Source organism: Leptolyngbya sp. FACHB-261 (assembly GCF_014696065.1).
GTDB lineage: Bacteria > Cyanobacteriota > Cyanobacteriia > FACHB-261 > FACHB-261 > FACHB-261.
The window spans coordinates 228,743-459,428 of sequence record NZ_JACJPL010000001.1; the positions used below are offsets into that span (position 1 = coordinate 228,743).

The window sequence follows — 230,686 nt, forward strand, 5'->3', positions numbered from 1 at the left end:
TTGAAAGAGGCGAGAAACAGTAGGCAAAACAGTAAGTTGGGTAGAGCTTCTTCTTGTATTCTTCGCCAAGACTAGATTAATGAACGAGCTACTAGCCAGCAGTAGAAGGAAACTCAACTCATGCAAGAGATCGAATTGCTAGAGGCAGAAATTACAGCTCTGTGGCAGAGATTAGAGGAACTTTGCTTGGAGCAACAGCAACTTTTTCAAGAAGCTGAATTGCCGTTGGGCCATGCACAAAATGGAACCATGACCTGGCAGGAGCGTGCTGTGCATGTCTTCACCCGATTGCCTCAGTTTGTGGCTCTTCGAGAGGTATTAGAGTCCTGCTTGCAACAAAAGCTAGTAGATCTGGCTCATGCTCAAATCAGGCAAAGGCACAATTCTGGAAGCTAGCAATCAACTCATCTGGGGCAGACTGGTTGGGCAGAAAATTTCTTGCTCAGAAATTTCTATATAACTTCCGAGCACTCTCAATTTGTGTCTCTATCTCTAGCCAGCAGGATAACCAGGCTGAACCACAGAGGCTCAATCAGAGCACTAAATGCATTTTTTGATGCAACTGCTTGAGCTGCTGAAATTTCTCGGCAGTGCCTGAATTGAGTTGGGGCGTGTGGATGACAAATCTCAAGTCTGGAGTTCCCTCCACCAGAAAAGTGGTGTACTCGAACATCAGCCGTCCCACAATTGGATGCTCATACTCTTTCAGTCCTTCACATCTACCTTTAATATCGTGACGAGGCCACCACTGCTGAAACTCTGGGCTGGTCTTTTGCAAGTCTTCAATGAGTTCTACGAACGCTTCATCGCCAATGTAGCGACTACAGGCGCAGCGAAATTTTGCCAACATGAACTGTGCATGTTCCTCCCAGTTCACTAGGCTACGACGCAGCTCCAAATTGGTGAAGAAGAGCCAAATGATATTGCGCTCCCGCACAGGCATGGCATCGAGGTTGCCCAACAGAATCGGCGCAGCCGCGTTCCAGGCCAAAACATCCCACCTGCGCCCAGTAATGTAAGCAGGACCCGTATCAAAACTAGCCAACAAACGCTGAAGGGCCGGACTAACAATTTCTGGCTGTTGCGTTAAATGAGGTGGGGATTGCTGGAGCGCCAGGAGAAACAAATGAGCTCTTTCAGCGGGCGTTAGTTGCAGTGCGCGAACCAGGCTTTCCAAAACTTGAGCAGACACCCGAATATCGCGGCCCTGCTCTAGAAATGTGTACCAGGTTGTACTGACATTGGCAAGTTGGGCCACCTCTTCTCGCCGTAGGCCAGGTGTACGGCGACGGTTGCCGTTGGGTAGCCCCATAGCTTCAGGCGAAAGGCGAGCCCGGCGCGTTCGCAAAAAGTCAGTTAACTCCCGACGTCGCTGCCCATCATCCATCTAAATCTATCCAGAGCTTTTAGAGCCGCAAGCTAGCAGAATTTATACCAGCATAAACGCTCTCTGGTACCGGCATGAACAGGCCGCTAATTTGAAAAGACAAGCCGCCGCTCTGTTCGGATCTTCTAGGAGAACGAGAAATGAAAGTGTTTCTGACCGGAGCCACAGGTTACGTTGGCACAGTCGTTGCTGAAAAATTGCGGGCAGCAGGGCACAGGGTTGTTGGACTTGCTAGAAACGATGCGGCAGAAGCTGTTCTACGCGAGCGCAATATTGAACCCTACCGGGGAGATTTGCAGGAGCCAGAAGGTCTTATATCTGCCGCAAAAGCAGCTGATGGGGTCATCCATACTGCCTTCATTCATGACTTTAACAACTTCGACAGTGCTGTTGACATTGAGCGTAAAGTCATTGCCGCTTTTGTTCAGGCATTAGTTAACTCTGACAAGCCACTGATTGCTACTTCTGGTACGGGGCTTTTAGGAGATACAGGTAGTGAACTAGTTGATGAGACTGCTGCCATCGATCCAACTTTCGTTCTAGCAGCACGAGCCCAAGCGGAACAAGATATTCTACGCGCAGCAGAACAGGGCATTCGCAGCCTCGTTATCCGCCTGCCACTTTTTGTTTACGGACGAGGTGGCAGTGTTTTCATTCCCATGCAAATGCAGGCAGGCAAGCAAACTGGGGTAGTTCACTATATCGAAACTGGGACGAATCAAGCGTCTGCCGTACATGTGGACGATGCCGCACAGCTTTATGTTTTGGCACTTGAGGCTTTAGCACTCCAAAAAGTGGCTGCTGGTTCAATCTTTCATGCGACGACCCGGTCTGGGATTACCGCCAAAGCTATGGCCGAAGCGATCAGTCGGGCAGTGGGTTGCCGAACTGAAAGCCTTGCCCTAGAAGACGCACAAGTGACTTTAGGACCAGTCGTAACCGCATTTATGTCGATGAACAATCAAGTTTCCGCAACCAAAGCGATGACGGAGTTGGCTTGGCAACCTGGCGGCTACCCTGACCTACTCGATGATATTGAACACGGTTCCTATCGTCAAATGCTCAACTCAACTCTTTAATTCAAGGATTCAAGTCAAGGAGTTGATAAAGAATTGCAAGAAATTGATGATGAATTTTTCTAAGCCATTCAAGCAGGTGATCGTGCTGATCCTAGTTGCCTGTGCTGTTATTGCTTCTAGTATTGGGGTCACGCTTAGCAGTACCGAAGCCCAAACCTCAGGACTTAGTACGACCAATAGTACGCCTCATAGCGCAACCAATAGTGCAATCAACAGCACAAACAATAGTGCAACTGGCAGCACAACTAACGCAGCAGTTTACCGCTTCAAGGTAGGGGCAATCGATGCCTTAGTCGTGAGTGACGGCAGCTTAACCACACCACCGCTACCCAATTACGCGCCAACCGCTGAGCCAGCCGAGGTCGAGCAAGCTCTGCGTGAGCGCTTTCTGCCAGCCGACCAACTCACGCTGTACTTCAACGCGCTCTACCTTGACACTGGCCGCAACAAAATTCTGATCGATACTGGCTCGGGCCGGGAACTGGGCCCCACACTCGGACGGCTAGCCGCTAACTTGCGAGCGGCGGGTGTGCCACCGGAGACGATTGATACAGTGATCCTGACCCACGCTCATCCCGACCACATTGGCGGGATTCTGACCGCATACGGCAGGCTGGCTTACCCGAACGCTCGATACTACATCTCCAAGGCTGAGTGGGCTTTTTGGACTGCGGCCAATGTCAGTCTGGCAAGTCTCAAAATTAGTGAGGGCTTCAAGCAGGCAATGGTTGCTGCTGCCCACCGGCACCTGAGCGCCATTCGTGAGCGGGTAACGCTGTTCCAACCGGGCCAGGAGATTGTTCCAGGCATCCAGGCGGTTGACGCTGCCGGTCACACTCCAGGGCAAACGGCGCTGCTGATCAGCTCAGGCCAGTCCCGGCTCATTCATGCTGCCGATGTTTTCTTCAACGAAGCCTTCGACCTGGAACATCCCGATTGGCAAACAGGATTTGATTTAGACCCGGCGCAGGCCGCAGCCACACGCCGTCAACTGCTTAACCAAGTCGCCCTGAACCCCATGTTGGTGCTTGCCTACCACATGCCTTTCCCAGCTTTAGGCCACATTCGTGCCCGGGGCGAGCGCTACGAATGGGAGCCAACCTTGTGGCAGTTTGAGGTTGCAGACTGATTTAGGGGTAGGGGTGGTCTCTCGTCGCCCTTACCTCGTCACTTACCTCTGACCAGTCGCGCTGGATAAAGCTCAAGTAGAACTCAAGCGTTCGACATTGGATGTTCGTGCAGCCAATTTTCCAAGTCTGCTGAGTTAGAAAAGTCAAGCAGAGCTTCTGCCAAATCTTCCAACTGAGCCACGGACAATTGCTGAATGCTCTGCTGCTGCTCTGAACTAATTGAGCCTAGACGACGGTTGAGTAAACGCAGAATCAGAGCCACCCCTTCTTCTTGCTTACCTTGCTGTACGCCCTGCTGTAGCCCCTGCTGTACGCCCTGCTGCAAGCCCTGTTGCAGGATGTCCTGGTAGATTACAGACTCTCGCATAGTGTCCTCACGGAATACAACACGGATTAGGTCTTTATCAAAACGCAAGACTGCCAAAACCTGCACCGCAGCAGAAACGCTCTGTCGCTGGCTGGTTGGCTTCATCTCTATAAGTTCTATCAGGCCCTCTACAAAAAGCACTCGGCAGAAGAAACTGATAGGTACTACTAGGCACAGCTATTCACCATAGGCTTTACCTGATACCTTGCCCCGGAAAACTACGTACTGATAAAGGTTGTAGAACAGCATCACGGGGATGAGAAAGCCAATAAAGATAATCATGATCACCAGCGAGCTCGGATCTGCTGCCGCTTCGTAGATGGTGATTCGAGTTGGAATAATGTAGGGAAACACCACTAGCGCCAGTCCAAGAAACGTGAGCACGAAAATTAGAATTGTCCAGATAAAAGGGGCACGTTCTTCTCTCCGCTCAAGACTGGACAGTAGCCGCGAAACCAGTAAAATTCCCAACACCGGAATGGCGGCAAAGACAAAAACTAGCGGCGGCTCAAAGAGTTTTGATCTCGCACTTTCATAAAAGATTGGGGTTGTAATCGTGATAAAAATTGCACCTAACATGGTTGTCCAGGCCGCAATTTTGGCGGTTTTGTAATGGGTTTCCTGTAATTCTCCCTCCGTCTTCCAAACTAGGTAGGCTGAGCCAATCAAAACGTAGCCCTGAATCAGGGTCAACGCCACCAGGACTGACTGCCAAGTTAACCAATCCCAGGTGCCGCCAATAAAGTGGCCCGACGAATCGACGTTAATGCCCTTCAGCACTGCACCTAGCGCAAAGCCTTGGCCCAGAGCCGCCGTAAAACTGCCCGCTCCGAAGGCGAAATTCCAGAAGAACTTACGGTTTGCCTGTTCTCGAAACTCGAAGGCTACGGCTCGAAAAATCAAGCCAAACACCATCACCAGAATTGGGATGTAGAGGGCTGTCAAAATCGTGCCGTAGGCAAGCGGAAAGGCACCAAACAAACCACCGCCCATGAGCACCAGCCAGGTTTCGTTGGCATCCCAAATGTTACTCAGGCTAGTCATCAGCAGGCCGCGACGCTCTTCATCATCAGAGGTCAGCGACAAAATGCCGACCCCCAAGTCAAAGCCATCTAGCATGACGTAGAGAAAGAGAAAAAGACCTAGAATGCCAAACCAAACCTGCGGTAGGAAATACTCTAGAGTTTCCATGCGGTCTCCTACTGTTGGGCTCCTGATATTGGGCTTCTACTGCTGGGCTTCTACTGTTGAGCTTCTACGGGACGCTCATCTGGCACAAATTCTCCAGGAGCCGTATCGACCGCAGGCCGGTCGATTTCAATACCGGGCACGGGCAGATCAAAGTCCGGACCCCGGCGTACAATCCGGCTACCAAAATACAAACTGGCAACTAGCAACAGAGGGTAAACAAGGGCAAAGCCGGTGAGTGAGGTAAGCACATTGCTAGCCGGAATATGTGAGGCGGAATCTACCGTGCGAATTTGGTTATAAAGCGTCCAAGGCTGTCGGCCCACACAACGCACAATCCAACCCGTATCAATGGCAATAAAACCCAGGGGAGCTGCGAACATCCAAGCTCGCATCAGCCAACGTTGCTCACTGATCTTCTCAGCGGAAAATTTGCCGAGCAACCAGCAGAGAATACTGAAGCCCATCACGGCGGCTAGGAAAAAGCCAATCCCAACCATTATGCGGAAACAGTAATAAATGAGCCCCACTAAATGCGGTCGGTCTTCTGGTTGCCATTCTTTCAAGCCACGCACAGGAGCAGACAGATCTTTCTTAAATTCCAGGATGTAGCCCAAAGCGTTGGGGATAGAGATCTCCCAATCATTTTTTTGGGTCTTTTCGTTAGGCAGGGACACTAGGCTCCAGTTGGCAGGCTGGCCCGCTGGCAGCGTCTCCCACTGGGCTTCCATGGCAGCCAGTTTGGCAGGCTGGTAGAGATAAACTTGTTCTGCGCTCAGGTGTCCCATGTAGAGCTGCAAAGGCGCAACCACAATCGCGGCAGCCAGGGCAATCTTAAATGACTTAGCAAAGAAGTTGGCATGGCGCTGGTTAAGGATGTACCAGGCACTGATGCCGCCCACAACAAATAACGAAGTCTCCAAAGTAGCGAAAAACATGTGGAGAACGCTGGTCGCGGCGAATGGATTGAGAATGGCTTGAAAGTAATCGTGGACGATAAATTTACCATTGACCATCTCACCGCCAGTTGGCGTTTGCATCCAGGAACTGGCCGTTAAAATCCAAACCGTAGATAAATTCGCGCCGACTGCAACCAGGATCGTTGAGAGGTAATGAATCGCAGGATTAACGCGTTCCCAACCGAACAACATAATGCCTAGAAAGGCAGCTTCTAGCATGAAGGCCCAAGAGGCTTCGAAGCCAATCACGCTGCCAAAGAAATTGCCCACCGCCTCAGAGAAAGGAGCCCAATTGGTACCAAATTGAAATTCCATGGGGATGCCGGTTGCCACGCCGATCCCAAAGTTGAGGGCATACAGTTTTGACCAGAACCGAGCGTGATGATAATAGTCAGGGTTACGAGTTTTAAGCCATATCCCTTCGACCATGACCAGATAAATTCCCACGCCAGTGGTCAGAGTAGGCCAGAGCATGTGAATGATTGCTGTCAAGGCGAACTGCATGCGCGACAGCACCACGGTATCGGATAAAAATTCCATAAATAATTGGTCTCTCCGGCTGATTAAGGGCTGATTGAAGAGCTGGGCTGTTCTGAAAACTTGCCCTCTAAACTATTCAGGAGCAGTTCTTTACCGTCAATTCTCCCTAAAAGTTTTAATGTTTCGCCCGAAGTGTTTTGGCTGAGATTTTAAACTCAATCATAAGTTGACCTCATGATTGTATTAACTATCACAATCCAAGCCCTTTCACTCGGTGAATAGGTGAGCTAAGTTATCTCTTTAATTTGTGCTTCTAATTGTGCTCCTAAAAACAAGTTCATCAAAAGTCAGTTTGGTGGAGTCAGGCTAGATTGGAATTTCTCAAATTCAGGCAGCGTTGTAGCTTTTAAAACGCAATCTTTTTACACACACACACACACACTCTCTCTCTCTAGACGTTTTTTACCGTGCCTATCGGACTAAGCTTATTCTGGTTGTAGGCTTGCTTGATAGTAGGGTGGCAGTCGTGGAACGGGACGAGGATCGGCACATAGACGACCTGCTGGCAAGGCAGGCGGAAACTCTAAAGCAAATTAGAGGACTGCTTGAGCAGATTCGCCGATTGTTAGCGCCCATCTCAGAATTGGCGCACCAAGAGGTTGAGCAACAGGAACTTGAGCCACCGCCAGCTGAACCCGAGCAGGCGATGTGCCGTTGCTGCGGTCCCAAAAAGCTGTGGTCGGAATTAGAGGATCGCGAACCCTGAGATTCTGTTGCTGGCTGCTTGCTACTAAGTGAGCTGAAACCTCAGGCTCAAGGCAACCGCTGCTGAGCACCTGAGGCTCAAGGCAATCGCTGACGGTATCAGATTCTGAAACGCACTCGGGGCAGAGCGGGCGGCCAGGTTAGCCTCGTCTCACAAAACACTTCTTGCCCCAACAGGTTTTCGTAAGGTCTATGCTAATTCGCGGTCTCGGTTTCGCAGTCGGCTTCTTCTCGTTGGTTGCCAGTGCCTCAGCTCAGGTTCTAACCCTGCCTGCACAAACAAGTGGCCTAACCCCAATCCAGGGAAGGATTACCAATGTCACCCAGAGTCGCGTCCCTGTCAGTGATACAGCGACAGGCTCTGCAACGCGGGTCACGCTTGAGTTCCAATTACAAGGTTGCCTCGACTCTTTGCTACCAGTCATTTCGCATCCTGAAATACAGGGTTCTCGCGTGACCTTCTATGTCACTGCCCTCAATGCTCACAACGAACAATCTATTGCTGCCACCTGTATGGTGGGCACGCCTAAGGCGACAGCCCAAGTGAGCGTACCTGGCATATTTCAACGCAATCAGGTTCGAGTTGTGTTTATGGGCCAACAGCCTCAGCAGGCTAGATAGAACCCAAGAGGCTATCGTGGGATTCAGTTCTAAGCTGCTGCAACAGGCCAGTAGCCTTTTCAATCAGGCCATTGAATCAGGGCCAGCCAATTAGCCCGGCCAATTAGCCCAGCCAATCAAGCTGACATCAACTGCTGAAGGCGTTGGGGTTCTTCGCCGAGCCAGTCTGGATTCTGAGCCGTGCTATCGAAGATGGATGAGGTTTTGAAGGGCTCAAATTCACCGCGTGATCCTGCTTCTACCGTTTTGGCTAACAGCGCTTGCACTTGCTCTTCTGTCATCGGTTGGAAGGTACGCACGGCTTCGAATGCTTGATCGAGAATCTCCAGACTATCTATTCCTGTAATCACAACAGATGTGGGCAGATTCAGAGCATAGTGAAGACACTCAATCGGTGTCACCGTATTTGACTGCAACAGAATGCCGTTGGCCATGCTTTTCATTCCCAGAACGCCAATATTTCGTTTGACCAGTTCTGGTAAAACCAGCTTCGCGAAGCTTCGGTAATGGGCATCCATCACATTCAGGGGCAGTTGAGCCGTGGCAAATTGAAACCCGTAATTGTCTGCAACTTCCAGCATGTGCAGATGAATAGCAGGATCTTTATGCCCAGTGAAGCCAATATAACGAAGCTTGCCCGCTTGCTGTGCCTCTATTAAGGCGGCATGGGATCCTTCTGGATCGAAGATGCGATGGGGGTCCTCAAACCGTAGGATCTCGTGATATTGCACCAGATCAATATGATCCACTTGCAGGCGTTGCAGGGCTTCATCTAGCTGTTTGGTGGCTTCCTGGTTAGAGCGACCGTCAATCTTCGTCATCAGGAATACTTTGTCCCGGTAGCCATCACGCAGCGCTTTTCCCATACGAGTCTCGCTGACTCCACCGTTGTAATCCCAAGAGTTATCCATGAAGGTGATGCCACGATCGATGGCACTGTGCACAATTCGGAGCGCCAGTTGTTCATCAACGTGCTTCAAACCGAGGTGCCAGCCGCCCAGCCCAATTGCTGAAACTCTCTCGCCAGTATTGCCAAGAGTTCGATATTGCATTTCTGTTGATGAACTTTCTGACATTGGTTCTCCTTAAGTGGGTCAGTAATAGGTCAGCGGGGCATATCCTGCTCTTGGCATTGACATTAATAATTTTCTTGCTGTACAGCTGGCCCCATACATTTTAAAACTTGGCTAGTTAAAACCTGGCAAGAAAACATCCTGAATAAACGCAATTAGAGAAAACCATGACTTTGGCAGTCATGGCTATTTCTTCTCAACAAAGTGCCTCAGCTAAACTTCAAAGCGTTGATTTCAGGCAGTTTGACCAGGCCTGAGCACGATCTTGATGCAGTTATCTTTCTTGTGCTTGAAGATTTCGTAACCTTGGGGGGCTTGCTCTATCGGTAGCTGGTGAGTAATCACAAACGATGGATCGATATCACCGTTTTGAACGTGATCGAGTAACGTCTGCAAATAGCGGTGCACATGGGTTTGTCCTGTTTTCATGGTCAAACCTTTATTCATGAAAGCACCCATCGGGATCTTATCGACAAAGCCCGTATAAACGCCGGGAACCGATACCGTGCCGCCCTTGCGACAAGCCACAATTGCCTGACGCAACACATTCGGTCGATCGGTTTCTAAACGCACCGCCTGCTTGGCTTTGTCATAGAAACCTTCCAAGCCCAGCCCGTGAGCTTCCATGCCCACTGCATCCATTACGGAGTCAGGACCGATCCCGCCAGTCATTTCTTTGAGAGCTTCACCCACCTCGATTTCTTCATAGTTCAGGACTTCTGCTCCACCGTCTTTCGCCATCTGGAGACGTTCAGGAACGCGGTCGATTGCAATTACGCGTCCAGCGCCCAACATGAAAGCACTTCTAATTGCAAACTGCCCAACCGGACCACAACCCCAAATCGCAACCGTGTCTCCGGGTTTGATATCACAGTTTTCTGCCGCCATGTAGCCAGTTGGGAAAATGTCGGTGAAAAACAGAACTTGTTCGTCTGCTAGCCCATTAGGAATTTTGAACAAGCCAACATCAGCAAAGGGAACACGGGCATATTCTGCTTGGCCCCCTGCATACCCTCCAGTCAAATGAGAGTAGCCAAATAGACCCGATGGCGAATAACCCATCATTTGCTCCGCCATCCAAGCATTGGGATTGGAGTTATCGCACAGTGACCATAAATCGCGATTGCAGAAGAAGCAGCTCCCGCAGGAAATCGTGAAGGGGACAACCACACGATCGCCCACTTTCAAATGCTTATTCTGAATCCCACTACCCAATTCGACAATTTCGCCCATAAATTCATGACCCAGGATGTCGCCCGGTTTCATGGTGGGGTTGTAGCCGTCATAGAGGTGCAAATCAGAGCCGCAGATCGCAGTTGAGGTAATTTTGACGATCGCGTCACGCGGATTGATAATTTTAGGATCGGGTACGGTTTCAACCTGTACCTTATTAGTCCCTTGCCAGCAAACTGCTTTCATGATTTCTCCTATTTGAATAAGTTCTAATGGCTGATTTGTAATTAGCCGTGGTAATTAGTCATGCCCTTTCGGTTGACCTTCAGTTGTGGCGATCTCACCGGTTTCCATCAGCATCTTGAATCGACGTAAATCATCGCCAAGCTGCTGCTTTGGTGATTCTCCAAAAAGTTTGGCAATGGCATCGCCAATGGCGCCACCTGGTGGGTTGTATTCTGTGACCACTTTGACTTCAGTCCCACGGTCATTTGAGGTGGGTTGGAAGCGGATAAAACCAGAGTTAGCGATCTCTGCGTTTTCCACCGATTTCCAAGCGATTAGTTGGTTTTCTTGGTCTTCGGTGATCTCTGCATCCCACTCGACCGTTTGATCTAAAGGTCCACTCGTTACCCAGTGAGACCGTTTAGCATCGTAGACTTTTACGCTTTTGAGATGCTTCATAAAGTGAGGCAAGTTCTCAAAGTTATGCCAAAAGCGATAAAGATCGGCTGCGGGTTTATTAATCGTCAGGGTTTTTTCAACTTTGATTGGTTGGCTCATCTTCATTACCTCTTAGTCTTGCGGGTTGATGCTGTTCGGATCCACCGCTCAAATTCACCGCAGCAGAACGGGTTCAGCGTCAATGCGAACGCGGAAAAGCGTGTAGGGCTTTTGGCGCAGATCTTTGCCGTTTTGGTATTTCGCCTGACGGTGCAATTGATTGGCAGTGACGTAAAGGTAGCCATCTGTCGCGACTGACATCGTGTCGGGCCACAGGAGGTGAGGGTCATGTACGACCGTCTCCCACTCTCCATCAGGGTTGCGCCTCAGGATGGCATTGTGTTCGTAGCTTGTAGCGTAGATGCAGCCTGCTGCGTCTGATTCGAGTCCATCTGCACCGCCGCCTCTGTCCCCTTCATCAACCACGGTTGCGGCAACGGCAGGTTCATCAAGTGAGCGATCGCAAAGCGCATCAATTGCAACGCTGTAGAGCTTGCGGCTGGCCAGTGGGCAGTAGTATAGGCGTGCCCCATCCGCACTGATCGCAATCCCGTCTGCTCCCATTTTGAGCGACTTGGTTTTTCCGTCCGGGTGACGCTCCATAAACGGACGACCCTCAACGATCGGCAGAAAGCTCGACGGTTCCTCAGCCTTAGTTGAGGGATGCTCATGCAGCCTGCGCCAGCTTTCGCCCGAGGCCAGGTCCACCACAATAATGCCGTTCGGCCCCTGGTCAGAGGAATCCGTGATGAACGCTATTCCCTCAGCCCCGCGCCTGAGATCGAAGCGGACATCGTTGAGGTAAGTAGTCGCTAAGGCGACAGTTTGCGGAAAGAGAATCGTCTTGATGACTTGGTTGCTTGTTAGATCCACACAGACCAGCTTGGGTCCGCCGTACTGGGTCGACTTAAACATCGGACTGCCAGTGTCGAGAATCCATAGGCGATCGCTTGGATCCACCACAACACTCTGCACAGACACCAGCGTCGCGGCGAGGTCATCAGGATTGGTTTGGTTGATCGCCTCATTAGGGTAAGCGATAGGACGGCCTTCCCGGATCTCTGCCACTGTGAACGTGACCTCATCACCCCACTTCGGGAAATTGACGAAGATGCGCCCTTGATGGGACACAGTCACGCCTGTCAGCATGGCGCCATCGAAGTGGGCAACTGGCTCTAGGGTGCCTAATGACTCATCCGTGGGCAATTTCTGCAACTGACTGACCATGAGCAACATCTCCTAAAGCAGGCCTAAAGAAAGCAGGTAAGCAGCAAGGGTTTTCTAGTAGGCGGAGTTTTGAAAGTTTTTGCAGAGTTTTTTAGGTTTTCTTTAGAGGTCAGGCTGCTCTTGGCTTGAGGACGATTTCAGTTCAGTCATCTTCGTGGGCATCTTCATGGGCATCAAATTGCTGCTAGATGTCTGGCGCATCGTGGAGCGACAGTCGGTGCGAGATCAGGTTTAGGCCAGATCTTTTCAAAGGTCCAATGCCTTGAATAACGCCTTGAATACAGTTACCCGCATTCACAGAAAAGATGCACACCCCTTGGTTGAGGGTTGGGCGATTAATACTTCCAAGTTCCAGCAACCCTTGGAAATTCTAGAGATGCGGAATCACCCTTGCATCTACCTCATGGAGTAGGTGATAGGCTACCTAAAACCATCTATTTCTACTTGTAGAAAGCAGAAAAGTTAGTAAGCTGAATCAGAAGAGTTTGGAACCTTTGACAAGGCTGTTGAGCAATTACGAGCGCTAGAAGCAGCAAAAGAATCAATCCAAAACCTAACATTTTTTACAGCAAATCAGTAAAGGGGAACAACGATTTAGCCATAACACCTCTGGTCTTTTGGACTAAAGGCACGACAACTAAATTGTTATTCCCCGAAGGAAACAATCTGATTTGGGAGTTAGCTTAACTGGCACTAGAAACTACTTTAGCTTCACCGATTCGCCTGCCTGGATGAGCAGTTGTCCGAGTTGTTGTAATTTAGAAGCAACATCGGCAGGGGCATCGGTAGCAGCAACCGAAGTGTCTTCACCCAGGTCAATCAGAATCTTAGAGATTTCGGACTTATTGCCGCTTCTTAGAGCTGCCTTGAGTTCACCCAGGTCTTCACCAATATCTTGACCTTGAAGCTCTTGCTGCCAGCTGTCGATGAGCGCAATTGCATCATTGACAGAGACAGAAGCCAGCCCTTGTTGCAGAGCAGTAATGGTGAAGTTGAGGTCAGCAGATTGACTTACATCAGCCATGACAAATTTCCTTTTATTACTAGGAATAGTTACTCAGACGGTGAGACTAAAACTTCTCTACACCCATCTTTATTGTTCTTAACAATCTCTCTCAGGGCTTCACCCCCAAGAAATACACCTTAAGGCATAGAATTTGACCCGCTTTCGGTCAAATCCTGGTCGAAAGCAGGGTTAAGGCAGCCGCTTTCTGAGAAGTCTTAACTTGTCTTAAGAAGTTGCCCTAATCTAAAAGCGGCAACGGACGTAGTCTTGGAGCGTCGCTGATGTCTGGTTGCCAGTAAACAAGCAAGAAAACTAGGCAAGTAACTCTTCAGTTCAGACTGAAGGGCAGCTTGTCAGGTTCTACAAAACTTACTGCATCAAGCCACAATTCTTTTTTACTTCGTACTGAACGCTGCAGTGTGCGGTACGGAAATCGACTGCCGCCAGTACGATAGCCGATAGGAGCACGGCAGTTCCAAACAGAAAAAACACCAAGGCTCCTGTTGCTAGCTGGGCTGAGCCTGTTGCAGCAGCAGAGGCAATGAAGAACATACTTACAATAAAGATAATAATGGCGTAGTAGATTGCTTGCAGAGTATCGTGAACCCGTTTGTGATGGGCTAGCAGCTCAGGCAGTTGAAAATTTATCTGCAACAAACGCTCGCTTGTAAACTCAGGAGACTTATTGCCGCCGTGCAGCAATTCTAAATGCTCACGAGTCATTGCTCGCAAACGGTTACTGATAGAAGAATAGCGCGCGTGCAGTCCGCCCAAGAGAATGGCGCAGGCAGTCACCATCACAACTGGGGCAATAATGATTTGAATGATCTCTGCAATTGATTTGGCACTCATACAACTCCTGAGCCGCGTACACTTGAGCCCTCTAGCAGAGTAGCGTCTCAATGCAGCAACTGTAGTGGCCAAGGAACTTTTTGAGCGCTCCCCATTCGACGCCTCCCAACCTCCCCCTAGCAAGGGAAGCTGCCGTAGGCAATGGGGTCTTGTTTGTAGCTCTCATTGACTCACCTGCTTAGCCCTTTGCTTTGGCCGGTATTGAAATGGTGAGGTTGAACTAGGGATGTTGGGCGAAATAGACAGATAGGCAAATAAGGGCAAACAAGCTTGTAAGGTGCGTCTGCCTTCAAGATTGCAGCGGCTTTCGGTTAAGAGCAGAGGGCAAGTCCCTAAACAACGAAAGCCACTACAGGATTATGGGATGCAATTAGGCTCTACTGAGCGCTGGCGGCGCTGGCAGGGCGAAGCGGAGCATAGCCGAAGGTGGCGTTAGCCATGCGGCACCAGACAACTACAGACTTGAAGTTTGCCAGGTTGACACTATCGGGGATGGGGTAGCGCTGAGCCCCGTTGGAGCTATGCAATTTGCCGAGGTTCACAAAGCTGCCCTGGGTTTGATAAGACTGCGGTGGTCGGTTAGCAGACTCTAGAAGAACGTGCAAATCGGGCCCCATATTACTGGTGCTGAAAGCCCGGTCAACTTCTAGATATCGATGGCCGCCCTGTCTTACAATCCGAGCGGTGCCAGTCGTAGGAGCCTCTCCAGCAACAAAGGTGCCAGTCATGAGGGCAACTGTCTGGGTTTGGGGCTGGGTTTGGGGCTGGGTTTGGGTTTGCGCAACTGTCGCATCAGACTGAGTCAGGAGCGCAGAAGGACTAGCCACCCGAGCGGAAGTTTCCTGCACGCTTGCTGCATAACTTGACACCGAAAAAACTGAGGTTGAAATAGCAGCAACACCGAGCAGGATCAAGTGGTTTAACTTCATTAACTTCGACTCCTTAGCAGAATTTGCTGGTGGAGCTTGGACTCGGTTGTCCTTGTCGGCTCCTAGCTATAGCAAACAACCTGAAAATGAGGGCTTCCTTAGAACCGCGTTAAAGATGCAAGCGTCTTAAGCCCTGCAACCTGAGAAGCAAATTGAGCAGTAATCTGAGAAGCAACTTGAAGAGCAACCGGACTTTGCATCTGAATTAGCTTCAAACTTAATAAACAGCCAAATGGCTGCAAATAGCTGAAATGATCAAAGGCACGGCAGCAAATAACTGGCTAGTCAGCAAGCCATGTGTTAGCTTGCCTAAAAATCGCGTGTTCTGGATTGGTGCAGGATGGCCGGCTGGAAGTTCCCATTTTTCAACTTTGCTGGGAGAAAAGCGCAGAACAGCCCTGGCAGTAATACTCCTCCCCAGAGCCCACCACCAGCCACACCACCCCAAGCAGCGCCATTGTCACCGCCCGTTATGTCGGTGACTGCTCTGCAAAGAAAGATGGAGGAGGAAGAGAGGCAGCTTTATAGCTATCCCCTCAACCGGAGTGCCAAGCCTCCAGGCATACGCAAAGCCTTCAACAAAGTTGTCTGGATCGCGGTCCTGCTCGGTATTCCGGTTGGGCTAGTGTGGCTGGCAAACTTGCCTTACCCAATGGTTCGTCGCCCCGTGGCTGCAAGCGCTCCGATCCTGCTGCTGCCTAGCTACATGAGCATGGAAGACAACTACAAGCAGGCAATTGCCTCAGTTGAGCAGGCAGACCAACTGATTAGCAACGCAACCAGTCCAGCCGACCTAGATTTAGGACAACAAAAAGTTGAGCAGGCGCAAGAACATCTGGATGCGCTTCCCCTTGATTTTTTAAATGCTTGGCCTGAATACAGCTACTGGTGGTATGGTTGGCGGTTTAGCAACAGTCGGTTTAATTGGACTCGGGCCAGGGTTGCTCAACTCAAAGCTCAGGTCTTTCAAGAGAAGAATGCTCAGAATTTGCTCCTGACAAGCGACCAAGCCGTTAAGTCGGCCAAGCAACAGTATGAGCAAGCAGCAACCCCTACAGACAAGCGTTTGGCTGTTGGGGCTTGGCGTTCAGCGCTTGAGCAGTTAGAGGAAGTTCCCGGCCAAACTCTGGCTGGAAAAACTGCACAACAAAAACTCGACGCCTACCAGCGCGACTTTCAAGAGGTGGTCGGTCTGGCAGCAGGCAGTGAGCGCGTTGGCACTTTGATCTCAGCAGCACAGGAGTTTTCCTGGCAAGCGGCGAAAGCCGGTCAGAATCCACCGCATACTGTCGCTGAGTGGGAACAGGTTAGAGGTTTGTGGCAGCAAGCTATCGAGTCTCTGGACCAGATCTCTTCAGATGATTTGGCAGGCTACGCAGAAGCGCAGAGATTAATCGCACGGTACAAAACTGACTTAGGGCAAGTGGAAGTCCGGCTTCAGGAAGAACAAGAGTCAGTACAAGCTCTGGACCGAGCGAACGACCGAATTGAGCAATTACTAGCCAAGACTCCGACAGATCCTAATTCTGTGGATAGCAATCTTGTTATCAGCCAGTTGCAGGGGATTATCAACGACCTGGATAAAGTATCGAGCGGTACGACCTCCTATCTAAAGGCGCAGGAGCTTTTGCTATCGGCCAAGAATAAGCTGAAGCAATTGCAATCTCAGTAATGAGCAGAGAGCTTCATTACTCTGAGGACAAGCTTTTGCATTGCAACCAGATCTTGCGTCCAAATTAGCTTCAGGCTTACCAATGGCTGGAGTTGAAGAGGTGCGATTGGTGCTCTGAACTGTGACATCGGTGTTCTGAACTCCAGCATCGGTGCTCTGAACTGCGACATCAGTGCTCTGAACTCCGGCATCAGTGCTCTGAACTGCGACATCAGTGCTCTGAACTGCGACATCGGTGCTTCGAACTCCGGCATCAGTGCTCTGAACTCCGGCATCGATGCTTTGAACTCCGGCATCGGTGCTCTGAACTGCGGCATCGGTGCTTTGGGCTCCGACGTCGGTGCCCTATACCTCCGGCATAGATGTTCTGAATTGCGGCATAGATGTTTTGAACTGCGACATCACTGCTTAACTATCTAACTCTTCGGTATTAAGAGGCAACACTCCTAGAATTTGCGGAGAAATTGCTAGTGGTATAAGCAAAGTTCGGTAAAAGTACAGGTTAGCTCAGCCAGCTTGGGGGGCATACAAGATCTGACGGAGCAAGTTAATCCCGTCAAGCTCTCTTAATTAATTCAGGGACTGTGAGTTATGGCAATTGGGCCAATTGATAGCACCCTTTCAGCTGAAGAACTGAAAGCAGTAATGACAGGTTTGGAGCTTGTAGAACAGAATCTCTCGTGCCTAATCGGACTAACGCCTGCTGAGCGACAAAAGCTGACTAAGATGGGACGTAAGTCGCAGACCTTTGTAGGGCAGGCGTTGGCAATGGCAGCTAACTATCCAAAACTTATGCCGGGTTGTCTGGATGTGGAAGCAGCGCAGCGAGACCTGGCTCTGTTTGAGGCGCTCACACCAATCTTGCAAAGGCTTACTCAACTACAGGAGCTGGTTGGAGATACACAGATGCTGGCTGGCAGCGAGGCATATGCCTCAGCGAGACTGGCCTACCGCTCGGCCCAGTCCACAGCCAAAAGTATGGGCATGGATGGGGTGGTCAGTGAGCTATCCCTGCAATACCGCAAGGCAACCCGTAAGAGCTCGACCGAGGACAAGACTGAGAAATAGACCTCAAGCTGCACTTGTAGGCAAGAGTGGGCAAAGCAATGGATTTTGGAGTCTGCAAAGCAGTTCCACGATCCGTTGCTTTTTTATTGATTGCACAGTACAGAGCTAACTTAGGGCAGGTGGAAGTTCGTCTTCAAGCTGAACAGGACTCGGTACAAGCTCTGGATCAGGCGAAGGATCAAGTCGAGCAATTAGTGGCAAATACTCAAGCAGATCTGAATTCTGCAAATCGCAAGCTTGTTATTGGCCAATTGCAGGGAATCATCAATAGACTGGAGAAAGTATCGAGCGATGCGACCTCATATCTGGAGGCACAACAGCTTTTGCCATCAGTCAAGAATAAACTGAATCAATTTCAGCCTCAGCAATGAGCAAAGATCTTCATTACTACGAAGACAAGTTTTCTCGCTTGAATGTGAATCGCCATCGCAAGCGGGGAGTAGCTCCATACAAACCGGCTCTACTCTTGGCGGTCATCGAGTTGATCGAACAGGGATTGCTCACTCAAAATCGAGTCTTTATCTCTGCTGATTTAATCGCAACCTTCATCAAATACCGAGATCTGTTAGGACCAGAGTCTTATCAAGCAGATCTGGCCCAACCGTTCTTTTACATGAGGAGCGATGGTTTTTGGCATCTCAAAGCGCAACCTGGTTTGGAAGCAGTTGTCTCTAAAGGTGTGCTGACAACGCTCAAAAAGTTGCGAGACACAGTTCAATATGCCTATTTTGATGATGAACTTTTTAGCTTACTGAATGATTCAACGTCCAGGCATCGATTGATTCGAATTCTGGTCGTGACCTGGTTTCCTGATAGGAATCAGGAGATTGCACAACTTCTAAAAATCAACTCGTTTCAAGATTTTCAAGACCGTCTACGCGAGAAAGGTGGGGCAGTTTACGCAGTAGAAGAATTGAAGGATGAGAATAAAACCTTCGTAAGGGATGCAGCATTCCGCAAAATAGTACTACGAGCATATCAATACCAGTGTGCATTTTGCGGGTTGAAAGTAGATACCTCCCTCAACCAGAACATTGTAGACGGAGCACACATCAAGCCTTTCTCAGAATTCCGAGATGACCGAATCAATAATGGTTTATCTCTTTGCAAAAACCATCACTGGGCTTTTGATCGCGGTTGGTTCAGCATAGAGGATGACTACACGATCCTGGTTTCTAATGACTTGAGAGAAGAGTCACCCCACGCAAAGCCCATGCAAGAATTTCAGGGCGAACGAATTCTCTTACCTAACCAGGAAAACTACTTCCCCAGATCTGAAGCACTGCGTTGGCATCGAGAGAATAGATTTAATCGTGGTGAGCAGTTGTTAACGTACTAAGCAAGAGCGCCCTCAGGCTTCAACCTGAGGCTACACAAATAAAACCTGCCTATGCACAGGTAACCAGACTCTTCCTAGTCTGCGAAGGCAGACTTCGCCTGTGTAGCCGCGAATTTATTCGCCAGGTCTCTATCGGTTTCTATTCGCCAGGGTCTTCTTCGCCCTGAAGTGAGCCACCGAGATAGAGCTTAATAAACTCCTCAGCCGCCTCTGCATTAATTTTGCGCAGCGCTTCCACAATTTCTACGACATTCTCAGCAGAGGGATCTCGGTCTTCATGAACCCAGCGACCAATGTTCGAGCGGGGAAGGTTCATTGCAACTGCTAACTTGTTCTGGCTGATGCCATGCGCCTCCAGCACCTGCTTGAGGGACCTGCCTGCTTTTCCCATGCCCCTGATCGTGTCAGAGGATCATGATCGAGTAAATGTCACCGTGTCTGATGACGTTAGTGTAGAATCCTTCATGTCACCAGATGCGGTGACATCACTTCTAATAGGATAAGGCTCGATCCAGATGCATAAAAGCTTCCTGCCGGGTGCGATTGCCGCACCCCAAGTTCCCGCGTGCTCAAATAGCCCCGCCGATCCAACCCCCAGTCGAGAACCCTTAAGAATTCTGCTCATCGGTTCTCGTCAAGGCATCAAACAGACCATTCAACGGCTGCATCTTCTGCGTTTTACTGAAATTGGAGCCTGGAGCCCCGCATTACCCACCGCCATCCCAGGCGAATTAATTAGTATCTTGGTCCGTCATGTTCTCGGCGAGTGCCAAACCAGCGCTAGCAGAACCCCCTGGGTCCCCTCCTTCCTGGACATGGCCCCAACCTCAACTTCAACCGGCGAAACCATCAAGCTTTTTCTAATTGGCTCACCCAAAGCCGTCATCGAAACCATCGCCCGACTGCACCACCTAAACTTTGCTGATGCCGAAACTTGGAGCCCGCTATCTGCAACCGGCAATCCAGGCGAAGTAATGACCGTTTTAACTCGCTTATTGCAAGCCTGAGAACTTCAAAGTAACGGCACTAATCTTCAGCCAAAAGTGGATTTGACTCCAGCCAAGTCACCAAATCCTCAGCAGTTGAAAAGTCCAACAAAGCCTCAGCCAAATCCTCTAACTGGTCGAAAGACAACTGGCAAATTCGAGCTTGCAACTCATGAGATAGCGACCCCAGGAGACGAGGGAGGAGGCGCAAGATAATGTACGATGCGCCTTCCCGCTTGCCCTGTTCGAAGGCTTCCTGAAAAGCCTCCTGAAAGCTTTCCTGAAATGCCTCTTGAAAACCTTCCTGAAAGGCCTTCTGTAAGATGTCCTGGAAAATCACCGACTCTTGCAGCATTCCTTTCTGAGCCAGAAAAAAACTAGGATTGCGCTCTCAGCCAGGAACTCAAATCCTCCAACGTAGAGAAATCTAGTAGCGCCTCACCCAGAGCTTCTAACCGAGCTAGAGAGAGCTGCTGAATTTGCGCTTGTAGATCAGGGGGAAGTGAGCCCAATTGGCGAGCAAGGAGGGACAGGATAATCTTCAACTCACCTTTCTGCATACCCTGCTGCAAGCCCTTTTGCAGGATGTCCTGGTAAATCACTGACTCTTGCATAAGCTCCTCTCGAAAAACAGTACGAATCAGCTCTTTCTCAAAGCGAAGTCCCGCCAAAACCTGCGTGCAAGTCGAGATACTCTTGCGCTCAGCCGGTGCCTCGATCATAGCCACCTGAGCTGCCACTTGCTCCAGCAGAGCTTCTGGTGAATTAGTTTGCGCCAGCACAGCAAAAGGAAGCAGAGCCGGATCAGCCAGCAAAGGAGCCGGGTCTTGTTCCCACAGACGAATGACTCGATAGCCATGCCAGGTCTGCTCAACTCGGAACTCCTCCACAAAAACCAGCTCAGAGGTTGTGGGTTTGAGGAAAATCACGACCTGCTCGATTGAGCAACGATACTGGCGATACAACCTCACCCAGTAATCCAGCATGCGCAAAGGCATGTCGGCGTCAGGGCGAGTTTGGAATTCCAAATGCAGAAGTTGATTGCTAGTTTGCAGAAAGGTGAGCGCATCAGCTCGGATCGGCTCGTTGCCCAATTCAGTTTTGAGCACCCGAATGTCAGCCGCTTCAGTGGTTAGAAGCCAGCGGATAAACTGGGCAGGATACTGCTCAGCCAGATACTTACAAAGATTGTCGTAGTACAAAGGCGGCGACAGAAAACAGTTTGAGGCAACAGTATCCTCAGGCGGTGGGCAAGCTGTCCATCCCAGCAGTTGGGTATCCGCAAACAAAAACACCAGATTGCTCATAACGGTTCATAACAGGGATTGCAGTTGAAGTTCTGCTGTTAGCGCTGTACTGGAATTTCTAGAGCTAGGTGCGTAAGCTCAGGGTACGCCCCCCAGCCTGCCCCTTCCCATGCCGAATCGCCTCGCCCAATCCCCTAGCCTTTACCTGCGCAAACACGCCTTCAACCCCATCGACTGGTGGCCCTGGAGTCCTGAAGCTCTAGCTAAAGCGCAAGCTGAAGACCTGCCTATTTTCCTATCGATTGGCTACTCCAGTTGTCACTGGTGCACAGTCATGGAAGGCGAGGCCTTCTCAGACCGCGAGATCGCCACTTACATGAACAGCTATTTTCTGCCGATTAAGGTAGACCGCGAGGAGCGCCCCGACCTCGACAGCATTTATATGCAAGCCCTGCAACTAATGGTGGGGCAGGGCGGCTGGCCGTTGAATATCTTCCTGACCCCCGGTGATTTGGTGCCCTTCTACGGCGGCACTTACTTTCCAGTTGAAGCCCGTTACGGCAGGCCCGGTTTCCTCAAGGTGCTTCAGGCCCTACGCGACTACTACGACCACAAAAAAGACGAGATCCAAGAACACAAAGACCAAATTCTCTACTATCTGCACAGCGCCGCTAACCTGCCAGCCGCCCAAAGCCTGAGCGATGATCTACTGCTCGACGGACTAGCAGCCAGCGCCAAAAGCATAACCCGGTCTGGCCCCGGCCCCAACTTTCCGATGATTCCCCATGCAGCCCTGGTGCTTCAGGGTAGCCGCCTGCGACCAGCCGCCGATGACCAGCAACGCGCCATTGACCGAGGTCTGGATTTAGCTTTGGGCGGCATTTATGACCACGTGGGTGGCGGCTTCCATCGCTACACCGTAGACAACACCTGGACCGTGCCGCATTTCGAGAAAATGCTCTACGACAACGGCCAGATTGTGGAATATCTAGCGAATTTGTGGGCGTTGGGGGTCGAAGAATTAGCGTTTAAGACGGCAATCGAGGGCACTGCCCGTTGGCTGCGGCGAGAAATGACCGCGCCGGAAGGTTACTTTTACGCTGCTCAAGATGCCGATAGTTTCCAATCGCCCCAGGCAGCGGAGCCGGAAGAGGGAGACTTTTATGTCTGGAGCTACGGTGAGTTGGCAGAGTTACTGACGCACGAAGAGCTAAGCGCGCTCCAGGAAGCATTCACGGTGACGCCTAATGGCAACTTCGAGGGCAAAACTGTCCTCCAGCGCCAAACCTCTAATCCTTTATCTGAGCCAACCGATGCAGCGCTAAGCAAGCTATTCCAGAGGCGTTATGGCGAGCATGCAAACCCGGAAAGCCCATTTCCACCGGCTCGCAATAATGACGAAGCCAAGGGCAAACCCTGGCCAGGGCGAATCCCACCGGTGACCGACACCAAGATGATCGTGGCCTGGAATAGCCTGATGATTTCAGGGTTGGCCCGTGCCTATCAAGTCTTGGCAGAGCCAGTTTATTGGCAAATGGCTAGCCGCGCCGCTGATTTCATTCTCGACAAGCAATGGCTAGCAGGCCGTTTTTATCGCGTGAATTACGAAGGCACAGCGGCGGTCCCGGCTCAGTCAGAAGATTATGCACTGTTCATCAAAGCCCTACTGGATTTGCACCAAGCGGCCATTTTGCAGGACAAAGCACAGTCGAAAGGCCAAACCGATTGGTTAGACCAGGCAATTCGGGTGCAGAAAGAGTTTGATGACTTCCTCTGGGATGCAGCGGGTGGTGGCTACTTCAACACATCGGCCAATGCCAGCAGTGATTTGCTGATTCGGGAGCGATCCTATACAGACAACGCCACGCCGTCAGCCAATGGTATTGCCGTCAACAACTTGGTGCGTTTGGCACTGGTGAGCGAAGACTTGAACTATTTGGAGCGGGCAGAACAAACCCTCAAAGCCTTTGGGGAAGTGATGGCCAAAAGCCCATTGGCCTGTCCGGTTCTGTTCATGGGCTTGGATGCGTTGCACAACCACACCCTCGTACGCACCAGTACCGCTCAGCTTCCGCCGCTGCTCAGCAAGTTTTATCCCGTAACGGTATACAAAGCAGAGTCTATGCCCAGTCCAGAGGTTGTCGGTTTAGTTTGTCAGGGCTTAGCCTGTCGAGAACCCGCCCGGTCCCCAGAGCAATTAGTCCAGCAGATTAGCGACAGTCAGGTGCGCCAGAGTTAAGCTGTCATCGGGTTCATCGAACCATGAAACCATGAACAGAGCTTCTCAAACCCCTAATATTCAAGCTCTGGTTACCCGCAGCTTAGGTTTAGCGTTGAGCCTGACGATAGTTGGCATTACCCTGCTTTCCATTCTCAGCAGCAGGGGCTGGAGCCGGGTCCTTGAATTGGCCTCAAGTTTCAAGCTGCAATATCTGTTGATCAGTCTCATTCTGACGGGTTTAATCGCATTCACTCGGCAAAAGAGACTTCTATTGCTGGCTTGCCTCTGTCTTGGCATCAATGCAATGGAAATTTTGCCCTGGTATCTCCCTTCTCGGGTGGAGGCCAGAGGCGCTAGCGAATTGCGAATTTTGCTCGCCAATGTCAATACCCAAAACAAGAGCTACGACCAGGTTCTCTCATGGGTCCGGAGAGAACAGCCAGATGTTGCCGTTTTCATAGAGACCAGTGTGGCCTGGGTAAAACAGCTGAACGGGCTGACGGATCTGCTGCCCTACTCATTCAGCCGGTTCAAAGAGCGCAACTTGGGCATCGCTATCTTCAGTAAGGTTCCGCTTGAGAGGCCGTCGATCAATTGGTTTGAGGCTGAGAAAAATCCTGGTCCCAGTGTCGTTGCTAATCTGAGGCTCCAGGAGCAGACGCTGGCCTTAATTGCGACCCATCCCCTGCCACCGATCAGTCCCGATTTCTTTCAAGACCGGAACCGTCAGTTGCAGGCGATTGCCCAATACGTTCGGCAACTCAAAACCCCTGTCCTCCTTCTTGGGGATTTGAATCTAACCATGTGGTCGCCCTACTACAGAAAATTTATAGGTGAAACTGGCTTGCGCAACGCCCGTCAAGGCTTTGGTGTGCTGCCTTCTTGGCCGAGCGTGACCACCTATCCACAGGTCCCCGCTTTACTCAGCTCGTTGCTCCGGATTCCTATTGATCACTGTCTACTAAGTCCCAATCTTGGCGTAAAAACACTGCGTATTGGTCCAGAAGTAGGCTCGGATCACCTGCCCCTGTTGATCAATCTGCTGATTCCACAAGCCCCGCCAAAGCAGTCAGATACAGGGGCACTAAACGTTATTCTCTAAACGTCTTTCTAATAAGGATTAAGTACAGAACAAAAGCCCCCTGAGCAGATGGGGGCTAAGGTATCAAGGTTGTAAATATGCATTCTCCCTTATTGTTATCCAGTTGAACCGCTATATACCAGCGTATTAGATACCTGCTTTAGCAAAGAACAGTACTGATGATCAGGTGAGCCATTGGGCCAAGTCATTAGGATCTGTGTCAGGCGGAAAAATGAATAGCTCATTGCCTAGCTTCTTAACTGCATCACAGAGTTCAAGGCCCTGAATCAGGGAGCAATTCATAACTGGATTCCACCTGCCATTGAAGAAATAAACAACAATCCGGTTCAGCTTGTGCGTCTCACTAGGCAATGGACAAACCCAAGCTGCTGCATGCAGTCCTCTCAATACATCTCTAGATACATCTGTTTTACAGGCGTGTCGATGACGAAACACGACACTACACGACATTGGGATAAGGAACAACTCCGAACTGGCCGACCAATGCTAGAGGCTTAGCTCAATCTTTTTGCGCTCAATCTTTTTGCGCTCAATCTTTTTGCACTGCAAGTACTTTCGTCGTTGTCGGCTTTGATGCGCCTGAAGCGTTGACCCCATCAGGCGCAAAAATCAATTCAGCCGCTGCTTGAACCCCGATATTATGTTCAGCTGCCAGCGCTTTGCAGGTGGCATAAAACTGAGCGAACTCCTGCATGGTTTCTTCAGGGGTCTGATTCATGCGAGCTGCATAAGCCAACATCCAGGTCATGTTTTTACGAAAAACCCAGAGCTTATAAGCGTCAGAAGCATTGTCATTAGAAGAGTTATGAGTCATAGTCCAAAGCGCCATACTGTAGTGAGGGAAGTCTAAAGCTCTGGACTAGCCCTATTAAGATGGCTTTAACCAACAAAAAGCTATCCCGAGCAAGCCAGAGCTTTCATCTGTGTTGTAACTCTAGTCGTGAGGTATAGCAAGACTCTGGTACAGTAGGCAACATTTTTTAACCTGAAACAAATTTTCTAGTTTTATTAGAGTTATTAGAAACTTGCATATTTGAAATACAGAGGATAAAAGGTATAGAGTCCAACAGTCAGGTTGCTAGAGTAAGGGCATGCCTAGCTCCCGGACCTACCACGATCCACTACACGGAGCCATTACCCTCCACGGCAGTGACCCCGTCGAGGCGCTACTCATCGAGTTAATCGATACGCCTGCCTTTCAACGACTGCGGCGCATCCGGCAGCTTGATGTTGCCAGTTTTACCTTTCATGGCGCTGAGGGGTCTCGTTTCACCCACTCGTTGGGGGCAATGGCGGTGACGCGGCGGGCTTTCGATCGCTTAGCCAAGGTCTATCCAGAATTGCTGCCCCACCGCATGGTCGTTCTATGCGGCGGCTTACTGCATGACATCGGCCACAGTCCTTTCAGCCATGCCGGAGAGGAGTTTTTCGATAGTCACCACGAGTTGTGGACCTGTCGTATCGTGCAGGAGTCAGCCCCTGTACGGCAGGCCCTTGACCAGGCTCAGCCCGGACTAGCCGACCAGTTGGTGCAGCTTTACCACAAAACTTATACGCCCGCGCTCGCCTGGCAATTGGTCTCGAGCCAGCTCGATTGTGACCGTTTGGACTATCTGCTGCGCGACAGCTACTTCACCGGAGCCCAATATGGACGGCTGGATCTCGACCGCATTCTGATGGCGTTGGGTTATGACCCAGAGACGCAACGCCTGGTGGTCAGAGCCCGCAAAGGGCTTTCGGCGATTGAGCATTACCTGGTCGTGCGCTACTTCATGTACACCCAGGTCTATAACCATCCCAAAAACTTGACAGCTCGCTTTGTTTTGGGAGGCGCCTTTCGGCGCGCTCAGGTCCTATTGCAACAAAGTGAACAGGGCACGCTAGAGGCTGACTCAAACATGCGAGCCTGGCTGCAAAGCCATCCTGACCAGTTGCCCCTAGAACAATATCTGAATGCTGACGACGTGGTATTTGGCTATCACATCCATCGCTGGCAGCACCACCCAGATCCGATCCTGGCTGATCTTTGTCGTCGCTACCAGGACCGCGACTTGCTAAAGGCTTGGGATCTCAGCGACCTCAGCAACATTCAACAGCACCAGGTTCTAGAGCAAGTGCAGCGTCAATTGAGCCAGCAGGGCTTTGACCCTCACTACTACAGCAGTATCCGCACCGCCCTAACCCAAGGCTATACGCTGTACCGGCAGGGCATTGAGCTACGTACCGAGCAAGGAACGCTACGTGAAATTAGCGAACTATCCCCTTTAGTCAAAACCCTCATTCAGCCGCAACAAAGGGCTTGGCTCCTCTACCCCCGCGAGGCGAAGTTAAATCTAGAAGAGCTAGTAGGGTCTTAAGGCCTTCCTCAATTTTCTAGCCAAAAATTTTACAATTTAGCCCAGCCCAACCCAGCTCAAGCTCCAAAACCTAACCCCCAACGCCTACACCCATAAGGAGAGGAGCTGGGGGCCAGGTTCTGAGGTAATCCTGAGGGAGAGGCTATTCGTCCTCAGCAAAGATGTAGCGGTGCAGTTCACTCGGATCCGGTTCAGGACTTGCGAGGGCGAATTCTACCGCGTCCTCAATGTGGGCCTGAATTTTCTTGTCAATCGCTTTGAGCTCTTCGCCATTGGCTAACCCATGCTCGGTCAAGCGGGCTGCCAGAATTTTGATCGGGTCGCGGGCTAACCAAGCTTCCTTCTCTTCAGCAGGCCGCAGCTCATCTGGATCCGCCAAGGAATGGCCCCGGAAGCGGTAGGTGTGACACTCTAGCAGCGTCGGTCCCTCACCAGCACGGGCGCGGTCAATGGCTTCAAGCGCACGTTCGCGCACAGCCAGCACGTCCTGCCCATCCACCTCGTAGCCGGGCATGCCGAAGGCTGCGGCCTTCTTATAGATAGCCACGTCCGAAGTAGCCCGGCCGTGGGACATGCCAATCGCCCAGAGGTTGTTTTCGACCACAAAGATGATCGGCAGCTTCCAGAGCTGAGCCATGTTTAGGGTTTCAAAGAACTGCCCGTTATTAGCAGCACCATCGCCAAAGAAACAGGCTGTGACCTGATCGGCACTCGTATCACCCAGCGCCTCACGCCGATATTTGGCTGAAAAGGCTGCCCCTGCGGCTACCGGAATGCCCTCAGCAACGAAGGCATAGCCACCCAAGAAATTATGTTCCGATGAGAATATGTGCATAGAGCCACCCCGGCCCTTGCTGCAACCAGTTGCCTTACCAAACAGCTCCGCCATCACAGCTCGAGCTGGGACACCCTTACTGACCGCGTGAACGTGGTCCCGATAGGTACTAGCAACATAATCGTCAGGGCGCATGGCTTGGATGACGCCAGTCGCTACTGCTTCCTGACCGTTATAGAGATGCACGAAGCCGAACATTTTGCCTCGGTAGTACATCTCAGCGCACTTGTCTTCGAACAGACGGCCCAGAACCATGTCTTCGTAGAGACGTAGACCTTGCTCGCGGTTAATGGACAGAGCTGAGGGGGGGGACGCGATACGATCCTGGACCATAACTTGCAATCTTCTCCCGACTCACTGACAGTCTGGTTAATCTTATTTAATCAGCTAACCCAATGTACCCCAGATCCTGAAGTCTCCCGGTGCTTAGCTGTCCTGGTACTTAGCTGTCCAGATGCTCAGCAGTTGAGGCTGACTAGCTAGGCCTGGGGGTTCACCCGTACGTTTTTGCAAATCTAGAGTAGAGAAACGCCAGATTTAGGTACACTCCACGCTTAAAATATCCAGGGGTGTCTTTACTCAGACTGACTCATGGCCCGAAATGCCGGGTGTATGATGAGTGCAATTTCCCTGCTCACTTGTTGCTGCTGAGGACGTGGACCTGTGCGCATCCCGCTTGATTATTACAGAATTCTAGGATTGCCAGCTCAAGCCACGCCCGAGCAATTGCAGCAGGCTCACCGCGACCGCTCGGCTCAACTGCCCCGGCGCGAATATTCAGACTCGGCCATCTCAGCGCGTCGCCAATTGCTCGACCAGGCTTATGGCGTTCTTTTCGATCCAGAGCAGCGACGGGGCTACGATGCGGAGATCGGAGCTGGGGGGCGAGAGCCAATCATCGGCGAGGCTAGCCTGGGGACCCCTACTCCTGGTGTGCCTAGCCTGGAGATTCGCGATGATTTGATGCCGGGCGCACTCCTGCTACTGCTGGAGTTGGGCGAATACGAGTTAGTTCTGCGTCTGGGTCAGGCTTGTCTGGTACCCGGCTCTGATTTTGCAGCCCCCACTCAGGGCAGCGGTAAACGGAACGACCCGGATGTCGTTTTGACCTTGGCTCTGGCTTCCTTGGAATTGGGCCGTGAGCACTGGCAACAGGGCAAGTACGAAGCCGCCGCCGCTGCTCTCCAGCAAGGGCAGGATTTGCTGCTGCGGGAGGGACTCTTTGCTAGCGTTCGCGGCGAGATCCAAGCCGAGCTCTACAAGCTGCGTCCTTACCGCATTCTGGAGCTTCTAGCCCTAGCGCCCGAACAAAATCCCCGCGAGCGCCAACGTGGGTTGCTGCTGTTGCAGGAGATGTTGGAGGAGCGAGGCGGCATCGACGGCACGGGCAATGACCGCTCTGGCCTCGGCATTGATGATTTTCTGCGCTTCATCCAGCAGTTGCGCAGCTACCTCAGCGCTGCCGAGCAACAGGCTTTATTTGAAGACGAAGCACGTCGGCCTTCGGCAGTCGCGACCTATCTGGCAGTCTATGCCTTACTAGCTCGGGGCTTTGCCCAGCGGCAACCGGCTTTGATTCGCCGGGCACGGGGCATGCTAGTGCGCCTGGGACAACGCCAAGATGTGCATTTGGAACAGGCCGTTTGTGCTTTGTTGCTGGGGCAAACCGAAGAAGCCAGCCGCAGCCTGGAACTCAGTCGTGAATACAAGCCCCTGGCCTTTATCCGGCAGCATTCACAGGGCTCACCCGACCTGTTGCCCGGCCTGTGTCTCTATGCAGAGCGTTGGCTTCAGGATGAGGTCTTTCCACATTTCCGCGATCTCTCCCAGCAACGGGCTGCGCTGAAGGATTACTTTGCAGATGACCAGGTGCAGAGCTACTTAGAGGCGTTACCCCTCTCTTCGGACAGCGACCCCGACTGGGCAGTCTTGCACAACAGTACGCGTCCAGAATTTACTCGTCCAATAGAAAATCTGGCAGCCGGAGCCGTTACGGCTAATCGGCTCAGCAATATTAGTACGGCAACCCTCAGTCCCCCGCCCCGCAGTATTGATGCTCCCCGGGAAAATGGCAGCAGGGAAAACAGCAGCAACCGGGCTAACCCGACCAAAGAACCCTTGGCCGTCCGCGAGCGCGGCAATAATAGCTATGAATTGCCCAGTGCGACCGATCTGCCGCCACGACGACCCAGAGGCGGGGCAGCACTGGCAGAGCGTCCGCTAGGTGACCGGACTGGTAGCCCCTCTGCTGGGCGTCGTTCCGGCGGTGGACGGCGTCTGCAACCGCTGCGGGTTCTGATCTTGGTGACGGGGGCGTTGCTGTTGTTAGGGGGTGGGGCTTGGGCTCTGCAAGCTGCGTACCGCGCTGTGTTCAAGCCTGGGCAGACGACCGGCGGTGATGAACCGAGCGTTTATCTAGAGCGCCCGGTCCTGCCGATTGCAGCAGCAGACGGCACAGCTCCAGCAGGCGTAGCAGTCAATGCAGACCGGTTCGACGCAACAGTAGCTGAGCAGCTGATTCAGAACTGGCAGGCATCCAAGGCCAGGGCAATGGGGCCAGAGCATGAGATTCCGGCGCTAGACGCGATCCTGGTTGATCCCAGCCTGTCTGACTGGCGAGGCAAGGCAACCACACTTAAGGATGACAACGCCTACTGGCAGTACGAGCTGAAGCGGATCGACATCGAGCAAATCGAAGTGAACGACCAACCGGTGCCGCTAGATGGCAGTGCCGCCAGTCCTACACCTGGTGGGCTAGAAGCGACCGAAGCGGCTGACCCAGCCAGCCCCACACCTGATGCAGGACTCGCTTCACCTGGGCTTGATGCGCCTGAGACAGCTCAAACGCCCACCATTGAACTCACGCCCCCTGCTGTTGAACCAGCGCCCACCGCAACAGCAGCAATAGACGGCGACACGGCTCGGGTCATTGCATTAGTGGGCGAGTCCCGTCGCTATTTTGCCAACGGCACCGAGGATGAAAGTCTGGCAGCAGACAGCGAATACCGCGTCGAGTATGAGTTTGTGCGGCAGGGTGGCAAGTGGCTGATCCGTACAGCCCAGGCGCTGGAGTAGGAATGGCCTATGAAGCTGTCTGAATTAGCGGCTCACCTGGATTGTCCTTTTACCGGTGAGCCGGACCGCGAGATTATAGGTGTCGCTGCTTTAGACCAGGCGGGTCCTGACCAACTCAGTTTTGTCGAAGATATCCGCCGCTTGAGCCAGGTGAAGCAGACCCAAGCTGGGGCTCTGTTAGTCCCTGACAACGCGCAAGTCTTAGCTCTAGTTGAAGAACGCTCGATCCCTTGTTTGCGCACGCGCACGCCACGACTTCTGTTTGCGCAAGCTCTCAACCTGTTCTACAAACCTTTTCAACCCACTGCAGTCATTCATCCCACCGCTGTCATTGATAGCAGCGTGAGCTTGGGGCGAGATGTGGCGATTGGGGCTAATGTCGTGATTCAGCCTGGCGTGGTTGTGGGCGATCAGGTCTGTATTCATCCCAACGTCACGATCTATCCTGACGTCAGGATTGGCGACCGCACCCTGCTTCACGCCAACTGTGTAATCCATGAGCGCACCCAGATCGGGGCTGACTGTGTGATTCACAGTGGGGCAGTACTGGGAGCAGAGGGTTTTGGTTTTGTGCCAACGCCACAGGGCACTTGGTTTAAGATGCCGCAATCTGGCTCGGTGGTTGTAGAAGACGAAGTCGAGATCGGCTGCAACAGCAACGTTGATCGCCCAGCAGTTGGCGAAACTCGCATTGGTCGGGGCTGCAAGCTCGACAATTTGGTGCAAGTGGGTCATGGTTGCAAAATCGGCGCCCACTGTGTGATTGCCGCTCAGACTGGCCTAGCTGGTGCTAGTGAGTTAGGGGACCATGTCGTCCTCGCGGCGCAAAGTGGCGTTGCGAACCAAGCCAAAGTGGGCAGTCGAGTTACGGCGGGTGCTCGGGCTGGCATCATGAGCGATGTTGATCCCGGCGCTATTGTTGCCGGCTATCCAGCGATTCCAAATACGGTTTGGCTGAGAGCGGTGGCAGTCTATCGACGACTACCGGAGATTTATCAGACGCTGCGGCAGCTACAGCGCCAGATCGATAGCCGTCAATAGCACCCCTCTAAGGCAGCCGTTAAGTCAGGCTCGCACCCTGGGTATCTAGGGCTAGTACCTTGGCTTGCGCCTTGACGCCTGCGCTTTGCCAGGCAGCTTGCATGACCTGGGCAACCGCCTCAGCCTGGTTAGCAGGGGCTAAAGCCAGAAGCGTCGGGCCAGCACCACTAATCACTAAGCCATAGGCCGCTGTCTTCAAGAGTTCTGTCTGCACCGCTGTTACGCCTGTAATTAGAGGCCAACGATAAGGCTGATGCAAGCGGTCCATTAGGGCAGCTCTCAGCCAATCCGAATTGCCTGTCTCCAGCGCTCGCAGGAGTAATCCTAGGTGAGCAGTATTGAAGATGGCATCAGCGCGACTCACAGTTCCAGGTAAGACGGCACGGGCTTCCCGGGTTGAGAGTTCAAAGTCTGGAATGGCAACAACTGGCACAATCGAGGCATGCCAGGGCACAGAGCAAATTTGCCATTGTTCATTGGCATCAGTGGCCGAGAGACAGCAGCCCCCCAGGAGAGCAGGAGCAACATTATCTGGGTGCCCCTCGATCTCAATCGCCAAATTCAATAGCTCCGACTGGTTTAAGGGCGAACCGAGCAGGGCATTAGCACCCAGCAAACCGCCAATAATGGCAGTTGCAGAACTGCCTAAGCCTCGCGCCAAGGGCACACCTAAGTCGATGTACAAGCGCAAGTCTGGCAATGAGCGGCCCAGTTTGGTGGCAAGCTGAGACATAACCTGGCAGGCCAAGTTTTGACGCGGATCGCGGTTCACCCGTTCTGCCTCCAAACCTGAAACTGCCACTTCAAAGCCTGTTCCTGCTTCGCCCAGTTCAAAGGTGAAGCGATTGTAGAGTTGCAAGGCAGCACCCAGACAATCAAATCCTGGTCCCAAGTTTGCGGTTGTCGCAGGGACGCTGACACAAATACGACGAGCTTCGACCATGAGCAGTTCACGCTTCTCCAGTGAGTCTTGAGCAACCACACACCCAAAACCGTTTTCTACCTCAGGATTCGCCTAAGCTAGAATGAGCGAATGACCTGATCCGGCTGTTCCATCTACAAGGCCGTAGATTGAAATGGGTGCCGGTTTAAGTTTTGCACTTGATGGAAACAGCGAGTTGCGGCTGCAGAAGTTGTGATCCCGGCGTCTGGGTCGCCTAGGTTTTCTGTTTCCCAAACGCTCCCCCAAATGCCAGTTCTGGACGCGTGCTTGCGACTCCCTATCAGAATCCTCATGAAACGGTACGATAGTCACGACAGTTCCAATGTTCTAGAAGCTGCCCATTTGCTATCTGTCTCCACCGCAGCCTTCCCTGCTGAAGTTTCCAAGCTCGATAATGGCCTGACGCTGATTTATCAGGCGATCCCCACAACTCCAGTTGCAACTGTTGATGTCTGGGTTCGAGCGGGAGCCAGGGTTGAGCCGGTCGGTTGGTCGGGCATGGCTCACTTTCTAGAGCACATGATCTTTAAGGGCACTGAACGCCTGCAACCCGGTGAGTTTGACCGGGTGATTGAGGAGCAGGGCGGTATTACCAACGCCGCCACCAGTCACGATTACGCTCACTATTACATCACCACTGCTGCCTGTTACCTGCCGGAAACCCTGCCCTATTTGGCAGAGCTACTACTGCATGCAGCGGTTCCGGATGCAGAATTTGACCGGGAGCGGCTGGTGGTCTTGGAAGAAATCCGCCGCGCCAATGATAGCCCTGACTGGTGGGCTTATCAAAAACTGGTCAGCAACCTCTACGAATACCATCCCTACGGGCGCCCAGTCTTGGGGACTGAGGAGAGCCTGGGGAACCTGACGCCTGAGCATATGCGGGCCTTCCATCGCCGCTACTACCGGCCCGAGAATATGACGGTGGTCGTGGTGGGTGGTATCGACCGTGAGGTGGCTCTAGAACTGGTCAACCGCTCTTTTGGCAATTTTCCCAGTGCTTTGCCCGGTCAGGCTTGCCCTGATCCAGAGGCTCTTGCCTTAGGCACGCCCTTCGCAACTCAACGCACTTGCGAGACGCTGCCCCATCTAGAACAAGCTCGGTTGCTGCTGGCTTGGCAGGGACCTGATATCGAACAGGCGGTCGACAGCTATGGCTTAGATCTCATTTCCGTAATTCTGGCCGAGGGGCGCTCTTCGCGCCTGGTTGCTGAGCTGCGCGAAGATCACTCGCTCGTGCAAGGCATCAGCGCCAGTTTCTCGCTTTCTCAAGAGTCGGGGCTGTTCATGATCAGCGCCTGGTTGGAGGCCGAGCATTTAGAAGAAGCTGAACAGCGAGTTCGAAAACAGCTCGATACTCTAATCCAGGAACCCGTCTCTTTAGAGGAATTACGCCGAGCGCAACGGCTTCTGTGCAGTGACTATGCGTTTGCAACTGAGGCCCCTGGCCAAATTGCTAGCCTATATGGCTTCTACGGCACCCTCAGCCGACCAGAACTCTCTGTCCTTTACCCAGAGTTGATCCGCTGCTTTGAACCAGAAGATCTGCAAGGCTTAGCTCAACGCTACCTTTCGCCTGAGCGAGTGGTCACGACCATTGTTCAACCTGAATTTAGCCAGCCATAAGGGGACTTGCACCACCGTGAACGAGCGTACAGTCCATCGTACCGTCCTAAATAATGGCATCGTGGTGCTGGTGGTCGAAAACCCAACGGCGGACATTGTCGCTGCCCGCATTTTTAATCGAGCCGGGCAGTGGGTGGAACCCTGGGCAAAGGCCGGTCTAACCCATCTGGCCTCAGCTGTCTTGACCAAAGGAACCGCTCAGCGTTCTTCCCGCGAAATTGCTGAAGCCGTGGAGTCCGTGGGTGCAGCCCTCAGCGCCGAAGCTAACCCAGACTATTTCTTGTTGAGCTTAAAAACGGTCAGTAGTGATTTTGCTGCCATTTTTAGCTTGGCAGCTGAGCTACTGCGCTATCCAGCCTTTCCTGTTGAAGAAGTAGAACTAGAGCGCAAGCTCACGCTGCAGGCAATTCGCTCTCAGCGAGAGCAGCCATTTGCAGTGGCCTTCGATCAACTGCGTCAGGCTTTGTATGCCAAGCATCCCTATGCGCTCTCAGGTTTAGGCAACACCGAGGGTGTTCAAGCCCTCACACATGAGGATTTGAAGCAGTATCACGCTACTTGGTTTCGCCCTGACCAGACCGTTATCAGCATTGTTGGCCGCATTACGCCTGAGGTTGCACTGGCACAAGTCGAGGCTGTGTTTGGCGATTGGCAAGTGCCTGCCGAGCCTGTCCCTACTCTGCAACTCAGCCAGCCCAAGCCGCAGAACCGTTGGCAAGTCACGCCCCAGGATACGCAACAGTCCATCGTCATGCTGGGCTATCTGGCCCCACCCGTACGATCGCCCGATTTTTGTGCGTTTAAGTTGGCCAGCACCTATTTAGGCAATGGCTTGTCCAGCCGCCTATTTGTGGAGCTGCGTGAGAAGCGAGGCCTAGCCTATGAGGTTTCAGCATTCTATCCAACCCGGTTAGAGCCTTCTCAGTTTGGTACCTATATGGGTACTGCGCCGAGCAACACAGAAATAGCCCTGGATGGGCTACGCAGTGAGGTTGAGCGGCTGGCCGAACAGCCCCTGAGCCCAGAAGAACTGCAAGCGGCTCGCAGCAAATTGTTGGGGCAATATGCGTTGGGCAAGCAAACCAATGCTCAGATTGCGCAAGTGCTGGGCTGGTATGAGGTACTGGGACTGGGTCTCAGCTACGATGAGCTGTTTCCGCAGATGATCGAAGCGGTAACCGCAGCGGACATTCAGGCAGCTGTGCAGCGCTATTGCCAGTCTCCCGTCGTTTCGTTAGTCGGTCCCGCCGCCGCAGTTGAATTCAATCAGGCCACAGCCTGAAGGCAGCATGGCACAAGCAGGCAGAATCCCAGAACTGCTGGCTCCCGCTGGCGGTTATCCTCAGTTGCGCGCCGCTGTAGCAGCAGGCGCAGATGCGGTTTACTTTGGCTTGAGTGAGTTCAATGCCCGGGCTCGGGCCGTGAATTTTGCGCCTGAAGAACTGCTAGAGGTGATGGCCGAGTTGCATCGAGCGGCGATGCAAGGCTTTGTCACTCTGAATACGCTAATCTTTGATCGAGAATTGCCTCGGATGGCCCCTCTGATCGCCAGGATCGCTGAGGCTGGCGTTGATGCTGTGATTGTGCAAGATCTGGGCGTAGTCCAGCTGATCCGTGAGATCGCGCCTGACCTGCCGATTCATGCCTCGACACAAATGACGATCACCTCAGCTGAATCTGCCCTATTCGCTCAAGATCTGGGCGTCTCACGGGTGGTGCTAGCACGCGAGCTGTCTCTCAAAGAGATTGAGCAGATTGCACAAGTTCTGCAAGCGCGGGGCGGCCCAGAGCTAGAAGTATTCGTGCATGGGGCCCTGTGTGTATCCTATTCTGGCCAGTGTTTCTCTTCGGAGGGCTGGGGTGGGCGTTCGGCTAATCGGGGCGAGTGCGCTCAAGCCTGCCGCTTACCCTATGAACTCTTGTGCGATGGCGAAGTCCGGGAACTTGGCCCCTCGCAATACTTGCTCAGCCCTCAGGACTTGATGGCTCTGCTGCACATTCCAGAGCTTGTGCGCTCGGGCGTCAACTGCTTCAAGATCGAGGGCCGCCTGAAAGGGCCAGAGTACGTCGCCCTCACTGCACAGGCTTACCGCAAAGCAATCGACCAAGCTTGGGCTGGTTTACCGGTCGAGCTATCTGTCGAGGCAGAGCGGGATATCAACCAGGTGTTTTCGCGCGGCCTAACCCCTGGCTTTCTAGAAGGTGCCCGCCACCAGCGGCTGGTGCAGGGGCGAGCGCCCCGGCATCGGGGTGTCAAAGTAGGCGAGGTGATTAAAACCACGGAGCGCGGTGTTGTCGTGCAGCTGTCAATCCCGGTGAAACCTGGTGATGGCCTGGTTTTTGACCAAGCTCAACCTCAGGACCGAGAAGAAGGTGGGCGAGTCTATGCCTGCTACGAACTTAACCGGGACTTGGTCGAGCTACGTTTCGGCAAGGGTGAGGTCAATCTGCGGCGGGTTCAGCCGGGCGATTGGGTATGGCGCACTGATGACCCACAGCTACAAAAACGCCTACGGCAGCTAGCCGAGTCAGAACAAACGGCTCAGCGCATTCCATTGACCGTGAAAGTCCAGGGTCAAGAAGGCGAACCATTACAGCTCCACGTCCAGGAACCAAACCGGCCGACTGTGAGTGTGGTCGGGCGTGTGCCGTTGCAAGCAGCACGGCAGCATGGCTTAGCATCAGAACGCCTCATGCTTGAGCTAGGCAAATTAGGCGGAACCCCTTACTGGCTACAAGCGGTAGAGGTCGAGCTAGTTGGGGAGTTGTTTTATCCCTTGAGCGAATTGGCCTATCTGCGGCGAGAGGCAATTGCCAAACTGCTGGACCACCATCAGGTCCAGGGTTACGCCCTTTCGCCTAGGGAAGCTCTTAACCGTTTACGACAGGTCGTACTTACTACACCTGTTATCGAGCCTGTTTTGCCTGAGCCAACGGCACCTGAGCCGATAGTGCCAGAGCTAAAGGGGCCTGAGCTAACGGTGCTTTGCCGGACACCGCAACAAGTTGAGGCTGCCATTGAGCTAGGTGTACCAACCATCTACATTGACTATTTAGACTTCTATGGGCTTAAGCCCTCAGTGCAAGCTGTTCAAGCAGCCGGACTCAAAGCCGTTATTGCGGCGCCACGCATTCTTAAACCCAATGAAGAGCGGCTCTGGCGATTTCTATTAGGCTTGGAGCCAGAGGGTCTACTGGTCCGTAGCCTGGGGCTTTTGCAAACCTTGACAGAGCCGAGCTTTGCCCTGTCAGACCAAGTTGCCCACATGGCCTTAATCGGGGATTTCTCCTTGAATGCGGTCAACGGTATCACCGCCAAAACGCTGCTCGCCAAAGGCTTGCAAGCTCTAACCGTGAGTCACGACCTCAGCGCCAAGCAAATCCTGGATTTAGCTCGCTATGCTCCAGCCCAGCAGCTAGAGGTGATCGTGCATCATCATCTGCCGGTGTTTCATACCGAGCATTGTGTGTTTGCGCGTTTCCTCTCGACTGGCGATGACTTCACTACCTGTGGGCGTCCCTGTGAGCGGCACCAAGTCGAGTTGCGAGACCGCACAGGCTTAGCTCATCCTGTGGTTGCCGATATGGGCTGTCGCAATACAGTCTTTCATGCACAAGCCCAATCAGGGGCAGAACATCTAGCTGCCTTTCAGCACGCCGGCATCCGTCGCTTCCGGATTGAGTTAGTTCATGAGACACCTGAGCAGCTATGCAACCTGTACCCACGTTACCGTGAGGCTCTAGAAGGTCAAGTCTCTGGACGCGAACTCTGGCAGTCCCTACGTCAATCTGTCCCTCAGGGGATTACGCGTGGTTCTCTCGCCTGAAAACTTTTTTGAAATCTACGCACAGCCCAGGCTTGCCTAAAAAAGACGCTGCTATAGTGAGGGCTATTGGCAACCAGTCCCTAAACTCCGGCAATCGGAGGCTCCCTTGCAGCTCCCTTATTTTCCAGAGTGTAGTCACGATCTCATCCGCCCTCTGTTTCGCTATAGCGATCAGGACTTAGTGACGCTATGCCAGCGACATCCTGAAGCAGGGCGTTATTTTGCTGCGCTCTTCTGCCGCTATGGTCAGGTGGTTTACACCTTGATTAGCAGTGCTGTACGTTCGCCTGTTCAGGCAGATTATCTTTTTGCCAAAACCTGGCGGCATATCCAGAGCGAGCTCATGGGCCTAGACCTGCGGGCGATGAAGGGTTTGACGTTGCAAAGCTGGTTGATTAACCTGACAGCAGTGATGATCAACCGGGTGGAGTTACCGCCAGTTGAAGCCATTCACTATTCACTCACTGACGCCTCGCCACCTTTATGGTGTTACCTGCAGCAGGCGATGGACCAACTGCCGGGTGATCTGCGCCTGATCTTGCTGTTAGCGGAAACGTTTCGCTGGAGCGAGGCTCGGATTACTGCTTACCTGCAAGCAGAAGGGGAAGCAGTTTCACCCACTGAGGTGCGTCAGCGCCTGAGCCTGGCCCACGAGCAATTGATGGTGGCACTACCCGAAGATATCCAGACCCTCTATTTGGCCCGACGGCAGACTGCTGTAGAGCCAGTAGTGGAAATGGCCCATCCTGGACTGGAATAGGCTGAGCTTGATTGGTTAAAGTAATCGCTTTCGGTTGTTATCTCAGTAATTGGTTGTAATGGTGCGTAGAGGAGTACCCCACATGAGCTCCGTAAACTCGGCGTCAACACTCGATAATGGCGGCTTAGAGCAGAGTGAGGCAGCAAGTGAAGCATTTCCCCTGCGCCCTGTTCTGGCCAGCTTAGATGTGGAACTGGAGAGTGAGTTAGACCGCTATCGCCAGTGGCGGGAGGGTCAGCCTGGCTCCATCGCGCCAGTCGCCCAGGGCTTAACCCAGCCCGCGCCGCTCGCCGAGTCACCAGTCCATCGCCAGCCTCCCATCCCGCCGCTCCCTGCGGGTATTACTGCGGTACCAGCATTGTCAGCACACGAGCCTGAGTTGCAAGGGGCACTGCCCGACTCGGGTGCGCTCTCAAGTTCACTAGGAGCGTCTCAAGCATTTTCAGGGCTAGAAGGGGCCACAGCCATCCCAGCTCTAGACGCCCACGAGTCGATGGCTTATCCAGCCGGTGAATTGACTGAGACGGCTGAGGATCTGCGCTCCTCCGATGAACTACTGCGCAGCCTGACTGAAGAAGAAACCGAAGAGCAGGACTCTTTCGCGCCTGTAGCAACACCAGGTTTCTTTCGGGGCTTGCTGACTCCAGTTGGCGTCGCCTCTCTACTATTGCTGATGTGCTCCAGTGCGGTCATTGGTTTTCTGCTAGTCGATCGCGGCAATTTGAGCCGTCTGGGCTGGCAGCAGTCGACCAATGCAATGCCCGAGACAAGTTCCAGTCCACTGGCCTCTGAGCCAGCTCCCAATGCCCAAAGTTCGCCCAGAGTTGATGTAGATACGCTCAATCAGCTACGGACCAGCACCCCAGCAGCACCCAATCCTTCAGTAGGCGCTCTGACACCGATGCCATCCGCACCTATCCCTGGTGCTCCTGGTACAGCCTCTCAACCGGTTTGGGGTTCAACTCCCTTGGCCACTGCGAACAGCGCAGGCTCGATCGGTGCTACAACTTCTTTGCCTAATCAGGCCCCACCTAATCAGGCTGTTGCTATTCCCCGTCAACCAGGCCCCTCCGGTGCACCAGCACCGCGTCCCTTGAGTAGTAACCTGACTCAACGGCGTCCCCCTGTCCAAGCTCTCAGCGCACCTTCGCGTCCTGCTCCCCTCATTTCGGCTGCTAGCACGCCGCAGCGGCCACCGATTTTGCAAGCTAGCCCCACACCTATTCAGGCTCCAGCATCGCGCCCACAGTTGCCTAGTCCTGTTGCTCCAGTTGCATCGGCAGCCGTTTTGCCTCCAGTCAATCCTTTTGAGGAGCCCAATCCTGGTAGAGTTGCGCCCCCCGCCCCCAAGTTGGATACTGCTACGGCTAGCTCAGCTCTAGCACCCACAGCCAGTTCAACCACCAGTTCAACAGCCAGTGCCGCTGCTCGTCGCCCGACTGCCAGTGCTAGTGCCAGTGGGGGCTCGGGGATTCACTATGTAGTGATGAACCTCAGCAGCGAGCGCTCGCTGAACCAGGCGCGACGGGTTGTAGGCGATGCTTACGTACGCCAGCTCAACGGCCAGTCGTATATTCAGCTTGGTGCCTTCTCAGACCCAGAGAATGCGCGCAAGCGGGCCAACGCCCTGCAATCTGCTGGTTTACCGGCAGCCATCGTAGAGCCTTAGAAGTTAGGCCTTAACTGAGCCGATTGCCGACTGATTTGCCATGATCACTGTGACTCACCCTTGCTAAGGTCAAAGCGCTGTGCAGCCAATCTACTGGATTAGCAGTAGCCTCCTCTCGGCGCTGACGTTGGGTGGGATGTCCTGGATCCTGCCAGGAATCCGGATTAGTCGGGGCATGGATCTGCTGCTCGCGATGGTGGTAGCTGGAATCGCCAATGGTTTGGCTAGTGTGCTCCTAAGTGCGATGGAGCCGCGTCCATCACTGTGGCTTTGTGCAGCACTCTGGCTATTAGGCAATACCTTGCTGTGCTGGTTAACCTTCGGCTGGCTAAAAGGCTTATCAGCTTCGAGGGTTGGTTCCGCATTGCTCAACCCTTTAGCCTTAACGGGCATGAACGTTTTGCTAGGGGGTGCCCTAGGGCTCTACTAGGAATACTTACTAGGGGGTACTTGCTGCCGGGCTACTTGCTGAAACAGGTGCCACCCCTGAAGTCTGGGATAACATAAAGCAAGGCAGAGCCAGTTGCGCAACTCAAGGGCCAGCAAACGGAGAAGCTTAAGCTATGGGACTGTTTGACCGCATTAGCCGCGTGGTCCGCTCGAATTTGAATTCGCTAGTCAGCGCGGCGGAGGATCCTGAGAAAATCCTAGAGCAGACCATTACGGACATGCAGGAGGACCTGATTCAGCTGCGTCAAGCGGTGGCACAGGCAATCGCATCTCAAAAGCGGCTGGAGCGGCAACAAAATCAGGCACAAGTTAGTGCTGAAGAATGGCAGCGCCGCGCCCAGTTGGCTCTGACCAAGGGAGACGAAAACCTGGCCCGCGAAGCTCTGAGCCGTCGCAAGCCCTATGTTGAGACCGCAAGTAGTCTCAAGGTGCAGCTGGATAGCCAGAGTCAAATGGTTGCCAAGCTCAAGCAAAACATGCAGGCGCTAGAGAGCAAACTGTCTGAGGCTAAGTCCAAAAAAGACATGTATATCGCTCGTGCCCGTTCTGCCCAAGCCTCTCAGCAAATCAATGAGATTCTAGGTCGAGTTAATACCAGCAACTCTTTAACCGCCTTTGAGCGGATGGAAGAGAAAGTGCTTCAGATGGAAGCTCAGTCTGATGCAGTTGCCGAGATCTCAGGTGATTCATTAGATAAGCAGTTTGCCGCCTTAGAAGCAGGTGGCGATGTTGATTTGGAGTTGGCAGCAATGAAAGCTCAGCTTGCAGGATCCAATGCAAACCCGGGAGCCCTACCAGAAGCTCGGGCTGCAGAACCCCGGGTTTCTGGCGGCGTGGACGCTGAGCTAGAGCAGCTTCGCGCTCAGCTTGATAAGTCTTAAGCCGCTAACCCTAGCTAACTCCCCTAGATCAGGGCTAGCTAACAATTTAGACCCCACTTTGACTGCCGTTTAGAGACCAAAGGAACAAATTGCTATGGGACTGTTTGATCGAGTCAGCCGTGTCGTCCGCTCCAACCTCGGAGCCATGGTCAGTGCTGCAGAGGACCCGGAGAAGATCCTTGAGCAGTCAGTGACTGACATGCAAGAAGACCTGATCCAGATGCGGCAGGCAGTTGCTCAAGCGATGGCTTCTCAGAAGCGCCTCCAACAGAAATATAACCAGGCTCAAACCGAGGCTAACGAGTGGCAGCGACGGGCTCAACTGGCTCTCACCAAGGGGGATGAGAACTTAGCCCGTGAAGCTCTAACTCGGAAGAAGACGAATGCTGAAGTTGCAGCGGGTTTGAAAAGTCAGGTCGACGGGCAAACGGCTCAACTGGATACCCTGAAACGCAATCTTGTCGCCTTAGAGAGCAAAATTTCGGAAGCCAAGACCAAGAAGGACATGCTCTCCGCGCGGGCTAGAGCCGCCAAGGCGACCGAGCAGATTAACCAGGTCATGGGCAACATGAACACAGGGTCTTCGATGGCCGCTTTTGAGCGCATGGAAGACAAGGTGTTACAGATGGAAGCTCGCTCAGAAGCTGTTGCTGAACTTGCAGGCGACAATCTCGAGAAGCAGTTTGCCATGCTGGAGTCTGGGAGTGACGTCGATGCGGACCTCCTAGCGCTTAAAGAGCAGATGGCGCTCTCTGCCGGTGGCACCCCCAAGGGAGCTTTACCCCAAGCGGCTCCTCAAGATACATCTAAGAATAGTGTTGTAGATGCGGAACTAGAGCAGTTGCGAGCCGAGCTTGAGAAAGGCTAGCCATTCGGGTGCTCTCTCTTAGCACCTTAAGAGAGAGCACCCGTGACCCGCACCCATCTACTCAGACCGTTGCTGCCGGTCGCGGATCCGAGCTAGCGCTGGTTCTAGCTGTTCAGGTGGCAAGCCCAGTTCCTCCAGCACATCTCTTGCCTCTGCGAGAGTCAGGCTGGAGTTTTGTTCTAAGTGCAACCGATTGACTTCTATAATCACCGCTTGCAGTTCCGCAGGCGATAGAGCTTGCTCGTGGCTAAAACAGTTTGAGCTCAAGGTTGGACTGAACAGAGACTGGCGCTCTAAACGATCTTGGGGAGCTAGGGACTGTTGTAGGCGACGGCTAGTCGCTAAAGCTGCCATCAAACCACCTACCCCTGCGCCCAACCACATACCCTGCGTGCCTCCCTGCCACCAAGCTCCCGGGGTTACCCAGACCTGGCAAAGGTCAACCAACCAATCAGGTTTAGCGGTGCATTCACGCGTCCGAGCCGCTACCATCACCTGGCCGCCAATGTAGAAGCCGATTAGCCCACTGCACAGGCCAACTGACAGTCCCACGCGTATCCGATGGCTCCAGCGCATAGCCCTTCATACCAGACTGCAGCTCTATTCTAAATTTGCTTTCAATGAAGAACCAACCAGTGAGACTTCGGGGCTACTGCTGGGTTCAAGCTGAAAGGCGCACAAGCTAGTCAGGGAATTGAACGTGTAGCAAGCAACTTGTGTAAACTACCTGAGGCATGCGATATGGAAACCCCTGCATAGAGATCTGGAGGCAGAGTTGACGCCCGCGAGAACGATTTGTCTGGGCTTCTTAGCATTGATTGCAGTGGGGACGTTGCTGCTCATGCTGCCGTTATCAACCAGTGACGGAACCTGGAGCAATCCAATTACAGCTCTGTTTACATCAACCTCAGCCGTGTGCGTTACCGGGTTGTCTGTGGTTGATATCGGTAGGTTCTATTCGTACTGGGGTCAAGCATTCCTGGTGTTGCTAGTGCAGATAGGAGGGTTAGGCTACATGACTGCTACCACCTTCCTACTACTCTTAGTCGGGCGTAGGTTTAGCCTCCGCGACAAGATTGCATTACAGCAGTCGCTGGACACACCCGGCATGCGTGGCGGGCTGCAATTGGTGCAGTCCATCATTGCAACGACTCTATTGTTTGAGTTGACTGGTGTGTTCGCACTGATCCCAGTCTTTGCTCAACGTTTTAGTTTAGGGGAGAGTATTTGGCAGGCTATTTTTCATAGTGTCAACGCCTTTAACAATGCTGGTTTTAGCCTTTTTTCCGACAATCTGATTGGCTATGTCCGTTCACCAGCAGTTAACCTGATTGTTTCTATGCTGATTATCTTTGGTGGTCTTGGTTATCAGGTCATCCTAGAAGGCTATTTGTGGTTACGGAGCAAGTTGAGACGAAGCCCAGAGCGCACCGTTTTTAGTCTCAATTTTAAGGTTGGGATTAGCACAACTCTGTTTCTTCTGATAGTCGGAACCCTGGCGCTACTGCTGACAGAGTTTAACAATCCGGGCACCTTTGGCCCCTTACCAATCGCGGATAAGGTGATGGCAGCTTGGTTTCAGGCCGTTGTGCCTCGGACTGCCGGGTTCAATACAGTTGATTATGGCAAAATGACGGCAACCAGTCTGTTTATTACGATTGGCTTGATGTTTATTGGCACCAATCCTGGTGGTACCGGCGGAGGCATCAAAACGACAACCTTTAGGTTGCTATTAAGTTGTACTCAATCTTCATTACAGGGTGAAGAAGAAGTGGATCTTTATGACCGGCAGGTGCCTAACACCCTGATCCTCAAGGCAGTGGGAGTCACAGTAGGCTCACTTGCTACGGTGATTGGGTCAACAGCCTTACTCTCGCTTACAGATCCCGGCATTGAATTTATTAGCCTTCTGCTTGAAGCAACTTCCGCCTTTGCAACGGTGGGGCTTTCAACAGGGATTACAGCTGGCTTGTCCGCTTCAGGGAAACTGGTTCTGATTACGACCATGTACATCGGGCGAGTTGGCATCTTACTTCTGATGGCAGCCTTACTGGGAGAGCCCAAGCGAAGCGCCATCAGATATCCTGAGGAAACTCTGTTGGTCGGCTAGACCAAACTATTGTTCAGTATCTTTACTATTTTGAACCTAAGGAACGACAGGTGAATCTTACATCTCTCAGTTTTTTTAGAAATCTGCGTCCTGACAACAAGCAATTTGCAGTCGTTGGTTTGGGCCGTTTTGGGCGTGCTGTCTCATCAACTCTGCATAGTTTAGGCTACGAAGTGTTGGGGGTGGATGTAGATGAGAAGCGGGTTGCTCAGGTTGCGACTGAGCAACAAGCAGCTCATTGCTTACAGCTAGACTCTACTGATCCCTTAGCTCTTAAGGAATCTGGAATTTTTGAGTTTGACACGGTGATTGTGGCGATTGGCAATTACTTACAAGAAAGCATTATCACTACTCTGCACATCAAAGAGGCTGGGGTTAACCATGTCGTCGCTAAAGCTTCTTCTGACGTTCACGGTACATTGCTGAAAAAAGTGGGAGCCGATCTGGTGGTATATCCAGAATCGGAAATGGGTTGTACTCTGGCTCGCTCGCTCACTCAAACAGGCATTCTAGATCGCTTCGAATTGGACCCTGACAACAGTATCGTTGAGGTCATGGTGCCCGATGAATTCGATGGCAAAACGATTCTAGAATTGAAGCTGCGCAGCCAGTACGGCGTCAGTATTTTAGCAGTTAGCCACAATGACAAGTTTGAAATCAACCCAAACCCGAACCAGCGATTACAGCGAGGCTCGGCCATTGTTGTCATTGGCAGCAATAAAGACATCAGCCGCCTGCCGATTGCCTGCAAGCTAGCAAAATAAATCTAGCCAATACTGCTGCTGACGACCTTGGGTGCGGTCGTTAGCGACCAAACCAGGTTGCCACCTTCTGCCCTACTCGGTTAGCACGCTGGTAGATAGGGGTTGGCAACCAGGGGATTGGAGAAGGCTGATAGCGGTTTTTGCGCCTTAGGGCAGTGTAGTAAACTGGCGTCTCGTCAGCTGGAAACTGGGGGGCTTTCTCAGGCTCCCTCAAGAAGCGGTAGTGTAGATAGACATCCCGGTAGGGAAAGTAGATATTTTCCCCTTGAGCTACTCGCGTCAGAATTTTGGACGTAACACAAATAAAGTGTACATAGGTTAGGCGGATACCCCGATCGAACAGCACACCATCAACATTTTCAAAATGAGGCGATGTGACGCAGTTACCAGCTCTTTGCTCTGCTGGTAAAATTTGCGCCAGATTACAAATTGAGCGGCCCGGACGAATGGCCATGTAATTTGTAATGGTTTGGTCAGGGATTCGGGGCACTAAGGCGGTAATTTCACCACTGCCTAGCTGTTTGAGCAAGCCCTGCATTTCGGCTTCATCAAAGAAACCTTTATGGGAGGCAAAGAAGCCCGCACAAAACACCTTACTGAGTTGCTCTTCTGTGAATAGGTTCAGCTTACGAACGACTTTTAGATCGAAGGCCTGATTGGGTTGGCGGAACATAAAGTCATAGACAACCCAATCATGGTCATCTAACCGTTCAAAAACAACATCAAGAGAGTCAAAAACCAGCGTATCGGCATCAAGAAAGACAAATTTGTCGAAGGGACCATCAAACGCGCAAAATTTACGACGCATGGTGATGCGCCAATAGTCGTTGGGGTCAGAAATTAAGTGATCGCGATACCAATACTGCTTGGCAGTCGGGTGCAGATCCCAGATCTTACGCGTGAACTCATCCCAGCGGTTGATCGAGCTTTGATCGTCAAATAGAGTGACATTTGGTCGGTTGGCAATCTCAGCTTTGACCTGGTCCAGTTGATCGTCGAAGGGAATGATGCAGACTGGAAAGTCAGGACCGACGTTAGCTTCGATACTGTTTAGAAACGCGACCAGTTGGTCATAAACTTTATCATTGGCTAAAGTATAAATTCCATTCATGATCGGTTAGCTGTTCCATTAAGATAGGATGATGGATAGTTGATGCTCAACTGATGCTACTTGGCTTTAGTGCTAGCAGCGTTTTCGAGGGTCTCTAAAGTTTCCAGTAGATGGTTTGTAGAGTAGTAGGCCTCGTTAACTAGCTCATTACGCTCCTCAGAGTTATCTACTAGGCCATCTACTAAGAGCTTGAGAGGGCCAATCATGGAGTTGAGATGGGTGCGAATTTCGTAGGAGGCCTTAGTCAAAGTTTGATATTGTTCAGGATTAATGCAATCTTGTGGACCATCTGAGAATTGCATTGAGTAGAGCCTCATGTAGTACCCCCCCTTCTGCAATAGCTCTTCATGAGTACCGATTTCCACCACTCGGCCTCTTTCCATCACTGCAATCTGATGAGCTTTCTGGACAGTGGAAAGGCGGTGGGCAATCACAAGCATGGTGCGATTTTGGCTAAGGTTATCAATAGCAGCTTGCACCAAGCGCTCTGATACAGTATCCAGGGCACTAGTCGCCTCATCCAGAATTAGAATCTCCGGATTCTGTAAGAGGGCACGAGCAATTGCAATGCGCTGGCGTTGACCACCTGAGAGTAATACCCCTCGGTCTCCGATTGGAGTATCAAAGCCCTGTGGCAGTTGCATAATAAAATCGTAGGCATTAGCGCGCTTAGCCGCTTCAAAAACCTCTGTATCAGTAGAGTTTTCCCAACCATAGGCAATGTTGTTGCGGACCGAATCGTTAAACAGGAACGTGTCTTGATTAACGATACCAATGGCTCGGCGTACCGACCTTACTTCGTAATCTCGCAAGTCAATACCATCTATGGTAATCTCACCACTAGTCGGGTCATAGAAGCGTGGTAACAGATCGGCCAGCGTTGATTTGCCCGCTCCGGAGGCTCCTACTAGCGCCAGGGTCGTCCCCCGTGGTAACCACAAGTCAACATCTTCTAAGACCGGCTTCTCTTGACCGGGATATCCAAACGAAACTTGCTTAAAGGCAATCCCTTTTTCTAATCGAGTGTAGGGGATGGAGCCGTTGGCCATAAACGGCTTATTATCCCGTTGCATAAAGTCGTTGACAATCTCAACGCTGGCAGAAGTATTCGCAAATGCACTACGGGCATTATTAAGCTGTCCGACAATTGGCAGCAAGCGGAAGAGAATAAACAAGTAAGTTAGCAGAACCGCCGAGAGCGACTCAATTTGCCCCGAGAAAAGCCTGCCACCCAAGGCAACAATAGCCAACAGAGCAATTATGCCCGCGACTTCATTGACTGGAGGAATTGCTGAGGAGTTTGCCTGGGACTGAAACTCAGCTTTCTCCCGGGCTCGGATCAGAGCTCTAATGCGTTCGTACTCTCTTTCCTCGTTACCTCTAGATTTAACGAGCCGGATACCACTGATGACATCGAGTACGCTGACTGAGTACTCACGAGATACCACTGATAGGTCTTTACCAAACTGCTTAGAGCGGTTTATAGAATACTGGTTGACCAACCCTACTAGTAGAAGAAACCCTGTTGCAGCAAGCGTCAACTGCCAGGAGATCGTAACCAGCAAACCCGTAAAAACCAGGATTGTAATAATGTTTGTTCCGATCTGGATTGCCGTTCGGATAGCACTAGCCGTTCGACCTGTTTCTCTATCGAGCCGGTTAATAATGTCGCCAACTCTGGACTTTGAATAAAAATCTTGGTCTACCTCCAAGAGCAGGCGCAAACCCTCCTGTCGCATACTGGAAGCTAGTGCTCGCGCTAGGGAAGCAGCCGTCAAGCCATTGGCATAAGTAGCTACATTTTTAAGTACAATCGCCAATAGAATTGCTCCAGCCATCACCAGACTCCGGTAATTTTCATCAATCCCTGAGAAGGAACTGGTGATGGCTTGAATGATGGGAGGCGCGCCCTCAAAACTGACTTCCTGCCCCAAAAAGTTCAGAAGAACGGGCACGATTAGTGTAGTGCTGACCCCATTAAACAGCGCTCCAGAAAAGCCCAGAACAACGGTCAGTACTATCCAAGCAGGATACTTTTTGGCAAATCTCAGGAGTAGCTTGTTAGGAGACACACAGAAGTCCTCGTATGAGTTACCCGGTCGATCAAAGCTATTCAGCCATCTGGGCAGTTCATCTGAATAGTTTAAGTGAGTTAGCGACCACTTGCTGAGTCCACGGCTACTTCGGAATTGGCAGCATTAGCTTGCGATTTCACCGATTGTACTCGATGGGTTGTCAGGTAGCCAGCTAAACTACCGAAGTTGCGAGCTAGTGTAACCACCCCGTAGTTCATAGCTGTACTCAGTAGCTTTTGCTGAAAATTCAGCTGAATACCCATGTCGCTGAGCCGCTGAAAATTGAGCCGTTTGAGTTGGTAGGCTTCCCAGGATAGGTAGTTGACTACCTTCTCCTGGTTTTGAGCACTGAGTTGGCCATTACCATACCCAATTCGCCAAGATTTACGAAACAAAGCCTTGAGATTTTTCCGAGTTGGGTGAGAAATTAGCGCTTTCTCTGCATAAGTAATCTGAAAGCCATGAGCATGAGCTCGACGGCAAAATTCTGAGTCCCCACTAGAAATGAGCGTCTCTGAAAAAGGGCCAATCTGCTCAAAGACTCGCCGGTGAACAAACAAGTTTGCAGTGACTGCAAACCTTCCCCAATTCACATACTCAGCTTGGTTTAGAAATTGACAACTATCTAACCATTCCGCCAATCTAGGCTGCTCGCTAAATCGAAACTGAATCGCCCCCCCGGCTAACTGAAACTCATCACTACTTAAACTCTGAACGCCTTCAAATACCCAGTTCGGCTCAGGCACACAATCATCATCAGTGAAAGCTAGAACTTCTCCCTGGGCTACTTGCAGAGCAGCATTCCGAGCAGCATATGATCCTGGACGTTCCTCTCGCAGGTAACGCACAGATGCCTGAGCCTGAAGTAGGGCAGCAGTTCCATCTGTGGAGTTGTTATCAACAATCAGAATCTCTAAGTTGGGGTATGTCTGGGCCTGCAAAGCAGCTAGTAAAGTTGGCAAGCTATACTCACCGTTGTAAACAGGCACAATCACTGAAACGAGCGGTAAGCTGTCCATTCTTGCTACCCTCAGCCCCCCTTCTGTTGCCATTGTTCGTAGGCTCGTTTCACCAGCTCGCCAGAAGCCAGCGCCGACTCGCGTTCCTGGGCAACTCCAGCGAATAATGCTTGTCGTGACTCAGGTAATGCATTCAGCACTTTATCTGTCAGTTGAATCAACGATTCAGTACAAACATCCTCAATGTCTTGAACCCAGTGCCCGTGACCTAGCCGTTCAAACAGTTCTTGGGTTTTGAATTCGTAGGCAATTGGTAAAACTGGAACACCCGAGCCCAAGGACAAAATTGCCATGTGCATTCGGGTCGAGATGACCAAATCGAAGCCCTTGAGAATGTCAATGAGATCTTTGGGAGAGTGGAACTCTGTGTTGACAGTCACGGAGCTTGCAACTGATTCCGGCAGCATTTTGAAGATTTCTAGACCCACCTTCGAATCATCAGTCCAGTAGCGAGGAACTCCCTGACAAGTTGAGAGATAGGTAATCTCGGCTCCGTACTTCTCCACCAGATGGATGCTGAGGTCCCGAAACGCCTGTAGATATCTCTGCATGCCCAGGGTTGAGTCTATCTTTTTGAAGTATTGCCATTCCCTCACCGATATTGCAACTTTTAAGCGAGCAGAGGAAGAGGCATTAGCGGCGGCCGCAGCTTCCAAAGCTGCAGAATCAGCTAGCGCAAAAACTGCATCTGCGTTGACGTGTAGGTTAGGATTCTGCACGCCTAGCTCAAGTAAATTATTTTTGGATTTCTGATCGCGCAGCAGAACTAGAGCGGCTTGCTCGAAGATTGGCTTCAGAGCCTCCCGATTGAATTGATCGGCAAATGGTCCTAGGGACTGCGTGAAGAAAATCAGCGGTTTTCCCAAGCGCAAGGCAATCTGGTAATCAAAGATTCTGGGCCTCAAACCGTAATTCTCGACCAAATAGGTCCCGCCCGTACTAACGACCAAATCTGCCGACTGATACTCAGTAAAGGCTTGGAACTCAGCCTCAGTGAGTACTTGCTTGGCTAGAGATGTCAAATTGCGGCCTAAACACCAAGCCCCAAAATTCAACCGTGACCAATTGGCAAACTGAGAGATGCGCCGAGTAAATTTCACCTCTGGATAATGCTGAATTTGAAAATAAAGAAGCTTTCGAAAAACAAAATCTGGGTAATACTGGCTTGCAACTTCAGGCTGACTATCAGCAATTACAAATTGTGTGTCATGACCGAAAGACGCTCGCAAAAGCTGAATAATAGAGAGTAGGATTGCTGCGTCTCCACCGTTAAGCGCCACAGTATTGTTAACGATAATCTTCATCGCTTTATCATTTCCACATAGGGCTAACGCATCAATCCTGTACTGACTATAAGGTCTCCTCAGCCTGAGCTGCTAGTTGCTAGACTTTGCATTAAGCTGATTGAGCCGGCGCCCAACCTTACTGGGTATAGCACTAATCAACTGGCTGAAATGCTTCAAGCTGGGCTGCCAATTGGCACGTACTAGTTTTTGAGGGCGCTCCTCCGGTGACTTCAAGTATCGATAATGTAGGAATAAATCACGGTAGGGAATTTTCACATCCTGACCTGCGCACAGCTGATTGAAGTCAGAAGTCGGGATGCTCATGTAGTGTATGTATGTGACGCGACGCCCCTTGTCGTGGAGCACTTGGTCTATGACATCAAACTTGGAAGACCAATGGCTACCAGTAGCTGCTTGAGGATTGTTGTAAGCAAAGTTGTAGTAGGAGATCGCGCTACGCAGGACCATGTAGTTAAGCAACGACTGATCAGGTCCTCGCAGGGCCATTACTTCAGCCTCACCCGCGTTCAAGCTCTCTAGCAAACTAGAAAGCTGCTCAGAGCTGAAAACTTTTCTCTTCGAGGCAAACCAGCCTGCACAGAATAGTTGCGACTCTAGCTGCTCAGCACTAAAAACTTTCAGTAGTTGCTCTTCTGGTGCATCGAAAATGTACTTTCGATCCGATTTATATTGAAAATCATTCGTCACCCAATCGTATTGATCCAATTTCTGATAAACACTGTCCAGAGGCCCCATCAGTAGGGTATCTGCATCGAAGTAGATGAACCTTTCAAAGGGACCGTCCAAGCAACAGAGCTTGCGGTGCATGGCAAGCCGGTAGACTACTGGCTCCGCTTCGGCTTGCCATGCCTTTTGGGCTCTCTTGTGCGCCCGCCATGCTTGAGCTGAGAAGTTTTCCCAATAGGCAATTGAATCTTGGTCTTCAAAAAGGCTCACCTGTGGCCTCTGGCGTAGTTCAGCTCGAACTTTATCCAGTCGGTTGTCATAGGGAACGATACAGATGGGTATCTCTTTACCCGCGTTAGCTTCTATGCTGTTGAGAAGCGCAATCAGCTGGTCGTGGACGACGTCGTTGGCGAGAATGTAGATACCATCTGTCATGAGCAACTCCTTAGCTGGAAGCACGCGCCGTCATAAACGGAAAAAGGCGATTGACTAATTGCTGTAAGGATGAAGGTTTGGTGGGCGTGGGAGGCTTGGGCTCTCTGAGATAGCGGTAGTGTTCCCACAACTCTCGATAAGGTCCTCCAGGACGCATGGGTGAGCCTGCCCAGTGCAGATACTGTAGACGTTTACCCCGGTCATAAAGGATGTGATCTTTCTCCTCGAAATGCTTGGAGCCTGCCCAATTGCCCGGTCCTCCACCCGGAATTCTGACTAAGTTGAAGCGTTTCTCAATCAGCTTGAGGACCATGTAGTTCATAACCGGCTGGTCCGTAGTGCCGTGGGAGAAGTCGAAGTATTCACGATGTTGAGCACATTCACGCAGAACTTCGTACATCTGCTGCTCTGTAATCGTTCCTTTCTTAGATGCCCAAAAACCACTATTAAAAACATCCTGGAGTTGAGCGTCAGTGAAAATGCCCTGCTCTTTGACCAAAGGCGCGAAAACATCCTTTAGCTTCTCGCCTGAGTGATGAAAATCACAGCAGAGAAAGCCATACTCTGAAAGGTGATTGAGATTGTCAGCAATCTTCTCGAAAACAATGATATCGGTGTCAATGTAGAGAAATTCGTCCAGGGGTCCGAACCAGGCGACTAGCTTGCGCATTTTATTGGGCAGAGCTAGGAAATCCCGATCAAACGTCTCAGCCACCACCTGAGTAAACCGATCTAAAAACTCCAAATCCGGATAAACCTGAACCCCGTGCTGCTCTGCTAACGTTTCTGCAATCAGCTGATAGTCGTCATTAAAAGGAATTAGAATGACCGGAATTTCAGGGTCATAGAGGCGAATGCTGTTGAGCAGCGCAATGGCGTTGTCGAGTACCCGGTTGTTGGCGGTAATGTATATGCCTCTAGACATAAAAGTTTCCTTGGTAGCTTAGGGCAAGTGTAGGGGCTCAGGCTGTTTCTGGGTCATGACCGCTTCGTAGCGCTGCCCCATCTGATCCCAGGTGTAGTGGGCTTCCACAAATCTTCGACCCTGGTAGGACAACGAGGCTCTTAACGATGGCTCTTCAAACAGTCGGCAGATGGCACTCAGGTACTCTTCAACCGTATTGGCCCTCAAAGCTCTTTGAGGGGAATCAACCTCCAATCCCTCTAATCCTCGGTCACTGCTGACGACCGGAACCCCTGCCGCCATTGCCTCCAATGTTTTGTTCTTGATACCGAAACCAGTGCGCATAGAGACGACACAAACAGTTGCTTGGTGCAAATATTCCGCCATTGAGGGCACACGGCCAGTAACAGTGATGCCTGGGCGCTCAGCAAGCTCCAAGACTTCAGGAGCCGGTTTAGAACCCACAATGCTGAAAGTAGCATCTGGGTAACGGGTTTGCAGTTCTGGCAGAACCTTGAGGCCAAAGAAGCGAACGGCATCAATATTCTGTAGATTGTCCATTGCTCCCACAAAGATTAGGCTGTGGCCACCTGGGTCAGCGATCCGATAGGGGAATTCCACCAGATCGACACCATTTGGAATTACGGCAATAGAGCTCCGGGGGTTGAAGGCCCGTAACTGTCGCTCATCGTCCTGTGTAGTCACAACAATCGAGGAGAACTTAGAGCAATAGCGTTGCTCATAGCGACGCAAGAGGTTGAGATTAAGCCGATCCCGCACTGGATGCTCTGATATCCCAGTTTCTAATTGGTTGTGGCAAGACCCGTAAACTGAGCTGTGAACGTTCACAACCGTATGTAGGTGCTGCTGAAATTCTGGACGGACATAAATCTCATTGACGCTGTGCTCACAGGTAATCGCCTCATACTTACCCGTGCGAACCTGCGCATCTAGCCATTGCTGCAAATCATGCGAGTAAGAATGCAAGACACTAGGGGGTGTCCCTTGAGCTAGGAAGGAGCCAAAGCGCTTCACTTTGCCTAGAACTCCCTTCTGGGAATTAGCACCTTGAGGACGAGGGAAGACCATTAGCTGATCCACCCACTGTCGCAGCCCTTCAACTTCCGATTCTGTCACCTCATCGCCATACTGAGTAACTAGAGTTACAGAGTGGTACTGACTCAAATGCTTCAGTAAATTAAACGTCCTGACCTGAGTTCCACCGCGGCTGGGCGGGTAGGGAAAGGTTGCCGAGAGCATTAAAATCTTCATATGACCCACGGGCTTGAACAAAGTGCAGGACAGGGGTAGATCACGCCATTGCTCGGTGCAGGTTCCTAAATCATCAAGTCATTCGACGAGCAATTGTAGTTCACCAATCTGCAAGTTAGCTCGATTCAAACTAAAAGCTTTACTCAAACCATACTCAGGCTATCTTTCGCTTTATACAAACTTAACAAGGACACAGAGATACCCATGTAAAGCTAGAGTGAATCTGATGTTAAATCCAATATTAAACTAGAAATGAGCTTATGACTAAACGATTGAGATTTTTAGAAATTGTTGGAATTGAGGCACTCATCGTTTGCTAACAGCCTACATGTAATGGTTTGAATGATGCCTTCAAGAAATGCACGTAAAGAAGTGACATGTCAAAGATGACAGCCGGGACTGCACCTTCAACTACTACAGAGCGAAACTAACTTGAATTTTTCCAGCCGCACAACTCATTATAATAACGAGTAAAAATAGCAACGGACAGCAGTAATCACAAACACTGGAGGTATGCATGAACGTTCTTCTGATGGGATACTACGGCTACAAAAATGTAGGTGATGATCTGTTCGTCAAACAGTTGACTCAATACTTCTCCAAACAGGAAAGTGTTAAAAAAATATCTGTACTCTGCAACGAAGATTACTACGAAAAAGCTAGCGACAAAGTTTCTTTCTTCGCGTCCAATAACATTTCTAAGTTTAAGAGACTTGTTTTGCTTTTAGACAGCCAATGTATTGCTTGGGGAGGAGGAACGCTTTCATTAAAGGGGGAGCCCAAAAACTTATCGCTTATGCAACAGCTATCCAAATTATTGGGTAAGCGCTTTTGCTTTCTTGGCGTTGGCTTGGAGATCGTTGGCAAAGGCAGTGAGGGAACAACCAAAATCTTTAAAAACGCCGATCTTCTCTACGTCAGAGACCAGTATTCCTATCAGTTAGCGTTGGAAACGCTGCAAGCCCAAAAGACCTGTTGCCTGGGAGGTGACCTAGCCTTTCTAGATCTGAGTGTTTACGAAGCCTTTTTGCATCAGACCAAGCCTACAGCTTCGCTCAATAATATTTCCTTCTCAGGAAAATTTTGGTGGGGAGAGGGGCGAGCTGAGTTTTATGCACAGCAATTACTGCCACTGATTGAGAAATTTAACTCAGTCATTCACCTATTACCAGCTCATCTCGGCGATGAAAGGAACGACAACCGCTTCCACGCTCTTCTTCAAAAATATCTCCCTCAAGAAAACTGTCAGCTGCATGACTGGAAGCGGCCAGAAGACTTCATGGCAACTTTAAGCCAGATGGACCTCCACTTGGGTACCCGCCTGCATTCGCTAATTTTGGCCGACATTTTAGGAGTACCTAATATTGGTATTGGTGGGCCGTCGTCAAAAATCCAGCACTACATCGATAAAACTCAGATGTTAACTCCCGAAAGAATTCGAGCTTTTATGGAGCCGATTTCTGTTGAGCAAATCAGCAAAGTGGTTGAGCATTACCAAAGACCAGAGGCTTTTATCCTGGATGAATCTAAAAGGTGCAACGAGTGTATCGGTAGAATCTTCCAGAAAGCCTGAACTGGAAAAGATCTACAGAAAGCCATACGCCAATGAGTCATACACCATGAGCGGCTAGACGATGACAATTGCCTTGGAAGCAAGTTAAGCTTTTGGGGTTGAAGCTAGTTCAGTTATGCCCAAGGTTAGCGTTTGCATCCCTACTTTCAATCGGGTGAAGCTGTTGCCGGTTGCCATTAACAGTGTGCTTCAGCAAACCTGGACAGACTTTGAATTGATCGTTTGCGATGATGGTTCCAGTGATGGCACGCCTGAGTTCATGGCGACCTTAACCGATCCCCGGATTCGCTACATTCGCCATCCTCAGAATGTTGGCAAAAGCAACAACATGATCTCCGGTTTTGAAGCAGCGACCGGGGACTATTTCATCAAGTTCGATGATGATGACCGACTCACACCCGAATTTCTCTCTAGCACCTGCCAGATTTTAGACAGTGATTTCAGCGTTGATTTTGTCAGTACAGATCATTGGATTATTGACATCAACAACACCCGCGATGAGCAGGCAACTCGGCTAAATTCGCAGAAATGGGGAAGAGCTGACCTACCTGCTGGTGTCATCAATAATCTTTTAGAAGCTGCTTTTGTCAAGCAGTGTATGCAGATTGGGGCAACTCTGTTTCGCCGCCAAACTCTCTGCGAAGTAGGGTATATGCTGCCTAACATGCAGAACTGCGAGGATAATGATTTGTTTGTCCGTCTAGCCTTGGCAGGCAAGAAAGGTTATTACCTGCCCCAGTTGCTGATGGAGTATCGAGTGCATGCAGAACAACAGGGCATTAACCGGGCAATTCCCTATCTAACGGATAAGCTGCATTACTTGGAGAGCTACCAGTTTGAATCGCCCTCGTTAGAAGCGGTGCGCAGAGCTCGCCTGCTTGAATCCCAATTACTGCTGGGACTACGCCTGATTGAGAAGGGTGAAACCGATAAAGGGCGCAAACTAGTTCAAGCTGCGGCTTCAGCATCCCCTGCAAAAGCTCGGATGGGCTTAACTCTTTCGCTGCTACCAACAGGGTTGCGCAGCCCGGCCTTTGGTTTGCTACGACGACTGCGGTCTTAGGCAGTGCTCCAGTTTAGGAAAGTGCTGCTAAGACTTAGGGCTTAGCAGCCTTCCTTAAGCGCAGCGAGTCGTAAACCTGCATCACCTGCCGTGCAATGGATGCCCAAGTGTAATGCTCCTGGGCATACTGCTTGCCTTGAGCACCCCGCAGTTGGCGCTGTTGCGGGTCTCTGATCGCCTCCTGCAAAGCCTCCCGTAGTGCATTGACCTCGCAGGGCACAACCCAACCGGCTCCGGCTTCAGCAATATTCCGGGCAATGTGGACTTGATCCGAAATGACTACTGGCAACCCGGCGGCCATGCCCTCTGCTACCGCGATGCCAAAGTTTTCGTAATACGAGGGCAAAACAAATAAATCCACATCCTGTAGCAGCGCCGCTTTGAGAGATCCCTGGATAAACCCCGTAAATGTTGTATGGGTTGCTAGGGGGGAAGCAGCAATCCGGGCTCGAATACTCGCTTCGTAAGCAGGATCCTGCGGATTGGCGCCAGCCAGAACAAAGTGAAACTGTTCGCCAGCCTGCAGTAGTGCCTCCAGTGCCGGAAGCAGCAAGTCCAGCCCTTTCTTGGGTTCAATGCGCGACAGAAACAGCACTAAGGGCACGGCCTCGGGCAGGTTAAGCTGGCTGCGGGCATAACCAGGCTCGGGAAGAGGCTCAGGTAGGCTAACCCCCAAGGGCAAAACCACGTCACGAGTGATAGCACCAAAGCGATCAGAAACCTTGGCTTCCTGATCGCTGGTGAAATGAATAGCAGCAGCTCCAGCCAGATTTGCTCGCTCCCAAAGGGCAGCGTAGACCTGTTTCAACAGCTTTTTCTTGCGCAGATCGGCGGGATCCAAAGTGCCCAGTGGGCGCAGAATGTAGGGCAGACCCACTTGGCGTGCGACCCTAGCTGCTGCGGTACTTACCGGCGAAAATAGGGCATGAATGTGGGCAACATCATACTCGTGGGCATGGACCTTGAGCCATTGCAACAGTTCTAGCGAGAACTTATAGCGCCGGAAGGGGCTACAGCGAAAATAAATGACTTCATAGCCGTTCTGAGCAACTGGTACTGCCAGAGGGACATCCAGAGGGGTAGTACCTGCAAAGTCACCGTTACTATCGGTCGTCAGAACCGTGACCGTCACGCCAGCCTGCGCCAGAGCCGCAGACAAGCCCAAAACCATCTGGCTGGGCCCCCCATAGACCAGGGAGAGAGATGGCACGATTTGCAGAACCCGCAGCGGCTGACTCATGTTGCTAACAGTTCCTCATAGAAACTGAGCAAACGCTTTGCCAAAGCCCGGTTTGTGTAGTGAGTGAGCGCTCGACGTAGCCCCTGGTCAGCGAGTTCTTGTCTCGTCGGAGGTTGATCAATCAACGCGAGCAAGCACTGGCGCAACTCTGCTGCTTGCCCTTCCGGAAAGACTAAGCCTGCATCAGCAATGACGCGAGGGATTTCACCCGAATCAGAGCCAATCACGGGCACACGACAGGCCATGGCCTCAATCAGGACGTGGCCAAACTGTTCCTTCCAGCCTTTCGAAGTCAGGGTTTCGAACTCGTAAGTCGTCTCTGAGGGCAGGATCAGCGTGTCCATCGCATTGATGTAATCAGCGACCTCTGCATGCGGCACGCTTTCTACTAAAACGAGCCGATCCCGTACACCAGCCGCCTCAGCTCGGGCCAGTAGTTCCTCTCGGAGAGGACCTCGCCCTAGGAGCAGCCAACGCCAGGGGCGATCTAAACCTTGGAGCGCTTCGAGCAGGGTTAGCAACCCCTTCTCCGGCACAAACCGTCCCACAAAGCCAACGACGAATTCATGCTCAGCAATGCCAAGGGAAGCTCGTAGTTTCGGTTGTGGCTGAGGTTTGAATAGTTGTTCATCGACCCCTAGCTGAGGCATGACAGCAACAGGGCCACCATAGCCCCGTTCCTTCAGAATATCGGCTCCGTCTTGATTACCAACTACTAAGCCAGAAGTGTGGGTGAGATTGTAGGCTTCGATAGCGGAGACCGGAAACTTCAAGGTGTAAGGGAGATTCCACCAGGTGAAGAATAATAGCTTGGCCTGCAGCCCCAAAAGGTAATTGAGGGTGATCAATTGGCTATAGGCCAGGGCTTTTGAACCTTGCTCGACCTGGATAAAATCAGGTTTGAATTCCTGAAGCAGGCGAACCAAGTCAAGCCCGAAGCAGAGGAGCCCCTGGTTGTTTTGGCTGAAGTTAGAGACTGGTACCACCTGCAACCGGCCTAACTGCCAAGCCCGCGACTCAACAATCTTCGTTTGGTTGACACCCCCTGGCTTCCAACGGCGCGGCACCACAATCGTGACTTCAATGTCTTCCCGCAGATCGGCAAGCGCCTGCAATTTTTGGCAATTGAGGTCGATGATGTAAGTATGGCTGACAACCAAAACCCTCATGCCTGAACTCCTTGCTCCCCCAGAGCGGATGTAGCAGCGACAGGCAACGAGCCAGAGGGCAACTGATCATGCTCAGTGTAAGTTTGCCCCCCTTCGTGTCCGGTGCGCAGAAGGGTTCCCAAGGCGTTTACTAGTCCGAGCAGATAAAATCCGCCCCGCACCACAATCTTGTCCAGAGAGCCGCTCTTGTAGCAGGGAGGATGGCCCAGAACGTGGCAGTCAAATAGCTTGACACTCAGGGCAAGCAATTGAGACGGAGACAAGTTCTTGAGCGCCATCAAGAAGTGATTGTGGTAGAAGGTGACTTGGTACTTTACCGAGCGGAAGCCGATATCGTGACAGCCACCGGTTTCTTCTCCCAGGTGAACCAGCACAGCTTCTGGGTCATACCAAATCTTGAAGCCGGTCTTGCGGATGTTAAGACAGAAGTCTGACTCCTCACGCACTGCACTGCCTCGGAAGCGCTCATCAAAATGCAGCCCATGTTCGGTAAACAGAACCTTACGGAACGACATGTTGCAGCCCCGTGCTGTTAATACCTGCTGAGGTTGGCGAGTTCGGTATAGGTCAATGTAGTACCAACCAATACCAGGATCCATTGCCTCAGGGGGCATTAAGTCCGGCCCCTGTTCCGTTGCCTCAACTGGGTCGTCTGCCAGTTTCATCCGGTCAAGTACCCGACCTGCGACAGCTCCAACGTCAGGATTGGCAAAGTTACGAGCATGGGCCTGCAGATAACCGTCGGGCAACTGCACATCATCATCAATAAACAGGACGATCTCGCCTTTGGCGCGGCGCACCGCATAGTTGCGTGCACCTGGCAAGCTAGCCCAGTCCACTTGAAATAACTGAATCTTGCCAGCTTGGGCCAACTCGTCAAGATAAACGCGAGTCTCAGGCTGATGAACAGGCGTTTGGTCCACCACCAGAACTTCGAAATTCGGATAGTCCTGGCGCAGCACGTCAGCCAGAGTTGCCCGCAAAGGCTCCTCGCGGCAGTAAGTCGGCACAATCACGGAAACGGAGGGCCAGTTCATATCATTCAAGTGGCAGGAGGAACTGTTCTAGGTAGACTTCAGGTGAGCAGAGCGCGAGCGCAAGCGATTCGATCGGCCCTTGGGCAGTATTCCTGCTTCGGCAGCTAAGCGCTCTTCTTCTAACCGCGCTTCGCGGTCAATTTCAGGCAGTTTCAGCAAAACTCCGGCAAAGAACCAGTAGTAGACAGCAATGGGATCGACATCAAGCGGATAGTAGTAGGTGTTGTAGCTAATGAACAGGATAAACACCCACATACACAGGCCAAAGGTGCGCAGACGTGGGTCACGAACCGAGCGCCAAGACTTAAAGGTGACAAACACCAGCACCGTGACCAGCGCCAGGAAGGCCAGCAACCCCAACAGACCCACTTCGTAGAGCACCTTGGGCCAGTAGGTTTCTAGAAATTCTGTCCATCCCAAAGAATTTGCTGAGTTGGTTGCTCGCCCCAGACCGCCCTTACCAATCAAGATGTTGCTGCCATTGAGGGCAGTCAGAAACTGTGAGGTAATGAACGTAGTCGGTGGTGACGAATTCCAGCGGCCTATGACGTTGTTGAGCCGGTCCATTACCAGTTGGGGGTACATGAACCATAAGAACATTGCTCCAACCCCGATGCCGCCAGCCACCCGCAACACGCGCCGTAGATCAGCCGCACCCGTTGCCAGGGTCAGGGCGAGTAGGGTAATCGGCACAATAATTAGGGCGACCCGCTGGCCTGAGAAGAGACAGGCAGCCACAGTACTGCCCATCGCGCTGAGGTGAATTATCTGCCAGAAAGGATTGTTCTCTGAGGCGTAGGCCGCAAAGGTAAAGAATCCGCTAAAGATCAAAAACCAGCCCCACTGCCAGGGCGCCACAAAGGTGCCCGGCAAACGGACTCCACCGTATTCGGGACTGTATAACAAGGAGCCGCCAACAAAACAGCGGGCTGACAGGCTGGCCCGGAACAGGTCTGATCCTGTCGCAACCGTGCCTTTACAAACTCCCCTAAGTAGCAAAACGTACTGGATCAGGCACAGGACACAACAGAGAATGATGACAACACTCTGGCCCCGCAGCAGCAGGAAAAAGTCATTTTTATCGCGCAACAGGTAGTAAGTGGCCGGTATCAGTGGGATGTAACCCATTAGAACCTTGAACCCCAGCAGGCCTACCATCATCGGGTTATCTTTGCCCTCAACCAGTCGTCCATTGAACAGATAGGAGGTGGCACTCACCGGGACTGTACTGGCTGCTTGAGAGCCGTTGACCACTGCAAGATGAAATAGACAGATCAGTAATAGAGCCAGAACAGGCACGGTCATCTGACGCGGGATAAGCATGCTCTGCCCTTTCTGACGACACATTAGGGCGACACCAATGAGAGCAGGGATGTAAAAGACCAGGTCTTTAGCAACCTGCAGCAGGGCATTTGCACCGAGCGAGTAGGTGACCGTTCCCCCCAGAGGCACATAGAGCAAAAACAGCCACAGACCCAGCCGCCAGTTCCAGAAGGACAACAGAGGCATAGGCACCGCGAAGAGCAATAGCCCCAGAACCGGATTGACCTGGCTGAGCATGAACGCCAGAATTGCGCAGACCGCCACTAGCAAGCCGATATTGCGAACTTTTTCGCGGGCCTGTCGTTCGGCTTCCCGCTGGCGCACAAGTTCGCGTTGACGCTGACGCCGTTCTTGGGGAGTCAGATTTTTAAGACCAGGTGCGTTGCTCATCAATCGCTCGTTAGTGCAGTAATTGGGAAGAGTGAGGGCAGCGTTACGCGTCCTATGCAAAGTATTGCAGGCATGAGGGCTACTCAGTGTAGCTGGTAGCCGATGCAACACTAGGATGCGGAGATGGCCTGGGGCTAGATACCTGTAGCAAGTCAGCGACACGCCGCTGATGAGCTTCTAGGCCAAAGGTTTGGAGAATTTGCTCCCGTAGAAAAGCGCCATTACAGCGACGATCTTCACCCCGTAACATCTCGATACAAGCTGTAGCGACAGCTGCCGCATCGCGGTGGGGAACTCGCCAGCCTAACCGCCCATCTTGAAGAGGATCGGCAGAGCCATCAGCATCACCGGATAGAACTGGCAAGCCGCAGGCTAGCGCTTCCAGATAGACGATACCGAAACCTTCTTGTGAGGGCATAACGTAGGCGTCAGCGACTCGATAGTGTTCCGGCAGATCCTCAGTGGGCACAAAGCCTGCGAACACTACTTGGTCAGCGACCCCCAAATCTCGTGCCAGTTGAGCGAGACGAGGCTGATCATCTCCTCGCCCAATCACGAGATATTTAATATCTGGGAACGCCTGGGCAATCGTTGGCAGTGCCCGAATTGTGACGTCTACGCCCTTGTAAATGTCGCCAGACCATAAGCGTGCGACGGTCATCAATACTTTGGCCCCGCTTAGGCCATAGCGCTCCACCAGAGCCGAGGACTTTGGCCCAGGAGTAAAGCGGTGGGTATCAACCACACACGGCAGTAGTTGCACTCGGTCCAGTGCGAGATTGTTGGCTGAGCAGAGCTGATCTCGGCTGTAACGGCTAATCGTCCAAACGGCTGCTGCTCGTTGAAGGGCTTGTTGCTCACGGGGCGATAGGGGTGACCAGACCTCTTTGCCATAGGTCAGCACGGTGTAGGGAATTCCCAGTGGTTGGCAGAAGGATTGAACCAGAGTTGCCAGCTTGATATGCCCACAAAACACCTGCCTAGGCCGTTGTCGGATCAGCTGGGTAAGCAAGGCAGCCGTAAACCGCGCTCGCCCAGCGGCTTCGGATTGGGATTTGAAATAGTGAAACTTGAAGCGACTATTCTCGAAGGGGTTGGGACAGCCAGGCCCATCCCGTAGCAGCATTACATCGGCGCGAGGTTGAGCGTTTAGAGCTAGATAGGCTGACAGGATATCCTTGACATAAGACTGAATTCCCCCTTCGCGCTCAAAGATTTGCAAAAAAGTAAATAGATCGTGGCCTCTGGCTTTCCCCTTGAGGCTAGGACTTAGAGTTGCTGGTTCGCTAAGCAAGTGAGTTTTACTCATGACTAGTTTACGGACAGCGGCGAGCTTGCGGTTCCAGATTTAAGACGGTCCATATCCCTCTGGACCATCTTTGCAAGCAGAGCCTCAAAACTAATTTGAGGTTGCCAATCGAGGTTTTGCTTAGCTTTGCTTGGGTTTGCTACCAGGTGAAAGTGCTCATCCGAACGCAGCAATCCAGGCTCCACAACTACGTAGCGGCTCCAATCTAAGTCCACGCAGGCAAAAGCTGTTGCGATCAGCTCCCGCACGCTATGCAACTGACCTGTGCCAATCACATAATCCTCAGGCTCATCCGCCTGAAGCATTCGCCACATAGCCTCAACATGGTCGCCAGCGTAGCCCCAATCCCGCTTGGCATCCAGGTTACCCATCTCCAATTGGTCGCTCAGACCCAATTTGATCGACGCGACGCCTAGAGAAACTTTGCGAGTGACAAAGTTGGGTGGACGCAAGGGCGATTCGTGGTTGTACAGAATGCCACTGCAAGCAAACAGACCGTAGCGCTGGCGGTGATGCACCATGGTCCAATGGGCATGTACTTTTGCTGCCGCATACGGATTCATAGGACGGAAGGGCGTGTTTTCATCCTGGGGAGACTGATCGACCTGACCAAACATTTCTGAGCTACTGGCTTGATAGAAGCGAGTTGCCAGACCTGCCTGCCGCACGGCATCCAACAGTCGAGTAGCAGTCCCAGTGACCAGGTCTAGGGTTGCCAAGGGATCTTTCCAGGAATCCGGCACAAAGCTGGGAGCAGTAAGGTTGTAAATCTCTTGAGGCTGGAGCTGCTCTACTGCCTCTGCGAGCGCAACCGGATCGGTTAGGGCAACTGAGTAAATTTCAACTTGGTCGGCGAGAGCACCGAGTTTGGCAACACTACTCTGCCGGTTAGGTGGAACTAGTCCGACTACCCGGTAATGCTTCTCCAGAAGCAGACGGCTAAGGTAGTAGCCATCCTGGCCAGTGATGCCCGTGATCAGCGCTGTTTTGACCATGCACACTCAACGTCGGTAACGATTGCCTAGACAAACATGCTGATCTCAAGCAGGGGGTCGTCCTAGTCCCCTGCTCAGTCTGATGCAGAAGGCTCTGCTAAAAACAGCTCGACGACAATTTGGAGAGACTCGAATACGATGCTAGACATCCGTTAGATCCCAGTCAACGCAGAGCTTCTAATCTTTACTAGAGCTTCATCCCAGTATTAATACAGAGAAACTACGGTGCAAAGTCCAGTCTTTGCCAGCATCCGCTGACCTCAATTGTTCAGCTTCCCAGAGGCCAACCGGAATTAGCCTCTCTCGGCTTGCAACCCAATTTCCGCAAAATCAGCGATGGGCAAAGCTGACAGAGATCACAAGCATTTGAGACAGTTTGTGGGCTGAGCTTATCAAAACAAAAAGCGCTAACTATCAAGCTTGCCAAGCGAAGTAGAACTTCCGGGTAGCAAACCCAACTGAAGCAGATTCAAGCAGCAGTTAGAACCTGGTCTCTTTGCTTGATTCCTGCTCAGAAGCTTGAGCGCCAAACCCTAAATCGCACCCTTAAGATCACATCATCTTGGCCTATGGGTTTGACCCAGATTTAGCCGTTCAGCTCAGAGGAATGAGAATTGGCGGTAGGAGAGGCATATTTGACAATTTCTAGGCAGTTGCGTTCCCGATCAGTCCGGATGTAATGCAAATCATCAGCCAAACGCCGCAGCAGGTACCAACCATAGCCACCCTCCTGCAACGTGCCAGGCGACGGTTCTTTTAAAGTACTAGGATCGAAAGGCTTGCCATAATCCCAAATGCGAATTGCCAGTCGTTTCTCATCTAACTGGATCTGCAAAACAACCGGTGTGCTCAGGGGCAAGTTGTGATGAGCGTGGCGTACAGCATTGGTGAACCCCTCTGCCAAGGCTAAGCTCAGCGGGTAAACCTGCGTGCCCAGCCATTGCCGTAGCTCTCCACAGTCTTCGCAGGCAATCTGCTCCGCACAGAACGCCTCAAACCACTCTTGCACCTGCGTTAGAGCGTGCAAGTCGCTGTTTACTTCGAGATCAGCTTGGGCAAACATATGGGTCTGTTAGCCAACTCGGTCCCGAAGATCCACTTTTCAACACAAGACGTAAGATTCTCAGTCAAGACGAGTATAGTCCTAGTCTCTGCTGCTCGGCAGGAATTACACTCCCCAAGGAGTATGAGGTGTGCAAAGGTATTAAAGAGTTTGCCAAAGCCCAGTGAAACAACAGCTGAGTATAAGCGGAGTGTATCAAGGTTCATGCTGGCTTACATCCTATCGATCCTGACTGGGCTAGGAAGTCTGGCGGTTTACCTGGCTGCTTTTTTCTTTCCAGCCATTCATCGCCAAAGCGACTTTATCTGGAGTGGCGTGGGACTTTTCTACGCCTTGGCCCTGTGGGTCTATGCGGCTCAGGAAACGGGGGGGCTCCTCCTCAGTCAGATCGCTGCAGTTGCACTCTTGGGTTGGTTCGGCTGGCAAACTCTTTCATTGCGCTTGCAAGTTGACAGCCAAGAGACAGTCCGGCAAACGCTTCGCCTGCAAGAACTGGATCGTCAGGCTACCCAAAAAGATGCCCAACCGCTTCAAACCAGTCAGGCTGCAACCGAACCTGGCCAGGTAAAACTGGTCGGCGACGATCGCACCACCGCAGCTTTTGAGCTGCCTGAATCCCCAGATCTATTGGATTGCGAGTTCGATTCGGAGGCTCAAGCCGCAGATCCTTGGGATGCGGAACCGGTCCAACCCCAACCCTCGGTGCCGCCGCCAGAGGCTTAGCGCTTAAGACAATAACCTTAGGCGATAATAAGAAAAGTTGAAGTTTTAAGTCGGTAGAACTCCCCGTGCAGGATTACAAAGACTCTGTCAATCTGCCCCAAACCGAGTTCTCTATGCGTGCCAATGCACGTGAACGAGAACCACAATTGCAGCAATTTTGGGCAGACCAGAGAATTTACGAGACGTTGGCTCAGAACAATCCCGGCGCCCCCTTCGTGCTTCACGATGGTCCGCCCTACGCCAATGGCGATTTGCACATGGGCCATGCCTTGAACAAGATTCTCAAGGACATTGTCAACCGCTATCAACTGCTACAGGGGCGAAAGGTCCGCTATGTGCCGGGCTGGGATTGCCATGGGCTGCCAATTGAACTCAAGGTGCTGCAAACCTTGAGCGCTGAACAGCGCAAGGAACTGACTCCTATAAGCCTGCGCCACAAAGCACGCGATTTTGCGCTGGAAACGGTGAGACGCCAGAGCCAAAGCTTTCAGCGCTATGGGGTTTGGGGCGATTGGGATCATCCCTACCTAACTCTAAAACCCGAGTACGAAGCGGCTCAGATCAGTGTCTTTGGTCAGATGTTCCTCAAGGGCTACATCTACCGGGGTCTTAAACCAGTCCACTGGAGCCCTAGTTCGCAAACAGCCTTAGCCGAGGCAGAACTTGAGTATCCGGAAGGCCATACCTCTCGTAGCATCTATGTCGCTTTTCCAGTGGTCCGCTTGGCAGAGGGGGCACAGATGCTCTCAGAGTACCTGCCCAAGCTCAAGGCAGTCATCTGGACTACAACACCCTGGACCATTCCAGCCAACCTGGCAATCGCAATCAGCCCCAAGGTAACCTACGCCGTCGTCCAAGCGGGTGAAGACTACCTGATCGTGGCGAGCGAGCTGGTGGAACGGCTGGCGCAGACCTTGGGGCAATCTCTTGAGGTCCTCACTACCCTACCCGGCAAGGCGCTGGAGTACACCGTTGCCCACCATCCGCTCTTCGATCGAGAAAGCCCGATTTTGCTGGGAGACTATGTCACCACGGAATCTGGCACAGGTCTGGTCCACACCGCTCCCGGCCATGGCCAGGACGACTTTATTTTGGGCCAAGCTCACGGTTTACCCGTGCTTGCTCCTGTAGATGATCGGGGAGATTTCACTGCTGAAGCGGGTCCCTTCGTTGGGTTAAATGTGCTGGGCGAGGGCAACAAGGCGGTGATCACAGCTCTTAGTGAAGCAGGAGCTCTGCTCAAAGAGGAGCCTTACGTTCACAAGTACCCCTACGACTGGCGGACCAAGAAACCCACGATCTTCCGAGCTACGGAACAATGGTTTGCCTCGGTAGAAGGCTTCCGCGAAGCCGCCATGCAAGCCATTCGCTCGGTGCAGTGGATCCCAGCTCAAGGCGAAAACCGTATCTCCTCAATGGTGCAGGAGCGCTCCGACTGGTGCATCTCGCGACAGCGCAGTTGGGGGGTGCCCATCCCAGTTTTCTATGACGAAGCCACCAACGAGCCTCTACTCACGACTGAGATGGTTGATCACGTTCAAGCACTGATCCACGAACGCGGATCAGATGCCTGGTGGGAACTGCCGGTCGAAGATTTGCTGTGCGAACCCTATCGCAGCCAGCACCTTTCGGGTGAGCGCAGCTTCCGCCGTGGTACTGACACGATGGATGTTTGGTTTGACTCTGGCTCATCTTGGGCAGCAGTAGCCGAGCAACGCAGCGAGCTGACTTACCCAGTAGACCTGTACTTGGAAGGCTCTGACCAACACCGGGGCTGGTTCCAGTCCAGCCTACTGACCAGCGTGGCAGTAAATAATGAGGCTCCCTACAAAACCGTTCTCACCCATGGCTTTGCGCTAGATGAGCAGGGGCGCAAAATGAGCAAGTCCCTAGGCAACGTGGTCGATCCCTTCCTAGTGATCAACGGCGGCAAAGACCAGAAAAAAGAGCCCCCCTACGGCGCTGATGTGTTGCGGCTCTGGGTCTCTTCAGTGGACTACTCCAGCGACGTGCCCATAGGCAAGACCATCTTGAATCAGATGGCTGATGTCTATCGCAAGATCCGCAATACAGCCCGCTTTCTATTGGGCAACCTGCATGACTTCGACCCAGCTAAAGACGCAGTTCCCTACGATCAACTGCCGGAGTTTGACCGTTATCTGCTCCATCGCACCCGCGAGGTAACGCTAGAAGTCACTGATGCTATGGAGAGCTTTCAGTTCTTCCGCTTCTTCCAGACGGTGCAGAACTACTGTGTTGTTGACCTGTCCAATTTCTATCTGGACATTGCCAAAGACCGGCTCTACATCAGTGCAGCAAACAGTCTCCGGCGTCGTAGTTGTCAGACGGTCCTGGCAGTCGCCTTAGAAAACCTGGCGACGATGATCTCGCCGGTCCTGTGCCACATGGCTGAAGACATCTGGCAGGCTATTCCCTACTCTATGCCTCAGCAGTCGGTGTTCCAGGCAGGATGGGTGAAGGTCGAGGAGGGTTGGCAGCAACCTGCATTGGCTGAACGTTGGGAGCGCTTGCGGGATCTGCGCGGTGAAGTCAACCGGGTGCTAGAGGCAGCGCGGGTATCTAAGCTGATTGGGGCCTCCCAGGAAGCGAAGGTACTGTTGTGGGTTGCCGACCCGGCTCTGCACTCAGACCTAGAAGCAGTAGGGGCTGACTTGCGCTATCTGTTTCTAACCTCCCAAGCGGAACTTCTAGACTCGCCCTCGGCATTAGAAGGACTGGAGCACGCCTTGAAGACGGAGGCCTTAGGCATAGGGGTGGTGAACGCGGAGGGTACTAAGTGCGTCCGTTGCTGGAACTACTCGACCCTGGTTGGGCACTTTGCTGAGCATCCCAGCCTGTGTGAGCGCTGTGTGGGTGCCTTGGCAGGCAAGTTCTAGATTGGTTCTAATCAGCTCAGCCTTAACCTTGGTTAGGGGGTTTGCTGATCCAGTTCCGATAAAGCGCTCGGACGTTGTGTAGCAGGTTCTCGTAGAGGTGATCTAGGGGACCTGCATCAGCAGTTTGCTGAATGGAGCAGAGCAGGCGGGCCTCTTCAGCTGCAATTTCGCCATCACTGTAAATCAAAGCACTCACGGCTTCTAGAAGCGTTTCGCAGTCTGTGGCACCAGGATGGTCGCCCAGATACACCCGCACCCACTCATAGCACTGACGCTTGGTCACTGCCTTCAATTCATAGAGCAGGGGCTTGATCTCCGGATCTTCGGCTAAGCCCTGTTGATGAGCGAGGTGATAGAGATACTGTCGCTCCTCGGGCTGAATGCGTCCGTCTAACCAAGCAGCCCCAATCAAAATCTTCAGCAATTCCCGCTCAGCAGAGGTGGCAGTCATGGCAGCAGATTGAAGGCGTACAGGTTTAGCTTAGCCCTTTGAGTCAAATCTCTTCTGGCTCTAAACTGCCTGGATTGCCTCAAATCTTCTAGAGATTTTTGACGGGATTCTTTAAGGTAATGGCCAAGATTGACCATCAGGCGAGTGTTGCTTTGCAAACTGAGCAGCGCGCGCTTCTTCTGAGCGATCACCTCCAGGAAAACGGCTGAGCAAAGTGTCTAAATAGTGAGCTTCGCCAGTCATCTCGTAGAGGGCTAGTAAGGCATCATCGCCATAACGACTGTTTGGAAATTGGGTGATTAACTGTTTAGTTATGTGAGCTGCCTGACGGACATACCAAGCATCTCGCCCCTGCTCTGCCTGGTAGGTTGGGAAATAGGGATCATTGGGTTTGGGCGCATAAGGCTGAGTTGGAGGCATGTAGAGACTGGTGTCCGCACCGACCTCTGCCGAGAAATGCGGCAAGGGGTGCATGGTCTCGGTTTCAGGCGGCGGATAGCTCACAAACTGTCGGTAAAGCAGCATGACCTGAAGGTAGCGGCTCTTTTCAACCAAGTCAGCAGGCACATTCTGCCCTTTCAACAATGGCCATAGCAGGTCTAGCGCAACAGCATTATGATTGGCACTGCGATAGCCCTCAGCAATAATTTGGCTATCGCGCTTGTCGTTGGAATAAATGCCAAAAGCCAACTCTCCGGTTCGCCCTCCGTTATAGAAAACTAAATAGCCATTTTTCCAACCCTCAGCATTAGCCCAGGCAGAAGCCAGAGCATAACGCTTTTGTAGTTGAGATAAGTCCGCCAACTTGTTCAGCGTTTGCCAGCGTTGGCGCTGCTCTTCAAAGTCAAACTGGACTTGAGCGGGATCTTCCGAGCTCCAATCGAATAGTTTGTTGTTGAGATAATTGCGGCTGACTTCTGTAAGAGAAAGATTCTGGCTGAGTTTGAGGGCATCAGAGTAGTGATGCTCACGGGCTGAATGCAGGGCTAGTGCATATTGAATAGCCGCAGCTAGAGGATGGTTTGCATTACTTTTCAGGAACTGCTCTAGGTCTGAGTTGGTACTGCCAACATCCAGCATCATTAGAAAGCGGCTGCGAATGGCGTATTGCATATCGCCATCACCAGTGGGCTGCACTAGCAGATCAGCAAATTGCTTGAGGGCTTCCGTGCGTCGGCCCTGCCACTCTAGAGTGCGTCCTAGCCAGTAACCAGCGTCATCGGCTCCAGGGTGATCAGGATAGGTTTTGAGCCAATCGCGCCAGCGGACTTCTTCTTCAGCAGCGGGTAACTGCCGGTGCACCTCTCTAGCCTCATAGCTGTAGGGTCGGTAGTCGCCAAAGTAGGTGCCGCCCCGAATTGCTGCATAGTCCCGGCAACCTTGTGCAAAGCGAGAATCGGGAAAGGTCTGGGCAACTTGCAGAAGCAGGTAATAGTTCTGGATCGAGTTGAGGGTTTTGAGATCGCCATTGGCGGCAGCTTCCACAACGTCGCGGCCCTGAGGGTCTTTCTGGCTAAGCAAGACGGCTGCTGCTAGCAGGCGATTGGGATTGCGCTGATCTTGAACGAGTTGGGTTAGCAGCAGGCGCAGACTTTCTGGCAAACCGGGGGGCAAGTTGGCAGCATCGTTGAGCAAGGCTTGTTGCTCGGAGGCAGATAGCTTTTGGTAAAGGGCGATCACGCTCTGCCCGCTGAGATTCTCGATGTTTTGAAACTTTTGCAGGACATCCCAAGAGCCGCTCTGATCCGCAGGCGTGGGTAGGCTGGCTTTGAGACGCTTTACCTGCTCGGCCAGATCATTGGGAACACCCTGGAGTTCGTAGGGAAACACGTCCAGAAGCACCTGTGCCTGCTCCGGTTTCGCCGATTGGGCCGCTGTTAGCACCTGCGGCCAGACTTGCGCACTTAAGCCCTGCTCAGCTAGAGTGCGCAAAAAATCGGTATTGAACTGTTGCCACGGATTCTGATCTCTGAGATGCGCAATGGCAAGCTGAATTAAGCGCTGCTGAGTTTCGGGTCGGTCGAGGCCGAATGCCTGCTGCCAGCCTTCGACCGGTTGGCTGGTTACCAAATCAGTGATTAAAGAGGAGAAAGTCAGGTCTTCTGGGTTGCGTTTGAGTTGTGAGTTCAACCACCAAGTTGTGTAAGGCTGACCGTGACGCAGTAGGGCCGCTAAAGCATAGCCTCGTTGAACCGGATTCTCCGACTGGCTCCACCGAGCCAGAACGGGATAAGTGAGCGGGAACCAGCGGTCGCTGCGTTGATAAAGACTTTCTGGCGCACCATATCGATACCACACGAGATCTCGTCCAAGCGCATCACGAACTTGATGTTGTACCTGGAACCCAATTCCCAATGTCCCCACTACAGCAGTGAGGAGCGTGAGCTTGGCAAGGGTTCCCCAAGAGCGCTTGGGAGACTGAGGCGAGGGCAGATCGATAGGTGCTGTCATAAGCCAGAAGCTCGGAGAGGGCGAGAGGATGAAGCGGCTCTCCCACAATTCTCACCCTGACGCTCTCAAGACCCGCAAAGTTGCAGCTTTTCTTTGCTTTGAAGCATTAGTTTAGGAGTAACTAGCGACGTGCAGAAAATACAGGGAAAAAACTAGGATGCAACACAATCAGAAAAGCCGATCTTTATGGCCAGGCTAAAAGTTTCAATTGCAAGTTTTTGGGGTGAGACCTGAAAGTCAAATAAGCTTTAAGACCCCTGTTATTAGGGTTGCCAATCTGAAATCTATTTAATAAGAAGCAAAGCTCTCACACCATCACGGCTGATTGGGATAGAAGTTCCATTCACCGAGGTTGCGTCGGTGAACCAAAACCTAGTTATCAAAACAGAGCGCATGACAAAAGAAACGATAACACTTAAATTCGTTTTCACCATTTAGCCTATTTTTCAACCAAACTTGCCAACCATTCTTCTGTCATTCTTGGAGATCCTAAATGTACAACTTTGAGGTGCGCATATTCAGGCTTACTGAGCAAGACTGGGTATTCGTGCCGTCCTTTGCGATAGGTACCCAGCGCCCATAGAAAAATAGAATCTCGACTAAAAAACTGTACTTGCCAACGCTCTCGATTACCATTCCAAAGTTCTTTTTGCAGCAGCACTCGTTGCAAGGTTCGTTGAGTTAACCGGCGCAGAATTACAGGTAAAGAATAGTCCAGCCATACCAAGGTATCAGCTCGGCTCCAGACCAGATCGCGGACGGTACTGTAGTTACCATCCACTACCCAGCTATCGCCTGAGAGCGCTTGAGTTGCCCGTTGGCGAAACTGGTCAATGGGAGCCGGAGTCCAGTTGGGATCCCAGTGCAAAGCATCCAGTTCTACATGGGGCAAGCCAAGCGTTTGGGAGAGCTGACGAGCCAGGGTTGTCTTGCCAGAACCCGTCGTGCCGACGATTGAAATACGGTGATGGGCTTCAAGCCAATGGTCACTCATAGAATTTGCAGCAGGGTATTTGCAGCGGGGTTTGCATCAAGAGCCTAATCAAACTGTTCTTCCTCATCAAGGCCATAAGACCTACGCAAAACTGGCAACAGAATCGGCAGGGCTGACAGGCACAATGAGAAAGCGTCTTCTCTATTACCCCTTGTCAGCAATGAGCAGCACCTTCGGTCATCTGTTTCGCATCACCACCTACGGCGAGTCCCACGGAGGCGGTGTGGGCGTGGTTATCGATGGCTGTCCGCCGCAATTAGAACTCTCCGTCGAGGAGATTCAAACCGAGCTTGACCGCCGCCGCCCTGGACAAAGCCGCATCACTACACCTCGGCAAGAAGAAGACCGCTGTGAGATTTTGTCCGGCCTCTTTCAGGGCTTAACCACAGGCACGCCAATCTCACTCCTGGTCCGCAACAAAGATGCCCGCTCTCAGGATTACGAGGAGATGGCGCAGAAATATCGCCCCTCCCATGCTGACGCTACCTACGACGCCAAATACGGCATTCGCAACTGGCAAGGCGGCGGTCGCTCCTCTGCTCGTGAAACCATTGGTCGGGTGGCAGCCGGAGCCATTGCCCAAAAGATTTTGAAACAGGTTGCTGGGGTTGAGATTGTCGCCTATGTCAAACGCATCCAAGAGCTAGAAGCAAGCGTTGACCCCGACTCCATCAACCGAGAGCAGGTGGATGCCAACATCGTGCGCTGCCCTGATGCCGTCATGGCCGAGCAGATGATCGGGCGGATTGATGAGATCCGACGCCAGGGCGACTCAGTGGGAGGCGTCGTAGAATGCGTGGCTCGCCAAGTGCCATCAGGCTGGGGCGAACCCGTCTTCGACAAATTAGAAGCTGACCTTGCCAAAGCCATGATGTCTCTGCCTGCCAGCAAGGGCTTTGAGCTTGGCTCCGGCTTTGCTGGTACCTTGCTCACCGGCAAGGCTCACAACGACGAGTTCTACCTGGACGAAACAGGCCGCGTCCGCACCCGCACCAACCGTTCCGGGGGTATTCAGGGTGGCATCTCTAACGGCGAGAACATCGTCTTGCGTGTCGCCTTCAAACCTACTGCCACCATCGCCAAAGAACAGGCTACAGTCACTCGCACTGGAGAGGAAACCACCTTAGCCGCCAAAGGCCGTCACGATCCTTGCGTCCTTCCTCGCGCCGTGCCAATGGTGGAAGCAATGGTTGCTCTGGTCCTCTGCGATCACCTGCTACGCCAGCAAGCCCAGTGCCGTACTCTACCCCTCAAAGCACTTAGCCCAGAAGCGCAGGAGGCCACTGCCTATCTCGGCTAAGCTCATCTAGCCTTGGAGCCCATAACAAAGATTGAGCCGTTCAGGCTCAACAGTCAGTTAACCAGCAGTCAGTTAAATCAACGCTATGTACAGACTGTTACTTCATGGCAGACAGCGAGATGTTAGCGTCTGTCAAAATTCGTTGCGCAATTTCCAAGCCGAAGCCAAGCTGAAACGGTGAAACAGAAAGGTCAGCAGCAGGATATTGACCTCCAGCTGTGCGTCGCGGCTCCACATCTGTTTACGCTGCGTGAGGCTGGCAGATGAGAGCGGCAAGCCAACCCAAGAAGGCTGTAGCCATGACCACAAGTTGGGAAAAACGGGTTATGGGCACGGTAGGTGTGTTACTTTACTTAAAATCCTTCATACAAGTACACATAGCTTGTCCTTCGGACACTGTCTAGCCAGCTCGCAAGCTCCTCTCCCCCTCGCAAACACTATGCAAACCACACTTGAGAGCCGATCCAACTCCAACTGGCAAAAGGGTTTGGTCTTTGCACCATTCTTTTTGTGGGGGACGGCGATGGTGGTTATGAAAGGCGTCATGCCGCAGACGCAGCCCCTATTTGTGGGAGGCATGCGCCTATTACCCGCAGGACTGATTCTGTTATTAGTTGCCGCTTTGACCGGTAGAGAGCCCTTGCGGGGATGGCGAGCTTGGGGTTGGGTCGCGCTATTCGGTTTAGTGGATGGCACGCTGTTCCAGGGTTTTCTGGTCGAAGGGCTTGCTCGTACAGGCGCAGGCTTAGGCTCAGTGCTAATTGACTCGCAGCCCCTAGCTGTAGCACTCATGGCCTTTTGGCTCTATGGAGAACGGATTGGTCGCTGGGGCTGGCTCGGCTTGGCCTTGGGCGTTTTCGGTATCAGCTTGATTGGCTTACCTGATAGTTTCTTACGCACCCTGCTCTCTGGTCAGTGGACGCTTGAGACCTTACCGGAAACGTTGCAGTTCACAGGCGGTGAGTGGCTGATGCTGATGGCCGCTCTGTCGATGGCGGTCGGCACAATTTTGATTCGGCCAGTTTGTCGTTACGTCGACCCTGTGGTCGCTACCGGCTGGCATATGGTGTTGGGGTCAGTACCCTTGTTCGGGCTGTCTACAGGCTTAGAAACAGAGGTTTGGCAACACCTAAATTGGCACGGTTGGCTAGGCATAACTTACATGGCCCTGCTCGGCAGCGCTGCTGCTTACGGCTTGTTCTTCTACTACGCCGCTCAGGGCAATCTAACAACCCTAAGTTCTCTCACTTTTTTAACTCCGGTATTCGCCCTTCTATTCGGCAAAGTCTTTCTGGCAGAAGCCCTGACGAATTTGCAGTGGGGAGGCGTTGGCCTAACGTTAATTAGTATTTATTTGGTTAATCAGCGCGAGATTCTGGCCGAGCGGAGCAACGAGGGCCCCAGCCAAACCCTTGCTAGTGAACACGCTAGTGAACCAGTAATGCGGCCTCAACTAGCGGAGGCTAGCTCAGAGAACTTGCTCCCCCTGGAACCTTTAGCTGAGCGACGTCCTTTAGAATCAGCGCTCTCAACTTCCTCAGAGCAGGATTGAGAATTCGCAGATCGAGTTTATTCAGATTTGGGCATTAGTGCCGACAAGCCCAGATGCTGTGGCTGATGCATCAGGTGTGGGCTATGCTATCTACTGATGATGCCGTTTCCCGGCCTCATGTTTGTTCAACGATTTAGGAATCAGGGTCTGCGCGTACATAGCCATTGCCTTTAGCCGACCGGAGTGTTGTTCCCCTCAAGATGAAAGCAAGTCCTCTTTCCGGAGGAACGCCGAGGCTTCTGGTATTAGAGACATTTAGGTCATATGGATTATCGCCCCTCACTGGTTGCCTCTCTTAGCCTTGCTGTTTGGGCTGGACTGGCTATGTCTATCAGCTCGACAAGTGCGAGTTCTGTGTCGAAGCTGCTATTGACCAGTCCAGTTTTGGCGCAAAGTTCTACTCCGTCCACCAGCGGAGCATCTAAGCCAACAACTCCCCGCATTCACGTTGTTGTTGCTGGCGATACGGTCGAGGCAATTGCAGTTCAGTATGGCGTTCCTCAGGAGACGATTCGTCGCCTGAATCCAGGGATTAATCCAAATCGCATGAGCATTGGTCAGCAGATCAAGCTCCCTCCCCTCGATGCGGCAGCGGCAGCGGCAGCGGCACTACCGCCTCAAAGTACAACTATTCCTGCAGAGCGTTCTGTTTCTACCCCCGCTTCTACGTTAGGGAATAGTCCAGCTGCTAACACTCCAGCTGTTGATGCTCCTGTCGAGCCTACCGAGGCAACTCGGCCTAGACCTGTGGTAGCTGAGCCTGCGGCGACTGCACCTACATACCCCTCGCCTTGGCTCTTAGGCGGTGGCGTTTTACTCGCTTTTCTAGCAGGAACGGCCTTCTCCTCGTTGTTAGGTCGTCGCCGTGAGGAGACACCTCTGCCTCAGCGGACTGCTGTTAATAGCCTCTCTAGTCCTTCGGTTGCCTCCAGTACCCACAAGACGGATGGCAGCTGGGTTTCGACAACACCACCTGGCACTGTTGCTGAAGAATACACGGAGAACCCTGACGGCGGCAGCTTGGTCCAGAGTGGTAACTCGGTCAAGATGCAGCGACTAGACGTGGTGGAGGAGTTGATCGGCGACCTCCAGAGTAGTGATCGCCAGCAGCGTCAACGGGCCATTTGGGATCTGGGACAAAAGGGGGACTCACGGGCCGTCAAGCCGCTGGTGCATTTGCTGATGGATTCTGACTCCAAGCACCGCAGCTTAATCCTGGCAACCCTAACCGAGATTGGCAGTAGTACGGTCACACCCCTGCATCGGGCCTTGCTAGTGTCTCTGCAAGACGAAAACCCTGAGGTCCGTATGAATGCAATTCGCGACCTCACGCGAGTATTTGATCTGTCTCAGCGCGCCGCCCACATCCTCAACCATGTAATTGACGACCCTGACCCAGAAGTGCAAGAGACCGCACGTTGGGCAGCCAGTCGCCTGGGCGTTACGCAGCTGATGTCTCTTAATAGCGGCGGCACGACCAATCCAGCAGCTCTCAGCGGCTCAGCTGAACCACCCCGCTCTGAGAACGGAACTACTCACCGTCGTGAGGATACACATGCTGATGGAGAACCCGTAGATCGTCGATGAATTCCCTGACAGCGGTAGTGGGGGCAGAGTCCATCTCGGCTGAGGTTGCCCGCATTCAGGCCCTCAAACACCCAACTTCACCTGCCTGGCTAGAGCTGGTACTGGCCCATCCTAATACCTTGCTGCTCGACCACTCTCACTGCGAGCGTAAAGCAGCTGGGGTGGCACTGAACCTGATGTTTCGCTATCCCTCTTGCACAGAGCTTGTGTATGCTCTGACTCAGATTGCTCGCGAAGAACTGGAGCATTTCGAGCAGGTGAACCGGCTGTTAGCAGAGCGAGGCATTCCTTTAGGACCACTCTCTGCACCACCCTACGGGGCTAAGCTCAGTGGCCAAACACGCCGACAAGAGCCTGACCGCTTGCTGGACTCCCTGCTAGTAGCAGGTTTGATTGAGGCACGTAGCCACGAGCGCTTAGGATTGCTGGCCCAGTATTGCCCAGACCCGGTTCTAAGCGACTTTTACAGCAGTCTTATGGCTTCAGAAGCACGGCACTACGGTACCTACTGGGTACTTGCAGATACTTATTTTGAGCGGGAGGCGGTCAAAGCGAGACTTGAGGAACTGAGCGAGGTGGAAAGCCAACTTCTCACGACCCTCCACCCCGAACCTCGAATTCACAGTTAGGACCGGTCTATACGGGCCTACTGACTCTAGAACTCGTCGTCGTAGCCACCGCCACCGCCGCCACTGGAAACTGCTGCGCCTTCGTTGTCGCGCTTGGAGCCCAGCAATTCTAGCCGGTCCACCCGAATCACAGGCTTGGAACGGTCAGCGCCAGTGGCTTTGTCCTTCCAATAATCGAACTTAAGCGAGCCACTTACGCCGATCAAGCTGCCCTTGCGTACATAGTTGGCAGCGGTCTCAGCGGTCTTGCCCCAAATTTCTAGATCAAACCAGTCGGGCTGGTCATCGCGGCTGGTGCGTCGATTGACGGCTAGCGTGAAGTTGCAGACAACACTTCCAGACTCGAAGTAGCGGACCTCTGGATCCCGACCAGCTCGGCCCACCAGGTTCACGGTGTTCAGGCTCATAGAACAAATTTACTACTGCTGACTGTCCCTATACCTTAGCTGAAGCCTGAGAGCTGCGCTAGAGATTCTGCCGCCTCACTTCGCTTAACTAATTCTGCTGCCCCTTACTCTTAACGTAATGTCCCTTCCGACTCCCTTCAGGATCAAAAGTCCGGCAAGCTCTACTGTTTTTGATACGGTTCCCCTCACTGTTTAATCTTGGCTACGTTCCTACAGTAGAGACGTGAGCAACGAAGCCAAGGCAACTGCTTCTAGCTCACCTGCAAAGCTTCTAATGAGCAACGTAAGTAGGAGAGTTACTATGGCCCTTGTTCGTTGGGAACCATTCCGCGAAATTGACACGCTGCGCCGTCAGATGGATCGCCTGTTTGATGATGTCACCAGCCTGACTGGCACCGAGCGCTCCGAGCGTTCTACCTGGGCTCCTGCAGTTGAGCTTAGAGAGACTGAAGATGCGGTTGTGCTGCGCGCCGAAGTGCCTGGTGTAGAAGCCAAGAACCTTGATGTTCAGGTTTCTCGCGATGCAGTCTCGATTGCCGGTGAGCATCACCAGGAGCAGCGTACTGAAGAAAAAGGCCTGTTCCGCACTGAATTCCGCTACGGTAGCTTCCGCCGCGTCGTACCTCTGCCTGCTCAAGTGCAGAACGACCAGGTGAAAGCCGAATTCAAGGATGGCATTCTCACCTTGACCCTACCTAAAGCTGAAGATGAGCGGCGCAAGGTTGTGAAAGTTACCTTAGATAGCGCTCAAAGCTAACTCAAATTAAGACCATGAGGGGCTGTAGTCACAAGTACAAATTCAAGGCCTACAGCCCCTTACAGCCTCTTCCACCGGCGATATTCAAGTACGGAAACCCTCACTCAGTGAGATGGGTAAACCAGCCCTAATTTCAGTCGCGTCGCCGGTAGTGTGGTTACTCAAGTGTTTTTGCTAAAAATCTCGCCCTGGTCGAGTGACCAGACAGACGTATCGGGAGCCGGAAGGACCTATGGCAAAAGTAGTTGGAATCGACTTAGGCACCACAAACTCAGTGGTGGCTGTGATGGAGGGTGGTAAACCCACTGTCATTGCAAACGCGGAAGGCTTCCGGACCACACCGTCTGTGGTTGCCTTCGCGAAAAATGGAGATCGGCTGGTCGGGCAAATCGCCAAGCGCCAAGCCGTGATGAACACGGACAACACGTTCTATTCAGTCAAGCGCTTTATCGGCCGTCGCTACGACGAAATTACCGAAGAAGCTAAGCAAGTTGCTTATAAAGTACTCAATGTCAGCGGCAACGTTAAGGTCGATGCCCCTGCAGTTAGCAAGCAGTTTGCACCAGAAGAAATTGCGGCACAAGTGTTACGTAAGCTGGTTGATGATGCCAGTAAGTACCTGGGTGAGCAGGTTACTCAAGCGGTAGTTACCGTCCCTGCTTACTTCAACGACTCTCAGCGTCAGGCTACCAAAGACGCTGGTAAGATCGCGGGCATTGAAATCCTGCGCATCATTAACGAGCCTACCGCCGCTTCGCTGGCCTACGGCTTAGAGAACAAGAGCAACCAAACCATCCTGGTCTTTGACTTGGGCGGCGGTACCTTTGACGTCTCTATCCTGGAAGTGGGCGATGGTGTCTTCGAGGTGCTGGCAACCAGCGGTGACACTCACTTGGGTGGTGACGACTTCGACAAGAAGATCGTAGACTACCTGGCCGGTGAGTTCCAGAAGACCGAAGGCATCGACCTGCGCAAGGACAAGCAAGCTCTGCAACGCCTGACTGAAGCAGCAGAGAAAGCCAAGATCGAGCTGTCTAGCGTTACCCAGACCGAGATCAACTTGCCGTTCATTACCGCCACTCAAGACGGTCCTAAGCACCTCGACACAACCCTAACTCGGGCCAAGTTCGAAGACCTGTGCTCTGACCTAATTGACCGTAGCCGCGTGCCAGTTGAGCAAGCGCTACGCGATGCCAAGCTCGACAAGTCGAAGATCGACGAAGTCGTGCTGGTGGGCGGTTCGACCCGTATTCCTGCGGTTCAAGAACTGGTTAAGCGCGTTCTGGGCAGAGACCCCAACCAAGGCGTGAACCCGGATGAAGTGGTCGCGGTTGGTGCGGCAATCCAAGCCGGTGTGCTATCTGGTGAAGTCAAAGACATCCTGCTGCTGGACGTAACACCGCTATCTTTGGGTGTTGAAACCCTGGGTGGTGTGATGACCAAGCTGATCACCCGCAACACCACCATTCCTACCAAGAAGTCCGAGGTGTTCTCGACTGCGGTAGACGGTCAGAGCAACGTGGAGATCCGCGTGCTCCAGGGTGAGCGTGAGATGGCCAATGACAACCGTGAACTGGCAACCTTCCGTCTGGATGGTATTCCCCCGGCTCCCCGTGGTGTCCCTCAAATCGAAGTTACCTTCGACATCGACGCTAACGGCATCCTTTCGGTGAAAGCCAAGGACAAGGGAACAGGCAAGGAGCAGTCCGTGACCGGTATCGGTGCTTCAACGCTGTCTAAGGACGACATTGAGCGCATGGTCAAGGATGCTGAGCGCAACGCTGCTACCGACAAGGAGCGTCGCGATCAGATCGAGGCCAAGAACCAAGCCGACTCTCTGGCTTACCAAGCCGAGAAGCAGCTCAACGAGATGGGCGACAAGGTTCCTGCTGCCGATAAGACCAAGCTGGAAGGCATGATTAAGGATCTGCGCGAAGCGATTAGTCAAGAAGATCACGAGCGCATCAAGACCTTGACCGGCGAGTTGCAGCAAACCCTGTACACGGTTAATAGCAACCTGTATCAGCAGGGCGCAACTCCCGATGCTGACGGTGCTGGTGGCCCCACCCCTGATGGTGCTGGTGGCCCTGAGAAGTCTGCTGGCGGTGATGATGTCATCGACGCTGAGTTCTCTGAAACCAAGTAAGTTTTAGATCAGTCTTAGGAGCTTTCGGCTCTGATACGTTGAAGCCCCCTAGCTAATAGCTAGGGGGCTTTTTTGAGGTTCTAGCGAAGAAGTTAAAGCAATTAAAGGTCCAAGCATTCTGGAGCATAGACTGTGTAAGCCTCGCACAGGCCTCTCAACGTCGCTTAGCACGTCTTTTCCAGGTGCCACCATAGCGATAGAAGCGGTTGCTCTGGCTCAAACTGGGCCAGCAAGCTGGGCAAACCAGCTTCCAGATGCCAGTGTCATCGTGTTGAATTCGATAGAGCAGGGGCGAAGCCTGCTGGCAGATTGCGCAGGGCTTGGTCTTCATTCAGATTACGGAACCAGTACCGAATAATAGAGAGAGCACTGCACGTGGGTCGGCATGACGGAATTGAGGCGGTTTTTTAAGCACGAGGTGTTGCCCCTGCTGGCAAACCTCAAATTGGCAATTGCGTTATTGCTCACAATTGCCCTATTCAGCGTTCTCGGCACAGTGATCGAGCAGGGACAGACCCTTGAGTTTTACCAGACTAACTATCCTGAGAACCCAGCCCTGTTTGGCTTTCTCACCTGGAAACTACTGCTGACTCTCGGTCTCGACCATGTCTATCGAACCTGGTGGTTTCTGACTCTGCTGATTCTGTTCAGCTCCAGCTTGGTGAGCTGTACCTTCACCCGTCAATTTCCCATGCTCAAAGCGGCGAAGCGTTGGAGCTACTACACCAAGCCCCAGTCCTTCCGCAAGCTTGCCCTTAGTACAGAACTGCCTGGGGCCCGTCTCGGCGATCTTCAAACTCGCTTGGCCTCAGCCCGCTACCAAATCTTTTCTGAGGACGGCAAGCTCTACGCCCGTAAGGGCATGATCGGCCGCATCGGTCCGATTGTCGTCCACGCCAGCATGTTGCTGATCCTTGTGGGGGCTTTATGGGGAGCGTTCACTGGCTTTCAAGCCCAGCAGATGGTACCGAGCGGAGCCACCTTCAAGATCACAAACATTACTGAGGCAGGCCCCTGGGCGAGTCCCCAGTTTCCCAAAGATTGGTCAGTGCATGTCAACCGCTTCTGGATTGACTACACCCCTAAGGGCAGCATCGATCAGTTTTACTCTGACCTGTCGGTGCTCGACCTGAACGGCCAAGAGGTGATGCGCAAAACTATCCACGTTAACGAGCCTCTGCGCTACCACGGCGTCACACTCTACCAGGCTGACTGGAGCGTGGCGGGCATTCGGGCCCAAGTTAATAACAGTCCTTTGTTCCAACTGCCGATGGTGCCGATTCAAGCGGCTAACGGTAGCCGCCTCTGGGGCACCTGGATGCCAATCAACTTTGAGCTAAACCAGGGCATCACCCTCCTGACCCCAGACTTGCAAGGCACCTTGATTGTTTACGGGCCCGATGGGCAACTGCTAACCACGACCCGAGTAGGCATGCCCACTGAGCTTGCCATTGCTGGCATAGACAAGCCTGTGCGGATTACCGTTCGGGATGTGGTGGGCGCAACCGGATTACAGATCAAGGCCGATCCGGGCATCCCGACCGTCTATGCAGGCTTTGGCTTGCTGATGCTGGGGGTGATGATGAGCTACGTCTCCCATTCGCAAGTATGGGCGTTGCAGGAAGGCGAACGACTGTATGTGGGTGGGCGCACGAACCGTGCCCAGGTTGCCTTTGAACGAGAATTAGTCGCTTTGCTGAGCCAGGTCGAACAACCACAGACAGTGGTGAGGACCGCACCAGCAGCTCAGATGCCGATCTTGCAATAAAGTGCGCCCTTCCAAAGATAGGTTCGAGAGGTTGCTATACTGGGGGAAGCATAGACTGTAAAGTTTTATAAACATGGCTTCCCCCAACCTGATAGCGCTGGCTCAGCAGCTTGAAAGCGAAAATACCCGAGACAGAATGCTAGCTCTGGCAGCGCTTCGGGATGTGCCCCCTACAGATGCAGTGCCACTGATTCTGAAGGTCCTTGACGATCAAAACCTTCAGATCCGGTCAATGGCAGTCTTCGCTCTGGGTGTGAAGCAAACTGACCAAAGCTTTCCGATTCTGGTCAAACTTATAGAGAACGAGCCAGACTACGGCATCCGAGCCGATGCGGCTGGAGCCTTGGGGTATCTGGGTGACATCCGAGCCTTTGAGCCTTTGTTGCGTGCCTTCTATGAGGACACCAACTGGCTGGTGCGCTTCAGTGCAGCTGTCTCATTGGGTAATTTGGGCGATCCTAGAGCTCATGATGCGTTGGTCAGCGCACTCGACAGCGAAGAGGTCGTCTTGCATCAAGCAGCGATTGCTGCCCTAGGGGAAATTCGCGATTTGGATGCGGTCGATCACATTCTGCGCTTTGCTCAATCTGAGGACTGGCTGACCCGCCAACGCCTAGCCGAAGCCTTGGGCAATTTGCCCACTGCTAAGAGCCGTTCGGCCCTGACCTATCTCAGCAAAGATAGCCATTCTCAAGTCGCAGAAGCAGCTCGCCTTTCTCTGGAACGATTGAGCGAAGCACTGCTGGCTAGCAGTCCGGTTGGCTCAGAAATTTAACTGTATCTTAATCCGAAGATGAGGCGAACGCATTGGCTGTGCCTATTGGCGAGCCAGTGCGTTTGCTTTATGCGCCAGTTCAACATCCAAGTTAGTAATCCCGCCAGCATCATGAGTGGTGAGGTCAATGGTGACGCGGTTATAGACGTTGAACCATTCAGGATGATGGCCCATTGACTCAGCCACTAAAGCCACACTGGACATGAAGCCAAAGGCTTCGATGAAAGAGCCAAATTGAAACTGACGGTGCAGCTTACCGGCTTCCAGGCTCCAGCCTGAAAGGTTTTGCAGAGCAGCATTGACTTCCGGTTGGGAGAGGCGCACAGGAGCACTCATAGCGTATTTCTGACGACTGAAAGGGACAGGCTGGGCAGTGCTGCCTACGGTAGCACCCATAGCTGTAAGCACTAGAACACCTAAAACTAAGACAAGCATGAGCCTGTAAACCCAATATTGGGACTGGGCAAAAGCTTTAAGGTTCATCTTGCTCGCGTTTGCAGAAAGCTTAAAAGGATTTCACTGGCTTGCTCTTTAGAATAGGTGCTCCTTGGCTCTGAACTATTTCTGGGCCTTAACTCTAGTGGCAAGCGCAAAGACAGCAAGCTCAAAACCTCCAAGCCTCAGCTCACTATCAAGTAACTGTCAACTGCCAGCAACTATCCCAGATCGACAAATCTCCTAAGATTGTCGTTTTTTGGTTTGTTGACGTAGTTACTAGGTAGTTTTCTCTAGAATGCTCTAGAATTGCGCTGATAGCAGATGCAGATAGGGAATGTCGAGGGCTGGTCCGCCAGCTTCAGGCATTCAGCGCAGAGTGAGTGTTGACGGTTCGGACTAGCAGAACTTCGGGTGACCCATGGAAACTTTGGGATTTGTTCGAGCATTGCAGGCCTATGATCGGTCCTGTCCAGAGGGCAATGACTTAACTGAGGGACTTTACTCAGATCCGTTAGCTCCGGCAGACCAGTTGAGAAGCGAGTCCGGCTCCTGGACAGAAATTGAGGTCAAGAGATCCTTAGAAGCAGCGGGTCGAGTCAGTCGCCAACAGTTCTCACATCTAGCCACGACAGGTGCTCTCACCCTTTTGGTGACGGCGGCAGCCCTATCAGCAGGCTCGGCACAAGCCGTTAGCTTAGGCGATTCAGGATCCTACGTGGCTCAGATTCAACGAGCTTTGGGCATTCCGGCTGACGGTGTATTTGGGCCAGCCACGCAGCAAGCGGTTATTCGGTTCCAACAGCGCAATGGCATCTCACCGGATGGTGTTGTGGGCTCACGCACCAGCCAGGCGCTATTGGGTGTGGCTGTCCCCGATACCGGCGGTGGCAATGTTCCAGCCGTAAGTATTCCGGCCTCTACTGCTTCCTCTGCTTCCACTGGTGCCACATCAGGCAGTGTTGTCGAGTTGCAACGCCTGTTGAGCGACCGAGGCTTTAGTCCGGGTACCGTTGACGGTGTCTATGGTCCCAGTACAGAAGCCGCGGTTAGGCGCGCCCAGACCTTCTACGGGCTAAGCGTAGATGGTGTTGCTGGACCCGCCACCCTATCTGCTCTACGCGGTCAAACCTCACCCCGAGATACGCCACAGTCTGTAAGTTCTGGAGCCTGTCTCAGCGGCCCAGCGGCAACTCAACAGCTCCTGGCCAACCGGGGCTTCTACGCGGGCGCTATCGATGGCATCTGTGGACCTGCAACTCAAGATGCGATTCTGTCTGCGCAACGCTTTTATGGGCTGACTCCTGATGGTGTGGCCGGATCAGTGACACTCTCAGCCTTGCGCTCAGACACAGCGCAGGCTCGTGTGACGACCGAGCAGGCCGCCAGTGCCGCCAGCACTGATGTCGCTCAACTGCAGCGTTTGCTCCAGAACCGAGGCTTCTACCTGGGCTCAATTGATGGAGTCTATGGCCCCGATACAGCGAATGCCGTCCGGAATGCGCAGTATTTCTATGGGCTAACTCCGGATGGTGTAGCCGGTCCAGCAACCCTCGCCGCCTTACAGGGGCAAGCGGTAGCCTACTATCCACCGCCACTCTCTCTGCCAGGACCCACTTACATCAGCTACAACAGCAACTCCAGTGCAGATTTGCCAGTGAGTACATTGCAAGAGCTGCTGCGGGACCGAGGCTACTACAGAGGTGCGGTTGATGGAGTATACGGTCAGGGCACTCGCAGTGCTGTGATCGCCTTTCAGAATGCCAATGACCTGTCTGCTGATGGCGTCGCTGGCCCCAATACGATTGGCTTGCTGCAATCACGCTATTACTAGCCTGCGATCAGCGTAATCTGACACATCCAGCCTAGAGAGTAAATAAGCAAGTAGCAAGCAAGTAGGAGGTTCACGGCTCAAAGGCCAGAACCCCTGCATCGCCATCCAACACCACAGGGCAACCAACGGGTAGGGCGGCGTTGACGCCATCATGCCCGAAGGGCAGTTCTGAAACAATCGGCAAACCCAGATCGCCTAGGCGATCCTGTAATACTTCGACCACACTCAAGCTGCGCTCCGGGTGCAAGGGTTCGCATTGGCTAAACCGACCCAGGGCGATGCCGCGCACGCCCGCAAAGGCTCCACACATACGCCACTGGGTCAACATACGGTCCAAGCGGTAGGGCTGTTCCCCCACATCTTCAAAAGCCAAAATCGTGCCAGTCAGGTCGGGACAGAGGGCTGTGCCCAGTAGATGCGTTGCCACTGTGAGATTGGCTGGCAGCAGTAGACCCTGTGCTCGGCCATTCCCCCAGCCTTGCCCATTGAGCGGAGCTAAGGCGCGTCCCTCGACCGCGTCGAACAAGCGATCTATAGACCAGTGGGGTTCGCGGCCGAGTGTGGTGAGTAAGGGACCATGTAGACCAGCCCGTCCTCTCACGGCTTGCGCCCAGAGCAGGGCAGTGATGTCAGAAAACCCTACCAGCCAGCGGGGTTCTGCTTCAGGCCAGTGCCAATCTTCTAGCAGGCGAGCCCCGCCATAGCCACCACGAACACATAGGATGGCATGGCAGGCGGGATCGCTCAGGGCTTGCTCTAGCTGAGAGCGGCGTACCAGATCAGCTCCAGCGAGATAACCACGGCGAACGCGCAGGTCTGGGGGTAGCACCACCTCGTAACCCCGCGAGAGCCAAACGGCAACCCCAGCTTCGAAGGCCTCCAATTCTGATAAAGCACCACTGGGCAAAACCGCTATCAGGCGATTGCCAGGGACTAGGGCAGGCGGAAACTTGAGCAGGTTCATGGTGATTGTCCAGTTGCAGACCTGAGCCAGCGTATAGATCTATGGGTACCTTCAGAGGAAGTCTAACTGCGGTTGGGCGGCAACCTTTACTGCTTTTCTGGCTTTAGTTTTTTGGCCTAAATCCCTTGGCCTGAGTTACTTGGCCTGAGTCACTAGCCTTTTTGGGGCCTGAGTCTATGACCCTTGAGTTTTTTCTCGCGCGGCCAGCACCGCTGCAAACCACTGCTCAAACCGATCACCCAGCGCCGAGAGCGAGTATTCCTGTTCGGCCTGAGTTCGACAAGCCTGGCGTTCGAGCTGGTCGATTTGACCAATCGCCTGCACCAGTCCCTCAACGCTATCGGGTTCAACGAGCCAACCTGTACGACCTGGATCGACAATCTCAGCGGGTCCACCTCGTCGGTAGGCGATCACAGGTACCCCACAGGCAAGGGCTTCAATGGCGACGTTGCCAAACGCTTCGATCCATTTCGGTGTCATCACCAATGCCCGAGCGCGGCGCACGACTTGCTGCAATTCCAGGGTCGGCAAGAATCCCACGTAGTGCAATGGGGCTCCAGCAAATTCCTGCTGGATCTGCTGCCAGTAAGCCTCGTCCTGTAGCTTGCCGAGGATATCGAGCGTTATCCCAGTCGCTTGAGCAGCGGCGGCGGCGTCTTCCAGGCCCTTCTCAGGTGCGATCCTGCCGATCCAGCACAGGCGCGATTCCGGTACGGGATTGAAGTCGTACAGGCTGAGATCTAAGCCACTACTTAAGGGGCGACAGAGGTCGGCAAAGGCGAAGGTCTCGGCCTGGGTGCGCGTGTAAACACCAATACTGCCGGGGTAGCCTTTGGCCACTCGCTCAATGATCTGGTCGAGGGCATCGCTCAGCGACCCCATACTGACCAGATGGGCCATCGGTTTGTCGAGAAAGGGCGTCAGGTAAAAGGGCAGCCAATCGTAGGCGAAGTTGACGATTAAGTCATACTCCGATTGGACCTGGCGCACCAACTCCCACATGTTGGCCAGCACCGAGTTCTCAGGCATCAGAATCGGGGTTTCCCGCGTCTGGTTCTGGGCAAAAACCTGTGACTTGCCAGGGACTGGCAGCAATGGAATCTGCTCCGACTGCGAACCTTCGGGCGCAATCAGGTGCAGCAAGTGACCGCGTTGCAGCAACTCCTGGGCAACGTTTTGGATCGTTAATTCAACACCTCCACCAATACCAGAGCCGAAGGGGCCGACCGAGGTGGAAACGAATAGCAGCTTCAGAGGACAGACTTTACAGGCACATCGCGTCTATCCTATCGCTAGGGGAATCGCGCTGGAGCAAGGGTTGAGTGGGATTTTATTCGCAGGTTATTTTTCCCCGCTTGATGGACTGGTCCATGTCTGGGTCTGGGTTGGCTCGGTACCGCCAAGAAGTTTTGGCCGAGGTGCGGGGTGATGTTTTAGAAATCGGTTTTGGCACCGGCTTAAATCTGCCCTACTACCCACCTGACGTTCAGGAAATTACGGTCATTGACCCCAATGCAGGCATGTCTGCACTCGCCCAAAAACGGATTTCCCATTCTAATATCCAGGTCCATCGTCAGGTTCTGAAAGGTGAAGAGCTACCGATGCCGGATGCCAGCTTTGATAGTGTAGTGAGCACCTGGACCCTCTGCAGTATTGCTGACCTTGACCGAGCCCTACAACAGATTTATCGAGTGCTCAAACCGGGCGGCAAATTCTTTTTTGTGGAACATGGTTTGAGCGATGACCCTAAGGTTCAGGTCTGGCAAAATCGTTTGACCCCTGTCCAAAAAATCGTCGCTGATGGCTGTCATCTCAACCGCAACATGCAACAATTAGTCGAAAGTCAGGGATTCAAATTGCTCAAACTAGAGCGTTTTTATGCTGAAGACTTGCCTAAATTTATTGGCTATTTATACAAAGGTATCGCAGTAAAGCCTGGTTAATTATCAGGGTAGTATCACTTGGTTGAGCAGCAGCCCAAATTGCAGAAAAATTATGCCTAGTTATGATTACACCTAAATTACAAGGGTCTGATCCAGATATTGCGATACCTGACTAGATCAGCGTGCTCCTGTAATTTAAAAGGGGCTCTGGCCTTATGCGCAAGGTAGAGTGCTGGTCCGTGCCAGGTGTTGCCGTATATTTCCACATGGTTCTGAATTAACACACGATTGTGTAGCACGGTGATCCGGGCTCGTTCGGTTACTTTGCCTTGTTCATCGAACTTTGGAGCCTTGAAGATGATGTCGTAGCTCTGCCATCCGCCCGGTTTGCGGCTGGCATTGACCAGAGGAGCAGGCTGTTTATAAATTGCCCCCGCTTGACCGTGATAGTAGGTCTTGTTGTCATACGAATCGAGCACTTGCACTTCGTAGCGTTCCATCAAGAAAACACCACTGTTGCCACGCCCTTGACCTTCTCCCTTAACTTCAGCGGGAGAGCCCATTCAATATGCAACTGACAGTCGCCAAACTCTTTCTGAGTGGCGATGTCTCCCGTATTGGGTACAACTTCTAAGTAGCCATCTTTAACCTGCCATTTCGCTTCACCGCCGTTGACACTACGCCACTGGAACAAATCCCGACCATTAAATAGCACAATAGCGTCAGTGGGTGGACTACTGTCAGTTTTGCCCGGTGTAACGATGGGGGGTTCGTTGTGAGGCGGGGGAAAAAGGCCAAGGTCTTGCATCAGTTCGCCTAGCACTAACCATAACAGCAGGGTTTACAGAGAGTCTAAATAATAGTGAATATCTCTTGGCCCTAATCATCTTAATGGTGAGTATTAAGGGTTCAACCAGAGGAAAGTCAGGAAATAAATTAGTTTTAGTCTCGATTGTGGGAGCAATGAGATGATAAATGGTAATTGTCTTTTCCCATGTCTTTTGCTTCAGTGATAATGTGACTTTGAGTGCAGTCTCAATACGCTAAAGAAAACAAAAAAGAGGGTTCGCCATGTCTGAGCCGTTCATTGGTGAAATTCGATTATTTGCAGGCAACTTTGCCCCTAGAGGTTGGGCCTTCTGCGATGGGCAACTCCTGCCCCTTGCTCAAAGCACTGCTCTATTTTCTATTTTGGGCACGACCTATGGAGGCAACGGAAAAACCACTTTTGCTCTGCCAGACCTCCGAGGTCGCGTGCCAATCCATGCAGGCACTGGGTCAGGTCTTAGCCCCTATGAGCTAGGGCAAGCGGGCGGACAAGAGCAAGTCATGTTGACGGTTGCCGAGTTGCCAACTCATAGCCATGATGTGTCTGTCAATAGCAAGAAGGCCAATCAACTGGAGCCAGTTGGGCACATTCTTGCTGAAGCGGAACGACGCAAAATCTACAGCACAGGCAATCCAGATGCGACCATGCATTCAGCCACAATTGCCAACACCGGTCACAGCCAACCTCACGAAAACCGGCAACCGTACCTCGCTTTGCATTACATCATTGCCTTAGAAGGTTTCTTTCCACCGCAACCCTAGAATGACGGCACCAAAACAAGCTGTAAACGGGTGTGGGAGCTTCGGCCATTTCCACAGAAAGGTCCATTGCCAGAGAAAGGTAGAGTAGGCTTCACGGTGGCGCCTTAGTGCAGGCGAGATCCCAGAGCATCACCTAGGTCCCGCCTGCACTAAGGCGATTGCTTCTGAAGCAGTCACTCTACCCTTGCCATTGATTTGCTTCCTCAGCAAAGTTCGCTCGCTGAGGGCGAACGACACAGAATCGATGGCCAGTAGGAGCTTCCATCACCCACCAAGTTTGCACCTGCCGAAGACGTTTTGCTCCCAGCTGTTCTAGCCGCCGAACTTCTGCTTCGATGTCATCTGTTTCGATGTCAATATGAACTCTGCTGGGATGCTCTACCTTCTGAACTTCGATGTGTAAGTCCTCTGGTTTGGTTGCGAAAGGCACATAGTTTTGGTCTTCTGGCGCTGTTGAAGGCTTAATGGCGTAGCCTAATGCCTGGCTCCAAAACTCCACAGCTTGATCGAGGTTTTCAGTTTGGCAGTCAATGATCAAACCGGCGAGTCGACTCTTATGCATGATGCATCTCCTTCAATACTTGTATTTATCGCTTAGTTACCTCTAAGTTAAGGCCTAGTCTACCTTTGGATACTCACGATTCAACTTTAGCGCACAATCAACCACACCCCTATTAACAATATTCCCAAGCCTAGCAATTTTGTGGTTTCTAGAGGATGCGGAATTGCACCTAGTAGACCGAATTGATCGATCAAGGCAGCTAATATAAACTGTGAGGCTACCATTAAAGTAAACCCTGTTGCCAATCCTAATCGAGGTGCTATGTACCCGATGGTAGCAACGATGAATAGTCCCAATAGCCCAGAGCTGAAAGCATACCAGGGGACATTCTGCCAGGCTCGCAAATTTCCCCAATTTGTCCCAAGCATGACTAAAGCCGCAACTACGCCACCACCCGAGTAAGTGATGAAGACACTTTCGAGAGTGCCCAGTTTTTGATCCATCACACTCATGAACTGGCTCTGTAATGTGACCACGACTCCTCCCAGAATCGCTAGAATTACTGGAAGAATGTCCATTGGGTTACTTCTCTAGGTCTTAAAATAGGTCTTGAAAATCACAGAATGTTAGGCTTCGTATCTGGGCTGATTATTGCGCTTGACGTACACAATTACCATACCTCGATACCAACCAGCATCAAGTAGGCTTTTTTAAGCCTCGACCATGGTTGGTAAGGGCTTCGTACTCAGCTCTGATCAGCTGATTTTATCTAGAGAGGCTGGCTCACAGAAGCTCGGCTATCCAGGCTTTAGCAATGGCCCACTCCACGCCTCTATCAAGTAGACGCTATCATCAAAGAGCCGCAAGGCAACCACATAGTGGAATAGACAAGGGAGATGACCATGAAAATACTGATGGTGTTAACATCGCATGACAGACTCGGTGATACTGGCAAAAAAACGGGATTTTGGTTGGAGGAGTTTGCGGCTCCTTATTATGTATTTAAAGATGCAGGTGCCGAGATTACACTGGCTTCTCCCCAAGGTGGACAGCCGCCCCTTGATCCTAAAAGTGACGAACCCGATTCCCAAACCGAGGCAACTATTCGTTTCAAGCAAGATACAGAGGCACAAACAGCCCTAGGTAACACCCTTAAGCTATCAAGTGTGTCGGGTGAGGATTACGATGCTATATTTTATCCCGGTGGTCACGGGCCTTTGTGGGACCTGTCTGAGGATAAAGATTCCATAGCTTTAATCGAAGCCATGTATGTTGCGGGCAAGCCTGTAGCTGCCGTTTGCCATGCTCCTAGTGTGTTGCGCAATACCAAAACTCATGAGGGATCTCCCCTAATTGAAGGTAAGTCTGTAACTGGCTTTTCGAACACGGAAGAAGCAGCTGTTGGTTTGACTGATGTTGTGCCATTTCTCCTTGAGGACGAGCTGAAAAAGAGCGGCGGCAAATATTCAAAGGCAGAGAACTGGCAGCCCTATGTCGTTAGCGACGGCAATTTGATTACAGGCCAGAATCCGGCGTCATCTGAAGCAGGAGCAAAGGCAGTCTTGCAACAGCTAAGTATCGCTTCCTCATGAAAAAGGCGTCGAGGCGAGTAGCTGGCTAGCTACTCGCCTCGATTCTTAAGTACAAGGCTCAATGGTAAATTAATCAATCCCTATCGCTACGCAAACACTTTGACCGACGCCAAGGTACGCTTCTATTGGAGTGGCAAGTTTTACAGTTGTGTAGCTGCGGAGGGAGTTCTCTCAGCCTTAGAACTGGCACCTGAAGCGAGAAAAGATATTCTGATTCTTTTAACGGATGGTCTCAGGGTTTGTTTGATCGTTTAGGGATCGAAGTAGTTTACTAGGACGTGCAGATTTCACAGCAAGATAGAGTACGGGATATCGAGTGAACATATAATGCTCATACTCATACCAATGCATATCCCCTTTTCTTTGGTTACAGGCCCTGCAAATCACCCACAAATTTTCGAAGTTCAGTGACAACCAAGGATACTGTGCCCTGGGTAGTTTGTGATCGATAGTCTTACCGCCAGTTTTAGAGTAGCTTTTCTCACAAATTGGGCAATCCCAGTCGGAGTGGTCTTTTACCCAATCCTTACTCTCCTGGGTTGTTCCACACTCAAAGTCACCGCTCACATAGCGCCAGTAATCGAATCTCCTGTAGTCTTCAAAATCTTGAGGAGTTAATCTGTGATATCGCTTACCACCAATTTCGTCCGCGAGCCTAAATAGTTCCCCAAGTTCCTTCCCCTCAAGATTCATAGCCTCTCTCCCTAGGATCTAACAGTTCCATAGGACTTTTGATTGCGTTTTTTTCGAGCTTTTTGGTCAGCTTTAGTGCTGAAATCAATGGTTTCAACTTCAATGTCAGGAAACTGCCGATCGACCTCTTCTGCAATCTCGTTGACTTCTTCAGATAGCCTTTGATTAAACTCTTGTATCTCTCGATTGGTAATATATTTGTTGCCGATGCGATCAGCTTCTAAAAATAGTTCCCCAAGGGTCAGCTCCTCTAATTCGTATTTATCTAAAAATTCCTGGATTTTCTGAAACAAATTGACAACATTGTCCCAACCAACATTTCTATAGCTATTGTCCCTCAGCCATTGCTGGTCTTCTTTGCGAAGTTTAGCTCGCTTCCTAGAGTTAGCACGCTGAACCTCGTGGTAGCTCATTGCGTTAAACTTTCTTTTTTGGCTTGCCATTAGTTTAAGTCCTTAACCTAGCGTTGAACCAAACATTTTAATGAGCGCCTTTCGAATTTCACTGTCTTCATATTGCAAAAGCTTCTTTGTGCTCATCGCTAGCTTGAGTCTAATTTCGTCAACCAAGTTCTTTAAGGCTTTGTTATCCTTTTTGAGTTGATCATTTGCTTCTGTCAACTCATTGTTCCGAGAACTTAGAGTTTTGACTTCAACCCCTAAATCTCTATTCTCAGCAGATAATTTTTGAATATCAGCTTCCAGCTTTTCTCTTTCCTGCTCTAATTGCTTTTTTCTAGCTCCAAGCGGTTCTTTGTTTTTCTCTAGAGTTTTAATAGACTCTTCTAAACCGCGATACTCTGTTTTCAGGGATTTCAGTTTACTTTCTGCCTGGTTACGCATCCTTGAGTAGTAGGAGTTCTTGTTCCCCAGGCTAGAATTCTTTTGAGCAAAAGATTCGACAAGTTTGATTGCACTGGGCTCTCTACTGAGAAGGTGAAGTATCTTCTGACATTCCTCCTTACTCAGTTCCTGGCTGATATTCTTATTGATACCGTATTTTTCTTTCAGTATACTTTGGAGCTCATCTTTTGACGCCATTAGTTACCTCCAGAAATTAGCATTTCAACTACATGGGGATAGATCATAAGATCCCAATTGCTATACCAAGCCAATCTACCGTAGCGAAAGAAACTTGCATATTCATGCTATACAGAGGTCAGGTCCCTGTGTGTGTATTGTTCCCAGTTTTTACGTGGCTCAGCACGATTTTCATTTATTCTTCATTCAATCTTAGTGATATTGCGGTGTGGGTTGACTCCACCTGTCCTAAATCTACTGAGATCATTCAGTTGCTTCAGAGGCAGTAATCTCCAGGCAGCAAAACCTATACAAAGCACCTTGTACCAAACTTTTTGCTTCGCATCGTCTAGCGCAACTTCTTTGGTTAGTATAACAACGGCTCCTTTCGAGGCAGAATACACCGCCAAGAAAGGTTTAGAGACCAAATCATTGACACTAGAGATTATGATTCACATAATGCAATCGCCACGCCTCTACACCTTCTGATGCGGCATTTAATAGATACTATTGAGAGCCGATTCCAGCCTAAGCAAGTTGTTCAGTCCAATCAGATTCGCTGTAACTGCAACTTAAAAGACAAAATAGTTTCACCGACTCAAGAGCGAATGGTACTTCGAATCGAGGGTAGCCTGATATTCCGCTCACTGAGCACAGACGGGTTTGAATCCTAACGGTAGCTTCAGCTGTGCCAGTGTAGCGGGGTCGTTATACTGTATTACTCAGAAAACAAAGCACTCACAGCACTGCAAGATCCTTAAAGCAGCGACGTGTCAATTCTAGACGAGCGGCTGGATCTTTCTCACTGCGAATGTCAATATTAGTGGCAAAAAAGTAAGTATTTTCGCCTTTCTCCAAATAGCCGACGTACCATCCAATTTTCGGCATTACATCATCCGCAAACCCTACCCAACCTGTCTTACCTCGGATTGTGTAGTCTGGAGTTTTCTCCATAATCATAATGTCTTTGACAAGGGAGAAAGATCTCTCAGAGAAGGGTAAATCGTTATTGTAGAGACGGCGAAGAAACTGAATTTGCTCTTGAGGTGTGATGCGAAGTTCTCCCTCTAACCAGAATTTGTCAATGTCATCCTTACCACCAATTCTTCGATTGCCGTAGCCTAATTGAGCTACCCATTTTTGCATTTGCTCGTAGCCCACTCGACGAGCTAGCACTTGATAAAACCAAATGGCGGAAAGCTTGATTGCCTCTCTCATATTCAAGTCTCGGTTCCAGGCAGGAACCTTTCTTTGAATTCCATCCCAGGTTAAAACGGCAGCTTCATCTGAAATGACTCCAGTCTCCAACGAGATTAGAGAATTGAGAATCTTGAATGTTGATGAAGGTAAAAAAGCGGTTGAATTTCGATTGGGGTTATGTTGATAAGTCCGATTATTCTTCAAATCCTGGATTAGGATAGAGCCTTCTACGTTCAAGTCTCGAAAGTGCCTTGAAAAATCGATTTCTCGATTAGCGTTTGATTGAGCGACTTCCGTACTAGAAGGTTGAACCTTTAGAGCTGGGAGCGTTGAAGCTACCTGTATAGACTGAAACAAGACGGCAGCTATACAAGCCAAGGTTAGAAAAGCAGCAATAGACAAATGAAGGATTCGACCCGCAGGCTTCGATAGGGAAAGAAATCGTGAGCGGGATTGAACTACTCTCACCCAATTTCTGATTCTAGAATTCATGATACAGACGTCTCACCCAAATTTGAACGCAAAGAAATTGCTGAACCTGTTGTCCTAAAAGACAGCAAGTCGTCTGACCGTTGAACTTAACAACGTACAGCAAGCGTAGCGGATTATGCACCCGACGCACTAATTTGATGCGCGGCTGCTAGACTGCTTAAGATTAATGATGAACAGTCGAATGTTGTCACAGGTATTGCTACAGATCACCCCCAAAATAGGTGAATAGGCAGAGGGTTTCTATCTATTGTTCTAAATTGAGCAAACAGACAAAATTTTCATAGCTACAGGGGTAGTACGTTGCTTCTATAGCTAGTACTAAGCGCACGTTGGATCTTTCTAGCTATCCAAACCAGCACCCAGGTCAGCCTTTTGGCACGAGGACGAGACACAACTCAGTCAAGACATTACACCTACTGCGCAGAAACTTTTTCTGGGCAACAGATCAGATGCTACGGCATGCTGTGCTTTCACAGTTATTACAACAACTTCATTCAGGCTTGAATTACACTCGATTACTACTTCTCAAACGAAATTAAAAACTTGCGCAGCAATTGGGTTAGAGCTTTACGTTCCGCTTCCTCTAGGACGCTAAGGAGACGATGCTCATTAACAACATGAGCCTCAACTGCTTTTTCAATCAGGTTGAAACCTTTATCGGTCAATTGAACCAGCATCCCTCGACGATCGCTTGAAACAGGAATGCGCTCCACAAGGTCCGCTTGTTCTAAGCGGTCAATACGATGCGTCATCGTACCAGACGAAACCATCAAGGTGTTGAATAGCTCGGTCGGCGAAAGTTGGTACGGCTGACCAGAGCGGCGCAGTGTAGCCAGCACATCAAATTCTCCAGCATTCAAGCCAAAGTCTGAAAATGTCTCTTGAATCGCTCGGTCTAAGTATTTGGCCAGTCGCCCCATCCTGCCAATAATGCCCATTGGCGATACATCCAAGTCAGGGCGCTCTCTCTGCCATTGAGCCAAAATCGCATCAACTGGATCGGCATTCATCGAAATGCTACCCACCTAGAAGTCTTGACGCCAACTATCTTACCATCAAGATAAATGCTAGAATCTTGACATCAAGTATCTTGAGATCAAGATAAATCATGAAGACAGCTACTGTTCGCCTGTCTAATATTCTGCTGACTGCTCTAGCACCGATGACTTGGGGAACGACTTATGTTGTGGCAACTGAGCTCCTGCCGCCCAACCATCCACTATTGGTGGCTTCCTTACGTTCCCTGCCGATTGGTATTCTACTGACAGCATGGTTGAGACAACTGCCTAAAGGTATTTGGTGGTGGCGTATTTTGATCTTGGGCAGCCTCAATATCGGAATCTTTCAGGCGCTATTATTTATAGCTGCTTATCGCCTTCCAGGTGGCGTTGCTGCAACAGCAGGCGCGATCCAGCCTTTATTAGTCGTATTGTTTTCCTGGACAATATTGAAAGAGAACCCGTCTAAGCTGTCTATTGTGGCAGCAATTGCTGGCTTTGTAGGTGTCGGGTTACTGGTTCTCGGCCCTACTGCGCGCCTTGATAGTGTTGGCATTGTTGCCGCGATCGCTGGAGCCGCAACAATGGGTCTAGGAACGGTACTAGTCAAACGGTGGAAACGCCCAGTTTCTCTACTTGTCTTTACAGCGTGGCAGTTAGCAGTTGGCGGAATCGTTTTGCTGCCAATTGCTCTAGTGATTGAAGGACCAATCACTCATCTCTCAACAACCAATCTGTTGGGCTTTGTTTATTTGGGCTTAGTCGGGACTGGAGTTGCTTATGCACTTTGGTTCCGGGGAATCGATAAACTCAAAGCATCGGCTGTTGCATGTTTGGGGTTAATGAGCCCTGTTGTCGCAACACTCATTGGATTCGTCTTACTACACCAAACATTTACGCCAATTCAACTCATTGGGATTGCGATTGTGCTGATGAGTGTTTTGATCGGACAAGGACGTGGTCGATTACGCCAACGCTCATCTAATACTTTCAAAGCACGGTTCAAAAAATGACTTGCAGTTTTGCACGCTCATGAAGGGACTACTCTGAGGCATTGCTCCACCGTTAAGTCTAAAACACTACGTCGTCGAGAATGTCACGCAAGTTAATTTTGAAATCAAAAGGCAGCTTTTAGGTTGCTGCCCGCGTAGCATTTTCTAATCGTGCCGGTTTTGCTGCTCATTTCCAAGAAAATCTATAAATACTCTCACCTTGGGCAATAGGTAGCGATGCCGTGGGAAGATGGCATAAATTCCTCCATCATTATCATCTTCATAATCAGTTAGCAGCCGTATTAATCGCCCTGTCTTGAGGTCATCCTCTGCTAAAGCAGCTGCAATTCGACCAATTCCCAATCCTGTTAACACAGATTGATATAACGCGGCTCCACTGTTGATCTCAAGATTTCCCCGCACGCTGATTTCTCGTATTTCTAATTTATGTTTCAAGCGCCATTGATTGAGTGTTGTCCTTTGTGCATTTAATATCAGACAGTTGTGCTGCACCAAATCATCAGGGGGTTTTTGGAATGCCATATCGTTCAACGTACTTAGGAGCCGCACAGATAATACGCCGATTCGGCTGGGCAGCTGGGGCTGATGCACTATTATGCTCAGCATTTGATATCTGAGGGAATCACAGCAAATGCAATTCCCCCTGCGTTAATAGATACGGATATAATCGCGGCTCTAAGCGGCATTCCGATCACCATTCCGATTGGGCGTTTCGGAACACCCGAAGAAGTGGCAGAAGTCGCTGTGATGTTAGCATGCAACGGTTACATCACAGGCCAGACAATCAATGTCAACGGAGGTTTGTACTTGGCATAGCGGACTGCACGCGTGCCGTTATCGAAAGCCCTCAAATGAAGACCAAGATAAATGGCGATTGAAAGGCTTTGGTAAGTTGCCAAAGTCTTTCAACGTCCGCTTCATAAATTTGTCAGATAGTGTCAACCACCCCATCACTATGGCTCTAGAAACATTCCGATTTGCTTCAATACAGTAACAAGGTTGTAGTAATCCTTGTTGGTTTTGATTTTTCCATTTTCTAAGTCAATAAATGTAACACCGCGCACCTCGATCATTTGATTGGTAGCGGGTACATCATGAAAGGCTTCTCTGTGAGTCCCTTGCATGATCCATTCCACTGCTCCATTTTTTTCTGATGCAAAACAGGACTGTACATTCATTTTTAAGTCAGGCAGTGCAGTGCGTGTAGAGGCAAAGAAGTTTCTCAGTTGCTCTTTGCCTTTGCTCACCATACTAAACGCCACATCTTCGTAGTAGCAGTCCTCTGCGAAAAGTCCTAGAAACGATTCTACATTTCCAGAAGACCATAAACTTGCCCATTGCAGAAGCAGTTCTGTGTTCTTGTTGCTCACGTACTCATCTCCCCATACGGTAGCGTATTGATATAGATTAGTACCTAAGTAGATCAATGTCAATACGCTACCGTATGATAAAGCGCCAAGAGAGCACAAAGCTTGAGCGACAGGACTGGATTAATGCTGGATTGACGGTTCTTGCGGAGAGTGGAATTGAAGCTGTCAAGGTAGAACCACTTGCCAAGCTAATCAAGGTGACAAAGGGTAGTTTTTACTGGCATTTCAAGAATCGAGATGATTTGCTAGAAGCGATTTTGCAGGAATGGGTTGGATGTGAAACCAATAGTTTGATTGAGAAGGTTGAGGCAATGGGTGGAGATGCAACTACCAAATTGCTTCACTTATTTGAACTAGCGATTCAAATTGATGGTCGCTTAGAAAATGCGATTCGGGCTTGGGCTACAAAAAGCACAAAAGTTGCTGAGGTTATGGTTCAAGTTGATCAGAGCCGTCTAGATTACACACGAAATTTATTTTTGGAAGTTGGCTTTACACCATTAGAGGCGACAGTTCGTGCTCAAATGGCTTACTACTCACTAGTTGGCGAATTCACGGTGGGAATAAGACCTAACCAGGCTGAACGCCTAGCAGAGGTAAGAATTGAGCACGCTATCCTTACTAGACGAGATAAATGATCCACACATTTACGTCTCATCAGTAACATTTCAGTCATGCTCTGATAGCTTGATTAAAGCTGTCTAAGTTCGCACTTACCGGGCGCAAATAACTCTTCATCACAAAGATAGCTTGTGTTCATTCCGGTGTAGTGGGATGGTTAATTGGCTTTAACTCACAATGCATGACAACCCGCTTAGATATTGGTAATCCAGCTTCCAACTCTTTCAATCTAATCTCTTGAAAACCAATTGTCAGTTCAGATTCGTCCAGAATGCGAAATCCCAGCTTTGAGTAGAAAGGAGCGTTCCAGGGGATATCTCGAAAGGTTGACAACGATACTACACGATAGCCCTGAAGTTTTGCCCAAGCACAAACCGTATTAACCAAGGCAGATCCAAGCCCCCTCTGCCCATGTTCAGGATCAACATCTATTTGTTGGAGGTAGAGTGTGTCATCAACCTTGCAAGTGATAGCATACCCGACGACCGCATCATATTGGTCAACTGCAACCCATACCTGCCCGACATAGAATCGTTGCTGCACAAAGTCTAGTGGCAGTGGTGCAGCGTCAACCAAAAATGAATAGGGAGTATCAAGAAACAGACCAGCAGCTGACTGTTCGATGTAAGATAGCAGAGTTAATTCTTCAACACGAGCGGAGCGGATTTTGTAGCCTGATTCAAGGGCTTTCATGATGGCTTGCAAATATTATTCTTTCCGATTTAGCCGATTCATTTCACTCAACTGCTCTATCATCTAACCCACCAACGTTTTGAAGGCGATGTTGCTAAGCTACTTGATTGCCCTAAAAGTAGAGCGGCGATGAAGAAAGTAGCGGTGTTTGGCAATGCTGGAGGTGGTAAATCAACTCTAAGCAAGAGACTATCAGAAATCACTGGTTTGCCACTTCACGTCTTGGACAAGGTTAAATATCAATCAGGGGCGTTGAGGTTCCATCTGAAGACTATAAGCGAGCCCATCAGGAAATTCTGGCGACTGATCGATGGATTATTGACGGCTTTGGTTGCTTGGAGACCGTCTGGCTCCGGCTTAATGAGGCGGATAGTTTGGTTTTTGTTGACCTACCGCTATATATACATTTCTGGTGGGTAACTAAACGGCTGATCACAGGCTACTTTAAACCACCCGAAGGCTGGCCGGAAAAGAGCCCAATATTTAAGAGTTCACTTAGCAGCTACCGTGTGCTTTGGCTATGTGATAAATATTTGACTCCAAACTATCGTGAGTATGCTGAGCAGGCTCAAAGTACCAAAAGGGTTTATCATCTTCGCTCGACTGAACAGATTTCGCAATTTTTTGAAGCAATCGAGAATGGGACAACCTTTAAAAGGGGTGCATCAGCGTAACGACTGAGACAAGCGGCAGCAAACAACTTTTGCAATCCTACCAACATCTCTCAATCGTCCGCGTCATCGGCTTGTTCGACGGGTTCTGATGAGGCCAGACTATCTCATTGCGATTTCATAATTTGCTGTCATTTCCATCACTATCATCAGGGGTTGTATTGCTTCTTGATGAAATGCGATTACCTCCATCTTCTGCGCTATTGAGGCGATACAGGGAAACAACAAACCCGTTATCCTCAAATTGATTGGTAAGTTCCTGTCCAAGTTTTCGCTGTTTCAAAGCTGCTTGCAGGCGATCGCTTGGATTATAGACAAACACATCACTAAATCCAGCGGGGATACTGAGCGAGTCTGGATTGGTTGTTAGCTCCATCTTGATATTTGAATTCAATCGATGGCTAAGCGGAATAATCATACCCAATGGCATGTCAGAAATGATAAGTGGATTTGGAGATTGATTGATGGTCTGAGACACATCTACATCAAACTCTGACCATCCCCACCATGTACTTGCCTGAGAAGCAGTCGCGGAAGTCAAAACACTGGTGGAAACGAGCAATGCAATGGTGAGTTGGCATACCCTTTGTTGCAAGGTGGTTGTGAACTTAAAAGTCAGTGAATTAGCCAAAAAATAGGCGACTGCAATCGTGAGTCCTAAATAACTGGGCAGGAAGTATCGGATGTTAGTCGATCGTCTACCTGCCCAAAGCAAATCTGGTAGAACTAAGGCAAGAGCCGTTACCCCAATTAATGTCAAGATAAACAACCAAGTTCGCTTCCAAGTTTGACGGCAGAGAAAGTAGAGCGCGAAGATCACTAGAATTAAAACCGGAATTGCTAAGCAAACAAACTCGTTGTCATATTTGAAATGCCAAGCAACAAACATTCGACTGAGATGAACACCCCAGTATCTGATTAACGTGAGCAATGGTAAGGGTTGTTTTATCCAATCCGTTGTCTGCGTTAAAGCAGTCTTGTTCATCCAAGCAATCTGAATCCAAGGAATGAATCCAATGACTGCAATCAGTGAGGCAAGAAGATAGCTGAGAACGGCTCGACTCAACCGAAATCGCTCGACCGCCACCACATAAATCCCATGTCCTAGAAACACAAGACTCGATAGCAAATGACAGTACAGCCCTGCCACCACTGCAAGCGCGTAAATACTCCAACTGAACGCTGTCTGATACCGCATTGCTCGAATCAGCGCTGCACTAGACAGCAAAATGATCACAATCCATAAACTGTATTGCCGCGCTTCTTGGGCATACCGAATATAGATTGGAGATACCGACAGTAGAGCTATCGCAAACCAGCTCACGACAGGTGAGGCAAATAGTTCCCAACATAACCAATACATTGCCGGAAACGCTAATAAGCTAATCAGAGCAGGTAAACTGCGCATTGCAGTGATAGAACCACCGAACCATTCCGCCCAGAATCGTGCCATTACGTAATACAGTGGAGGGTGCTGGGGTTCTTCGGCTGCCAACCCTTTGAGTGTGTCGGTCGCATTTCTTTCGGGTGAGGGTTGCTGGTACTTCAACACAGCTTGCGTATCAATTACTCGATCGCTATAGAGATCCTGAACAACTTCTGCTGTGCGATAACCAGACACGCGCATTGATGTATAAATTTCATCATGCCAGTATGGTTTTTGATCCAGATTCACAAATCGAAAGAACACGCCCAATGCCAGCACAATGACGAGCAAAACTTTCAACCACTTAACATGTGGTTGGTTATATAAAGACATTTCGTTCTTCCTTAGTAATATTCAGGCTCTAAACAACGAATCCTGGAACAAGCCCTTTTGTGCTTGCCTGTTGTATGCACAAAGTGCTGATCGAGCCAGCCGAAACGGCAATCACTGAATCAGTAATAAGCCCTCAATGCAGAAAACCGAGTTACTGTGGAGCAAATTGCATTGCGCCGAGCAATGAGATGATCAGCAACGCAGTGGATGCTTCTCATCTGCGAAACCTACACTGTACAACTCGTTACTTCTTATATATAAAGGAATGGAAATTGCCATTTATGCAATCACACAAGGGCAATAGGGCAACCAGTTTGCTACGGGTTGGTCTTCATTAAAGGGCAGAAAACCCAGTTTTAAGGAGATAGATCACCTTTGTTATGACCTCAGACACTCCCAACATCTGCCACTCCGGTGAAGGGTTTGGCCTTCCGTTAATTGCAATAAAGTGGAGGGAAGAATTTTCTCCCCTCCTGTACATTTATTGATAACTGATACTGCTTAAATCTTGCGGACAAAGAAGAACAAGGCATAGCGCCCTTCACCCTTCCTGCCTAGCCCCCAATCGAAATCAGACACGGGATCGCCGCCTTCAGACCGATTTGCCATCTGAATCAAAAAATCCCGCGTCAGCAAATCGGCACGTCTACCCACATCATCGTCGCCAGCCCCAGTCAGCTCACTCAGCTTATTGGACAGCAGGTTCACAACCTCACCAGGGACTGTAACACCGCCTGTTTGAGTAGCAAGCGCTGCATTCCCCATCTCCAGAATCGACTTGAAAGCACCAGCAAAAGCATGCGGATCGCCTTCATCGTTTTCGCGCATCACAGCTGCCAAAATCACATCTCGCGCTGGACCAGAATATAATCTAGCAGCAGCGCGGATGACATCTCCTTTGTCTACTGAAAAGACTCCAGTTTCATACGGTGTCTGCGCTTCCCCAGAAGTAGATACTCCCAAGAATATATAAGGCTCATCGCTTCCCGAAATTTCACTGGACTCAACTATGCATTTAAACCCAGAAAACCAGATTTCTACATTGGTTTCAACTAAGTCTCCTTGAAATGCCACAGTATAGTTTCCGCTTCCGGCATGGTCATGTCTTCCACCAGATGGACATGCACCAGCATCCGCGTTGCCCGCAAACGCCAACGACTGACACTTATTGCACCATTTCCAGTTAGATTGACCAGGGGCAGTAGGATCATTGTATCTAAGCGTGTAATTTCCACTTCCGGCGTGGTCATGTCTTCCACCAGATGGACATGCACCGGCGTCCGCGTTGCCCGCAAACGCCAACGACTGACACTTATTGCACCATTTCCAGTCAGATTGACCAGGGGCATTAGGGTCGCTGTCGATAAGGATGTAATTTCCACTTCCATGGTGATCGTGTTGACCACCAGCAGAGCATGCACCAAGTGAAGCATTCCCGGCAAAAGAAAGACCTTGACACTTGTTACACCACTGCCAACCTTCTTGAATGGCCATTGTTTATCTTCCTTACAACTAAAAAATTTTGATCGTAGAAATTGAAACTGCACTTCGATGGCACCCACGAGGGCACCCTCTAGCTTGAAAAATAATTACCTCTCACCTTGCTGGCAATCTGCCAATCGAAGGCCAGAGTTTCAACTGCCAATGGTCGAGCAGGCGAACCATCACCTCTGTTTGACGAGGCTGTATTCCGAGGTACCGTCAAATTGAAAGAATCGGCTTGACGACCACCACTTGGTGGCACAGCTTTAGTAGGTAGGGCCACAATGGAGCTGCTAACATCCTCAGCTGTCTCAGAAGTTTGACGAGCTTATTTAGAGTTTTGTGCTTCTGTCCTAATTTGAGCAGCGCAATTTTTCGCATTCAGCAATGCTTTTGCAGGTAGGCCGCTAGAAGGGTTAGACATTCATATTTTCTGGTTTAGTTCTTTTGAAGCCAATACTTTAATCTTTCACACCATGGAGTGAATGTGAACGTCGTTTCTTCTCGTGCGCCCCACTCTAAATGAGTGCACATCTACTTCTCACTCTAAACAAACCAAGGCAAGCTTGATAGTACCCTGCCGGGTACTCTTGTCCTGAAAATTTCAACAACAGTAGAGCAGCGGGGGTGGAAAAACAGAATCCTTCGGTTTATTTTTAAGTGGGTAGGATGCTAAGAAATCGAATAAAGTAATACCAATTTTCTAAATGAGAGCTACAAATCAAAACCCCACCGCCTACGGCTCCTCCCCTTAGCAAGCGGAGGTTAGAAGGGATCAATGTGTAGCCGATTAAAGTGTGAGTTGGTATAAGGTATGTTGCAACGATCCCTGCTCAGGCATTACTGCTTGCGCCAAGGCGAGTTTTCTAGACTTGATTTGGGTTGAGCAGGCTCACGATCGTCCTGACAAATTGTTCTGGCTCCAAGGGCTTCGTCAGGTGGCTCTGAAAGCCAGCCTGGAGAGCTTTTTTCTTGTCAATTTCTGCGGCATAGGCAGTGAGGGCGATCGCGGGAATCTTGCCTCCCCGAGTCACTGGGCGTGAGCGAATCTGCTGCATGAGCCTGTAGCCATCCATTTCTGCCATGCCAATATCACTAACAATCACATCTGGCATGAACTGATCCAACACTTGCAACGCTGCTAAGCCAGAAGCAACCGCTATGACCTCTGCCCCATGGTGTTCTAGCAGAAAAGCCTCAAACTCGCGGGTATCGGTATCGTCATCGACGAGCAAAACTTGGATGTTGTCTAAGAGTATGTCTGAGTTGGGTTGAGACTGGGTTGACTCAGTGAGGAGCGGCGCTGCTTTCTGCATCGCCGGAAGTTGCACGATAAAGATTGCACCTTGATGCTCACCTTGGCTCTCGACTTTGACTGTACCGCCATGCAGTTCCACAATTTGGCGCACGATCGCTAGCCCCAGCCCCAAGCCTCCAAATTTACGAGTGGTGGAGCCATCCTCTTGTCGGAAATACTCAAACACATAAGGAAGAAATTGAGCCTTGATGCCAATGCCGCTATCCATCACCCGAATCTGCGCTAGTTGATTGCCTTGCCTCAGTTCAACCGTTACTTGACCACCATTGGGCGTAAATTTGACAGCATTAGTCAGCAGGTTCCAGACCACTTGCTGGAGCCGGGCAGCATCACCAAAAATGGGAGCGGTTTGCGGGTCGAGGTCAAGCGCGATCGCAACATGCTTGGCTTCTGCTGCCAAGCGCACGGTTTCAACCGCCTCAGAAATGACAAACGCCAAACTTGTGGGAGTTGGAGTTAAGGTCATCTTGCCCTGCATAATACGGGAGATGTCGAGCAAGTCTTCGATTAGCTGCGCTTGCAATTTGGCATTGCGCTCGATTGTTACCAATGCATCCGCTCTGCGGGCTGCGTCGAGTTTGCCGTTTTGCAGCAACCGGGTCCAGCCCAGGATGGGGTTTAGGGGTGACCTGAGTTCATGGGACAGCACAGCGAGAAACTCATCTTTGATCCGGTTCGCTCGTTCTGCTTCTTCTCGTACTGCCTGTTCGCGTTCTAAAACTTGTCTGCGTTCCGCTTCAGTCTGTCGCTGTTCAATCAGATCGGCCGCTTGACGCACCAACAGATCCAGAAAACGGAGTTCTTGCTCAGTCGGCCGGTGGTGCTTGCGCCAGTGAGTTGAAGCTATGCCGATCCATCTACCTGAACGACTGATGAGCGGAGTCGATTGTACAGAAATCAACCCAGTGTCTAGATGTAGACGGAAAAATCCATCAGGGTCTTCGCTTTCTGGTGCCTCAAAATCCACAAAGGCGCGCTTACCCGTTGCTAGAACCAAGCCACAAGATGTGATTGAACTGGCAGTTACTCGCTGGAACTGATCGGTAACGGTTCGATCGATCCCCTGGGAAGCGATCAGCACTAGCTCTTGGGTCGATTCATCCAGCGCTTGAATTGAACCGGCATCTGCCCGTGTCAGGGTAATTGCAGCAAAGACAATTTCGTCGTAAAGCACCTGAATGTTGTCTTCAGCAATCATTCGTGCGCTCAAGTCGCGCAACAGCCGGGTATTTTCCAGATCGGTAGTAATGATGGCTTCAGCTTGTTTGCGATCGCTGATGTCGGTAAAGACGATCGCCACCTGGCGCATTGCTGCATCGCCAACCCGCGACACCAAAACGTCAAACCAGCGATCGAGCGCATCCGATCGCTCTTCAGTGCGGATAGACTCACCGGTGTGAATGACTTGGGCGTAAAGGTCATTCCAATACTGTTCCAGTCCCGGTACGAATTCACTTGCTGTTTTGCCTTCCGGGTTGGCAATCCCGGTCTGCCGCTCAAAGGCTGGATTCGCTTGTAAAACGCGGTGATCAAACGGCTTGCCATCGGCATCAAAGAGCACTTCAATCGTGCAAAAACCTTCGTCGATCGACTCAAACACAATGCGATACTGTTCTTCAGATTGACGTAGGGCGACTTCTGCCTGTTTGCGTTGGTCTTCGACGCGCACGCGATCGGTGATATCTACCGCCGTTGCGTAAAGCACTTGTGCTTCTAAGTGAGGCTGCGCTCTCCAGAGCAACCAGTGGTAGGAGCCGTCTTTGTGCCGATAGCGGTTTTCAAACGCAAACGTTTCATTGCCTGATAACACGCTGACGCTTTCCGACACAGATGCGAGGATATCGTCTGGATGCAGGAAATCAGTCCAGGGGCGGGATGTCATTTCCTCAGGTGTCCAGCCGAGAATACGCTCAAAAGCTGGGCTGACCCAGTGGAAATAGCCATGGCTGCTCATAATCACTTGCAAATCCGACCCGGCGGCAAGAAACCGATCTCGTTCCTGCTCAACTTTTTTGCGTTCAGTAATGTTGGTAAACAAAACGGCGAACTGATGGTCTTGCGGCTCGCCGATGCAAAAAGCGTTGATGTCAAACCAACGATCTAGAGCACTTGCGTAATTCTCGAATCGAGCAGATTCCCTACTTTGTACGACTCTGCCATAGATTTCAACCCAGTAAGCTTCAAGGTTGGGAGCGAGTTCCCGCATCCGTTTTCCTGTGGCTTGCTCCAATCCGGTGAGGTGTTCAAACACTGGATTAACTTCAAGAAAGCGGTAATCAGCGGGTTTACCGTTCTCATCAAACAGCATTTCGCAGATGCAGCAACCCTGGTCGGTCAACTCGAACAACGTCCGGTATCTTGCTTCGGATTCACGCAGTGCATCTGTTTGGGTACAGTTTTGCGACAGTACCGATGCTTGCTGCACTTGTTCGGGTCTTTGAGCTTGATTGAGTTCAGTCAAATGACTCTGCACCGCCGTTTTCAAGCTCTCTGACCAGGTTTCGATAGCGCCCAATGGCGTTTGTGACCAGTCGTGCGATTGCAGGAGGGCACCCATCGCACCACCGCCCTCGAAGAGGTTTTCAGTCATTCTCTTGCCTTCCTCTGCCCTCATGCGTTTAGCTCTCTTACCGGAAAATATTTTTCTCGCATTGCCTGACTGCGTTTCCTTAACGTGGCGTCAGACGACTCAGACAACTGGTTCAGGAGGGTATCAATTTGCCTGAGGGCTAAGGGAGAAGGGGTGGCATGTCCATTTTCCCAACGATTGATGGTGGGAAAAGTGACTCCGAGTTGAGTCGCAAACTTTTCCTGGGTCAGCTGCAAGGTTTGCCGGAGTTCCCGAATCAGTTGGCCAATGGCAGGCTGTCTGACCCCTAAATAGTCCTGATGAAAAGCCATATCATTCACTCTTTATAAAGCCCTTTATCTGTACGAGATCTAGCTAGTTTTGAAAAGAAATCAAGCTCTCTCAAGGTAGAGGTTGAATTAGACTAAGCTGGACAGTGGCTTGCCCAACTTGTCTGCAAAGCCGGACGTGAAGTCGGGTAGACGACCAAGGAGTCACTAGGGTTGACACTTTTCCAATCGCCCTCTCCAAACGACGCGACCGTTTCCAGAGCCCGTTGCTTTCCGGTCATCAATGTTCAGTACCGTCGTGAAGCTGCAACCAAGTGCTAGGTATCGCTCAGGGTAGAGCTTTCAAAAGCCGCTTAAGCGTTAGGTGCGACCAGCCGCGCACCTAATTCGCGGAGTAGTTGCGCATCTTGTAGGTCTGCCGCGACAATCGTTTCGGTGCGGGCACGAACGACTGCCGCCCAAGTCTGCTCAGCGACTTCTTCCACCAGAGCCACTTTGTCCAGGGTCCAAACTCATGCGGTTCGGACAGCTAGACTCTCAGTCCAGCCATCAACTCACCACCCTTGACCAACCGTATGCCGATATGGGTACCAATCTGGATGGCGGCGTAAGCGGAGCGCTGAGCCGGGGACAGAAGGGGTCGGTTGCCACATTCAGATACAGTTCGACCCGCACGATACGCCGCGATCAGCTCGGATTCAACAATCTTTCCTTACCCGATGCAAGCCAGGTATAGCGGCAAGGGAAGCATTGACGATACCGCAAACTTTATCGAGGTAATGCCTTCCCAAACCCCAAATGATTCTCTAGAGGGAAGGCTGTGCAACGCATTAATTGGATCGAAAATGACTCGTTTCAGCCTCAATAATCTTAGAAGGCTTCAACACTGCTTGACGCATTAATCTCACCAAGATCTTTCGTCCGTCCGCTTCATTAACTTGCTAGGTTTCTGTTATGCAGAGACGTGACATACTGCCTCAATGTTATGTCCATCTGGATCTAAAACGAAGGCAGCATAATAATTAGGGTGGTAGTGAGTTCGTAGACCCGGAGCACCATTGTCTCGACCCCCCACTGCTAAAGCTGTTTTGTAGAATGCCTGAACCATCTCGCGAGTTTCAGCCCGGAAAGCAACATGAATTCTAGGTGTGTTGAGCTCTCCCTGCCCAATCCAGAAATCTAGCTCTCCGCCTATTCCAAAACTTGCGGCAGAAATGGCATCAAACTCTCGCACTAATTGATAGCCAAGGGGGGCTAGGGCATTGACGTAAAACTCTTTGCTTTTCTCAAGATTGCTAACGTTAATGCCGGTATGGTCAATCATAACTTTCGCTTTTTACAGGGTTTGAATACTTCCTTGATTTATTATGCCGTCAACAGAAAAATTGTCAGCGCCATAGATTTAAGCTTCATTAAGCTCCCTTACCTAACATTGCAGGTACGTCAATCTCTTTAATACAAGTAGCTCGTGATAAGGAGAGAATACAGCCAAGAATGGAAAGAAGATCGCTTAGAGGAATCGCTTCACCGCCCGTCAGATTGCCTGCTGCCAGATCTGCCAAAACTTCGGGTGTGCCAACATTGCCAGGGTTGATCACTGTTACACCGATTTGCTGCGATCGCAATTCTTCGCGCAACGAATGTACCACACCTCGCAGCCCAAACTTAGATGCACTATTGGCAACTTCCCGACCTGGAAAATTGTCCCGACCTGAGAGTGCCCCCATGAAAATAATTTTCGGATTATCGGATCTTCGCAGGGCAGGCAGCAAAGCTTTTACCAACCGAATCGGGGCTACCAAATTGACTGCAATCACTCGGGCAATGTCTTCATCAGAACACGCTTCAAAGCGGTACTGATTGGTAAATGCATGAGTCTCCCAAGTTCCTCCCATGTATAGCAAAGCATCTAAGCAATCGTCCCCAATTGCCTTGACCACCGTTTCTATCCCTGCCAAGTCAGACAAATCTGTTTGCACCCATTCACCAACCGGAGCCGCTGTACGAGACACAGCTAATAAGCGATCGCACTGGTCTATGAAATGTTCTGCGACAGCAAGTCCAATGCCACGACTCGCACCTGCTACCAGAATCGTTTTGAAAGACATTTCTGTTCTCCCATCTAGTTCTCCCATTTAACTAAGGCGAAGACCAAACTTGGTAACCCCTGGAAACTCGGTATTGAACTGTTCCGAGAAGTAATCAGCGTGGAAGGTTTGGTAAGGCTTAAATCCGATAGATTCGTAGGTATAGCGAGCCACGTCGTTCCCATTGATCACCATAATCCCTGCGTAAGCGTGCTGCTGAACTCGCCCTTCTTCTAGCAAGGCTCTGAGTAACGCTTTGCCAAGGCCTCGCCCCCGCGCCTCTGGCAAAACGGCAACATTTTCAATAATCCAGGGAGCTTGGGGCGTGAGGAAAAACGGTCGCAAATCGCCTCCCCAAAGTTCCATATAGCGATCGTGAAAGATTGTTGTACTTTCTTTAGACCAATTCAAATCCTGCGCGATCGCCTCTAGACGAGACAGACGCAGCGGACAGTAGTCCTCTGTATTAGGCACATAGCCTGCTGCTGCTGCAACTGGCTTTCCCTGCTCTTCCAGAATCAAGAAGTCAGCTACGTTGCCCCAATTAGAAGCATCTGTCCTGAGTTCTGCCTCAATAAACTGCAAGGCAGTGGTCCCGGTCCCTTGCAGCATATCTTCCCAGAAGCAGTGATTCGATGGCGGCAAAGATGCCTCGTACTCAATTCTGACGAGGAATGGAATATCAGCAGTCGTTGCTTTGCGGGTGCTTAGCATAGCTAACATCAGAACCCCTTCGAGGAGAACCCTCACAAAAGATACAATCTGTATGTATCTCAAGATATGGGGGGTTTCTGCTCCTTGTCAAGATACATACTGTCTGAATGTTAGACGCAAGTGATTCACTATGTCTGTCAAGCTAACCAAAGCCGAACAAACTCGACGTACTCGCTCTGCCATTCTTGAGCGGGCGCGTCACTTATTTGCAACAAAGGGGTACGCAGCTACAGGAACCGAGGAAATCATCAGCGAGTTAGGGATTACGCGGGGAGCTTTGTATCACCAATTCAACGATAAGCTTGGAGTCTTTAAAGCTGTCATTGTTGAAGCCTATAGCGAGATAACAGCCTATATCCAAACTAAAATCCGACCACTAGATGACAATTGGCAGCAGTTAATAATCGGCTGTCAGGCATTTCTAGAAGTCGCTCAACAGGACGAACTGCGGCGTTTGGTGTTTATTGAGGCTCCAGCCATTTTGGCAGCAGACGACCTAGCTGAGATTGATCAATATGGCTTTGGTTTGCTCCGTGAGTCAATTCAGCTAGCCGTTGATGAGGGTAAGCTAAACACAATCGATGCAGAGGGTTTTGCTCACTTAGTCAATGGTTCGCTCAGCGAGTTAGCCGCTTGGGTTGCGCAGTCCGATGATTCTGAGCGGTTGAAAACAGCGCAAAGCCTGGTCGAGACATTACTCACTCGGCACCGCAGTTAAGGTTACCTATCTACATTTCATTTAATCTGTCTGGCGATCGCCCCTTGTCTGACTAACAAGCTTCTGGATCCGCTTGACCAATAACTCCAGCAACCTAACGACAAGCTAACCTGCTGCGGAGTGGAAGGAGCGCAGTGACTGGAACGTAGGCAGTCAGATGCAGCGCTTTGTCCGGCGGCTTGTCTAATGGTAGGGTGGCGATGCTTGTTTAAAAAGATGGCTTCTAAAGGCACATCAGTTGAAACAAAAGCAAAATCACCGTGGCTGTGATAGTTGTAACCACAACCCATGGTTAGGCACCGACGCCAGACGATGGAAGTGAACAGACTTCCATAGCTTGAATCAAGCCATGCTCAATGGTGAAACGGTGGCCAACGTGTTCGTCGGCAAGTACGGCTCCGGCCAGATCGCGCACGACTTGATGCACCTCGACTAAGACCTGCCCAGCGTCCTTCGGGTAAAAGGCAATCGGCTCGACGTGTGGATTGATCTCGCTCCACTGCTCTGTCCAGTAAGTGCGGACTTCCTGAGGCCCACGGACAAAACCGCCTTTGAACGCCTTTGGCCAAGCCACATCGGGAGTCATGAGGGCGAGGGCAGCATCAATATCACGCGCGTTGAAGGCCGCATACGCTGCGCGTAGCAGCTCGATTTCTGGTGCAGGTTGATTTGGCATAAGAGGTAGATGAATGAGACAGTGTTTAACATTTATGAGAGCGCACATAGCGAATGCATTTAAGCCACACGCAGCAGCCTAACAACCAAGATAAGCAGCAGCAGATAACCTTTGCATCACCGCCAAGATCTCTCGACTGCCCACTTCATCGACTTATTAGCTGGCTGGTGCTACCAACGGCCTACTAATGCTTGAATTTTAGATTGTGCTTCGTCTAGTCCCCGTTTTCGTGCCTCGTCTCCCATATCTAGACCATTGGCATGAATGAACTGAATGTCAGTCACACCCATGAATTGAAAAGCATACCGGAGCGCAGGTTCCTGACAATCCCATCCTTCATAAGGAGAACCCGCTCCATACTCAACGCCTCGTGATGTAATGAACAACACTTTTTTACCGTTCGCAAGTCCTTTGATTTGCCCCTCCTCCTCCGTGAATGTGCGACCCACACGAATCACTTGATCAATGTATGCTTTGAAGTTGGACGGAATGCTGAAGTTGTACATCGGCACGCTGAACACACACCGATCAGCTGCCAAAAACTCGTCCACCAACTCATCGGAAAACTTCAACAGCTCAGCCATGTCTGCAGTCAGTGCTTCTGGTGGAGTAAGTTCAGCTGCAATCCAATCTTCGGTGACGTGAGGAACTGGCGTTTGCCTCAAATCACGATAGGTAATCACATCATCAGGATGTTGGTCTTGCCACGCAGCGATAAACTCCTTGGCTAATTTGCGAGATTTGGAGCGATCGCCCCGTGGACTTGAATCAATATGCAGAATGTTTGCCATAGTCCTTTAACCAGAAACTTCATCTATGAACTAGCTGTGCGCTGGTACGGCACTGATCAAAAAGCTGTTATCTGACTCAAACTTGAATAGCAACAGATAATTTCCAAATAATGCACCATCTATAACCGAAGCCAGCTAACGTTTCCAATCACCGGACACAGATACCCTGTATAACCCACAAATTGCTTGACTTTGTTCTGGTGCATTGGGATTGTTGGACAGTGCTCAACGCGCTACCGCGCATTAGCAATCAAACACCGACCAACAGATGTCGTTTCGCAGCCGCTGATCATCCAGGACGAGATCCCGTATCGCTTCCGGGAGTTGTTCGCGCTGCCAACGGCACTCAAGCCTGCCGGCAAGCTCACCCTCGCCTTTGGGTACAGCGGCACGCGCTGCTTTGATCGCGTAGGCCGCCGCACCGAGCTCGTGTGCGGCAACATGCGCCACCACCGCCGACTGGCCAGCAGCATAAGCGGCGTGCCGAGCGGCTCCGCTCAGGTCTCTTGCCGCAGCCATAGCATGACCACCCGCCGCGCGGGCTTGAGACATCATGATCTCGCCGCGCGCCCATGCCCGGGTCTGCGCGATCGCCTGGCGGGGTCGCGGGTCCGAGGGCTGCACCGACTCGAAGAGGTGCAGAACGTGCTCTGCGCATGCGGCCGCCCACAAGGCCAAGAGCCGATGGTCGGAGTCCGCGAGCGTCCCCCCGCGGCGGATCGTGATGAAGCGAGGGTCACGGTCTTTGGAGAGGATCATGGTTGCACCCGCCCTGTTGCATCTGCCCAACTCCTAGTGTCCCGCAGGCCCGGCAGAACTCCGCCCATCGGCTAATATGCCTGATCCCGATACGGCTTGTGAAGCTCCGAATGTGGTGCGCATGCGCGAGCGGCCCAACGATCTAGCTCAGCGCCAACTTGCTCTGCCGCTGCAGCGCATGGTTATACGCCGAGCACGCTGAGAACTGCCTCTAGATCTGAGAGGTCTTCAAACTTGCGTGGGTGATCAACTCGGCCCCCTACTGCCAGAAAATCATAGCCAAGGTCAGCGCTCGCCTTCTTGTCCCATGGCGCATCGCCGAAGTATGTTCGCCGCGTAAAGCTGCCGAACACGCCTGCTTGCCGCTCGGCTAACCGCATAATCTCAGTTCGTGCTGCTGCGTCAGACGATGTAGCAAATGGTAAACCTTCGAATTCGATCCCGACTGAACTCAGTTTCATTTCGGCAGTCTCGCGCCAGCCTCCAGTCGCAAAGGCAATCACGACTTCGGAGCTTGAGCGAAGCTTGCGGATAAGCTCAGGAGCGCCGGGAATTGGTGCCAATCCCGTTGGCTGCCTTGCGATGTAATCCTGCACGAGGCCAATAAAGCAGCTCTTGACTCGCTCGGAAGCCTGCGGCCTCTTATCTACTGATACGTTGTTTTGCACCAGCACCTCTTCGAGAACACCACTATCCGTGCGTTGCTGATAGGACTGCCAAGTTTCATCAACCTGCAGTCCAAGCTCACGCCTAATCGCACGGGCGAATAGATCACCATCGACTCCGTGGGAATCTACCAGCGTTCCATCAATATCAAACATTACTAGATGCAACGGTTACGCGTCCTCGGTGTATAACGCCTCAAATCAGCGGCGGCATATGGTGCTAGCAACCTGACCAAACTCTCTCGCCCGTCCGCTTCATCGACTTGTTAGCTGGCTGCCACCCAATACAAAAACAAGCCTCTATCGTACTACCATCACTAATCGCCCTCTTAACACCAGCCTTCACTATTGACTTTCATGAATGTGCCTCAGTTTAAATTTTTGAGAATCGACCGATAACAGTTGATGAGTTATACCAATCTGAGACTTTAAATCTACGGTTCTGGATTACAGATGTCTTTCCAGAAGGTTACAGAATCAGAATTTGTAGCCATCAGAAATTGAGAGGCTATGAAGGGTTGACAGAAAAACCGTCCAGACGGTACAGTTAATCTATAGGCACTTCCACGCTTTTGGCAATCTAGCTCTTGATTATCCAGGAGTTTGCTGTACCTGCGTTCCCTGCTACTTTCTTGGTCATTTCTATGGCTACTACCAAAAACCCAAAATCTCCATCAGCTACTCGTGAAGCACTTCTGCGAGCTGCCAGTCGAGTTGTAACTGACAAGGGTGTTGAGGCGTTAACGCTGGACGCTGTTGCGAAACAAGCTGGAGTCAGCAAGGGAGGGCTACTCTATCATTTCCCTAACAAAGATGCGTTGATGGGAGGTATGGTCGAGCAACTGATTCAGGATTTTGAATCGGTTCTGCAAACTGAGTTTGACCAGGATGATGCACCAGGAACACCAGGACAGTGGGTGCGGGCATACATTAGGGCAACGCTACGCTTTAGCAAACAATCGCTGGCATTAATTGCCCGTCTTACTTCGATCGCGGCTGACTCGCCCAATCTGTTTGAAGCTGCCAAAGTCTACGAACGGCAGTCACGACAGCGGATTGAAACCAGTGGGATTAACCCCACAAAGGCAACGATTATTCTGTTGGCGACCGATGGTCTGTGGCTGTCAGAAGTGTTCCAGGTTGGCACTCTAGACGAACCTCGTCTCACTCAAGTTGTGGAAACGTTGCTTGCGATGACACGAACCGACTAATGAGGTAGCTAATTTTTTCAATCTGTTGATTCAACGCTGATGATTCCAGTTCATTCAGTCAATTCATCCTGCGAATTTTCATGATTTACCACTTTAAATTGCATACTCATCATGCTGATTATTCAGTACATGACCAAAGCACTCACAACCTGGTCAGTTGGTTTTTTTCCCTATTTTGAGGTTTACGCTGCAGTTGCAACGGGGATGGCAATGAAACTGGATGCGGTTTCATCGGTGGTTTGGGGAGTGTTTGGCAACTTTACGCCCATCCCTCTGCTGTTGTGGGGCTATAGCCACCTGATGCATATTCCTCAATTACGCGCTTGGCTGTCACAGCTGGAAAGACGAGGTGGACAAAAAGTAAAGCGTGCCTTCGATCGCTATGGAGCCTGGTTTCTCATTCTCATGACCCCGATTCTCGGCAGTTGGACAATCGCCGTTGTTGCTCCCATCATCGGCATTCATCCCAGACGAATACTCCTATTTTCGTTCATCGGTATCACGCTCTATGGAGTAGCTACAGCTGTGGCAATCGCATCTGGTGTGAACTGGTTCACGCACCATTAAGCTCCAACTCCAATATTCAGTCTCTAATTTGTTTGTCATCCATCTGTCAGATCGCGAGAATCTGGCTCGGTTCAACCTGCAAATTGTTTGTTCATATACAAGGAGATTCATCATGCAAACAAATCAGCAATCGGGTGTAATGCCAAACTCTGAATTGTTTGGCAATCCGTTTCCTTACTACGCCAAGATGCGACGTGAATCGCCCGTATTCTATGACACAGAGCAGCAAAGCTGGATGGTGTTTCGCTATGAAGATGTGGAACAAGTACTTGCAGATTGGCAAACGTTTTCATCAAAAATTCCCCATCCACCAGAGCAAACAGATTTCACCCAAAGTCTGAATTACACCGATCCACCCAAGCATCGATCACTGCGATCGCTCGTTGCTAAAATATTCACTGCTCGTCGGGTAGAAGAATTAGCACCGCGCATTACTCAAATTACCCACGAACTGATCGATAAAGTTCAGGGCCAAGAGCGAATGGACTTCATGCGTGACTTGGCAATTCCACTGCCAGTAATTGTAATCGCTGAAATTTTGAGTGTTCCCATTGAAGATCGAGATGACTTCAAACGCTGGACAGAAGGAATTGCGCTGCTTGATCCAGTAGCAATAAAAGCGATGGCTGACTACTTCCGGCATCTGCTAGAACAACGGCGACAGAATCCTGGTAAAGACTTGATCAGCGATTTAATTGCCGCTCACGAAACGGGTAAAACCCTAACGGCTCAAGAATTGGTGGACTTTTGTATTGTGCTGTTGGTGGGTGGCAATGAAACTACAACTAATTTGTTGGGGAATGCCATTCTTTGCTTTAACGAATATCCAGAAGCCTTTGAGCGCCTGAAGCAGGAACCTCAATTGCTGCCGTTGGCGATCGAGGAAGTATTGCGCTATCGATCATCCATTCAGGGGATGGAACGGTTTACCAAAGTCGCAACCCAACTAGCAGGACAGACAATTCCCGCAGGACAAATGGTAACGGTTTGGATGGGATCAGCCAATCGGGATGAAACTCAGTTTGATCGTCCAGATGAGTTTGTCGTCGATCGCAACCCCAATTCACATCTGGCTTTTGGTAATGGCATTCACTTTTGTTTGGGTGCGCCCTTGGCTCGTCTAGAAAGCAAAATCGTGCTGAGTGCGGTGCTAGAACGCCTACCCAATCTACGCATTGACCCAAACGCCACGCTGGAATTTATTCCCTCAACGGGGATGCATGGCGTTAAGTCCTTGCCTGTCTTGCTTTAACAATCAGAGGCTGAGCTATCTGATATCTCGTTATCCGTGGCACAGTATAGATGCGATCGCTCGGCAACCAATAAATGAGAGCGTGAACTTCTAAATAAATACTGCTAACGCTGTTAAGCCAGTAATCTGACAAAACACTCTGGGCGATTGTCAAAGGGTTAAGTCTTTGACAATCGCTCATCGGATTACAAATGCAAAGTTTTTGAACGAAGCCAGCTAACTATTATTAAACTGAAGGTTTCCGCATAACACCCTATAGCAGGTAGATAGGCAGAACGATTCGGCATAATGTCTTTAATTAGGTGATTAGGCCGACACTTTTCGCAAAATATGCCAGCTCAGCTAAACAGGCAGAATTCTTCTGCATATTTTCAGATTCAGTACACTCGCTTCTTGACGCATTGTTGGCTGGGTTTTAAGAGATGTATAGATGCTCCTTTACTGACTTGTTCTCAGGATAGTGGAGTGCTCTTTTGCCTGGGTTAAGTGGTTTTTCGGGTTGAATCAGCGGCTGGACCGAGTAATTAGAAATCTGTCTGTGTTTCTACTGGTGAGATTGTTTCGGTTTGTTGCTTTGGCGGGACTGAAATCAACAACGGCGACCGCCGAAATAACATCTGAGTACTCGGAAATAACTTCCGCGACCGCCGAAATAACTTCCGCGACCACAGAAACAGCTTTTGCGATCGCGGAAATAACATCTGCGACTGCCGAAATAGCTTTTGAGTACTCCGAAGTAATAAATACTTACCGGGACGCTTGAGGTGCTGACGAGCAGCTCAAAGAAGCCTACGCCGTTGAACCTGCAACACCTTCTCAAATTCCAGCCGCTCAATCTAAATTATGTCCTCAACAATACCCGAGCAGCCTAACGACAGAGGTCAACGGTGGCAGATATCATTGAACTCAGCACTACGACCGCTCGTTAATCCGCTGCGCTGACTAGTTAGCCCGCAGCTGCTGTCACTGATGCCTTTAACTACCTTTTTATCTTTCGTCAGGTTACTTCAAGCTTGAGCTTGGGGTTGAAAATCTTCTACAATCTCGTAATGCTCGACGTGGAGATCTGGAACTAATTCGTATTTCTCATCTTCGGGGTACAAAACTGCCTTTGATATATCTTGCCCCGCAAACGCAGTAATATCTTCTATTGAACGCCAAAAAGTTACTAAGACAAAGTGCACCCAACCATCGTTTTCATTTTTCAATATCCGTGCTCCAAGATTGCCAGAGATTTGAATGGTTTCACGTACACCAGTATCAATAAGGTGGTGAAAGAAACTCTCACTCAAATGTTGAGGTACTTTTCCGTGCCAACGGCGCTCAATCATTGCTGCACTCAATTTCACAGAACTAAACGATAATAATTTAACTTAATTTTGAACGCTTACATACAGTGCACGAATTTTGACTCAATTGGTGAATGCGAAGCAAAAAGTATAAGACATTACAGTGAATGATTGAGCAATCACAAGCAGTGCCTCAAACTATCCCAACATCTAATTGAAGCAGGCTAACGGTTCCGGTCAGCGGCTGTCAGTAACTTTCGCTACACCACCAGCAACTCTTAGCAGTCCGCTTCACCAGGCTTGTTAGCTTGCTGAGTGATTTGCACAAGCGATCGTCCCTATCATCCTCGTGAACATCGTTCGACCAGCTAATAACCATTATCAACTCAACTTAACACTGAGCGTAGTCCAGCATTATGGATCGCGACGAGGTTCAGCTCAGTTTCAAGGTTTGCGGAAACAATAGGAGACTTTTAGTGTAATTAATTTGACGCTGCTAGCTTGAGCGAAAAGTCATCTAAAGAAACATATATAGTGCCTTGATCCTGAAAGATTCTTTGTATACGTGTATTCGGTGGATTTTTGCTCAAAGCTGAATAAACCTCTGGCCAGTGAAGAACAATGTCGATCGGATTTCCAACAATCACAACTCCAATTATCGATTCTTCTAAATCTGAATCAGGTTGCTCCTTGTTATTGTTCCACCGATCTTGCCACTTCTCTTTGGCACTTGGAGCCCAAGAACTATCATTACAGTCATACTGAAATCCATTCCCAAAATGAATGTAGTACACTCCCGGCTTTTTTGGAGCATTCAAACTAATGTCATGCTCGCCGTTATCATCTCCTCCCTTATAACCCTGAACTACGTCAACATCTATACAATCTGTTGATTCATTCTCACTTGGAATCCCAAACACGATTTGATTAATTGTACCAGGGCTACTATTACTCCAACGTTCTGCAAGTGCTTGGCTGTAAGAGAGCCCATATTTTGTGCTGCCGCTAATATGTTGCTCTGGTTGAGCAACAATTACGTTGGGTCGATGGCGCAAAGTCGATATAGTATTTCCTGCTAGTGTGAGTGGTACCGCAATAGCCGCCCCGACTGCTGCCAGAGTAACGCTAAAGGTCCGTATCTGATTGGCTCGTCGCGTTCTCTCTGCCTTCCGACTTGCTTCCACATAGGCGACCTGTAGCTCAGTCGGTTGTGGTTGTTTACTCGCCCCTTGCAACAACCAGGCTTCCGCGCTCTCTAAATTCGCCCCTCGCAGCAGGTAACTCTCATTTCGGTTTTTATTCTTCCACTCGATCGCTCCCACTTCCAAGCGTGTATGCTCCTGCACATACTTTAAATCAGTCTCGATCACTCGAATTAGTTCCGCAAACGTCGTCTCGAATTGATCGCTCTCCCGCATAAACAGCCAATTCAGCTTTCCCAGTGCTCCATGAACAGTCTCAGCCTGCACCTCGCGATGGACGATCGGAACCAGTCGCTTGTTGTGTCTGACTGCGTGATTGATCTCAGCATTGCAGTGTTTAGAAGCCACAGAATCGGGACTGATGACAAACACAAAGGTATTGGTGCCTTCGATGCCGCGCTCAATTGCCTGCCACCAATCTTCGGTCCACTCAATGCCATCCCAATCTACCCACGTTTTTTGCTGCTGGCTGCGTAGGGCATCGTGCAGCTTCTGGACGAAGGGTTTATCCTTGCGAGAGTAAGAGATGAAAACGCCACTCATCATAGGAAAATTGCGGCTTACTTCAAGGTGAATGGATTCTTAAGGTATTGTCAAAAAATGATTTTCACAGTTTGAACAGCATTCGACGTTCTTAAACGACAACTCTCAGAGATCGTATTGATCGCTTTTCGGACTGGCAGCATAACTAGTTATTAGGCAGGTTTCGTCTGCCTATGCACCCTGCTAGGGGTAGTTAGACTGCATTTTGTCTGTATATTGCTCTCCAGCAAGGAATTAGGCTGTAAACCTCTTTCTTCCGGGGGATCTTATTGATGAGATTGAGTAGGGTTTTATACAAAAGCACCCTTCTTTTTGTATATACCTACTTCTATAAAATCTCGTCCTCAGAAGTCGAATTCAAATGCCATAGCTTTAAAGCTATTTGAGAATGAGCCTACTCAGCTATTTAAGGTTGATGAGTTAAACAGACGGACTTCAAGCACCGCTATCACAGATGCCTCAAGCCACCTAATACCTCGCATTAGAGGGATTGCGCAGATACTTAGGGGACAATAAAAAACCCACTTAGCGGGCTCCGTTTATGCATTTGTTAAACCCACTTATATGGGCAGATGTTCATTCTGCATTTAATGCAATCACTTCAAGAGTTTTAGAGATAGCTCTATGGCCATACTCTAGTCTTTTAGCTGCCTTCGTCAGACCGAAGCATTCAGCATAAGATATTGATGCCTTAATATAGTAACGAATCCCAGAGTAAATTAGTAGGCGACTAAAATTTATTGTTTCAAGAGCAATTTTGTTGCGCAGATCCTCATTGCCCAGCGAGACAAACACGAAGTAGTTAAGCAAATCTTCTGCATCATTGTGTGTTTGTGAGCACATCGCGGCGTAAAGCGTCCGATGATCCAACTCAAGTCCCAAGATTTTGAACCTTTCGGAGATATTCGGCCATTTTCTGTTCTCTACTACCTTCAATCCTAGCTCTGACCTTGCCCTGTCAACAAATTCTTGTAGAAACTTGAGAGCCTTTCTCTTCTTTTCCGCGCTGGATCGGTGAACCTTAGCTCCGCTTTCATCTATAGAAGAGGTAAGCGCAAGCCACCGAACAACTTCTTTTTCTTCACCTTCAAAATAGTGCAAAAAGTATTGATAGAGGCGGCTAATGCGATCTCCCTTCAGAATGTACATAATGTTGAGAGAAGATTCGACTGTTGTTCGAGAGATTACTTCTGACGATGCGGGTGATCCTGTAAGGTAAGAAACGATAGAAGCTTCTGCGTGTTCAAAGGTACGATCAAGCATCGAGAGCAACAACCCCCAAGTAGGCTCATTTTCTGTGACAAACTTGTTGGCATGTATCCTAAGCTCCTGATCGACTTCAAACTTCGTGAGAGCAGTCCAATAGATTGCTAGAAATTCTTGCTGCACAAAGCTAGTCATCACAAGGCTATGCCGTTCTAGAAACTGGTCACGTATTACTTCTGGCTCGTCTATATTACTACCCTTTGATTTCATCTCTTTCACTTCTAGATATGCTGAAATGATCTTAAGCGGTAGGCATCGCACTTTCAAGTTGAGCAAGCTAACTCGCAGTAAAATCATGTTGTGTACATCTCGCGACTACTAACTATGGTTTTCGAAATTCAAGAACAATTGAATCCAGAAGATAAAAAGAAGATTCAGATGTTCATCAACCAAGCTAATAGGCTTGCCTTGTGCAAATTCCTCAAAAATGGACAACCTAGAATGGCATTGGCTCTAGGTGATGAATCAACAAAAGCAATAGTTCCAGAGCGGCAAGAGTTTATAGAAATGCTCACGATCTTACGTCCCTTTATCATGGATAAAGACGACGTATTTTTTAGCAAAATTGTGGATAAAGTGAGAAGACGGGCTAGTCAAGATGAATCAAGCTTGAATTGTTTGAATTCAGTCCACGAAAAGTTTAAATTCTACAAGGGAGGGTACGACGAAAATCCAAATAAGTACCAAAAGAAACACTCTAACTACATTTCTCCATTTTCTGATATGACTTTCGATTTAGGGGAACAAACAATATTCAACATACTTAACTTAGTAATGAATGGGTATTACTTCCATTCAGATCTAGAAAAGCAGAGAAAAATTATTGACTTGATAAAAGAGCAGAAAAACAAGTGGATAGGCTCGTTAAGTGAAGATGATTTAGTGGAAGGAGGCTTCAGTGTAAATCGTGAAAGAATGAGAGAAGCATCTAAGTTTAGGTTTTATAGACTAATTACTGATGTAGTAAGCTGTGTGCTGGAGTTGAGAAGTTTGATTGAGAAACTGTTTGATCTTCCTCTGGACAAGGAATTACAGCAAGAAGCACAGATATTGTATGATTTTCTTGACATTTAGGTTGATTTCGCCAATATCTACAAGCAGAAGTTACCTACAGTTACGATTGCTAATGAACAACTTGCACCCCTGCTCCTTGAATTAAAATTCTTGCAGACAGATAAGATTGCTACGACCAATGCTGGTGATGTTATCAGCCTTCAATGGCCCTAGACTAGACCGCAATCACCTTAGCCTACCTTCTAGAACTAGAGCGATGCCGTTTATTGAGAAGGCTTTTGTACTTGGCTTGGAGGGTATTTAGAGAACGTTGCACATCCTCCTCAAACGTCTCAGGATAGGGAGCAAAGTTTCTGTCAGCTTTCTTGCTGATGTTCTTATCTTTCCACAATGTATATAGGCAGCTTGCTTGGGCAGTATGTTTCAAAAACTTCTCAAAGCTAAGTGGCATCTGACCATCTTCGAGAAGATGATTCTTAGAGTTAATCAGTTCAGCAACTTGTAAATTAATCTTCAGCAGATAGTTTTCGACAAGGAATCGCCAGGTTTGCCAGTCTGTATCACTCCAATTCTGCCGTAACTGGTTCTCACCGTCCGAAGGTAGTGCAGCCAATGACACCTCATAAACACTTTTGGATTGCTTAATCAGCCCCAACAAGGGTCCATACAGCTCCGCAATTTGAATGCTCAAATAGCTTATTTCTGCTTCTTGACGTTTCCTTTCCCGCTCTTGCCAAGAGTTATATACTGCAACCATCAGAGTACCAACAAGACCAATAAAAGCAACTTGCAGCGTGATATCCATGAAGCAATTTCTTCTTACGTTATCCAAGATTAAGTTAGCAATAATGTAGCGTGATGCAAAGCCAGTACAGCACCTGCCTCACAGATAATGTCGCAACTGCTCCCCGACAGATAATTTAGCACTCTAACAGTTTTTTAAATGGAAAATTCCCATATATCATTCCAGATCAGATGAATAGGCAGACAGCTTCCGTATATCAACTGTCGGCTAGATAGGCAGAACTCCGCATAGTATGTCGGATTGTGTGGAGACAGAATTTTCACATTTCCACAGCGGTACGACTGCCCTAAGTAGGGAAAAATTAATGAGGTGCAAAAGGCTGAACCTCAGTTTCGACACTTACTCTAGTTTGTTTGCTGTAGTACAAAAATGATTTTTCGCTCCCCCCCTTGACTCCGGAATCCAGTCCCTGCTAATTTCCACACAGGCAACTGGTTCCCTAGGCGTCCCCCAGGGTCTTGTAGAAACTCTGGGGAACTAACCGTCAGGTTGTAATCATCAACCTGGCGGCTAGGGGGCAGTTTAGCACTTGCCTTTCTCGACCCTGAATAGGGGTCAAAGGCATCTATTGCCCTCAAATTTTTGGAGTTCTTGCCATGCACCTCACCCAGGTGTTGCAGCCGCAGCTTTGCATTCCTTTGTCTCAAGTCGCTCGGTTTCTAGGCATTCCTGAATCGCTGATTTGCCGCATCGAACATTGGCTGCATGTGCTGTTCGTCCACCGTGCTGACCGAGGCGGACAATTCCTCAGCTACCGCAAATTCAACCAGTGGCTTTCCGCCTGTGCTCTCACCATCCAAGCCTGCAACGACCTGCACCTACTGGAATGGTTAGGCGAGGTGATCAAAACCGAAATCCAGCGCTTCCCCTATCCCGAAACCGTGCTCAATGACTGGCGACAACTCTGGCGACAACGACACTACCAGTTGCGGCGATTCGGAGCAGAGAGCGCTTGAGGCATTTCGCTCTCCGACCGCTTCATTCCGTTACCGGACCAGTTCATTCCGGTCTTCAAGCACTTCATTCTGGTCTCCGAGCACTTCACTTCGGTCCCAGACCACTCCATTTCGGTCCAGCACCTCTCCGTTTCGGTCCCCGACCGCTTCATTCTGGTCTCCGACCACTTCGTTTCGGTCCCGGAAGACTTCATTCCGGTTCCCAACCGCTCCATTTCGGTCGTGCACCACTTCATTCCGGTCCCAGACCTCTTTGCTTCGGTCCACAACCGCTTCCCTTCACAACTTCTGCCAACCCCAGCCATGACCTCCCAGCTTCGCCTGCGCCTAGCCGATCACATCGTCCGTCGCCTGCAACTGCCCGCCCTGCTCAAACTCATGCTGCTAGTCATCGCCAACTACATCGAACCCAACGGCAGCCAATCCCGCGTCACTCTCGACCTGCTCAGCCGCAACAGCAACCTCGACCCCGAAGAACTCAAGCTCCTCCTGGTCAGCCTCGAAGCCCGCGACCTGATACGCAAAGTCACCGTCCATCCCCAAGGCGGCGGCCCCACCATCCCCCTCTACAGCCTCTCCCCCAACCTGCTGCGAACCGTACAGCATGGCGATTGAGGGCTTGACAATGCCAAGCCCCTACCAGAGGTCCCTTCACACATCACAGAAAAACCTTCCCTGCGCCTCCCCCTTCCCTCGCAGGGAAGGGGGCCGGGGGGGGTTAGGTCATCGAGCCGCCTGAACCCGACAACTCCGCCGCTGAGCATCCGCTTGTGGATCCAACCAGGCATAAGAGAAATGACTCACCGCCTTCAAATCTGGATAAGCCCGTTGCAACGCCTGCATCTGATCCTCCAGCGAAGGACGCCCCTGCACCTGGCCCCAACGTCCCGCCAACGCTGGAATCACCTGTGTTCCTTGTGGCGCTGCCGCTCGCACCTTCCCCACCTGATCGACAATGCAACTCGTCGTTCCGCAAATGGCATAAGACATCGGGTGCCATTCCAGCGAGGGCGGAAACTGGTCCCAAGGTTGGAGCCGCGAGTCAAAGCCCCTGCCAATCGAGCGGTTTGCCTCTGGGAAAAACACCGCCCCCGCACTGATGCCCTGTTGCAGAACCGGTTGCGACGCCGCCGTCAGAAAACTCACTACCCCCTGCCGCGCATGCTCCACTGCCAGATTCCAGAGCTCGCGCTGAAAGCGAGCCTGATCTTGGGCTGGATTAGAGGGCGGCGGCGTAGTTGCTGGCAAGCTCGAACCCAGCGTAGTGCCAGTACCCGTATTTACGCCACCAGAATTCGCCCTGACCAGATTATTAGTTGTGGCAACCGGTTGGGGTGGCTGCGAGCCTTGCCACAAAGGTTCGCGATCAGCCGGATTCTGCTGAGCAGCCACCTGCACATCATTCACAGTCACGAAGCCATTAACCAAAAAGCGATAGAGCAACTCCTGCCCGCGCCGATTAAACACTCGACCAAAAATCTGCTCCCAGGACGACTCGCCATAAATCCACAGGTTTTTAGCAGAGGTAACAATCGAGGCCGCGCCACTGCTCTTGGGATAGCGAATGTAGTCGAACAGCACGCCATCCGGTCGTCGCTGCAAAACCGCCTGTACCAGTTGCGCCAGATCCGCCCGCGCTTGAGGGCTGTAGGGATCGACAAACACCTGGTCAGTCGTGCCCGAAACATCGGGCGTGCCATCATTCAGGGTCGGCTGCTGCAAACTGCTCTGCCCCAAGCGGTTGCGAGCCAGGGCATTCTGTCGGTCTGGGCGCTGGCCGTAGGAGTAGCCAAAATTCATGCTGAACATCCAGGCATAAACCGACAGCCCCCGCGCACGGCCTAACTGAATCGTACGGGCCAGCAGGTCAGTATTTTCGGCCCCCGGCACCCGGATTGCTGAAGGCCACACAGTTGGGTTATTGCCAGATGGCAGCAGCACCTGACCGTCATAGAACACCTCAACCAGCACTCGGTTGTAGCCCAGCGCAACAATGCGGTCGAGCACCCCCTCCAACACCCCCGGTTGCAAATCGCAGGGATACAGGCGCAGCCACACCGCTTGGGTTTGCGGCCAAGTCGTTGTTCGGCAACGAGTCAGGGCAGCGGCGCGTTCCTGAACCCGTTGCGCATAGGCAGACCGCGCCGTTGCATCTCCTGCGGCTGCCCTGCGACGCAACTGCTCATCCTCAGCTATGGCTGAGGCAGGCAAATGGCAAAAAGCGCCAGGGGCTCCTTCAGAGGCAGTAGCCCCAAATTGGGGTGATTGAAACTGGGGTGATTGAGCAGCAGCGGGCAAAGCCCCAGTCCACCCGACCAAGGCGGCAGCTAATCCCACTAATGCGCGTTTGGCTCTAGCCACGGTCCCTCTAGAAGCCCTTCCTCTGCAAGCCATGTCGCATCCCCACACATCTCTATCTCTGACGACTGTTCCTCTAGCCTTCGTTCCCTGCTTAGGGTAGCCCGGATGCTATTTAGACTCAGAAAAACTGCGCTCACAAAAAACGCAACTCATAAAAAGGCCGGCTCCCTGAGGAACCGGCCAAGCTGGCGAAAAACTCTCACGCTCGAATCAACTCTTTAAAAGACTGTTTGGAAGCTGGAACTTAAGACTGAACGCTGCGGGTTAGACGACCCAGGTAAGCATCACGGCGGAAGCTAGAAGCCCGGTTTGCATAGTCAACCTCACGGCCTGTAACCGCCACAGCTAAGCTATGGAACTCTGGAGAGCGCCAGTTGCGAAGGTGCACAGGGCGCGACTGCTCACCTAGAAAATAGGTCATCGTTCCCAATACTGCCGCTGCCGCCCAACCAACCACGATGAGTGCGATGCAGATCGTCATTTGGAACCACCTTGCGCTTGCTGCGCCGATTAGTTTATTTCTTTATGTAAATTAATGTAACAAATACTTTACAAAGCGTCAAGAAATCAGAGGTATTCCGGACCAGGACTAGAGTTGGGTTAAGTCGAGTGCCCTGTTCAGGGGAATACTGGGAACAGGCGTGTCGGACCTTGACACATGGATTCTGAATTGCAAGTAATTAGCAAGACTGCTTCTGGGACTGCATCTCCTGCCGTTCGCACGGTCGGCCTCACCAAGGCTTATCGGGGTGGCTTTTGGTTGAAGAAACAGGTCCCCTCACTCAAAGATTGCTCCCTGGTCGTCCAACGAGGCGAAACCTTCGGCCTCCTGGGTCCCAACGGCGCAGGTAAAACCACGCTACTCAAGCTGTTGCTAGGAATTGTTCGGCCCACTTCCGGCTCCGGCGAACTGTTGGCTGCGCCGTTGGGAGACCGGCAGGTTAAGCAGCGCATTGGTTATCTGCCTGAGAATCCCTACTTCTACGATTACTTGACAGGTTGGGAGTTCTTGAAATTTGCAGCAGGGGTATTCGGCCTCAGCCAGCAAGTGCAAAAGGAACGCATTCCAATGCTGCTGGATTTGGTCGGTCTGGACCAGAAAGCCGCCCGCAAAAGGCAGTTGCGCCAATATTCCAAGGGCATGCTGCAACGCGTCGGCATGGCGCAAGCGCTGATCAACGATCCGGAGCTGGTGTTTCTCGATGAGCCGATGTCGGGGCTGGATCCCTTGGGGCGCTACCAGATGCGCGAAATCATCCTGTCGCTCAAGGCACAGGGCAAGACCATCTTCTTTAACAGCCATGTGCTGTCCGATGTGGAGGTGATCTGCGACCGGGTCGGCATTTTGTCTAAGGGAACGCTGATTTGCCTGGGCTCTCTAGATGAGTTGCTGGGCACTTCCCGTCGCTACCTGGTCAAAGGCAGGGGTGGCTCCCAGCGAGAGCTAGAAACCTGGTTAAGTCAGTTCAACCTGCAAGGCGAGCGCTGGCAGGGTTTGCTAGAAGCGCCACCCGAGAAGTTTCTGGCCGAGCTAACTCACCTGGGCGCTGAACTCACCTCAATGGATCTGGCTCGTCCCTCGCTGGAAGAGTTTTTTATTCAGCAGCTCAGCAAGCATAATCAAGACCAGAAATAGGCAAGACCCGAAGAACTAGCAATCAGACAGAAAGCCCTGCTGCACTGAGGGATTAATGCACTTAGGCTTAGGCCTCACCGAGCCGGTCCATGTAGTCCAGCAAATCCCAAACAGTTTTGGTGAAAACTTCAGGGTGGATTTTGAGATCGCCCCAGATCTCAAAAATGCTCTGGGCAATGTATTCAAACTGCTCAGCATTGGCGGGCACCTCCTCCTGCCAACCAGTCTGCTGATCGTTGAGGATGTAGCAGAACAGCGAATCCACCGGGTCCCCGATTAAAATGCCATCAAACTCAAAAAAATCAACGCTTAAGGCGTTGATTTCTTTCTGCATCGCTCTCAAGTCATCGGCTGGCACGGATTCGAGCAGGCCATACAGTCGTTTTTGCTCAAAGCCAATTTCGATGTAGCGCTCTGGATGGTTGAAGCTGAAGCGGACGGCACCACTGGCCCAGCAATCTCGCAGTTCAACCTCGCAGGTTGCCCCAGGAAACTGGTTGGCGTAGGCAGCGAGGGTTGCGCTCACCCGGTTGTCCACCTCTGGCAGAGCCAAGAATCCTGGCAGTTCTAGTGAATCCATATAATTGGCTTCCGCCTGCTACCTCTGGAACTGGATTTTTTATACAGTATTTTGACTGTACATGCCATGCCAAGAGACTGGCAGGAACGGGAATCTTACGGTTTACGGCTACCCCACTGTAGCGACTAAGACCAGATTCGTACCTCTACCGACTCCGATGCTGAATATTCCTCAACAACTGGCCCAGGAACTTTCGCTGAAACCCGCTCAGGTGCAAAGCGCCCTGGAACTGCTGGCAGAAGGGGCAACGGTGCCTTTTATCGCCCGCTACCGTAAGGAGCGCACCGGCTCGCTAGACGAAACTCAATTGCGTAACCTGGCGGACCGTTTTGCTTACCTGAGCGAACTGGAGGAGCGCAAGTCGGCAATTTTGACGGCGATTGCCGAGCAGGACAAGCTCACCCCAGAACTCCAGGCCAAGATCGAGCACTGCTTGCAAAAAAACGAACTGGAAGACCTCTACCTGCCCTATCGTCCTAAGCGCCGCACCCGAGCGACGATAGCTCGCGAAAAAGGCCTTGGACCTCTGGCCGAGTGGCTGAAAACGATGAACCGTCCCGGCGTCACTCCACCATCGCTAACCCAGGAGGCCAGCCACTACCTCTCCGAGGAGAAGGGCGTTAAAACAGCAGAAGATGCGCTCAAGGGCGCTGCCGACATTCTGGCCGAAACAGTAGCCGAGAAAGCTGCTTTACGAGCTTATCTGCGCGATTACCTGTTGAACCAGGGCCTATTCATTTCGCGCATCAAGGCGGATTATCCAGAGGGCTCCACCAAGTTTGAGCAGTATCGCAATTTTCAAATTCGTGTCAAAGAGATTGCCCCCCACAGCCTGCTAGCTCTGTTTCGGGGTGAAACCGAGGGCATCCTCAGCGTGGACCTGGCTTTTGACGAAGAGAGCGTCCTGGCTTATCTAGAAGCCCAAGAGATTCGCAGCAAAGCTCCGGCTGTGCGCAATTTTTATCAAGCCATGCTCAAAGATGCCTTTAATCGTCTGATGAAAGCATCGCTGATCAGTGAAGTGCGCACTGAAAAGAAAAACTACGCCGATTTTGAATCGATCAAAACCTTTGCTACCAATCTACGGGAATTGTTGCTAGCCAGCCCGGCGGGTCTTAAACCAACCCTGGCCATTGACCCAGGTTTTCGCACCGGCTGCAAGGTCACTGCCCTCGACCGCACCGGCAAGTTTTTGGAGTATCAGGCAGTATTTCCCCACCAGGCCGCCGCTCAAAGAGTTCAAGCAGCGCAAACCCTGAAACACCTGATTGAGAAATATCAGATCGAACTCATTGCGATTGGGAACGGCACAGCGGGACGCGAAACCGATGAGTTTGTGACTGAGGTACTAGCGACGCTAGACCGTCAGCCGGTGAAGGTCATGGTCAATGAATCTGGAGCTTCGATTTATTCAGCCAGCGAAGTTGCCATTCAGGAATTTCCTGATTTGGATGTGACCGTGCGCGGTGCCATTAGCATTGGTCGGCGCTTACAGGATCCTCTGGCGGAGCTGGTTAAGCTTGATCCTAAATCGATTGGTGTGGGGCAATATCAGCACGATGTTGACCAGAAGCTGTTGCGCAAGCAGCTAGAAGAAACGGTTGAAAGTTGCGTCAATTTTGTGGGCGTAGACCTGAATACAGCGTCCAAAGAATTGCTGATCTTTGTGTCTGGAATTACACCAGCCATTGCCAACAATATCATTGCTTACCGCAACGAGCATGGTGCTTTTAAAAATCGCCGCCAACTGCTAAAAGTCGCTAAACTTGGGGCCAAAACTTTTGAGCAGGCAGCTGGCTTTTTGCGTATCCGCGAAGGCGAGAATCCCTTAGATAACACCGCGGTTCACCCCGAAAGTTACCCCATTGTGCAGGCGATAGCCAAGGATTTACAGGTGCCGCTGTCGGAAATGTCCCAAATGGCTCAAAAGCTTAAATCTATCGACCTACGCAAATATGTTACTGCCGCAATCGGTGAACCGACACTGCGCGATATCATCAACGAACTCGAAAAGCCGGGCCGTGACCCTCGCGCTCAATTCACCTATGCCACCTTTAGAGCTGGGGTGAAAGAACTCAGAGATCTCAGTGTGGGGATGGATCTAGAAGGGGTAGTCACTAACGTGACTAATTTCGGCGCCTTTGTAGATGTGGGGGTCCACCAGGATGGTCTGGTGCATATTTCACAGTTGGCAGATCGCTTTGTCGCCGACCCCAAACAAATTGTCAAAGTGGGTCAGGTTGTGAAGGTTCGGGTGCTGGAAGTCAACGAAAAATTGAAGCGAGTTAGCCTATCGATGAAGGCACTCAACCAGTCTTAAACTTAAGTTTTTCTAGGGCTGGTTTGGTTGGCTAGTTTGGGCTAGTTCAGTTGGCTAATTAGCAAATTAGTTTGCCTATTTCACTACCTTAGATTGCTCGAAATTTTTGAAACCAGACGATCAGCTTCAAAGGTGAGAATGGCTTGGCTGCCATCGCGATTCGTCCAGCGGTAAGTGATGGCTGGCTTGAGCCCTGGAATCTCTGAGCGGCTGCCCACAATACCAGGCTCGCCAGTGATTCTAGCGACTTGGGTGTAGGTCATTCCGGGCTGGATCCGGGCGTATTCAGCGGCTGTAATCACCGGAGGCCTGAGAAAAGGGACAATAGCCACACCGAACAGGATCAAGCAGACAATTTGAGTGTAAGTCAGGCGCATTCCGTGTATCAAAAGCTACATCAAAGTTGCCATTACGACTTGAGCTGAGGTCCTGACCTGGATCACAAGTAGAGCTCGGATATGAGGTCTGCCTGCCCTTGCTTGAGGAGGTTCGGACCTCGTAGTCAGCCCTTGACAAAATTTGATGCCAGGTCAGTGTACAGAACCTAAAGCAGCATTACGATCAAGGATTAGTCAGGGTGTGAGCTGAGCCTTTAAGCGAGCCGTGTAGTGGATCTAGGTGTAGCCCCCTGTCCAATCGCCGGTCAGTAGTCAAACTGATGACTCCAGCAGAAGTGCATTATGATTGCCCCTGAGCAGATACCCACTCCAGCCCAAATGGCCTGCTGGCAAGCAGAAGCCGCACAGCGCTGGCCCGATTACCAGTTGCACCTCGCCTTTCGCACTGCCGAGGATGGCACTGAATACAGTCTCTGGCTGAGCCCAAGAACAGCAGACCCGAAGGGAGCACTCCCACCTCTGGTGCCCAACAATCCTAACTGGCAACCGATTGAGCTGTTCTGGAGTGAGCGTAGGAGCTATCTAGAGTTCCTGTTCGAGCAGTTCCCAGATCAGGCCGATCTAGCCAGTTCGAGTACTTTGTCCGGCACCTTGGAAGCTTGGAAACCGGTCTGGGTTTGGGCGGGCCTACCAGCTGTCGCGCTAGCCGTACTGGTATGGCGAGTGGGAGTCCCGGTGCCCTATGTGAAGCTAGTACCGATCCGAGGCATCACAGTTGAAGTGCCTAAGCCGGTCCCTGAGGGCGTTGGAACTAACTCCGGTCCAACCCTCATTCAACCTCGCAGGGAAACCCGCTGAGATTATACCTGCGGACTAGTTTATTTCCTAACTAGTGCTTTGGCTAGTGAGACTGTGGCTAGCGAGGAATGATTTTAAACAGGAAACGCTGCTTGACCATCAACCAGACAATTGCCAGAATTGCTGAACTCAATAGGGTAGAAACGACAAACCCCGCTGTCCCCAGCGGTCTGGCAATATGGTCCGGATCCAGAACGGCTACAAACAGACTTTGCACGATATAAACATAAAGCGAGTTTTGGCCAAATTGCAGCAAAAAATCGCCCCAGTGCTGCTCAATCCACTTTTCATAGCGCTTCACCAGCAAATAGAAAAAGCTGATCCAAAGCGCAAATACCAGCAGTCTGCCCGGTCCTATACCGGGTGCTTTGCGGAATAAATCCTCAAGCACGGACTGATGTTCAGGCAAGAAAGCCTTTTGAAAGCGGTCTAACCAACTCAGAAAAATCGTAATCGCAGTCGTTGTACCCAGGCCGAAGAAAATGATCTCTCGTTGTGCCGGTTTGAGCTGCCACCAGCGTTCCTTCAGGTCATCGAAGTGATAGCCCAAAACTGCACCTGAAAAAAAGACAAACTGCCAAGACATTGGCGAATAGTAGCTTTTGATCAGAGGCAGAGGCTGATGTAGCAGCAGATCAACCAGCCAAAGTGCAGCAGAAACGCCAAGAACTAGCCAAGTTTTTCCCCTGATAAGCGCCATGATCACTAGGGGGGCAGCTATTAAATACAGGGTATAAGCCGATAGAACATCTTCATGTTTGTACTGAAGAGTTAGAAATTGCAATAGAATGACGACTGGATTTTTTTGTCCGAAATCGGTTAGTAGGTCGGACTCATCGCCAAAGGCATAACGGACGATTGTGTAAAGCACAGTTAGAACAAGAGTGGTGAGATACAAGATCCAAGCTCGGCTCAAGAGCTTATCGCGTACTACCTCAAATCCTTTCTTCAGCGCTTCTCGACCGCGTACATGGCCTACCAAAAGCCCAGACATAAAGAAGAAACCCTCTGCCGCTGAAACCCACATCTTGCCTCGACCCGTGACTGGATCAAACAAGGTTGGATCGTCGTTGAGGTGATTGATAATAATCGCAAATAGAAAATACCCTCTCAATAGATCCAGCGTCAGGTCACGCTTCTTGGTTGCCAAGGGCAGCTTCATGAATTCAGGGAAAGAGGTGGGGGCTACAGCAGACTCGTCGCAAGCCAGTAATTTCACGTAGGCAGGCCGACGCTTTAGCCTATTGTGAATGCAAGCTTTAGCCTGTGTTCAACATCATTGACAGAGCGATGTGCAGATGTCTGTGCATCGCAACGACTATTTGCGGTCAAGCTGAGGGCGAGGGCAGCAGACTTTGGGCTAGGTAGGTCACAGCTCGTCGCTAGCTAGCCGAGTCTGGCTCAATACCCAGCGCTCGTAATTGAGCGGCTAACCGCTCAGCTCGCTGGCGCTCTTGTTCAGCTCGCTGGCGTTCCTGGTCTGCCCGCTGGCGCTCTTGCTCTGCCTGTTGACGTTCCTGTTCAGCTCGCTGGCGTTCTTGCTCTGCTCTGGTTTCTGCCTGTTGGCGAGCTAGGGTTTCCTGTTGCAGGGCCTGAGCTAGTTCCTCGGGAATCAACAGCTTTTCGCCCGTGTCTTCACGATAAAAGCTGATTAATTTTCCCTCGACTACCAGGCGGAGTTGCAATGGCTCACTGCGTCCATCGGTAATTGGCTCGTAAACCTCTCCCTGCAGCCGATAGCCCCGCAATTGCCCCTCGACCCATTCCCCCGTTGGGTCAAACAGCCAGTATTCCTGGACGCCCAACTGCTCGTACAGAATTTTTTTGAAGCTTTGGTCTTGCTCTTGAGTGCTTTTCGAAGTCATCTCAAAAATGACCGTTGGCACCTGGCCTTCTTCCCAAACTTTGTAGTTGTCTCGTCCACCCGGCACGACATCAAAAATGACCATGACATCAGGAGCCACCCGCAGTTTGGGCAGACCCTGAGCGTAGTAAAGAAATTGATTGCCTAAAACCGTCGCTTGCCGCCCCAGCAGATATTGCCTGAGCACTTCTAGGGTGACCAGCAAGACATAGAGATGGGCATAGGTCTCAGCCAAAGGTTGACCGTCAGAACTGGGGTAGACGATGTTAGCGTCTTGAGCGGCTGGCACGAGGGCAGTCATGGCTACGGCAAGCGCTATCTGTTCATCTTAAAACGACTCTGCAAACTACCTAGGCCGAGCAGTTTGCGGAGCAGTGGCAAAATAGGGGGACGATGCCCTCTTTCGGACCGTCTCCATGCCCGTTCCTGTTGAGCAACTAATCACCCCTGAAATTCTCAAGCCTGCCCGCTATCTGGGTAATGAGTTAGGGGCTGTGCATAAGCCCTGGAACGAAGCAACGGTGCGCTGGTGCCTCACCTACCCAGAAATCTATGAAGTTGGGGCGTCCAATCTGGGCCACATCATTCTCTACAACATTCTCAATACCCAGCCACGTCAGCTCTGCGACCGAGCTTATCTACCAGCTGCGGATTTGGCTGCGAAGTTACGCGAAACAGGCACACCACTGTTCGCCGTGGAGTCTAAGCGCTCGCTCTTGGACTTCGATATTCTGGGCTTTAGTCTGAGCTACGAGTTGGGAGCCACCAATATTCTGGAAATGCTGGATCTGGCAGGCGTTCCCTTAACCTGGCAGGCCCGCACTCTGGGTGTAGGGGCATCTGAGAAAGAGCAACTTAGCCCGTATCCCCTGATTTTTGCGGGGGGACCGACGGCGACCTCCAATCCTGAACCTTATGTAGACTTTCTCGATTTCATCGTGCTGGGCGATGGCGAGGAGGTTCTGCCAGAGATTGGCCTGGTGTTGGAAGAAGGCAAGCAGGCCGGACTGACGCGCGAAGCCCTGTTGCTGGATCTGGCTCAGGTGCCTGGGGTTTATGTGCCTCGGTTTTACGACATGCGCCCAGATGGTTCAGTCGTGCCCAATCGGTCCGATGTACCAGAGCGGATCCTGCGTCGAGTGGCGGCACCGATGCCAGAGTATTCGATTGGCCTAGTGCCCTACGTGCAAACGGTCCATGATCGTCTGGCAATTGAAGTGCGGCGCGGCTGCACCCGTGGCTGCCGCTTCTGCCAACCGGGGATGCTCACCCGTCCGGCCCGAGATGTGGAGCCGGAGGCAGTGGTTGACGCGATTGAAAAGGGCATGCGAGCCACGGGCTACAACGAGTTCTCGCTGCTGTCGTTATCCTGCTCGGATTACCTGGCCCTGCCTGCGGTGGGCATGGAGATCAAGAACCGACTCAAGGACCAAAACATTTCGCTGTCCTTACCCAGCCAGCGAGTTGATCGCTTCGATGAAAACATCGCCAATATCATTGGTGGCACGCGGCAGTCGGGTCTGACGTTTGCGCCCGAAGCCGGGACGCAGCGCCTACGCGATGTGATCAACAAAGGCTTGACCAACGAGGAACTGCTGCGAGGCGTGAAGACGGCCTATGAGCAGGGCTGGGATAAGGTCAAGCTCTACTTCATGATCGGGTTGCCCGGTGAAACTGATGTCGATGTTATTGGCATCGCTGAGACGATTCATTGGTTGCAGCGCGAATGTTACGCACCCAATCGCAAGCGGCTGAATGTCACGATCACGATCTCTAATTTCACCCCCAAACCGCACACTCCTTTCCAATGGCACAGCGTTTCAACTGAGGAATTTGAGCGCAAACAAGAGTTGCTCAAAGCAGAATTCCGTCGGCTAAGAGGCGTGAAGGTGAATTTCACCGACGTTCGCATCTCGGCCATGGAAGACTTCGTGGGTCGCGGCGACCGGCGACTGGGGCCGGTCGTACAGCGAGCCTGGGAGTTGGGTGCAGGCATGGATTCCTGGTGGGAGAGCCTGGACCGAGCTTTTGGAGCCTGGTCCCAAGCCATTGCCGAAGCTGGGTTGCCCTGGAAGTTACCGGCACCCTCCCTAGAAGACGATCTGCCCTGGGACCATCTGGATACTGGCATCGACAAGCAGTGGCTCAAGGAAGACTACCAGCGAGCCCTGAACGAGGCAATTGTGCCAGATTGCTCGTTTGAAGGTTGCTCCCACTGTGGTGTCTGTGGCACCGAGTTTGGTCACAACATTGTGCTGGAGGCACCGCCCATTCCTCAGTTTGAGGGGCACTTCAAGCCAGAAACTGCTAGAGTTCAGCGCCTGCGCTTAGCCTTTGGCAAGCGGGGTTCGATGGCTCTGGTCAGCCATTTAGATCTGGTGCGTTTGTTTGACCGGGTGATGCGGCGGGCAGCCTTGCCCATTGCCTTCACTGGCGGTTTTCATCCGAGCCCACGCATTGCAATTGCCAGTGCGCTGGCTTTAGGCGCTACTAGTAACGGGGAAATTGCCGATTTTGAATTGACTCGTCGCGTTGACCCCGATCAGTTCCTAACTGCGATCAAGGCTCAACTGCCAGAGGATTTACCGGCGTTCTCAGTCAGTGAAATTCCGCTAGCTGCTCCATCAGCAACGCAGGCCTTGCAAAAGGCAGAATACCAATTGACAGTGAGCAGCGAGCAGCCAGTGAGCTGGTCGGAGCTAATCGATCGAGTAAGAGCAGCCGAGTCATTGCCTTTAGAAATGACCAACAAAAAAGGCAAGACTTACATCGCTGAAATGCGCGACCGCCTGTTTGAACTGGACTGCTTAACTTCAGATTCAAATTCAGCAGACAATCAGGCTACTGTGCATTACATCGGCAGTCTGCTCAACGACGGCACTACCTTGCGCCCCGAACAGTTAGTCACGATCCTGGGTCAGTTTGCCGAGGCTGAATTAGATCTGGTTCAAGTGCATCGTCAGCGTTTGCTCCTTGACGCCTAGCCGGTACGTTCCTAATTAGGAGGTATGCAAGGGTACCCGCAGCGGGTACTGCCAGAGGTGCAGGTTCCTGTTAGCATCGTGCCTAAATCTTCATCTGTTGTAGGTACGCCAGTGGCGACTGACTATATCCTGTTTATCCACGGGGTCAGCACTCGAAAAGACCGCGAGAAGCCAACCTATGCTGACGAGCTGATTGCCAAACTGCAAGCAACGGTTGGCAAGCAACTCAACCTCAAGCCGGTACCCCTCTATTGGGGTGATGTCAACCAAGAGGCCGAGGAGCGGCTGTTAAGCCAGCTGAAGGATAAACAGGGCTGTTGGGAACAGCTGTGGTTTAGAGAGTTTCGCGAAAAGCAACTGCTGCAATTTGTGGGCGACGCTGCACTCTATATCAGTCGTCAGGTCGGCTCGAAGGTGATCCAGCAGCTAGAAACCCAAATGAGGGAGCAGCTCGCAGGCTATCAGCCCCAAGATCGTTTGCATCTGGTCACCCACAGTTGGGGCACGGTCATTCTGTTCGACCTGTTGTTTGCCGCCCGTTGGACCGATCCTCGCATTCCTGGTCACCAAAGTGCCATGGCGATTCGCAGGCGGTTCTATGGAGTTGAGCCGAACCCCGAGCAGGGTATTCGCCTCGCCAGCGTTCACACGATGGGCTCGCCGATTGCGCTGTTCAGTTTGCTCGACGTAGTCAAAGGCGAGGCCCAAGCCGCAGGGCAGCCAGAGTTAACGGCACCTGAAGCCAGTCGCACCGCTAGTCATGACATCACCCCCAGCCTGGAAAAGCTGCTGGAGAACCTACACCAGGAGCTAGACGGTAAACCATTACCCTGGCGCAACTTCATTCACCCTGGGGACCCGGTTGCCTGGCCCTTGCAGCCGCTGATCTTCAGCTTGGTAGATGGCTTGCGGCAATACCTCGATTTGCAGGATGTAGTTACGCGCGACAATGACGGCCCACTAGAATTCCTGGCCCGCTTAACCAACCAAAACCCTGTGGCCGGTCTGCTCAATGGCGGCAACGCCCACGGCAGCTATTGGAAAAGCCAGGAGGTCGCCCGGAAAATTATCCAAACCATTCCTGGGGCTACTCCCTTACCTCCTGTGAAGAAGCCCTCCCCCAGTATCTCCAAAATGCTCAACGATTAGGCTGCTTAAGGGCTAGGCTGAGGCTGGTTAGGTTGGGGATGACTGGGCTGAGGTATTGCCTGTGAGGCGATATCCTCCGGAGCTAGCGTTTGCACCGTGAGCACCTGAGGGGGCGTTGAGTCGGGCGGGTAAATGAAATCCACCTCCAGCAAGCGGCGGTCACCGGCAGGCATATTCAGCACTACCAATGGCTGCCCCTCTTCCCCGCGTCGCTGCACTATATGTACATAGCGCGTCTGAGGCTGTCCTTGATCATCGCTGTAGCGAACCCGGACCGTACCCCGGAAGAAGACTTGGCGGTCAGGGGGCTCAAAGAAGCGTAAACCCTGCTTGGTCAGTTTGTCTTCTTTGATTGGGGTTTGAATGGCTAGGGCTACGCGCTGGGTCTGATTGGTAGTGTTGTGAAGTGGCAATGTAAGGTTGTATTGCACCCCGTAGTTGCCGTGGGCGCGATAGGCAGTATCGGGATAACGAACCAGCATCGGCGCACTCTGCACTTGGCCCGTGCCCAAAGTGCCCCGGTTCAGAGTGCTGAGCCCGTAGGAAAATGCCTGACCCCGTTGAGGAATGGTCAAGGCTGAGGCGCTAGGGCTATCGGTGATCCGCGCCTGCCATTGCGAGCCCAGGGCAATACCGGCCACCCGACCATAGAAAAACCGGCTCACCGTTGGATCTGTCGCCGCTTCTAAAGGCGAGGGTGGTAAATCTCTCGGGGAGGCTAGATCGCCCTCATCCAGTAGGACTTGCCACTGCTCTAGGGTGGGTACACGCTCAGTACCGTCAGCTGCCAGAGGAGCATACATTGCCAGGCTGGCCAGGTAAACCGGAGCACTACTCCACAGGCGCATCATGGTCGAGCGGCTGTTAGAGCTGGGAATGGGCAAGTTCACCAACATTTGACGGCTGTGAGCAGGGATCACTAAACGCGAGGGCCAATTGCCCTGCCGCCGCCCCCGCAGCACATCACTCATGGCGCGGCTGCCCGGTCCCGCGTAGACTCTGCCCAGCGGATCTTCTAGGTAGGATGGCAGATCGATAAAGGGCGCATCATGAGTACTGAGATAGCTGGCCGCCTGCATCACTTCTACTGTGATCGGTTGTGAGCTGGGGTTCTCGATGATGACGCCAAAGAATAGCGTGCGCGCATCGGCTGTTGTTGCCGTTCGCGCAATGTGATGCGCAAACACATCGAACCGACCCTGTAGGGGGGAGTTCAGATGCGCAGTAGCGTGACGCCTTGACTGAGACGGGAAAGTAGAAAGCAAAATGCCTTCAGTCTGCACCACCTCTGGGCTGTTGCTGTTGAATACGGGCACGGTATCCAACTGGCCTGGTAAGGTGCGCACCTCCTGAAGCTGCAAAACTTCCTGAGGCGCAGACACAGGTACAGACAGGGCGGTGGGCACAGGTGCAGCCACAGGTGTAGCAGGCACCACGAACAAGGTCGTCGGCAAAAAAGGCAGCATGCTGGATGGCACTCGCTCACACCTAACAAGGGTCTGCTGTCACAGCCAGACCCTCTTCAATCGACTGTGGTCAGTGTATAGCAAGATACCCATGACTAGGCGTTATTGACCGGCTAATTCTCCATCTCTATCGAAGCTTCAAATTGCCAGTTCTGGGTCAGCTCTAAAACAGCTCTAGAGCAGCTCTAAACCAGTTTCAGGTCAGTCTGAATTTCACGTTAATCCTGGTTAATCCTTGGGGTTTCTATCTTTAGAGGATGCTTAGCAACTGAGCCAGGCTTACTATCCAGCTAGAAGTAGCCCCTAAACCTGATGGAGGGTAATCCGTGCCTGAGGTGCAAACGCAGTTGCTGCAAACGCAGCCCATCCACACACCCAATTGGGTTAAGCATGCGGTGTTCTATCAAATTTTCCCTGACCGTTTTGGGCGCAGTCCGCGTCGGACGCAGCTTACGGCCCTAGAAAGTTGGGAAGGTCCACCAACTTTACAAGGCTACAAAGGTGGCGATTTGTTAGGTGTTGCTGAGAAACTAGACTACTTTAAGGATCTAGGCGTCAACGCCATTTACTTTACGCCGATTTTTCAATCTGCTAGTAATCACCGCTATCACACTCATGATTACTATCAAGTTGATCCCATGTTGGGCGGCAACGAAGCCTTCATGGAATTACTAGAAGCAGCCCATCAACGCGATATTAAGGTTGTCCTAGATGGCGTGTTCAATCATGCCAGCCGAGGTTTTTTTTACTTCCACGATATTTTAGAAAACGGTCCTTATTCGCCCTGGCTGGACTGGTTCGTCATCCATGGTTGGCCGTTATCAGCCTACGACGGCTCGAAACCAGCTAACTACGACTGCTGGGACGAAAACCGAGCATTGCCTCGTTTCAACACCGACAATCCTGAGGTGCGCGAGTACATCATGCGCATCGCTGAGCACTGGATCAAAGTCGGTATTGACGGCTGGCGGTTAGACGTGCCCTTCTGCATCACCACGCCCGGCTTCTGGCAAGAGTTTCGCGAGCGGGTTAAGGCGATTAACCCTGAAGCTTATATCGTCGGCGAAGTCTGGCGCGATGCACGTGAATGGCTAGATGGCAGCCAATTTGATGGCGTGATGAATTACTTGTTTACCGCACCCACAATTGCCTTTACAGGGGGTGATCGGGTGATTCTCGAAACTGTCAAGGACCGTAGCTACGAGCCTTATCCTGCGCTGGATGCCAAAGGCTATGCCCAAAAAATTGCTGCCCTCCTAGAGCTATATCCCTGGGAGATTCAGCTTACGCAACTCAACTTGCTGGCCAGCCATGACACCGCTCGTCTGCTGAGCATTGTTGACGGCGATGCAGCCTCAGTGGAACTGGCTACGCTGCTGCTGTTGACCTTTCCGGGTGCCCCCAGCATCTACTACGGCGATGAAGTGGGTCTCTTGGGTGCTCTAGATCCCGATTCGCGCCGCAGCTTTCCGGCTCCGGACCAGTGGAACCAGGATGTTTTGGCGTATCACCGTAAGCTGATCGCACTGCGTCACGAGCACCCAGCGCTGCGGACTGGCAGCTACCACACGCTCTACGCTGAAGGCGATGTCTACTGCTTTACTCGAATTTTGGACAACGATCGGCTGCTGATCGCAGTAAATGTGGGCCTGGAGGCGCAGAGTGCCAGCGTTCAGGTAGCCCCTGAATTGCAAACCCTGCAACCGCTCTACGGTCCAGGCCAAGCTCAGCTGATGTCGGAAGGGCAGTGGCAGCTAACCCTGCCACCCCGGACTGGTCTGATTTTAGGAACCTGAATGATTTTAGGAACCGGAAACAGAGGCAGCTTCAATCACGGCTCCTGGAAAGTTGTCCGCTAACCACTGCGCCTTTTTCTGCTCGGCAGTTTTTAGGTCTGGGTAAGCAGCAACTTGAACGTAAGCCTTGCCGTCAACCGTGCGCTCAAAGGCGTCAGGAGCCAACTTCCTTGCCTGTCGTAGTGTGCGGTTGTCGTAGCGGGGCACTAGCAACCGGTAGACCGTCTTGGTGTTGGGCGGCAGAGGTTGAGGCTTATCGCCTCCTGCCGTTCCTGTCAGCACACTGCGGTAGGCCCGAGCCCGCTGAGCGATCTGCTCGGCTCGGTCTAGCGCATTGACAATTTTGCGGGCCCGAACAAAGTCGTAACTGCCAGAAGCCTGGCCGAAGTCGCTGAGCTTGTAGCCCGTGAAGGTGCCCTTGAGCATGCCATTGACTAGAATTTCCGAGGCCACGCGGGGATCAGAGGCGAGAGTCGGATTATTAACCAGGTCCAGCTTTAGAAAGTCGGTGTACTTCTGATAGTTCACGCGTCCTGTCAGTTGTACAAAGCCACGCCCCTTATAGCGTCTGCCATCACCTGGTTGCGTATTGCCTAAGTCGCTGCGGCCCTCATATTGGCTACCATCGGCGATCTCTTCCATCCAACGACCCAGGTGAGACTCGTGCTCGGCTGTGGCAATCACATAGGCAACGTAGTCGGGGTTAACGACGCTGTACTTCGACAGCGACGCCAGAATAAACGGCAAGCTCAACCTGGCATAGGACTGCATCTGCTGGGGCACCTGAGCCAGCAAGACTTTGCCCAGCACATCCAGTTCTTTAGGCTGGAGGACTGGGGGTTGGGGAGTTGGGTTGGGAGTAGGAGTTGGGGTGGGCTTCGGATCCGGCGTTGGTTGGGGTGTTGGTTGAGGTGGAGTTTCGAAGGCTTTGAGGCGAGCCCGTACTGCCTGGCGCAGGGTGGGCAATTGGCTGTAGAGCCAATCACCAGGGCAAGCGGTCGCTACAAATTCCCGGTGCCCAACGATCTGGTTCGGGTCTAAGCGGCAGCTCCGGCAGAGGTAGGCACAGAGACTAACGAGTTGGTCCCATTGAGCCTGGGGCATCTTGGCAACCATAAAGTTGCCTTCGTTCTCAATACCGGGCGACTCATTGCCAAGGGGCGTCCCCGCGTGAGCACCGCGCACCGATTTACCCTGCTGCGCAGCGGCCCAGGAGCCTTGCCGGCCTTCGAGCAGAAAGCCACCGGTGGAGTTGAGGAAGTTATGGCCCGAATCGAACCAGCCCTTGTTGTCTAAAGCGTCAGATTGAAGCTGGCGTGCAAATAGTTTCGCCCCATCTAACGTGCCACGTGAGGTGTTATTGGTGGCAGTGTGGTGGACGACGATGTATTTGGGCGTTGTCTGTGTGGAGGGACCGTTAGGGGCACGGGCTCCCCACTCGGTTGCGGTGATAACCCGAAGGTCAAAGTCCATGGGGCAGGAGCGGACAGGGTCTTCTACAGGGTGCCACGAATCACTTTGCAGACAACAGGCTAGCCTAAGTTTCTAGCCGTATCGCACGATACTTTCAGTCCTCGCTAATACTCAGTCCCCAGCCTTCAATCTCTGACTCCAACCTCTAGTCTCTAAAAAGTCCGAGCCGTGCGCACGCCTTGAGCAGCTTGTCGCACGGTCTGAGCACTATCGAGAAATTGCTCAATTGCGGCTAGCAGCAGCGTGCGGTTGGCCTCATTGCTGCGGTCTAATTCTGCCGATAACAGCTCTGCCGCTCGGCGATATGAGCGCTCTAGCCGCCGCAGTTCTGAATCGCCTGAGCGGGCATTGAGCGCGTTCAGTTGGGTCTGGATCTGGGTCAAAGCAGCCAGAGTTTCTACACTGACCACACCCAATGCGCTTGGAGCAACAGCAGTCGCATTTGGAGTTGGTCCAGAAGTCACAGCATCGGGATTAGCAGCACCAGAATTCGTAGCACTAGGAGCTGTAATCGCAGGATTTGTAGTGCCAGGATTCACAGCACCAGGATTGGTAGCACCAGGACTTAGAGCTTCAGGATTTGGAGCTTCCAGTGTACCTTGGGCTGGTCCTGTCTCCGGAATGCCTGTACAAGCATCAGGCGTCGTAGGGCTGAGCACGCCACTGGTACTAGCAGGGCCAACGGCTGCAATCACACTCTGCATGAGACACTCAGCCCGACCAACCAAGGTCTGATTAGCACCACGGGAGCCAGTTGTAATCGCCCCAATTGAGATTTGTTCTCCAATTGGAATGCTAGTCAGGCTAGTGATATTGGTGCCACTGACATCAGACTGAGAGCCGCCCGTCTGTGCTGAACTGGCTGGAGCAGCAACGCCCTGACACAGGGCATAAAGTAGTAAGCCGGTGATCGTGCCCGCCTGTTGGCTCAAAAAACGGTCAAACATCATTCACTCCCAACTCCACTCCCCAATCCACTTCTAAGTGACTCATTCTCAAGCCATTCACTAGCAATTCACTCTCAAACATTGTCAAGGCCAAGCACTGTCAAGGCAGAGATCAAAGCAGAGATTAACGGCACGCTACTAGACCAGTATTAGAGCGGCTTAGAACTGGAAGGACAGATTAGTCCCCAGCACAAAGCGAGCCCCATCTCCTGCCCCTAGAATGTCGCGAAAAGCAGGGGTAATGACCCAATTAAAGTCAGGGAATGGCGTGATCGAAAGGCCAGCCGCTAAATCCTGCCCGGTATACTCCACAATCGCGCTAACTGGCTGGATGACGCGAAAGGCCAGAGCCCCAAACACATTGACTGCACTATTTTTATTAATGATGTCTTCCTCGGTGCGGAAACGCCCGCCACCGGCCCCAATCGTCAATGCAACCCGACTTAAAACGCTATCGAGATCGGGCCGCACTCGGAAAATCTTGGTCACAGCACCGTAAACGCTAGAGCCCAAATCCGTGTCGCCATAGGTCACGAAGCCTTCCCAGCCCACGGCAACCGAGAAGTCATCATTGAAGCGACGAGACACCTTGGCACTCAAACCACCTCGGCCAAAATCATCCACACTGAGCACAGCAAAGTTCAGCTCAAAAGCAACTTTGTTAGGGTCACCGTAACCTACACCCACGGCAAAGGCGCCATCATCTTCCTCGGCATAACGGGTGCGGTCTTGGTAGGTTGCAGCAACGTAGATCGTTCGACCTGAGGCACCAAAGCCAGAGGGAATGCCAATCGTGATCGCTGGCGAGCCTCGATAGATATCGCCAAACGTATTGGTTTCTTCGCTTAAAGTTTGCAGTTGAGCCCGTACCCGCTCGAAGCGTTGCGCGGTTGGCTCAGGTTCAGTTTGCAGTGGTTGCGCAGTTGGAGGCTGTTCAGTTGCGGGCTGGTCTATGCCTGGAGTTGTGGGCTGGTCTCGCGGCGCGGTCTGAGGTGATGACTCAAGTGACGGGGGCCCCGCAGGCGCAGCTTGGGGCGGCTGCGGTTCTAAGGGATTTGCTTGGGCTCGCACGCCAAAATCAGCCAAGGCCCTGTTGGAGGAAGCCCCGCGTTGAGCTTGCAGCTGCGCAGGATTTCCTGGCTGCGCGGGCATAGGCATACCCACTCCCTCTACCAGTTCAGGTAGGCGATCGCTCGGCAGAAACCTCGCGCTGAGAACCGGGGCTGCAGTCACCTCAGACGCAGGCTCCTCAACCACCGGCATCCCCACGCCCTCCACCAAATCCGGTCCAACTGCAACTGCAGTGTTAAACCCTGCCTTGGCTTCAGCTTCTTTAGTGGTTTCTTGAGGGGTGGAAACAGTTTGGGCCTGTAGGGGCAAAGCCATCAGTAGCCCTAGGGACACGCTACCGGCCAAGCCAAGAACCTGAGACCAGATCTGCGACTTGAGATGGCCTTTTATAAAACGCAGCATCTGCCCAATTCTCCCAGGATAACGACGAACTCACACCGAACAGGGGTCACCCCGAAACGAACACTCGAAACAAAGAACAGCTAACGATTTGACTCACTACACAGTTTGGTTATCGGTTTGCTTATCGGTCAAGCTCATGTCCACACTGCTTGGGCACATACATGACCGATATAGCTAAGCGCCGTTAGTCTGCCCCTAGATTAGCGTGCAATGCTTCGAAGTACCTACGCGCACTTTGTTGAGGGGTAAAGTGCCTGAGCAGGTAGGTTCGGGCGGCCTGACCAAGGCGTCGTGACTCACTGGGATTGTGCATTAACGCGAGAATGTACTGGGCTAGGCTAGCCGCATCACCATTATCGAAGGCACGTCCACAACCGCTCATCTGCACCAATTCTCGTAGATAAGAACCGGGCTCACAAATGGCAGCAATCGGACGACCGGCGGCAAGCATGGCATAGAGTTTGCTGGGAACCACTGCCCCTTCCACCCCAGGAATTAGACTCACCACCGAAAGATCACCGCAGGTTAGCGAGTAGGGTAAGGCAGTTCGCTGCTGGTAGGGCAACCACAAACAGCGCCCCGAGTGGCATTGCTCAATCGCCTCGCGGACTCTCCCTGCTTTAGCCCCATCGCCGATAAAGACAAAGCGCACCGGCTCATCGGCCAAGAGCGCCATCGCTTCTAAAAGCGTTTCCAGGTCGTGACAGCGCCCCATGTTGCCGGAGTAGAGCACGGTGAACTCCCGCTCCAGCCCATGCAGCTGAGCAAACCAATTCTTAGTCTTGGGCAACGGTTTGATGTAGTCTGGGTCGGCCCAGTTATGGATGGTTGTGATCCGCGGGCTGCACTCAGGGCAGCGTTGAATCAGCCGATCCCGCATCGCGGTATTTAACACAATGATGTTCTTGGCCTCGCGCCAAACCTGGCGGTTCAGCCAGTGCCACAGTCTCACCAACCCGTGCTGCTCAGACACCACTCCCAGTTGCACGGCCACATCTGGGTAAAGGTCGTAAATCAAGATAGCGTAAGGTCGGTCACATAACCGATTAAGTAGCCAGCCCAGAATCGGCAAATAAGCAGGGGCAGAAGTCAGCAGCAATTGGCCCTGATAGCGCTGGTGCCGCAACAGATGGAGACCAGCCCGAATAAAGAACAGCAAGCCGTTGATCGTCTTGCCCCGAATGCGCTTGGGCGATAGCCGTGCTGCCCGAGTACGACGTAATTTAACGCTGCCTGGTGCGTTGCGGACCAATTCTTCCTGAGCGGGAGCCCAGTCCTCATCGTAGGCATAGCCAGGTTGTCCCGCAAACACCCGCACCCGAATGCCAAGCTTGGCTAACTCAAGTGCTAACTCATAGATCAGTTGTCCGGTTGCAGCAAAATCGGGTGGAAAAAACTGAGTAATGATGGTCAAGTTTTGCTGGATAGTCTTGGGCTGAGTTTGTGCCCAACGCTTATGAATCGAGGCAGTGGATTGCACTCCCTCACTGTCAGGGGCCTCAATGCACCCCTCCTCAGCCTTGAACTCCATCCGAACCACTCCTTTGCGCACACTTTGGGTAGAAGCAAGCCCGTCATACTCAACCGGAAACATCCCGCTTGGCATGATTCAATCGTTACCACTTCTCCCCTAGCTTGATCTCACTTTGCTGGGCAGTCTCCGAAATAAGATTACCCTTGAAGCATAAATTCTGTCTCTCCTATCTATGTAGGGGTAAAGCGTTTTTCAACAATTTTGGTATAGATCTCAGCTAAATCGTGGGCAATAGTTTGCCAAGAATACTCGTTCTGCACCAGTTGCTTACCGTTTTCACCCAGCTTTTCTCGCAGCGCAGCAGAACTCAAAAGTTGGGCAAGGGCAGGCACCAATTGTTCTAGATTTCCATCTACAACCAGGCCCGCCTCCGCCTCGGCAATAGCAGGTGAGATCTGAATTCCAGGTGTAACGATCACTGGTAACCCCGCTGACATTGCCTCTGCAATTGCCACACCAAAGTTTTCTGAGAATGAAGGCAACACAAATAAGTCAGAGCCCTGCAAAACTAAATCCTTCTCTGGACCTGCAACAAAGCCAGGCAGAGTTGTTCGCTTGACCAGATCAAGCTCACGCACCATTTTCTCTAGGTATTCTAGATAACTTGTCTCGCCTGAACCTGCCAAGATAAGATGGAAATCATAGTTTTTCTGAGCGAGTTGTGCTAGTGCTTGCAAAAGCAGATCGGGCCGCTTTTTGTGATGCAAACGCGAGAGAAATAGAACAATCGGGGTCTGCTGATCGATCCCGTAGCGCTGTCGCAACTGTTGCTTAGCTTCAGGGATAGGTTGAGTTGGATCAACTCCCAGAGGCACTGTAATCGTGGGAGAACGGATCCCTAAGCGGCGCACGTCCTGTGCTTCTCCTTCAGAAGTACAGTGAATTGCAGCCGCACAGTTGAGATTGTGTCGCTCAATCAAGGCCGTATAGATCTGCTTTTTTAACTGGCTTTGAGCCAAAGCCCAAGAAGTTAGTTGCCCCATTGTGCGGACCGTGTAGGGAATCCGTTGCCGTCGGGCAATGATACCAGCACAAGTCGGTGCGTAGGAAAAGAGATAGTGACTTTCGACAAGGTCGTAGTTGCGCAGATTCTGCCAAAGCCAGCGGGTAAGGCCCGGCGAAATAATGAATTCTTTTAGACGTGGAGACAGAGGCGAAAAAAACCAGATCGGCACCTGTTCATACTCAATCCGCTGCGCAAGGGGAACATCGAGTAAGTCTGGACCGTGATCATTGGTTGTCACAATCTCGGCCTCTACTCCTTGACCGCGAAGGGACCGAACTAGCTCCAGGACAACTCGGGATGGCCCTCCCAATAGTGGACTGATCGAGGGAATGACATGCAAAACTTTCATCTAGGGCTTCTCAACCGAGATTTTGGAGCAACTCAGCCAGAGTTTTTTGAAATTGTTGCCAACCAAATCGCTCGATGACTTGCTGACGTAGCCATTCCGGCTGATAGATCCTGGGATTAGGATAGGTCCCCTGCAAAACGGTAGTCAGAGTTTGAGCCAGGGCCGGAACATCATCTGGATCGACTAGAACCCCTAAGTCCCCTTGGCAAAGTGCATCAGTCGCGCCATCTTGATTCCCGCCCAAGGTTGGTTTACCACAGGCTAGAGCTTCCAGATAAACGATGCCGAATCCCTCACTTTTGCTGGGCATGGCAAAAACATCGCAAAGGTTGTAGTGGTCGCCCAATTCCTGATCAGGGACAAAGCCAGTGAGGGTCACGCAGTCTTGCAATTGTAGTTGGTCAACCAGTTGCTCAATACGAGGACGGTCGCTACCTTGACCCACAAGCAAATAGTGAACGTCTGGAATTTGCTGACGAATTTCTGGCAACGCCTGCAAAATCTGGTCATAACCTTTGTAGCGTTCCGTCGCGTCAAGCCTTGCAACGGTTAAAATCACAGGCTGCTCTGCCTGTAAGCAATATCGTTTGAGCAGAGCTTCGGGTTTCGATTTAATCTGAAAGCGGTCAGAATCAAAAGTATTGGGTAGCAGTACAACCCGTTCTGGGTCAAGATCCTGCTCTTGCAACAATCTCGTGCGGGTGTAGTCACTGACAGCCAGGATACGATCCGCTCCTTGTAGGCCACGTCTCAGAGCAGGCTTTTGAATATCCCAGGCATCAACACCGTGAGCAACAGCCCAATAAGGAGTTCCTGTCAGTTGCTTGAGCCAGTAAGCAACTACGGTGAAATTGAGATGGGTCGAGAGAATTAAGCTTGGACGTTGCCAAAGACCGTAGCTGGCAAGCTGGAAAGCAAAAGCTGGAGTTCTAAAGCGTAGAGGCCACTGACCAGAAAAATGAAACTGTGTTTGCTCCAGGAAGGGTAAATTTGATGGCTGAGCAGCGTCATGCTTCAGAAAAATGTCGTACTTGCAGTGAGGTCGAAGCTTTTGCAAAGCTTGGATTAGGAACGTTGAGTAAACTCGAATCCCTCCTTTACCGCCTTCAAAAAGATCAGGCACCCACAGGTGAATTTGTGGAGGAATTTTATTTTGGGTCATTAGCTACCTTGATGCATATTCTTGCGAGCACAGTTATGCATACATTGATGCATTAGCATCAGGCAATATAGATGGTCTTAAGGCAAACAAGAGAGAGAGGAAGAGTGGCAGAACTGCGTAAAACTCAAATAAAATTATTGTGGAAGAAGCGAAGAAAAAGTAAGTCAAGAACCCGATTCTTTGATGCAGTAAATTAGTGCTATGGTGCATGATCATCTCCTCCCCATTCACGAGCTGTGGAGATTTCCACACTAGATAAAATATCCTTACAGCTAAAAACAAGCCTAAAAGACCAAATTGGGACAACAAAGAAGCCCAAGTCGAATCGGCAAGAAAAAACGTGCTGCCATGAGCAGTACCAGATTGAACTGTTTGAATAATATTAGAGCCGAAGCCAAGATACTGACCGAATGACAGGGCTACTATGCCAACCTCACCAAGATAGCCTTGAATAATTTCGAGCCTACCACCGTAGGTTAGCGAGTTGGCACCACGAGCAGTTGTGGCATTAATCTGCTGCATGACAAGAAATGTAAAAACGGGCAGGAACAAAAGCAAAATCAAGACTAACGGCTGGCTTCCACGAGAGCTAGAGGAATGGCTCATAGCCAGCACTAATTTCTCTATGATTAATAGGCAGATAACAGCAAGCGCTGCTCTTGAGTCAGTGAGAAAAATCCCTATAGAGCAAGCAAGCAATAAAATATAGCGCCCCTTATTCCAAGGCAGTATGTACAAATTGACGTAGAAGATAAGAGCTAAGAAAAGAGCCATTGAATTAGGCTCAGTAAAGGTTCCAACTGAGCGGATAATCCCACGACTCAGCCAGGACACACCGTTATTAGCAAAAGCACTTTGGCGTTGCAGAAGTGCATAGATAACTTGAATTACAGCAACAATATTGGTTGCCTCTAAAACTGCTCTCAGGTAGGACAGATTTAAGTGACGATGGCAAAACACTAAGATACTAACAGTAAAAACAATTGGCCTTAACGACATCAAGATAGTAGACAGGCCCAGTTCACTCGTTACACTTCTTGCAATTGCCAGTCCCAAAACAGCAAAACAGAGAACGTAGCTAATATTTAAATCAGGAACCCAGAAATCATCTTTGCGTCGAGTAGAAGCAAAACTCAGGCTACCAATTAGCAAACATAGAGCAAATAAGTCCTTTAAGGTCTTTTGCCAAAATGGTACGAGAGAGATGTAGCTTGACAACTTATAATACTCAGGGTGCCAATGCCCATTCAAAGCATAGCTTGCTACTGGCCAGTAAGTTAGTGCAGAGCTAGCAACGATTAAAAACAGCAGTACATGTAGAATAACAGTAGTTCGACGAAGGGAAATGATATCTAACATCAGGCACGGCTTTGCAAGTACGGTAGCAAGGTTTGGATTACAACGGACCAATCGAGATGCTTATAGTAGTAAGCTTGGCTGTCTTGAGCAGAGCGATGCATTTCGGGAAGACACTCCAATGCAGTCAAGACACTCTGCTCGAAGGCAGAGTAGTTGCCATCCTCAACCAGTGAGACACTTGGTAACTGGCGCAGGAAAGGATCGGTCAGATTACCATCCGTACCCACAACAGGTAAACCATGTTCTAGAGCTGACATGAGGGAGGTTCGTTTAGCACTCAGACCGAACTCGTGAGGCATCAGGAAGAGATTGGAGATTTGCAAGTAATGGGATAAGTCTCTTTGGCTTAGATACTTAAACCGCAATACGGAATTTTGATTAGCAGTTTGGACAGATTGTGCACTTCCTAACAGTAACCAAACAACAGAGTAAGTAGAATTCTTTAAACCTTGATCTAGCCTAAGCACCCAATCTTGCCAAACTGATCCACGACAACCGAACAAAGCGAGAACAGCTTGGCTTTTCTCAATTCCTAGGCTCTGGCGCAATACTTCTCTTTGCTCTGTAGAGATTGACTCTAGGGGAATATTGCTAGGAATTGGCAAGTAGTGAAACTTTTGATCTGCTTGACTGAAGCGCTTCAGTCTTTGCAGATAAACTTCAGAGCCACAGAAGACGTGATGGCTACTACGAACTAAGTGCCTTAGAACATACTGCTGCCATATGCCCAACAGCCAGGTGCCTGGATACTTAATAAACCAGGAATAGGTTTCGTGAGCAATCAGGAGAGTTTGAAACCTCTGACTACACTGCTGCCAAAACCGAGCTAATTCTAAGTTGAATCCCTTAGGGGAGTAAAGCCAAGGCGTGTATTGCAGAATAACAGTTTGAATCTTTTCCGATTCTAGAAGATCTAAAAGCTTATCTAGACCATTTTGAGACCAGTTATCAACATACGGCAGAATGTGAAACGGTTCAGTTGCAGAATCACAACCTTGCTCAACTAGCAACTTGGCTGATAAGCCAACTTCCCTATAAAGATGGCTAGCAAGGTTAACCGAGTAATCGCCAACCCCACAGACATGAGGTAAAGTTCTACCAGTTATAATTGCTGTCTTTGCAAATGCCCGAGACCTATTCATCAATCGTTATTCTTCTCGATAGTTGCCTTTTAACTTTCTGAAGTTGACACGAGACTATTGTTTTGGCTAGCACTTGCAAGCCATCCATACTTCCACTTAATTTCTTGCTGAGCAGGCTTCTCTCCTCGGGCAATACATCCAGTTTTAGAAGCTGTCCATAGCAAGAAAGCAATCTCTTGGTTAGTATTTTGCGAATGGCACTATCATTCGTCTGAGCGTTCTCTAAAGCCCAAATTGTTCCTCGTAAATGTTGTTCTCTCTGACGAACGGTGTACGACTCTGAATGCACCCTGAATCGCATTAAGTAGCGGGGCAGAAAACCGAATCGAACTCCTTTAAGAAGCAAGCTTGTAAAGAAGTGTAGATCAAAGGCCCCAAAAGCTTGAGGCGAAAATGGACCATACTTCTCCCACACAGAACGTCGTATTACACAAGCTTCTAACGGAATCGAATTCCATTTAATCAGGTTGTAGATGTCCGTATCATTCAGTATTCCGTTCTGTAAGTGATGTCTGCCATAACGTTCTGTCATCCGATGGCTTGCTTCTAGATCAATTTGCCCAGTTTGATCCATAACATATTGATTGCAAAAAACAACCTCGCAAGTTGGATGAGCATTCATGAACTCCAGCATCGACTCTGCGTACTGACTCTCTAAGATATTGTCATCAGCGAGAAAAGCTAGATATTCACCTTGGCAAATATTGGCAGCCTCAGACCAGCAAGCGACAATACCGGGATCAGGAACTAGGCTTCTGTACTTAATCCAGCACCACTTAGGGTCAGAGAAATTAAAGCAGCTGCCTCCGTCACAAACTACAGGCTCAACCCGATAGGATTGGAAGGCGATAGAGTCCAAGCACTCAGCTAGGAAAGAATTTCTACCAAAGGTAGGGATGGCCACTGATAAACTTTGACTAGGCATTATGCTGAGAAATAAACTTCAAGAAACTGCCTTGCACGCCTGGTCGTTGTATTGCTTTCAATCCATTTAAACGTCGCAGTATAAAGTTTCTGATATTCGTCTTCTGTTATCGTATTAATCCTTTCCATCAGCTCAGTATAGCTATGATAAATGATGCAATTTGATTCATTTAATCCATGAGGAGCACAAGTTGCTGGTTTTAGATCAAGATCCCTGAAGCAGAGAACGCAGCCGTTGGCTGCTAGCTCATAATGACGGAGACAGTCCCAGCCAGCACGCTTTGTAGTAATACCAAAACGTGCCTTGCTTAGATCCTCATAGTATTCCTTTTCAGAGGTAAAAGTATGTTTATCCGAGCCAGTGGCTGAGAAAAATGCTCCATCAAGATAACTAGCAACTTCCAGATCAACAATATGAGTTGGAAATTGTTTTGTTTTGCTTTCTATACCAGTTCGCCAAATTTTTTCCTCAGGAATAGAAAAACCAATAGGTATCGCGTTATTAGGAATAGGTATCCACTTGCGTAGCCAGCGTGGCAGAAACCGATCCAGGCTGTAGGCAGCTCCCTCAGGCATTAGCTCTCGTTTGAAATACCTAGTTTTTGATGTAGGAGTAAGGTAAGTCCAAGGATAATTTTTAAGCCGCCAGCCTAAGGAGACAAAGGGGAAAAACGCTGGGGTGTCTTGCCCATCTAGTATTGCCAATTTTTCGGGAGAAACAATAGTAGACAACTGCCAAAGCAAGTCCCACTGATTGCAGATATCTGCAACCACAATAATATCGTAATTATCCAAGTCTTTATGCCAAAAGTAGCGAGACTCTGCAAGGCTGGGAATCTCTTCAAGAAGACCGTAAAGAGTGAATCCGTAACCGCGCAATTTGGACTGAATACCATCCGTCATTGGAGCATACATGCTGTCGTAACGGGGGACATCAACACAGTTGCTCCCTAAAAGCTTTCGTAGCCCATGAAATAGAGTCTCCGCTAAATAGTTAGACTGATTGCTGTGCAGAAATAAAACCTTAGTTTGACAAAAATTCTTTTCTGTTTCTCTAATCATATTTTGAGCTTTTTATCTAATGCGTCCCACTATTTCCCCTGCTCGGCTCCACCGCATTAGGTCACATAGAAAATCACGAGAACTCGACCAATGGTTCGGAAGTCTCTGCTCAACTTTCTTGCCAGTTAGCAAGTTGAGCCAATCTTGGCAGATAGTCTGTTGATTAAACCTCTTGCTAACGTACTCTCTAGCTGAACGGCCATTCTGCTCAACCGCATCTATATTAGACAATCCATTTAGTATGCAGTCACCAAGCGACTCTATGGATCTTTGAGAGGTTAAGGAACCAAAAACCTTAGCGTACACTGTTTCTTTGAGTCCGCCTGCTGCAACTGAGAATACTGTTCGCTCACAGGCCTGTGCCTCAACTGCAGCAACGCAAAAGGTTTCAAGGCTATTCCAGGAAGGATTAACCATAACTGCCCAGGATTGAGCAATCTCCTCATGCAACTGTATAGGTGGTAATGCTCCCAGAAATTGAGGTTGGTAAGATTCCGATAGAGCATTGAGCCAGGGTTGAATTTTTTCTGTTTCAAAATTCAGTTCTGCAATTCCTAACGGACCAACTACAGCAGCACTACCCCTATGAATGCCAATATTGCCAGCGATTGCTAGTCGCAAATCAACTTTTTGTCTTACTAAATAAGACCATACCTGCATTACCTCTGTGAATCCTTTGGTTGGGGTAATAGCACCAATAAACAGCAGTTTTCTCTGGGTCTGAGCTTCTACAGGAGAAAAAACAGAGCAGTAAGAATTATAAATAACAGCTATCTTGTCTTGCCACCCCTTGAGCGCTCGGTAGATATTGGCATGATACATAGAAGGAACCACAATTTTGGCCCCCCCCTTTTGTAAAAAGCTGTGAATGAAGTTCCAAGAAGTTTGGTTTTGCAGCCAGAGAACAGTTTTTGCTAAAGCTTGATTGCCAAAAGTTATTGATGTATTGTTCCAGTGAGATTGATGGACAATTAGATGGTCATACTGTGTAGCATCTACCTGCTTATGTTGAATACAAACAATGGTGTCACTATGTGGAACCTCTGAAGCCACGCTTAGAGACACATCCACGCCACTACTGGTTAAAAGAGACGCTAGCCTAACAATTGAGCCAATTGTTCCTGAACATGGAATGGTACCATCTACAATGCCATTAACTGCAGTGAGTTCAGGGTGAACAGTTGGTAGAGCAATCAGAATACGCATAGGTTACGGTGCAGCCCGTTTATCTAATTTAGATTGCTGGCGCCGACTCAGGTATAGCCAAGTCAATGGAATTCCAAATAGCAAATCAGCTAAGGACACAAGAGCAGATTTTGGACGGCGGTAATATAGCTTACGCAATAGATCAAAAGCATGAAACTTGTAGCTTTTTACTATAAAGATAAAATCTCCCTTAGGCTTAAGCACTGTTTTATGCTTGCTAACATGATGAGCCCAGGCAGAACAGCGTTTAGGAATTCGAGTAACTGCGTCTCTTAAGGAAGTGAGCCGCACAGGATGAAAAACCCGTGCAGTTGAGACAAAAGTAATTGGAGTTATAGATGCTAGACGCAGCTTCAGGTCCTGGTCTTCGTGAGCGGCAAGGGGGTAACTAGGGTCAAAGCCTCCAACTGCTTCGAACAGAACTCGCTGAACTGCAATGTTAGCAGACCAAAAATAATCCCCGGTCAAGTTGACCGGACATTCTGCTAAGTCTTGATTTGGATCTCCCTCTGGACATATTGCACCTTCCAGGGCTAGAGCAGCTCCGTTCAGGCTCTTTGAAAAAGCTTCCAGCCAAGTCGGTTCTGGTAAGCAATCATCATCAGTAAAGACTAGCCATTTACCTTGAGCGTACTTTGCTCCGTTGTTACGATTAGCAGCTGGCCCTTTGTGTGGACCCGTAACCCATTTAGCCCAAGGATAACGCTCTTGAATTAAAGCTTCAGCAGTGAAAGCTTGTCCATCATCAGTAACAATGACTTCATAGTAGGCTACTGGCAAAGTTTGGATCCCTGGCGCGAGACGATCTAGGCACTTGGTCAGTAAATTGTTGCGCTGGTAGGTTGGAATTACTACTGAAAAGAGCAAGCCAGCCATTATGCTTCCAATAGAGTGTGTAGGGCTCGTTTGAAGCGTCGAGCGATTGTCCGAGCTGAGCGGCTATTTTTGCGCTGCTGTTGACTCCAAGCTTTAACTTGTTCGTCCCATTCTGCTTTTTCTGCTTGGGTAAGGAAACTGTAGAAAATATCGTTGATTGGACGTGGCCTATCCATTGGTGTCCCAGCCCAATGAATCAGGTAAGGTTTTCGTTGAAGATCACTCCAGTAGGAATTATACTCACTTGGGTAATCACCGGCCCAAGTAGACTCCATCCTAATAGGAGGTAGCATGAGATTGGTAACAGAGACATTAGATAAAAACACTAGTAAGTTCAAACCGGGTTGATCAGGCAGTGGAGGCTGAACACAGGTTTTAACATACTCAGGCTGCATCGCTACTGACTTAAGTTGCTCAACCGAGTAGAGAGCAGAGTCGCAAGCAAACTGGCCCGAATTAAATACGTGCATCTGCCATGTCGTACTCTTTTTAGCAAATATCGCTTTAGAAGTTTCTGTATAAGTGTGGTTTGGATCGCGCCAGTGGCCACAGGAGGTAATAAATTCCAAATGCGATTCCAACACATCTTCAGGATTCTTCAAGAAGCAAACATCTGCATCGACAAATTGGTAATTTTCTACTGTTAAGCATTGATATTTACGCAGTGCTCGGTGGGCTTTCTGTTCTTCCAGCCAATCTAAAATCTCAGGCATTACCCACCATTTGGAGCCCACTGGAAGTTCAAAAAGGTTGTTGTCATAAGGGATAACCCACAATGGAAGTTGGCAACCGGCTGCTCGTAAAGAGCGCTCCATTGCCAGGAAACGCAAACGGAATTTTGAATTCGCTAGAGAAATAATTTTGTCAAGTTTCACGAAACAATTCCTGCACAGGTTTTGATCATTTCTAGGTAGTGTGGGAGTAGTTTCTCCCAGCTAAAGCGCTCATAGACACTTTTTTGACGCGAATAGCGCTTAGATTCTTGCTGATCTTCTAGCAACTGTTCTGAAATTGCTTGGGCTAAGTTTTCTGGCAAACTCAAGTCACGCAGACAGCCGTCCTCTCCCAAAACGAAACGTGTAATCTCACAATCGTGAGCTATACAAGGTAAACCATAGGACATTGCCTCTAAAAACACACGGCCAAATCCCTCTCCAAGAGAAGCAAGGATAAACAGGTCTGAAGCTCGATAATAATCAGCAATTTGGTCGTACCGGACAGTTCTGACGTCAAAATTAGGTTTGTCTAACAGCCTATGCCCTAACTGTATTAGCTCAGGCGATTCTGTTTCCAACTGACCTAATAAGAGAAGGTAAGGACGCGGCTCAGGTAATGAGGCAACTTCATGAATGACATAATCCATTCTCTTATGAGATTTGTTAATCGCACCTACCGAGAGGAGCACTGAGCGATTTTCAGGTAGCCTAAGCTCACCGCGTAAAGCGCATAGCTCAGCTGAATTCAGGGGCTTGTTAGGGGAATTTTTGATTCCGTAGGGGAGAAGGCTCTGCTTCTCTCGCGGTACTCCTATATCCAATGCCGCTTGTAAATGCGTAGGTGCAACTTGCTGAGCGTGGTCCATACGATGGATGTAGGATGGTGATAAGGGGCCACCATTTGAGTATAGGAGCTTAAATTTTTGTCGAGCCAACCGCCGCCAATGCCAGAGTAGATTGCCTAGAGCACCATCACTGAAATAAATAACATGGGGCCTACAGTCATAAATATGAGGTAGCAAACTCAAGAAAAATGAGCTTTGTTCAATAAAATGTCCATCTCTTCCAGCTGCTTTACCAAGCTGGGTAGCGGCCCAGCCATCCCGAGCTAGATTCCATAAAGCGACCTCTTTTGCTCCCAACTCGCCAGCTCCCTTAAAAAGGGTAATATCAAGAGATCCATCTGCCTGCAGCGCATCGAAACACTCCTGTGTAAAAGATTCAAATCCTCGCTTAACCTGACCTAGCCCTGGACAGGCTAGAAAAACTCGAATCATTTATAATTCTCGTTGCTAACGAAGAGGAGTGAGCAATAGAGATCTTGCATTTCTATCGAAATGAAGGAACTATTCGCTGAGCCAAAGCGCGTTTGATCAAACCAAGAAAGCGACGGTCCCTTAGTCCTTGGACTGGAAAATCAATCACAGCCTTCAACAAGTCACCAAGAAGGGTTTCTCTTGGCTTTAGCGACAACTCTTCCAATCTGTTGGAGTAGGCAATGAGGCTATGCAGCTCTCTTCGCTCATTTGGAGACAGAAAGGCTGCATACTCTTGGGCGATTTTGATCGCCTCTATTTTGACTGCTATTCCAGCGCGTCTAGTTTTAGCATCATCATGGAATCGGTAGAAACAGATCGGCTCTTCATGGTTATAAACTGTCGGTTTGGCAAGAGCTATTCTGGCGTACCAGTCCAAGTCCATACAGTAGTGCAAATCTTCCTGCAAGAAACCAATCTTTTCAGCAAAGCCTCTGGCGATGAATACAGACTGAGAAGGAATAATATAGTCTGTGCTATAGAAGAAACGTAGCAAACTCTTCAGTTTTAGATCTCTAACCCCAGTGCTATAGCTGATGGTAGCCTCTTCTAGAGAAAAGCCACTGTAAGCCTTCCAGCCAAAGATAAAATCAGCAATCGCCACATTTGAGCCAGCAAAAAGTGAAAGAGCTTTGGGCAGATAGCAGTCGCTAGAGTTCATCCAGGCAATGTAATCCCCAGTACATCTCTCAAATCCCTTGTTGATAGCATGGGATTGGCCTCGGTCAGGTTCACTGACCCAATAGCTTAACCAAGGCGAATACTTCTTGACGATTTCGGTAGAGTTGTCTGTACTGCCTCCATCAATAATGATGTACTCCAGGTTGGGATATCCTTGCAATAGAACAGAACGAATTGCTTCTTCTAAAAACTGATCTTGATTGTAGCTAGGAGTAACGATACTAACACGAGGCCAGTCGGAACCATCTGGCCTTTTTTCTGGCAGTTTTGGGCTCTGCTCCGTCCACGGCCACCCAGCTTTACCTTCTAGCGGTGGCGGTAAATCTTTAATATCTAGTACGTTACCAACAGTCATTTGTTACTTATTGCCTGATAAACAGCGAGAGTTTGAGCAGCGGTTTTCTCCCAACTAAACATTGTTGCTCTTTTCTCGCCCTTTGCAATTAGCTCATCGCGTTTCGTGGGGTTTTCAGATAAATCGATCAAAATATCAGCTAGGTCAGTTATTGAGTTGGGACCAAACAATATACCAGCATCACCGACGACCTCAGGAATACTGGAGCAGTTAGAAGCGACAACAGCTGTTCTGCATGACATAGCTTCTAAAGGCGGTATGCCAAAGCCTTCATACAGGGAAGGGTACACTAAAGCAAGACTACAGCGATAGAGCTTAGCCAAGTGTCTATCATCAGCATAATTGTAGTGCTCGATAGCATGGGCCAAGTTTAGGGTGGCAACAAGTTGTTTCTCTTCATCATTAAACGCTGGACCGACCACACATAGCATCAGCTCAGGCCGAATACTTATAGCCTTTGCAAGGGCCATGAGTATGCGATCGAAATTTTTGTAGTTATATCGGCTACCAACATAAAGATAGTAGGGCCGAGTTGGCACAGCCTCAGTGCCGTAGGCCAGACTTACATTCATATCTGTAGCAAGATACGTGACTGTCACTCTGTCTTCTAACGCAGGGTATCGCTCAAGCAAGTCTTTTTTCGTATTTTCGGAGATACAGATAATTGCTTGTGCCGCTAGGACTGCTTGGCGTTTCTCCTCGATTTGGTGACCGTCAGGATCCGTTTGCTTTGCGAAAAGCTCGTGAATCATGTCATAAACAGTCACCACAATAGGGCGTTTGACTGTATCGAAGTTTTGTTGAGTTAGAAGCGAGTAGTAAGTTGGATGGAAAACCTCGTATCTTCCAAAATTGGTTACACTTCTAAAGTAGTACTTCTCAAGCCAGTACGAGAGGCGACCAGGACGAAAGCCAAATCTTTTGTAGAAGAAAACCTTGAGGTTTGGATGAGTTGGATAGTTAACCTCACGGTTCTGACAGGTCGTTAGAAGTGGAGTGTAGTCCTCTGGCAACCTACTAATTAGGTTGGCAAAGTACCGATTAACCCCTCCAGCAAATTGGATTGCGTAAATTTGACCGTCATAAAGAATACGCATTTGGGTAGTTCTTGTTTGGGCTAACTACTCAGTGCTACCTTATAAGCCGCAATAGTTTCCTGAGTGCATCTTTTCCAGCTAAATTTCTTTGCTCGCTCTAGAGATTTTTTAGCCATAGATGCTCTGAGTGAGGAGTTGTTATAAACTTCAAGCAAGCTGTGGCACAAGGCGTCAGTGTCAGTTGGGGAAACCATGATACCTGCATCTCCAACTACTTCGGGTAAAGAAGAGGTATTTGAGGTGATGACCGGGATACCGCACTGCATTGCTTCTAAGGGAGGTAAGCCGAATCCCTCGTAAAAGGAAGGATAGACAAAAGCGAGAGCACCACTGTAGAGCGCTGCCAGGTCCTCATCTGCAACATAACCTGTTACAAAAATTCGGTCTTTCAGCTGGCTAGAACCCGCGATTTCACTAAAAATCTTGTCATAGTTCCAGCCTTTTGTACCCACGAGGACAAGGTTCAAATCTTTGATATTCTCTTGCAGAACTAGCTTTGTGAAAGACCGAATTGTGTGATCAATATTTTTGCGGGGCTCTAGAGTACTTAAGCTCAAGATGTAAGGAGTCTCTGGAATACCGTATCTCTTTAAAGAGATAAGAATCTGTTGGGAATCAGGGCAGGGATAAAAAAGATCAGAGGCAGCTAAATGAGTCACGAATACTTTAGAGGGATCAATATCCTCACGATAATTACATAAATCCTGTTTAGTTGCATGGGAAATGCAAGTGACATAGCCGTCCGAATCTAGGCTACTTAAAATTCTTGTAAAAAGGCTTTCTACATCAGATTCAAAGAAATTTGGATACAGAACAGGAATCATATCGCAAATCGTCAAAAACTTCTTTGCTTGTTTTGTCTCTCTTATTTGCTTAGACAAAGGATAGAAAGGAGAATGAATTACATCCGCCCGATTTAGTTCTTCAGGGTGGATTCCCAAAGAGTATGGTGCAAGCAAGTTACTAGCAGAATGTGTAAACCTCCTTGCCACCCTTAGAGAAATCTTTTTAGGTAACGGCGCCTTGCCACCATTAATTTCAGAATTGAAACTTGAAACGCAACCATCTAAAAAATTTTTGATTCTCGTAAGTCTCGGTAGAGAAAGAGAAATTTTTTTAAGTTTAGGGTTGGTTCTCAAATAGTCTAGAGAGGCAGCTAAATCACTGTCAGCACAGAAAGACAAGTCTAATTCCTTCGAATCAGCCAATCCATAAGCGATGTTCTCAGCAACTCGAAAGACTCCTGTGCGAGCACGTGGATTGAGATGGCCGGTTCCAAGAACTGATATATCGTAGATAATCTTCATGCTTTAAGTAGAAGAAACTACTTTAAGTAAAGTAGATGCGGATGCTTTCAACAGTATCTTGCCTAGTTCTCTTTGCTCTTCGATTATTAAACCACCATTTTATAAGAGAAAGAAAAATCTTCGGCGGAACATATTTTCGCCAGTACAAAAACGCAAGTAAGCTAGCCCATAGAAATACATCTGCAATGTGTTTGCCTTGATTCTGATCAGTTTGTTCGAGAGCTGTTATATCTTGAGACTTAATATAGGCATAGCCTAAAATCCATCTATCAGGAACACTATTGAATTTTTGATGTAGCATATCGTTAATTTCGTGATGGACTGCTTCTCTTTGGCTAAGAGTTTTATTACTTGCATATAATCGCGATCCGGCAAGTTTTTTTCTAAGGTAGTAGAATTGGAAGTACTGACCGTAGCGAAGCCATAACTCATAATCCATACAATATTGCAATGTGCTATCTAAAGTGCCTAGGTTCTCAACTAAACTTCTCCGAAAAAACACTGCCGGCTGGCACAAATAGCAAATTTCTACTAAACGCTTATAGTCCCAAGGCTCAGTTGGATAAGCCCCTATAATCTGACCTTGCTCATCAATATGATCAGCGTCTCCGTATAAAGCTTGGACATCTGGATTTTTCTCAAATATCTCCCTTACTTCTTCAAAAGTATTTGGGTAGTAAACATCGTCAGAATTTATCCACGCGATGATATCCCCTGCCGTCATCAAGATTCCTTTATTAACCGCATCAGCTTGGCCCTTATCGGGTTCTGATATCCACTTTATATGTTGATTGTAATGTTGCAGCACCCTTATTGTTTCATCTTTACTACCCCCATCGCAAACTATGTACTCATATTCCTCTTTGGGAAGACGTTGATCTAAAACGCTCTGTATGGTTCTCTCAATGAATTGTCCTTGACAAAAAGAGGGGGTTATAACGCTGAATCGTAATCTCATACATTTTTTCGATCGAGAGCACAGACCACCTTCAAAGTCTCAGTAATCTAACGCCCTGCTGCGAGTAAAAATTCCATCGACTTGTAGTATTCGTCTATCATCCGGATTTTGAAGCTGATCGTAATTACCTCGATACTGAAATCCCAACTTCGTTATGAGCCGATACATTTCATCAAAAAGCAATTGATCCTTATATAGCTTTTCAATAGATAATTCAATAATGAGAGTGCTTGCTCGATTAATTACACTCATGCCCCCTGAAATAACTCTGTCTTCAAATCCCTGTACATCTATTTTGACCAAAATTGGTTGAGGCAGGTCTAGACTACTTGCAATGTCATCTAACCGAAGAATCTTAACTTTTTGAGGTATTACCTCTTTGGTATAGGGAAAGCATTCTTTATGTAAGTTTTCCATAGGCAGAAAAGAAGAGGATGGCGAGAATTCATTGGAATAAATATCTATTTCTCCCGACTCGTCTCCTAGAGCCACATTAAATACTCTGAACTGTGGAATGCCTTTTGCTTTAGCGAACAACTCCTCATAGCAATCTTTCAGAGGCTCAAATGAATAGATTAATGCTTCAGGTAATGCTTCATGAATCTCTTGAGCGAATTGTCCTATGTTTGCTCCAATGTCGATTACTGTCTTGACCCCAGTAGACTTTAACCATAGCTTTCTCTGCTCTGCTTCGAGCGTCAATCTATGCTGCTCAACGATTTGTTTATGTTGTTCGGCAATTTGCCTTTTTTGCTCCTCTGTTGGAAGGCGGTGCAACTCAAGGCCTAACCAATTCAAAGATTTTTGAATGAGAACTTTAGGTACCATCTTCATTTGAAACTTGTAAACCTGTCCAATCGTTTAACTCTTTGCAAGCCTTCTAAATTCATTGTCCTCAATTTCACTCGAATCTGTATCATTGAGAGTAAGTGGCTCCTTCAAGCTTCTTAGGGTAAGCTCTAAGGAACCATATCTCCACGACTGAGGCAAAACTCGCTTAGCAGTTCTTGAAGGTGTGCGAACAACCTCAAACTGAAGGCAATCTTCAACGCGATCGTAGTATCTCACATCGGGCAAAGTGAGATCTAAACTGATCGAATACGTACCAACTGCAAGCTGCTCTGTTGACAGAGTAAAAGAAATTCGATTTAGTCCAGACTTAAGCTCAACAAGTTTAGTTGGATCTAATGCTCCAAAGGAACCGTACCCTACAGGACTTCCCATACCATCTGAGAGGCGAAGGTCCAAGCTGACTTGTTTTGGCTCATTAGTAAACACTTCAACATCAATTCGAACCTTCGAGTCCAACAATTGGTTTATAAACTCTAACTGGCCTAGGACTAAAGTTGGATTACCGTCTACCTGTCTCTGACGAGCGAAAGAGTTAGCAGAGGCATTTTGCAAATAGTTTTGTATTGCAGAAGTGGAGGTTTGATCTGATAGTAAAAGACCTTTCTGTAGAACTAGACAACGCTCACACAACGTTTGGATCACACTCACATTGTGGCTGACAAACAGAACTGTTCGTCCCCCACTGCGAACTTCTTTCATCTTTCCTAAGCACTTCTTCTGAAAATCAGAATCGCCAACTGCTAGCACTTCATCTACGATCAAAATTTCTGGTTCTAGATGAGCTGCCACTCCAAAGGCAAGACGAACGTACATCCCAGAGGAATAATACTTAACCGGCGTATCTAAAAACTTCTCAACTTCTGCAAACGCCACAATTTCGTCCAGCTTGCGATCAATCTCCCACTTGCGCATGCCCAGAATTGTGCCGTTCAGGTAGATATTTTCTCTCCCAGTCAGGTCTGGATGAAAGCCTGTGCCGACTTCTAACAGAGAGCCTACCCGCCCTCGGATTTCGGCAAAACCACTAGTCGGCTCAGTAATGCGCGAGAGGATCTTCAGAAGCGTACTTTTGCCCGCACCATTGCGGCCAATAATGCCAACGATTTCGCCTTGCTTGACTTCAAACGAAACATCCTTCAGCGCCCAATACACCTCTTCTGGTGAGGGTTCACTAAAGGCCCGTTTTAGATAAGAAAACGGTGCAGCGAGTGAACTCACCAGAGCTTCCCGTTTGCCCTTGGGGATTTTCTGGGCTGCGCCAATGCGGTAGCGCTTGCTCAGATTTTCAACTCGAATAACCGTATCTGACATACTGCTCTGGTACTTAATTCCCCTTAAACCACATCCACAATCGTTCGTTCGGTGCGACGGAAGAAATATGCTCCAGTCACCAGCAACACCAAGACAAACACTGTGGAAATCAATACCGCTAACCTTGGTGGCTCGCCTACCCCTAGCAGCGCCCAACGAAAGCCCTCAATCGCGCCCGTGGTTGGATTCAACCGATAGAGAAACTGCCACCGCTCTGGAATCACATTGGTTGAGTAAGCCACAGGCGTCGCATACATCCATACCCGTAGCAAGTAGCCCATCATAAAACCGACATCACGGAAATACACGGTCAGTGCTGCCGACCACAAGCCCACACCCAATGCCGTCGCTGCCATCAGTGCTAAGAACAGTGGCATAGTCAACGCCCAAGGCGTTAATTGAATGCCATAAAACACCATCATGCCCAGCAGAATAATCAGCGATGCGCCGAAATCAATGAGCCCTGACAACACACTGACCAGCGGCACCACTAATCTGGGGAAATACACCTTAGAAATCAATTGGGCATTGCTCAGCAAACAATTAGCACTGCTACTCGTTGCCCGCATAAAGAAGTTCCACGGCAGTAGCCCACTGTAGGAAAAAAGTGGGTAGGGCAAGCCATCTGAAGGCAACTTGGCAACCACGCCAAAGATCAGGCTGAAAATCACCATATCCACGAGGGGCTGAAGCACAATCCACAGCGGTCCCAGGGCCATCTGCCGATAGCGTCCCTTCACCTCCCGCCACAGCAGAAAATAGATCAGATCTCGATAGTCCCAGAGTTCTTTGAGTTGAAGTGATCCCCAACCCTGAGAAGCCTCGATTCGCAAAACCTGAGTGGTTGCTTCCCGCGACTTCGTCCCTCTTTTGATTCTCTGTTCTGCTGCTTCAGACAATTTCAAAACACTCTCTATAAAACTGGTTCAAATGAATCCCACGACAAAGCCCCCGCAGAAACCTATCAGGGGACAACATTGTTGTGCAGCGCATCTACTGTTGTCAGCGCTTCATTGTAGTCATTGATTACTGGTTTTCCCTGCCAGAGCTCTAGGCCCAGATCTAAGCCCTCCATAAGGGAGCGAGGGCCCGTCTGCTAGGGAGATATTATTATGCTGATACATGGCTAATCTAGGCACAGCCGTAACAAGGGCTTTGACTATTTTCTAAACAACCCTTTGCGGGCTGGGCTAGTGTTCAGGTTCTCCGGCACTGCTTCGCCGTAGTAGTGGTAGTAGTGCTGGTAATAATAGCGATCTCCTGACTCGTTCACCGAGTTGGCAACTACACCCAACACATTTACCTGGGCCAGCGATTCTGATACCTGTCGGGCCATGCCTCGGGTTACTTGGCCTAAGCGAGCTACTAGCACTACACCATCGGTCAAGGGCGCTAGCACCGCTGCATCCGTTAGCCCCAAGGCAGGCGGCGCGTCAATGATCACGTAGTCGTAGGCGTGGCGCATGTCTTCGAGCAGTTGGGCCATGCGTTGCGAATCGAGCAAACCCACCGGATTGGGCGGCAAGGGGCCGGAGGTCATCACCTCTAAACCTGGCACCTCAGACGCCTGCACCCACTGCTGCCAGTCTTCCTCGCGTACTAGGGCACTGCTCAAACCCCGCACATTAGGCAAATCCAGGTAGCGATGGACGCTGGGACGGCGCAAATCGGCATCCACCAGCAGCACCCGTTGTCCCTGGTCAGCAATCACCGAAGCTAAGCCGCAGCACAACGTTGATTTGCCTTCCTTCGGCATGGAGGAGGTCATAACAAAGGTGCGGACCGGGCGCTCCGAGGAGACAAAGCGCAGATTTGTGTACAACGAGCGCAACGCCTCCACATACAGAGAGCGATTGTAGTGAGCGGGCGAAGCGACGGCTCTAGCGTAGCTGGGCCTAGAAGGCGTTTGGGTAGCCGCTGAGGCGGTGTGCAGAGCCGAGCGAGCTTCCTGACGCCAGATCGCCAGGGCCGAGGCCACAGAGTAGGGCACCGATCCCAATAGTGGATGGGGCGTGGCGTTCTTAAGTTCTTCAACCGAGTGCAGCGTGTCGTCCATCTGGTGGCGCAACAGGGCGGCAGCGCTACCCAGAATCGTTCCAGCCATCACGCCCAGGATCAAGTTGCGAGTGTGGTTAGGCGCAAAGGGCTGCTCCGGCAGCACGGCTGGGCGAATTAGTTGCCAGGGGACACCCTCTTGTGCAGAGGAAACCTGCAACTCCTGGCGCACAGTCAGCATTTTTCGCAGGGCTTCGGTTGCCACCTGCACATCACGATCTAGTTCGGTGTAACGGCTCAGCAGTTCAGGCATGTTCTGGAACTGCTGGCGCAGCCGCCCCTCTGCTGTGGTCAAGGCCGAGGTGCGCACCTCTAACACGCGAATGTTGTTTTCGGTCTCTATCAGCTGCTTTGCCAAGTCCAACCGGACCGAGTTCAGATTTTGCTGGGCGGACAGGGCGGGTCGGCTACCTGGGCTGGGCAGATTGGAGCCAAAGCCACCGCCACTTTGCTCAACGGCAACCCGACCGAACAGTTGATCGCCTAGAGTATTGCGGGCTTCTTGATTGAGCAAACCAATCACCTGCTGCCTCTGTCCCAATAGAGCCTGGACCTGGGGGTGGGAGTCCCGGAAGCGATTGCGGGCTTCGGCTAGTTTCAGCTCAGCCTCCTGGAGCTGATCGAGCAAGGCTTGATAACGGGTGGACTGGCTGAGCGCCGAAGCGGCTAGTGCTTCATCGGGTTGAAAGCCCAACCGATTTTGCAGGCTGGCGTAGAGGGTACGGGCTTCTTCAAGTTGAGTCTGAGCTTCCTGGCGACTTTGCTCAGTGCCGGTGATCGAGGTAGCGAGGCTACCGCTTTGTACTTGTGGGTCTACCAGGCTATAGGTTTGGCGGAAGGCTCGTAATTCCGCCTCAGCCTTGGCAACCTGTTGCTGCTGCTGGGGAATTTGGCTCTCGACAAACTTAATTGCCTGACCAATGTTTAGCCGTTGCTGTTGCCGCCCGTACTCCAGATAAATCTTTTGCAGCGTGTTCAGCACCAGATAAACTTCGGCGGGGTCTCCGCTTTCGTAGCGCAACTGGATGACCTGAGCTTCTGGCAGCTGTTGAAGCGTCAGCTGACCAGGCAGCGTTCCTGAGGGTGGGCTACCGGCGAAGTTAGGCAGCTCTGCCTGCAATCGTTCCTGTACCTGTGAGATCACCGAGGGGCTAGTCAAAACCTGCTTGAGTGTTTCAAAGTCATAGCCCCTTTTGACCTGTACGAGCGCATCTGTGGTCGGGTTGCCGCCCCCCGCTTCTGTGGGGATTGCTGGGTTCGCCAGCATGATTTCGCTGGTGGCAAAGTAACGCGGCGGTCGAGTCCAAGTCCAAGCTGCACAAAGGGCAGTCACACCCAAAAAGACGCTGAGGAACCACCAGCGCCGCTTGAGCAAAATCTTGCCAAATTCCTGAGGGTTAAGCTCAGACTCGGAGTTGGGCAGAGAACGACGCACGCCGTCCTGCCGTCTGCGATAGCCCTGGTCGCCGAGTAAGGTTTCCTGATAGCCCACTTCTGACCCTGATAAGCCACTGGCTGTGTTTCGAGATGGGCGCCAATCTTTAGTCACAGGTTTTAGTTACAGGTTTTAGTCAGACTTCAGTCGCAGATATTCTGTTCAGACAGTTTGGTTCAGACAAACGGATTCAGCCAGATGAATCCAGATTGTCCGGACTGCCAACTTGAAAGCAGGAAGAAAAATCGCAGTAGGTTTTGCCCAAGGTTTTCAAGAGGACTATCGCTTGCAAGCTCTTGCAGGGAAGACTCCTGGCAAAGAAGCGATCTCAAGCCTGTGCCAATCTCGTGTGCCCCAATCTCGGTAGCTCAATCTCTCAAACGAACTCTCAAACGAAAAAGACAATCCGAAGGGCAGCTGTTCAGTCATACAGAGCCCCTCAGTTTCCCCTTCGGCAAGGCTCTGGGCAGTGAAAGCCAGTGCTCTTAACGGTCTGGGGTCAGTTTCTACACAAGTATAGAGCCCTTACTCAGTTCGTCAAGGCACCTACCAGTGGTTGCAGGGCAATTGGGTGAAAGAAGGCTTTGGTTTTGCTGGCTAGCTGAATTGTGCCAGGTTTGCCACTGCATTTGGAGGCCGCTACTGTCACTATCTCTAAATATCTGGAATATCTGGAGAAGCTAAGCGAGCAAGAGGAGGGCTGTCAGGTTACAGCCAAATCGAAGGCCACAGGTTATAGATAGGGGCAGGCTAGCCGCATCTGGCTGTTGCTCCGTCTGCCACCCTGTAGAAAGGAAACAGGATGTGTAGAGTGGGAAGGGGTTGAGAATCTGCTGTCACAGCCCTAATTCTTGCGCTGTTTCTGTCCAAGATTCCGTTTTTGTCCGGATGGTGAGACGGGGAAGCGTGAACAACCTAACGGTTACAGCCCCGATGATGATGCTCGCTTGACTTCAATGCAGCAGGGTTGTTGTCCATAAAGTTAAGTGCATCTCTGACCAGCATCCCTCAGGATGCTACCTGCTCATCCCCTCATGAACGGAGCTTGTGACGATATGGAGGAAAAAACTCAGATCACCCGTGACGGTCTGAGGGTACACGTGCTAAAACCGGTCGGTCGGTTAGATATTACATCTGCCTGGCAATTTCGCCTTAAGCTGCAGAATTGTATCGCAGAATACCAACACGTCGTACTTAACTTAGCTCAAGTTCAGTTCATTGACAGCTCCGGTTTGACAGCCCTGGTAGCCGGTATACGGGATGCAGATAAAGTTAAGGGCAGTTTGCGCCTGTGCAATATCAACCCTGTGGCACGCTTGGTGTTTGAAGTAACGATGATGGACACCGTGTTTGAGATTTTTGATGATGAGGCGCAGGCTTTAGCTGCCAGTTTCCCCGTGGCAGTTGAGCGAGAGCAGCCATCCCCAAATCCAGCTGAGTAGCGCGTTTTTCAGAACCTGACTAGGCTGGATTAAAGCAATGGTTCTTTGTAGCCAAGTCGCACCTGTCATCTTCACACCCATTGCGTAGGGTAATAGGCATGGGCCAGTCGGATGAAAAGCTCAAGCTGATGGTGGTCGATGATGAGCCAGATAATCTCGATCTGCTCTACCGTACCTTTCGTCGGGATTTTGAGGTATTACGGGCGGATAGCGGTCAGACCGCTTTAGCTCAGCTAGAGCAGGTCGGTGAAGTGGCGGTGATCATCTCCGATCAGCGCATGCCAGAGATGGGAGGCATCGAGTTTCTCAGCCGCACCGTTGAGCAGTTTCCCGACACGCTGCGCATTGTCCTCACCGGCTATACCGATGTGGAAGATTTGGTGGAGGCGATCAACACCGGCAAGGTATTCAAGTACATCACCAAGCCCTGGGACCCAGAAGAACTGCGTGTGGTCGTTCGTCAAGCTGCCGAAACTTACCGCGTCCTCAAGCAGCGCACCGAGGAACTCAACCGGGCTCTGCAACGGGAATTTTTGCTCAATGCGATCACCACTGCGATTCGAGAGTCGCTGGATGTCAGTAGCATTCTGAAAACGCTGGTTGAGATCGTTGGGCGAACGTTTGGGGCCAGCTGTTGTGTTCTGCGTCTGGTCGAGTTGCAGCCCCAAGGTGGAGTCCGCTTGAGCGCAGAGGCGTTTGAGTATCGCAAGCCTAAGTTGTTAGAAGCGGCAGAGCCGGAAATAGCAAACCTAGAATCAGCCAACTCAGAAACCAGCCCCGAAACCAGCTCAGAAGAGCCCGGCGGTTGTGAAGCTTTAGCGCAGGCTGCTGCGACCACGCTGCTCACTCAGTTAGACGCTTCCAGCCCTTTGCCCCAACAGCTTTCGGTACCCTTGATCCATCGAACGATGCTGCTGGCAGTGCTCTCGATTTATCAAATGGATCTGCCCCGGTCCTGGCGAGCCGAAGATACGCAGCTCATTGAGGTAGTGGCACAGCAAGCCGCTCTGGCCCTGTCTCAAGCCAGGCTTTATCAACAGACGCAAGCACAGGCGCAACAACTGCACTCTGAGTTGGAAGTTGCGCGTCAGATCCAGTCCAATCTGCTGCGTCAGACCTGGCCAGAAATTCCCGGTTTGCGCATTCAGGCTTGTTGCTATCCGGCCCAGGCAGTCGGCGGCGATTTTTTTGAGGTGTTTGTTCACCCTGAAGGTGACGTCTGGCTGGCAGTAGGCGACGTAGCGGGCAAAGGCGTTCCAGCAGCTCTGTTCATGGCCAGTCTGCTGTCGGTGCTGCGCCGCGAAGTTTCTCAGGCTGATGCAGGTTCGCCGGATGTAGTTCTGCACACGCTTAACGAATGTTTGGCTGAAGATCTGATTGGCAATAACCGCTTTATCACCATGCTCCTGGCTCGCTACACGCCAGAAACCCGTGAGCTAACCTACGCCAGCGCAGGACATGTCTACCCCCTGCTGTGGTCCCAGGCTGACCTGAATGGGCAGGGCAAGCCCCGCTACCTCAAGGCAAGGGGTCTACCTTTGGGCATTCTGCCTGTGTGGCGAGGAACGGGCGAAACTTTGACCCTAGAGCCTGGACAGACGCTACTGTTACTGAGTGATGGCGTGACTGAGGCCTCAGTGCAGGGAACCCCACTACGAGAAGCCTTTGCCGCTTCTGCCCTAGACGGGCAGGGCATTGGGCAGGGCGTTCTGTTGGAACAAGACGGCCTCTGGCACTTGCTGCGCAACCTGGCTGCCGGTGCCTTCGATCTCAATCGTCTGCTCGACCAGGTACAGGCGCAAGCAGGACCGCAGGAGGACGACCAGACTCTGCTGTCGCTAGAGATTATCTAGGGACTTTCACAGGTAGGCTCTGGTAGCTCTGGCTGACTGCGTTTCTGGTTGACTGCGTTTCTGCCTGGGCGCTCTGCCGTGGACAGATATCGCTAAGATGCGAGGGAGCCCGCATACGCATTGAACCTGCATTGGTAACCATGGATTACTACATTCCTGACCGCTTCCGCGATAGGGTTGCTCTGCACATCGCCAAGAATTTTGTTGAGTTGCCCAAGGTCCAGCCTGCCCTAATTTTGGGCGTGCATGGCGCTAAAGGTGAAGGCAAATCCTTCATGGTGGAGCGCATTTTAGAAGAAATGCGCGCCTTGACGATTCATATTGCGGCTGGTGAACTGGAAAGCCCAGACGCGGGTGAACCGGGTCGCATGATCCGCGTGCGCTACCTTGAGGCAGCAGAATTAGTACAGGTCCGGGGCAAAGTTGCGGTACTCGTGATCCACGATATCGACGCAGGTGCGGGTCGTTGGGCAGGCGCAACCCAATACACCGTTAACACGCAGATCGTCACAGCCACGCTGATGGCGATTGCCGATAACCCGACCAGGGTGCAACTGCCTGGTAGTTACTCGTCTGAGCCAACAGCACGGGTGCCGATTATTGTGACTGGCAACGACTTTTCAACTCTTTATGCACCACTGACCCGAGACGGTCGGATGACCAAGTTCCTCTGGCAACCGGCGACGGAAGAGCGACGGGAAATTGTGCGGCAGTTATTTAGTGAAGACCGCATCGCTCAGGCCGAGGTAGATCGCTTGGTGGCTCACTTCCCTGATCGGCCCGTAGATTTCTTTGGTGCGATCCGTTCGCGGCTTTACGATGACCAACTGCTCTCCCAACTTAAGAACTGGGGTCTGGAGAACATCAACCTCAAGCTTGTGAACAATGATGGTAAGCCTCCAGTCTTTGACCCGCCCAGGCTAACGCTGGATCTGTTGGTGCATTGGGGCGAGCAGATCGAGCAAGAGCAGAGTGCAATTGACAGTGGTCTATCCAGTGAGTACATGGGGCTCAACCACAGTTCAAGACAGGAGCAACCGAGACAGGAGTCAAACTCAGGTCAGAACTCAAACCGTGGTGCTTCTCGCTCCCTGGAGTACGGCTACGACCGGCCCCGCTTTGGTGAGCGGTAAGTTAGGCGAACGGTGAAGCGAGTAGATTCACTCAAGCGCCTGAAGCCTTTCTCCTGGTGGATGGCAGTGCTGCTGGGTTTAACCGGCTGCATTGGTGGCCCAGTGCGACAAACACCAGGGGTTGATCTCTTTGGTCGGGGGCTGAATAGTCAGCTAGGCGATGAAATGCCTGCCTTCAATTACGACGGCAGCCTCCTGGCCTTTACCTCTGACCGGAACGGCAGACGGGACATCTATTTGTATGACGTGCGCCAGCGACGGCTGTTGCCCTTGCCCGGTTTGAACTATCCGGACTCTGTGCAGGAGCAACCGTCGTTGAGCGGCGACGGGCGCTATTTAGCCTATGTCTCAGAGCAGCGCGGCAAAGCCGATATTTTTGTCTATGACCGGGCTAGCCAGGAGGCTCGGCTGATTACAGGTGACTTTATCGGCTCCGTTGCCCAACCCAGTCTCAGCGGTGACGGGCGTTTGCTCAGCTTTGAGACGAACCGTAGAGGCCAGTGGGATGTAGAAATTTTCGACCTGGGCAACTTAGATCCAGGAGTACAGCCCAAACCAGTTCGCTCTGCACCTAAGGAATCACCCTAATAGACAGAGATAGATGGAGGCTCTAGCCTGAAACGCAACTCTTATTATTAGGCAGGTCATTAGGCAGATAGCGTTGCAGCACTGCCAAGCCTAGTGGCAAAAAGCTGAACCCCCAGCGTCGTCCAAACCCAGGAAAAGCGGCTTGCGACCACAAGCGGAAAGTCCTACAGTTTTAGGCCGGTTATCCCTTTGGATTTGAAATGGGGATGTCTTAGACTGAAGCTTCTGTCAAATTTGATAACGATGCCAGGAGGGTTACGGTTATGAGGGTCCGAAACGTGCAAGGTCTCTCCCAGAGCGAGCAACGCAACAGCCAAAATCCAGCAGAGCCCGGCAGTGCTCTGATGATTTCTCGTCCGAAGCCCACCTGGACAGTCCTTGAAAGCGAAGAGCTATATCGGATCAGCGGCTGGGGAGAGCCTTACTTCAGCATCAACCACGCTGGACATGTCACCGTCTCGCCGCAGGGCGACCGGGGAGGCTCCCTAGATCTGTATGAGTTAGTCAATGATCTGGCTGCCCGCAATTTGGGCTTGCCCCTGTTGATTCGCTTCTCAGATATTCTTGAAGACCGCATCGAGCGTCTGAACGCTTGCTTTGCCCGTGCCATTGCTCGCTACAACTACGATGGCGTCTATCGCGGCGTCTTCCCGGTTAAGGTTAACCAGCAGCGCCATATTATCGAAGCGATTGTTCGCTTTGGCAAAGCTCACCAATACGGTTTAGAAGCTGGAGCGAAACCAGAACTGCTGATCGCGCTTGCCACCCTGAAAACACCCGGCGCGCTGCTAATCTGCAATGGTTACAAAGACCGCGAGTATATCGAGACAGCTCTGTTAGCGCGTCGCTTGGGCCATAACACCATCATCGTGGCTGAGCAGCTTAGCGAAGTGCGGTTGATCATTGAAACAGCGCGTCGTTTAGGGGTTGAGCCAGTAATTGGGGTACGCGCCAAACTCAGCACCAGAGGTATCAACCGTTGGGGCAGTTCCACCGGCGACCGCGCTAAATTTGGTTTAACGGTGCCTGAAATTATTGAAGCCGTAGAGCAGTTGCGCGAAGCTAATATGCTGAATGCATTGCAACTGATGCACTTTCATATCGGCTCCCAAATTTCTGCGATTGCCACGATCAAAGAAGCGATTCGTGAAGCCTCTCAGATTTACGTGAATCTTGCCAAGCTGGGTGCAAATATGCGCTACCTGGATGTTGGTGGGGGCTTAGGTGTGGATTATGACGGCTCTCAAACTAACTTCCACGCTTCCAAGAACTACAACATGCAGAACTACGCCAATGACGTAGTCGCTGAGGTCAAAGAAGCTTGTCAAGATGAAGAGCTGCCAGTACCGACGCTAATCAGCGAAAGTGGTCGTGCTATTGCTTCCCACCAATCGGTATTGGTGTTCGACGTGCTGGGTGTCAGCGAAGTCAAAGCGGCTGAACCCGAACCCGCAGGGGAAGACGATCACTTGGTGATTCGTAATCTCTACGACACCTATTTGTCGATCAATCGCGACAATTTCCAGGAAGCTTACAACGACGCTTTTCAGTTCAAAGAAGAGGCCGTTAGTTTGTTCTCGTTTGGCTATTTGAGCCTGCAAGAACGGGCCCGTGCTGAGCGATTGTTCTGGGAGTGCTGCAAGCGCATTCAGAAGATTGTGCGAGAACTGGATTATGTGCCCGATGATTTGGAGGATCTAGAGAAGATCCTGGCATCGATTTATTACTGCAACCTCTCGGTGTTTCAGTCGGCTCCTGACAGCTGGGCGATCGATCAGCTGTTTCCAATCATGCCAATTCATCGTTTGGATGAAGAGCCAACCGAGCGGGGCACACTTGCCGATTTAACCTGCGATAGTGATGGCAAAATCGATCAATTCATCGACCTGCGCGATGTGAAGCCTCTGCTGGAGTTGCACAAGTGGCGCGAGGGCGAACCCTATTACCTGGGCATGTTCTTGAACGGAGCCTACCAGGAAATCATGGGCAATCTGCACAACTTGTTTGGCGACACCAACGCCGTGCATATTCATTTGGCGCCCGACGGCTACCGCATTGAGCATGTAGTTAAAGGCGACTCCATGAAAGAAGTGCTGGGATATGTCCAATACGACAGCGAGGACATGATCGAGAGTGTGCGGCAAGAAACGGAGCGTGCCCTCAAGGAAAAGCGCATCACCCTGCAGGAGTCGCAAATGCTGCTGCAAAACTACGAGCGCACCCTGAGCCGCTACACCTATCTGGCTTAGCTGGACTTGCATGGGCTGGGCTTAGATTAACTGAGGCCAGCCAGGAGTTGAGTAGAAAAGCTGAACGGAAAAGTTAAACAGAAAACCGTAATAGGGGCGCAGGTCTTGCGCCCCTATTACAATTTGGGAACACAACGACGACGTGACTTTACAAAAAAAACTGGGAGGTTCTGATGGCGAATCTTGATCTTGCAGAACCAGATGTCTTTCAGGGGCAATTCGGCACCTTCACGCTGACGCAGGCGGATCGTTTGGGTGTGAAAGTTTATCGTGGGGCCCTAGCAGTAGCAGCTGCAAGCTTTGCCTTGGGAACCGTGGCTGTGCTCACTCAGGGTCCAACCCCGGACGTCCTCACTCTACTGACTGGACTATTTGCGCTGTTCTCTATTGCCTTGGGGGTGTCGCTATGGACCATTCATATTTACCTGGCTCCCCTACATCGACTACTGCAAGTGTGTTGGGGCATCGGCTGTACAGCAGCATTGGGGGTTGCCCTGGCCTGGCCTGAGCCGCTCTTGTTGACAATTTATAATCGCCCGCTCACCTTGTTAGGCGTTGGTTTTCTGTTTGTCGCCTTAACCGGGATCTACTTCAAAGAGGCCTTTTGTTTTGCGCGACTAGAAACTAAAGTGCTAACGCCACTGGTGCCTGTCTTATTGTTGGGGCACTTGGTGGGCATTCTGCCGCTAGCTTGGGAGCAAGCCTTACTTGGGATATGGGCTGTGTTATTCGGGGTATTCGCACTGCGTAAGGTGTTTCAGGAAATCCCCCCGGACGTCGGGGACAAAACGGTCTACGAGTATTTACGTCAACGCCAGCAACAGCAACATCAAGAACAAAGCGAGCACGTCACGCCTGAGCAAACCTCGGAGCAATCAGTGTAGAGATTGAGTTAGAGATAGCAAATCTGTAACTCAATGTATAGACGCTGATGTAGGAGGGACAAAAGCGAAACAAGAGTGTTCAGAAACACCCTTTTGCAGCGCCCAGGGCTACTATAAATCTCCCTTGAGTAGAGTATCTGGAGCTGCTCCTATGCAGTATGTTGATCAGCTAGTGAAGATAACTTCACGAAACATAAGCTAGGAGAGAAACATGAACTGGAAAACCCTTTGCCTGATCGCTGGTCTAGCAGCCACCGTATCCCTAACCGCTTGTGCCTCCGGTACTGATGGCGGTGCTGGTGGTACAGGGGGTACGGGTGGTACGGGTGCTGGCGATGCAGCTAGCCCTGTAGCACCAGTTGAAACCCCCGCGGCTTCCCCCACCTGATTTTGGTTAGCCTCAAAGCTTTCCGACAGTTTTAGCCAAGGCTGAAACTGAGTAGAAGGTTTAATGTTTTAGCCTAAGTTCAGGTAGCTTGCAGGCCATATCAGAATTGCTCCTCACACAGTGAGCAGCTTTGGTAGCCAATCTAGTTATCGCTAAGCTACTGGCTCTGATCACTGGCTCTAGATCACTGGCTCTAGACCACTGGCTGAGGTTAAGGGGATCAGGATTCAGGCAGCCACTTGCCAGGCTCGTACAGGGGTTTCATGCCCCAGGGCCCCCCTGAAGTTTGTTGAGATTTGAGTGTTGGCATCAACTGTCCGGCTTAGTTTGGCTTTAGTTTGGCATCTTAGGTATTCAGGCTTTTAGACAGTAGCAGTGGCACCCACTAACGCACTGCATAGCTTTTGCGAGTTGCTCACCCAGCCAAAAACGCCTCCCTGCATTTTCACCATGTTGATAGCGGCTTGGTGGTTACCTTGATCAAAGGCACCGCAGCAGTCTTCTAGCAGTAGGCAGTAGTAGCCTATGTCGTTGGCAACGCGCATGGTGGTGTGCACACAGACATCTGTAGTTACTCCAGAAAACAGCAGGTGGCTAATGCCGCGGTTGCGCAGAATCAGGTCTAAGTCAGTTTGGTAAAAGCTGCCTTTACCCGGCTTATCCAGAACAATTTCGCCAGCAACAGGCTGCAACTCGTCAATAATGGCATGACCTTTTTCACCCCGCACCAAAATCCGACCCATTGGCCCTGGATCGCCAATGCCCGCACCGACCCGGCGAGAACGCTCAATTTTGTTGGGTGGACAGTCAGAGAGATCGGGGCGGTGGCCCTCGCGGGTGTGAATGACAGTGATCGGCGTTTCGCGCACAGCTGCCAGCACCTTTTGGATGGGCTCAATTGGACGACGGGTCATGGTGATGTCATAGCCCATCAAATCGCCGTAGCCCCCATAGGCACAGAAGTCGTTCTGCATGTCGATCACAAGGAGAGCAGTTTTCTCCAGCGGCAGATCCAGAGGATAAGCTTCGGCAGGGACGCTGATGATGGGCATGGCAAAACCTTGCACAGAACACTTCGCCAGCACTTTAGCGGCAGTTGGGGTCTGTGAACTGTAGCTACGGGTCACAGAATCACAACTTTTTAGAGAGTTCTATTTAGAGGATTCAGTGCGAGCAGGGCGCTGTAAGCAGTTGAATCCTACGGTTTAGACCTGAAGTTTGGACATCCAGTTTAGACATTCAAGGGCTGCACCTGAGCCAAGAGTTGGGTCTGAATTTTGGAGGGCTGGCGTACTGGTCTCAGCGTGTTGTACTCAGGCGTGACTGTCCAGTCGTAATGCCGTAACAGCGTTGAGAGGACAATTTTCATTTCCATTTGAGCAAACTCAAAACCCAGACAACCGTGGGGGCCACTGCCAAAGCCGACCAAGGCACCGGGGTGCTTTTTGTCTTCTTCCCGAGGCGGTGCAAAACGGTCTGGATCAAAGCGATCTGGGTCAGCATAGAGCTCTGGCAGACGATGGGTGAGCATCGGGGAGATATCAACATACCAACCAGCCGGAATCAGGTAGCCCCCATACTCAATGTCTTTGATCACACCGCGCGGAATGCCATAGACCGGCGGGTAGAGCCGCTCAGCTTCTTTGAGCACGTTAGTCAGCTCGGTGAGTTGCTTAAGGTGAGACAGCTCTAAGGGACCATTACCGACAACCCGATTCTGCTCAGCCCGTAGCCGTTCGCGCCACTCCGGATGAGCCCCCAGTTCAAACAAGGTCCAGCTCAGTAAGGTGGCTGTGGTTTCGTGCCCTGCGAAGAGCAAGAGCAAAGCCTGGTCCAATATCTCCGCTTCACTCAGTCGATTGCCCTCCTCATCAACTGCCGCCAGCAATAGCCCCAGGACATCGCGTGGCACTTCTAAGTGGCCAGAAGCTTGGCGCTGGGCAATGGTTTGGCGCAGGAAAGCTTGGAGTTGGCGTTTAGCTCGCTGAGAGCGACGGTGGAGGGTGAAGGGCAGCTCCAGACGCAGCAGAGCCAACCGCCCGAGCATCAATTCCGTAAACCATCGACTGGTTTGCTCAACCTCAACTTCTGTTTGGCTACCCAAAAATAGGCGGCTGGCAACGATCAGCGTCAGTTTGCGGAAATCGGCAGTCAGAGGTATTGTGCCCCGAGCCCCCCAACCCTGGAGAAAGCCCTGTACAAGGCTCTGAACGGTGTCGAAATAACTAGCAATTGCTCGACCATGAAAGGCAGGGTACATCAGCCGTCGGCTAGCGCGATGGTCTTCCCCATCCTGCAAGAGCAAGCTCCGACCAAACATAGGCTCCAAAAAGCCCCAGCCCAGATTTGATGAAACATGGTCAGCCTGCTCCATTAGCACTAGACGGTTAGCATCAGGGCCAATCAGAAAAGCCAGGTTCAGGCCCAGAACGCGGGTTTTGAAAACGGGACCGTAGCGCTCGAAATGTTGCCAGTAGTAAAGTTCTTCGTCCCGAAATAGCGACAGGGTTTGGCCCAGAAAAGGTAGACCATAATCGCCGGGCATGGCGTCTGCTGGTTTCAGCCGTGGCTTGATTTGAACAGTCATGCCTCGCACCTTGCCTTCACAAGCACAATCCTGATTCTAGGGTGGCATATTTCGCCAGGCAGGGAGGAGGATGGAGAGCGAGTTCTTGTACTCTTTAGCAGTGCCTTAGAGAGAGGAAATCATGCTTAGCTGAAACGCAAAAGCAATAGTAAATCACTAGATTTTGATAAGAAATCTAAGAAATCTTGGACAACAAACCGTCGATTAAAAATTGCAGAGCTTGAATATTCTTCAGCTTGAATTATTTATAGAGCTTATAAAGCACTGTAGAAGTGGAGAAACCAAACCCACTGTGAGCAATATCATATGAGCGATATCTTATTATAAGCGGCATCTCGTAAAGCAGTAAGGCAATCGGGACCGGGCTGAGTGCTGAGAGAAGCCCTATCAGTTTTACCTCAGGCTGGAGCTTCTACGGTACTCTTGTTGAGAAGCATCTTTACTCACCGGAAATTCCCATGTCTTTCATCAAGGTCGGCAGCCGCATCCTCAATACGCAGGCAATCGCTTGGGTCGAGCTAGAGGCAGTCGACAACGACGGAGAGACCAAGACCAGCGGCGTGAGGGTTTACTTTATTGCGCCTAGCGGCCATTTTGATGCAGAGGGGGGCATGGAGGAGATTGAGGGATTCATTGGTCCCGAGGACTTTTTCTTTCGTGGCCAAGAAGCAGAAGCCCTGCGGCAGTATTTCACAGGAACTGCACTCGATCTTGTCTAAGCTCGTCCAGAATTTTATTGAATCTCTCACTGATCTTCTCACGGATCAAATAAGGCAGGCTTACTGAGAAAATCTACAGTAGCCTGCCTTTTGAGTTGATGGTTTAGGTTAAGGGTTGAGTTGGAACTACGGTACTAAACCACTGCGAGATCTTTGAGGAAGGGGTAGTCGATGTAGCCCTTTTCATCACCACCATAGAAGCTTGAGGGATCCGGCTCATTTAAGGGCGCATCGAGACGGAAGCGCTCTGGGAGATCGGGATTAGCGATAAACAGTTTTCCGAAGGACACCAGATCAGCATCGCCTCGGGATAAAGCTGCCTCGGCCAGTTCCTTAGTGTAGGCCCAATTCACCATCAAGAGGCCTTTGAAGATCGGGCGGAAGTAGGATGTGGGCAAAGATGTGCCGCCGTGCTTAATATCTTGCTCGCTGGTTTCAAGCAGGTGCAGGTAGGCTAAACCAAACCGGTTAAGGGCTTCTGCAGCATAACTAAATGTGGCTTGCGGATTGGAATCGGACATATCGTTAAACGTGCTGGTCGGTGAGAGGCGCACGCCAACGCGATTGCCACCCCAAACGCCGACCACCGCTTCAGTCACTTCCAGTAACAAACGCGCTCGATTTTCCACGGAACCACCATATTCATCGGTGCGGTGGTTGGTTCTATCCCGCAAGAATTGATCGATCAGGTAGCCGTTGGCGCCATGAATTTCAACGCCATCGAATCCAGCTGCCAGAGCGTTAGCAGCACCTTGACGAAACTGTCCGACAATACCGGGAATTTCAGCGGTCTCTAAAGCCCGAGGAGTCACATAGGGCTGAGGACCGGTGAAAGTGTAAACCGTGCCTTCAGGTGCGATGGCGCTAGGCGCAACCGGCAAGGCTCCATCCGGCTGGAACGAAGGGTGAGAAATGCGCCCTACATGCCACAGTTGCAGAAAAATGCGACCGCCCTGCGCATGCACAGCATCAGTAATCGTTCGCCAACCGGCGACCTGTTCTGCTGAGTGAATGCCAGGAGTATAGGGATAGCCTTGGCCCTCAGGAGTGACCTGAGACGCTTCAGTAATAATCAATCCAGCCGAAGCCCGTTGAGTGTAGTAGGTCACATTCATCGGCCCCGGCACATTACCAGCTCCAGCCCGGTTGCGGGTTAAGGGAGCCATGACGATCCGGTTAGGCAGCGTGTAGGCACCAAGCTGGATGGGCGAGAATAGACTGACACTGGCTTGGGTGGCTTCGCTCATTGTTTCTCTCCTGGGCTAAGGGCAGGGCTGCGAACTCATGTGTTCTATAGTTCGTTAAATATCGAACTGTCAGCACTGTAGCATCTCAGATAGTTAGAATGCAAACATGAGGCTCCTTTTTCATCCTGCCAGGGAGGATATCTCTCTGGCTGCTGTGCTCTACGCCCTAAGCGACCCTTGCCGAATCAAGATTGTCAGAGCTTTGGCAACTGGTGGTGAGGAGCAGCCCTGTGGCTCTTTTGGCATTCCGATTGCCAAGTCCACTCTGTCCCATCACTTCAAAGTGCTGCGCGAGGCGGGTATTCTGCATACCCGCACCGAAGGACGAGAGCATCTCAACTCATTGCGCCGTCAAGATCTCGATGCGCGCTTTCCAGGTTTATTGGATGCAGTGATGCAAGCCTCTGAGCCGTTATGAGTGCTGCCGCCTCTGAACGGGAGCAAGTCAAATTCTGGCGCACCCCAGACCTCGGCAATCTGGAACTGATGCGTGCGACTTACATTACGCACTCGTTTCCCCGACACTCCCACGACAGTTTCGGCATTGGCATCATCGAGCAGGGGGCGCTGCGATTTAACTGTGAGGACAAGGCTCACATCATTCCGGCGGGTAATCTGATTCTGATTAATCCGGGACAGGTTCATCACGGCCACGCCGCAACAGCGTCAGGTTGGACGTACCGGATTATCTATCCAGAGGCAACTTTATTGCAGCAGGCTCTGTCTGAACTCAATGAGCGACGCTGCGAGCTGCCTTATTTTCCCAACGCGGATATCCACGACCACAACTTGGCGCAACTGCTATTGAGACTGCACCAGACTCTAGAGACTCCGACGACCCTATTGGAACGTGAGTCTCGTCTGGTGTTGACCCTGACGCAATTAATCGCTCGGCATGCGGGCGAGCGCCCGACTTGGCAGATTGGACGCGAGCAACAGGCAGTGCGTTGGGTGCGGCAGTATTTGGAGGCTCACTATGCGGAGAACGTTTCACTGCAACAGCTAGCCCAGCTCACCCAGCTCAAACCCCTGCGCCTACTCCGGGTCTTTCGCCAAGAGGTTGGCCTACCGCCCCACGCCTATCTCACCCAGGTAAGGGTCTTGAGAGCCAAGGCACTGTTGGCTCTAAATTGGCCGATTGCCCAAGTTGCTCTGGCAACTGGTTTCACTGATCAAAGCCATTTGAATCGGCACTTTAAGCGCTTAGTTGGCACAACACCCCGGCAATATTGGTTGGGCTGCAAAAACGTACAAGACAGCTAAAAGTTAACTTCCTATGCTGCAAATATCTCGTCAGCAGCAGGGAGTTGAGTATGACCAAGGCCCATACACAGGCAGTTACATGCGGCTATCGTCCCGGTGCCATTGGTAAAGTCGCACAGTTGCACGGAACTGACTACGCTGAATATCGAGGTTTAGGCTCACAATTCGAGGCACAAGTTGTCACTGAATTGGGCAAGTTTTGCAGCCGATTTGAGCTTGGCCAGGATGGCTTTTAGCTGCTGGATCCGGCTGACTACGCCTCGGTTTAGCCTAGAGCATTAGCTTTGGAAATTTAAGTTGTATTGTTCTGTTTTGAATCATGATGCATCCGCCTTCTAAACCTTCACCCCGTTCAGAGTTTTTGGCAGGCTGTCAAGCGACGTTTCCTCTCATTGTCGGGGCCATTCCCTTTGGCCTGATCTTTGGCGCGTTGGCGGCTAGCAGTGGCTTGTCCTGGCTCGGTACAGTGGCAATGTCTGCCATTGTTTTTGCGGGAGCATCTCAGTTTATCGCTCTGGGTTTGCTGGCTACTGGAACCCACTGGTTAATCATCGTACTGACCACATTTGTGGTGAATTTACGGCATTTACTCTACTCTGTAGCCCTGGTTCCCCACGTTAAATCGTTGCCGTCACGCTGGAAGTTACCGCTGGGTTTCTGGCTCACTGATGAGACTTTTGCTGTGGTTATCAACCGCTACAACCAGCCAGACGATTCACCTTACAAGCATTGGTATCATCTGGGTTCAGCTTTATTTATGTATTCAAACTGGCAACTTTGCACCTGGCTAGGCTTAACGGTAGGTCGAATGCTGCCCGATGCCACTACTTGGGGCTTAGATTTTGCCATGTCAGTAACCTTTATTGGCATGGTCATTCCTTATCTCATAAATAGACCAATGCTTGCTACAAGCCTGGTCGCAGGTGGGGTTGCCTTAGCAACTTATTCACTGCCCAACAAACTGGGATTAATTTTGGCTTCTCTAGCTGGAATTGGGGCTGGGATTGGGGCTGAGCGATGGAGTGAAGCTGAGCCTAAGCGAACTTGATTTGAGGATCAATTTTATGAACGAAGTTTATGTGATTGGCGGCATGGCTTTGGTGACTTTTGCCATTCGCTACACCATGTTTGCCCTCAGTGGTCGTCTCCAATTCTCTGAGCCTTTTATCAAAGCCCTGCGCTATGTACCACCGGCCGTTCTTACTGCCATTGTTGTGCCTGCCGTGGTGATACCGACCGGTTCAGACCTGCAATTAAGCTACACCAATGCTCGTTTAATCGCTGCTTTAATCGCCTGTGCCGTTAGTTGGTTCAGCCAGAACTTATTGCTGACGATTGTAGTGGGAATGATGGCTTTTTTAGGCTGGCAATGGCTTTTGCTCACTGGGCTGGTTTGAGGTTGCTCGACCGGCTAGATAAGCTTCGAGCGCGTCACAGGCTTTGTGTGCTCCGTTCTCAGCCTGGATCTGGCACCCAATTTCGGCTGCCCGTTGGCTGTATCGCGGCTCATTCAAGAGTTGATTGAGTTCGACTGCAACTCGCGAGGCTGTGTAAGCTTGGCGGGCTAGGCTGCGAGCTATCCCCAAGCGGCTGACCCGAGCTGCATTGTCTGGCTGATCATGGCTGTAGGGCACCACGAGCATAGGTCGGCCTGAGCGCATGGCTTGGGCAGTGGTGCCAACGCCACCCTGATGCACAATGGCAGCAGCTTGCGGAAATAGCTCAGAGTAGGGCGCGTAGTCAAACACGGCAATATTTTTCGACTGCACTGATGGCAACACATCGGGTCCATTGTTGCCGACCAGCAAAACGGCTCGACGGCCCAATTGCTCGGCTGCTGTTGCGCTCTCAATGTAAAATTTGCCGGGATCCAGCACCGCAGATGAACCCAGAGTAAACACAATCGGTGCAGGGCCAGCAGCTAAGAATTCAGCCAGATCTGGAGCAAGGCCACCAGCACCGTGACGGTCGTAAAACGCAAAGCCAGTCACACAAGTATGGGGTGGCCAGTCAGGTTGGGGAGCCCCGAGCAGTTCTGAGAATAAAGCCAGCACCAAATCAGGTGAGTGTTGCCCCTCAAACAAAGGGTCAGTTTTGAGGGGCGGCAGACCCAATTCAGCTCGTAGCTGGCGAATTGGATCTGTCCAAGTGTGAAACCTTAGCTTTCCTAGTTTGAGCAGGGGTCGGTTGAACCAGGGCGGTAACCCCCGCAGCGAAAGATTGCCTTGTGAAGTAGGCAGAATTGACGGGTCGTAGGCTGAGGTGAATGAAATTGGGGCCAAAACACTCGACACCCAGGGCAAACCCCGTTTCTCCGCGAGCAAGCGCGCACCCCAAGTTAGCGGGTGGGTTACTACTAAATCGGCACCATTTTGCAGGGCCGACTTCATATCTTCATAGCTGTCTCTGAGGTGGGGCAAAAACAGTTCGCGCACGACATACTCAGTGCCTCGCTGAGCATCCATGCTGCGCTTGAACCACTCTCGGCTTTGCTCACCCTCTGGCGAGATATTGGGCCGCATCGGGTGAAATTCAAGGCCCTCGGCCTCAATTTTGGTGCGGTAAAACTCGGTAGTGACGATTATAGGTTGATGCCCACGCGCCTTTAATTCCAGAGCAATCGCAAGGTAAGGATGCAGATCCCCGAATGAGCCAACTGTAGCCAGAACGATGCGCCGACCCACCTTGATTGCCCCCGCGAAAACTGACAGAACTTACTGTAAGCGGGAGGACAGATTTAAACGACTATCGCCTGACAGATAAAACGCTATCCCACTGGATCCACTCATTATTTGACATGTATGGACCAGCTTGAGTAGAGCTAGCTGGCTCACCCAAAAAGTCGAATCCTAAGCCAGAATTTGATTGAGATCCAGCACAAATTCGGGCAGTACATCTTCGCCAGATAACGTCTTAGGAGCTTGCAAGATTTCTACATCTTGCCTAGGACGATAGATTTCAACTTGTTGATTTTGAAGATCGATCAGCCAACCAAGCCGAGTGCCATTGGCAATATATTCTTCCATCTTGGAGCGCAAGTTTCTGAGAACGTCTGTAGGAGAGCAGAGTTCCACAACGAAGTCAGGGCAGAGAGGCGGAAATTTTGCCCATTGCGCAGGTGCCAAGGCTTCCCATTGCTCTCGTTGAATCCAGGCAGCATCAGGAGAACGGTCAGCACCATTGGGTAGCTTGAAGGCGGTTGAGGAATCAAATACAAAACCGAGCTGAGTCTGGCGGTTCCATAGCGAGAGTTGAAAGTTTAGATCGGCATTGCGTAGCCCAGATTCACCCCCTGTTGGCGGCATAATAATCAACTCCCCCTGAGCAGTCCGCTCCAGCCGCAAGTCTCGATTGGCCAAGCACAAGTGATAGAACTGCTCATCCGTCAGCTTGAGGTCGGGCGGGATATTCAGCAATAGGGCGTTCATGGGCACATAAGCTGAGAGCGACCGGATGATTTATTATCGCCTACAGCTCATGAGCTTAAGAGTTGATATATCTCGCAGTTCCCGAGCATTGGTGGTGACAATGAAATGTCGTTTTTCCGGTGGACGACCTTTCTAGGGCTTGCAAGAATATGTTGCATGGAATTAATTACTGCAGCTGCCGTTCAAATGAGATCAGAAATGAGATCAGAACTCTCACCCTCCCGCACCGAAATGGAGCAGGCGTTCTATCACAAAGACGCCAGTTATGATGGTGTGTTTTTCGTGGCTGTGCGGACTACCGGCATTTTCTGTCGTCCTTCTTGTCCCTCCCGCCCCAAGCTCGAAAATGTTGAATTCTTTTCGACCCTTCGCGAAGCCATCTTTGCCAGCTATCGCCCGTGCAAACGGTGTCATCCAATGGAGGTCTATGGGGCGTTGCCGGATTGGGTAGTGTCGTTAACCCAGCAGGTAGAAGCCGCTCCCAATGCCAAAATTACAGCGGCAGAGTTACGAGCAATAGGGATTAGCCCTGAACGTGCCCGACGCTGGTTTCGAGAGCACTATGGCATGACTTTTGCCGAGTGGTGCCGTGGTCGGCGATTAGCAGATGCCTTTACCCGAATCCGCGAGGGCACACCGCTTGCTGATGTAGTTTTTGCCAATGGTTATGAATCCCATAGTGGCTTCAGGGAAGCCTTTGGCAAGACATTTGGTGTCTCTCCAGGTCAAAGTCAAACCAGTGACTACATCGCTGCACAAATTTTAGAAACGCCTCTCGGCGCTTTATTGGTTGGTGCTGTTAGCGAAGGCGTTTGTTTAATTGAATATACAGATCGGCGCATGTTGGAACATAATTACGCCACTATTCGCAAGCGTTTTGGTCATCCAGTGCTGCCTGTTACTAACGAGCAGATTGAACATTTGCGCGATGAATTAACTCGCTATTTTGCAGGCACACTTACTAAATTTACGGTGCCTCTGGTTCCGCAAGGAACTGCTTTTCAAGAACGAGTTTGGTCGGAGCTACAACGCATTCCCTATGGCCAAACCATCGCCTATGATCAGCTAGCGCGTCGAATTGAGCAACCAACGGCGGTTCGAGCGGTAGCCAGGGCTAATGGTATGAATCGAATCAATATTCTGATTCCATGTCACCGGGTGATCGGCAAGGATGGGCAGCTGACAGGTTATGGCGGTGGTCTTTGGCGCAAGCGATTGCTGTTGGAACTAGAGCGCACTGGAAAATTGCCAGGAATCGAGGCAGTTTAATTCTTCCGTAAATTCGACAATGAAACCAATTGACTTAGCGCGGCTGTTTCTACTCGCTGCGCTGTGGGGTGGCTCGTATTTGTTCATCAGGGTTGCAGCGCCTGTGTTAGGGATCTTTCTCACCATGAGCCTGCGGGTTCTCTTAGCGGCATCCGCCTTGAGCCTATATGGAGCGTTTATTCAACAGCTTCCCAATTTCAGAAAACGCTGGCGAGCTTATCTTTTGTTGGGTTTGCTGAACAATGTCATCCCATTTATCTTGATTGCAGTTGCTGTCGTTAACTTAAATGCATCTATTGCCGCAACCCTCAATGCAACGACGCCTTTGTTCACAGCCATAGTCGCAGCCCTCTGGATTAAAGAGCCATTGAACTGGCAAAAAGTTGTAGGGCTCCTACTCGGAATCTCAGGCGTTGCCATCCTAGTTGGTTGGAGCCCATTACTGCTCTCGCCATCAGTGATCTTAGGTGGGATTTTTGCGCTCGTGGCAGCGTTTTCCTACGGCATCGCAGCAGTATATGCTCGTCGCACTTTCTTAAATAACAAACCAACTGATACCGCAACAGGTCAACTGATCGGCTCTAGCGTTCTACTGCTCCCTGCCCTATTGATTTCTGCGCCCAGCACTATCCCATCGGCTGCGATTATTCTTGCTGTTGTGGCACTAGCGCTGGCCTGTACTTCTCTAGCCTATCTACTCTATTTCCAACTGATCTCCAGCGCAGGCGCGACCCGTGCTGCAACGGTCACGTTTCTCATTCCTGCGTTCAGTATTCTATTCGGCAAAGTGTTTCTAGCTGAGCCTATTAACTCAGGTTTAATCATCGGATTAATCATGATTTTGCTCAGCGTTTGGCTAGTCACTGCTAGCAAGAGCTAGAAGAATAGCTCGCACCATTGCTCTAATTCTCCAAAAGCTCTTATTTTTAGCCCAAGATTTTCCCCCAGAATTTCTAGCCCAGCAAAAATGGTTCTACGCAAGCACGGAATTGCTCCGGCACTTCAAGGTGTGGGAACGAGCGACCTGGCAAAATTTCCAGCGTTGCATCCGGTCTCAATTGCCGCAAAACTTCCGCACCTCCGAGCGGGGTGATCAGATTGTCGCGCCCCCAAACCAGCAGCACTGGCCCAGCAAACGCCTGCCAATCGTCCTGCAAAGGCAAATTCATTATGCCGCTCAAAAATGAGCGGACCGTGTAGAGCGCTCCTGGCTGATGAGTAGAGGCATCATAGTGCTCGACCAAGGCATCCGTGGTGAAGCTCTCGCTGTAGAGCGTGTTGCGCGTGATCCAATCGATCGCGGGTGGCGATGTCAGCGTGTAGTAAAACGACTGTGACAGAATCGGCAGACTCAGCAGGTTATAAACCGTGTCTTGCACCAGTTCCGGCACCCGGCTCACCGTAGACGAAGCAATCGGTGCAATCGCCACCAAGCGTGTGAACCGTTGAGGCTGGAGTTGAGCCGCCCGCAAGGCAAAGGCAACCCCCAGTGAACTGGCGATCACCGCAACCGGCTCCGCGATCACATCATTGACAAAATCCACTAGCAGCTCGGCGTAGAGCTTGCCTGTGTACTGGAGATTGGGCCGTTCCGAATGGCCCCAACCCAGCAGATCCAGAGCATAGACCGAGAAGTTCTGGCTAAACTGCGCAATGACCTCTCGAAACTCAAATGAAGAGGCACCGCCACCGATCGCATGCACCAGCAGCAGTGGTGGCCCCTCGCCCTTGTGGCTATAGCTAATGCGAAAACCACGCCAGAAATAAACCTCTGATCGGCCCGGCAGCTCGTTATGCAGAGATACCGTACGGCTTTCGACCAAAGCATTCAGGGTAGACAGCACCACCAGCAGCGTCAGGGTCGTAAGGCTACTGAGAAACAGAAGGCGGATCCAGCGTTGGGGCATCAGTTTGGGCGGAAACGGGGGGCACTCGGCTCTACTCTCTATAATGACGATGGTTCGCCCTCTGTACCGTTAAGCAACGGTTTTTTCCGTGCCTGCCAAGCCGTGGCCCTATGTAACCCCAGGCATTCCAGACGAGTTATTTGAGCGGCTTCCGGGCATTCCCATGAGCCAGCGCGAGATTCGCTTGCTTCTGCTCTCGCACTTGCGGCTCTGTCCTGACTCAGTGCTTTGGGACATCGGGGCGGGCACCGGCACCATCCCTGTAGAAACGGGTCTACTGTGTCCCAATGGCAAAATTATTGCCATCGAACGCGATAGTGACGTTGCAGACTTGGTTCGTCGCAATTGCCAAAAGTTTGGCGTCAGCAATGTTCAGGTCATTGAGGGCAGTGCCCCAGAGTGCTTGGTTGGTCTGCCGCAAGCCCCCGACCGGGTATGCCTGGAAGGAGGCCGCGACCTGCGCGAAATTTTGGCTGCCGTTTGGCCCCGGTTGCGCAAGCAGGGCCGAGTGGTGGCTACCGCCTCCACCCTGGAGAGTCTATACGCCATTTCCGAGAGCCTCTCCGAGTTGCAGGCCCGCAACATTGAGGTTGTGCAATCCGCCGTAAATCGCCTGGAGACCCGTGGTAGCCGGCAGCTCTTCGCTGCGATAGACCCAATCTTTGTACTCAGCGGCGAGAAGTTTGGTTAAGCGCTGGCTGGTTTTGATTGGCCTATTTCTGGAAGACTTTGGCGGAGCTGATCACCTCCCGCAGTAGCTGAGCCACTTGCTGGGCACTGTCAGGTACTGCAAGGCCTAGTGCCTGTTTGCCCATGTATTGCCGTTTGGCTGGGTCAGCGAGCAAGTCCAGAACCACCCGTTGCAGTTTCTCAGGGGTCAGGTCGGTTTGCTGAAATAGCAGCGCTGCACCTGCGGCTTCAAACACCTGCGCGTTGTAGGTCTGGTGGTCGTCAGCGGCAAAGGGAAAGGGAATCAACACCGAGGGCAAACCACACAACGCCAGTTCGGTCAGCGTGCCTGCACCCGAGCGACTGACCACCAAATCAGCATCCCGCATCAGGCTGGGCATATTGTCGTAAAACGGCTGCTGCTGATAGTGAGGATGCACCGGAGCCTGAGCAACATCCGGGTCACTGGCACCAGTTTGATGAATGATTCGAGCCCCCGCCTCTAGCCAAGCCGGAGCACAGGCTCGCACCAGCTGATTGAGAGCGACAGCGCCCTGCGAACCACCTACCACTAAAATCACGGGTCCCTCGGCTGTGCGCTCCGAACCGGCTGCAATTAACCGGTTGAAATCAGAACGCACGGGTGTGCCAACTGTGCGAGTTTGGGTGCGAGGCAGATAGGATTCAGCTTCTTTGAAACCTAGTGCCATCACCGTACACCAGGGCCCTAGCCAACGGGTCACCTTGCCAGGGATGGCATTGGACTCGTGAAAAACAGCGGGCAGACCCAACCAGCGAGCTGCTAATACAGAGGGTGCGGCAATGTAGCCACCAGTTGTGAACACACCGCAGAACTTGCCTTGTTGCAAGAGACGGCGCGTTTGGAGCACAGCTCGGGCCGCGAGCACCAATGTTTTGGCCTGAGCCACAGGTGAGCGGCTCTGGAAACCGCCCATATTGAGCTTGTGCAAAGGGTAATGCCCCGCGACTAGATCAACCTCTAGGCGGTCGGGAACCCCTAGCCATTCAATGGCAAAGTCAGGCGCTAGTTGTTCAGCAACGGCGAGGGCCGGAAACAGGTGTCCGCCAGTGCCACTGGCCGCAATCAGAAGACGGGGCGCGGTAGAGCCCATAAACGAGCGAGACAAAAGAGCTGCCCCTCAAGATAATCAAAAAACTGGCCTTAGCTATACACTGTGCCACTAGTGCAGGTGCTTCCATAGAGGAAGCTTCATCCGTGCGCCTGTCGGTCTCCCCCCCATGCGAAAGTCCTTGCTGCCTTCCAAATCTCTATTTTTGCTGCTGCTGGCAACCTGTCTGAGTAGCTTTGGCACCCTACTGAACGCCCAGACGGCCCAAGCAGAAAGCCCTGAAACTGCCCCGCCCGAACTCTCGCGCACCATTGCAGAGCTAGATGCAGCGGCTAATCGGCGGGATATCAACGCCGTCATGCGCTTCTACAGTCCCAACTTCAGCGACGCGGATGGTTTAAACCGGCAGAGCTTGCAACAAGCGATTCAGAATATCTGGCAACGCTACGGCCAGTTGTCTTACAAGACCCAGCTTGAGTCTTGGGAGCGTCAGGGAGACCGCTACATTGCTCAAGTCAAAACTCAAATCATTGGTGTGCAAACCCAAAACGGCGCCCCGGTCAATCTGCAAGCGACCCTGAGTGCTCGTCAGAATTTCCAGATCGCAGTGGCAGTTCCAAACCCAATTCCAAACTCGGCTCCAAACCCAGCACCCAATTCAGTCCCAAATCGAGCCCCGAACCCAGCCAGCAGGGCAACCCCAAATCGGGCTCCAAGCCCAGCCAGTAGAGCAACCCCAAATCGGGCTCCCAACCCAGCCAGCAGGCCAACCTCGAACCCAGCACCTAATTCGCCTAACCCAGCGCCCAATGCGGCTACTCCCAGTACCGCTAATCTAGGCAGCAGTGCTAGCCCAGCGCTCCAGATTGCCCAGCAAGAGGTTTTGGCTGAGCGCTCCCAGGTCACTTCTGGCACCAATCCACCCAAGCTAGAAGTCAGCTTGCCAGAGCGAGTCGGAGTTGGCCAGGAATACAGTCTAGATGCCCTGGTGACCGAGCCACTAGGCGACTCACTGCTCTTGGGCACAGCTCTGGAGGAGACGGTCAGCGCGGCCAATTACTTCAATAACCGCCCGGTGACTCTGGAGCTACTGAGCGCAGGTGGGGTATTCAAAGTGGGTCAGGCGCCCCGGCAACAGGGCAGCCGTTGGGTTTCGGTCATCGTTGTCAGTGATGGTGGGCTAACCCAGGTCAGTCAACGCCTGCGGGTGGTCAGTGAACAGAGTGCGACAGTCCCGACACTGAGTCCGGCAGTGAGTGCGGTTAGTGAAGCCCCTGCACTTGCCCCTACACCCACGGTGGTCGCCCCTGTTGAGCAGAGTTTTGAAGCGTTTTTCTCAGCTCAGCCATTTGCCCAACCCCATCTCTAAATACCAGCCTCAGCAAGGGCCGAAACTGGTTCGCACTGGCATAAGGCTGCTGTGGAGCGAAGCTGAGCCACTATAATCGTTCCAATTTGATCAGCCCCCTGTGGGCCGCGGCTCTCCATGCATTCCGATCCCGTTTCGACCTTTGCGGCCAATTCTCTTGAAAGCGTCAGTGGCTCCCTGCCACAGGTCAGGCTCAAGAGCGAACGCAGCCGCTTGTTGCTGGTGCTGCCGGAGCCTGACTCCGGTTCTGGCCAGGAGAGCCGCCCGGAGGGGTTGACTTGGGAGGAAGTGCTCCAGCAGCTAGAGCAACGCTTGAAGGGCGGAGAACGCTTCTGGCAACCAGAATCGCTGGTTTACCTGCGAGCCGGGGACCGGCTCCTAGATCTGCGGCAACTGCAAGATGTAGCGGCAGGGTTGGAGTGCTATCGCTTACGCCTGCGTTGGGTCGAGACTCGGCGTAAATCTACGGCGCTAGCTGCCATCAATGCGGGCTATTCAGTCGAGCAATTGGGACCTCACGATCACCTGAGTGGGCCTAAGACTGAAGATTCTTTAGCTCAGGCCGAGCCTTTGTATTTACAGATGACCGTGCGCTCAGGCGTTGAAATTCGCCATCCGGGCACAGTGGTGATTTTGGGGGATGTCAATCCGGGCGGCGAAGTAGTTGCCGACGGCGACATTTTGGTTTGGGGACGCTTGCGCGGCTTGGCCCATGCCGGTGCAGCAGGCAATTTTCACTCGGTCATTCTGGCCTTGCAGATGGCCCCTACCCTGCTGCGCATCAGTGACCGGCTGGCTCGAGTGCCAGAGGGCGCCTCTGGAGAATATCAACCGGAAGTAGCTTACATTGCTGGCGGACCAACCGGCAGTATCCACATTGCCCACGCTGCTGACTTTGTGCGGCAGGAATTGCCTCGGCTAGAGCGAGAGAACCCTGCCACTCGGCTCAGTGGTCCGCCAACATTGGCCGCTTTATGGTCAGCTCTAGACCGGATGGATACCGGTCGTCCCGGCTTGACAGGGTAAGATGGTCAACCGATTGAAACTGCCGATTGAAATTGTGGGTGGAGGGGAAGGCGCATGGGCCGTGTCGTTGTAGTGACCTCGGGTAAGGGAGGTGTTGGCAAGACCACCTGCACCGCAAACTTGGGCATGGCCCTGGCTCGGCTGGGGCGCAAGGTAGTGGTGCTGGATGCAGACTTTGGTCTACGTAACTTGGATCTACTGCTGGGCTTGGAGAACCGGGTAGTCTACACCGCGATGGAAGTCATTGCCGGTGAGTGCCGTCTAGAACAGGCTTTGGTTCGTGACAAGCGACAGACGAACTTGGCCTTGTTAGCAGCTCCCCAAACCCGGAACAAAAGTGCTGTCACCAGCGACCAGATGAGACAGTTGGTGGAAGCCCTGAGCCCAAAACATGACTACGTGCTGGTCGACTGCCCAGCAGGAATCGAGCAGGGCTTCCAGAACGCGATTGCCGGTGCGGAAGAAGCAATTATCGTGTCTACGCCGGAAATGGCTGCTGTACGCGACGCCGATCGAGTCGTGGGTTTGCTGGAAGCCAATCGGATCGGCAAAATGGGCCTGATTGTCAACCGGATTCGACCCGGTATGGTTCAAGCCAATGACATGATGTCAGTACAGGACATGTTAGAAATCCTGTCAATTCAATTGTTGGGTGTAGTGCCAGAGGATGAGCAGGTGATTGTCTCAACCAACCGAGGTGAGCCCCTAGTCCTAGCTGACCGGCCCTCTCTCGCAGGGAGTGCTTTTGGCCATGCCGCTCAACGCCTGGAAGGCAAGCAGGTAGAGTTCATTGACCTGGATGCCAACAACGACACAGTCTTCCAGCGGCTAATCCGCTTTCTGCGTGGCTCCCGTACGTAATCCCTACCTGTCCTCCGGCCATGATTATTGAACTTCTTGAAAGGCTCTTTCGCAACCCTGGCCAGAATAGCCGGGATCAGGCCAAGCAACGGCTCAAGTTGATCCTGGCCCATGACCGGGCTGACCTGACCCCCCAAACCCTCGAAGAGATGCGTCGCGAGATTCTAGAGGTGGTGTCAAAGTACGTCGAGTTAGATGCTCAGGGGTTGGAATTTTCCCTGGAGAGCAACCATCAAACTACGGCTCTGATTGCCAACCTGCCCATTCGGCGCGTGCGCGCCAGTTCTGCTCCCGTCGAGAACTCTTGAAGATCTAAGCAACCGTCTGAGTGATTGATTCATGCTGAGTTCGCGACACTGGCTACACCTGGATTGGGAAAAACTGCGCCGTCAGTGGCGAGACGTGGACTTGCTGCTGCTACTGTTTCCCATTGCCTTGACAGTTCTGGGTAGTGCTGAGATCCACAGCAGCCTGACTAATGTCACGACAGGGAACTTCCACTCCTATTGGCTGCAGCACTTAATCACTGGGGCAATCGGTTTGGGGGCTGCTCTGCTGATTATGCGCTCCGCCTACAACCAACTGCTGTCGTGGCATTGGATTCTGTACGGGATCTCAAACCTACTGCTGGTCTTGGTGGACTTGGTCGGCGAGACCGAAGGCGGGGCTCAGAGTTGGTTAGGGGTTGGTGGTTTTAATATTCAGCCTTCGGAATTTGCCAAGCTCTCGGTGATTATCAGCTTGGCTGCAGTGATCCACCGCATGCCCATTCGTTCGCCTCAGCAGATGGGAATTGCCATCTCCGTGGTCATCCTGCCCTGGATCTTGATCTTTATTCAGCCTGACTTGGGCACTGCCCTCGTGTTTGGGGCGATCACGATTGTCATGCTCTACTGGGGCGGCGCCAAATTAGGCTGGCTCACCCTATTAGTTTCTCCTTTACCCTCGGCGATTCTATTCGGCGTCCTGGTCGATAAGGGCTTGTGGCCATTGTGGTTGATCTGGGTTGCAGCGATGGGGGCAACAGCATGGCAATCCTTGCCTTGGCCTCGCATTGGCACCCTGATTGCTGTGGGAGTCAACTTGATCTCAGGCGGCTTGGGCAAGTTTTTCTGGAATCTACTCCAGCCTTACCAGCAAATTCGTCTGACTATTTTCACCGACCCCAGCCAGGACCCACTCGATAGCGGCTACCACCTGATCCAGTCCAGAATCGCGATTGGCGCTGGCGAGTTGTGGGGACGTGGCCTAATGCAGGGCACCCAGACTCAGTTGAACTTCATTCCGGAGCAACACACCGACTTTATTTTCTCGGCAGTGGGTGAGGAGTTGGGCTTCATCGGGGCGCTAGCCGTGTTAGTCGCCTTTTGGCTCATTAGCTGGCGGCTAATCATCGTTGCTCAAAATGCCCGCGAGGACTTTGGCTCGCTGCTCGCGATTGGCGTGTTTGCCATGATCTTGTTTCAGGTCCTAGTCAACATCGGCATGACGATTGGTTTGGCACCCGTGACTGGTCTGCCCCTGCCCTGGGTCAGCTATGGGCGCTCTGCCTTGCTCACTAACTTTTTGGCAATTGGCCTGGTTGAGTCTGTCGCTACCCAGCGCCGCCGTCTCAAGTTCTAAGTCAGCCCAGCCTCTAACTCAGCTGCCTCCAACTTAGAAGGAAGCCTGTTAGAGGCTCTCTCTGCACTCTCCCCCTCTGGAGAGTGTGGTATCTATGTTTTGCAGCGCCACGCTGGGCTGTATGAGTAGCTCGGTTGGCATCATAGATAAGTTGCAGTGGTCGAGCCCACCAAGATTAGGGGCATTGGGTGCGGCTCGGTTTTGATCATTTTTGCCTGGAGGCCACCTTCTCTCAAATTGGGCCAGTGGGCCTGCGCAAACAGAACCGGCAAGCCATGAAACTGGACCGCTCCCTGCTTCGTATCCCCTCTCCTAAAGCCGCCTTTCGAACTGCTAGTGCTCAAGGTCGGGCAAAACGATGGCTGCAATGGCTGAATCTGCGCCCCGAAGAGAGCGAACGGACCCTCTTGATGTTCGGTTTCTACACTGCCACCTCGATCGGTGTGTTGTGGCTAGAGGCCAGTAGTGTTGCGCTGTTTCTGGCAGATTATGGAGCGCAAACCCTACCGCTGATTTACATTGCCGGGGCGCTAATCGCCACTGCCTTGGGGTGGCTGTACGCCCAGTTGCAGCGGTCATTACCCTTGCGTCAGTTATTGGTCGGCGTCGCCTTTGCCCTGGCAATGCCGCTGTTTCTGTTTCGGCTGGGCCTGGGAATCGCCAGTTGGACCGTGGTGGTCGTGTTCATCATTCGACTGTGGTTAGAGGCAGTCTACGTCCTCAACGACCTCAATAACTCGATTGCCGCCAATCAGCTTTTCAATATCCGTGAACTTAAGCGCACCTTTCCCCTGATCAGCAGCGGTGTACTAGTCGCAGACGTTCTAAGCGGCTTCTCTTTGCCCCTGGTTCTGCATTGGGTCGGCATCCAGAATGTGCTGCTGCTGGCCTGCGTCATGATGGGCATTGGAGCTGTGCTGCTCCTGCGACTCTGCCAGCGCTACCGCAGCAGCTTTCCAGAGGCCCCTCGCCGCGCCGCAGCCTCTGAGGCCGAAGAGCCAGCCACCCGACGACTGCAAGGACCGTTGAGGCGCTACGCCCGCCTGCTATTTGGGTTCTTTGTGCTGTCCCAGGGTCTGTACTTGCTGGTCGATTTCCAGTTCCTCAATCAGTTGCAGCAAACTCTGGGGCAAGAAGAGCAGATCGCGCAGTTCTTGGGACTTTTCGGTGGCGTTTTAGGGCTCCTAGAGCTGACCACGCAGTGGTTTATTGCCAGCCGTTTGATCGAACGGTTGGGCGTGTTCATCGTGATGATGGTGCTACCTGGCAGCGTCCTGCTAATTCTGACCGCGGTAATCGCAGGCGCAGGCCTAGTAGACCTGTTCCAGGGGCTGGTTGCTCTTAAGTTTTGCGACGAGTTGTTCCGCTATACCCTGCTGGCAGGTGCTGTGCCGGTCCTGTTTCAAGCGATCCCCGAACGGGTGCAGGCTCAGGTACAAGCGCTGGTGCGGGGGGTCGCCGACCCCCTGGCAACGGGCCTTGCTGGCGCCTCAATAGGAGGGCTGGTGTGGCTCTTGGCCCGTTGGAACTGGAGTCAGCAAGCCACTGGGCGCTTTTTTGCCTTGCTGGTTGTAGCGGTTGCAGTGACCTGGCTAGCGGTAATTTGGTTGCTGCGTAATGACTATGTGCGCCTGCTGGTGCTGAGTGCTGAGCGAGGACAGCTCAGTGGCATCCAAGCCGACTTGCGCTCGCTCAAACGGGCGTTAGTCGAAGCCTTAGCGCGGCCTGGAACGGAGGCAGACAAGCGCTCTTGCATCGAACTGCTCACGCAAATCGACGCCAATAGTATCAGCGAGGTGCTGGCTCCCCGCTTGCCAGAATTGCCACCTCGATTGCAGCAGCTAAGTTTAGAACTAATGCTTGCTCATCCCAATCCTCGCAGTCTTAGCGCTAACCGAGAGCAAGTTCGGAGGCTCAAGGACCAGCTTGATGCCAACCAACAGCCCGAGGTGCTAGCGGCAGCATTGCGCTACTTATGGCTCACAGAAATCAATCCAGATCTGCGCCCCCTCGAAATCCATCTCAAGCCGACCGAGAACCCAGCGATTCGCAGCACGGTTGCGTCTCTGATGCTACGGAGCGGCACAGCTGAGCAGATTAGTCTGGGCACACAGACACTGCGACAAATGCTGACTCACGCTTCTGAGCAGGAGCGGCTTTTGGCTTGCCGAGTCCTAGGGGATGCTGCTGTTTTTCAGCCTCTAAAGGCTACAGTGCCAAAACTGCTCAAAGACCCTTCTGTGAGCGTGCGTTCTGCCCTGCTCGAAGCTATCGCGGATGCCCATGCGCAGGACTACTATCCTTCCTTGCTGCGGGGCCTCTCCTACACTTCTACGCAGTCCGCGGCGCGGGTTGGTATGGTGCGGCTTGGCGATGAAATCTTACCGGCCCTGAGCCAGTTTGCTGAGGACCGACGACTCGCAGAGCCAATTCGCCTTCGAGCTTGGGCAGTGATTGGTGAGCTAGATACAGCCGAGGCAGTTGCTTATCTGACCGAGCGGCTGCGCGTCGCTTGGGGAGAATACGGCTGCTTGCGCCTGCGCCGGACCCTTTTGAAAATCTTGCTGCGCATTCCTCGGGAGGCAGGCATTGATGGTGCCGTTGAGCGGCTAGGCCGTCGAGGCATTGAGGCACTGATCGACCAAGAGCTATTGTTGGTCACCCAGATTTATGCCGCCAACCTAGACTTGGGCTTGAGCCATGCTGCCCCACAGGATCCCACTGAGCAGGGGCCTGCTGATCTACTAGCTCGGGCATTAGATGGGATTTTGAGCGACAGCCAGGAACGGCTATTTCTGACACTGCGGCTACTGTATCCCGCTCGGGCAATTCAGGCGGCAGCGTTCGATATCCAATCAACGTCGGGGGCTGGGCTGGCCCGAGGGCTGGAGATTTTGGACAATACGCTGGATCTGCCTCGCAAACGGGCGTTACTCACTGTCTTTGACCGTTGCTCAGAAGGCGAGAAACTGGATAGCTTGCGCGATTTGGCTCCCTACCGTAGCCTGGCTGCCCCAGAACGTCTGCGCCAACTAATTGAGTTGCGGGCCTTCTTATCAGATTGGGCGGTAGCCTGTTGCTTTCACCTAGCTCGAGACCAACGCTGGACTGTACCCGTGAAGTCTACGCTAGCCTGTTTACGCCATCCCACAGGCTATGTGCGCGAAGCTGTACTGAGCTATCTAGCCATGGCCAGTCCACGCACCCTGCAAGCCCTCCTGCCACGCCTCTATCCAGATCCAGATCAGATTGTCAATGCCCAAGTTCAAAGTTTAATGAATTCCCCTCACCTGGCTGCGCCCAACAACGGCCAGACCGGAGAAGCCCCTCATGTTAACCAGCGTTGATCGCCTACTCTTCGTCCGCCAAGTGCCTGTTTTTCAGGAATTACGCGATGACTTTCTGGTTCGACTAGCCTCGATCATGGACGAAGTCACCTATCCACCCCAGCACACGATTTTTACTGAGGGCCAGGAAGGCCAAGCACTATTTATCGTAGTTCAGGGCCAAGTTCGGGTACATCTGCGGCAACAGGAGCTAGCCCAACTTGCTCAGGGAGCCTGCTTTGGCGAGATGTCCCTGTTTGACTCCGAACCCCGCTCAGCCTCAGTCACCACGCTGGAATCCTGCACTTGCCTAGTGTTGACGCAGCAACAGCTCTACGAGGCCATTGACGAAACACCAGGCATTGCAGTCAACATTATTCGCTTGCTCTCACGCCGCATTCGTGACCTCAACCAGAAGCTAAACCCTGTACTACAGGGCCAAGTCACACAGGATGTTGGCACGGAAGTGGCTGCCCGCTAGTGCCTACAGACTTCGGTTCTAAGTCTGATTTTATGAAGGCAATTCAGCGAATAGGAACTAACACTGCGGCACCCGCACCACCGCCAGTCTGTCCCCGCAACAGCAGGTCTTGCTTCGAGTCCCCACCCACCGGAATCTGTACACAGGTTCCACCACTGTTGGCTTGAGTACCTGCGGGAGGTATGGGATTCGTTGTTGTTGATTGAGCGACGTCAGGAGGCGCTACTGCGCATTCACTAGCACTTTGGTCGCGAATGGTAAATTCGCCTCGTCTAAGATTACGAGGGCTCGCCAAGTCGGAGACGTTTTGGCTCCTAGATTGGGTGCCTAAATCAGCAGCTGACTGTGCGAATGCAGGTGTCGCCAACAAGCCGCCGAGCACAAAGGCCCAGAAGAGAGTCTTAGGCATAGCTTCACCAAACTAACAACAGGAGATGAGGTTGAAACCATTCAAGCAAATCTGTCAAGACTTGCATCGCTCCAGGGATACGTTTATGTCTTGAGAACCCAATATTGCCTGGGTCTAAGGTCGTCGGACCCATTTAAATCTAGAGCTTGAACCTAGAGCTTAAATCTGGAGCTGAGTTTGAAGCTAAGTTTTATGACGCTCGCGAGCAGCACTAGCCTTTGATGAACCGGCTCAAGCGCTGAACCAGACCATCAAGCCCGCCGCCACCGACCTCCCGTTCAGCCTCAGTCTCGATCGCTTTCACCATGTCGGCTGGCAGTCCCAATAACCGAACCAGGCGCTGATAGGCAACTTCCTCATCGGGGTTAACCTTCGGCTCGTCTGGGGTGCGGGCGCTGGCTCGAATTACCTCGTAGCCTAACTTCAGCACAATTTGACGGTCTTCTAGGTTAGGGATCAGAGGAATCAGCTCATCTAGCGGAATGTTCTGATCTAGATAATCCTGAAGCTCTTGCTTCAACTTAGCCTGCTGCGTTTCAGAAGTCGCGAACAATTTTGCGAAGCGGTCGATCAGCAAACGCACTTCATCTGGCTCTAGCTGTCCATCAGACCAGGCCATTGCGGTTACAGCCCGCAGTAAATTCATCTGGCGAGGCGTGATCGGTGGCGGTGGCGGTGGTTGAATGCTCATAATTGCCAACTGAGTAGAGAATCACCATCGGCTTTACCCATACCATAAGTCGCCCAGGGCCACGACAGATGCATAGGTTTGCTACAGCTTTCTCAGGTTTCTGCGCTGTTCACTCTTGGTTTTGAGCTTGATTCTGAGTTTTGTCTTAAGTTGCTCTAACCAGCTTTCGCTTAAGTTTTTGCCGGGCTCCACTCAGTTTGGTCCGGCTCTGTCCTGCGGTGGAAAGCAGCGGAGGCGACAGCGTTTTAGGGTTGAGATAACGCATGATGTCCGATGTGAACAACACCTCTGCTCAGACCGAATCCCTTATTCGCCCCATTGCTGCCTCTGCCCTGGCTGGCTTCGCCTTCGTTGGCGACAGTGTTGTGGCGCTCGACCGCTATTCTGGCTCCCTAATCTCGATTGAGCCCGCCACAGGAGCAACCACAGTTCTCAACCCCTACCCGCAACAACGGCTATCGGGTGCAAGGGGACTGGCTTACAGTGGCGGTCTGGTCTGGATTAGTCAAGAGCGCACTGTTTATCAAAGCAGCCTCACTAAAAAAGGGCGGCTGGGCCCCCTAGAACCTCTGCTCAGCTTGCCCGAGCCTGTAGAGGGTGTTGCTGTCGATGGTGACCGCATCTATCTAACCTGTCGCTACAGCAGTCGCATTCTGATTTTTGACCGAGCCCTAGGCAAACAGGTCGGCGAGTTTTATGCCCCTGGTGTTGGCGAAGAAAATCTCTACGTCCACAACCACAGCCTCTATGGTCCTGCCCTTTGGGTCTGTGACAGCCTAGAGCAAACGGTGTACTGCCTGGATCTGCAGACAGGCGACCTCCGCTTCAACCTACTAACGCCCTTTGAGCAACCTTCTGGCCTGGCGTTCCTGGGGGATGAGCTTTACGTCGCATATGCAGGCGATGAGCGCTACATTCGCGAGAGCCCTAACGATGAAGATCCGTTTCAGGTGGCAGTCCGAGATCAGACTTTTATTCACTCACTCTCCTTCAAGCACTTTGTTGAAGAGCGCTATACCTTATCTGGTGGCTATCGAGTTGAGCTGACCTACCTCGAAGAAATAGATCCTTTAGAGCCAGTCACTCTGGAGGATCTAACCTGGAAAATTGCCCTGCCCGACAATACCCACCGGCAGAAGGTTTGTCAGGTTGAGCCCGTGGGTATGCCTTTCACTGAGGAAGTACACGGCACCCAACGCATGGCTGTGTTCCACTTTGATCGCCTAGAACCAGGTGAGGTGCGGCTATTCGGCTGGCGAGCGGTATTAGAGGTGCGAGGCATTAAGTACAACCTCAGATTCGAAGATGTTGAGGATGCGGGTGAGTTGCCGGCCGAACTGCGAGAGCAATATCTGGTCGATGACGATGACCTAGCAATGGACACCGAAAGTGTTCGCCAAGCTGCAGTGGAAGCCATTGGCAGCGAAACCAACCTACTACGGCAGATGCTAGGCATCCGCAATTACGTATACGACCATCTCAGCTATCGAGTCACGCCCTACATTGACGCACCCGATTCGGTTTTAGAGCGGGGCAGCGGCTCTTGCGGTGAGTATGTCGGTGTTCTGCTGGCTCTGGCCCGACTGAACGGCATCGCCTGTCGTACCGTAGGCCGCTATAAGTGTCCACCCCATCCTGATTTGCGCGGCGTGCCCCTGATCCCGGAGTACAACCACGTCTGGATCGAGTTCTATATTCCTGATTTCGGCTGGGTACCAATGGAGTCTAACCCGGACGACACTGGCGATAGTCCTTATCCCCGTCGCTTCTTTATGGGTCTACCCTGGCTCCATGTCGAAATTGGGCGGGGCATTTCTTTCGAGACGATTAGTGCACGTGATTATTCGATTGGCGAACTTGCCATCAACCACGTTCGTTTCCGCGTGCTGGACGAGCTGTAGTAGTTACGACAACTCAGATGAGACCTTCACCTGATTCTTACAGAATCAGGTTTTTTGTTAGCAACCTGCTGTCTAGCGCAGCCTAGCTTTGGCCAAATAGATAACAATCATCTCTAGATCTAGCTAATAATCTGTAGCCGCTACCTGGAATAACATGGCGGCTGTCCCTCAAACTTGACTTGCCTCTGCTTAGCAGAGCCCGAGCCACTGCTTAGCCTTAACCTTTTTTCTAGTAGTTCTCTGAAATACCTATAACGTCTGCCGCAACGTTTTCTCGTCTGACTGAATAGGGGATTGCCTAAAACGCAGGCTTTGATGGGAGCATGAATTTTGGAAGCTTCAAGCACTCAAGGCCTTTGTGCCTCCGCGACAGCAAAATCGAGCCTAAATTCACACTGAATCCGAATCTAAAGCTAATTGCTTCCGATAAAGTTCAAGCGCCTTGCCAAAGCAGTATGGGCTTGAATTTTTCCGTGAGCCTAAGAACGCAAACTCCTTTTTCTCTAGAAGTCATGACTAACGGCACTATAATCACCCTGACTAGATACTGCTAAGGATGGATGATTAATTACTAAGCTTCGTCATAAGGTCCTGATGTCGTTAGTGCCAGAAAGAGTGTTGAAATGAGGAGTATAAGCCCTCTAGCATATGTAGGCCTGCTTGGATTAGGAGTTTTAGGGAGTGGAGTACCTGCACTGGCAGAACAGGCACCTTTAGCAAATGTGCAAGCAGTAAGCTCTACTGCTGAAGCAGGCGCTTTATCGACAATGTCCTCAGCTTCAACCTCTGCCCATGACTTGCAGAGATCAGCGGAGCCCGCACATACCAGCTTTACAACTTCTCAAGTTGAGGAAGAAGTTCAGCTTGCTCAGACTCCAACTACCTCACCGGATCCGGCATTTAGTCAGCCCACTACGCCTGCTCCGGTTGAGCCAGCTCCAACCGACCAAAGCCCTACCCTACAAACCCCGATCGAGCAGACGCCTGCCCCTGCCGAGCAAGCCCCTCTGGAGCAGACACCTGCGCCCAGCTCAACAGGACAAACTCTTGATATCCGACGGGCACCTACCAGCCCTAACTACATTGGCGTTGGTGGTAGTCTCGGTCTAATCGAAGACGCCTATGGAGACTTCGGTGCCTTCTCCGCAATCAGCAAGTTTCGCATCACGTCCATCTTTAGAGGTGCGGATGTCTCAGTGCGCCCCTCGATCATAGTCGGCAGCGATGTCACCATCCTTGCGCCTTTCACCATAGATCTAGTGGGCATCAGCCCCGACCTACCTGCCACCGTCATTCCCTATGTTGGTCCTGGTGTAACCTTCACGACTGACGACGACGCCTTTTACTTCACACTGACCGGCGGCTTAGACTTTCCCATCGGCCAGTTCACTGCCAACGCAGCCCTCAACATCGGCTTCCTAGACGATGTTGCCTTGGGCTTCCAGTTGGGCATTGGCTACAATTTCTAGTCCCATCTCTGGCCTTAGTTAGACAGCCTTAATTGGGCCACAGCTAGGTTAAGGGCCTCACAGGGGGCATAACTTAACTAGATCTACTAGTCGTTCAGGTCCTGCTCGGCGGTTTCGAGCACTTGCAGAACTCGCTCTCGCAGGACCTGAGCTGCTCCTGCGTCTCCTTGTTCTTCTAACTGGTCAATTGCCTTTCCCAACCAGATCTTGCGCTCTTGGATCGTGCCCTTATGTCGCACTACCAACCGCAACCAGTGATTGACCAAATCCTCCAAGTAGGCCTGACGGCCGCGCAGTTGCTCTAGACGCATAGTTGTTGAATCCACCCTGTTATCCCAGCCCGTACCTCTAATCATAAGAAAATAATCCTCCGCCCCGAAGGTTGCTCTTCAGGGCGGAGGATTATTTAGGAGTCAGATACAGTAGTACCGTATCTTAAGAACGAATCTTAATCTTAGGAACGACGGCTCACTCTCGGCACAGGGCGAGACGAACGCGGACGTCCACCTTCGCTGCCACCATTGGAGCGTTGCTCTGGCTCTAGTTCATCAGCTAAAGCCATGTCTCCCGGCTTGCGATTGCCATCGTAGGCCAACTGTAATGCAGCTGCCGCAATTGCCTGGACATCGTAACCATCGCCACCCAACTGGGCCACGAGGGGCAAGAAAGAAGCTAGCCGTTCTCCAGATAGAGCCTCCTGGATACGGGTCTTGAATTTCTCCAAGTTCTTGGCTTCTACTTCTGCACGCGTCGGCAGTGATAGCACCTCTAGGGTCTGGCCAACGTGACGCTCAATCGCCCGCAGCTTGTAACGCTCAAAAGAGGTGACCAAGGTGATGGCACGCCCTTCACGCCCAGCTCGGCCTGTACGACCGATGCGGTGAACATAACTCTCAAGGCTATCTGGCAAGTCGTAGTTAACGACGTGGGTCAGCGTATCGATATCAAGCCCGCGAGCTGCAATGTCTGTTGCCACAATCCAGCGGACCTGTGAGGAACGGAACCTGCTAAGCAGCCGCTCACGCTGGCTCTGGCTCAAGTTGCCGTGATACTCATCTACGCTGTGCCCAGCGGCCTGAAGCGTGCTCGTGAGTTCAGCTGCCGCTTGGCGTGTGCGCACAAAGATAATCGCAGCTTCTGGATCTTCTACCTCCAGAATTGGCAGCAGCGCCCTAGACTTGGGCACGTTGCGGGGCAGTTGATAGGCTACCTGAGTAATGCGGACAGGGGCATCTTTAGGAGTCTGCACCCTTACATTCACCGGCTCTTTCAAGTAGCGGCGAATGAGTTGCTGCATACCATTGTTGAGCGTGGCCGAGAAGAAGGCCGTTTGGCGGGCATCTGGCACCTGAGACAAGATCCGCTCAACATCTGGCAAGAAGCCCATATTGAGCATCTCGTCAGCTTCGTCCAGCACCAGCATGCGGACACCGTTCAAGCGCAGGCTACCACGCTCTAGCAAGTCAAGAACCCGGCCGGGTGTCCCGACAACTACCTGAACCCCGCGCTCTAGACGCTGGAGCTGGCGTTCAATCGACTGCCCCCCGTAAACCGGCAGAACCCGCACACGAGATTCTGTGCGAAAGCTATGTAAAGCTTGGGCAACCTGAATCGCTAATTCGCGAGTCGGTGTCAAAATTAAAGCTTGGACATCTGGGTTATTTTGCTCCAGACGGTGCAACAAAGGCAGTCCAAATGCGGCAGTTTTACCAGTACCGGTTTGAGCCTGGCCAACGACATCACGCCCCTCCAGTAGAACTGGGATGGCTTGAACTTGGATAGGGGTCGGGTCGGTAAAACCTAGGTCACCCAATACACGCAGCTGCGCTTCTGAGAGTCCTAAAGTTTGAAAAGAAAGGGTCACGAATACTCCTGTTTCAGGATGGAAATGAACATCTGCCCCTTGACACCAACCGCGTACCCCGCACAGTCTGACACGGGCTCCAAACACCTGTGAGGAAACTTCTAGAAAGAAGCAGGACACGCCGGCATGTTCCCTTCAGCCAGGTCTTTGAGCTGCCGGGCCAAGAGGGGCGTTCGTCACTTGTTTACATAGCTTAAATTATAGCGAAAATCCGGCAAGTGTAACGAACTAGTGGAGTTTAGGCAGCAAATTCCCAAGATTTGGGTCTCCTTATCTTCACGATTCGTGACAAAGAGGCCAAAACCGGGAGAAACCGGCAAGATGTCCTAGATATCCTAGCGGGCCGCTAAGACTGCGCTCGTACTTGCCTTCAAGCTTGCCCTAGCAAGCTGTTCGCCTCAACAGTTGTCGGAAGTTGTCTGAATGTTGGTAGATCAGCGATAGATTACCAGTCAGGTTGCCCACACTGGACCCAGCTCAGCTAACAAGCGATGGGGAGCAGCAATCAAGAAGCACAGACTAGTCGATGGAAATCGACTGCGGGCCGCTACTCTTGCCGTTCTGTTCACCAGGAGGAGCAGTGAAGCCGGGTTGATCAGACTGTTGATCTAGCCAGGTTCTCACCGGGTCTTCCGTTAAGCTCAGACGCAGCAAACCAGAAACCAACCCGCCCAGGAAGGCAGCTGGCTGCTCGACCAACTCTTTAAAAATCGGCCCTAGCTCATCCATGATGGATCTACTCACTCCATTAGGTTTTCTTGAGTCGATCCTAGCGCGTTCATCTGCCGACTGAGGATAGTCCCAGGCCCCCCATGCTGGAACCTAGTCTAGAAACCATTAAAAATGCCTACGACCAAGGCGATTACAACCAGGCGATGGCAAACCTGCAAGCCCTATTGCAAGAGCAGCCAGAGGCCAAAGATCGTCCGCCAGTGCAGCTCTATCTGGGTCTGCTTTACGCTCAGCAGGGTCAACGCCAAGAAGCTGAGGCAGTACTACGGCGGCTCCTGCAATACAGCCACAATCGCCAAGTGCTCCACCTGGCTCGGCAAGCTTTAAGCACGCTTCTCAAGGATGGGCCTGCGCCTGCAAGCTCTACTCAAGTCTCACCAGCCCAGGCCTCACTAACCCAGACCCCACCAGCTCAAGCCTCGACCCAGGAGAGCAGTTCACCAGCCGAGCCAGCATCGGTCCAGTCTGGTTTACCAGAGTCTTGGGAGCCAGCAGAACTAGTATTCCTGGTTTGGTCCCCAGCTGAAACGCTAGAGCGCCCTGAGCAGCAGCGTTGCGCAGTCACCTTAGCCCAACATCTGCCCAGTACAGATGCATACACGCTTCAACTACATATGCGTCGCGGGGGGGCTCGGGTTTTGCATCAGGGTGAAGCAGCTCACCTGTGGCCTCTGTATCAAGCTCTGAGGCAAGCGCAGGTACCAGTTCAACTGGTGCGTAGCAGCCAGGTCCAGAAGCTCATTCTTCTGCCTGGACAGCAGTTGCGTGACGAAGGCGACGGTTGGGGTAGCTTTCAGCCTCTCAGCGTTACCGGCGACAGCAAACCTGCTTATCGCTTCGCCTGGGCAAGCGTTCGAAGATTGCTGATCACATCAGCCCGCATGACCACCCTGCAAGTTCGGGAAGTGGAGATCCAACAGACTCGGCCCTGGAGCAAACCTCAGACTCAGATTGAAGAAAAGATGGTCGAGGTTGTACAGGACTACGGCCAAGTCTGTGATCTGCATCTAGCCGATCCTGAGGCTCCCATCCTGCGACTCAGTGACCGTGACTTTGCTGGGAACAGTCCTGCGCCAGCCTGGGAGCATTTAATGACCTGGATTCAGAATCAGTGTCCTCAGGCAGAGGTGGATCGCAGTGGCGATGTGTTTCTACAAGAGATAATTCGTCCTGAGTGGCGGAACTTGCCCACAGTGCCCTGGTCCGGCTACTATCCTCCCGAGCAGCCCTACTTAAGAGGGGGGACAGCTTTGCAGTTCTACTCCAGTTTGGTTTACCTCTCCCACCAGAAGTCGTGAGCGCTGGGGCAAGTTGACGGAAGCACACATTTAGTGTTGACTGAAAGGCTATAGCCCTCAGGCACACTAGATCTTGCCCTTACTGGACGCCTGCCCATGGTTGCACAACTGGAGCCTTCAGCCCTAAGCCCATCTCAGCCCACAAAGCCAGCTTCTCGATTGGAATCAGAGCTGCTGCCCATTGTGGAGGGATTGGTTCAGGTCGTTACGGCACCCCATCGCAGCTTTTTCACAAGTGTTATGGCACAGGCGCTGCGGGTTGCCGGGCAGGGACGCAAAGTTCTAGTTGTGCAGTTTCTGAAGGGTGGCATCCGGCAAGGTCACGAGCATCCGGTCCATTTAGGTCAAACGCTGGACTGGTTGCGCTGTAGCTTGCCCCGCTGTATTGATACTCCCCAACTTGATGAATCGGAGCAAGCTGCACTCACCGAACTCTGGCAGCACACCCGTACTTGTGTACTGCGGGGAGACTACAATCTGGTAGTTCTAGATGAGCTGAGTTTGGCAGTCAATTTCAACTTGATCCCAGAGGCTGAGGTGCTGGAACTTTTGCAGCAGCGTCCAATCTCGGTCGACGTGATTCTGACGGGTCCCGACATGCCCCAATCTCTGCTCGACGCTGCCGATCAAATTACGGAACTGCGCCGTAGCTACTGCCCGTAGGGGCCGAAGAAATTATGCTCAAAAATGATGCCTGGATTACGCAAATGGCCCGTACAGGCATGATCCAGCCTTTCGAGCCTGCTTTGATACGACAGGTAGAAGAGCGCCGGGTGATCAGTTATGGCCTTTCTTCCTTTGGCTATGACATTCGCCTATCGCCTCTGGAATTTCGCATCTTTCGTCATATTCCGGGTACAGTCGTTGATCCTAAAAACTTCAACCCGGAGAATTTGGAGTCCACTTCTTTGCATGAGGATGCCAGCGGCCAATTCTTTATTTTGCCCGCTCATTCCTATGGCTTGGGCGTCGCCTTAGAACGGTTGGCTTTGCCTGATACCATTACGGCTCTATGCATTGGCAAATCAACTTACGCCCGCATTGGCGTCATTGCCAATCTCACTCCGGCTGAAGCCTCTTGGCGCGGTCATTTGACTTTAGAGTTTTCAAATTCCTCCAGCGCCGATTGCCGAATTTACGCTAATGAAGGGGTTGTGCAACTGCTGTTTCTAGAGGGCGAACCCTGTAAGGTCAGCTATGAAGCAAGGCAAGGCAAATATCAGGATCAACCCCAACAAGTCATCGTGGCTCGGGTCTGAGTTTAAAGTTCAAATTGAATCTCAGTTGGCTGTGCTCAGCTGTCTGGCAAGTCAAATTAATCAGCATACTGGCCTACTGCCGTAGGGCATTGTTATGAAGCGCGCAGTCTGTTGCCTGTTCTTGCAACAGGGCTATGGATTCTCTTTGTCTAGCTGCTCTAACCCTGAATCCCTCAGGGAAACGAGGAAAACTAGTGAGTAGATAGCAACAGCGATCCCCAAACCTACTCCAGCGTGAAGGCAGCATGACTAAGACATCCACAGGTCGGCTTGTGTTGAGTTTGCTCCTCAGCAGTGCCTGCCTAACCCCACTGTTGGCCTGGACCCTCAGCTCCAAAAGCCTCGCCCAGGCAGCCCCAAATGGAGTTCCAAGTTCGGGCCGAGATGCCGATGAAGAAACTAATATCCGGGTCTATCAGGTTGCTAGCCCCGCAGTAGTCTCCATCGAAACCTCTTCCGGTAACGGCAGTGGCAGCATTGTGGATGCGAGTGGCCTGGTATTAACTAACGCCCATGTCGTGCGGGGGCAAAGAACGGTCAATGTCGTTTTGGCAGATCGAACCCGCATACAAGGGCAGGTCATCGGCATCGGACGAGGGTCGCAAGACTTAGCTTTAGTTCAACTTCAGCGTCCGCCGCGCAATCTTCCCACTGTCCGTTTGGGTAACCCCAACGCCTTGCAGGTAGGACAGCGGGTGTTTGCCATTGGCAATCCCTTTGGGCAGTTTGCGGGTACGCTCACCACCGGCATCATCAGCCGCATCGACCGCGAACGCGGGTTGGTTCAGACTGACGCAGCGATCAATCCGGGCAACTCCGGCGGTCCCTTACTCAACAGTCGGGGGGAGTTGATCGGTGTCAACACAGCCATCTTCACTGCAGGACGGGGTGGCGGCAACATCGGCATTGGCTTCGCCCTGAGTGTGGCTCAGGTCCAACCTTTTCTGGCTGAAGCGCAGGCAGGCCGCCTGCGCCCTGGAACTAGAACTGATAGCCCAGGCGGGCAGCTCGCCTTTAATGGCCGTCCAATCCAGGGCGAGTTAAGCTCAGGCGACGGTACCTTACCTGATGACGGCAGCTTCTACGACCTCTACCAATTCCAGGGGCGAGCAGGTCAACAGATCACCATCACCATGAACAGCAGCCAGTTGGACTCTTATCTGATCCTGCTAGGGCCCAACAATGCAGTAGTCCGGGATGATGATGGCGCTGGTGGGCAAAATGCCCGCATTCAAGTTCGCCTACCCGCCGACGGAACCTACAGCCTGCTCGCCAACACGTATGAAGCAGGGCAATCGGGCCGCTACACCCTGCAGGCTGTGCTGGGACAAGCCACGCGTCAACCGTCTACTCCCCAAACTCCCCAAACTCCCCAAACCCGGAACAGCCGCCCTATCCTTCAAGAATCGGGCAGCCTCCAGAACGGGGACCGGCAGATTCCTCGTGATGGCAGCTTGTTCGACGCCTACACCTTTCAGGGCCGAGCCGGACAACGCGTCACCATTACACTAACCAGCCAGCAGTTCGATGCTTACTTAATCCTGAGGACTGCAGCAGGTCGAGTCGTGGCCGAGGATGATGACAGCGCTGGTGGTACGAATGCGCAAATCACTGTCGTTCTGCCTACGGATGGGGCCTACCAAGTGATTGCCAATGCCATCGACCGTACGGGTCGTGGTTCCTACCAACTATTAGTACGATGACTCTCCGTATTCATACGTGCTTTACCCCAATATAAATTCGATATAAATTTCTATAAAAGCCGTAATTGCACGGAGACCCCCACATCTAGTGCCAAGGATTGCGAAATAGGCAGAACACCGCCAACTGTGACCACAGGGATGGAGCCAATGGGAGTGTCAAGGGGGGCCTAACCCCTCGACTTTTGAACCCCTTTTGACCGAAAACAGTAGCCATAGCGTGAATCAATCTACCCAGGCACGGGGATAGATAGATTAGGGGAGACGGGTCATTTTGAACGCATCACCCGATGCGAGCTACGGAAAGTCTCAACTCTACCCTGTGCCTGCTCCAGGTGTCTCAGATCACATACTCAATGCTGATTGAGAGACATAAATCGTCAGGGGTGCCGGAGTGTCTCAGGGGAGTGTTAACAGCCGAGTTAACCACAACCCTCTCAGCCGAAGGTGTTTTGGGATCAGAAGAGTTATGCCTGTTCGGTCACAGCCTACGTCCCCATCCTGTACAGCATTCACAGTGAATTTACCGAAGCCGGATCACAGCGACGATCATCCATCACGGGGAATCTGCCTAGTCGTGGAGGCTACCTACCAGCTTTTATACCGGGAACTCAAAGCCGCGACGAGCGCCTCAGAGCGCGACTGTCGCTTGGTTGCTGAGCGGCTTGCGGCTGAAGTCGACCGGATTTGTCAGGAGAGTAAGCGCATTCAAGCTTCTGGGGAAGTCCGTACTTGGGAAATTGCCCTCGCTCGTCACCGCCTCAAGCAATGCTTGGGCTACTACCGCTTAGGCTCTAAGCAGGGCCGTGTCGAATTACACAGCACGCTAAGCGCTGTTATTTACCGCTATATCGCGCCGCCTCAGTCTCGGCTGGGTTATCAAGCTCGCTGCGCGCTCATCGATGACTTTCTACAAAGCTTCTATATTGAAGCCTTCAATGCCTTTCGTCGAGAAACTGGCTTGGGACCGGAGTATAGCCCTCGGACCTTGCTAGAGCTAGCCGAGTACATGGCCTTTGTCGAGCGATATGGCAAGCGGCGTATTCCCCTGCCAGGACGGCGTTCACAACAGCTCATCATCCTGCGAGCCCAAACTTTTTCGCAGCAACAACCACCCGAAACTGCGATCGACATCGAGCAGGCTACAGAAGCTAGCCGAACTGACGGCGCTGAAGGCAGCAATTGGCTTCCTTCCTCTGCGGCTCAGGTCCGCGAGCAGATGACCTCGATTGAGCCAGACTCCAGTGAAGATTCACTACGCGACAAAGTCGTGGAAGAGCTGCTGGCCTACCTGGAGAAACGAGGCCAAACCGACTGCGCCGACTACTTCGCTCTGCGTCTAAAGGACCTGCCCACTGCAGAAATCGAGGAAATCCTGGGCTTGACCCCACGCCAACGCGATTACCTACAACAGCGTTTCAAGTACCACCTGATTCGCTTCGCTCTCTCGCATCGCTGGGAACTGGTTCACCAGTGGCTAGAAGCTGATCTGGAGCGAAATCTTGGGCTAACATCACGGCAGTGGCAGGAGTTTACTGCTGTGCTCGGCGAAGATCAGACCCAAATCCTGGATCTCAAACGTGAGAAGTTGGCGGATGATGTCATCGCTCGCAAGCTGGGCTGCACGGTGAACCAGCTTCAGAAGAAGTGGTTCCACTTGCTGGAGCAAGCCTGGGAAATTCGTAACAATGCATCCTCCGGAACTGAGGCGGCAGTGGATGAATAGGGACTCAGAAGCGCTCGACCGAGGGCTGATGGCCTGGCTGTTCGGAGAGGAATCCTCTCCGAACACGGACGGGTCATTTGCTGATCTAGAGCGTAACCAGCGAATAAGCCAAACCTGGGGAGAGTTACCGGCTGTGCAGGACCGTTTTCAAGCGATTTTGAAGCGCCGCCTCTACGTAGAGATTGAGCGCAATCCGCCGCTGTTCCCGTGGGAAACTGAGTTATCAGATTACACGACGCCCGAACGCAGCTTAGAGGCCGTACCAGACTACGCCAGTGCTAGCGCTGAGGAAGTTGCCTCCGCTAGGGCTTTAGGTTTCTGGGCTAGCCAAGTGCAACGTTTAGAGCTGCCGGTGACGCTGCCCAAAAAGGTATTGGCAGTGCTACTGGCGAAAGCCCAGACCCTCATTCATTCCTCAATGCGAGAGGGGGCTCGGCTAGTGCGCTGTGTTGAAGATCTGTTTCCAGATCAAAACCAGCAACTCAATCAGATTGCAGGCATGGTCTTGCAGGGTGCCAGCCGCGACACTGAGAAGCTAGCAGATGCCATTACCAGAGAATTTTCTGGTAGCTATGAGCAGGCCCAGCCTCAGCAGCAGATGGCTCTTTCTCTGCTGGCCGCACGCGAGATTCTCAATAACTTGAGCGTCTCTGTGCGTCCTGGTGCTCCAGCAGTCGAACGCCAGTGGCCAACCGATTCAGGTGAGCTGGTGATTCAGGTTTCTAGCGCTCAACCGGGACAGATCGAAGTCGAGGCTCAGACACCTCTAGCAGGCGCGTTAAAGCTGTTTGTCGGTGAGCAGGAAGTTGACTCCGCCCAGCGCAGTCGAGCTGGCCTACTTAGCGTAGCGGCGACAGGTGGGTCTGCCTGGATCCTAACCGTTGAGCTGCAAGGAGCAGAGCCTCTGAGCCTGGCCTTACGGCTAGAGGCTTAACTCTCCTCAGAACAAAACAGATTACAAATAGAGGCCGATACCGCCTGTGGGCAATCGGCCTCTATGCTTTTGAGAACTGTGCTTTTAAGAGCCTGTGTTTTGGGGATAGGATTTGAACTGTTTGAACTGGTTTATCCAAACCTCTACGGTCAATCCAGCTTGTCCAGACTGATGCGCGGGTCCACAGCTTTGAGCAAAAGATCGGCCAGCAAATTGCCAATAACCAGCATGGCAGCCCCAATTAGCAAAGACGCCATGACGACGTAGAGGTCTTTCTGCTGGACAGCTTGCAGGATCAGTTTGCCAAGCCCAGGCCAGTTGAACAGCGTTTCTGCAATGAAGGCACCGCTAAGCAAACTGGCAAATTCAAAGCCCAGAAGTGTCACCAGGGGATTGATCGCATTGCGGAGAGCGTGAAAGTAAATAACCCGGTTCTCAGACAACCCCTTGGCACGAGCCGTCTGAATGTAGTTCTGTCGCAGTACGTCCAGCAGGTTGCCTCGGGTGAGGCGTTGCAAACCGGCAAAGCTAGTCACGCTCAGCGCTAATGTAGGCAAAATCATATGCCAGGCAATGTCTAGCACTTTGCCAAGCGGCGAAAGCTCAGCGAAGCTAATGCTGGTCATGCCCCCCACTGGAAACAGGGGTGTGTTCTGAGCAATCACTAGAAATAGCAGTGCAGCAATGAAACTGGGAAAGCCTTGCAAGGTGTAACTCAGAAGCTGAATTGTGCGGTCAATCCAGCGGTTCTGATTCACAGCGCAAAAAATCCCTAAAGGAATCGCCACACCCCAAGTCACGATGATTGAGGAGATCGCCAGCAGCAGTGTATTGAGCACTCGTTGACCAATCAGCGTTGCAGCCGGGATACGGTAGCTGAAGCTGGTGCCAAGATTACCGTGCAGTGCTTGCCAGAGCCAGCGGGTGTACTGCTCCCAAATGGGCTTATCTAGGCCAAACTGCTGGGTCAGTTGCTCAATAGTTTGAGGATCGATGGTTGGTTCTAGCTTCAGTGTGTCCAGGTAGTTACCCGGTGCCAGCTGAATCATGAAAAAGCTCAGCAGCGAAACCAGCCATAGCGTTAGCACCGCTTGCAACAGGCGCTTGACGACATAGGCAGTAGTTTGCCCTGAAAGGACCCGGCTACCCCTAGCCCAAGGACTGCGGCTAACCGTCGTATCAGGAGAGGTCATGGGCGAGCCCGAAGAAGGTCAGTAGGTAATGAGAGAGACAATCGGTACCTGAGCGGGCAACTGCTTACGCCCATCCAAGGCCGACAGCTCGATGATAAAACCAAAGCCTACCAGACGGCCTCCAGCCCTCTCTACAAGCTTGGCAGTTGCTAAGGCTGTTCCACCCGTGGCAATCAAGTCATCTACCACGAGCACCTGGCTATCGGGCTCAAATGCATCCTGGTGCATCTCCAGGCGGTCAGTGCCATATTCGAGCGCATATTCGTAGCTATACACGGCTCCAGGCAACTTGCCAGGTTTGCGCACCGGCACAAAGCCAGCGCCCAGGCAGTAGGCCAGCGGCGCTCCTACAATAAACCCTCGGGACTCAGCACCGACAACATAATCGATCTTCTGGCCCTCAAAAGCTTGAGCTAAATCGTTCACTAACTGGCGCAAGCCCTTAGCATCCCGTAAAAGCGTAGTAATGTCCCGGAAAAGGATGCCTGCCTTGGGAAAATCTGGAATATCGCGGACAAGGGCTTGAAGGTCCATGAGGTTGAATTGAGATGTTCTGAGGTTAAGTGTGCTAGCTGACGCCAATTCAGTAAGACGATAGCTTATCCACATCTCCTGATAGGTAGGTGGGTAACTTTTCCGTAGATGGGTACAATAAGCGCGACTCGTTGCTTCATACCCTGCCTGTAGTTGAACTGCTATTGATTGCAGGAAACTCGTACACTGGTCAACGGGTCATTTGGGTTTGAAGCGGTTTTCGAGGCAGTACGTTCAGTGTGATGCAGGTAAATAGTTCTACAGACTTTGCAGACAACCAGGAGCCAAGCGCACTCTTTGAGACGCTGCCGGAACTGAGTGGCCTGCCCGCCGAATGTCCACGGCGCACAAGAATTCAGCTAGATCTGCTTCTGCTTAGTATTGAGTCGGTCGAGCGACTCGGCGCTGAAGCCATGCTCTATGCAGCGAAAGACCTCCAGCTTCAGCATTTGATTAAAAATCGGGTGGTTCTCTGGCGTCTGCGCAGTACGAGTCCTTACCGCCGCCAGACGCAACGCCGTCCCCTGAGTCTGGATGAAGCCAAAGCCCTGACGCTTGTGACCTGCTATCTGGCGCGTCGCCTGACTGTGCTCATCCGTCAGCTTCTCCTCGCTCAACAGCAACTGAATGAGCAGGGGCTGGGGGTGGAGCAGCATTTCCGCCTCAACGACTACCTAGAACGCTTTCGCAGCTATTTCCGCAAGCGAATGCAACCGCGACGCCTGATGGACGATGCCAAGTTGAATGAGATGGCCATTGAGCTTTTGAACAAGTTGCTGTTGTGCAGCGGCACAGCCGGACCTGCTCGTCTGTGGGCTTCCTTGTTCGACGGTGAGGTGGAGTAGATACCCGATGCTCACTCTAGTCCGCACCTACAACCTGCCCAACTGCACCCTGACCTTGGAGGGTATTGCTGCTCCGAATAATGCCTATTCTGAGCGCCCTCCTCTATCGATCCTGACTAACTTTGAGTGCAATTTCTTAGGGTTGAACTCGCCGTTGTCGGGTAATCGGGAACTGCTAGAAGCCTTGAACTCAGCCGTCAGTCAGTACGCCCAGAGCTTACTAAGCGGCGTGTCTGGCCCTAGCAAACCGAGTTTAGTCAGAGTAGAGCGCCAGGGACTCGACCGGCACGTTCTGACCCTCAGGCAACCACCACAGGACGGTAGCCCAAACGGCACAACCGCTCCAACCGATCAGCAGGCTGAGCAACGGCTTGAACTGAGCACAGTGCAACTGTTCGATTTAGTCGAGGCGCTAGATCAGCTGGGCGCCGATACGCAAACGTTGCCGGAACTTCAGCCTCACTTCACACCAGTTTCTAGACGTTACTCACCTCATCGCGCCAAGCCGGTTGAGCAGGCGGCTCCTGCTTTGTTCGGACTGACTGGCCTAGCGGTGGCAGCTGTCGCCTTCTTCTTTGTCCCCATTCCCAACGTCAGGCCACCTGAGCCAGTCCCTTCCCAAACCTCCTCTAGCACAGCCACACCAGTCCCTACACCGACTGCCACCGCTCCGCCTACCATTAGTGATTCCCAAGCGATCAGCAGCCTGCGTCAGCAGATCTACGACGAGATTGACAAAGCTTGGAGAACGACCCCGACTTTCCGCAGCGATCTCACCTACCGGCTCTCGGTCAATGCCAATGGCTTACTGACTGGCTACCGAGCTCTGGATGCAAACTCGGAGCAGTTTGTCAGAGATACGCCTTTACAATCCCTGCTCTACGTACCGGTGCCTACGCCCAATGCCACTCCCTCACCCGTTGAGACGTCCTCAACCTCGCAGGAGCCAACCGCACAGTTCGAAGCCACGTTCACACCGGACGGCAAGCTGAGTGTAGAACCCTACACGGAACCGGCTACAAGCGAAAGCGAGACTGCGACACCAGCAGCCTCGCCTTGACATAAATGAAAGCTCAAGTAACCTCCCTAGTCCAAACAGGGCTACGGAGGTTACTTATTTAGGCTCGATTGGATCTTAAATACCCCTGCCTTATACCTGCTTATGGCTAGGCTAAAGGCAACTAGACAGGCTAGTCCAGGGTTGCAGACGATTGCAGGTGGGCTTCTAAGAACCACAGGCGCATATCAACGGCGCGCGAGATCTCGGTGTAGAGATCAGCGGTGTCCTTGTCTCCTAGAGAATCAGAGTCGTCAATAGCCGTACGGATGCGGCTGCTGTACTGGCCGTAGCGCTCGACGAGGGCTTCGACGTGCTCTCTGCCTTCAACAGCTCCCAGGGGATACTCCGGTAAGGCAGAGGCCTCTGCGGCCATGCGCGCCGTTCCTTGGGCAATGCCACCGAGCGTTGTCGCTCGTTCAGCCAATAAATCCACGAAGCCCAGCACTTCCGTCGCTAGCTCATCAAACAGCAGATGCAGCTGGTAGAAGTTCATGCCCTTGACGTTCCAGTGAGCTTGCTTCACTTGGGTGTAAAGGTCGAGCGTGTCGGCCAGGTGCTGGTTCAACATGCCGATTAGCTGCGTGCGCTTCTCAGCAGGGATGTTGATGCGGCTCTGATACTGTGCGGTCTTTGCCGTCTTGGTCTGACTGACTGCCATCTTTAACTCTCCTGTCGCAGAGATACTAAAACGAACTCATTACGACTACGCTTAGTCTAGCAAGAAATGCCCTACTCTGTCAAAGGCGCAGTTGTCAAGCGTGCTTAAACCACGTCTGTAGGCGGAGTGAGATTAAGCTCCCATGATCTCGTAGCCACCGTCTACATAGATGATTTGGCCGGTGATGCCACTCGACAAGTCACTACACAAGAAGGCAGCCGTATTGCCCACTTCCAAGGGGGTAACCGAACGGCGGAGAGGCGCTACTTCTTCAACATGGTGGATCATGTCCAGGATGCCGCCAATTGCTGAGGATGCCAGTGTTCGAATCGGACCGGCAGAGATGGCATTCACGCGAATGTTTTGGGGGCCCAGCTCGGCAGCTAGATAGCGAGTGTTGCACTCAAGAGCGGCTTTAGCAGTGCCAGCTAGGTTATAGCCTGGGATCACCCGTACCCCGCCGAGGTAGCTGAGCGTTACTACGCTGCCTCCTTGAGTCATCAGGTGCTTTGTAGCTCCGCACAGTTGGACCAGTGAGTAGGCGCTGATATCAAGGGCTTGATTAAAGCCAGCGCGGGAGATGTCGCTGAAATTGCAAGTGAGGTCTTCTTTATTCACGAAAGCAAGGCAATGGATCAAGATATCCAGGCGACCCCACTTTTCCTGAATAGCAGCGACCATCTCCTCGATCTGCGCATCATTCTGGACATTGCAAGGCAGAAGCAAATCTGGGGCTAGTGGCTCGACCAACTCGGCAACCTTAGCGCGATAGCGATCTCGCTCATCGGGCAGGTAGGTGATAGCGAGGTTGGCTCCAGCCTTGTGCAAGGACTGGGCAATACCCCAGGCAATAGAACGATTGTTGGCAATGCCAGTGACCAGCGCATTTTTTCCGGTCAGGTCAAGCATGGATCTCTCCAGATCGGGTGGCGGCGTGACGAGATCTTACGATACAGCAGCCCTGCCTCTCTCCCGCTCCAGAATCCAGTCTCGTATCACCGCTCAGCAAAACTAAAGTCTGTTGTGATACCGTTTGGTCAAAATTGGTTACCTGTAATACAAACCGCAAGCCTTGAGTAGGTTTAAGTGATGAAAACTTAGTCAGGGCGTTCAGCAAGCCTTGAGATCATCCAGACCGGGAGGGATAGAGGTGGGGAAGGAACGATGGTTGTGACCCAAGATCGGCCTCTAGCGGCGGTTTTCCGCCAGATGAACAATGGTCTATTTCCGCCGATGGTGGAAACCTTCGAGCGGGGTAAGACAATCTTTTTCCCGGGTGACCCAGCGGAGCGAGTTTACTTTCTGCTCAAGGGAGCGGTCAAGCTTTCGCGGGTCTATGAAGCAGGTGAAGAAATCACCGTCGCCTTGCTACGCGAAAACAGTGTCTTCGGCGTGCTGTCTCTGATTACGGGCAACCGCTCTGACCGCTTCTATCACTCTGTGGCCTTCACCCCGGTGGAACTGGTTTCAGTGCCGATTGAGCAGGTGGAGAAAGCGCTCAAGGAAGACCCAGAACTCTCAATGGTGTTGCTGCGTGGCCTCTCCTCGCGCATTTTGCAAACCGAGATGATGATTGAGACCCTGGCCCACCGCGATATGGGCTCTCGTCTGGTGAGCTTCTTGCTGATCCTCTGCCGTGACTTTGGTGTGCCGGGCGCAGAGGGCGTCACCGTGGATCTGAAGCTCTCGCACCAAGCCATTGCTGAGGCTATTGGCTCTACGCGAGTTACCGTCACTCGGCTGCTGGGCGACTTGCGTAAGCAAAAGATGATCTCAATTCATAAGAAAAAGATCACGGTCCATAATCCAGTGCTGCTGGGCCGCCGTTTCACCTAATTTTTCAGGATCTCTAGAGGCGCAGCCTTCAGCTAGACTGCACCCATGACTTCAACTTTCATGCCCGATTTGTCCGCCCTGCTCCCCATCGCCCGCAACGCTGCTTGGGGCGCAGCCGATATTCTGCTGGAGCACTACAACGGCCACAGCGATTTGCAGGTAGACGAGAAGAAGGACGGCCCTGTTACGGCTGCAGATCTAGCCGTGAATCGTCATCTTCTGTCTACGCTTCAAACTGCCTTGGGCAATGAGCATTTTGCCTACCTCAGCGAGGAGACAGCTGACGTACCCAGCCGTTTTGAGAAACAGTGGGTTTGGATCATTGATCCGCTGGATGGCACTCGCGACTTTATTGACCGCACTGGCGAGTTTGCCGTTCATATTGCGCTGGTGCATCAAGGCCGTCCGGTATTGGCTGTCGTCGCTTATCCGATGGTGCAGAAGCTCTACACCGCTGTGCAAGGCCAGGGCAGTCAGGTAGAAACTCGGGATGGCACTGCTCATGCCTTGCAGGTGTCTGACCGGCAGCAGCCTGAGCAAATGCGTTTGATTGTGAGCCGCAGCCACCGGGACGGCAAGCTAGACCGCTTACTGGCCAAACTTCCAAAGGCGGACCAGCGGGCTGTTGGCAGCATTGGCTGTAAGTTCGCTTCGATCACAGAGCAGGAGACCGACTTCTACGTAGCCCTCTCTGGCAAAAGCGCACCCAAGGATTGGGATCTAGCTGCACCTGAACTAATTTTGACGGAAGCAGGTGGTCAGGTTAGCCGCTTTGACGGCAGCCTGCTGGAGTACAACCGCGCTGATGTGAGCCAATGGGGCGGCATCCTGGCCAGCAATGGCCATGCCCATAACAAGCTTTGTGCATTGGCAGAAGCAGCACTTGCAGAGGTGACATGAGAATGGCTGAGGGGTAACTTGGCTTAAGCTATACCAAGGCTTAGGCCAGCGGCTCCCCTCAATCTTCCAGGGATTTTCGTGTTGAACCTCGTTCAGCACCTCTAGGCTGCTTACCTGACATCAGAGGCTCTGTGAAGCTGAAGTGAGGCATCAGCCAACTTTCTTTTTGGCTGATGAAGACTCTGAGGAGAGTCCATTTCGAGTGTTTCAGTAAAAATACTAGTCACTTATTATCAGGCTGTGCAGCCAAAACTTCTGACGCTTTTTGCATCTACCCGTTGAATATGAGCATCTGCAACTATGGATATCATTGCTCAGTCTAGGGCAGATGGATTGCAGTATTAAGCAAGGAGTTGCATAAGCCAATGTAGAACGTTAAAGATACTCCTAGCCAGATTGCTAATCAGCTAGATGAGTTTCCTGATAACGCTCTAAAGGATTGTATATAGCTGGTGGACTTCTAGTTTCCACTTGCCTAGAGTTCAGTCGCACCCTAGCTGTTCTAGCTGAGGAGTACCTTGATGCATCTATTGCCAAAACTTGCCTGCAAAAACTATCTCGGCTTGGTTCAGCTACCCGCCGCTCTATTGTAAATACTTCTCGGGGTAGATGGCAATCTTCCTCTAGGTTCTGACTTTCACCGGCTACAGGCTTAGGTTGCTATCTCATTCATTGCAGACTTGCTTAGACAGACGCCGGGAGCGAACTGAGCAGGTTTAGCTTAGCAGTAGGCTGCTGTTGGACATTTGGCAAGATGTTCACTGTGTCTACTAAGCACTGTTACTCAGTTTTTTTGTAAGAATGCTTTCCGTCGCGCTTATTGCGCCTCCCTTTTTCAGGTTATTCGTCTGTATCTTTGATATTTCTAGATAAATTTAGAGCCTTAAGGCCTAAAAATTTAGGTCTTGACCTTAGCATCGGCATCCGTAAGTATTTGAGTTCAAAATAGGTCTGCTGATTATAGGGCGACGTCATTTGCTAGGAAACTCCCTCTCAATATTGATCAACCGGTTAGTACAAAGCCTCACCACCTTTGCATTAGTTGCAGCTATTGCTCGTCTGCTGGGACCGTATGAGTTGGGGCAATATTTGCTTGCCTTTGGCTATTACTACATCTTCATGTCTATCGCCTCTCAGGGGCTCAAGGTTCTATTTACGCGAGAACTATCACGTAATCTAGAAGAGGTACAGCTCTATCTAATCAACGGCACACTCCTACAGTTATTTGCAAGCCTTATCAGTTACGGAATATTAGTCATTACAGTATTTTTATTGCCTTATAACTCTGACACCTCTACTGCTTGCTATATCTTGGGCTTGATGGTCGTTCCCTTTTCTCTCTCCAATGTTACAGAGGCGATCTTTCAAGCGCAGGAACGCATGTACTTGATAACCCTCAGTACAGTACCTGTTTATATTTTGCGTCTACTCGTCATCATTTGGATAATGCAACAGGGCTACACTATCAACCTTGTATCCGCGATTCTAGTCCTTTCAGAAATTTTCATTCTTGTATTGCAATGGGGTCTGTTGATCCAAAAGATTAATCTAGAAAGACAGATTAATTGGAGTTTTATGCGGCGCAGCATAAAGGCTGCTCGCACTTTTTTCGCGATCGAAGCCATCGCTGTGCTCAAAGACCGAATGCAGCTGCTCATCCTCTCCTTAATAGGAGGTGAAATCGTAGTTGGACTCTACGGAGCGGTTATGCAATTGATGCAACCCTTTGAGATTATTGCTCATAGTCTTGCATTGGCTATTTTTCCAAGAATGAACAAGATAGTTGCAGCAGAGCCAGAAAAGCTGCGGGACCTTGTTGAAGGCGTCATTGAGATCTTGCTTAGTGTGGCCTTGCCACTAATCATTGGCCTGTTTTTTCTAGGGCGCGACTTATTGGTCTTTGTCTACGGCAATCCTAGCTTTGCTGATGCCGATACCGCTCTTAAGATAGTTGCCTTAGCACTTGTTGCATCATCTCTCATGAAGCCGCTCAGCTTGGCACTAGTGGCAAGTGGTTTTGAACGGATTAATCTACGTGAAGTGAGCGTCACTACTAGTATAGGGGGACTAATTAGCATAGTTCTAGTTACAGCCTATCAACTAACTGGCGCAGCTATAACAGCACTTCTCATGCAATTAATCGCTTGCGGCCAATATGTCTATCCTGTACATCGTCGTTTGTTTCCCATACGCTTCTGGCACGTTTTGCGCTACCCAATGCTAGCTAGCATATGGACTCTATGTGTGTTTCTAATCTTACAAAGAATCACTCAAGACCTTCTCATAACCATGCTTACTGCTACTTCTCTCTACTGTCTATTAATAATGACTCTCAGCATTTATGCTTTCGGAGGTCTAAATGCAGTTAAAGCTAAGTTGCGTCGTAGTTTGTAAATTCAAATCAAAGCCTCGCATAGTTTCAATAAACACTTTCAGATATTCTTATCGTAGATGTTGCTCATGAATGAAAGCAACCAAGTCTTAGTCAGTGCTGTAATCCCAACTTGCGGTCGGCCGCAGATTGTGTCTAGAGCAGTCAAAAGTGCCCTAGCCCAAAGCTTAAGCATGATTGAAGTCATTGTGGTTGTAGATGGCCCTGATGAAGCTACAGCTAGACACTTGGAACAAATTAATGATTCAAGATTGAGAGTAGTCGTATTGCCAGTGAATGTAGGGGCAGCAGGTGCTAGGAATGCTGGAGTTAGTGAAGCTAAGGGGAATTGGATCGCTTTTTTGGATGATGATGATGAATGGCTCCCTCAAAAGCTCGAATCTCAACTTCAAATTGCCAATCATTCAAAGCATACTTTTCCAATTGTTTATAGCCGCTTTATTTGGAAAACGGCAGAATCTGAATTCATTGGCCCCAGAAGAATACCAGCCCCTTATGAACACTTAGCTGACTATCTTTTTTTTCGGAAGTCTCTGTTCTATGGAGAAGCTTTTGTCAACACTTCCACACTCTTTGCAAAGAAAGAATTACTGCTCATAAATCCTCTCGACACAAGCTTACGCCGACATGAAGACTGGAATTGGGTGCTTCAGGTCAGTGCATTGGAAGGTGTAGGAATTCATTTCGCACCTGAACCCTTAGCGATTACTAATATAGAGACAGGGCGCAAGCGCTTAAGTAATATCAACGACTGGCAAGACTCTTTAAACTGGATTCGTTCAATTCGTTCTTTAGTGACTCCGTCTGCTTACTCGTGCTTTCTCCTAACCTTCGTGGGTTTGCAGGCAGCCTCAGAGCAAAACTGGAAGGTTTTCTGGTCTCTACTTAGGGAAGCTATAGAACTTGGTAAGCCTAGACCTATTGACTTTTTACTATATCTGTTGCGGTGGTTGATTCCTCAAGAGGTTCGACAATGGCTTCCAGCTATCTTCTCAAGACAACGTAAGGCAGAACTTAGACCGAACAGCCCGTTACAATAAATGCCCTGTTCTTTGTCTTACGTTAGGTTTAGCTAAATTGTCTGACTGTCAACAGTACAGGGTGGGTTGTGGATAGCAAATCTGTGGAGAAGGTCTCTCATCGTGGCTGGTTACTATTTTTAGTCATTGCTATCTTGGCAATGGGAATATTTTTTCGGTTCAGCAATCTAGATCGAAAAATTTATTGGCACGATGAAGCCTACACCTCGTTAAGAATTTCTGGTTACACAACAGCAGAGTTTTTCGAACAGGTCTATACAGGTTCTTCAATAGGCATTGAGAAGCTTCAAAAATACCAGAATCCTTCCTCTGACAAAGACATTATTGATACGGTTAAGAGCTTAGCTATAGAAGACGCTCAGCATCCACCCTTCTATTACATCATATTGCGGCTTTGGATAGGATGGTTTGGCAGTTCAGTTACGATCATCCGAAGTCTGTCAGCCGTCATCAGCTTACTAGCTTTTCCTTGTGTCTATTGGCTATGCCTGGAGTTATTTGGGTCATCCCTGTCTGGATGGATCGCGATCATATTATTAGCTGTCTCGCCGTTCCAGATCGTCTACGCCCAAGAAGCACGGGAATACAGCCTATGGGCAGTAACAATCTTAGTCGCAAGCTTAGTATTCCTAAAGGCTGTACGACTTAAAACAAAATCTTATTGGAGCATCTATGCAGCGACTGTGGCTATGAGTCTTTACACCTTTTTATTCTCTTTTTTCTTTTTAATTGGTCACGGAGCCTATATAATTGCGATCGAAAAGCTTCGATTCAATAGAACAGTTAGAGCTTATTTATTGGCATCCTTTGTAGGCTTTCTAGCTTTTGTGCCTTGGTTTCTAGTTGTCATTAAAGGTACTTCTCAAATATCTAGAACAACAAGTTGGATGGGCTCTCAAGAAACACCACCGCTCAACTCGATTAAAGTTCTTGCTCAAAATATTAGCCTGACTTTTTTTGATTTATATCTCGGCCAACATTTTAAACTTGACGGCTCTGGGCTCGATCTGTTGCTCTTGCCTCTTCTAATCCTAATAGGATACTCATTTTACTTTCTCTATAATAAAGGACCAAGATCGGCTTGGTTGTTTGTTGTTTTATTGACTTGGATTATACCGTTAGCATTAATACTCCCAGATCTTTTGTTGGGAGGACGACGATCAGCATGGCCTAGATTTATTTTTCCTTGCTCTTTAGGAATTCTGTTAGCTGTTACGTACCTCTTCACCATTCAAATCTCCTCGATTTATGCTGCTAGTTCTTGGCGGCGAAGAATCTGGCAAATTGCCATAACACTCCTGATCTCAGGAGAAGTTCTATCCTGTGCAGTTCATGTGCAAGCACAAGATTGGTGGAATAAGTACGGAGGTCAGCTAATCCTTGAAACAGCCTACGTTGTTAATCAGTCTAGTCAGCCACTTTTAATTAGCGACTCTTCCGATGGCAATACGATGGGTAGCCTACTATCTCTTAGTCATCTGCTAGAACCTAAAGTGAAAGTTCAATTAATTGTTGAGCCCAGCGTCCCCATTATTTCCAGCAACTTTAGCAATATATTTCTATATCAAGCCTCTGAAGCCACAAAGCAGAAATTAAAGAACGATTACGAGATAACGCCTCTTATAGAGCCAGTTTACGAGAGCGGGGCTCTGTATCAACTTAATAGAAAGAATGAAGCGTCGAAGCCAGCAGCCAGCAGCTAGCAAGAGTATTTTTTCTCCTCAATTCTGTATGCAGATCATTTCTCTACATCAGTTAAATGCCTAGCTTTTTACAAGTCAGTGCAGGTCCTTTCAATTTTAGCTAAAACAATGAAAAAAATTCTAAGACTTGCCGAACAGAGTTTTACAGTTCTGTCCCTGCTTCTCTATTCAGGAGGTCCCCTCACTGTACTCCTGTCAGGCGGCGTAAGCGAGGGAGATGGAAGGGCCGTACCAACCGAATATCCCTTGATTCAACTTCTTTTTTTAGTTGTTTATGCAATCACCCTCTTCTTACTCTCTAAACGGTGGAAAGACGTATTTACTGTAGTTTCTAAAAATAGGCTTATTGGGCTTTTTCTAGGGCTCGTCCTAGTCTCAGTTCTTTGGTCTTATGAACCAATGATGACCATACGTCGTAGCATAGCTCTAGCTGGAACCACTCTATTTGGAATTTATTTAGCCACACGCTACAGCTTGAAACAGCAGATACAGTTACTAGGCTGGATGTTTGGGCTAGCAATATTGCTGAGCCTAATATTTGCTCTGGCTCTGCCAAAATACGGAATTATGGGCGGAGTTCATACAGGGACTTGGCGAGGCATTTATTTACATAAAAATGCACTTGGCAAAGTTATGGTGCCAAGTGCGGCTATCTTTCTACTGCTTGCTCTTGACAATCCTAAAAAACAGCTTCTCTTTTGGGGTTGTTTTAGTTCTTCAATTATTCTTTTGCTGCTTTCAACCTCCAAAACTGCTTTGGTTAGCTTTGTATTTCTCTTAAGTGCACTTTGCTTATATCGGTTTTGGCAGAAGCACTATGACGTTATTTTTCCTGCACTACTAGCGATAACAGCAACGATTTGTATCAGCTTTTCTCCCCCGTTATTACCTCAGGTCAATGCTCTATTCAATGTGACAGAAGCTCCCCCTAGCCAAACAGTGACTCTGCCAAGCTCCTCCTCTGAGACCGTAACTACTTCCCCTAAATCTACTGACAAAGGCAAAACACTTCATGCTCGCAGCCAACTGTGGTCACTTGCGCTGGAAATGATCAGCAAGCGCCCTTGGTTGGGCTATGGATATGGAGCGTTTTGGTTGGGTAACGACGGTCCATCTGCCTACATTTGGAAGATTACCGACTGGATGCCCCCTAACTCACACAATGGCTGGCTAGATCTTTGGCTTGATCTAGGCATTTTCGGAATAGTGATCTACCTCATTGGTTTGTGGAAAACTTTAGCAAAGGCCTTAGCTCAGGTCCGTTTGAGTAGAACAGCAGAATACCTCTGGCCAATCGCGTACTTAACTTTTCTCATGCTTGTCAATTTGACTGAGAGCACATTAGTCGTTCAAAACAATCTTCTCTGGGTGCTCTATGTGGCAGTCGCTTTATCCACACTTACACCATCTGAACCAATAGTCTCTAAAAGCTGAACTAATGAACTCATTAAGGATCTTAATGCTGGGCGCTAGCCTGGATCAGAACGGGGGTATAGCAACTCTCGAAAAGCTCATCTTAAAGCACACGCCTTCTAATATCGAGATCCAACACGTCACTAGTCATGATGAAGGCAGCATTCTGCATCGAGTCATAGTCTTCACTAAAGCTCTATTAGCTTTACTGTGGAGACTGCTACGTCGAGACGTTGATCTTGTGCATATTCATCTGTCAGATGGTGGTAGTCTCTTGCGCAAAGCGATGCTAACCCTCTTAGCTTCTCTGTTTCGCATACCCGTGTTGATGCATGCTAACGGAGCTGAATTTCATTTTACTTATGCTAGCCTCCCTAAAGGAGCACAGCAGTGTTTAAGTAGTATATTTCGCCAATGTCGCGGCTTTATTGCTGTTACCCAACTCTGGAAAGATTATTACATCACCAATTTGGGTTTGAACGAGGAACAAGTTTTCGTTCTACCCAATCCGGCAGAACTACCGGCTCAAGTTCCCAACCGCACGGGCGTCACTAAAATTAAGCTGATTTTCTGTGGACGGATTGGACAGCGGAAGGGAGCCTTTGATTTAATCAGAGCATTTGCCCAATTGCCTGATGAACTTAAACAAAACTCTCAACTGATTCTGGCTGGTGATGGTGAGATCGAGGAAGGACAACAACTAGCAATAACCCTTAATGTCCAGAACTCCATCACTTTTCTCGGCTGGGTTAACGCAGAGACCCGTGATGCGCTGTTAACAGAAGCAGATGTATTTATCTTGCCCTCCTATAACGAGGGTCTGCCACTAGCCTTAATCGAAGCAATGGGTTGGGGCTTACCTGTAATCACTACACCAGTGTCTGGCATCCCGGAACTAGTGACCTCAACAGAGAATGGTTTATTAGTTGAACCCGGTGATATTCAACAACTATCCGAGGCAATGCAAGCCTTGATTAAGGATGAGGCTTTAAGGCTAGCCTTAGGAAGCGCTGCCCGGAAAACTGTTGCTCCACTTGATGTAAAAAACTTCTTCTGCCGCTTGACTGAGATCTACCGCTTAGTTGTAGCAAAACGCTATTCAAGTTCAGCTCAAGCAACTTTGTAAAGTCAAGGCTGTTCTTAGCCTTAGGGATGCATTTACCAGCCCCAGAGTGAGCTTATCTCTCTGCTCTGTAGTTTCATTATCCCGAGGTCCTTCATGAAGATCACGATTGGTGGCGCCAAGATTGATAAATACAGTTTCGACGAAGTGGTTGAGCGCATTGTCGAGCATAGCCTTTCGGGAGGTCTACCAGAATATGTTGTTACTCCTAACGCACAGCATATTCTGACCCTCCAAAAAGACACTTATTTCCGTGAGATTTATGATAAAGCTTTCTTGTCAGTGCCAGATGGGGTCCCGCTACTATGGGCAGCTAAGATTTTAAAAACTCCCTTGAAGGGCCGAGTCAATGGGACAGATTTATTTGAGAGGCTTTCTTGCGTCGCGGCGGAGAAAGGGTTGAGAGTATTTTTGCTAGGCGGTCGCCCTGGCGCAGCAGACAAAGCGAGTGAAATTCTTCGGGCACGGCATCCAAACATCAAAATTGTTGGTACTTATTGTCCAGCTTACGGGTTTGAGTCAAAGCCAACAGAATTGGCTTTGATTAACAGCAAAATCCAAGCGGCGGCTCCTCATATTCTCTTCGTGGGTTTAGGAGCCCCCAAACAGGAGTATTGGATATACAACAATTATCAAAAGCTTGGGGTTCCCATTTCAGTTGGCATTGGAGTCAGCTTTGAGCTCGTAGCTGGCATGGTGCAAAGGGCACCGCTCTGGATGCAGAAGAGAGGTCTAGAATGGCTTTTCCGCCTAATTGTTGAGCCAAAGCGTCTGTGGCAACGCTACGTTATTGGAAACCCCCGCTTTATCTGGTTAATATTTCGGCAGCGGCTCGCTGTCTCTAGGTTGAATTGGAGATCATTTTAGACAAGGGCTGGTTTTGTCCTTACTGCCAACAAGAATTCAGCCTCTTCTAAACTCGTCGTGAACTCACAACAAGCATCAACGGTCTCATGACACCAAT

The 230,686-nt window shown here is 51.2% G+C and carries 218 protein-coding genes; 100 read left to right on the forward strand and 118 right to left on the reverse strand.

Translation table 11 applies throughout. The annotated features are described in order from the left end of the window. Positions 1-120 precede the first annotated feature (120 nt). Positions 121-396: a hypothetical protein gene (locus H6F94_RS01010; protein WP_190800364.1), complete on the forward strand. Its 276-nt coding sequence runs from the start codon at positions 121-123 to the stop codon at positions 394-396. Between the two features lie 136 nt (positions 397-532). Here the strand turns inward: H6F94_RS01010 and H6F94_RS01015 are convergent, their stop codons facing one another. Further along, positions 533-1,387: a helix-turn-helix transcriptional regulator gene (locus H6F94_RS01015; protein WP_190800365.1), complete on the reverse strand. Its 855-nt coding sequence runs from the start codon at positions 1,385-1,387 to the stop codon at positions 533-535. Between the two features lie 140 nt (positions 1,388-1,527). On the opposite strand from H6F94_RS01015, the gene H6F94_RS01020 reads away from it, so the two are divergent. Both H6F94_RS01020 and H6F94_RS01025 read left to right on the forward strand, forming a co-directional pair. After that, on the forward strand, positions 1,528-2,466 hold the full coding sequence (locus H6F94_RS01020) for an SDR family oxidoreductase (protein WP_190800366.1): 939 nt from the start codon (positions 1,528-1,530) through the stop codon (positions 2,464-2,466). 46 nt (positions 2,467-2,512) lie between these two features. Continuing rightward, positions 2,513-3,595, forward strand: a complete 1,083-nt coding sequence (locus H6F94_RS01025; protein ID WP_242040921.1) for an MBL fold metallo-hydrolase — start codon at positions 2,513-2,515, stop codon at positions 3,593-3,595. Positions 3,596-3,678: 83 nt separating this feature from the next. On the opposite strand, the gene H6F94_RS01030 is transcribed toward H6F94_RS01025, so the two are convergent. The 3 genes from H6F94_RS01030 to H6F94_RS01040 form a co-directional block, all read right to left on the reverse strand. Next, positions 3,679-4,068, reverse strand: coding sequence for a DUF4351 domain-containing protein (locus H6F94_RS01030; RefSeq protein WP_190800367.1), 390 nt, complete (start codon positions 4,066-4,068; stop codon positions 3,679-3,681). Between the two features lie 72 nt (positions 4,069-4,140). Then, complete coding sequence (locus tag H6F94_RS01035; protein ID WP_190800368.1) at positions 4,141-5,154, reverse strand: cytochrome d ubiquinol oxidase subunit II; 1,014 nt, start codon at positions 5,152-5,154, stop codon at positions 4,141-4,143. A 50-nt stretch (positions 5,155-5,204) separates the two neighbouring features. Next, positions 5,205-6,650 (reverse strand): cytochrome ubiquinol oxidase subunit I, encoded by a 1,446-nt coding sequence (locus H6F94_RS01040; protein WP_190800369.1) that lies wholly within the window; start codon positions 6,648-6,650, stop codon positions 5,205-5,207. 466 nt (positions 6,651-7,116) lie between these two features. On the opposite strand from H6F94_RS01040, the gene H6F94_RS01045 reads away from it, so the two are divergent. Both H6F94_RS01045 and H6F94_RS01050 read left to right on the forward strand, forming a co-directional pair. Continuing rightward, positions 7,117-7,356 (forward strand): hypothetical protein, encoded by a 240-nt coding sequence (locus H6F94_RS01045; RefSeq protein ID WP_190800370.1) that lies wholly within the window; start codon positions 7,117-7,119, stop codon positions 7,354-7,356. Positions 7,357-7,547: 191 nt separating this feature from the next. Further along, a complete protein-coding gene (locus H6F94_RS01050; protein WP_190800371.1) occupies positions 7,548-7,976 on the forward strand; it encodes a hypothetical protein in 429 nt (142 codons plus the stop codon). Between the two features lie 116 nt (positions 7,977-8,092). Here the strand turns inward: H6F94_RS01050 and H6F94_RS01055 are convergent, their stop codons facing one another. The 7 genes from H6F94_RS01055 to H6F94_RS01085 all read right to left on the reverse strand — a co-directional run bounded on the left by H6F94_RS01055 (position 8,093) and on the right by H6F94_RS01085 (position 14,959). Then, a complete protein-coding gene (locus H6F94_RS01055) occupies positions 8,093-9,052 on the reverse strand; it encodes an aldo/keto reductase (RefSeq protein WP_190800372.1) in 960 nt (319 codons plus the stop codon). A 231-nt stretch (positions 9,053-9,283) separates the two neighbouring features. Then, positions 9,284-10,468, reverse strand: a complete 1,185-nt coding sequence (locus H6F94_RS01060; protein ID WP_190800373.1) for a zinc-dependent alcohol dehydrogenase — start codon at positions 10,466-10,468, stop codon at positions 9,284-9,286. A 54-nt stretch (positions 10,469-10,522) separates the two neighbouring features. Beyond that, on the reverse strand, positions 10,523-11,005 hold the full coding sequence (locus tag H6F94_RS01065) for an SRPBCC family protein (RefSeq protein ID WP_190800374.1): 483 nt from the start codon (positions 11,003-11,005) through the stop codon (positions 10,523-10,525). 54 nt (positions 11,006-11,059) lie between these two features. Further along, positions 11,060-12,172: an L-dopachrome tautomerase-related protein gene (locus H6F94_RS01070; RefSeq protein ID WP_190800375.1), complete on the reverse strand. Its 1,113-nt coding sequence runs from the start codon at positions 12,170-12,172 to the stop codon at positions 11,060-11,062. A gap of 700 nt (positions 12,173-12,872) precedes the next feature. Next, positions 12,873-13,196 carry a hypothetical protein gene (locus H6F94_RS01075; protein WP_190800376.1) on the reverse strand — a complete coding sequence of 108 codons (324 nt, stop codon included), beginning with the start codon at positions 13,194-13,196 and terminating at the stop codon, positions 12,873-12,875. Positions 13,197-13,547: 351 nt separating this feature from the next. Next, positions 13,548-14,030, reverse strand: a complete 483-nt coding sequence (locus H6F94_RS01080; protein WP_190800377.1) for a DUF2721 domain-containing protein — start codon at positions 14,028-14,030, stop codon at positions 13,548-13,550. 377 nt (positions 14,031-14,407) lie between these two features. Further along, on the reverse strand, positions 14,408-14,959 hold the full coding sequence (locus H6F94_RS01085) for a DM13 domain-containing protein (RefSeq protein WP_190800378.1): 552 nt from the start codon (positions 14,957-14,959) through the stop codon (positions 14,408-14,410). 340 nt (positions 14,960-15,299) lie between these two features. Here H6F94_RS01085 and H6F94_RS01090 point away from each other — a divergent pair, with 340 nt between their 5' ends. Next, positions 15,300-16,631, forward strand: coding sequence for a hypothetical protein (locus tag H6F94_RS01090; RefSeq protein ID WP_190800379.1), 1,332 nt, complete (start codon positions 15,300-15,302; stop codon positions 16,629-16,631). Here the strand turns inward: H6F94_RS01090 and H6F94_RS01095 are convergent. Then, positions 16,625-16,948, reverse strand: coding sequence for a hypothetical protein (locus H6F94_RS01095; protein ID WP_190800380.1), 324 nt, complete (start codon positions 16,946-16,948; stop codon positions 16,625-16,627). The two genes, H6F94_RS01090 and H6F94_RS01095, sit on opposite strands and share 7 nt — an antisense overlap. A gap of 274 nt (positions 16,949-17,222) precedes the next feature. Between H6F94_RS01095 and H6F94_RS01100 the strand changes: the two genes are divergently transcribed. Genes H6F94_RS01100 through H6F94_RS01110 form a run of 3 tightly spaced genes read left to right on the forward strand, consistent with a single transcriptional unit; the run spans position 17,223 to position 19,038 of the window. Continuing rightward, positions 17,223-17,699, forward strand: a complete 477-nt coding sequence (locus tag H6F94_RS01100; RefSeq protein ID WP_190800381.1) for a hypothetical protein — start codon at positions 17,223-17,225, stop codon at positions 17,697-17,699. Between the two features lie 26 nt (positions 17,700-17,725). After that, positions 17,726-18,070, forward strand: a complete 345-nt coding sequence (locus tag H6F94_RS01105; RefSeq protein ID WP_190800382.1) for a hypothetical protein — start codon at positions 17,726-17,728, stop codon at positions 18,068-18,070. Then, a complete protein-coding gene (locus H6F94_RS01110; protein ID WP_190800383.1) occupies positions 18,067-19,038 on the forward strand; it encodes an HNH endonuclease in 972 nt (323 codons plus the stop codon). Before H6F94_RS01105 ends, H6F94_RS01110 begins: the two co-directional genes overlap by 4 nt. A gap of 139 nt (positions 19,039-19,177) precedes the next feature. On the opposite strand, the gene H6F94_RS01115 is transcribed toward H6F94_RS01110, so the two are convergent. Further along, a complete protein-coding gene (locus H6F94_RS01115) occupies positions 19,178-19,429 on the reverse strand; it encodes a helix-turn-helix domain-containing protein (RefSeq protein WP_190800384.1) in 252 nt (83 codons plus the stop codon). 124 nt (positions 19,430-19,553) lie between these two features. Between H6F94_RS01115 and H6F94_RS01120 the strand changes: the two genes are divergently transcribed. Further along, positions 19,554-20,045, forward strand: a complete 492-nt coding sequence (locus tag H6F94_RS01120; RefSeq protein ID WP_190800385.1) for a hypothetical protein — start codon at positions 19,554-19,556, stop codon at positions 20,043-20,045. Positions 20,046-20,064: 19 nt separating this feature from the next. On the opposite strand, the gene H6F94_RS01125 is transcribed toward H6F94_RS01120, so the two are convergent. Continuing rightward, positions 20,065-20,379 (reverse strand): DUF4351 domain-containing protein, encoded by a 315-nt coding sequence (locus H6F94_RS01125; protein ID WP_190800386.1) that lies wholly within the window; start codon positions 20,377-20,379, stop codon positions 20,065-20,067. 22 nt (positions 20,380-20,401) lie between these two features. After that, entirely contained in the window at positions 20,402-21,331 is a 930-nt protein-coding gene (locus H6F94_RS01130; RefSeq protein WP_242040922.1) for a DUF4351 domain-containing protein, read from the reverse strand. A gap of 109 nt (positions 21,332-21,440) precedes the next feature. Here H6F94_RS01130 and H6F94_RS01135 point away from each other — a divergent pair, with 109 nt between their 5' ends. Then, entirely contained in the window at positions 21,441-23,510 is a 2,070-nt protein-coding gene (locus tag H6F94_RS01135) for a thioredoxin domain-containing protein (RefSeq protein ID WP_190800387.1), read from the forward strand. A 31-nt stretch (positions 23,511-23,541) separates the two neighbouring features. Further along, on the forward strand, positions 23,542-24,594 hold the full coding sequence (locus H6F94_RS01140; protein WP_190800388.1) for an endonuclease/exonuclease/phosphatase family protein: 1,053 nt from the start codon (positions 23,542-23,544) through the stop codon (positions 24,592-24,594). Positions 24,595-25,123: 529 nt separating this feature from the next. On the opposite strand, the gene H6F94_RS01145 is transcribed toward H6F94_RS01140, so the two are convergent. Then, on the reverse strand, positions 25,124-25,423 hold the full coding sequence (locus H6F94_RS01145; protein ID WP_190800389.1) for a hypothetical protein: 300 nt from the start codon (positions 25,421-25,423) through the stop codon (positions 25,124-25,126). 262 nt (positions 25,424-25,685) lie between these two features. On the opposite strand from H6F94_RS01145, the gene H6F94_RS01150 reads away from it, so the two are divergent. Then, positions 25,686-26,951: an HD domain-containing protein gene (locus tag H6F94_RS01150; RefSeq protein ID WP_190800390.1), complete on the forward strand. Its 1,266-nt coding sequence runs from the start codon at positions 25,686-25,688 to the stop codon at positions 26,949-26,951. Positions 26,952-27,093: 142 nt separating this feature from the next. On the opposite strand, the gene pdhA is transcribed toward H6F94_RS01150, so the two are convergent. Continuing rightward, on the reverse strand, positions 27,094-28,119 hold the full coding sequence (gene pdhA, locus H6F94_RS01155) for a pyruvate dehydrogenase (acetyl-transferring) E1 component subunit alpha (protein WP_190800391.1): 1,026 nt from the start codon (positions 28,117-28,119) through the stop codon (positions 27,094-27,096). Positions 28,120-28,449: 330 nt separating this feature from the next. On the opposite strand from pdhA, the gene H6F94_RS33175 reads away from it, so the two are divergent. Together H6F94_RS33175 and lpxD are read left to right on the forward strand one after the other, a co-directional pair. Continuing rightward, positions 28,450-30,861 carry an IMS domain-containing protein gene (locus H6F94_RS33175; RefSeq protein ID WP_190800392.1) on the forward strand — a complete coding sequence of 804 codons (2,412 nt, stop codon included), beginning with the start codon at positions 28,450-28,452 and terminating at the stop codon, positions 30,859-30,861. A gap of 9 nt (positions 30,862-30,870) precedes the next feature. Further along, entirely contained in the window at positions 30,871-31,902 is a 1,032-nt protein-coding gene (gene lpxD / locus H6F94_RS01165) for a UDP-3-O-(3-hydroxymyristoyl)glucosamine N-acyltransferase (protein WP_190800393.1), read from the forward strand. A 19-nt stretch (positions 31,903-31,921) separates the two neighbouring features. Here the strand turns inward: lpxD and thrB are convergent, their stop codons facing one another. After that, positions 31,922-32,884 (reverse strand): homoserine kinase, encoded by a 963-nt coding sequence (gene thrB / locus H6F94_RS01170; protein ID WP_313949192.1) that lies wholly within the window; start codon positions 32,882-32,884, stop codon positions 31,922-31,924. A gap of 252 nt (positions 32,885-33,136) precedes the next feature. Here thrB and H6F94_RS01175 point away from each other — a divergent pair, with 252 nt between their 5' ends. The 8 genes from H6F94_RS01175 to H6F94_RS01210 all read left to right on the forward strand — a co-directional run bounded on the left by H6F94_RS01175 (position 33,137) and on the right by H6F94_RS01210 (position 42,926). Next, positions 33,137-34,471: a M16 family metallopeptidase gene (locus H6F94_RS01175; protein ID WP_190800394.1), complete on the forward strand. Its 1,335-nt coding sequence runs from the start codon at positions 33,137-33,139 to the stop codon at positions 34,469-34,471. Positions 34,472-34,487: 16 nt separating this feature from the next. Continuing rightward, positions 34,488-35,753, forward strand: coding sequence for a M16 family metallopeptidase (locus H6F94_RS01180; protein WP_190800395.1), 1,266 nt, complete (start codon positions 34,488-34,490; stop codon positions 35,751-35,753). A 7-nt stretch (positions 35,754-35,760) separates the two neighbouring features. Then, a complete protein-coding gene (locus H6F94_RS01185; protein WP_199320105.1) occupies positions 35,761-38,298 on the forward strand; it encodes a U32 family peptidase in 2,538 nt (845 codons plus the stop codon). 106 nt (positions 38,299-38,404) lie between these two features. Then, positions 38,405-39,058 (forward strand): RNA polymerase sigma factor, encoded by a 654-nt coding sequence (locus H6F94_RS01190; protein ID WP_190800396.1) that lies wholly within the window; start codon positions 38,405-38,407, stop codon positions 39,056-39,058. A gap of 82 nt (positions 39,059-39,140) precedes the next feature. After that, positions 39,141-40,727 (forward strand): SPOR domain-containing protein, encoded by a 1,587-nt coding sequence (locus H6F94_RS01195; protein WP_190800397.1) that lies wholly within the window; start codon positions 39,141-39,143, stop codon positions 40,725-40,727. Between the two features lie 79 nt (positions 40,728-40,806). Continuing rightward, on the forward strand, positions 40,807-41,157 hold the full coding sequence (locus tag H6F94_RS01200) for a phage holin family protein (RefSeq protein ID WP_190800398.1): 351 nt from the start codon (positions 40,807-40,809) through the stop codon (positions 41,155-41,157). 133 nt (positions 41,158-41,290) lie between these two features. Continuing rightward, on the forward strand, positions 41,291-42,058 hold the full coding sequence (locus H6F94_RS01205) for a PspA/IM30 family protein (RefSeq protein WP_190800399.1): 768 nt from the start codon (positions 41,291-41,293) through the stop codon (positions 42,056-42,058). A gap of 94 nt (positions 42,059-42,152) precedes the next feature. Beyond that, positions 42,153-42,926: a PspA/IM30 family protein gene (locus tag H6F94_RS01210; RefSeq protein WP_190800400.1), complete on the forward strand. Its 774-nt coding sequence runs from the start codon at positions 42,153-42,155 to the stop codon at positions 42,924-42,926. Between the two features lie 57 nt (positions 42,927-42,983). Here H6F94_RS01210 and H6F94_RS01215 read toward each other — a convergent pair whose 3' ends face one another. Next, positions 42,984-43,478 carry a hypothetical protein gene (locus H6F94_RS01215; protein WP_190800401.1) on the reverse strand — a complete coding sequence of 165 codons (495 nt, stop codon included), beginning with the start codon at positions 43,476-43,478 and terminating at the stop codon, positions 42,984-42,986. Positions 43,479-43,701: 223 nt separating this feature from the next. Between H6F94_RS01215 and H6F94_RS01220 the strand changes: the two genes are divergently transcribed. Both H6F94_RS01220 and H6F94_RS01225 read left to right on the forward strand, forming a co-directional pair. Continuing rightward, entirely contained in the window at positions 43,702-45,036 is a 1,335-nt protein-coding gene (locus H6F94_RS01220) for a TrkH family potassium uptake protein (protein ID WP_190800402.1), read from the forward strand. Positions 45,037-45,086: 50 nt separating this feature from the next. Continuing rightward, entirely contained in the window at positions 45,087-45,800 is a 714-nt protein-coding gene (locus H6F94_RS01225; RefSeq protein ID WP_190800403.1) for a potassium channel family protein, read from the forward strand. A 40-nt stretch (positions 45,801-45,840) separates the two neighbouring features. Here the strand turns inward: H6F94_RS01225 and H6F94_RS01230 are convergent, their stop codons facing one another. The 7 genes from H6F94_RS01230 to H6F94_RS01260 form a co-directional block, all read right to left on the reverse strand. Continuing rightward, positions 45,841-46,911 carry an Npun_R2821/Npun_R2822 family protein gene (locus tag H6F94_RS01230; protein WP_190800404.1) on the reverse strand — a complete coding sequence of 357 codons (1,071 nt, stop codon included), beginning with the start codon at positions 46,909-46,911 and terminating at the stop codon, positions 45,841-45,843. A 56-nt stretch (positions 46,912-46,967) separates the two neighbouring features. Continuing rightward, positions 46,968-48,983 (reverse strand): ATP-binding cassette domain-containing protein, encoded by a 2,016-nt coding sequence (locus H6F94_RS01235; RefSeq protein ID WP_190800405.1) that lies wholly within the window; start codon positions 48,981-48,983, stop codon positions 46,968-46,970. A gap of 80 nt (positions 48,984-49,063) precedes the next feature. Further along, positions 49,064-50,005, reverse strand: coding sequence for a glycosyltransferase family 2 protein (locus H6F94_RS01240; protein ID WP_190800406.1), 942 nt, complete (start codon positions 50,003-50,005; stop codon positions 49,064-49,066). An 11-nt stretch (positions 50,006-50,016) separates the two neighbouring features. After that, the gene (locus tag H6F94_RS01245) at positions 50,017-51,309 is read right to left on the reverse strand and encodes a polysaccharide pyruvyl transferase family protein (protein WP_190800407.1); all 1,293 of its coding nucleotides are present in this window, start codon (positions 51,307-51,309) and stop codon (positions 50,017-50,019) included. A gap of 72 nt (positions 51,310-51,381) precedes the next feature. Then, positions 51,382-52,413, reverse strand: a complete 1,032-nt coding sequence (locus tag H6F94_RS01250; RefSeq protein ID WP_190800408.1) for an Npun_R2821/Npun_R2822 family protein — start codon at positions 52,411-52,413, stop codon at positions 51,382-51,384. A 10-nt stretch (positions 52,414-52,423) separates the two neighbouring features. Then, a complete protein-coding gene (locus H6F94_RS01255) occupies positions 52,424-53,338 on the reverse strand; it encodes an Npun_R2821/Npun_R2822 family protein (RefSeq protein WP_190800409.1) in 915 nt (304 codons plus the stop codon). Between the two features lie 18 nt (positions 53,339-53,356). Continuing rightward, positions 53,357-54,589, reverse strand: a complete 1,233-nt coding sequence (locus H6F94_RS01260; RefSeq protein ID WP_190800410.1) for a glycosyltransferase family 4 protein — start codon at positions 54,587-54,589, stop codon at positions 53,357-53,359. A gap of 517 nt (positions 54,590-55,106) precedes the next feature. Between H6F94_RS01260 and H6F94_RS01265 the strand changes: the two genes are divergently transcribed. Together H6F94_RS01265 and H6F94_RS01270 are read left to right on the forward strand one after the other, a co-directional pair. After that, entirely contained in the window at positions 55,107-56,162 is a 1,056-nt protein-coding gene (locus H6F94_RS01265) for a polysaccharide pyruvyl transferase family protein (protein WP_190800411.1), read from the forward strand. A 115-nt stretch (positions 56,163-56,277) separates the two neighbouring features. Further along, positions 56,278-57,225 carry a glycosyltransferase family 2 protein gene (locus tag H6F94_RS01270; protein WP_190800412.1) on the forward strand — a complete coding sequence of 316 codons (948 nt, stop codon included), beginning with the start codon at positions 56,278-56,280 and terminating at the stop codon, positions 57,223-57,225. Between the two features lie 34 nt (positions 57,226-57,259). Here the strand turns inward: H6F94_RS01270 and hpsP are convergent, their stop codons facing one another. The 7 genes from hpsP to H6F94_RS01305 all read right to left on the reverse strand — a co-directional run bounded on the left by hpsP (position 57,260) and on the right by H6F94_RS01305 (position 65,751). Continuing rightward, complete coding sequence (gene hpsP / locus H6F94_RS01275; protein WP_199320106.1) at positions 57,260-58,465, reverse strand: hormogonium polysaccharide biosynthesis glycosyltransferase HpsP; 1,206 nt, start codon at positions 58,463-58,465, stop codon at positions 57,260-57,262. Beyond that, positions 58,462-59,634 carry a hormogonium polysaccharide biosynthesis glycosyltransferase HpsO gene (hpsO, locus tag H6F94_RS01280; RefSeq protein ID WP_190800413.1) on the reverse strand — a complete coding sequence of 391 codons (1,173 nt, stop codon included), beginning with the start codon at positions 59,632-59,634 and terminating at the stop codon, positions 58,462-58,464. Before hpsO ends, hpsP begins: the two co-directional genes overlap by 4 nt. Beyond that, positions 59,631-60,671, reverse strand: coding sequence for a hormogonium polysaccharide biosynthesis glycosyltransferase HpsN (gene hpsN / locus H6F94_RS01285; RefSeq protein WP_190800414.1), 1,041 nt, complete (start codon positions 60,669-60,671; stop codon positions 59,631-59,633). The genes hpsO and hpsN overlap by 4 nt, the downstream gene beginning before the upstream one ends. A 27-nt stretch (positions 60,672-60,698) precedes the next feature. Next, positions 60,699-62,384, reverse strand: a complete 1,686-nt coding sequence (locus tag H6F94_RS01290) for a hypothetical protein (protein ID WP_190800415.1) — start codon at positions 62,382-62,384, stop codon at positions 60,699-60,701. Between the two features lie 79 nt (positions 62,385-62,463). Beyond that, positions 62,464-63,693 (reverse strand): glycosyltransferase, encoded by a 1,230-nt coding sequence (locus H6F94_RS01295; protein WP_190800416.1) that lies wholly within the window; start codon positions 63,691-63,693, stop codon positions 62,464-62,466. A 2-nt stretch (positions 63,694-63,695) separates the two neighbouring features. Beyond that, a complete protein-coding gene (locus tag H6F94_RS01300; protein ID WP_190800417.1) occupies positions 63,696-64,688 on the reverse strand; it encodes a GDP-mannose 4,6-dehydratase in 993 nt (330 codons plus the stop codon). Between the two features lie 586 nt (positions 64,689-65,274). Continuing rightward, a complete protein-coding gene (locus H6F94_RS01305; protein WP_190800418.1) occupies positions 65,275-65,751 on the reverse strand; it encodes an ATP-binding protein in 477 nt (158 codons plus the stop codon). Between the two features lie 204 nt (positions 65,752-65,955). Here H6F94_RS01305 and H6F94_RS01310 point away from each other — a divergent pair, with 204 nt between their 5' ends. Together H6F94_RS01310 and ileS are read left to right on the forward strand one after the other, a co-directional pair. Continuing rightward, positions 65,956-66,474, forward strand: a complete 519-nt coding sequence (locus H6F94_RS01310; RefSeq protein WP_190800419.1) for a Ycf66 family protein — start codon at positions 65,956-65,958, stop codon at positions 66,472-66,474. A gap of 65 nt (positions 66,475-66,539) precedes the next feature. Beyond that, positions 66,540-69,371 carry an isoleucine--tRNA ligase gene (gene ileS / locus H6F94_RS01315; RefSeq protein ID WP_190800420.1) on the forward strand — a complete coding sequence of 944 codons (2,832 nt, stop codon included), beginning with the start codon at positions 66,540-66,542 and terminating at the stop codon, positions 69,369-69,371. 22 nt (positions 69,372-69,393) lie between these two features. Here ileS and H6F94_RS01320 read toward each other — a convergent pair whose 3' ends face one another. The 3 genes from H6F94_RS01320 to H6F94_RS01330 form a co-directional block, all read right to left on the reverse strand. Next, positions 69,394-69,822, reverse strand: coding sequence for a tellurite resistance TerB family protein (locus tag H6F94_RS01320; RefSeq protein WP_190800421.1), 429 nt, complete (start codon positions 69,820-69,822; stop codon positions 69,394-69,396). Between the two features lie 111 nt (positions 69,823-69,933). Then, positions 69,934-72,273 (reverse strand): tetratricopeptide repeat protein, encoded by a 2,340-nt coding sequence (locus H6F94_RS01325; protein WP_190800422.1) that lies wholly within the window; start codon positions 72,271-72,273, stop codon positions 69,934-69,936. A 439-nt stretch (positions 72,274-72,712) separates the two neighbouring features. Continuing rightward, positions 72,713-73,267 (reverse strand): P-loop NTPase family protein, encoded by a 555-nt coding sequence (locus tag H6F94_RS01330; RefSeq protein ID WP_190800423.1) that lies wholly within the window; start codon positions 73,265-73,267, stop codon positions 72,713-72,715. 160 nt (positions 73,268-73,427) lie between these two features. Between H6F94_RS01330 and aroC the strand changes: the two genes are divergently transcribed. Continuing rightward, the gene (aroC, locus tag H6F94_RS01335) at positions 73,428-74,567 is read left to right on the forward strand and encodes a chorismate synthase (RefSeq protein ID WP_190800424.1); all 1,140 of its coding nucleotides are present in this window, start codon (positions 73,428-73,430) and stop codon (positions 74,565-74,567) included. A 132-nt stretch (positions 74,568-74,699) separates the two neighbouring features. Here the strand turns inward: aroC and H6F94_RS01340 are convergent, their stop codons facing one another. Continuing rightward, positions 74,700-74,843 (reverse strand): hypothetical protein, encoded by a 144-nt coding sequence (locus tag H6F94_RS01340; protein ID WP_190800425.1) that lies wholly within the window; start codon positions 74,841-74,843, stop codon positions 74,700-74,702. A gap of 163 nt (positions 74,844-75,006) precedes the next feature. Here H6F94_RS01340 and H6F94_RS01345 point away from each other — a divergent pair, with 163 nt between their 5' ends. The 3 genes from H6F94_RS01345 to H6F94_RS01355 all read left to right on the forward strand — a co-directional run bounded on the left by H6F94_RS01345 (position 75,007) and on the right by H6F94_RS01355 (position 78,335). Continuing rightward, positions 75,007-76,119: a DMT family transporter gene (locus H6F94_RS01345; RefSeq protein ID WP_190800426.1), complete on the forward strand. Its 1,113-nt coding sequence runs from the start codon at positions 75,007-75,009 to the stop codon at positions 76,117-76,119. Positions 76,120-76,473: 354 nt separating this feature from the next. Beyond that, positions 76,474-77,706, forward strand: a complete 1,233-nt coding sequence (locus H6F94_RS01350; RefSeq protein WP_190800427.1) for a HEAT repeat domain-containing protein — start codon at positions 76,474-76,476, stop codon at positions 77,704-77,706. After that, on the forward strand, positions 77,703-78,335 hold the full coding sequence (locus H6F94_RS01355; RefSeq protein WP_190800428.1) for a MiaE family protein: 633 nt from the start codon (positions 77,703-77,705) through the stop codon (positions 78,333-78,335). The genes H6F94_RS01350 and H6F94_RS01355 overlap by 4 nt, the downstream gene beginning before the upstream one ends. Positions 78,336-78,361: 26 nt before the next feature. Here the strand turns inward: H6F94_RS01355 and H6F94_RS01360 are convergent, their stop codons facing one another. After that, on the reverse strand, positions 78,362-78,742 hold the full coding sequence (locus tag H6F94_RS01360) for a single-stranded DNA-binding protein (protein ID WP_190800429.1): 381 nt from the start codon (positions 78,740-78,742) through the stop codon (positions 78,362-78,364). A gap of 301 nt (positions 78,743-79,043) precedes the next feature. Here H6F94_RS01360 and H6F94_RS01365 point away from each other — a divergent pair, with 301 nt between their 5' ends. Next, positions 79,044-79,499 (forward strand): Hsp20/alpha crystallin family protein, encoded by a 456-nt coding sequence (locus tag H6F94_RS01365; protein ID WP_190800430.1) that lies wholly within the window; start codon positions 79,044-79,046, stop codon positions 79,497-79,499. A gap of 232 nt (positions 79,500-79,731) precedes the next feature. Next, positions 79,732-81,645, forward strand: coding sequence for a molecular chaperone DnaK (dnaK, locus tag H6F94_RS01370; protein ID WP_190800431.1), 1,914 nt, complete (start codon positions 79,732-79,734; stop codon positions 81,643-81,645). A gap of 154 nt (positions 81,646-81,799) precedes the next feature. On the opposite strand, the gene H6F94_RS01375 is transcribed toward dnaK, so the two are convergent. Continuing rightward, positions 81,800-81,976, reverse strand: coding sequence for a DUF8622 domain-containing protein (locus H6F94_RS01375; protein ID WP_190800432.1), 177 nt, complete (start codon positions 81,974-81,976; stop codon positions 81,800-81,802). A gap of 54 nt (positions 81,977-82,030) precedes the next feature. Here H6F94_RS01375 and H6F94_RS01380 point away from each other — a divergent pair, with 54 nt between their 5' ends. Both H6F94_RS01380 and H6F94_RS01385 read left to right on the forward strand, forming a co-directional pair. Then, entirely contained in the window at positions 82,031-83,413 is a 1,383-nt protein-coding gene (locus H6F94_RS01380; RefSeq protein ID WP_190800433.1) for a cytochrome c biogenesis protein, read from the forward strand. Positions 83,414-83,486: 73 nt separating this feature from the next. Further along, the gene (locus H6F94_RS01385; protein ID WP_190800434.1) at positions 83,487-84,188 is read left to right on the forward strand and encodes a HEAT repeat domain-containing protein; all 702 of its coding nucleotides are present in this window, start codon (positions 83,487-83,489) and stop codon (positions 84,186-84,188) included. 42 nt (positions 84,189-84,230) lie between these two features. Here the strand turns inward: H6F94_RS01385 and H6F94_RS01390 are convergent, their stop codons facing one another. After that, complete coding sequence (locus H6F94_RS01390) at positions 84,231-84,584, reverse strand: 4a-hydroxytetrahydrobiopterin dehydratase (RefSeq protein WP_242040923.1); 354 nt, start codon at positions 84,582-84,584, stop codon at positions 84,231-84,233. Between the two features lie 460 nt (positions 84,585-85,044). Here H6F94_RS01390 and H6F94_RS32775 point away from each other — a divergent pair, with 460 nt between their 5' ends. Then, positions 85,045-86,457 (forward strand): peptidoglycan-binding domain-containing protein, encoded by a 1,413-nt coding sequence (locus tag H6F94_RS32775; RefSeq protein ID WP_190800435.1) that lies wholly within the window; start codon positions 85,045-85,047, stop codon positions 86,455-86,457. 70 nt (positions 86,458-86,527) lie between these two features. Here the strand turns inward: H6F94_RS32775 and H6F94_RS01400 are convergent, their stop codons facing one another. Next, complete coding sequence (locus H6F94_RS01400) at positions 86,528-87,421, reverse strand: S66 peptidase family protein (protein ID WP_190800436.1); 894 nt, start codon at positions 87,419-87,421, stop codon at positions 86,528-86,530. Between the two features lie 174 nt (positions 87,422-87,595). Continuing rightward, a complete protein-coding gene (locus H6F94_RS01405) occupies positions 87,596-88,582 on the reverse strand; it encodes a glycosyltransferase family 4 protein (RefSeq protein WP_313949193.1) in 987 nt (328 codons plus the stop codon). Between the two features lie 161 nt (positions 88,583-88,743). On the opposite strand from H6F94_RS01405, the gene H6F94_RS01410 reads away from it, so the two are divergent. Then, positions 88,744-89,364: a class I SAM-dependent methyltransferase gene (locus H6F94_RS01410; RefSeq protein ID WP_190800437.1), complete on the forward strand. Its 621-nt coding sequence runs from the start codon at positions 88,744-88,746 to the stop codon at positions 89,362-89,364. Positions 89,365-89,441: 77 nt separating this feature from the next. Here H6F94_RS01410 and H6F94_RS31485 read toward each other — a convergent pair whose 3' ends face one another. Further along, positions 89,442-89,867 (reverse strand): 3-keto-disaccharide hydrolase, encoded by a 426-nt coding sequence (locus tag H6F94_RS31485; RefSeq protein ID WP_199320107.1) that lies wholly within the window; start codon positions 89,865-89,867, stop codon positions 89,442-89,444. Further along, complete coding sequence (locus H6F94_RS31490) at positions 89,804-90,112, reverse strand: 3-keto-alpha-glucoside-1,2-lyase-like domain-containing protein (protein WP_199320108.1); 309 nt, start codon at positions 90,110-90,112, stop codon at positions 89,804-89,806. The genes H6F94_RS31485 and H6F94_RS31490 overlap by 64 nt, the downstream gene beginning before the upstream one ends. A gap of 263 nt (positions 90,113-90,375) precedes the next feature. Between H6F94_RS31490 and H6F94_RS01420 the strand changes: the two genes are divergently transcribed. Next, on the forward strand, positions 90,376-90,894 hold the full coding sequence (locus tag H6F94_RS01420) for a phage tail protein (RefSeq protein WP_190800438.1): 519 nt from the start codon (positions 90,376-90,378) through the stop codon (positions 90,892-90,894). A 178-nt stretch (positions 90,895-91,072) separates the two neighbouring features. On the opposite strand, the gene H6F94_RS01425 is transcribed toward H6F94_RS01420, so the two are convergent. Then, entirely contained in the window at positions 91,073-91,456 is a 384-nt protein-coding gene (locus H6F94_RS01425) for a VOC family protein (RefSeq protein ID WP_190800439.1), read from the reverse strand. Between the two features lie 86 nt (positions 91,457-91,542). Beyond that, positions 91,543-91,974 carry a DMT family transporter gene (locus H6F94_RS01430; protein ID WP_190800440.1) on the reverse strand — a complete coding sequence of 144 codons (432 nt, stop codon included), beginning with the start codon at positions 91,972-91,974 and terminating at the stop codon, positions 91,543-91,545. Between the two features lie 324 nt (positions 91,975-92,298). On the opposite strand from H6F94_RS01430, the gene H6F94_RS01435 reads away from it, so the two are divergent. Then, positions 92,299-92,988: a type 1 glutamine amidotransferase domain-containing protein gene (locus H6F94_RS01435; protein ID WP_190800441.1), complete on the forward strand. Its 690-nt coding sequence runs from the start codon at positions 92,299-92,301 to the stop codon at positions 92,986-92,988. 219 nt (positions 92,989-93,207) lie between these two features. Here H6F94_RS01435 and H6F94_RS01440 read toward each other — a convergent pair whose 3' ends face one another. The 6 genes from H6F94_RS01440 to H6F94_RS01465 all read right to left on the reverse strand — a co-directional run bounded on the left by H6F94_RS01440 (position 93,208) and on the right by H6F94_RS01465 (position 97,402). Continuing rightward, positions 93,208-93,681 carry an HNH endonuclease gene (locus H6F94_RS01440; protein WP_190800442.1) on the reverse strand — a complete coding sequence of 158 codons (474 nt, stop codon included), beginning with the start codon at positions 93,679-93,681 and terminating at the stop codon, positions 93,208-93,210. Positions 93,682-93,692: 11 nt separating this feature from the next. After that, positions 93,693-94,124 carry a hypothetical protein gene (locus tag H6F94_RS01445; RefSeq protein WP_190800443.1) on the reverse strand — a complete coding sequence of 144 codons (432 nt, stop codon included), beginning with the start codon at positions 94,122-94,124 and terminating at the stop codon, positions 93,693-93,695. Between the two features lie 12 nt (positions 94,125-94,136). Beyond that, a complete protein-coding gene (locus H6F94_RS01450; RefSeq protein WP_190800444.1) occupies positions 94,137-94,721 on the reverse strand; it encodes a hypothetical protein in 585 nt (194 codons plus the stop codon). 182 nt (positions 94,722-94,903) lie between these two features. Beyond that, a complete protein-coding gene (locus H6F94_RS33390; protein ID WP_190800592.1) occupies positions 94,904-95,152 on the reverse strand; it encodes an SDR family NAD(P)-dependent oxidoreductase in 249 nt (82 codons plus the stop codon). 286 nt (positions 95,153-95,438) lie between these two features. After that, positions 95,439-96,392, reverse strand: coding sequence for a class D beta-lactamase (gene blaOXA / locus H6F94_RS01460; protein ID WP_190800445.1), 954 nt, complete (start codon positions 96,390-96,392; stop codon positions 95,439-95,441). Between the two features lie 518 nt (positions 96,393-96,910). Next, positions 96,911-97,402, reverse strand: coding sequence for a MarR family winged helix-turn-helix transcriptional regulator (locus H6F94_RS01465; protein ID WP_190800446.1), 492 nt, complete (start codon positions 97,400-97,402; stop codon positions 96,911-96,913). Positions 97,403-97,500: 98 nt separating this feature from the next. Between H6F94_RS01465 and H6F94_RS01470 the strand changes: the two genes are divergently transcribed. Then, positions 97,501-98,403 carry an EamA family transporter gene (locus tag H6F94_RS01470; protein ID WP_190800447.1) on the forward strand — a complete coding sequence of 301 codons (903 nt, stop codon included), beginning with the start codon at positions 97,501-97,503 and terminating at the stop codon, positions 98,401-98,403. 144 nt (positions 98,404-98,547) lie between these two features. Here the strand turns inward: H6F94_RS01470 and H6F94_RS01475 are convergent, their stop codons facing one another. Further along, the gene (locus H6F94_RS01475; protein ID WP_190800448.1) at positions 98,548-98,925 is read right to left on the reverse strand and encodes a LysR substrate-binding domain-containing protein; all 378 of its coding nucleotides are present in this window, start codon (positions 98,923-98,925) and stop codon (positions 98,548-98,550) included. Between the two features lie 54 nt (positions 98,926-98,979). Here H6F94_RS01475 and H6F94_RS01480 point away from each other — a divergent pair, with 54 nt between their 5' ends. Further along, positions 98,980-99,219 (forward strand): SDR family oxidoreductase, encoded by a 240-nt coding sequence (locus H6F94_RS01480; protein ID WP_277877961.1) that lies wholly within the window; start codon positions 98,980-98,982, stop codon positions 99,217-99,219. Between the two features lie 137 nt (positions 99,220-99,356). Here the strand turns inward: H6F94_RS01480 and H6F94_RS01485 are convergent, their stop codons facing one another. Then, positions 99,357-99,773, reverse strand: a complete 417-nt coding sequence (locus H6F94_RS01485; RefSeq protein WP_190800450.1) for a nuclear transport factor 2 family protein — start codon at positions 99,771-99,773, stop codon at positions 99,357-99,359. Positions 99,774-99,829: 56 nt separating this feature from the next. Between H6F94_RS01485 and H6F94_RS01490 the strand changes: the two genes are divergently transcribed. Continuing rightward, complete coding sequence (locus H6F94_RS01490) at positions 99,830-100,411, forward strand: TetR/AcrR family transcriptional regulator (protein WP_190800451.1); 582 nt, start codon at positions 99,830-99,832, stop codon at positions 100,409-100,411. 118 nt (positions 100,412-100,529) lie between these two features. Here the strand turns inward: H6F94_RS01490 and H6F94_RS01495 are convergent, their stop codons facing one another. The 7 genes from H6F94_RS01495 to H6F94_RS01525 form a co-directional block, all read right to left on the reverse strand. Continuing rightward, positions 100,530-101,087, reverse strand: coding sequence for a GNAT family N-acetyltransferase (locus H6F94_RS01495; RefSeq protein WP_190800452.1), 558 nt, complete (start codon positions 101,085-101,087; stop codon positions 100,530-100,532). A 789-nt stretch (positions 101,088-101,876) separates the two neighbouring features. Beyond that, positions 101,877-103,517, reverse strand: coding sequence for a glycosyltransferase family 39 protein (locus tag H6F94_RS01500; RefSeq protein WP_190800453.1), 1,641 nt, complete (start codon positions 103,515-103,517; stop codon positions 101,877-101,879). 501 nt (positions 103,518-104,018) lie between these two features. After that, the gene (locus H6F94_RS01505) at positions 104,019-104,480 is read right to left on the reverse strand and encodes a hypothetical protein (protein WP_190800454.1); all 462 of its coding nucleotides are present in this window, start codon (positions 104,478-104,480) and stop codon (positions 104,019-104,021) included. Positions 104,481-104,569: 89 nt separating this feature from the next. Next, complete coding sequence (locus tag H6F94_RS01510; RefSeq protein ID WP_190800455.1) at positions 104,570-104,950, reverse strand: hypothetical protein; 381 nt, start codon at positions 104,948-104,950, stop codon at positions 104,570-104,572. A 915-nt stretch (positions 104,951-105,865) separates the two neighbouring features. After that, positions 105,866-108,907: a hybrid sensor histidine kinase/response regulator gene (locus tag H6F94_RS01515; RefSeq protein WP_199320110.1), complete on the reverse strand. Its 3,042-nt coding sequence runs from the start codon at positions 108,905-108,907 to the stop codon at positions 105,866-105,868. A 20-nt stretch (positions 108,908-108,927) separates the two neighbouring features. Then, positions 108,928-109,218, reverse strand: a complete 291-nt coding sequence (locus tag H6F94_RS01520) for a helix-turn-helix domain-containing protein (protein WP_190800457.1) — start codon at positions 109,216-109,218, stop codon at positions 108,928-108,930. A gap of 311 nt (positions 109,219-109,529) precedes the next feature. Further along, complete coding sequence (locus tag H6F94_RS01525) at positions 109,530-109,670, reverse strand: hypothetical protein (RefSeq protein ID WP_190800458.1); 141 nt, start codon at positions 109,668-109,670, stop codon at positions 109,530-109,532. A gap of 20 nt (positions 109,671-109,690) precedes the next feature. On the opposite strand from H6F94_RS01525, the gene H6F94_RS01530 reads away from it, so the two are divergent. Beyond that, positions 109,691-109,912 (forward strand): hypothetical protein, encoded by a 222-nt coding sequence (locus H6F94_RS01530; RefSeq protein ID WP_190800459.1) that lies wholly within the window; start codon positions 109,691-109,693, stop codon positions 109,910-109,912. 216 nt (positions 109,913-110,128) lie between these two features. On the opposite strand, the gene H6F94_RS01535 is transcribed toward H6F94_RS01530, so the two are convergent. The 3 genes from H6F94_RS01535 to H6F94_RS01545 all read right to left on the reverse strand — a co-directional run bounded on the left by H6F94_RS01535 (position 110,129) and on the right by H6F94_RS01545 (position 111,977). After that, the gene (locus H6F94_RS01535) at positions 110,129-110,500 is read right to left on the reverse strand and encodes a VOC family protein (RefSeq protein ID WP_190800460.1); all 372 of its coding nucleotides are present in this window, start codon (positions 110,498-110,500) and stop codon (positions 110,129-110,131) included. 88 nt (positions 110,501-110,588) lie between these two features. Next, positions 110,589-111,284, reverse strand: a complete 696-nt coding sequence (locus H6F94_RS01540; protein ID WP_190800461.1) for an SDR family NAD(P)-dependent oxidoreductase — start codon at positions 111,282-111,284, stop codon at positions 110,589-110,591. A 27-nt stretch (positions 111,285-111,311) separates the two neighbouring features. Next, entirely contained in the window at positions 111,312-111,977 is a 666-nt protein-coding gene (locus H6F94_RS01545; RefSeq protein ID WP_242040924.1) for a GNAT family N-acetyltransferase, read from the reverse strand. Positions 111,978-112,107: 130 nt separating this feature from the next. On the opposite strand from H6F94_RS01545, the gene H6F94_RS01550 reads away from it, so the two are divergent. Beyond that, positions 112,108-112,695 carry a TetR/AcrR family transcriptional regulator gene (locus H6F94_RS01550; RefSeq protein WP_190800463.1) on the forward strand — a complete coding sequence of 196 codons (588 nt, stop codon included), beginning with the start codon at positions 112,108-112,110 and terminating at the stop codon, positions 112,693-112,695. 292 nt (positions 112,696-112,987) lie between these two features. Here H6F94_RS01550 and H6F94_RS01555 read toward each other — a convergent pair whose 3' ends face one another. The 3 genes from H6F94_RS01555 to H6F94_RS01565 all read right to left on the reverse strand — a co-directional run bounded on the left by H6F94_RS01555 (position 112,988) and on the right by H6F94_RS01565 (position 114,921). After that, the gene (locus H6F94_RS01555; protein WP_190800464.1) at positions 112,988-113,371 is read right to left on the reverse strand and encodes a nuclear transport factor 2 family protein; all 384 of its coding nucleotides are present in this window, start codon (positions 113,369-113,371) and stop codon (positions 112,988-112,990) included. Between the two features lie 170 nt (positions 113,372-113,541). Next, positions 113,542-114,162, reverse strand: a complete 621-nt coding sequence (locus H6F94_RS01560; RefSeq protein WP_190800465.1) for an FMN-dependent NADH-azoreductase — start codon at positions 114,160-114,162, stop codon at positions 113,542-113,544. A gap of 243 nt (positions 114,163-114,405) precedes the next feature. Then, on the reverse strand, positions 114,406-114,921 hold the full coding sequence (locus tag H6F94_RS01565; protein WP_190800466.1) for a putative immunity protein: 516 nt from the start codon (positions 114,919-114,921) through the stop codon (positions 114,406-114,408). A 76-nt stretch (positions 114,922-114,997) separates the two neighbouring features. Here H6F94_RS01565 and H6F94_RS32780 point away from each other — a divergent pair, with 76 nt between their 5' ends. Beyond that, on the forward strand, positions 114,998-115,123 hold the full coding sequence (locus tag H6F94_RS32780) for a hypothetical protein (protein ID WP_277877955.1): 126 nt from the start codon (positions 114,998-115,000) through the stop codon (positions 115,121-115,123). Here H6F94_RS32780 and H6F94_RS01570 read toward each other — a convergent pair. Then, positions 115,104-115,742: an HAD family hydrolase gene (locus H6F94_RS01570; protein WP_190800467.1), complete on the reverse strand. Its 639-nt coding sequence runs from the start codon at positions 115,740-115,742 to the stop codon at positions 115,104-115,106. The genes H6F94_RS32780 and H6F94_RS01570 overlap by 20 nt on opposite strands. Positions 115,743-116,230: 488 nt before the next feature. Between H6F94_RS01570 and H6F94_RS01575 the strand changes: the two genes are divergently transcribed. The 3 genes from H6F94_RS01575 to H6F94_RS01585 all read left to right on the forward strand — a co-directional run bounded on the left by H6F94_RS01575 (position 116,231) and on the right by H6F94_RS01585 (position 118,616). Further along, on the forward strand, positions 116,231-116,797 hold the full coding sequence (locus tag H6F94_RS01575) for a TetR/AcrR family transcriptional regulator (protein ID WP_190800468.1): 567 nt from the start codon (positions 116,231-116,233) through the stop codon (positions 116,795-116,797). Between the two features lie 111 nt (positions 116,798-116,908). After that, a complete protein-coding gene (locus tag H6F94_RS01580; protein WP_190800469.1) occupies positions 116,909-117,364 on the forward strand; it encodes a small multi-drug export protein in 456 nt (151 codons plus the stop codon). Positions 117,365-117,476: 112 nt separating this feature from the next. After that, on the forward strand, positions 117,477-118,616 hold the full coding sequence (locus H6F94_RS01585) for a cytochrome P450 (protein ID WP_199320111.1): 1,140 nt from the start codon (positions 117,477-117,479) through the stop codon (positions 118,614-118,616). Positions 118,617-119,623: 1,007 nt separating this feature from the next. Here H6F94_RS01585 and H6F94_RS01590 read toward each other — a convergent pair. The 3 genes from H6F94_RS01590 to H6F94_RS01600 form a co-directional block, all read right to left on the reverse strand. After that, positions 119,624-119,947 (reverse strand): antibiotic biosynthesis monooxygenase family protein, encoded by a 324-nt coding sequence (locus H6F94_RS01590; protein WP_190800470.1) that lies wholly within the window; start codon positions 119,945-119,947, stop codon positions 119,624-119,626. Between the two features lie 440 nt (positions 119,948-120,387). Then, positions 120,388-121,653 carry a toll/interleukin-1 receptor domain-containing protein gene (locus H6F94_RS01595; RefSeq protein WP_242040925.1) on the reverse strand — a complete coding sequence of 422 codons (1,266 nt, stop codon included), beginning with the start codon at positions 121,651-121,653 and terminating at the stop codon, positions 120,388-120,390. A 573-nt stretch (positions 121,654-122,226) separates the two neighbouring features. Then, positions 122,227-123,213, reverse strand: a complete 987-nt coding sequence (locus tag H6F94_RS01600; RefSeq protein WP_190800471.1) for a DUF5677 domain-containing protein — start codon at positions 123,211-123,213, stop codon at positions 122,227-122,229. Between the two features lie 27 nt (positions 123,214-123,240). Between H6F94_RS01600 and H6F94_RS01605 the strand changes: the two genes are divergently transcribed. Beyond that, the gene (locus tag H6F94_RS01605; protein WP_190800472.1) at positions 123,241-123,990 is read left to right on the forward strand and encodes a hypothetical protein; all 750 of its coding nucleotides are present in this window, start codon (positions 123,241-123,243) and stop codon (positions 123,988-123,990) included. A 175-nt stretch (positions 123,991-124,165) separates the two neighbouring features. Here H6F94_RS01605 and H6F94_RS01610 read toward each other — a convergent pair whose 3' ends face one another. Continuing rightward, a complete protein-coding gene (locus H6F94_RS01610; protein ID WP_190800473.1) occupies positions 124,166-124,735 on the reverse strand; it encodes a hypothetical protein in 570 nt (189 codons plus the stop codon). A 596-nt stretch (positions 124,736-125,331) separates the two neighbouring features. Here H6F94_RS01610 and H6F94_RS01615 point away from each other — a divergent pair. After that, complete coding sequence (locus H6F94_RS01615; RefSeq protein ID WP_190800474.1) at positions 125,332-125,691, forward strand: hypothetical protein; 360 nt, start codon at positions 125,332-125,334, stop codon at positions 125,689-125,691. Positions 125,692-125,721: 30 nt separating this feature from the next. Here H6F94_RS01615 and H6F94_RS01620 read toward each other — a convergent pair whose 3' ends face one another. After that, on the reverse strand, positions 125,722-125,919 hold the full coding sequence (locus H6F94_RS01620) for a hypothetical protein (protein WP_190800475.1): 198 nt from the start codon (positions 125,917-125,919) through the stop codon (positions 125,722-125,724). Between H6F94_RS01620 and H6F94_RS01625 the strand changes: the two genes are divergently transcribed. Beyond that, positions 125,914-126,306 (forward strand): hypothetical protein, encoded by a 393-nt coding sequence (locus H6F94_RS01625; protein WP_190800476.1) that lies wholly within the window; start codon positions 125,914-125,916, stop codon positions 126,304-126,306. The two genes, H6F94_RS01620 and H6F94_RS01625, sit on opposite strands and share 6 nt — an antisense overlap. A gap of 108 nt (positions 126,307-126,414) precedes the next feature. Here H6F94_RS01625 and H6F94_RS01630 read toward each other — a convergent pair whose 3' ends face one another. Continuing rightward, on the reverse strand, positions 126,415-128,052 hold the full coding sequence (locus H6F94_RS01630; RefSeq protein WP_190800477.1) for a family 10 glycosylhydrolase: 1,638 nt from the start codon (positions 128,050-128,052) through the stop codon (positions 126,415-126,417). Positions 128,053-128,296: 244 nt separating this feature from the next. Next, positions 128,297-128,533: a photosystem II protein, Psb35-related gene (locus H6F94_RS01635; RefSeq protein WP_190800478.1), complete on the reverse strand. Its 237-nt coding sequence runs from the start codon at positions 128,531-128,533 to the stop codon at positions 128,297-128,299. A 177-nt stretch (positions 128,534-128,710) separates the two neighbouring features. Here H6F94_RS01635 and H6F94_RS01640 point away from each other — a divergent pair, with 177 nt between their 5' ends. Continuing rightward, positions 128,711-129,688 carry an ABC transporter ATP-binding protein gene (locus H6F94_RS01640; RefSeq protein ID WP_190800479.1) on the forward strand — a complete coding sequence of 326 codons (978 nt, stop codon included), beginning with the start codon at positions 128,711-128,713 and terminating at the stop codon, positions 129,686-129,688. Between the two features lie 67 nt (positions 129,689-129,755). Here the strand turns inward: H6F94_RS01640 and H6F94_RS01645 are convergent, their stop codons facing one another. After that, positions 129,756-130,268: a hypothetical protein gene (locus tag H6F94_RS01645; RefSeq protein WP_190800480.1), complete on the reverse strand. Its 513-nt coding sequence runs from the start codon at positions 130,266-130,268 to the stop codon at positions 129,756-129,758. Positions 130,269-130,425: 157 nt separating this feature from the next. Between H6F94_RS01645 and H6F94_RS01650 the strand changes: the two genes are divergently transcribed. Beyond that, positions 130,426-132,588: a Tex family protein gene (locus H6F94_RS01650; protein WP_190800481.1), complete on the forward strand. Its 2,163-nt coding sequence runs from the start codon at positions 130,426-130,428 to the stop codon at positions 132,586-132,588. Between the two features lie 83 nt (positions 132,589-132,671). Here H6F94_RS01650 and H6F94_RS01655 read toward each other — a convergent pair whose 3' ends face one another. Beyond that, positions 132,672-132,965: a hypothetical protein gene (locus tag H6F94_RS01655; RefSeq protein ID WP_190800482.1), complete on the reverse strand. Its 294-nt coding sequence runs from the start codon at positions 132,963-132,965 to the stop codon at positions 132,672-132,674. Between the two features lie 303 nt (positions 132,966-133,268). Between H6F94_RS01655 and H6F94_RS01660 the strand changes: the two genes are divergently transcribed. Beyond that, entirely contained in the window at positions 133,269-133,784 is a 516-nt protein-coding gene (locus H6F94_RS01660; protein ID WP_190800483.1) for a hypothetical protein, read from the forward strand. Between the two features lie 58 nt (positions 133,785-133,842). Here H6F94_RS01660 and opgC read toward each other — a convergent pair whose 3' ends face one another. Both opgC and H6F94_RS01670 read right to left on the reverse strand, forming a co-directional pair. After that, entirely contained in the window at positions 133,843-134,946 is a 1,104-nt protein-coding gene (gene opgC, locus H6F94_RS01665; protein ID WP_190800484.1) for an OpgC domain-containing protein, read from the reverse strand. Positions 134,947-135,166: 220 nt separating this feature from the next. Next, on the reverse strand, positions 135,167-135,949 hold the full coding sequence (locus tag H6F94_RS01670) for a Uma2 family endonuclease (RefSeq protein ID WP_190800485.1): 783 nt from the start codon (positions 135,947-135,949) through the stop codon (positions 135,167-135,169). Positions 135,950-136,064: 115 nt separating this feature from the next. On the opposite strand from H6F94_RS01670, the gene H6F94_RS01675 reads away from it, so the two are divergent. Then, positions 136,065-138,632 (forward strand): TIGR03960 family B12-binding radical SAM protein, encoded by a 2,568-nt coding sequence (locus H6F94_RS01675; RefSeq protein ID WP_190800486.1) that lies wholly within the window; start codon positions 136,065-136,067, stop codon positions 138,630-138,632. A 24-nt stretch (positions 138,633-138,656) separates the two neighbouring features. Further along, complete coding sequence (locus H6F94_RS01680) at positions 138,657-139,781, forward strand: hypothetical protein (protein ID WP_242040927.1); 1,125 nt, start codon at positions 138,657-138,659, stop codon at positions 139,779-139,781. 5 nt (positions 139,782-139,786) lie between these two features. Here the strand turns inward: H6F94_RS01680 and H6F94_RS01685 are convergent, their stop codons facing one another. Beyond that, entirely contained in the window at positions 139,787-141,247 is a 1,461-nt protein-coding gene (locus H6F94_RS01685; protein ID WP_190800487.1) for a DUF3370 domain-containing protein, read from the reverse strand. Between the two features lie 326 nt (positions 141,248-141,573). Between H6F94_RS01685 and H6F94_RS01690 the strand changes: the two genes are divergently transcribed. After that, positions 141,574-143,043: a glycoside hydrolase family 13 protein gene (locus tag H6F94_RS01690; protein WP_313949194.1), complete on the forward strand. Its 1,470-nt coding sequence runs from the start codon at positions 141,574-141,576 to the stop codon at positions 143,041-143,043. Between the two features lie 6 nt (positions 143,044-143,049). Here the strand turns inward: H6F94_RS01690 and H6F94_RS01695 are convergent, their stop codons facing one another. From H6F94_RS01695 to H6F94_RS33180, 22 genes are all read right to left on the reverse strand, one after another. Next, positions 143,050-144,516, reverse strand: a complete 1,467-nt coding sequence (locus H6F94_RS01695) for an N-acetylmuramoyl-L-alanine amidase (protein ID WP_190800488.1) — start codon at positions 144,514-144,516, stop codon at positions 143,050-143,052. A gap of 152 nt (positions 144,517-144,668) precedes the next feature. Next, positions 144,669-145,466, reverse strand: coding sequence for a hypothetical protein (locus H6F94_RS01700; RefSeq protein WP_190800489.1), 798 nt, complete (start codon positions 145,464-145,466; stop codon positions 144,669-144,671). Positions 145,467-145,622: 156 nt separating this feature from the next. Beyond that, the gene (locus tag H6F94_RS01705; protein ID WP_190800490.1) at positions 145,623-146,936 is read right to left on the reverse strand and encodes a hypothetical protein; all 1,314 of its coding nucleotides are present in this window, start codon (positions 146,934-146,936) and stop codon (positions 145,623-145,625) included. 184 nt (positions 146,937-147,120) lie between these two features. After that, a complete protein-coding gene (locus H6F94_RS01710) occupies positions 147,121-148,542 on the reverse strand; it encodes a glycosyltransferase family 4 protein (RefSeq protein ID WP_199320112.1) in 1,422 nt (473 codons plus the stop codon). A 98-nt stretch (positions 148,543-148,640) separates the two neighbouring features. Continuing rightward, a complete protein-coding gene (locus tag H6F94_RS01715; protein WP_190800491.1) occupies positions 148,641-149,825 on the reverse strand; it encodes a glycosyltransferase in 1,185 nt (394 codons plus the stop codon). Positions 149,826-149,835: 10 nt separating this feature from the next. Beyond that, a complete protein-coding gene (locus tag H6F94_RS01720; RefSeq protein ID WP_190800492.1) occupies positions 149,836-150,987 on the reverse strand; it encodes a glycosyltransferase in 1,152 nt (383 codons plus the stop codon). A gap of 33 nt (positions 150,988-151,020) precedes the next feature. Further along, complete coding sequence (locus H6F94_RS01725; RefSeq protein ID WP_190800493.1) at positions 151,021-152,346, reverse strand: hypothetical protein; 1,326 nt, start codon at positions 152,344-152,346, stop codon at positions 151,021-151,023. After that, complete coding sequence (locus H6F94_RS01730; RefSeq protein ID WP_190800494.1) at positions 152,346-153,488, reverse strand: glycosyltransferase family protein; 1,143 nt, start codon at positions 153,486-153,488, stop codon at positions 152,346-152,348. The genes H6F94_RS01725 and H6F94_RS01730 overlap by 1 nt, the downstream gene beginning before the upstream one ends. After that, on the reverse strand, positions 153,481-154,413 hold the full coding sequence (locus H6F94_RS01735; RefSeq protein ID WP_190800495.1) for a glycosyltransferase: 933 nt from the start codon (positions 154,411-154,413) through the stop codon (positions 153,481-153,483). The genes H6F94_RS01730 and H6F94_RS01735 overlap by 8 nt, the downstream gene beginning before the upstream one ends. Next, positions 154,413-155,474, reverse strand: coding sequence for a glycosyltransferase family 1 protein (locus tag H6F94_RS01740; protein WP_190800496.1), 1,062 nt, complete (start codon positions 155,472-155,474; stop codon positions 154,413-154,415). The genes H6F94_RS01735 and H6F94_RS01740 overlap by 1 nt, the downstream gene beginning before the upstream one ends. Positions 155,475-155,486: 12 nt before the next feature. Beyond that, on the reverse strand, positions 155,487-156,680 hold the full coding sequence (locus H6F94_RS01745) for a glycosyltransferase family 4 protein (RefSeq protein WP_190800497.1): 1,194 nt from the start codon (positions 156,678-156,680) through the stop codon (positions 155,487-155,489). 3 nt (positions 156,681-156,683) lie between these two features. Further along, positions 156,684-157,556 (reverse strand): glycosyltransferase family 2 protein, encoded by an 873-nt coding sequence (locus H6F94_RS01750; RefSeq protein WP_190800498.1) that lies wholly within the window; start codon positions 157,554-157,556, stop codon positions 156,684-156,686. Beyond that, positions 157,556-158,431: an alpha-mannosyltransferase gene (locus H6F94_RS01755; RefSeq protein WP_190800499.1), complete on the reverse strand. Its 876-nt coding sequence runs from the start codon at positions 158,429-158,431 to the stop codon at positions 157,556-157,558. The genes H6F94_RS01750 and H6F94_RS01755 overlap by 1 nt, the downstream gene beginning before the upstream one ends. Next, positions 158,428-159,414 (reverse strand): glycosyltransferase family 4 protein, encoded by a 987-nt coding sequence (locus H6F94_RS01760; RefSeq protein WP_242040929.1) that lies wholly within the window; start codon positions 159,412-159,414, stop codon positions 158,428-158,430. The genes H6F94_RS01755 and H6F94_RS01760 overlap by 4 nt, the downstream gene beginning before the upstream one ends. A gap of 187 nt (positions 159,415-159,601) precedes the next feature. Beyond that, a complete protein-coding gene (locus H6F94_RS01765; RefSeq protein WP_190800501.1) occupies positions 159,602-160,624 on the reverse strand; it encodes a glycosyltransferase family 2 protein in 1,023 nt (340 codons plus the stop codon). Next, the gene (locus H6F94_RS01770; RefSeq protein ID WP_190800502.1) at positions 160,621-161,721 is read right to left on the reverse strand and encodes a glycosyltransferase family 4 protein; all 1,101 of its coding nucleotides are present in this window, start codon (positions 161,719-161,721) and stop codon (positions 160,621-160,623) included. Before H6F94_RS01770 ends, H6F94_RS01765 begins: the two co-directional genes overlap by 4 nt. Positions 161,722-161,741: 20 nt before the next feature. Further along, entirely contained in the window at positions 161,742-163,028 is a 1,287-nt protein-coding gene (locus H6F94_RS01775) for a glycosyltransferase family 4 protein (protein WP_190800503.1), read from the reverse strand. A gap of 22 nt (positions 163,029-163,050) precedes the next feature. Continuing rightward, positions 163,051-163,986 (reverse strand): glycosyltransferase family 2 protein, encoded by a 936-nt coding sequence (locus H6F94_RS01780; protein WP_190800504.1) that lies wholly within the window; start codon positions 163,984-163,986, stop codon positions 163,051-163,053. 39 nt (positions 163,987-164,025) lie between these two features. Next, on the reverse strand, positions 164,026-164,820 hold the full coding sequence (locus H6F94_RS01785; RefSeq protein ID WP_190800505.1) for an FkbM family methyltransferase: 795 nt from the start codon (positions 164,818-164,820) through the stop codon (positions 164,026-164,028). A gap of 27 nt (positions 164,821-164,847) precedes the next feature. Further along, on the reverse strand, positions 164,848-166,149 hold the full coding sequence (locus tag H6F94_RS01790; RefSeq protein WP_190800506.1) for an ABC transporter ATP-binding protein: 1,302 nt from the start codon (positions 166,147-166,149) through the stop codon (positions 164,848-164,850). A gap of 23 nt (positions 166,150-166,172) precedes the next feature. Next, positions 166,173-167,048 carry an ABC transporter permease gene (locus tag H6F94_RS01795; RefSeq protein WP_199320113.1) on the reverse strand — a complete coding sequence of 292 codons (876 nt, stop codon included), beginning with the start codon at positions 167,046-167,048 and terminating at the stop codon, positions 166,173-166,175. Positions 167,049-167,308: 260 nt separating this feature from the next. Further along, positions 167,309-169,753: a GumC family protein gene (locus H6F94_RS33180; RefSeq protein WP_190800507.1), complete on the reverse strand. Its 2,445-nt coding sequence runs from the start codon at positions 169,751-169,753 to the stop codon at positions 167,309-167,311. A 941-nt stretch (positions 169,754-170,694) separates the two neighbouring features. Here H6F94_RS33180 and H6F94_RS01805 point away from each other — a divergent pair. The 7 genes from H6F94_RS01805 to H6F94_RS01835 all read left to right on the forward strand — a co-directional run bounded on the left by H6F94_RS01805 (position 170,695) and on the right by H6F94_RS01835 (position 178,176). Beyond that, positions 170,695-171,081, forward strand: coding sequence for an STAS domain-containing protein (locus H6F94_RS01805; protein ID WP_190800508.1), 387 nt, complete (start codon positions 170,695-170,697; stop codon positions 171,079-171,081). 98 nt (positions 171,082-171,179) lie between these two features. Beyond that, positions 171,180-172,934, forward strand: a complete 1,755-nt coding sequence (locus H6F94_RS01810) for a SpoIIE family protein phosphatase (protein WP_190800509.1) — start codon at positions 171,180-171,182, stop codon at positions 172,932-172,934. A 140-nt stretch (positions 172,935-173,074) separates the two neighbouring features. Continuing rightward, positions 173,075-174,067, forward strand: coding sequence for an AAA family ATPase (locus H6F94_RS01815; RefSeq protein WP_190800510.1), 993 nt, complete (start codon positions 173,075-173,077; stop codon positions 174,065-174,067). Between the two features lie 12 nt (positions 174,068-174,079). Further along, complete coding sequence (locus H6F94_RS01820) at positions 174,080-174,655, forward strand: TolB family protein (RefSeq protein ID WP_199320114.1); 576 nt, start codon at positions 174,080-174,082, stop codon at positions 174,653-174,655. 263 nt (positions 174,656-174,918) lie between these two features. Next, positions 174,919-176,904: a biosynthetic arginine decarboxylase gene (gene speA / locus H6F94_RS01825; protein WP_190800511.1), complete on the forward strand. Its 1,986-nt coding sequence runs from the start codon at positions 174,919-174,921 to the stop codon at positions 176,902-176,904. 173 nt (positions 176,905-177,077) lie between these two features. Continuing rightward, on the forward strand, positions 177,078-177,788 hold the full coding sequence (locus H6F94_RS01830) for a DUF2301 domain-containing membrane protein (RefSeq protein WP_190800512.1): 711 nt from the start codon (positions 177,078-177,080) through the stop codon (positions 177,786-177,788). Positions 177,789-177,999: 211 nt separating this feature from the next. After that, complete coding sequence (locus tag H6F94_RS01835) at positions 178,000-178,176, forward strand: hypothetical protein (protein ID WP_190800513.1); 177 nt, start codon at positions 178,000-178,002, stop codon at positions 178,174-178,176. Positions 178,177-178,538: 362 nt separating this feature from the next. On the opposite strand, the gene H6F94_RS01840 is transcribed toward H6F94_RS01835, so the two are convergent. Together H6F94_RS01840 and H6F94_RS01845 are read right to left on the reverse strand one after the other, a co-directional pair. Next, entirely contained in the window at positions 178,539-179,303 is a 765-nt protein-coding gene (locus H6F94_RS01840) for a cysteine hydrolase family protein (protein WP_396426404.1), read from the reverse strand. A 104-nt stretch (positions 179,304-179,407) separates the two neighbouring features. Beyond that, entirely contained in the window at positions 179,408-180,763 is a 1,356-nt protein-coding gene (locus H6F94_RS01845; RefSeq protein ID WP_190800514.1) for a cytochrome P450, read from the reverse strand. Between the two features lie 458 nt (positions 180,764-181,221). Here H6F94_RS01845 and H6F94_RS01850 point away from each other — a divergent pair, with 458 nt between their 5' ends. Continuing rightward, positions 181,222-181,482, forward strand: coding sequence for a hypothetical protein (locus H6F94_RS01850; RefSeq protein ID WP_190800515.1), 261 nt, complete (start codon positions 181,222-181,224; stop codon positions 181,480-181,482). 134 nt (positions 181,483-181,616) lie between these two features. Here the strand turns inward: H6F94_RS01850 and H6F94_RS01855 are convergent, their stop codons facing one another. Then, entirely contained in the window at positions 181,617-182,729 is a 1,113-nt protein-coding gene (locus H6F94_RS01855; RefSeq protein WP_190800516.1) for an alkene reductase, read from the reverse strand. A 106-nt stretch (positions 182,730-182,835) separates the two neighbouring features. On the opposite strand from H6F94_RS01855, the gene H6F94_RS01860 reads away from it, so the two are divergent. From H6F94_RS01860 to H6F94_RS01880, 5 genes are all read left to right on the forward strand, one after another. Next, on the forward strand, positions 182,836-183,147 hold the full coding sequence (locus tag H6F94_RS01860; protein ID WP_190800517.1) for an ArsR/SmtB family transcription factor: 312 nt from the start codon (positions 182,836-182,838) through the stop codon (positions 183,145-183,147). Then, complete coding sequence (locus H6F94_RS01865; RefSeq protein WP_190800518.1) at positions 183,144-183,992, forward strand: AraC family transcriptional regulator; 849 nt, start codon at positions 183,144-183,146, stop codon at positions 183,990-183,992. Before H6F94_RS01860 ends, H6F94_RS01865 begins: the two co-directional genes overlap by 4 nt. Positions 183,993-184,042: 50 nt before the next feature. Further along, a complete protein-coding gene (locus H6F94_RS01870; protein WP_190800519.1) occupies positions 184,043-184,228 on the forward strand; it encodes a hypothetical protein in 186 nt (61 codons plus the stop codon). An 83-nt stretch (positions 184,229-184,311) separates the two neighbouring features. Beyond that, a complete protein-coding gene (locus tag H6F94_RS01875; protein WP_199320115.1) occupies positions 184,312-185,040 on the forward strand; it encodes an AzlC family ABC transporter permease in 729 nt (242 codons plus the stop codon). A gap of 16 nt (positions 185,041-185,056) precedes the next feature. Further along, a complete protein-coding gene (locus H6F94_RS01880) occupies positions 185,057-185,389 on the forward strand; it encodes a branched-chain amino acid transport AzlD family protein (protein WP_190800520.1) in 333 nt (110 codons plus the stop codon). On the opposite strand, the gene H6F94_RS01885 is transcribed toward H6F94_RS01880, so the two are convergent. Further along, positions 185,351-186,676 carry a glycosyltransferase gene (locus H6F94_RS01885; RefSeq protein WP_190800521.1) on the reverse strand — a complete coding sequence of 442 codons (1,326 nt, stop codon included), beginning with the start codon at positions 186,674-186,676 and terminating at the stop codon, positions 185,351-185,353. The two genes, H6F94_RS01880 and H6F94_RS01885, sit on opposite strands and share 39 nt — an antisense overlap. A gap of 165 nt (positions 186,677-186,841) precedes the next feature. Beyond that, positions 186,842-187,420, reverse strand: coding sequence for a Uma2 family endonuclease (locus tag H6F94_RS01890; protein ID WP_190800522.1), 579 nt, complete (start codon positions 187,418-187,420; stop codon positions 186,842-186,844). A 198-nt stretch (positions 187,421-187,618) separates the two neighbouring features. Between H6F94_RS01890 and H6F94_RS01895 the strand changes: the two genes are divergently transcribed. After that, a complete protein-coding gene (locus tag H6F94_RS01895) occupies positions 187,619-188,689 on the forward strand; it encodes a bifunctional transcriptional activator/DNA repair enzyme AdaA (RefSeq protein WP_199320116.1) in 1,071 nt (356 codons plus the stop codon). Positions 188,690-188,708: 19 nt separating this feature from the next. Continuing rightward, positions 188,709-189,569 (forward strand): DMT family transporter, encoded by an 861-nt coding sequence (locus H6F94_RS01900; protein ID WP_190800524.1) that lies wholly within the window; start codon positions 188,709-188,711, stop codon positions 189,567-189,569. A 73-nt stretch (positions 189,570-189,642) separates the two neighbouring features. On the opposite strand, the gene H6F94_RS01905 is transcribed toward H6F94_RS01900, so the two are convergent. Then, positions 189,643-190,596: an alpha/beta fold hydrolase gene (locus H6F94_RS01905; RefSeq protein WP_190800525.1), complete on the reverse strand. Its 954-nt coding sequence runs from the start codon at positions 190,594-190,596 to the stop codon at positions 189,643-189,645. 88 nt (positions 190,597-190,684) lie between these two features. On the opposite strand from H6F94_RS01905, the gene cbiT reads away from it, so the two are divergent. Next, on the forward strand, positions 190,685-191,287 hold the full coding sequence (gene cbiT, locus H6F94_RS01910) for a precorrin-6Y C5,15-methyltransferase subunit CbiT (RefSeq protein WP_190800526.1): 603 nt from the start codon (positions 190,685-190,687) through the stop codon (positions 191,285-191,287). A 22-nt stretch (positions 191,288-191,309) separates the two neighbouring features. Here cbiT and murG read toward each other — a convergent pair whose 3' ends face one another. Next, on the reverse strand, positions 191,310-192,413 hold the full coding sequence (gene murG / locus H6F94_RS01915; protein ID WP_313949195.1) for an undecaprenyldiphospho-muramoylpentapeptide beta-N-acetylglucosaminyltransferase: 1,104 nt from the start codon (positions 192,411-192,413) through the stop codon (positions 191,310-191,312). Between the two features lie 112 nt (positions 192,414-192,525). Here murG and H6F94_RS01920 point away from each other — a divergent pair, with 112 nt between their 5' ends. From H6F94_RS01920 to H6F94_RS01950, 7 genes are all read left to right on the forward strand, one after another. Next, a complete protein-coding gene (locus tag H6F94_RS01920; RefSeq protein ID WP_190800527.1) occupies positions 192,526-193,725 on the forward strand; it encodes a DUF8623 domain-containing protein in 1,200 nt (399 codons plus the stop codon). Positions 193,726-193,842: 117 nt separating this feature from the next. Further along, positions 193,843-194,751: a septum site-determining protein MinC gene (locus H6F94_RS01925; protein WP_190800528.1), complete on the forward strand. Its 909-nt coding sequence runs from the start codon at positions 193,843-193,845 to the stop codon at positions 194,749-194,751. Positions 194,752-194,805: 54 nt separating this feature from the next. Continuing rightward, on the forward strand, positions 194,806-195,612 hold the full coding sequence (gene minD, locus H6F94_RS01930; protein WP_190800529.1) for a septum site-determining protein MinD: 807 nt from the start codon (positions 194,806-194,808) through the stop codon (positions 195,610-195,612). 20 nt (positions 195,613-195,632) lie between these two features. Further along, positions 195,633-195,920: a cell division topological specificity factor MinE gene (gene minE / locus H6F94_RS01935; RefSeq protein ID WP_190800530.1), complete on the forward strand. Its 288-nt coding sequence runs from the start codon at positions 195,633-195,635 to the stop codon at positions 195,918-195,920. 31 nt (positions 195,921-195,951) lie between these two features. Further along, positions 195,952-197,235, forward strand: a complete 1,284-nt coding sequence (rodA, locus tag H6F94_RS01940; RefSeq protein WP_190800531.1) for a rod shape-determining protein RodA — start codon at positions 195,952-195,954, stop codon at positions 197,233-197,235. A gap of 188 nt (positions 197,236-197,423) precedes the next feature. Then, on the forward strand, positions 197,424-200,582 hold the full coding sequence (locus H6F94_RS01945; RefSeq protein WP_190800532.1) for an MFS transporter: 3,159 nt from the start codon (positions 197,424-197,426) through the stop codon (positions 200,580-200,582). Then, complete coding sequence (locus tag H6F94_RS01950; RefSeq protein ID WP_190800533.1) at positions 200,566-201,042, forward strand: Crp/Fnr family transcriptional regulator; 477 nt, start codon at positions 200,566-200,568, stop codon at positions 201,040-201,042. Before H6F94_RS01945 ends, H6F94_RS01950 begins: the two co-directional genes overlap by 17 nt. A gap of 43 nt (positions 201,043-201,085) precedes the next feature. Here H6F94_RS01950 and H6F94_RS01955 read toward each other — a convergent pair whose 3' ends face one another. Together H6F94_RS01955 and H6F94_RS01960 are read right to left on the reverse strand one after the other, a co-directional pair. Continuing rightward, entirely contained in the window at positions 201,086-201,451 is a 366-nt protein-coding gene (locus H6F94_RS01955) for a hypothetical protein (protein ID WP_190800534.1), read from the reverse strand. A gap of 211 nt (positions 201,452-201,662) precedes the next feature. Continuing rightward, positions 201,663-202,142: a TerB family tellurite resistance protein gene (locus H6F94_RS01960; protein WP_190800535.1), complete on the reverse strand. Its 480-nt coding sequence runs from the start codon at positions 202,140-202,142 to the stop codon at positions 201,663-201,665. A 263-nt stretch (positions 202,143-202,405) separates the two neighbouring features. Between H6F94_RS01960 and H6F94_RS01965 the strand changes: the two genes are divergently transcribed. Next, positions 202,406-204,043 carry a transglutaminase domain-containing protein gene (locus H6F94_RS01965; protein WP_190800536.1) on the forward strand — a complete coding sequence of 546 codons (1,638 nt, stop codon included), beginning with the start codon at positions 202,406-202,408 and terminating at the stop codon, positions 204,041-204,043. Positions 204,044-204,810: 767 nt separating this feature from the next. Continuing rightward, complete coding sequence (locus tag H6F94_RS01970) at positions 204,811-205,512, forward strand: hypothetical protein (protein ID WP_190800537.1); 702 nt, start codon at positions 204,811-204,813, stop codon at positions 205,510-205,512. An 86-nt stretch (positions 205,513-205,598) separates the two neighbouring features. On the opposite strand, the gene H6F94_RS01975 is transcribed toward H6F94_RS01970, so the two are convergent. From H6F94_RS01975 to H6F94_RS01985, 3 genes are all read right to left on the reverse strand, one after another. Then, positions 205,599-205,838, reverse strand: a complete 240-nt coding sequence (locus H6F94_RS01975; RefSeq protein ID WP_190800538.1) for a hypothetical protein — start codon at positions 205,836-205,838, stop codon at positions 205,599-205,601. Between the two features lie 128 nt (positions 205,839-205,966). Further along, positions 205,967-207,376: a DEAD/DEAH box helicase gene (locus H6F94_RS01980; RefSeq protein ID WP_190800539.1), complete on the reverse strand. Its 1,410-nt coding sequence runs from the start codon at positions 207,374-207,376 to the stop codon at positions 205,967-205,969. Positions 207,377-207,895: 519 nt separating this feature from the next. Next, positions 207,896-208,105, reverse strand: a complete 210-nt coding sequence (locus H6F94_RS01985) for a ssl0294 family protein (protein WP_190800540.1) — start codon at positions 208,103-208,105, stop codon at positions 207,896-207,898. Between the two features lie 83 nt (positions 208,106-208,188). On the opposite strand from H6F94_RS01985, the gene H6F94_RS01990 reads away from it, so the two are divergent. The 6 genes from H6F94_RS01990 (at position 208,189) to H6F94_RS02015 (ending at position 215,025) form a co-directional block, all read left to right on the forward strand. After that, entirely contained in the window at positions 208,189-209,406 is a 1,218-nt protein-coding gene (locus H6F94_RS01990; protein ID WP_190800541.1) for a tetratricopeptide repeat protein, read from the forward strand. Positions 209,407-209,502: 96 nt separating this feature from the next. Next, positions 209,503-210,069 carry a P-loop NTPase family protein gene (locus H6F94_RS01995; RefSeq protein ID WP_190800542.1) on the forward strand — a complete coding sequence of 189 codons (567 nt, stop codon included), beginning with the start codon at positions 209,503-209,505 and terminating at the stop codon, positions 210,067-210,069. Between the two features lie 14 nt (positions 210,070-210,083). Continuing rightward, positions 210,084-210,665 (forward strand): dCTP deaminase, encoded by a 582-nt coding sequence (gene dcd / locus H6F94_RS02000; protein ID WP_190800543.1) that lies wholly within the window; start codon positions 210,084-210,086, stop codon positions 210,663-210,665. A 245-nt stretch (positions 210,666-210,910) separates the two neighbouring features. Further along, a complete protein-coding gene (locus H6F94_RS02005) occupies positions 210,911-212,368 on the forward strand; it encodes a trypsin-like peptidase domain-containing protein (protein WP_190800544.1) in 1,458 nt (485 codons plus the stop codon). A gap of 514 nt (positions 212,369-212,882) precedes the next feature. Next, positions 212,883-214,091, forward strand: coding sequence for a heterocyst differentiation protein HetZ (hetZ, locus tag H6F94_RS02010; RefSeq protein WP_313949196.1), 1,209 nt, complete (start codon positions 212,883-212,885; stop codon positions 214,089-214,091). Further along, positions 214,084-215,025 (forward strand): hypothetical protein, encoded by a 942-nt coding sequence (locus H6F94_RS02015; protein WP_190800546.1) that lies wholly within the window; start codon positions 214,084-214,086, stop codon positions 215,023-215,025. Before hetZ ends, H6F94_RS02015 begins: the two co-directional genes overlap by 8 nt. Before the next feature lie 149 nt (positions 215,026-215,174). Here H6F94_RS02015 and H6F94_RS02020 read toward each other — a convergent pair whose 3' ends face one another. After that, complete coding sequence (locus H6F94_RS02020; protein WP_190800547.1) at positions 215,175-216,218, reverse strand: ABC transporter permease; 1,044 nt, start codon at positions 216,216-216,218, stop codon at positions 215,175-215,177. Positions 216,219-216,236: 18 nt separating this feature from the next. Further along, positions 216,237-216,752, reverse strand: a complete 516-nt coding sequence (locus H6F94_RS02025; RefSeq protein ID WP_190800548.1) for an adenine phosphoribosyltransferase — start codon at positions 216,750-216,752, stop codon at positions 216,237-216,239. Between the two features lie 242 nt (positions 216,753-216,994). Here H6F94_RS02025 and H6F94_RS02030 point away from each other — a divergent pair, with 242 nt between their 5' ends. Next, complete coding sequence (locus H6F94_RS02030) at positions 216,995-217,597, forward strand: DUF3038 domain-containing protein (RefSeq protein ID WP_190800603.1); 603 nt, start codon at positions 216,995-216,997, stop codon at positions 217,595-217,597. Positions 217,598-217,604: 7 nt separating this feature from the next. Next, positions 217,605-218,657 (forward strand): DUF4335 domain-containing protein, encoded by a 1,053-nt coding sequence (locus tag H6F94_RS02035; RefSeq protein WP_190800549.1) that lies wholly within the window; start codon positions 217,605-217,607, stop codon positions 218,655-218,657. A 130-nt stretch (positions 218,658-218,787) separates the two neighbouring features. Here H6F94_RS02035 and dps read toward each other — a convergent pair whose 3' ends face one another. Beyond that, a complete protein-coding gene (gene dps / locus H6F94_RS02040) occupies positions 218,788-219,315 on the reverse strand; it encodes a DNA starvation/stationary phase protection protein Dps (protein WP_190800550.1) in 528 nt (175 codons plus the stop codon). Between the two features lie 132 nt (positions 219,316-219,447). Continuing rightward, entirely contained in the window at positions 219,448-220,224 is a 777-nt protein-coding gene (fabI, locus tag H6F94_RS02045; RefSeq protein WP_190800551.1) for an enoyl-ACP reductase FabI, read from the reverse strand. Between the two features lie 255 nt (positions 220,225-220,479). Between fabI and ntcA the strand changes: the two genes are divergently transcribed. The 8 genes from ntcA to H6F94_RS02085 all read left to right on the forward strand — a co-directional run bounded on the left by ntcA (position 220,480) and on the right by H6F94_RS02085 (position 230,589). Then, positions 220,480-221,151, forward strand: a complete 672-nt coding sequence (gene ntcA, locus H6F94_RS02050) for a global nitrogen regulator NtcA (RefSeq protein ID WP_190800552.1) — start codon at positions 220,480-220,482, stop codon at positions 221,149-221,151. A gap of 45 nt (positions 221,152-221,196) precedes the next feature. After that, the gene (locus H6F94_RS02055) at positions 221,197-222,051 is read left to right on the forward strand and encodes a 3'(2'),5'-bisphosphate nucleotidase CysQ family protein (RefSeq protein ID WP_242040930.1); all 855 of its coding nucleotides are present in this window, start codon (positions 221,197-221,199) and stop codon (positions 222,049-222,051) included. 975 nt (positions 222,052-223,026) lie between these two features. Next, a complete protein-coding gene (locus H6F94_RS02060; protein ID WP_277877956.1) occupies positions 223,027-224,445 on the forward strand; it encodes an oligosaccharide flippase family protein in 1,419 nt (472 codons plus the stop codon). 66 nt (positions 224,446-224,511) lie between these two features. Further along, positions 224,512-225,483 carry a glycosyltransferase family 2 protein gene (locus tag H6F94_RS02065; protein ID WP_190800553.1) on the forward strand — a complete coding sequence of 324 codons (972 nt, stop codon included), beginning with the start codon at positions 224,512-224,514 and terminating at the stop codon, positions 225,481-225,483. A gap of 68 nt (positions 225,484-225,551) precedes the next feature. Continuing rightward, complete coding sequence (locus tag H6F94_RS02070) at positions 225,552-227,186, forward strand: glycosyltransferase family 39 protein (RefSeq protein ID WP_199320119.1); 1,635 nt, start codon at positions 225,552-225,554, stop codon at positions 227,184-227,186. Positions 227,187-227,294: 108 nt separating this feature from the next. Continuing rightward, positions 227,295-228,620, forward strand: coding sequence for an O-antigen ligase family protein (locus tag H6F94_RS02075; protein ID WP_190800554.1), 1,326 nt, complete (start codon positions 227,295-227,297; stop codon positions 228,618-228,620). Between the two features lie 4 nt (positions 228,621-228,624). Further along, positions 228,625-229,725 (forward strand): glycosyltransferase family 4 protein, encoded by a 1,101-nt coding sequence (locus H6F94_RS02080; protein WP_190800555.1) that lies wholly within the window; start codon positions 228,625-228,627, stop codon positions 229,723-229,725. 93 nt (positions 229,726-229,818) lie between these two features. Then, complete coding sequence (locus tag H6F94_RS02085) at positions 229,819-230,589, forward strand: WecB/TagA/CpsF family glycosyltransferase (RefSeq protein ID WP_190800556.1); 771 nt, start codon at positions 229,819-229,821, stop codon at positions 230,587-230,589. The last annotated feature ends 97 nt before the right edge of the window (positions 230,590-230,686 follow it).

Bases quoted from the DNA above. Each gene is read 5' to 3' on its own strand.
- H6F94_RS01010 (WP_190800364.1), top strand. From the start codon at position 121: ATGCAAGAGATCGAATTGCTAGAGGCAGAAATTACAGCTCTGTGGCAG.
- H6F94_RS01015 (WP_190800365.1), bottom strand. From the start codon at position 1,387: ATGGATGATGGGCAGCGACGTCGGGAGTTAACTGACTTTTTGCGAACG.
- H6F94_RS01020 (WP_190800366.1), top strand. From the start codon at position 1,528: ATGAAAGTGTTTCTGACCGGAGCCACAGGTTACGTTGGCACAGTCGTT.
- H6F94_RS01025 (WP_242040921.1), top strand. From the start codon at position 2,513: ATGATGAATTTTTCTAAGCCATTCAAGCAGGTGATCGTGCTGATCCTA.
- H6F94_RS01030 (WP_190800367.1), bottom strand. From the start codon at position 4,068: ATGAAGCCAACCAGCCAGCGACAGAGCGTTTCTGCTGCGGTGCAGGTT.
- H6F94_RS01035 (WP_190800368.1), bottom strand. From the start codon at position 5,154: ATGGAAACTCTAGAGTATTTCCTACCGCAGGTTTGGTTTGGCATTCTA.
- H6F94_RS01040 (WP_190800369.1), bottom strand. From the start codon at position 6,650: ATGGAATTTTTATCCGATACCGTGGTGCTGTCGCGCATGCAGTTCGCC.
- H6F94_RS01050 (WP_190800371.1), top strand. From the start codon at position 7,548: ATGCTAATTCGCGGTCTCGGTTTCGCAGTCGGCTTCTTCTCGTTGGTT.
- H6F94_RS01055 (WP_190800372.1), bottom strand. From the start codon at position 9,052: ATGTCAGAAAGTTCATCAACAGAAATGCAATATCGAACTCTTGGCAAT.
- H6F94_RS01060 (WP_190800373.1), bottom strand. From the start codon at position 10,468: ATGAAAGCAGTTTGCTGGCAAGGGACTAATAAGGTACAGGTTGAAACC.
- H6F94_RS01065 (WP_190800374.1), bottom strand. From the start codon at position 11,005: ATGAGCCAACCAATCAAAGTTGAAAAAACCCTGACGATTAATAAACCC.
- H6F94_RS01070 (WP_190800375.1), bottom strand. From the start codon at position 12,172: ATGGTCAGTCAGTTGCAGAAATTGCCCACGGATGAGTCATTAGGCACC.
- H6F94_RS01075 (WP_190800376.1), bottom strand. From the start codon at position 13,196: ATGGCTGATGTAAGTCAATCTGCTGACCTCAACTTCACCATTACTGCT.
- H6F94_RS01080 (WP_190800377.1), bottom strand. From the start codon at position 14,030: ATGAGTGCCAAATCAATTGCAGAGATCATTCAAATCATTATTGCCCCA.
- H6F94_RS01085 (WP_190800378.1), bottom strand. From the start codon at position 14,959: ATGAAGTTAAACCACTTGATCCTGCTCGGTGTTGCTGCTATTTCAACC.
- H6F94_RS01090 (WP_190800379.1), top strand. From the start codon at position 15,300: ATGGCCGGCTGGAAGTTCCCATTTTTCAACTTTGCTGGGAGAAAAGCG.
- H6F94_RS01095 (WP_190800380.1), bottom strand. From the start codon at position 16,948: ATGCCGCAGTTCAGAGCACCGATGCCGGAGTTCAAAGCATCGATGCCG.
- H6F94_RS01100 (WP_190800381.1), top strand. From the start codon at position 17,223: ATGGCAATTGGGCCAATTGATAGCACCCTTTCAGCTGAAGAACTGAAA.
- H6F94_RS01110 (WP_190800383.1), top strand. From the start codon at position 18,067: ATGAGCAAAGATCTTCATTACTACGAAGACAAGTTTTCTCGCTTGAAT.
- H6F94_RS01115 (WP_190800384.1), bottom strand. From the start codon at position 19,429: ATGGGAAAAGCAGGCAGGTCCCTCAAGCAGGTGCTGGAGGCGCATGGC.
- H6F94_RS01120 (WP_190800385.1), top strand. From the start codon at position 19,554: ATGCATAAAAGCTTCCTGCCGGGTGCGATTGCCGCACCCCAAGTTCCC.
- H6F94_RS01125 (WP_190800386.1), bottom strand. From the start codon at position 20,379: ATGCTGCAAGAGTCGGTGATTTTCCAGGACATCTTACAGAAGGCCTTT.
- H6F94_RS01130 (WP_242040922.1), bottom strand. From the start codon at position 21,331: ATGAGCAATCTGGTGTTTTTGTTTGCGGATACCCAACTGCTGGGATGG.
- H6F94_RS01135 (WP_190800387.1), top strand. From the start codon at position 21,441: ATGCCGAATCGCCTCGCCCAATCCCCTAGCCTTTACCTGCGCAAACAC.
- H6F94_RS01140 (WP_190800388.1), top strand. From the start codon at position 23,542: ATGAACAGAGCTTCTCAAACCCCTAATATTCAAGCTCTGGTTACCCGC.
- H6F94_RS01145 (WP_190800389.1), bottom strand. From the start codon at position 25,423: ATGGCGCTTTGGACTATGACTCATAACTCTTCTAATGACAATGCTTCT.
- H6F94_RS01150 (WP_190800390.1), top strand. From the start codon at position 25,686: ATGCCTAGCTCCCGGACCTACCACGATCCACTACACGGAGCCATTACC.
- pdhA (WP_190800391.1), bottom strand. From the start codon at position 28,119: ATGGTCCAGGATCGTATCGCGTCCCCCCCCTCAGCTCTGTCCATTAAC.
- lpxD (WP_190800393.1), top strand. From the start codon at position 30,871: ATGAAGCTGTCTGAATTAGCGGCTCACCTGGATTGTCCTTTTACCGGT.
- H6F94_RS01175 (WP_190800394.1), top strand. From the start codon at position 33,137: ATGAAACGGTACGATAGTCACGACAGTTCCAATGTTCTAGAAGCTGCC.
- H6F94_RS01185 (WP_199320105.1), top strand. From the start codon at position 35,761: ATGGCACAAGCAGGCAGAATCCCAGAACTGCTGGCTCCCGCTGGCGGT.
- H6F94_RS01195 (WP_190800397.1), top strand. From the start codon at position 39,141: ATGAGCTCCGTAAACTCGGCGTCAACACTCGATAATGGCGGCTTAGAG.
- H6F94_RS01205 (WP_190800399.1), top strand. From the start codon at position 41,291: ATGGGACTGTTTGACCGCATTAGCCGCGTGGTCCGCTCGAATTTGAAT.
- H6F94_RS01210 (WP_190800400.1), top strand. From the start codon at position 42,153: ATGGGACTGTTTGATCGAGTCAGCCGTGTCGTCCGCTCCAACCTCGGA.
- H6F94_RS01230 (WP_190800404.1), bottom strand. From the start codon at position 46,911: ATGAATGGAATTTATACTTTAGCCAATGATAAAGTTTATGACCAACTG.
- H6F94_RS01240 (WP_190800406.1), bottom strand. From the start codon at position 50,005: ATGGACAGCTTACCGCTCGTTTCAGTGATTGTGCCTGTTTACAACGGT.
- H6F94_RS01245 (WP_190800407.1), bottom strand. From the start codon at position 51,309: ATGAAGATTATCGTTAACAATACTGTGGCGCTTAACGGTGGAGACGCA.
- H6F94_RS01250 (WP_190800408.1), bottom strand. From the start codon at position 52,413: ATGACAGATGGTATCTACATTCTCGCCAACGACGTCGTCCACGACCAG.
- H6F94_RS01255 (WP_190800409.1), bottom strand. From the start codon at position 53,338: ATGTCTAGAGGCATATACATTACCGCCAACAACCGGGTACTCGACAAC.
- H6F94_RS01260 (WP_190800410.1), bottom strand. From the start codon at position 54,589: ATGAAGATTTTAATGCTCTCGGCAACCTTTCCCTACCCGCCCAGCCGC.
- H6F94_RS01265 (WP_190800411.1), top strand. From the start codon at position 55,107: ATGAACGTTCTTCTGATGGGATACTACGGCTACAAAAATGTAGGTGAT.
- H6F94_RS01270 (WP_190800412.1), top strand. From the start codon at position 56,278: ATGCCCAAGGTTAGCGTTTGCATCCCTACTTTCAATCGGGTGAAGCTG.
- hpsP (WP_199320106.1), bottom strand. From the start codon at position 58,465: ATGAGTCAGCCGCTGCGGGTTCTGCAAATCGTGCCATCTCTCTCCCTG.
- hpsO (WP_190800413.1), bottom strand. From the start codon at position 59,634: ATGAGGGTTTTGGTTGTCAGCCATACTTACATCATCGACCTCAATTGC.
- hpsN (WP_190800414.1), bottom strand. From the start codon at position 60,671: ATGAACTGGCCCTCCGTTTCCGTGATTGTGCCGACTTACTGCCGCGAG.
- H6F94_RS01290 (WP_190800415.1), bottom strand. From the start codon at position 62,384: ATGAGCAACGCACCTGGTCTTAAAAATCTGACTCCCCAAGAACGGCGT.
- H6F94_RS01295 (WP_190800416.1), bottom strand. From the start codon at position 63,693: ATGAGTAAAACTCACTTGCTTAGCGAACCAGCAACTCTAAGTCCTAGC.
- H6F94_RS01300 (WP_190800417.1), bottom strand. From the start codon at position 64,688: ATGGTCAAAACAGCGCTGATCACGGGCATCACTGGCCAGGATGGCTAC.
- H6F94_RS01305 (WP_190800418.1), bottom strand. From the start codon at position 65,751: ATGTTTGCCCAAGCTGATCTCGAAGTAAACAGCGACTTGCACGCTCTA.
- H6F94_RS01310 (WP_190800419.1), top strand. From the start codon at position 65,956: ATGCTGGCTTACATCCTATCGATCCTGACTGGGCTAGGAAGTCTGGCG.
- H6F94_RS01320 (WP_190800421.1), bottom strand. From the start codon at position 69,822: ATGACTGCCACCTCTGCTGAGCGGGAATTGCTGAAGATTTTGATTGGG.
- H6F94_RS01325 (WP_190800422.1), bottom strand. From the start codon at position 72,273: ATGACAGCACCTATCGATCTGCCCTCGCCTCAGTCTCCCAAGCGCTCT.
- H6F94_RS01330 (WP_190800423.1), bottom strand. From the start codon at position 73,267: ATGAGTGACCATTGGCTTGAAGCCCATCACCGTATTTCAATCGTCGGC.
- aroC (WP_190800424.1), top strand. From the start codon at position 73,428: ATGAGCAGCACCTTCGGTCATCTGTTTCGCATCACCACCTACGGCGAG.
- H6F94_RS01345 (WP_190800426.1), top strand. From the start codon at position 75,007: ATGCAAACCACACTTGAGAGCCGATCCAACTCCAACTGGCAAAAGGGT.
- H6F94_RS01355 (WP_190800428.1), top strand. From the start codon at position 77,703: ATGAATTCCCTGACAGCGGTAGTGGGGGCAGAGTCCATCTCGGCTGAG.
- H6F94_RS01360 (WP_190800429.1), bottom strand. From the start codon at position 78,742: ATGAGCCTGAACACCGTGAACCTGGTGGGCCGAGCTGGTCGGGATCCA.
- H6F94_RS01365 (WP_190800430.1), top strand. From the start codon at position 79,044: ATGGCCCTTGTTCGTTGGGAACCATTCCGCGAAATTGACACGCTGCGC.
- dnaK (WP_190800431.1), top strand. From the start codon at position 79,732: ATGGCAAAAGTAGTTGGAATCGACTTAGGCACCACAAACTCAGTGGTG.
- H6F94_RS01375 (WP_190800432.1), bottom strand. From the start codon at position 81,976: ATGAAGACCAAGCCCTGCGCAATCTGCCAGCAGGCTTCGCCCCTGCTC.
- H6F94_RS01380 (WP_190800433.1), top strand. From the start codon at position 82,031: ATGACGGAATTGAGGCGGTTTTTTAAGCACGAGGTGTTGCCCCTGCTG.
- H6F94_RS01385 (WP_190800434.1), top strand. From the start codon at position 83,487: ATGGCTTCCCCCAACCTGATAGCGCTGGCTCAGCAGCTTGAAAGCGAA.
- H6F94_RS01390 (WP_242040923.1), bottom strand. From the start codon at position 84,584: ATGGGTGCTACCGTAGGCAGCACTGCCCAGCCTGTCCCTTTCAGTCGT.
- H6F94_RS32775 (WP_190800435.1), top strand. From the start codon at position 85,045: ATGGAAACTTTGGGATTTGTTCGAGCATTGCAGGCCTATGATCGGTCC.
- H6F94_RS01400 (WP_190800436.1), bottom strand. From the start codon at position 87,421: ATGAACCTGCTCAAGTTTCCGCCTGCCCTAGTCCCTGGCAATCGCCTG.
- H6F94_RS31485 (WP_199320107.1), bottom strand. From the start codon at position 89,867: ATGGGCTCTCCCGCTGAAGTTAAGGGAGAAGGTCAAGGGCGTGGCAAC.
- H6F94_RS31490 (WP_199320108.1), bottom strand. From the start codon at position 90,112: ATGCAAGACCTTGGCCTTTTTCCCCCGCCTCACAACGAACCCCCCATC.
- H6F94_RS01420 (WP_190800438.1), top strand. From the start codon at position 90,376: ATGTCTGAGCCGTTCATTGGTGAAATTCGATTATTTGCAGGCAACTTT.
- H6F94_RS01425 (WP_190800439.1), bottom strand. From the start codon at position 91,456: ATGCATAAGAGTCGACTCGCCGGTTTGATCATTGACTGCCAAACTGAA.
- H6F94_RS01430 (WP_190800440.1), bottom strand. From the start codon at position 91,974: ATGGACATTCTTCCAGTAATTCTAGCGATTCTGGGAGGAGTCGTGGTC.
- H6F94_RS01435 (WP_190800441.1), top strand. From the start codon at position 92,299: ATGAAAATACTGATGGTGTTAACATCGCATGACAGACTCGGTGATACT.
- H6F94_RS01440 (WP_190800442.1), bottom strand. From the start codon at position 93,681: ATGAATCTTGAGGGGAAGGAACTTGGGGAACTATTTAGGCTCGCGGAC.
- H6F94_RS01445 (WP_190800443.1), bottom strand. From the start codon at position 94,124: ATGGCAAGCCAAAAAAGAAAGTTTAACGCAATGAGCTACCACGAGGTT.
- H6F94_RS01450 (WP_190800444.1), bottom strand. From the start codon at position 94,721: ATGGCGTCAAAAGATGAGCTCCAAAGTATACTGAAAGAAAAATACGGT.
- blaOXA (WP_190800445.1), bottom strand. From the start codon at position 96,392: ATGAATTCTAGAATCAGAAATTGGGTGAGAGTAGTTCAATCCCGCTCA.
- H6F94_RS01465 (WP_190800446.1), bottom strand. From the start codon at position 97,402: ATGAATGCCGATCCAGTTGATGCGATTTTGGCTCAATGGCAGAGAGAG.
- H6F94_RS01470 (WP_190800447.1), top strand. From the start codon at position 97,501: ATGAAGACAGCTACTGTTCGCCTGTCTAATATTCTGCTGACTGCTCTA.
- H6F94_RS01475 (WP_190800448.1), bottom strand. From the start codon at position 98,925: ATGGCATTCCAAAAACCCCCTGATGATTTGGTGCAGCACAACTGTCTG.
- H6F94_RS01490 (WP_190800451.1), top strand. From the start codon at position 99,830: ATGTCAATACGCTACCGTATGATAAAGCGCCAAGAGAGCACAAAGCTT.
- H6F94_RS01495 (WP_190800452.1), bottom strand. From the start codon at position 101,087: ATGAAAGCCCTTGAATCAGGCTACAAAATCCGCTCCGCTCGTGTTGAA.
- H6F94_RS01500 (WP_190800453.1), bottom strand. From the start codon at position 103,517: ATGTCTTTATATAACCAACCACATGTTAAGTGGTTGAAAGTTTTGCTC.
- H6F94_RS01510 (WP_190800455.1), bottom strand. From the start codon at position 104,950: ATGCTTCACTTGGTGCATGCTCTGCTGGTGGTCAACACGATCACCATG.
- H6F94_RS01515 (WP_199320110.1), bottom strand. From the start codon at position 108,907: ATGACTGAAAACCTCTTCGAGGGCGGTGGTGCGATGGGTGCCCTCCTG.
- H6F94_RS01520 (WP_190800457.1), bottom strand. From the start codon at position 109,218: ATGGCTTTTCATCAGGACTATTTAGGGGTCAGACAGCCTGCCATTGGC.
- H6F94_RS01530 (WP_190800459.1), top strand. From the start codon at position 109,691: ATGCGGTTCGGACAGCTAGACTCTCAGTCCAGCCATCAACTCACCACC.
- H6F94_RS01535 (WP_190800460.1), bottom strand. From the start codon at position 110,500: ATGATTGACCATACCGGCATTAACGTTAGCAATCTTGAGAAAAGCAAA.
- H6F94_RS01540 (WP_190800461.1), bottom strand. From the start codon at position 111,284: ATGTCTTTCAAAACGATTCTGGTAGCAGGTGCGAGTCGTGGCATTGGA.
- H6F94_RS01545 (WP_242040924.1), bottom strand. From the start codon at position 111,977: ATGCTAAGCACCCGCAAAGCAACGACTGCTGATATTCCATTCCTCGTC.
- H6F94_RS01550 (WP_190800463.1), top strand. From the start codon at position 112,108: ATGTCTGTCAAGCTAACCAAAGCCGAACAAACTCGACGTACTCGCTCT.
- H6F94_RS01555 (WP_190800464.1), bottom strand. From the start codon at position 113,371: ATGCCAAATCAACCTGCACCAGAAATCGAGCTGCTACGCGCAGCGTAT.
- H6F94_RS01560 (WP_190800465.1), bottom strand. From the start codon at position 114,162: ATGGCAAACATTCTGCATATTGATTCAAGTCCACGGGGCGATCGCTCC.
- H6F94_RS01565 (WP_190800466.1), bottom strand. From the start codon at position 114,921: ATGATCCTCTCCAAAGACCGTGACCCTCGCTTCATCACGATCCGCCGC.
- H6F94_RS32780 (WP_277877955.1), top strand. From the start codon at position 114,998: ATGCCTGATCCCGATACGGCTTGTGAAGCTCCGAATGTGGTGCGCATG.
- H6F94_RS01570 (WP_190800467.1), bottom strand. From the start codon at position 115,742: ATGTTTGATATTGATGGAACGCTGGTAGATTCCCACGGAGTCGATGGT.
- H6F94_RS01575 (WP_190800468.1), top strand. From the start codon at position 116,231: ATGGCTACTACCAAAAACCCAAAATCTCCATCAGCTACTCGTGAAGCA.
- H6F94_RS01580 (WP_190800469.1), top strand. From the start codon at position 116,909: ATGCTGATTATTCAGTACATGACCAAAGCACTCACAACCTGGTCAGTT.
- H6F94_RS01585 (WP_199320111.1), top strand. From the start codon at position 117,477: ATGCAAACAAATCAGCAATCGGGTGTAATGCCAAACTCTGAATTGTTT.
- H6F94_RS01590 (WP_190800470.1), bottom strand. From the start codon at position 119,947: ATGATTGAGCGCCGTTGGCACGGAAAAGTACCTCAACATTTGAGTGAG.
- H6F94_RS01595 (WP_242040925.1), bottom strand. From the start codon at position 121,653: ATGATGAGTGGCGTTTTCATCTCTTACTCTCGCAAGGATAAACCCTTC.
- H6F94_RS01600 (WP_190800471.1), bottom strand. From the start codon at position 123,213: ATGATTTTACTGCGAGTTAGCTTGCTCAACTTGAAAGTGCGATGCCTA.
- H6F94_RS01605 (WP_190800472.1), top strand. From the start codon at position 123,241: ATGGTTTTCGAAATTCAAGAACAATTGAATCCAGAAGATAAAAAGAAG.
- H6F94_RS01610 (WP_190800473.1), bottom strand. From the start codon at position 124,735: ATGGATATCACGCTGCAAGTTGCTTTTATTGGTCTTGTTGGTACTCTG.
- H6F94_RS01615 (WP_190800474.1), top strand. From the start codon at position 125,332: ATGCACCTCACCCAGGTGTTGCAGCCGCAGCTTTGCATTCCTTTGTCT.
- H6F94_RS01635 (WP_190800478.1), bottom strand. From the start codon at position 128,533: ATGACGATCTGCATCGCACTCATCGTGGTTGGTTGGGCGGCAGCGGCA.
- H6F94_RS01640 (WP_190800479.1), top strand. From the start codon at position 128,711: ATGGATTCTGAATTGCAAGTAATTAGCAAGACTGCTTCTGGGACTGCA.
- H6F94_RS01645 (WP_190800480.1), bottom strand. From the start codon at position 130,268: ATGGATTCACTAGAACTGCCAGGATTCTTGGCTCTGCCAGAGGTGGAC.
- H6F94_RS01650 (WP_190800481.1), top strand. From the start codon at position 130,426: ATGCTGAATATTCCTCAACAACTGGCCCAGGAACTTTCGCTGAAACCC.
- H6F94_RS01655 (WP_190800482.1), bottom strand. From the start codon at position 132,965: ATGCGCCTGACTTACACTCAAATTGTCTGCTTGATCCTGTTCGGTGTG.
- H6F94_RS01660 (WP_190800483.1), top strand. From the start codon at position 133,269: ATGATTGCCCCTGAGCAGATACCCACTCCAGCCCAAATGGCCTGCTGG.
- opgC (WP_190800484.1), bottom strand. From the start codon at position 134,946: ATGAAGCTGCCCTTGGCAACCAAGAAGCGTGACCTGACGCTGGATCTA.
- H6F94_RS01670 (WP_190800485.1), bottom strand. From the start codon at position 135,949: ATGACTGCCCTCGTGCCAGCCGCTCAAGACGCTAACATCGTCTACCCC.
- H6F94_RS01675 (WP_190800486.1), top strand. From the start codon at position 136,065: ATGCCCGTTCCTGTTGAGCAACTAATCACCCCTGAAATTCTCAAGCCT.
- H6F94_RS01680 (WP_242040927.1), top strand. From the start codon at position 138,657: ATGCAAGGGTACCCGCAGCGGGTACTGCCAGAGGTGCAGGTTCCTGTT.
- H6F94_RS01685 (WP_190800487.1), bottom strand. From the start codon at position 141,247: ATGCTGCCTTTTTTGCCGACGACCTTGTTCGTGGTGCCTGCTACACCT.
- H6F94_RS01695 (WP_190800488.1), bottom strand. From the start codon at position 144,516: ATGGACTTTGACCTTCGGGTTATCACCGCAACCGAGTGGGGAGCCCGT.
- H6F94_RS01700 (WP_190800489.1), bottom strand. From the start codon at position 145,466: ATGATGTTTGACCGTTTTTTGAGCCAACAGGCGGGCACGATCACCGGC.
- H6F94_RS01705 (WP_190800490.1), bottom strand. From the start codon at position 146,936: ATGCTGCGTTTTATAAAAGGCCATCTCAAGTCGCAGATCTGGTCTCAG.
- H6F94_RS01710 (WP_199320112.1), bottom strand. From the start codon at position 148,542: ATGCCAAGCGGGATGTTTCCGGTTGAGTATGACGGGCTTGCTTCTACC.
- H6F94_RS01715 (WP_190800491.1), bottom strand. From the start codon at position 149,825: ATGAAAGTTTTGCATGTCATTCCCTCGATCAGTCCACTATTGGGAGGG.
- H6F94_RS01720 (WP_190800492.1), bottom strand. From the start codon at position 150,987: ATGACCCAAAATAAAATTCCTCCACAAATTCACCTGTGGGTGCCTGAT.
- H6F94_RS01725 (WP_190800493.1), bottom strand. From the start codon at position 152,346: ATGTTAGATATCATTTCCCTTCGTCGAACTACTGTTATTCTACATGTA.
- H6F94_RS01730 (WP_190800494.1), bottom strand. From the start codon at position 153,488: ATGAATAGGTCTCGGGCATTTGCAAAGACAGCAATTATAACTGGTAGA.
- H6F94_RS01735 (WP_190800495.1), bottom strand. From the start codon at position 154,413: ATGCCTAGTCAAAGTTTATCAGTGGCCATCCCTACCTTTGGTAGAAAT.
- H6F94_RS01740 (WP_190800496.1), bottom strand. From the start codon at position 155,474: ATGATTAGAGAAACAGAAAAGAATTTTTGTCAAACTAAGGTTTTATTT.
- H6F94_RS01745 (WP_190800497.1), bottom strand. From the start codon at position 156,680: ATGCGTATTCTGATTGCTCTACCAACTGTTCACCCTGAACTCACTGCA.
- H6F94_RS01750 (WP_190800498.1), bottom strand. From the start codon at position 157,556: ATGGCTGGCTTGCTCTTTTCAGTAGTAATTCCAACCTACCAGCGCAAC.
- H6F94_RS01765 (WP_190800501.1), bottom strand. From the start codon at position 160,624: ATGACTGTTGGTAACGTACTAGATATTAAAGATTTACCGCCACCGCTA.
- H6F94_RS01770 (WP_190800502.1), bottom strand. From the start codon at position 161,721: ATGCGTATTCTTTATGACGGTCAAATTTACGCAATCCAATTTGCTGGA.
- H6F94_RS01775 (WP_190800503.1), bottom strand. From the start codon at position 163,028: ATGAAGATTATCTACGATATATCAGTTCTTGGAACCGGCCATCTCAAT.
- H6F94_RS01780 (WP_190800504.1), bottom strand. From the start codon at position 163,986: ATGAGATTACGATTCAGCGTTATAACCCCCTCTTTTTGTCAAGGACAA.
- H6F94_RS01785 (WP_190800505.1), bottom strand. From the start codon at position 164,820: ATGAAGATGGTACCTAAAGTTCTCATTCAAAAATCTTTGAATTGGTTA.
- H6F94_RS01790 (WP_190800506.1), bottom strand. From the start codon at position 166,149: ATGTCAGATACGGTTATTCGAGTTGAAAATCTGAGCAAGCGCTACCGC.
- H6F94_RS01805 (WP_190800508.1), top strand. From the start codon at position 170,695: ATGGAGGAAAAAACTCAGATCACCCGTGACGGTCTGAGGGTACACGTG.
- H6F94_RS01810 (WP_190800509.1), top strand. From the start codon at position 171,180: ATGGGCCAGTCGGATGAAAAGCTCAAGCTGATGGTGGTCGATGATGAG.
- H6F94_RS01815 (WP_190800510.1), top strand. From the start codon at position 173,075: ATGGATTACTACATTCCTGACCGCTTCCGCGATAGGGTTGCTCTGCAC.
- speA (WP_190800511.1), top strand. From the start codon at position 174,919: ATGAGGGTCCGAAACGTGCAAGGTCTCTCCCAGAGCGAGCAACGCAAC.
- H6F94_RS01830 (WP_190800512.1), top strand. From the start codon at position 177,078: ATGGCGAATCTTGATCTTGCAGAACCAGATGTCTTTCAGGGGCAATTC.
- H6F94_RS01835 (WP_190800513.1), top strand. From the start codon at position 178,000: ATGAACTGGAAAACCCTTTGCCTGATCGCTGGTCTAGCAGCCACCGTA.
- H6F94_RS01845 (WP_190800514.1), bottom strand. From the start codon at position 180,763: ATGACTGTTCAAATCAAGCCACGGCTGAAACCAGCAGACGCCATGCCC.
- H6F94_RS01850 (WP_190800515.1), top strand. From the start codon at position 181,222: ATGTCTTTCATCAAGGTCGGCAGCCGCATCCTCAATACGCAGGCAATC.
- H6F94_RS01855 (WP_190800516.1), bottom strand. From the start codon at position 182,729: ATGAGCGAAGCCACCCAAGCCAGTGTCAGTCTATTCTCGCCCATCCAG.
- H6F94_RS01860 (WP_190800517.1), top strand. From the start codon at position 182,836: ATGAGGCTCCTTTTTCATCCTGCCAGGGAGGATATCTCTCTGGCTGCT.
- H6F94_RS01865 (WP_190800518.1), top strand. From the start codon at position 183,144: ATGAGTGCTGCCGCCTCTGAACGGGAGCAAGTCAAATTCTGGCGCACC.
- H6F94_RS01870 (WP_190800519.1), top strand. From the start codon at position 184,043: ATGACCAAGGCCCATACACAGGCAGTTACATGCGGCTATCGTCCCGGT.
- H6F94_RS01875 (WP_199320115.1), top strand. From the start codon at position 184,312: ATGATGCATCCGCCTTCTAAACCTTCACCCCGTTCAGAGTTTTTGGCA.
- H6F94_RS01880 (WP_190800520.1), top strand. From the start codon at position 185,057: ATGAACGAAGTTTATGTGATTGGCGGCATGGCTTTGGTGACTTTTGCC.
- H6F94_RS01890 (WP_190800522.1), bottom strand. From the start codon at position 187,420: ATGAACGCCCTATTGCTGAATATCCCGCCCGACCTCAAGCTGACGGAT.
- H6F94_RS01895 (WP_199320116.1), top strand. From the start codon at position 187,619: ATGAGATCAGAACTCTCACCCTCCCGCACCGAAATGGAGCAGGCGTTC.
- H6F94_RS01900 (WP_190800524.1), top strand. From the start codon at position 188,709: ATGAAACCAATTGACTTAGCGCGGCTGTTTCTACTCGCTGCGCTGTGG.
- H6F94_RS01905 (WP_190800525.1), bottom strand. From the start codon at position 190,596: ATGCCCCAACGCTGGATCCGCCTTCTGTTTCTCAGTAGCCTTACGACC.
- H6F94_RS01920 (WP_190800527.1), top strand. From the start codon at position 192,526: ATGCGAAAGTCCTTGCTGCCTTCCAAATCTCTATTTTTGCTGCTGCTG.
- H6F94_RS01925 (WP_190800528.1), top strand. From the start codon at position 193,843: ATGCATTCCGATCCCGTTTCGACCTTTGCGGCCAATTCTCTTGAAAGC.
- minD (WP_190800529.1), top strand. From the start codon at position 194,806: ATGGGCCGTGTCGTTGTAGTGACCTCGGGTAAGGGAGGTGTTGGCAAG.
- minE (WP_190800530.1), top strand. From the start codon at position 195,633: ATGATTATTGAACTTCTTGAAAGGCTCTTTCGCAACCCTGGCCAGAAT.
- rodA (WP_190800531.1), top strand. From the start codon at position 195,952: ATGCTGAGTTCGCGACACTGGCTACACCTGGATTGGGAAAAACTGCGC.
- H6F94_RS01950 (WP_190800533.1), top strand. From the start codon at position 200,566: ATGTTAACCAGCGTTGATCGCCTACTCTTCGTCCGCCAAGTGCCTGTT.
- H6F94_RS01955 (WP_190800534.1), bottom strand. From the start codon at position 201,451: ATGCCTAAGACTCTCTTCTGGGCCTTTGTGCTCGGCGGCTTGTTGGCG.
- H6F94_RS01960 (WP_190800535.1), bottom strand. From the start codon at position 202,142: ATGAGCATTCAACCACCGCCACCGCCACCGATCACGCCTCGCCAGATG.
- H6F94_RS01965 (WP_190800536.1), top strand. From the start codon at position 202,406: ATGATGTCCGATGTGAACAACACCTCTGCTCAGACCGAATCCCTTATT.
- H6F94_RS01970 (WP_190800537.1), top strand. From the start codon at position 204,811: ATGTCCTCAGCTTCAACCTCTGCCCATGACTTGCAGAGATCAGCGGAG.
- H6F94_RS01985 (WP_190800540.1), bottom strand. From the start codon at position 208,105: ATGGATGAGCTAGGGCCGATTTTTAAAGAGTTGGTCGAGCAGCCAGCT.
- H6F94_RS01990 (WP_190800541.1), top strand. From the start codon at position 208,189: ATGCTGGAACCTAGTCTAGAAACCATTAAAAATGCCTACGACCAAGGC.
- H6F94_RS01995 (WP_190800542.1), top strand. From the start codon at position 209,503: ATGGTTGCACAACTGGAGCCTTCAGCCCTAAGCCCATCTCAGCCCACA.
- dcd (WP_190800543.1), top strand. From the start codon at position 210,084: ATGCTCAAAAATGATGCCTGGATTACGCAAATGGCCCGTACAGGCATG.
- H6F94_RS02005 (WP_190800544.1), top strand. From the start codon at position 210,911: ATGACTAAGACATCCACAGGTCGGCTTGTGTTGAGTTTGCTCCTCAGC.
- H6F94_RS02015 (WP_190800546.1), top strand. From the start codon at position 214,084: ATGAATAGGGACTCAGAAGCGCTCGACCGAGGGCTGATGGCCTGGCTG.
- H6F94_RS02020 (WP_190800547.1), bottom strand. From the start codon at position 216,218: ATGACCTCTCCTGATACGACGGTTAGCCGCAGTCCTTGGGCTAGGGGT.
- H6F94_RS02025 (WP_190800548.1), bottom strand. From the start codon at position 216,752: ATGGACCTTCAAGCCCTTGTCCGCGATATTCCAGATTTTCCCAAGGCA.
- H6F94_RS02030 (WP_190800603.1), top strand. From the start codon at position 216,995: ATGCAGGTAAATAGTTCTACAGACTTTGCAGACAACCAGGAGCCAAGC.
- H6F94_RS02035 (WP_190800549.1), top strand. From the start codon at position 217,605: ATGCTCACTCTAGTCCGCACCTACAACCTGCCCAACTGCACCCTGACC.
- dps (WP_190800550.1), bottom strand. From the start codon at position 219,315: ATGGCAGTCAGTCAGACCAAGACGGCAAAGACCGCACAGTATCAGAGC.
- fabI (WP_190800551.1), bottom strand. From the start codon at position 220,224: ATGCTTGACCTGACCGGAAAAAATGCGCTGGTCACTGGCATTGCCAAC.
- ntcA (WP_190800552.1), top strand. From the start codon at position 220,480: ATGGTTGTGACCCAAGATCGGCCTCTAGCGGCGGTTTTCCGCCAGATG.
- H6F94_RS02055 (WP_242040930.1), top strand. From the start codon at position 221,197: ATGACTTCAACTTTCATGCCCGATTTGTCCGCCCTGCTCCCCATCGCC.
- H6F94_RS02065 (WP_190800553.1), top strand. From the start codon at position 224,512: ATGAATGAAAGCAACCAAGTCTTAGTCAGTGCTGTAATCCCAACTTGC.
- H6F94_RS02075 (WP_190800554.1), top strand. From the start codon at position 227,295: ATGAAAAAAATTCTAAGACTTGCCGAACAGAGTTTTACAGTTCTGTCC.
- H6F94_RS02080 (WP_190800555.1), top strand. From the start codon at position 228,625: ATGAACTCATTAAGGATCTTAATGCTGGGCGCTAGCCTGGATCAGAAC.
- H6F94_RS02085 (WP_190800556.1), top strand. From the start codon at position 229,819: ATGAAGATCACGATTGGTGGCGCCAAGATTGATAAATACAGTTTCGAC.